Source organism: Terrabacter sp. MAHUQ-38 (genome assembly GCF_014518425.1).
GTDB lineage: Bacteria > Actinomycetota > Actinomycetes > Actinomycetales > Dermatophilaceae > Terrabacter.
Genome location: NZ_JACVCU010000004.1, coordinates 1 through 230686 on the forward strand (window position 1 = coordinate 1; position 230686 = coordinate 230686).

The 230686-nt window shown below is 70.6% G+C and carries 205 protein-coding genes, 1 tRNA gene, 1 rRNA gene, 1 other RNA gene, 2 pseudogenes and 1 riboswitch (1 of these 211 cut by a window edge); of the genes and pseudogenes, 121 read left to right on the forward strand and 89 right to left on the reverse strand.

The genetic code is table 11. From position 1 onward, the window contains the following. Window positions 1-2 precede the first annotated feature (2 nt). From rrf to H9I49_RS15240, 3 genes are all read left to right on the forward strand, one after another. Window positions 3-119 (forward strand): 5S ribosomal RNA (gene rrf, locus H9I49_RS15230). A gap of 115 nt (window positions 120-234) precedes the next feature. Next, on the forward strand, window positions 235-648 hold the full coding sequence (locus H9I49_RS15235) for a cupin (RefSeq protein WP_188031261.1): 414 nt from the start codon (window positions 235-237) through the stop codon (window positions 646-648). Then, the gene (locus H9I49_RS15240) at window positions 645-1811 is read left to right on the forward strand and encodes an adenosine deaminase (protein ID WP_188031262.1); all 1167 of its coding nucleotides are present in this window, start codon (window positions 645-647) and stop codon (window positions 1809-1811) included. Before H9I49_RS15235 ends, H9I49_RS15240 begins: the two co-directional genes overlap by 4 nt. A 29-nt stretch (window positions 1812-1840) precedes the next feature. On the opposite strand, the gene H9I49_RS15245 is transcribed toward H9I49_RS15240, so the two are convergent. The 5 genes from H9I49_RS15245 to deoC are packed head-to-tail and all read right to left on the reverse strand — an operon-like array spanning window position 1841 to window position 6608. Beyond that, the gene (locus tag H9I49_RS15245) at window positions 1841-2533 is read right to left on the reverse strand and encodes an aspartate/glutamate racemase family protein (protein WP_188031263.1); all 693 of its coding nucleotides are present in this window, start codon (window positions 2531-2533) and stop codon (window positions 1841-1843) included. Then, window positions 2530-3177, reverse strand: a complete 648-nt coding sequence (locus tag H9I49_RS15250; RefSeq protein WP_370587592.1) for a uridine kinase — start codon at window positions 3175-3177, stop codon at window positions 2530-2532. Before H9I49_RS15250 ends, H9I49_RS15245 begins: the two co-directional genes overlap by 4 nt. Before the next feature lie 34 nt (window positions 3178-3211). Further along, window positions 3212-4099, reverse strand: coding sequence for an aldehyde dehydrogenase family protein (locus tag H9I49_RS15255; RefSeq protein ID WP_188031264.1), 888 nt, complete (start codon window positions 4097-4099; stop codon window positions 3212-3214). Beyond that, entirely contained in the window at window positions 4096-5568 is a 1473-nt protein-coding gene (locus H9I49_RS15260) for an aldehyde dehydrogenase family protein (protein ID WP_188031265.1), read from the reverse strand. Before H9I49_RS15260 ends, H9I49_RS15255 begins: the two co-directional genes overlap by 4 nt. A 53-nt stretch (window positions 5569-5621) precedes the next feature. Next, window positions 5622-6608: a deoxyribose-phosphate aldolase gene (gene deoC, locus H9I49_RS15265; RefSeq protein ID WP_370587593.1), complete on the reverse strand. Its 987-nt coding sequence runs from the start codon at window positions 6606-6608 to the stop codon at window positions 5622-5624. Between the two features lie 55 nt (window positions 6609-6663). On the opposite strand from deoC, the gene H9I49_RS15270 reads away from it, so the two are divergent. Continuing rightward, entirely contained in the window at window positions 6664-7299 is a 636-nt protein-coding gene (locus H9I49_RS15270; RefSeq protein ID WP_188031267.1) for a PH domain-containing protein, read from the forward strand. A 38-nt stretch (window positions 7300-7337) separates the two neighbouring features. On the opposite strand, the gene H9I49_RS15275 is transcribed toward H9I49_RS15270, so the two are convergent. After that, window positions 7338-9023: a phospho-sugar mutase gene (locus H9I49_RS15275; protein ID WP_188031268.1), complete on the reverse strand. Its 1686-nt coding sequence runs from the start codon at window positions 9021-9023 to the stop codon at window positions 7338-7340. Further along, window positions 9023-9856, reverse strand: coding sequence for a purine-nucleoside phosphorylase (locus H9I49_RS15280; protein WP_188031269.1), 834 nt, complete (start codon window positions 9854-9856; stop codon window positions 9023-9025). The genes H9I49_RS15275 and H9I49_RS15280 overlap by 1 nt, the downstream gene beginning before the upstream one ends. A 140-nt stretch (window positions 9857-9996) precedes the next feature. Between H9I49_RS15280 and H9I49_RS15285 the strand changes: the two genes are divergently transcribed. Further along, complete coding sequence (locus tag H9I49_RS15285) at window positions 9997-11400, forward strand: NAD(P)H-quinone dehydrogenase (protein ID WP_188031741.1); 1404 nt, start codon at window positions 9997-9999, stop codon at window positions 11398-11400. Between the two features lie 57 nt (window positions 11401-11457). Here H9I49_RS15285 and H9I49_RS15290 read toward each other — a convergent pair whose 3' ends face one another. Then, the gene (locus tag H9I49_RS15290; RefSeq protein WP_188031270.1) at window positions 11458-11679 is read right to left on the reverse strand and encodes a hypothetical protein; all 222 of its coding nucleotides are present in this window, start codon (window positions 11677-11679) and stop codon (window positions 11458-11460) included. Window positions 11680-11793: 114 nt separating this feature from the next. Between H9I49_RS15290 and H9I49_RS15295 the strand changes: the two genes are divergently transcribed. Then, entirely contained in the window at window positions 11794-12366 is a 573-nt protein-coding gene (locus tag H9I49_RS15295) for an Rv0909 family putative TA system antitoxin (protein ID WP_188031271.1), read from the forward strand. A 74-nt stretch (window positions 12367-12440) separates the two neighbouring features. On the opposite strand, the gene H9I49_RS15300 is transcribed toward H9I49_RS15295, so the two are convergent. Continuing rightward, on the reverse strand, window positions 12441-14234 hold the full coding sequence (locus H9I49_RS15300) for a biotin carboxylase N-terminal domain-containing protein (protein ID WP_188031272.1): 1794 nt from the start codon (window positions 14232-14234) through the stop codon (window positions 12441-12443). Window positions 14235-14389: 155 nt separating this feature from the next. Here H9I49_RS15300 and H9I49_RS15305 point away from each other — a divergent pair, with 155 nt between their 5' ends. Continuing rightward, window positions 14390-14902, forward strand: coding sequence for a DUF3806 domain-containing protein (locus H9I49_RS15305; RefSeq protein WP_188031273.1), 513 nt, complete (start codon window positions 14390-14392; stop codon window positions 14900-14902). 22 nt (window positions 14903-14924) lie between these two features. Further along, complete coding sequence (gene kynA / locus H9I49_RS15310) at window positions 14925-15785, forward strand: tryptophan 2,3-dioxygenase (RefSeq protein WP_188031274.1); 861 nt, start codon at window positions 14925-14927, stop codon at window positions 15783-15785. 104 nt (window positions 15786-15889) lie between these two features. Here the strand turns inward: kynA and H9I49_RS15315 are convergent, their stop codons facing one another. From H9I49_RS15315 to H9I49_RS15325, 3 genes are read right to left on the reverse strand one after another with little or no spacing between them, the layout of a single operon-like run. Continuing rightward, window positions 15890-16345 carry a SufE family protein gene (locus tag H9I49_RS15315; protein WP_188031275.1) on the reverse strand — a complete coding sequence of 152 codons (456 nt, stop codon included), beginning with the start codon at window positions 16343-16345 and terminating at the stop codon, window positions 15890-15892. 25 nt (window positions 16346-16370) lie between these two features. Continuing rightward, window positions 16371-17249, reverse strand: coding sequence for a sulfurtransferase (locus H9I49_RS15320; RefSeq protein WP_188031276.1), 879 nt, complete (start codon window positions 17247-17249; stop codon window positions 16371-16373). Between the two features lie 42 nt (window positions 17250-17291). After that, window positions 17292-17714, reverse strand: coding sequence for a MerR family DNA-binding transcriptional regulator (locus tag H9I49_RS15325; protein WP_188031277.1), 423 nt, complete (start codon window positions 17712-17714; stop codon window positions 17292-17294). 85 nt (window positions 17715-17799) lie between these two features. Here H9I49_RS15325 and H9I49_RS15330 point away from each other — a divergent pair, with 85 nt between their 5' ends. Genes H9I49_RS15330 through H9I49_RS15340 form a run of 3 tightly spaced genes read left to right on the forward strand, consistent with a single transcriptional unit; the run spans window position 17800 to window position 21795 of the window. Continuing rightward, entirely contained in the window at window positions 17800-18978 is a 1179-nt protein-coding gene (locus tag H9I49_RS15330) for an acyl-CoA dehydrogenase family protein (protein ID WP_188031278.1), read from the forward strand. Further along, window positions 18975-20534, forward strand: a complete 1560-nt coding sequence (locus H9I49_RS15335) for an acyl-CoA carboxylase subunit beta (protein ID WP_188031279.1) — start codon at window positions 18975-18977, stop codon at window positions 20532-20534. The genes H9I49_RS15330 and H9I49_RS15335 overlap by 4 nt, the downstream gene beginning before the upstream one ends. Next, window positions 20488-21795: a hypothetical protein gene (locus H9I49_RS15340; protein WP_370587594.1), complete on the forward strand. Its 1308-nt coding sequence runs from the start codon at window positions 20488-20490 to the stop codon at window positions 21793-21795. The genes H9I49_RS15335 and H9I49_RS15340 overlap by 47 nt, the downstream gene beginning before the upstream one ends. On the opposite strand, the gene H9I49_RS15345 is transcribed toward H9I49_RS15340, so the two are convergent. From H9I49_RS15345 to H9I49_RS15365, 5 genes are all read right to left on the reverse strand, one after another. After that, the gene (locus H9I49_RS15345) at window positions 21786-22457 is read right to left on the reverse strand and encodes a nucleoside triphosphate pyrophosphatase (protein WP_188031281.1); all 672 of its coding nucleotides are present in this window, start codon (window positions 22455-22457) and stop codon (window positions 21786-21788) included. The two genes, H9I49_RS15340 and H9I49_RS15345, sit on opposite strands and share 10 nt — an antisense overlap. Before the next feature lie 20 nt (window positions 22458-22477). Further along, window positions 22478-24175, reverse strand: coding sequence for a DUF885 domain-containing protein (locus H9I49_RS15350; RefSeq protein WP_188031282.1), 1698 nt, complete (start codon window positions 24173-24175; stop codon window positions 22478-22480). Between the two features lie 64 nt (window positions 24176-24239). After that, window positions 24240-25949 (reverse strand): Stk1 family PASTA domain-containing Ser/Thr kinase, encoded by a 1710-nt coding sequence (gene pknB / locus H9I49_RS15355; protein ID WP_188031283.1) that lies wholly within the window; start codon window positions 25947-25949, stop codon window positions 24240-24242. Window positions 25950-26058: 109 nt separating this feature from the next. Further along, window positions 26059-26322: an acyl-CoA carboxylase subunit epsilon gene (locus H9I49_RS24500; RefSeq protein WP_188031284.1), complete on the reverse strand. Its 264-nt coding sequence runs from the start codon at window positions 26320-26322 to the stop codon at window positions 26059-26061. A 14-nt stretch (window positions 26323-26336) separates the two neighbouring features. Next, complete coding sequence (locus H9I49_RS15365; protein ID WP_188031285.1) at window positions 26337-27980, reverse strand: acyl-CoA carboxylase subunit beta; 1644 nt, start codon at window positions 27978-27980, stop codon at window positions 26337-26339. A 24-nt stretch (window positions 27981-28004) separates the two neighbouring features. Here H9I49_RS15365 and H9I49_RS15370 point away from each other — a divergent pair, with 24 nt between their 5' ends. From H9I49_RS15370 to purE, 8 genes are all read left to right on the forward strand, one after another. After that, on the forward strand, window positions 28005-28868 hold the full coding sequence (locus H9I49_RS15370; RefSeq protein ID WP_370587595.1) for a biotin--[acetyl-CoA-carboxylase] ligase: 864 nt from the start codon (window positions 28005-28007) through the stop codon (window positions 28866-28868). 7 nt (window positions 28869-28875) lie between these two features. Then, the gene (locus tag H9I49_RS15375; protein WP_255524020.1) at window positions 28876-29994 is read left to right on the forward strand and encodes an adenylate/guanylate cyclase domain-containing protein; all 1119 of its coding nucleotides are present in this window, start codon (window positions 28876-28878) and stop codon (window positions 29992-29994) included. A 20-nt stretch (window positions 29995-30014) separates the two neighbouring features. Next, window positions 30015-30839: an enoyl-CoA hydratase/isomerase family protein gene (locus H9I49_RS15380; RefSeq protein ID WP_188031286.1), complete on the forward strand. Its 825-nt coding sequence runs from the start codon at window positions 30015-30017 to the stop codon at window positions 30837-30839. 150 nt (window positions 30840-30989) lie between these two features. Further along, window positions 30990-31667 carry a response regulator transcription factor gene (locus H9I49_RS15385; RefSeq protein ID WP_188031287.1) on the forward strand — a complete coding sequence of 226 codons (678 nt, stop codon included), beginning with the start codon at window positions 30990-30992 and terminating at the stop codon, window positions 31665-31667. Window positions 31668-31669: 2 nt separating this feature from the next. Further along, window positions 31670-32698: a HAMP domain-containing sensor histidine kinase gene (locus tag H9I49_RS15390; RefSeq protein ID WP_188031288.1), complete on the forward strand. Its 1029-nt coding sequence runs from the start codon at window positions 31670-31672 to the stop codon at window positions 32696-32698. Window positions 32699-32762: 64 nt separating this feature from the next. Next, window positions 32763-33410 carry a GtrA family protein gene (locus tag H9I49_RS15395; protein ID WP_188031289.1) on the forward strand — a complete coding sequence of 216 codons (648 nt, stop codon included), beginning with the start codon at window positions 32763-32765 and terminating at the stop codon, window positions 33408-33410. A 21-nt stretch (window positions 33411-33431) separates the two neighbouring features. After that, window positions 33432-34634: a 5-(carboxyamino)imidazole ribonucleotide synthase gene (locus tag H9I49_RS15400; protein ID WP_188031290.1), complete on the forward strand. Its 1203-nt coding sequence runs from the start codon at window positions 33432-33434 to the stop codon at window positions 34632-34634. Further along, window positions 34631-35191, forward strand: coding sequence for a 5-(carboxyamino)imidazole ribonucleotide mutase (gene purE / locus H9I49_RS15405; protein ID WP_188031291.1), 561 nt, complete (start codon window positions 34631-34633; stop codon window positions 35189-35191). The genes H9I49_RS15400 and purE overlap by 4 nt, the downstream gene beginning before the upstream one ends. Window positions 35192-35248: 57 nt before the next feature. Here the strand turns inward: purE and H9I49_RS15410 are convergent, their stop codons facing one another. Both H9I49_RS15410 and H9I49_RS15415 read right to left on the reverse strand, forming a co-directional pair. Further along, window positions 35249-35941 carry an alpha/beta fold hydrolase gene (locus H9I49_RS15410; RefSeq protein ID WP_188031292.1) on the reverse strand — a complete coding sequence of 231 codons (693 nt, stop codon included), beginning with the start codon at window positions 35939-35941 and terminating at the stop codon, window positions 35249-35251. A gap of 17 nt (window positions 35942-35958) precedes the next feature. Further along, window positions 35959-36426, reverse strand: a complete 468-nt coding sequence (locus H9I49_RS15415) for a CoA-binding protein (protein WP_188031293.1) — start codon at window positions 36424-36426, stop codon at window positions 35959-35961. 74 nt (window positions 36427-36500) lie between these two features. Here H9I49_RS15415 and H9I49_RS15420 point away from each other — a divergent pair, with 74 nt between their 5' ends. Next, window positions 36501-37520, forward strand: a complete 1020-nt coding sequence (locus H9I49_RS15420; RefSeq protein ID WP_188031294.1) for an LLM class F420-dependent oxidoreductase — start codon at window positions 36501-36503, stop codon at window positions 37518-37520. Window positions 37521-37547: 27 nt separating this feature from the next. Here the strand turns inward: H9I49_RS15420 and H9I49_RS15425 are convergent, their stop codons facing one another. From H9I49_RS15425 to H9I49_RS15435, 3 genes are read right to left on the reverse strand one after another with little or no spacing between them, the layout of a single operon-like run. Next, window positions 37548-38336: an SDR family oxidoreductase gene (locus H9I49_RS15425; RefSeq protein WP_188031295.1), complete on the reverse strand. Its 789-nt coding sequence runs from the start codon at window positions 38334-38336 to the stop codon at window positions 37548-37550. Continuing rightward, the gene (locus tag H9I49_RS15430) at window positions 38333-39118 is read right to left on the reverse strand and encodes an acylneuraminate cytidylyltransferase family protein (RefSeq protein ID WP_188031296.1); all 786 of its coding nucleotides are present in this window, start codon (window positions 39116-39118) and stop codon (window positions 38333-38335) included. The genes H9I49_RS15425 and H9I49_RS15430 overlap by 4 nt, the downstream gene beginning before the upstream one ends. Further along, complete coding sequence (locus H9I49_RS15435) at window positions 39115-40119, reverse strand: Gfo/Idh/MocA family oxidoreductase (RefSeq protein WP_188031297.1); 1005 nt, start codon at window positions 40117-40119, stop codon at window positions 39115-39117. Before H9I49_RS15435 ends, H9I49_RS15430 begins: the two co-directional genes overlap by 4 nt. A 44-nt stretch (window positions 40120-40163) precedes the next feature. On the opposite strand from H9I49_RS15435, the gene H9I49_RS15440 reads away from it, so the two are divergent. The 9 genes from H9I49_RS15440 to H9I49_RS15480 all read left to right on the forward strand — a co-directional run bounded on the left by H9I49_RS15440 (window position 40164) and on the right by H9I49_RS15480 (window position 51370). Next, entirely contained in the window at window positions 40164-41564 is a 1401-nt protein-coding gene (locus H9I49_RS15440) for an oligosaccharide flippase family protein (protein WP_188031298.1), read from the forward strand. 66 nt (window positions 41565-41630) lie between these two features. Next, the gene (locus H9I49_RS15445) at window positions 41631-43070 is read left to right on the forward strand and encodes a hypothetical protein (RefSeq protein ID WP_370587596.1); all 1440 of its coding nucleotides are present in this window, start codon (window positions 41631-41633) and stop codon (window positions 43068-43070) included. A 1-nt stretch (window position 43071) separates the two neighbouring features. Further along, a complete protein-coding gene (locus tag H9I49_RS15450) occupies window positions 43072-43737 on the forward strand; it encodes an acetyltransferase (RefSeq protein WP_188031299.1) in 666 nt (221 codons plus the stop codon). Continuing rightward, window positions 43734-44792 (forward strand): N-acetylneuraminate synthase family protein, encoded by a 1059-nt coding sequence (locus H9I49_RS15455; RefSeq protein ID WP_188031300.1) that lies wholly within the window; start codon window positions 43734-43736, stop codon window positions 44790-44792. The genes H9I49_RS15450 and H9I49_RS15455 overlap by 4 nt, the downstream gene beginning before the upstream one ends. 7 nt (window positions 44793-44799) lie before the next feature. Further along, window positions 44800-46029 carry a UDP-N-acetylglucosamine 2-epimerase gene (neuC, locus tag H9I49_RS15460; protein ID WP_188031301.1) on the forward strand — a complete coding sequence of 410 codons (1230 nt, stop codon included), beginning with the start codon at window positions 44800-44802 and terminating at the stop codon, window positions 46027-46029. Next, complete coding sequence (locus H9I49_RS15465; RefSeq protein ID WP_188031302.1) at window positions 46026-47081, forward strand: nucleotidyltransferase family protein; 1056 nt, start codon at window positions 46026-46028, stop codon at window positions 47079-47081. Before neuC ends, H9I49_RS15465 begins: the two co-directional genes overlap by 4 nt. Next, a complete protein-coding gene (locus H9I49_RS15470) occupies window positions 47078-48232 on the forward strand; it encodes a GDP-mannose 4,6-dehydratase (protein ID WP_370587597.1) in 1155 nt (384 codons plus the stop codon). Before H9I49_RS15465 ends, H9I49_RS15470 begins: the two co-directional genes overlap by 4 nt. Continuing rightward, window positions 48229-49425 (forward strand): DegT/DnrJ/EryC1/StrS family aminotransferase, encoded by a 1197-nt coding sequence (locus tag H9I49_RS15475; protein ID WP_188031303.1) that lies wholly within the window; start codon window positions 48229-48231, stop codon window positions 49423-49425. The genes H9I49_RS15470 and H9I49_RS15475 overlap by 4 nt, the downstream gene beginning before the upstream one ends. 58 nt (window positions 49426-49483) lie before the next feature. Continuing rightward, complete coding sequence (locus H9I49_RS15480; protein ID WP_188031304.1) at window positions 49484-51370, forward strand: Na+/H+ antiporter; 1887 nt, start codon at window positions 49484-49486, stop codon at window positions 51368-51370. 30 nt (window positions 51371-51400) lie between these two features. Here the strand turns inward: H9I49_RS15480 and H9I49_RS15485 are convergent, their stop codons facing one another. The 3 genes from H9I49_RS15485 to H9I49_RS15495 all read right to left on the reverse strand — a co-directional run bounded on the left by H9I49_RS15485 (window position 51401) and on the right by H9I49_RS15495 (window position 55029). After that, window positions 51401-52438 (reverse strand): LD-carboxypeptidase, encoded by a 1038-nt coding sequence (locus H9I49_RS15485; protein WP_188031305.1) that lies wholly within the window; start codon window positions 52436-52438, stop codon window positions 51401-51403. 52 nt (window positions 52439-52490) lie between these two features. Next, window positions 52491-53807: a bifunctional o-acetylhomoserine/o-acetylserine sulfhydrylase gene (locus tag H9I49_RS15490; RefSeq protein WP_188031306.1), complete on the reverse strand. Its 1317-nt coding sequence runs from the start codon at window positions 53805-53807 to the stop codon at window positions 52491-52493. A gap of 98 nt (window positions 53808-53905) precedes the next feature. After that, window positions 53906-54025, reverse strand: a riboswitch (SAM riboswitch). A gap of 89 nt (window positions 54026-54114) precedes the next feature. Beyond that, window positions 54115-55029 carry a hypothetical protein gene (locus H9I49_RS15495; RefSeq protein WP_188031307.1) on the reverse strand — a complete coding sequence of 305 codons (915 nt, stop codon included), beginning with the start codon at window positions 55027-55029 and terminating at the stop codon, window positions 54115-54117. A 154-nt stretch (window positions 55030-55183) separates the two neighbouring features. Here H9I49_RS15495 and H9I49_RS15500 point away from each other — a divergent pair, with 154 nt between their 5' ends. Next, on the forward strand, window positions 55184-56347 hold the full coding sequence (locus tag H9I49_RS15500) for an acyl-CoA dehydrogenase family protein (protein WP_188031308.1): 1164 nt from the start codon (window positions 55184-55186) through the stop codon (window positions 56345-56347). Between the two features lie 59 nt (window positions 56348-56406). On the opposite strand, the gene H9I49_RS15505 is transcribed toward H9I49_RS15500, so the two are convergent. The 9 genes from H9I49_RS15505 to H9I49_RS15545 all read right to left on the reverse strand — a co-directional run bounded on the left by H9I49_RS15505 (window position 56407) and on the right by H9I49_RS15545 (window position 68078). After that, window positions 56407-57615, reverse strand: coding sequence for a peptidase M6 (locus H9I49_RS15505; RefSeq protein WP_188031309.1), 1209 nt, complete (start codon window positions 57613-57615; stop codon window positions 56407-56409). 49 nt (window positions 57616-57664) lie between these two features. After that, entirely contained in the window at window positions 57665-60514 is a 2850-nt protein-coding gene (locus H9I49_RS15510; protein WP_188031310.1) for a beta-L-arabinofuranosidase domain-containing protein, read from the reverse strand. A gap of 301 nt (window positions 60515-60815) precedes the next feature. Further along, window positions 60816-62321: an aldehyde dehydrogenase family protein gene (locus tag H9I49_RS15515; protein WP_370587598.1), complete on the reverse strand. Its 1506-nt coding sequence runs from the start codon at window positions 62319-62321 to the stop codon at window positions 60816-60818. 29 nt (window positions 62322-62350) lie between these two features. Then, window positions 62351-63382: a proline racemase family protein gene (locus H9I49_RS15520; protein ID WP_188031311.1), complete on the reverse strand. Its 1032-nt coding sequence runs from the start codon at window positions 63380-63382 to the stop codon at window positions 62351-62353. Beyond that, window positions 63379-64239 carry a dihydrodipicolinate synthase family protein gene (locus H9I49_RS15525; RefSeq protein WP_223128850.1) on the reverse strand — a complete coding sequence of 287 codons (861 nt, stop codon included), beginning with the start codon at window positions 64237-64239 and terminating at the stop codon, window positions 63379-63381. Before H9I49_RS15525 ends, H9I49_RS15520 begins: the two co-directional genes overlap by 4 nt. 53 nt (window positions 64240-64292) lie before the next feature. Further along, window positions 64293-65774, reverse strand: a complete 1482-nt coding sequence (locus H9I49_RS15530; RefSeq protein WP_188031313.1) for an FAD-dependent oxidoreductase — start codon at window positions 65772-65774, stop codon at window positions 64293-64295. Further along, a complete protein-coding gene (locus tag H9I49_RS15535) occupies window positions 65771-66088 on the reverse strand; it encodes a (2Fe-2S)-binding protein (RefSeq protein ID WP_188031314.1) in 318 nt (105 codons plus the stop codon). The genes H9I49_RS15530 and H9I49_RS15535 overlap by 4 nt, the downstream gene beginning before the upstream one ends. Beyond that, a complete protein-coding gene (locus tag H9I49_RS15540) occupies window positions 66085-67293 on the reverse strand; it encodes an FAD-binding oxidoreductase (protein WP_188031315.1) in 1209 nt (402 codons plus the stop codon). The genes H9I49_RS15535 and H9I49_RS15540 overlap by 4 nt, the downstream gene beginning before the upstream one ends. A gap of 104 nt (window positions 67294-67397) precedes the next feature. Beyond that, a complete protein-coding gene (locus H9I49_RS15545) occupies window positions 67398-68078 on the reverse strand; it encodes a GntR family transcriptional regulator (RefSeq protein ID WP_188031316.1) in 681 nt (226 codons plus the stop codon). A 321-nt stretch (window positions 68079-68399) separates the two neighbouring features. On the opposite strand from H9I49_RS15545, the gene H9I49_RS15550 reads away from it, so the two are divergent. The 16 genes from H9I49_RS15550 to H9I49_RS15625 all read left to right on the forward strand — a co-directional run bounded on the left by H9I49_RS15550 (window position 68400) and on the right by H9I49_RS15625 (window position 87152). After that, on the forward strand, window positions 68400-70436 hold the full coding sequence (locus H9I49_RS15550) for a beta-L-arabinofuranosidase domain-containing protein (protein WP_223128800.1): 2037 nt from the start codon (window positions 68400-68402) through the stop codon (window positions 70434-70436). An 86-nt stretch (window positions 70437-70522) separates the two neighbouring features. Continuing rightward, complete coding sequence (locus H9I49_RS15555; RefSeq protein ID WP_188031317.1) at window positions 70523-72238, forward strand: ABC transporter substrate-binding protein; 1716 nt, start codon at window positions 70523-70525, stop codon at window positions 72236-72238. 2 nt (window positions 72239-72240) lie between these two features. Beyond that, entirely contained in the window at window positions 72241-73215 is a 975-nt protein-coding gene (locus tag H9I49_RS15560) for an ABC transporter permease (RefSeq protein ID WP_188031318.1), read from the forward strand. After that, window positions 73215-74207, forward strand: a complete 993-nt coding sequence (locus tag H9I49_RS15565) for an ABC transporter permease (protein WP_188031319.1) — start codon at window positions 73215-73217, stop codon at window positions 74205-74207. The genes H9I49_RS15560 and H9I49_RS15565 overlap by 1 nt, the downstream gene beginning before the upstream one ends. Beyond that, window positions 74204-75064 carry an ABC transporter ATP-binding protein gene (locus H9I49_RS15570; RefSeq protein WP_188031320.1) on the forward strand — a complete coding sequence of 287 codons (861 nt, stop codon included), beginning with the start codon at window positions 74204-74206 and terminating at the stop codon, window positions 75062-75064. The genes H9I49_RS15565 and H9I49_RS15570 overlap by 4 nt, the downstream gene beginning before the upstream one ends. Continuing rightward, window positions 75061-76023 (forward strand): ATP-binding cassette domain-containing protein, encoded by a 963-nt coding sequence (locus H9I49_RS15575; RefSeq protein WP_370587599.1) that lies wholly within the window; start codon window positions 75061-75063, stop codon window positions 76021-76023. The genes H9I49_RS15570 and H9I49_RS15575 overlap by 4 nt, the downstream gene beginning before the upstream one ends. 5 nt (window positions 76024-76028) lie before the next feature. Further along, window positions 76029-77324, forward strand: a complete 1296-nt coding sequence (locus tag H9I49_RS15580) for an alpha/beta fold hydrolase (RefSeq protein ID WP_370587600.1) — start codon at window positions 76029-76031, stop codon at window positions 77322-77324. Beyond that, window positions 77321-78757 (forward strand): aminopeptidase P family protein, encoded by a 1437-nt coding sequence (locus H9I49_RS15585; protein WP_188031321.1) that lies wholly within the window; start codon window positions 77321-77323, stop codon window positions 78755-78757. The genes H9I49_RS15580 and H9I49_RS15585 overlap by 4 nt, the downstream gene beginning before the upstream one ends. Before the next feature lie 201 nt (window positions 78758-78958). Continuing rightward, a complete protein-coding gene (locus H9I49_RS15590) occupies window positions 78959-79933 on the forward strand; it encodes a glycosyltransferase family 2 protein (protein WP_188031749.1) in 975 nt (324 codons plus the stop codon). 91 nt (window positions 79934-80024) lie between these two features. Then, complete coding sequence (locus H9I49_RS15595) at window positions 80025-81245, forward strand: CDP-glycerol glycerophosphotransferase family protein (RefSeq protein WP_188031322.1); 1221 nt, start codon at window positions 80025-80027, stop codon at window positions 81243-81245. A 157-nt stretch (window positions 81246-81402) separates the two neighbouring features. Beyond that, window positions 81403-82203, forward strand: a complete 801-nt coding sequence (locus tag H9I49_RS15600; protein ID WP_188031323.1) for an ABC transporter permease — start codon at window positions 81403-81405, stop codon at window positions 82201-82203. Next, the gene (locus H9I49_RS15605; RefSeq protein WP_188031324.1) at window positions 82203-82958 is read left to right on the forward strand and encodes an ABC transporter ATP-binding protein; all 756 of its coding nucleotides are present in this window, start codon (window positions 82203-82205) and stop codon (window positions 82956-82958) included. The genes H9I49_RS15600 and H9I49_RS15605 overlap by 1 nt, the downstream gene beginning before the upstream one ends. Next, entirely contained in the window at window positions 82955-84883 is a 1929-nt protein-coding gene (locus H9I49_RS15610; RefSeq protein WP_188031325.1) for a DUF5941 domain-containing protein, read from the forward strand. The genes H9I49_RS15605 and H9I49_RS15610 overlap by 4 nt, the downstream gene beginning before the upstream one ends. Continuing rightward, complete coding sequence (locus H9I49_RS15615) at window positions 84880-85686, forward strand: CDP-alcohol phosphatidyltransferase family protein (protein WP_188031326.1); 807 nt, start codon at window positions 84880-84882, stop codon at window positions 85684-85686. The genes H9I49_RS15610 and H9I49_RS15615 overlap by 4 nt, the downstream gene beginning before the upstream one ends. After that, window positions 85683-86678: a glycosyltransferase gene (locus tag H9I49_RS15620; protein WP_188031327.1), complete on the forward strand. Its 996-nt coding sequence runs from the start codon at window positions 85683-85685 to the stop codon at window positions 86676-86678. The genes H9I49_RS15615 and H9I49_RS15620 overlap by 4 nt, the downstream gene beginning before the upstream one ends. A gap of 72 nt (window positions 86679-86750) precedes the next feature. Further along, window positions 86751-87152 (forward strand): adenylyltransferase/cytidyltransferase family protein, encoded by a 402-nt coding sequence (locus H9I49_RS15625; protein WP_188031328.1) that lies wholly within the window; start codon window positions 86751-86753, stop codon window positions 87150-87152. Window positions 87153-87356: 204 nt separating this feature from the next. Here the strand turns inward: H9I49_RS15625 and H9I49_RS15630 are convergent, their stop codons facing one another. The 3 genes from H9I49_RS15630 to H9I49_RS15640 all read right to left on the reverse strand — a co-directional run bounded on the left by H9I49_RS15630 (window position 87357) and on the right by H9I49_RS15640 (window position 92167). Further along, window positions 87357-90497, reverse strand: coding sequence for a SpoIID/LytB domain-containing protein (locus H9I49_RS15630; protein ID WP_188031329.1), 3141 nt, complete (start codon window positions 90495-90497; stop codon window positions 87357-87359). A 223-nt stretch (window positions 90498-90720) separates the two neighbouring features. After that, entirely contained in the window at window positions 90721-91377 is a 657-nt protein-coding gene (locus H9I49_RS15635) for a CoA transferase subunit B (RefSeq protein WP_188031330.1), read from the reverse strand. A 1-nt stretch (window position 91378) separates the two neighbouring features. Beyond that, a complete protein-coding gene (locus tag H9I49_RS15640) occupies window positions 91379-92167 on the reverse strand; it encodes a CoA transferase subunit A (protein WP_188031331.1) in 789 nt (262 codons plus the stop codon). 298 nt (window positions 92168-92465) lie between these two features. Between H9I49_RS15640 and H9I49_RS15645 the strand changes: the two genes are divergently transcribed. Further along, entirely contained in the window at window positions 92466-92957 is a 492-nt protein-coding gene (locus H9I49_RS15645; protein WP_255524021.1) for a peptidoglycan-binding protein, read from the forward strand. 10 nt (window positions 92958-92967) lie between these two features. Here H9I49_RS15645 and H9I49_RS15650 read toward each other — a convergent pair whose 3' ends face one another. From H9I49_RS15650 to H9I49_RS15665, 4 genes are read right to left on the reverse strand one after another with little or no spacing between them, the layout of a single operon-like run. Continuing rightward, a complete protein-coding gene (locus H9I49_RS15650) occupies window positions 92968-93699 on the reverse strand; it encodes a TIGR03089 family protein (RefSeq protein WP_188031332.1) in 732 nt (243 codons plus the stop codon). Window positions 93700-93715: 16 nt separating this feature from the next. Continuing rightward, window positions 93716-94945 carry an LCP family protein gene (locus H9I49_RS15655; RefSeq protein ID WP_188031333.1) on the reverse strand — a complete coding sequence of 410 codons (1230 nt, stop codon included), beginning with the start codon at window positions 94943-94945 and terminating at the stop codon, window positions 93716-93718. Further along, a complete protein-coding gene (locus H9I49_RS15660) occupies window positions 94935-95357 on the reverse strand; it encodes a DUF2304 domain-containing protein (protein WP_188031334.1) in 423 nt (140 codons plus the stop codon). The genes H9I49_RS15655 and H9I49_RS15660 overlap by 11 nt, the downstream gene beginning before the upstream one ends. Continuing rightward, a complete protein-coding gene (locus H9I49_RS15665; RefSeq protein WP_188031335.1) occupies window positions 95354-96040 on the reverse strand; it encodes a glycosyltransferase family 2 protein in 687 nt (228 codons plus the stop codon). Before H9I49_RS15665 ends, H9I49_RS15660 begins: the two co-directional genes overlap by 4 nt. A 118-nt stretch (window positions 96041-96158) precedes the next feature. On the opposite strand from H9I49_RS15665, the gene H9I49_RS15670 reads away from it, so the two are divergent. Further along, on the forward strand, window positions 96159-98294 hold the full coding sequence (locus H9I49_RS15670; RefSeq protein ID WP_188031336.1) for a glycosyltransferase family 4 protein: 2136 nt from the start codon (window positions 96159-96161) through the stop codon (window positions 98292-98294). A gap of 68 nt (window positions 98295-98362) precedes the next feature. Continuing rightward, the gene (locus tag H9I49_RS15675; protein ID WP_188031337.1) at window positions 98363-99334 is read left to right on the forward strand and encodes a lysylphosphatidylglycerol synthase domain-containing protein; all 972 of its coding nucleotides are present in this window, start codon (window positions 98363-98365) and stop codon (window positions 99332-99334) included. 23 nt (window positions 99335-99357) lie between these two features. Here the strand turns inward: H9I49_RS15675 and H9I49_RS15680 are convergent, their stop codons facing one another. Then, window positions 99358-99792 (reverse strand): nitroreductase family deazaflavin-dependent oxidoreductase, encoded by a 435-nt coding sequence (locus tag H9I49_RS15680; RefSeq protein WP_188031338.1) that lies wholly within the window; start codon window positions 99790-99792, stop codon window positions 99358-99360. A 29-nt stretch (window positions 99793-99821) separates the two neighbouring features. Next, complete coding sequence (locus H9I49_RS15685) at window positions 99822-100565, reverse strand: DUF3105 domain-containing protein (RefSeq protein ID WP_188031339.1); 744 nt, start codon at window positions 100563-100565, stop codon at window positions 99822-99824. Between the two features lie 155 nt (window positions 100566-100720). On the opposite strand from H9I49_RS15685, the gene H9I49_RS15690 reads away from it, so the two are divergent. Together H9I49_RS15690 and H9I49_RS15695 are read left to right on the forward strand one after the other, a co-directional pair. Then, the gene (locus H9I49_RS15690) at window positions 100721-101647 is read left to right on the forward strand and encodes a DNA-3-methyladenine glycosylase (RefSeq protein WP_370587601.1); all 927 of its coding nucleotides are present in this window, start codon (window positions 100721-100723) and stop codon (window positions 101645-101647) included. A gap of 158 nt (window positions 101648-101805) precedes the next feature. Then, window positions 101806-104016, forward strand: a complete 2211-nt coding sequence (locus H9I49_RS15695) for an FG-GAP-like repeat-containing protein (protein ID WP_188031341.1) — start codon at window positions 101806-101808, stop codon at window positions 104014-104016. 156 nt (window positions 104017-104172) lie between these two features. On the opposite strand, the gene H9I49_RS15700 is transcribed toward H9I49_RS15695, so the two are convergent. Continuing rightward, window positions 104173-106236: a PhoX family phosphatase gene (locus tag H9I49_RS15700; RefSeq protein WP_188031342.1), complete on the reverse strand. Its 2064-nt coding sequence runs from the start codon at window positions 106234-106236 to the stop codon at window positions 104173-104175. A gap of 279 nt (window positions 106237-106515) precedes the next feature. On the opposite strand from H9I49_RS15700, the gene H9I49_RS15705 reads away from it, so the two are divergent. From H9I49_RS15705 to H9I49_RS15715, 3 genes are read left to right on the forward strand one after another with little or no spacing between them, the layout of a single operon-like run. Further along, window positions 106516-107715 carry a glycosyltransferase gene (locus H9I49_RS15705; RefSeq protein ID WP_188031343.1) on the forward strand — a complete coding sequence of 400 codons (1200 nt, stop codon included), beginning with the start codon at window positions 106516-106518 and terminating at the stop codon, window positions 107713-107715. Window positions 107716-107724: 9 nt separating this feature from the next. Beyond that, window positions 107725-108666, forward strand: coding sequence for a hypothetical protein (locus H9I49_RS15710; RefSeq protein ID WP_188031344.1), 942 nt, complete (start codon window positions 107725-107727; stop codon window positions 108664-108666). Next, the gene (locus tag H9I49_RS15715; protein ID WP_188031345.1) at window positions 108663-110447 is read left to right on the forward strand and encodes a Dyp-type peroxidase; all 1785 of its coding nucleotides are present in this window, start codon (window positions 108663-108665) and stop codon (window positions 110445-110447) included. The genes H9I49_RS15710 and H9I49_RS15715 overlap by 4 nt, the downstream gene beginning before the upstream one ends. 70 nt (window positions 110448-110517) lie before the next feature. Here H9I49_RS15715 and H9I49_RS15720 read toward each other — a convergent pair whose 3' ends face one another. Both H9I49_RS15720 and H9I49_RS15725 read right to left on the reverse strand, forming a co-directional pair. After that, on the reverse strand, window positions 110518-111468 hold the full coding sequence (locus H9I49_RS15720; protein ID WP_188031346.1) for an acyl-CoA thioesterase: 951 nt from the start codon (window positions 111466-111468) through the stop codon (window positions 110518-110520). Window positions 111469-111577: 109 nt separating this feature from the next. Further along, a complete protein-coding gene (locus H9I49_RS15725) occupies window positions 111578-115915 on the reverse strand; it encodes an FtsK/SpoIIIE domain-containing protein (protein WP_188031347.1) in 4338 nt (1445 codons plus the stop codon). Between the two features lie 294 nt (window positions 115916-116209). On the opposite strand from H9I49_RS15725, the gene H9I49_RS15730 reads away from it, so the two are divergent. From H9I49_RS15730 to H9I49_RS15740, 3 genes are all read left to right on the forward strand, one after another. Beyond that, window positions 116210-117301 (forward strand): CpaF family protein, encoded by a 1092-nt coding sequence (locus H9I49_RS15730; protein ID WP_255524022.1) that lies wholly within the window; start codon window positions 116210-116212, stop codon window positions 117299-117301. A 1-nt stretch (window position 117302) separates the two neighbouring features. After that, complete coding sequence (locus tag H9I49_RS15735) at window positions 117303-117638, forward strand: hypothetical protein (RefSeq protein ID WP_188031348.1); 336 nt, start codon at window positions 117303-117305, stop codon at window positions 117636-117638. A gap of 88 nt (window positions 117639-117726) precedes the next feature. Next, a complete protein-coding gene (locus tag H9I49_RS15740) occupies window positions 117727-119235 on the forward strand; it encodes a hypothetical protein (protein ID WP_188031349.1) in 1509 nt (502 codons plus the stop codon). Between the two features lie 74 nt (window positions 119236-119309). On the opposite strand, the gene H9I49_RS15745 is transcribed toward H9I49_RS15740, so the two are convergent. From H9I49_RS15745 to H9I49_RS15770, 7 genes are all read right to left on the reverse strand, one after another. Then, window positions 119310-120443, reverse strand: coding sequence for a phage major capsid protein (locus tag H9I49_RS15745; RefSeq protein WP_188031350.1), 1134 nt, complete (start codon window positions 120441-120443; stop codon window positions 119310-119312). Between the two features lie 570 nt (window positions 120444-121013). Further along, complete coding sequence (locus H9I49_RS24010) at window positions 121014-121565, reverse strand: PH domain-containing protein (RefSeq protein ID WP_188031351.1); 552 nt, start codon at window positions 121563-121565, stop codon at window positions 121014-121016. Window positions 121566-121656: 91 nt separating this feature from the next. Beyond that, window positions 121657-121851 (reverse strand): hypothetical protein, encoded by a 195-nt coding sequence (locus tag H9I49_RS23470; protein WP_223128802.1) that lies wholly within the window; start codon window positions 121849-121851, stop codon window positions 121657-121659. Window positions 121852-122584: 733 nt separating this feature from the next. Further along, complete coding sequence (locus tag H9I49_RS15755) at window positions 122585-123385, reverse strand: hypothetical protein (RefSeq protein ID WP_188031352.1); 801 nt, start codon at window positions 123383-123385, stop codon at window positions 122585-122587. A gap of 373 nt (window positions 123386-123758) precedes the next feature. Continuing rightward, window positions 123759-123914 (reverse strand): hypothetical protein, encoded by a 156-nt coding sequence (locus H9I49_RS15760; protein WP_188031353.1) that lies wholly within the window; start codon window positions 123912-123914, stop codon window positions 123759-123761. Then, complete coding sequence (locus tag H9I49_RS15765) at window positions 123911-124129, reverse strand: hypothetical protein (RefSeq protein ID WP_188031354.1); 219 nt, start codon at window positions 124127-124129, stop codon at window positions 123911-123913. The genes H9I49_RS15760 and H9I49_RS15765 overlap by 4 nt, the downstream gene beginning before the upstream one ends. Window positions 124130-124376: 247 nt before the next feature. Beyond that, entirely contained in the window at window positions 124377-125801 is a 1425-nt protein-coding gene (locus H9I49_RS15770; RefSeq protein WP_188031355.1) for a recombinase family protein, read from the reverse strand. 26 nt (window positions 125802-125827) lie between these two features. Between H9I49_RS15770 and H9I49_RS15775 the strand changes: the two are divergent. The 9 genes and pseudogenes from H9I49_RS15775 to H9I49_RS15815 all read left to right on the forward strand — a co-directional run. Continuing rightward, window positions 125828-126181 (forward strand): annotated as a pseudogene (locus H9I49_RS15775) (CpaF family protein); the annotation flags it as partial. Further along, the gene (locus H9I49_RS15780; protein ID WP_188031750.1) at window positions 126181-127047 is read left to right on the forward strand and encodes a type II secretion system F family protein; all 867 of its coding nucleotides are present in this window, start codon (window positions 126181-126183) and stop codon (window positions 127045-127047) included. The pseudogene H9I49_RS15775 and the gene H9I49_RS15780, both read left to right, overlap by 1 nt. Further along, complete coding sequence (locus H9I49_RS15785; RefSeq protein ID WP_188031356.1) at window positions 127044-128021, forward strand: type II secretion system F family protein; 978 nt, start codon at window positions 127044-127046, stop codon at window positions 128019-128021. Before H9I49_RS15780 ends, H9I49_RS15785 begins: the two co-directional genes overlap by 4 nt. 59 nt (window positions 128022-128080) lie before the next feature. After that, on the forward strand, window positions 128081-128296 hold the full coding sequence (locus tag H9I49_RS15790; protein WP_188031357.1) for a hypothetical protein: 216 nt from the start codon (window positions 128081-128083) through the stop codon (window positions 128294-128296). Between the two features lie 125 nt (window positions 128297-128421). Then, window positions 128422-128829, forward strand: coding sequence for a TadE/TadG family type IV pilus assembly protein (locus tag H9I49_RS15795; protein WP_188031358.1), 408 nt, complete (start codon window positions 128422-128424; stop codon window positions 128827-128829). Then, entirely contained in the window at window positions 128829-129305 is a 477-nt protein-coding gene (locus H9I49_RS15800) for a pilus assembly protein (RefSeq protein ID WP_255524059.1), read from the forward strand. Before H9I49_RS15795 ends, H9I49_RS15800 begins: the two co-directional genes overlap by 1 nt. Next, complete coding sequence (locus H9I49_RS15805) at window positions 129302-129808, forward strand: pilus assembly protein TadG-related protein (protein WP_188031359.1); 507 nt, start codon at window positions 129302-129304, stop codon at window positions 129806-129808. The genes H9I49_RS15800 and H9I49_RS15805 overlap by 4 nt, the downstream gene beginning before the upstream one ends. Before the next feature lie 213 nt (window positions 129809-130021). After that, window positions 130022-130528, forward strand: coding sequence for a lamin tail domain-containing protein (locus tag H9I49_RS15810; RefSeq protein WP_370587603.1), 507 nt, complete (start codon window positions 130022-130024; stop codon window positions 130526-130528). Between the two features lie 307 nt (window positions 130529-130835). Continuing rightward, window positions 130836-131360, forward strand: coding sequence for a M57 family metalloprotease (locus H9I49_RS15815; protein ID WP_188031360.1), 525 nt, complete (start codon window positions 130836-130838; stop codon window positions 131358-131360). Window positions 131361-131507: 147 nt separating this feature from the next. Here the strand turns inward: H9I49_RS15815 and H9I49_RS15820 are convergent, their stop codons facing one another. Continuing rightward, window positions 131508-132434: a hypothetical protein gene (locus tag H9I49_RS15820; RefSeq protein WP_188031361.1), complete on the reverse strand. Its 927-nt coding sequence runs from the start codon at window positions 132432-132434 to the stop codon at window positions 131508-131510. Between the two features lie 150 nt (window positions 132435-132584). On the opposite strand from H9I49_RS15820, the gene prfB reads away from it, so the two are divergent. From prfB to ligD, 8 genes are all read left to right on the forward strand, one after another. Then, the gene (prfB, locus tag H9I49_RS15825; protein WP_188031362.1) at window positions 132585-133697 is read left to right on the forward strand and encodes a peptide chain release factor 2; all 1113 of its coding nucleotides are present in this window, start codon (window positions 132585-132587) and stop codon (window positions 133695-133697) included. Window positions 133698-133859: 162 nt separating this feature from the next. Continuing rightward, complete coding sequence (locus tag H9I49_RS15830) at window positions 133860-134378, forward strand: hypothetical protein (protein WP_188031363.1); 519 nt, start codon at window positions 133860-133862, stop codon at window positions 134376-134378. Between the two features lie 172 nt (window positions 134379-134550). Beyond that, window positions 134551-135465, forward strand: coding sequence for a cell division ATP-binding protein FtsE (gene ftsE, locus H9I49_RS15835; RefSeq protein WP_188031364.1), 915 nt, complete (start codon window positions 134551-134553; stop codon window positions 135463-135465). A gap of 24 nt (window positions 135466-135489) precedes the next feature. Then, a complete protein-coding gene (gene ftsX / locus H9I49_RS15840) occupies window positions 135490-136395 on the forward strand; it encodes a permease-like cell division protein FtsX (RefSeq protein ID WP_188031365.1) in 906 nt (301 codons plus the stop codon). 192 nt (window positions 136396-136587) lie between these two features. Beyond that, entirely contained in the window at window positions 136588-138090 is a 1503-nt protein-coding gene (locus H9I49_RS15845; protein WP_255524023.1) for a M23 family metallopeptidase, read from the forward strand. A 157-nt stretch (window positions 138091-138247) separates the two neighbouring features. Then, on the forward strand, window positions 138248-138721 hold the full coding sequence (gene smpB, locus H9I49_RS15850) for an SsrA-binding protein SmpB (RefSeq protein ID WP_188031367.1): 474 nt from the start codon (window positions 138248-138250) through the stop codon (window positions 138719-138721). A 108-nt stretch (window positions 138722-138829) separates the two neighbouring features. Continuing rightward, entirely contained in the window at window positions 138830-140818 is a 1989-nt protein-coding gene (locus H9I49_RS15855; protein ID WP_188031368.1) for a DUF2207 domain-containing protein, read from the forward strand. Between the two features lie 98 nt (window positions 140819-140916). After that, entirely contained in the window at window positions 140917-142530 is a 1614-nt protein-coding gene (gene ligD, locus H9I49_RS15860; protein ID WP_188031369.1) for a non-homologous end-joining DNA ligase, read from the forward strand. Window positions 142531-142551: 21 nt separating this feature from the next. Here the strand turns inward: ligD and H9I49_RS15865 are convergent, their stop codons facing one another. After that, a complete protein-coding gene (locus H9I49_RS15865) occupies window positions 142552-143748 on the reverse strand; it encodes an MFS transporter (RefSeq protein ID WP_188031370.1) in 1197 nt (398 codons plus the stop codon). 53 nt (window positions 143749-143801) lie between these two features. Between H9I49_RS15865 and H9I49_RS15870 the strand changes: the two genes are divergently transcribed. Further along, a complete protein-coding gene (locus H9I49_RS15870) occupies window positions 143802-144662 on the forward strand; it encodes a winged helix-turn-helix transcriptional regulator (protein ID WP_188031371.1) in 861 nt (286 codons plus the stop codon). An 18-nt stretch (window positions 144663-144680) separates the two neighbouring features. Here the strand turns inward: H9I49_RS15870 and H9I49_RS15875 are convergent, their stop codons facing one another. Continuing rightward, on the reverse strand, window positions 144681-144950 hold the full coding sequence (locus H9I49_RS15875) for a hypothetical protein (RefSeq protein WP_188031372.1): 270 nt from the start codon (window positions 144948-144950) through the stop codon (window positions 144681-144683). Window positions 144951-145079: 129 nt separating this feature from the next. Next, window positions 145080-148454 carry a pyruvate carboxylase gene (locus H9I49_RS15880; RefSeq protein WP_188031373.1) on the reverse strand — a complete coding sequence of 1125 codons (3375 nt, stop codon included), beginning with the start codon at window positions 148452-148454 and terminating at the stop codon, window positions 145080-145082. 236 nt (window positions 148455-148690) lie between these two features. Here H9I49_RS15880 and ssrA point away from each other — a divergent pair. Beyond that, window positions 148691-149057: a transfer-messenger RNA gene (ssrA, locus tag H9I49_RS15885) on the forward strand. A 129-nt stretch (window positions 149058-149186) separates the two neighbouring features. Further along, window positions 149187-149672 carry a GNAT family N-acetyltransferase gene (locus tag H9I49_RS15890; protein WP_223128803.1) on the forward strand — a complete coding sequence of 162 codons (486 nt, stop codon included), beginning with the start codon at window positions 149187-149189 and terminating at the stop codon, window positions 149670-149672. 30 nt (window positions 149673-149702) lie between these two features. Here the strand turns inward: H9I49_RS15890 and trxA are convergent, their stop codons facing one another. Together trxA and H9I49_RS15900 are read right to left on the reverse strand one after the other, a co-directional pair. Further along, complete coding sequence (gene trxA, locus H9I49_RS15895) at window positions 149703-150101, reverse strand: thioredoxin (RefSeq protein WP_188031374.1); 399 nt, start codon at window positions 150099-150101, stop codon at window positions 149703-149705. A gap of 81 nt (window positions 150102-150182) precedes the next feature. Then, on the reverse strand, window positions 150183-150806 hold the full coding sequence (locus H9I49_RS15900) for an SIMPL domain-containing protein (protein ID WP_188031375.1): 624 nt from the start codon (window positions 150804-150806) through the stop codon (window positions 150183-150185). Window positions 150807-150876: 70 nt separating this feature from the next. Here H9I49_RS15900 and H9I49_RS15905 point away from each other — a divergent pair, with 70 nt between their 5' ends. The 8 genes from H9I49_RS15905 (at window position 150877) to H9I49_RS15940 (ending at window position 160681) form a co-directional block, all read left to right on the forward strand. After that, on the forward strand, window positions 150877-151236 hold the full coding sequence (locus H9I49_RS15905) for a VanZ family protein (RefSeq protein WP_188031376.1): 360 nt from the start codon (window positions 150877-150879) through the stop codon (window positions 151234-151236). A 287-nt stretch (window positions 151237-151523) separates the two neighbouring features. Then, window positions 151524-153824, forward strand: a complete 2301-nt coding sequence (locus H9I49_RS15910; RefSeq protein WP_188031377.1) for a DEAD/DEAH box helicase — start codon at window positions 151524-151526, stop codon at window positions 153822-153824. 29 nt (window positions 153825-153853) lie between these two features. After that, window positions 153854-154414 (forward strand): YqgE/AlgH family protein, encoded by a 561-nt coding sequence (locus H9I49_RS15915; protein ID WP_188031378.1) that lies wholly within the window; start codon window positions 153854-153856, stop codon window positions 154412-154414. 10 nt (window positions 154415-154424) lie between these two features. Continuing rightward, window positions 154425-155261 carry an aspartate/glutamate racemase family protein gene (locus tag H9I49_RS15920; RefSeq protein WP_188031379.1) on the forward strand — a complete coding sequence of 279 codons (837 nt, stop codon included), beginning with the start codon at window positions 154425-154427 and terminating at the stop codon, window positions 155259-155261. 76 nt (window positions 155262-155337) lie between these two features. After that, on the forward strand, window positions 155338-155673 hold the full coding sequence (locus H9I49_RS15925; RefSeq protein WP_188031380.1) for a DUF3039 domain-containing protein: 336 nt from the start codon (window positions 155338-155340) through the stop codon (window positions 155671-155673). A 143-nt stretch (window positions 155674-155816) separates the two neighbouring features. Continuing rightward, entirely contained in the window at window positions 155817-156782 is a 966-nt protein-coding gene (locus H9I49_RS15930; RefSeq protein ID WP_188031381.1) for a zinc metalloprotease, read from the forward strand. A 150-nt stretch (window positions 156783-156932) separates the two neighbouring features. Then, a complete protein-coding gene (locus H9I49_RS15935; RefSeq protein WP_188031382.1) occupies window positions 156933-158693 on the forward strand; it encodes a DEAD/DEAH box helicase in 1761 nt (586 codons plus the stop codon). 137 nt (window positions 158694-158830) lie between these two features. Then, entirely contained in the window at window positions 158831-160681 is a 1851-nt protein-coding gene (locus H9I49_RS15940) for a bifunctional UDP-sugar hydrolase/5'-nucleotidase (RefSeq protein WP_188031383.1), read from the forward strand. 40 nt (window positions 160682-160721) lie between these two features. Here the strand turns inward: H9I49_RS15940 and H9I49_RS15945 are convergent, their stop codons facing one another. The 3 genes from H9I49_RS15945 to H9I49_RS15955 form a co-directional block, all read right to left on the reverse strand. Next, window positions 160722-161642, reverse strand: coding sequence for an aminoglycoside phosphotransferase family protein (locus H9I49_RS15945; protein WP_370587605.1), 921 nt, complete (start codon window positions 161640-161642; stop codon window positions 160722-160724). 368 nt (window positions 161643-162010) lie between these two features. After that, window positions 162011-163321, reverse strand: coding sequence for an alpha-amylase family glycosyl hydrolase (locus tag H9I49_RS15950; RefSeq protein WP_188031384.1), 1311 nt, complete (start codon window positions 163319-163321; stop codon window positions 162011-162013). 74 nt (window positions 163322-163395) lie between these two features. Continuing rightward, entirely contained in the window at window positions 163396-163905 is a 510-nt protein-coding gene (locus H9I49_RS15955; protein WP_188031385.1) for an Lrp/AsnC family transcriptional regulator, read from the reverse strand. A gap of 108 nt (window positions 163906-164013) precedes the next feature. Between H9I49_RS15955 and hppD the strand changes: the two genes are divergently transcribed. From hppD to H9I49_RS15970, 3 genes are all read left to right on the forward strand, one after another. Continuing rightward, window positions 164014-165246 carry a 4-hydroxyphenylpyruvate dioxygenase gene (gene hppD, locus H9I49_RS15960; protein ID WP_188031386.1) on the forward strand — a complete coding sequence of 411 codons (1233 nt, stop codon included), beginning with the start codon at window positions 164014-164016 and terminating at the stop codon, window positions 165244-165246. 57 nt (window positions 165247-165303) lie between these two features. Next, window positions 165304-166122 carry an RDD family protein gene (locus H9I49_RS15965; protein ID WP_188031387.1) on the forward strand — a complete coding sequence of 273 codons (819 nt, stop codon included), beginning with the start codon at window positions 165304-165306 and terminating at the stop codon, window positions 166120-166122. A gap of 200 nt (window positions 166123-166322) precedes the next feature. Further along, window positions 166323-167885 (forward strand): DHA2 family efflux MFS transporter permease subunit, encoded by a 1563-nt coding sequence (locus H9I49_RS15970; RefSeq protein WP_188031388.1) that lies wholly within the window; start codon window positions 166323-166325, stop codon window positions 167883-167885. Between the two features lie 172 nt (window positions 167886-168057). On the opposite strand, the gene H9I49_RS15975 is transcribed toward H9I49_RS15970, so the two are convergent. The 3 genes from H9I49_RS15975 to H9I49_RS15985 form a co-directional block, all read right to left on the reverse strand. Further along, window positions 168058-168879, reverse strand: coding sequence for a DinB family protein (locus H9I49_RS15975; RefSeq protein WP_188031389.1), 822 nt, complete (start codon window positions 168877-168879; stop codon window positions 168058-168060). An 88-nt stretch (window positions 168880-168967) separates the two neighbouring features. Then, window positions 168968-170206 carry a fumarylacetoacetase gene (fahA, locus tag H9I49_RS15980; protein WP_188031390.1) on the reverse strand — a complete coding sequence of 413 codons (1239 nt, stop codon included), beginning with the start codon at window positions 170204-170206 and terminating at the stop codon, window positions 168968-168970. Next, complete coding sequence (locus H9I49_RS15985; protein WP_188031391.1) at window positions 170203-171063, reverse strand: hypothetical protein; 861 nt, start codon at window positions 171061-171063, stop codon at window positions 170203-170205. The genes fahA and H9I49_RS15985 overlap by 4 nt, the downstream gene beginning before the upstream one ends. 82 nt (window positions 171064-171145) lie before the next feature. On the opposite strand from H9I49_RS15985, the gene H9I49_RS15990 reads away from it, so the two are divergent. After that, entirely contained in the window at window positions 171146-172417 is a 1272-nt protein-coding gene (locus tag H9I49_RS15990; RefSeq protein ID WP_188031392.1) for a homogentisate 1,2-dioxygenase, read from the forward strand. Window positions 172418-172421: 4 nt separating this feature from the next. After that, complete coding sequence (locus H9I49_RS15995) at window positions 172422-173093, forward strand: helix-turn-helix domain-containing protein (RefSeq protein WP_188031393.1); 672 nt, start codon at window positions 172422-172424, stop codon at window positions 173091-173093. A 90-nt stretch (window positions 173094-173183) separates the two neighbouring features. On the opposite strand, the gene H9I49_RS16000 is transcribed toward H9I49_RS15995, so the two are convergent. Together H9I49_RS16000 and H9I49_RS16005 are read right to left on the reverse strand one after the other, a co-directional pair. Next, entirely contained in the window at window positions 173184-173798 is a 615-nt protein-coding gene (locus H9I49_RS16000) for an isochorismatase family protein (RefSeq protein ID WP_188031394.1), read from the reverse strand. Between the two features lie 3 nt (window positions 173799-173801). Continuing rightward, window positions 173802-175052 carry a nicotinate phosphoribosyltransferase gene (locus H9I49_RS16005; protein WP_370587637.1) on the reverse strand — a complete coding sequence of 417 codons (1251 nt, stop codon included), beginning with the start codon at window positions 175050-175052 and terminating at the stop codon, window positions 173802-173804. Between the two features lie 133 nt (window positions 175053-175185). On the opposite strand from H9I49_RS16005, the gene clpS reads away from it, so the two are divergent. From clpS to H9I49_RS16035, 6 genes are all read left to right on the forward strand, one after another. After that, window positions 175186-175491 carry an ATP-dependent Clp protease adapter ClpS gene (gene clpS, locus H9I49_RS16010; protein ID WP_188031396.1) on the forward strand — a complete coding sequence of 102 codons (306 nt, stop codon included), beginning with the start codon at window positions 175186-175188 and terminating at the stop codon, window positions 175489-175491. After that, on the forward strand, window positions 175491-176222 hold the full coding sequence (locus tag H9I49_RS16015; RefSeq protein WP_188031397.1) for a DUF2017 domain-containing protein: 732 nt from the start codon (window positions 175491-175493) through the stop codon (window positions 176220-176222). The genes clpS and H9I49_RS16015 overlap by 1 nt, the downstream gene beginning before the upstream one ends. Before the next feature lie 57 nt (window positions 176223-176279). After that, entirely contained in the window at window positions 176280-177047 is a 768-nt protein-coding gene (locus H9I49_RS16020; protein WP_188031398.1) for an MBL fold metallo-hydrolase, read from the forward strand. Window positions 177048-177139: 92 nt separating this feature from the next. After that, entirely contained in the window at window positions 177140-177880 is a 741-nt protein-coding gene (gene rph, locus H9I49_RS16025; RefSeq protein ID WP_188031399.1) for a ribonuclease PH, read from the forward strand. Then, window positions 177877-178497, forward strand: a complete 621-nt coding sequence (gene rdgB, locus H9I49_RS16030) for an RdgB/HAM1 family non-canonical purine NTP pyrophosphatase (RefSeq protein ID WP_188031400.1) — start codon at window positions 177877-177879, stop codon at window positions 178495-178497. Before rph ends, rdgB begins: the two co-directional genes overlap by 4 nt. After that, window positions 178494-180059 (forward strand): molybdopterin-dependent oxidoreductase, encoded by a 1566-nt coding sequence (locus H9I49_RS16035; RefSeq protein ID WP_188031401.1) that lies wholly within the window; start codon window positions 178494-178496, stop codon window positions 180057-180059. The genes rdgB and H9I49_RS16035 overlap by 4 nt, the downstream gene beginning before the upstream one ends. A gap of 41 nt (window positions 180060-180100) precedes the next feature. Here the strand turns inward: H9I49_RS16035 and H9I49_RS16040 are convergent, their stop codons facing one another. Continuing rightward, the gene (locus tag H9I49_RS16040; protein ID WP_188031402.1) at window positions 180101-180487 is read right to left on the reverse strand and encodes a RidA family protein; all 387 of its coding nucleotides are present in this window, start codon (window positions 180485-180487) and stop codon (window positions 180101-180103) included. Between the two features lie 104 nt (window positions 180488-180591). Between H9I49_RS16040 and H9I49_RS16045 the strand changes: the two genes are divergently transcribed. The 4 genes from H9I49_RS16045 to H9I49_RS16060 all read left to right on the forward strand — a co-directional run bounded on the left by H9I49_RS16045 (window position 180592) and on the right by H9I49_RS16060 (window position 182026). Beyond that, window positions 180592-180672: transfer RNA gene (locus tag H9I49_RS16045), tRNA-Leu, on the forward strand. A gap of 228 nt (window positions 180673-180900) precedes the next feature. Next, window positions 180901-181374, forward strand: a complete 474-nt coding sequence (bcp, locus tag H9I49_RS16050) for a thioredoxin-dependent thiol peroxidase (RefSeq protein ID WP_188031403.1) — start codon at window positions 180901-180903, stop codon at window positions 181372-181374. A gap of 27 nt (window positions 181375-181401) precedes the next feature. Beyond that, window positions 181402-181653: a DUF3618 domain-containing protein gene (locus tag H9I49_RS16055; protein ID WP_188031404.1), complete on the forward strand. Its 252-nt coding sequence runs from the start codon at window positions 181402-181404 to the stop codon at window positions 181651-181653. A 40-nt stretch (window positions 181654-181693) separates the two neighbouring features. Then, window positions 181694-182026, forward strand: coding sequence for a co-chaperone GroES (locus H9I49_RS16060; RefSeq protein ID WP_188031405.1), 333 nt, complete (start codon window positions 181694-181696; stop codon window positions 182024-182026). A gap of 13 nt (window positions 182027-182039) precedes the next feature. Here H9I49_RS16060 and H9I49_RS16065 read toward each other — a convergent pair whose 3' ends face one another. Further along, complete coding sequence (locus tag H9I49_RS16065; protein ID WP_188031406.1) at window positions 182040-182861, reverse strand: hypothetical protein; 822 nt, start codon at window positions 182859-182861, stop codon at window positions 182040-182042. A 208-nt stretch (window positions 182862-183069) separates the two neighbouring features. Between H9I49_RS16065 and H9I49_RS16070 the strand changes: the two genes are divergently transcribed. Then, window positions 183070-183810, forward strand: coding sequence for a MerR family transcriptional regulator (locus tag H9I49_RS16070; protein WP_188031407.1), 741 nt, complete (start codon window positions 183070-183072; stop codon window positions 183808-183810). A gap of 280 nt (window positions 183811-184090) precedes the next feature. Here H9I49_RS16070 and H9I49_RS16075 read toward each other — a convergent pair whose 3' ends face one another. Then, window positions 184091-185185 (reverse strand): LacI family DNA-binding transcriptional regulator, encoded by a 1095-nt coding sequence (locus H9I49_RS16075; protein WP_188031408.1) that lies wholly within the window; start codon window positions 185183-185185, stop codon window positions 184091-184093. 187 nt (window positions 185186-185372) lie between these two features. Between H9I49_RS16075 and H9I49_RS16080 the strand changes: the two genes are divergently transcribed. The 5 genes from H9I49_RS16080 (at window position 185373) to H9I49_RS16100 (ending at window position 191888) form a co-directional block, all read left to right on the forward strand. After that, complete coding sequence (locus tag H9I49_RS16080; protein WP_188031409.1) at window positions 185373-187478, forward strand: beta-galactosidase; 2106 nt, start codon at window positions 185373-185375, stop codon at window positions 187476-187478. A 48-nt stretch (window positions 187479-187526) separates the two neighbouring features. Continuing rightward, a complete protein-coding gene (locus H9I49_RS16085) occupies window positions 187527-188888 on the forward strand; it encodes an ABC transporter substrate-binding protein (RefSeq protein WP_188031410.1) in 1362 nt (453 codons plus the stop codon). A 126-nt stretch (window positions 188889-189014) separates the two neighbouring features. Continuing rightward, the gene (locus H9I49_RS16090) at window positions 189015-189905 is read left to right on the forward strand and encodes a carbohydrate ABC transporter permease (protein WP_188031411.1); all 891 of its coding nucleotides are present in this window, start codon (window positions 189015-189017) and stop codon (window positions 189903-189905) included. After that, entirely contained in the window at window positions 189902-190828 is a 927-nt protein-coding gene (locus tag H9I49_RS16095) for a carbohydrate ABC transporter permease (protein ID WP_188031412.1), read from the forward strand. Before H9I49_RS16090 ends, H9I49_RS16095 begins: the two co-directional genes overlap by 4 nt. A 55-nt stretch (window positions 190829-190883) precedes the next feature. Then, complete coding sequence (locus tag H9I49_RS16100) at window positions 190884-191888, forward strand: LacI family DNA-binding transcriptional regulator (protein ID WP_188031413.1); 1005 nt, start codon at window positions 190884-190886, stop codon at window positions 191886-191888. 135 nt (window positions 191889-192023) lie between these two features. On the opposite strand, the gene H9I49_RS16105 is transcribed toward H9I49_RS16100, so the two are convergent. Then, window positions 192024-195239, reverse strand: a complete 3216-nt coding sequence (locus tag H9I49_RS16105) for a S8 family serine peptidase (RefSeq protein WP_188031414.1) — start codon at window positions 195237-195239, stop codon at window positions 192024-192026. A 339-nt stretch (window positions 195240-195578) separates the two neighbouring features. Continuing rightward, on the reverse strand, window positions 195579-196604 hold the full coding sequence (locus H9I49_RS16110) for a tagatose 1,6-diphosphate aldolase (protein WP_188031415.1): 1026 nt from the start codon (window positions 196602-196604) through the stop codon (window positions 195579-195581). Window positions 196605-196753: 149 nt separating this feature from the next. Here H9I49_RS16110 and H9I49_RS16115 point away from each other — a divergent pair, with 149 nt between their 5' ends. Further along, a complete protein-coding gene (locus tag H9I49_RS16115; RefSeq protein WP_188031416.1) occupies window positions 196754-197824 on the forward strand; it encodes a carbohydrate kinase family protein in 1071 nt (356 codons plus the stop codon). 24 nt (window positions 197825-197848) lie between these two features. On the opposite strand, the gene H9I49_RS16120 is transcribed toward H9I49_RS16115, so the two are convergent. Next, window positions 197849-198403, reverse strand: coding sequence for a TetR/AcrR family transcriptional regulator (locus H9I49_RS16120; protein WP_188031417.1), 555 nt, complete (start codon window positions 198401-198403; stop codon window positions 197849-197851). 62 nt (window positions 198404-198465) lie between these two features. Here H9I49_RS16120 and H9I49_RS16125 point away from each other — a divergent pair, with 62 nt between their 5' ends. Beyond that, a complete protein-coding gene (locus H9I49_RS16125; protein ID WP_188031418.1) occupies window positions 198466-199371 on the forward strand; it encodes an alpha/beta fold hydrolase in 906 nt (301 codons plus the stop codon). 236 nt (window positions 199372-199607) lie between these two features. Here H9I49_RS16125 and H9I49_RS16130 read toward each other — a convergent pair whose 3' ends face one another. The 3 genes and pseudogenes from H9I49_RS16130 to H9I49_RS24505 all read right to left on the reverse strand — a co-directional run. Continuing rightward, window positions 199608-200078 carry a hypothetical protein gene (locus tag H9I49_RS16130; protein WP_188031419.1) on the reverse strand — a complete coding sequence of 157 codons (471 nt, stop codon included), beginning with the start codon at window positions 200076-200078 and terminating at the stop codon, window positions 199608-199610. A 262-nt stretch (window positions 200079-200340) separates the two neighbouring features. Further along, the gene (locus tag H9I49_RS23475) at window positions 200341-200526 is read right to left on the reverse strand and encodes a hypothetical protein (RefSeq protein ID WP_223128912.1); all 186 of its coding nucleotides are present in this window, start codon (window positions 200524-200526) and stop codon (window positions 200341-200343) included. Between the two features lie 146 nt (window positions 200527-200672). Beyond that, window positions 200673-200900: pseudogene (locus H9I49_RS24505) on the reverse strand (fibronectin type III-like domain-contianing protein); the annotation flags it as partial. On the opposite strand from H9I49_RS24505, the gene H9I49_RS24510 reads away from it, so the two are divergent. After that, window positions 200886-201212 carry a hypothetical protein gene (locus H9I49_RS24510; RefSeq protein WP_370587638.1) on the forward strand — a complete coding sequence of 109 codons (327 nt, stop codon included), beginning with the start codon at window positions 200886-200888 and terminating at the stop codon, window positions 201210-201212. The pseudogene H9I49_RS24505 and the gene H9I49_RS24510 sit on opposite strands and share 15 nt — an antisense overlap. A gap of 252 nt (window positions 201213-201464) precedes the next feature. Further along, window positions 201465-201764, forward strand: a complete 300-nt coding sequence (locus H9I49_RS16140; protein WP_188031421.1) for a hypothetical protein — start codon at window positions 201465-201467, stop codon at window positions 201762-201764. On the opposite strand, the gene H9I49_RS24515 is transcribed toward H9I49_RS16140, so the two are convergent. Further along, on the reverse strand, window positions 201703-203838 hold the full coding sequence (locus tag H9I49_RS24515; protein WP_188031422.1) for a LuxR C-terminal-related transcriptional regulator: 2136 nt from the start codon (window positions 203836-203838) through the stop codon (window positions 201703-201705). The two genes, H9I49_RS16140 and H9I49_RS24515, sit on opposite strands and share 62 nt — an antisense overlap. A 275-nt stretch (window positions 203839-204113) precedes the next feature. On the opposite strand from H9I49_RS24515, the gene H9I49_RS24520 reads away from it, so the two are divergent. Both H9I49_RS24520 and H9I49_RS16155 read left to right on the forward strand, forming a co-directional pair. Beyond that, window positions 204114-204734 carry an alpha/beta fold hydrolase gene (locus H9I49_RS24520; RefSeq protein WP_188031423.1) on the forward strand — a complete coding sequence of 207 codons (621 nt, stop codon included), beginning with the start codon at window positions 204114-204116 and terminating at the stop codon, window positions 204732-204734. A gap of 161 nt (window positions 204735-204895) precedes the next feature. Continuing rightward, window positions 204896-205072 carry a hypothetical protein gene (locus H9I49_RS16155; RefSeq protein WP_188031424.1) on the forward strand — a complete coding sequence of 59 codons (177 nt, stop codon included), beginning with the start codon at window positions 204896-204898 and terminating at the stop codon, window positions 205070-205072. A gap of 836 nt (window positions 205073-205908) precedes the next feature. Here H9I49_RS16155 and H9I49_RS16160 read toward each other — a convergent pair. Both H9I49_RS16160 and H9I49_RS24525 read right to left on the reverse strand, forming a co-directional pair. Beyond that, the gene (locus H9I49_RS16160) at window positions 205909-206205 is read right to left on the reverse strand and encodes a helix-turn-helix domain-containing protein (RefSeq protein ID WP_188031425.1); all 297 of its coding nucleotides are present in this window, start codon (window positions 206203-206205) and stop codon (window positions 205909-205911) included. A gap of 12 nt (window positions 206206-206217) precedes the next feature. Next, on the reverse strand, window positions 206218-206469 hold the full coding sequence (locus tag H9I49_RS24525; RefSeq protein ID WP_223128804.1) for a helix-turn-helix domain-containing protein: 252 nt from the start codon (window positions 206467-206469) through the stop codon (window positions 206218-206220). A gap of 523 nt (window positions 206470-206992) precedes the next feature. On the opposite strand from H9I49_RS24525, the gene H9I49_RS16165 reads away from it, so the two are divergent. Together H9I49_RS16165 and H9I49_RS16170 are read left to right on the forward strand one after the other, a co-directional pair. Beyond that, window positions 206993-207322 (forward strand): Lsr2 family protein, encoded by a 330-nt coding sequence (locus H9I49_RS16165; protein ID WP_188031426.1) that lies wholly within the window; start codon window positions 206993-206995, stop codon window positions 207320-207322. A 181-nt stretch (window positions 207323-207503) separates the two neighbouring features. After that, window positions 207504-208325, forward strand: coding sequence for a nuclease-related domain-containing protein (locus H9I49_RS16170; protein ID WP_370587606.1), 822 nt, complete (start codon window positions 207504-207506; stop codon window positions 208323-208325). Window positions 208326-209092: 767 nt separating this feature from the next. On the opposite strand, the gene H9I49_RS16175 is transcribed toward H9I49_RS16170, so the two are convergent. The 3 genes from H9I49_RS16175 to H9I49_RS16185 form a co-directional block, all read right to left on the reverse strand. Then, window positions 209093-209266: a hypothetical protein gene (locus H9I49_RS16175; protein WP_188031427.1), complete on the reverse strand. Its 174-nt coding sequence runs from the start codon at window positions 209264-209266 to the stop codon at window positions 209093-209095. Between the two features lie 224 nt (window positions 209267-209490). Further along, the gene (locus H9I49_RS16180; protein WP_188031428.1) at window positions 209491-209844 is read right to left on the reverse strand and encodes a DUF559 domain-containing protein; all 354 of its coding nucleotides are present in this window, start codon (window positions 209842-209844) and stop codon (window positions 209491-209493) included. Then, window positions 209817-210281 carry a hypothetical protein gene (locus H9I49_RS16185; RefSeq protein WP_188031429.1) on the reverse strand — a complete coding sequence of 155 codons (465 nt, stop codon included), beginning with the start codon at window positions 210279-210281 and terminating at the stop codon, window positions 209817-209819. Before H9I49_RS16185 ends, H9I49_RS16180 begins: the two co-directional genes overlap by 28 nt. A 113-nt stretch (window positions 210282-210394) precedes the next feature. Here H9I49_RS16185 and H9I49_RS16190 point away from each other — a divergent pair, with 113 nt between their 5' ends. Both H9I49_RS16190 and H9I49_RS16195 read left to right on the forward strand, forming a co-directional pair. After that, window positions 210395-211279, forward strand: a complete 885-nt coding sequence (locus H9I49_RS16190; protein WP_188031430.1) for a hypothetical protein — start codon at window positions 210395-210397, stop codon at window positions 211277-211279. A gap of 449 nt (window positions 211280-211728) precedes the next feature. Continuing rightward, window positions 211729-212412, forward strand: a complete 684-nt coding sequence (locus H9I49_RS16195) for a hypothetical protein (protein ID WP_223128805.1) — start codon at window positions 211729-211731, stop codon at window positions 212410-212412. 467 nt (window positions 212413-212879) lie between these two features. Here the strand turns inward: H9I49_RS16195 and H9I49_RS16200 are convergent, their stop codons facing one another. Beyond that, window positions 212880-213170, reverse strand: coding sequence for a hypothetical protein (locus tag H9I49_RS16200; RefSeq protein ID WP_188031431.1), 291 nt, complete (start codon window positions 213168-213170; stop codon window positions 212880-212882). 1488 nt (window positions 213171-214658) lie between these two features. On the opposite strand from H9I49_RS16200, the gene H9I49_RS16205 reads away from it, so the two are divergent. The 3 genes from H9I49_RS16205 to H9I49_RS16215 all read left to right on the forward strand — a co-directional run bounded on the left by H9I49_RS16205 (window position 214659) and on the right by H9I49_RS16215 (window position 216603). Beyond that, window positions 214659-215414 (forward strand): hypothetical protein, encoded by a 756-nt coding sequence (locus H9I49_RS16205; protein ID WP_188031432.1) that lies wholly within the window; start codon window positions 214659-214661, stop codon window positions 215412-215414. 262 nt (window positions 215415-215676) lie between these two features. After that, on the forward strand, window positions 215677-216060 hold the full coding sequence (locus tag H9I49_RS16210) for a hypothetical protein (protein WP_188031433.1): 384 nt from the start codon (window positions 215677-215679) through the stop codon (window positions 216058-216060). A gap of 72 nt (window positions 216061-216132) precedes the next feature. Then, complete coding sequence (locus tag H9I49_RS16215) at window positions 216133-216603, forward strand: hypothetical protein (RefSeq protein WP_188031434.1); 471 nt, start codon at window positions 216133-216135, stop codon at window positions 216601-216603. Window positions 216604-216953: 350 nt separating this feature from the next. Here H9I49_RS16215 and H9I49_RS16220 read toward each other — a convergent pair whose 3' ends face one another. Further along, window positions 216954-217643: an alpha/beta fold hydrolase gene (locus H9I49_RS16220; protein WP_188031435.1), complete on the reverse strand. Its 690-nt coding sequence runs from the start codon at window positions 217641-217643 to the stop codon at window positions 216954-216956. A gap of 667 nt (window positions 217644-218310) precedes the next feature. Here H9I49_RS16220 and H9I49_RS16225 point away from each other — a divergent pair. Then, entirely contained in the window at window positions 218311-218901 is a 591-nt protein-coding gene (locus tag H9I49_RS16225) for a hypothetical protein (RefSeq protein WP_188031436.1), read from the forward strand. A gap of 1007 nt (window positions 218902-219908) precedes the next feature. On the opposite strand, the gene H9I49_RS23490 is transcribed toward H9I49_RS16225, so the two are convergent. Continuing rightward, window positions 219909-220151, reverse strand: a complete 243-nt coding sequence (locus H9I49_RS23490) for a hypothetical protein (protein ID WP_223128806.1) — start codon at window positions 220149-220151, stop codon at window positions 219909-219911. 100 nt (window positions 220152-220251) lie between these two features. Between H9I49_RS23490 and H9I49_RS16230 the strand changes: the two genes are divergently transcribed. Then, a complete protein-coding gene (locus H9I49_RS16230; protein WP_188031437.1) occupies window positions 220252-220398 on the forward strand; it encodes a hypothetical protein in 147 nt (48 codons plus the stop codon). Window positions 220399-222242: 1844 nt separating this feature from the next. Here the strand turns inward: H9I49_RS16230 and H9I49_RS16235 are convergent. The 4 genes from H9I49_RS16235 to recC all read right to left on the reverse strand — a co-directional run. After that, window positions 222243-223157 (reverse strand): hypothetical protein, encoded by a 915-nt coding sequence (locus H9I49_RS16235; protein ID WP_188031438.1) that lies wholly within the window; start codon window positions 223155-223157, stop codon window positions 222243-222245. Window positions 223158-223393: 236 nt separating this feature from the next. Continuing rightward, window positions 223394-225193 (reverse strand): exodeoxyribonuclease V subunit alpha, encoded by a 1800-nt coding sequence (recD, locus tag H9I49_RS16240; protein ID WP_188031439.1) that lies wholly within the window; start codon window positions 225191-225193, stop codon window positions 223394-223396. After that, on the reverse strand, window positions 225190-228525 hold the full coding sequence (locus tag H9I49_RS16245; RefSeq protein ID WP_223128807.1) for a UvrD-helicase domain-containing protein: 3336 nt from the start codon (window positions 228523-228525) through the stop codon (window positions 225190-225192). The genes recD and H9I49_RS16245 overlap by 4 nt, the downstream gene beginning before the upstream one ends. Then, on the reverse strand, window positions 228522-230686 hold the 3' portion of the coding sequence (recC, locus tag H9I49_RS16250) for an exodeoxyribonuclease V subunit gamma (RefSeq protein ID WP_188031440.1). 1210 nt of this gene lie beyond the right edge of the window; only the last 2165 of its 3375 coding nucleotides appear in the window; its start codon lies beyond the right edge, outside the window — the gene reads right to left on this strand; it ends in the stop codon at window positions 228522-228524. The genes H9I49_RS16245 and recC overlap by 4 nt, the downstream gene beginning before the upstream one ends.

Consider the following 230686-nt stretch of genomic DNA (forward strand, 5'->3'; position numbering starts at 1 on the left):
GTTTCGGCTGTCATAGCGAAGGGGAAACGCCCGGCTCCATTCCGAACCCGGAAGCTAAGCCCTTCAGCGCCGATGGTACTGCACTGGTGACGGTGTGGGAGAGTAGGACGCAGCCGGACACACTTTGAGAAGACCCCGCCGGGTATCCGGCGGGGTCTTCGCATTTTCCGGGCTTTCCGAGGCCGTCGCCGAGTGTGTTGTTCCGCGCTTGAACGCAGGGTCTAGGGTTGGGACGTGCCCGAACTCATTCCCTCTCCGACGCGCATCCCGGTCCCGGGCGGCAAGGTGATCGACGAGCACGTCGGTGCCGTGAACACTCCCGACGCCGGGCTCACCTCCTCCGTCTCGGTGGCTCGAATGGTGGCTCCCGCCGGCTGGTCGGAGCCGTTCCAGACCCCGGAGTTCGACGAGATCACGCTCGTCCTGGCGGGAACGGTCCTCATCGACCATGACGGCGGAACGCTCGAGGCGGCCGCGGGGCAGTCGGTCATCACGCGCGGCGGCGAGCGCATCCGCTACTCGTGCGGTCCCGAGGGGGCGGAGTACGTTGCCGTCTGCCTCCCCGCGTTCAGCCCGGAAACCGTGCACCGCGACGACGAGTCGGCCGTGACCATCGAGGACCCCGCGGGCGCGGAGGCCGGCTCATGAGCCCGGAGAGCACGGACGAGCTGCGTCGCGCGCCCAAGGTGCTGCTCCACGACCACCTCGACGGCGGCCTGCGCCCGCAGACCATCATCGAGCTCGCGCAGGAGTGTGGCTACGACGGCCTGCCGGCGAGTGAGTCCGAGGCGCTGGGGACGTGGTTCCGCGACAGCGCAGACTCCGGGTCGCTGCCGCGCTACCTCGAGACGTTCGACCACACCCTGGCGGTGATGCAGACGCGCGAGGGGCTCTTCCGGGTCGCCAGCGAGTGTGCGCAGGACCTCGCCGCCGACGGTGTCGTCTACGCCGAGAGCCGCTACGCCCCGGAACAGCACCTGACGAAGGGGCTGACGCTCGAGGGCGTCGTCGAGGCCGTCAACGCTGGGCTGCGCGACGGTGAGGCGAAGGCAGCCGGGTCCGGCCACCCGATCCGCGTCACGGGGCTGCTGACGGCCATGCGCCACGCCGCGAAGTCCACCGAGATCGCCGAGCTCGCGATCCGCTATCGCGACGAGGGCGTCTCGGGGTTCGACATCGCTGGCGCCGAGGCCGGCTACCCGCCGACCCGGCACCTCGACGCGTTCGAATACCTCCAGCGCGAGAACTTCCACTTCACGATCCACGCCGGTGAGGCGTTCGGCCTGCCCTCGATCTGGCAGGCGATCCAGTGGTGCGGGGCGGACCGGCTCGGCCACGGAGTGCGCATCGTCGACGACATCACCATCGACGGGTCGCCCTTCGCCGAGTGGCTCGAGGGCAACAAGTCGGATGCGGACGCGCTCACCGCCCTGGACCTGGGTCGGGTCCGCCTCGGCCGGCTGGCGGCATACGTACGCGACAAGCGCATCCCACTGGAGATGTGCCCGAGCAGCAACCTGCAGACGTCGGCTGCCCTGTCGATCCCGTTGCACCCGATCACGCTGCTGCGCCGGCTGCGGTTCCGCGTGACGCTCAACACCGACAACCGCCTGATGAGCGGCACGTCGATGAGCAGGGAGGCATCCCTGCTGCGCGACGAGGCAGGGTGGACGCTCGAGGACCTTCGGTGGGTGACCATCAACGCCATGAAGTCGGCCTTCATCCCGTTCGACGAGCGACTGGCCCTCATCGACGACGTCATCAAGCCGGGCTACGCGGCCCTGGGCTACCAGGACGCACCGATCGCCTGAGCGCGGGTCGCTCCGGTCAGTCGCGCAGGTCAGGCGCGCAGAGCCGCGTCGACGGCGGCCTCGACGTGCAGCCGCGTCGTGGGGAAGACCGGCACGGCCGCGTCGGTCTGGTCCACGAGCAGCTCGATCTCGGTGCAGCCGAGGATCACTCCCTCGGCTCCAGCCGCGACGAGCCGCCCGATGACCTCGCGGTAGGCCTGCCGTGACTCGTCGGTGACGACACCGAGGCACAGCTCCTCGTAGATGACCCGGTGCACGAGGGCGCGGTCCTCGGCGTCGGGCACGAGGACCGTGAGGCCGTGCCCGGCGAGCCGTTCGCGCAGGAACGACTGCTCCATCGTGTAGGCCGTCGCCAGCAGTCCCACGCGCCCGACCCCAGCCGCTCGCACGGCCTCCGCCGTGACGTCGCCGATGTGCAGCAGGGGGATCGTCACGGCATCCTCGACCGCCGGGGCCACCTTGTGCATCGTGTTGGTGCACAGCACGAGCAGCTCCGCACCGCCGGCCTCGAGCCCCGCTGCGGCGGCTGCGAGCAGCTGGCCCGCCTCGTCCCAGCGGTCCTCGGCCTGGAGTCGTTCGACGTCGGCGAAGTCGACCGAGTGCAGCAGCAGCCGCGCAGAGGCGAGGCCGCCGACCCGCTCGCGCACGAGCTCGTTGGCGAGGCGGTAGTACTCGGCGCTCGACTCCCAGCTCATCCCGCCGAGCAGGCCGATGAGCCTCATCGGCCGGTGGCCGCGGTGATGAGCGCGCCGAGCTCGGTCTCGGCGTCACGCGGGTGGACGCAGCGGGCGCCGTCGGCCTCGGCCTGCGCGACGACCTCCGGCTCGTCGCGCCACAGGGCGACTCCGCGGCGCAGGAGGATGTGTGGCGGTTTGCGCCGCTCGGACAGGTCGCGCACGAAGCGGCGCACCGCCGTCAGGGTGCGGTTCTGCCGGACGCACAGCGCGTCGGCGAGCAGCCCCTCGCGGTGCAGCGCCTCGACGAGGCGGCCGGCGAAGAGCCCCTCGGCGAGGACGAGGTCGGTGGGGCGGGCCGTGACGGCGTGCCGGCCCGTCACGGCGGAAAGTCCGAGGTCGTAGACCGGCACCTCGACGCGCCCCTCGTCGACGAGCTGCCGCAGCGCCGCAACTGCGGTGGCCGCGTCCCACGAGTCCTCGTGGTCCCAGTCCGGGATGCCCAAGGGCGAGCGTGGCAGGCGGCGGTCGCTCGCCTCGCGGTAGAAGTCGTCGAGCCGGACGACCGGCCACCCGTGCGCCGCGCTGAGCCGTGCGGACAGGCGGCTCTTGCCCGACCCGCTCGGGCCGGTCAGCACGATGACCCGACGACGCCCGGCGGCGGCTCGGGAACGGCTGTCGTCCGGCACCACCTCGTGGCCTCCTCGCCTCATGGTCGACGCGATGTCAGAGGCCCTTGGGGTGCCAGACGGTCTTCGTCTCGACGAAGGCCCGGATCCGGCCGAGACCGGGATCGGCGCTCCAGTCGGGCTCCACCGGCTGGCCGTCGGCAAGTGCGGGGCGCAGGACGCGCTTGAGGTTGCCTGCGGCCTCGACCTCGAGGGCGCCCCAGTCGACGCCGTCGGCGCCGGCGGCGCCGGTGAGGTCGATGGCGTTGACGTCGCGGTGCGCGGCGAGCCACGACGCGACCTCGGCGGTGCGGGCCGTGATGATGTTGACGACGCCGCCGGGCACGTCGGACGTCGCGAGCACCTCACCGAACGTCACGGCCGGCAGCGGGCGGTCGGCCGACGTCACGACGACGGCCGTGTTGCCGGACGCGATGACCGGGGCGACGACCGAGACGAGGCCGAGCAGCGAGGAGCCTTGCGGCGCAAGGATGCCCACGACGCCGGTGGGCTCGGGTGCTGACACGTTGAAGAACGGCCCGGCGACCGGGTTGAGGTTGCCGAGGACCTGGGCGATCTTGTCGGTCCACCCGGCGTACCAGACCACCCGGTCGATGGCGGCGTCGACGACGGCGCCTGCGGCGCGGGCCGAGCTGCCCTCGCTCGCTGCGACCTCCTCCACGAACTGCGTCCGGCGCCCCTCGAGCACCTCGGCGACGCGGTAGAGCACCTGCCCGCGGTTGTACGGCGTCGCGCCCGACCATCCGGCCAAGGCCGAGCGAGCCGCGACGACGGCGTCACGCACGTCCTTGCGCGATCCCATCGCCGCGTTCGCGAGGAACTCTCCCGTGGCCGAGACGACCTCGTAGGAGCGGCCCGACTCACTGCGAGGGAACGCCCCGCCGATGTAGAGCTTGTACGTCTTGCGCACGTCGAGGCGGCTCATCGGGTGGCTCCCGTCAGGGTCGCAGGGGCTGTGGTGACGTAGGCCTCGAGGCCGTGGCGGCCACCTTCGCGGCCGTAGCCCGACTCCTTGTAGCCACCGAACGGCGACGTCGGGTCGAAGCGGTTGAACGTGTTGGCCCAGACGACGCCCGCCTTGAGCTGGTCGGCCATCCAGAGGATGCGCGAGCCCTTCTCGGTCCAGACGCCGGCGGACAGGCCGTATGCCGTGTTGTTGGCCTTCGCGACGGCTTCCTGGGGCGTGCGGAAGGTCAGCACCGACAGGACCGGGCCGAAGATCTCCTCGGTCGCCACCCGGTGCGTCTGCGAGACGCCGGTCAGCACCGTCGGCGGGAACCAGTAGCCCTTGGCGGGCAGCGTGCACTCGGGGCTCCATCGGTCGGCGCCCTCGGCGACGCCGGCCTCGACGAGCGAGGTGATGCGCTGCAGCTGTGCCTTGCTGTTGATCGCGCCGAGGTCGCTGTTCTTGTCCATGGGGTCGCCGACGCGCAGCGTGCCGAGGCGACGCTTGAGCTTGGCGACGACCTGGTCGTGGATGCTCTCCTGCACGAGCAGGCGCGAACCGGCGCAGCAGACCTGACCCTGGTTGAAGAAGATCCCGTTGACGATGCCCTCGACGGCCTGGTCGAGGGGGGCGTCGTCGAAGACGATGTTGGCGGCCTTGCCGCCCAGCTCCAGCGTCGCCTTCTTGGAGGTGCCGGCGATCGAGCGGGCGATGGCCTTGCCCACCTCGGTCGAGCCGGTGAAGGCGATCTTGTCGACGTCGGGGTGCTCGACGAGCGCCTGGCCCGTGCGTCCGTCACCGGTGACGATGTTGACGACCCCGGCGGGCAGGTCGGCCTGCTGGCAGACCTCGGCGAAGAGCAGGGCCGAGAGCGGTGTCGTCTCGGCGGGCTTGAGCACGACGGTGTTGCCGGTGGCGAGGGCGGGGGCGATCTTCCACGCGAGCATGAGGAGCGGGAAGTTCCACGGGATGACCTGCCCGACGACGCCGTGCGGGCGCGGCAGCTGCGCCCCGGAAGCCGACAGGCCGGCATACTCCAGCTTGTCGGCCCAGCCCGCGTGGTAGAAGAAGTGCGCCGCGGCGATCGGCACGTCGACGTCGCGGGTCTCCTTGATCGGCTTGCCGTTGTCGAGCGTCTCGAGGACTGCGAACTCGCGGGCACGCTCCTGCAGGATGCGCGCGATGCGGAAGAGGTACTTGCCGCGCTCGGCGCCGCTCATCTTCCCCCAGACGCCCTCGTACGCACGGCGAGCTGCGGCGACGGCCCGGTCGACGTCCTTCGGGCCGGCCTGGGTGACCTCGGCCAGGACGGTCTCGTCGGCGGGGTTGATCGTGGCGAATGTCGCCTTGGGTCGCGTGAACGCGCCGTCGACGAAGAGGCCGTAGGACTTCTCGATCGTGACGATGGCGCGCGACTCCGGCGCTGGGGCGTACTCGAACGTGGGCATCAGGGTGTCTTTCGTGAGCTCAGTCGTGTCAGGCAACGGCAGTCAACGGTCGGTCAGTCGATGGTCACGTAGTCGGCGCCCGAGTAGGCACCGGTCGCGAGCTTCTGGCGCTGGAGGAGGAGGTCGTTGAGCAGGCTCGAGGCGCCGAAGCGGAACCACTCCGGCGTCATCCAGTCGTCTCCAGCGATCTCGCTGACCATGACGAGGTACTTGATGGCGTCCTTCGTGGTCTTGATGCCACCGGCCGGCTTGACGCCGACCTGGACGCCGGTGAGCTCTCGCCAGTCGCGGACGGCCTCGAGCATGATGAGCGTGACGGGCAGCGTGGCGGCCGGCGCGACCTTGCCCGTGGAGGTCTTGATGAAATCGCCGCCCGCGAGCATCGAGAGATACGAGGCACGGCGGACGTTGTCGTAGGTCACGAGCTCGCCGGTCTCCATGATGACCTTGAGGTGCGCGCCGCCGCAGGCCTGCTTCACCTCGCCGATCTGGTTGAACACGGTGAGGTAGTCGCCGGAGAGGAACGCGCCACGGTCGATGACCATGTCGATCTCGTCGGCCCCCGCCTCGACTGCGTCCCGCGTGTCGGCGAGCTTCACGGGCAGGCTCGCTCGCCCCGACGGGAAGGCCGTCGCGACCGCCGCGACGTGGATGCCGCTGTCGCCCAGAGCCGCCTTGGCGGTGGCGACCATGTCGCCGTACACGCAGATGGCGGCCGGGCGCGGGGTCGTCGGGTCGAGCGGGTCGGGCACCAGCGCCTTGGCGCACAGCGACCGCACCTTGCCGACGGTGTCGGCGCCCTCGAGCGTCGTCAGGTCGATCATGCCGATGGCCGTGTCGATGGCCCACGCCTTGCTCGTCGTCTTGATCGAGCGGGTGCCGAGACTCGCGGCGCGCGCCTCGCAGCCGACCTGGTCGACACCGGGGATGCCGTGGAGCCAGGACGTCAGGGCGTGGTTCGTGAGGCGAGACACCCCGAGGACGTCGCGCGCCTGCGCGGTGAGGTCCTGCGCGGTCCGCGTCGTGGTGCTAACTGTCACCACGGGAGTGTATCCACCTGTCGAGACGGCCCGTAACGCGTGAGAGAGTCGGGACGTGACCCCAGACGCCTCCCAGCCCACACCCGGTGCCTCGGATCCCGAGCGCCGCGACGGGCGCACCCTCCGGCCCGGCTCCTCCGTCGCCGTCGGTGTGGTCGGTGCGGTCGCGGGCCTGGGCCTGCTCGTGCCGGCCCTGCTGACGTCGCCGCGAAGCTGGGCGCTCATCTCGAGCGTCGTGCTCGCGCTCGTGCTGCTGTGGCTGTTCGTCGTGCGCCCATGCGTCGTCATCCACTCCGAGGGGATCCGTCTCGTCAACCCGATGCGCGTCGTCGAGCTGACCTGGCCCGTCATCACGGACGTGCGCTCCCGGTGGGCGCTGGAGCTGACAGCGGAGGGCCGGCGCTACACCGCGTGGGGGGTGCCGGCCGACCCGGGCCGTCCGCGCTACGGCCGCGGCATGCTGACCGTCGGCGCCAACAAGGTGCGCGGCAAGGGCACGACGGAGGTGCCGACGAAGTCCAAGGTCGAGGCCCAGGCCGTCGCCGCGGAGGTGGAGGAGCGCCTGGCCGCTGACCGCAGGCGCAAGGACGGCAGGACGCCGCGCATCGCGACCCAGGTCTGGGACCCCGTGTCGCTCGGGCTGCTGCTCTCGGCCGCCGCGTTCGTCGTCCTCGCGGTCTTCGTCGCCTGAGGCCCGCGCAGCGGGTGCGCCTGGTGGGCGGGCGGCGCTCAGAGAGACGTGAGCCCTTCGAAGTCCTCGCGGATGCGGGCCAGACGTGTCTCGGCGACGGCGCGCGACTGCGCGAGCGACTCGGGGCCGTCGACCGGCTCGATGACCTCGAGGTAGACCTTCACCTTGGGCTCGGTGCCACTGGGTCGCACGATGATGCGGGACCGGTCGACCAGGTGGTAGCGCAGCCCTTCCGTCGGGGGCAGCCCGCCGTCGCCGCGGCTCAGGTCGTCGATGCGCTCGACGTCGGTGCCGGCGACCGAGGTCGGCGGCTCGGCGCGCAGCCGGCCCATGAGAGCGTCGGTCTGGCCCAGGTCGGAGACCCGGACGGCGAAGGAGTCGGTCGCGTGCACGCCGTGCTCGACGGCGAGGTCGTCGAGCAGGTCGGTGAGCGCGCGGCCCTCGGCCTTGAGCGTGGCCGCGAGCTCGGCGAGCAGGAGCGCAGCGCTGATGCCGTCCTTGTCGCGCACGATCTGTGGCGCGACGCAGTAGCCGAGCGCCTCCTCGTAGCCGTAGCGGAGCCCGTCGACGCGTGCGATCCACTTGAAGCCGGTCAGCGTCTCCTCGTGCGGCACGCCTGCTGCGCGCGCGATCGACGCGAGCTGGCGTGACGACACGATCGAGCTCGCGAAGACGTCGGTGGCCGCGACCCCGCGGCGCACGATGTGGGCCCCGAGCAGGGCCCCGACCTCGTCGCCACGGAGCATCCGCCAGTCGCCGAGCGCCGGGTCGTTGACCGCGGCCGCGCAGCGGTCGGCATCGGGGTCGTTCGCGATGACGAGGTCGCACCCGACGGCGCGAGCCTGGGCGAGCGCGAGGTCGATCGCGCCCTTCTCCTCCGGGTTGGGGAAGGCGACGGTCGGGAAGTCGGGGTCGGGCACGGCTTGCTCGTCGACGACAGCCGGCGCCTCGAACCCAGCCTGGACGAAGGCGGTGTGGACCGTCCCGTGACCGACGCCGTGCAGGCTCGTGTGGACGCAGTGCAGGTCCCGCGGGGACGAGGGGTCGACGACGGTGACGACCGCGTCGACGTAGTCCTCGAGCAGGTTGTCGCCGAGCGTCTCCCAGCCGTCGTGGGAGCGCGGCACGTCCGCCACCCGTTCGACCGCGGCGATGTGGGCGGCGATCCGGGCGTCGGCCGGAGGCACGATCTGGCTGCCGTCGCCGAGGTAGACCTTGTAGCCGTTGTCCTGCGGCGGGTTGTGGCTGGCGGTGACCATGACGCCGGCGTCGGCACCGAGGTGTCGGATCGCGAACGCGAGCACCGGCGTCGGCAGCGGCTGGGGCAGCAGGAGGGCGCGGCCACCGGCCGCGACGACCACGGCTGCGGTGTCCCTGGCGAACACGTCGGAGTTGTAGCGGGCGTCGAAGCCGATGACGACCGTCGGGTGCTCTCCCGCGTCGCCCTCGTGCTTGAGGTATGCCGTGAGGCCGGCCGCCGCCCGGATGACGACGCTGCGGTTCATCCGGTTGGGCCCGGCACCGAGCGCGCCCCGCAGGCCCGCAGTACCGAACTCGAGCAGGCCCGCCATCCGGTCGGCGAGGTCGGCGGCAGCGGCCTCCTCGCCGGCGGTGGCCCGCGCGAGGACCGCGTCGAGCTCGGCCCGCGTCGTCGGGTCCGGGTCGTCGTCGCGCCAGGCCCGCGCGGCGGCATACGCCCAGTCGGTGGCCTCGGGGGTCGTCATCACAGGCGCCCGACGACGTCGGCGAGCAGGCGCCCGCAGCGCGCGGCAGCGGCCTGCCCGGCCTCGAGGACCTCGTCGTGGCTGAGGGGCTGGTCGGAGATGCCGGCCGCGAGGTTCGTGACCAGCGAGATGCCGAGCACGTCGAGGCCGGACTGCCGGGCCGCGATGGCCTCCAGCGTCGTCGACATGCCGACGAGGTCTCCGCCGAGGACCTTGGCCATGCGCACCTCGGCCGGGGTCTCGTAGTGCGGCCCGCGGAACTGGACGTAGACGCCCTCTTCGAGCTCGGGGTCGACCTCGCGGGCGAGGTCACGCAGGCGCGGCGTGTAGAGGTCCGTGAGGTCGACGAAGTTCGGGCCCTCGATGGGGGAGTGGGCGGTGAGGTTGATGTGGTCGCGGATGAGTACCGGCGTGCCGGGGGACCAGGCCGGGTTGAGCCCGCCGCAGCCGTTGGTCAGCACGATCGCCCGGCAACCGGCGGCCTTCGCCGTGCGGACGCCGTGCACGACGGCGCGCACCCCGCGACCTTCGTAGAAGTGGGTGCGGGTGCCGAAGACGAGGGCGCGGCGGCCGGTGTCGCCGATCGCGACCGACCTCATGCTCCCGGAGTGGCCCGCCACCGAAGCCCCGTGGAACCCGGGGACGGCGGCGTTCTCGACGGTCGCGAGCGTCTCACCGATCAGGTCGGCCGTCTGGCCCCACCCTGACCCCAGCACCAGGGCGACGTCGTGTCGCTCCGCGCCGGTGCGCTCGGCGATGACCGCCGCGGCGTCGGCGGCGACGTCGAACGGGTCGGTGGAGGGGTCGTTGAGGTCGCGGTGGGAACTGGTCACGACGAGGACTCTAGCGAGAGGGGTGAGACCGCGGCCTAGCCTTGCACCCAGCCCCGCGGCCGTGCCTTGCGCCGAGCCTTGCGCTGTGCGGCGCTGAACCTCGGGGAGTGGGCGGCCGCCGGGATGGTTGGATGGTCCCCGTGATCACGCGCGAGACATCCGTTGTCATCATCGGCGGCGGCCCCGGCGGCTACGAGGCGGCGCTCGTCGCCGTGCAGCTCGGTGCACGGGTCACCATCGTCGAGAGGGACGGCGTCGGCGGGGCGGCGGTCCTGACCGACTGCGTGCCGAGCAAGGCCCTCATCGCCACCGCCGACTACATGTCCGACTTCCAGACCGCCTCGCGGCTCGGCGTCCGGCTGCAGGACGACGACGGTGACGAGGTGTCCGACGCCGTCGCCCAGGCGCAGACCGTCAACGACCGCATCCTCGAGCTCGCTGCGGCGCAGAGCGCCGACATCCAGGGCAGCCTCGAGCAGGTCGGTGTCACGGTGCTGCGCGGCACCGCGCGGTTCTCCAGCCGCGAGCTCGTCGTCGCCGAGCTCCCCGACGGTTCGACCCGGGAGCTGCGCGCCGACGTCGTCCTCGTCGCGACGGGCGCCGCCCCTCGCGTGATGGACACCATGCGCCCCGACGGCGAGCGCATCCTCACGTGGCAGCAGATCTACTCGCTCGAGGAGCTGCCCGAGCGCATCGTCGTCATCGGGTCCGGCGTCACCGGTGCCGAGCTCGCGCAGGCCTACCTGGGGCTGGGATCGAACGTCGTCCTCGTCTCCTCTCGCGACCGCGTGCTGCCCGGCGAGGACGCCGACGCCGCAACCGTCATCGAGGAGGTCTTCCGCAAGCGCGGCATGGAGGTCCTGAACAAGTCGCGCGCGGCATCGGTCGAGCGCACCACCGACGGTGTCGTCGTGACGCTTGTCGACGGCCGCACCGTCGAGGGGTCCCATGCGCTGCTCGCCGTCGGCTCCGTGCCCAACACAACCGGGCTCGGCCTCGAGGAGATCGGCGTAGAGCTGAGCCCGTCGGGGCACGTCCAGGTCGACCGCGTCTCGCGCACGAACGTCGGCGGCGTCTACGCCGCGGGTGACTGCACCGGCGTGCTGCCCCTCGCCTCCGTGGCCGCCATGCAGGGCCGGATCGCCATGTGGCACGCGCTCGGCGACGCCGTCTCACCCCTCAACGTCCGCGGGGTCGCGGCCAACATCTTCACCGAGCCCGAGATCGCCACCGTCGGCATCAGCCAGAACGCAGCCGACGAGTCACCCGAGGTCGAGTCGGTCGTGCTGCCGCTCGCGCGCAACCCAAGGGCCAAGATGCAGGGCATCTCGGACGGCTTCGTCAAGCTCTTCTGCCGGAAGGGCTACGGCACCGTGCTGGGCGGGGTCGTCGTCGCGCCGAAGGCCTCCGAGCTGGTCTACCCCGTCGCGCTCGCGGTGCAGAACCGGCTGAGCGTCGACCAGGTGTCGAGCACCATCACGGTCTACCCGTCGCTGTCGGGCTCGATCGCCGAGGCCGCGCGCCAGCTCCACCAGTCGGACTGAGCGTCGCGCACGGGGCCTGCCTCACGGCATACGTCGCCGGGGTTCTGGTGGTGGGCGTCACGCGCCGTCGCCGGTCGACGACGGGCGGTCGCGCCGCTCGAGCTCTGCCTGGGCGAGACGGTCCTCCTCAGCCCACCGCTCACGGCGGCGGCGCGAGACCGACTCGCGCAGCTTCTTCTGGAGCGGGTAGACGACCACGGCCACGACGATGAGGATGACGAGGTTCGTCACGGAGAACACGGGCGGGTTGTTCGTCGCACTGGGCAGGGTCGCAAGCACATGAGCAGTGTGCCAGAGGCGTAGCCTCGGGGCCGTGGCGGCATCGCCGTCGCGTCAGGGAGCCCGGTCGCTGTCGGGCTGCGCCCCCGACCACGTCGACCGTGGAGGCACCCAGTGAGCGACTGGATCCAGAAGGCCAAGGACTTCATCAAGGGCCATCCCGAACAGGCCCAGCAGGGGCTCGACAAGGCCGAGGAGCTCATCAACGAGCGCACCGGCGGGAAGTACGCCGACCAGATCGACCAGGGCACCGACTCGGTGAGGGAGTCGCTCGGTCTGCCGCCTGACGTCGAGGGCACGCAGCCGCCCGGCCCACCCGAGCCGCCGGTGACGCCGGAGCCGGCGCCGTCACCCCAACCTGCACCAACGCCGAGCCCGGAGCCGGGTCCCGAGCCGCGGCCCACGCCCGAGCCGGGGCCAACGCCGGAGCCGGGGCCCACGCCCGAACCCGAGCCGATGCCCACTCCCGGGCCCGAGCCGATGCCCACTCCCGGGCCCACCACGCCGCCGGTCGACCCGAACGACCCCGCGCCCATAGATCCCAGCGTGCCGGGCAGCCCCGGTCCCTCTGAGGTACCGCCCACCACACCGGGTGGAGAGCAGGACCTTCCCGGGGTGCCGAACCCGAACCTGCCGGGCTCGAGCGAGGGCGACATCACCCTCGGCGACCCACCGGCGAAGGGCTGACCCCGCCTCACAGGGAGACGACGAGGGCCGACCCGCTCAACGGGGTCGGCCCTCGGTCGTCAGCAGGTCGTGCGTCAGACCTCGGCCGTGTCCTTGATGTCGGCGAGGACGGCGCCGGAGGTGACGGTCTCGCCGACGGCGGCCTTCAGGCCGGTGACGACGCCGTCCTTGTGGGCGGCGATCGGCTGCTCCATCTTCATCGCCTCGAGGACGATGACGAGGTCACCGGCGGCGACGGTCGCACCCTCCTCGACGGCGATCTTGACGATGGTGCCCTGCATGGGGGCGGTCAGCGAGTCACCGGACGCGGCGCTGCCCGACTTGCCGGTACCAGAACGCTTCGGCGCCTTCTTCCGGCTCGCGGCCGTCCCACCGCCGCCGCCGAACGAGAGGCCGCCGGGCAGGGTGACCTCGAGGCGTTTGCCGCCGACCTCGACGACGACCGTCTGGCGCTCCTGCGCCTCGGCGGCATCGCCGGACTGACCGGGCCCACCGGCATGCGGCTCGATGGTGTTGTCGAACTCGGTCTCGATCCAGCGGGTGTGGATCGTGAAGGGCGAGCCGTCCTCGGGTGCGAAGGCGGCGTCGGCGACGACGGCGCGGTGGAACGGCACGACGGTGGGCATGCCCTCGATGGTCAGCTCCGCCAGCGCGCGGCGGGAGCGTTCGATGGCCTGCTGCCGGGTGGCGCCGGTGACGATGAGCTTGGCGATCATCGAGTCGAAGGCGCCGGCGACGGTGTCGCCCTCGAGCAGGCCGGCGTCCCAGCGCACGCCCGGGCCGTGCGGCACCAGCATCCGGGTCACGGTGCCGGGAGCGGGCAGGAAGCCGCGGCCGGCGTCCTCGCCGTTGATCCGGAACTCGATCGAGTGGGCGTGCGGGGCCGGGTCGTCGTAGTCGAGCGACTCGCCGTTGGCGATGCGGAACTGCTCGCGGACCAGGTCGATGCCGGTGACCTCCTCGGTGACGGGGTGCTCGACCTGCAGGCGGGTGTTGACCTCGAGGAAGCTGATGTCGCCGGCCGGGCCGACGAGGAACTCGCACGTGCCGGCGCCGACGTAGCCGGCCTCCTTGAGGATGGCCTTGGACGCGCGGAGCAGCTCGGCGTGCTGCTCGTCGGTCAGGAACGGGGCGGGGGCCTCCTCGACGAGCTTCTGGTTGCGCCGCTGCAGCGAGCAGTCCCGGGTCGAGACGACGACGACGTTGCCGTGCTGATCGGCCAGGCACTGGGTCTCGACGTGGCGTGGCTTGTCCAGGAACCGTTCGACGAAGCACTCGCCGCGGCCGAACGCGGTGACCGCCTCGCGGACCGCGGAGTCGAACAGGTGCGGGATCTCCTCGATGGTGCGGGCCACCTTCAGGCCGCGGCCGCCGCCACCGTACGCGGCCTTGATCGCGACCGGCAGCCCGTGCTGGCGGGCGAAGGCGACGACCTCGTCGGCCCCGGCGACCGGGTCGTTGGTGCCGGGCACGAGCGGGGCGCCGGCCTTCGTCGCGATGTGCCGCGCCTTGACCTTGTCGCCCAGGGCGTCGATGGCCTCCGGGCCGGGACCGATCCAGATGAGGCCGGCGTCGATGACGGCCTGCGCGAACGACGCGTTCTCGGCGAGGAAGCCGTAGCCGGGGTGGACCGCGTCCGCGCCGGCCTGCTTCGCGACCTCGAGGAGCTTGTCCTGGAGCAGGTAGCTCTCGCCGGGCGTGGCCCCGCCCAGGGCGTACGCCTCGTCGGCGACCTTGACGTGCAGGGCATCCCGGTCCGGGTCCGCATAGACCGCGACCGAGGCGATCCCGCTGTCCGTGCACGCCCGCGCGATGCGGACGGCGATCTCGCCACGGTTTGCGATGAGGACCTTGGTGATGGATGCCATGGCTCGGACTCTATCGGGGTGACGTCACGTCAACTCGGCCTCGTGGGGCGGATTCACGGGCGTCTCGGCGTGAGGTCCGGCACATCGGGGCCGCAGGCCCGAACAGGCTGAGACGACCGGGGCCGAGGTCCACCCCAGACACTAGATTGGCGGGCATGGGACTGTTCTCGAAGAAGAACAAGGACGACGCCGCCCCGCCCTCGGAGCCGGCCTCGGTCGATCCGGTCGACGACGGCGGCGACACCCTCGGCCCTGACCACACCGGTCGTCCGGTCGCCAACCCGCTCGGTGACGCGGAGCGCGACCGCATCGCGACCGCGCTCGCCCACGCCGCCGACGAGGGCGTCGACGTCGACGACCTCGACTCGATCGGCGCGCACTACGACGAGGCGCTGCGCCAGTGGTCGGCCGGGGGCAACGGCGACGGGCCCGATGTCATCGTCGACACGTTTGCCGTCGCGATCGGTGAGCACCTCGCCCGGCACAGTGCGCGTGAGTGGGCTGTGGTGACCGACGTCTTCGGTACCGACCTCGGGCTCGTCGCCGCGCGCGCCGACACGGTGGTCGTGCCGCACAACCTCGTCGGTGCTCGGTGGATGCGGGGAGAGACCGGCTGGATCCCGGGCGTCGTCGAGCACCTCGTGAGGATCCGGCCGCGACCCAGCTGAGGTCGCACCTAGGATCGCTGCCATGGCCACGGACGACCGGCGCGTCAGGCGCGATCTCGAGAAGGGCATCGAGCGTGACTTCACCCGCAAGATGTCGTACGGCGACTACCTTCGCCTCGACACCCTGCTCAGTGCACAGCAGCCCCTGAGCGAGCCACCCCAGCACGACGAGCTGCTCTTCATCATCCAGCACCAGACGTCCGAGCTCTGGCTCAAACTGTTGATCCACGAGCTACGGTCTGCCAGAAAACTGCTCAGGGACGACGAGCTCGCTCCGGCGCTCAAGCGGCTGGCCCGCGTCAAGCACATCCAGCACACGCTCACCGACCAGTGGTCGGTGCTGGCGACGCTCACCCCGAGCGAGTACGCGGAGATACGCCCGTTCCTGGCAGCGAGCTCGGGATTCCAGTCGGCGCAGTACCGCGAGGTCGAGTTCCTCCTCGGCAACAAGAACGCCGACATGGTTGCGGTCTTCTCGCACGACGAGCGCGCACGCGCCGAGCTCGACGAGCTGCTCCGGGAGCCCAGTCTCTACGACGAGTTCCTCGCCTACCTCGCCCGACGTGGGTATGCCGTCCCGGCCCACCTGCTCGACCGTGACTGGAGCCAGCCCTACCGCCACGACGAGGGGCTCGTCGATGTCTTCGCCGGCGTGTACGCGCAGCCGCACGAGCACTGGGGCGTCTACGAGACCTGCGAGGAGCTCGTGGACCTCGAGGACAACTTCCAGCAGTGGCGGTTCCGGCACCTGCAGGTCGTGCAGCGCACGATCGGGCAGAAGACCGGGACCGGGGGCTCGACCGGTGTGGACTTCCTGCGCCGCGCGCTCGACCTGACGTTCTTCCCCGAGCTCTACGAGGTCCGCGCGCGCATCGGGGGCTGAGCGATGGTGCGCAACCGGGCTGAGGGCGCGGATGGCGCAGGCGGTGCCACGACCCGTCAGTCGGTGCTGGGTGGGGCAGTGACGTAGGGGCGGGGGAACCAGGGTCAGGCTGCGGTCTTCGCGCGGACCTGTCGCTTGATGCGGCCGAGCATCGCGACCATGCCCCGCATGCGGAGCGGGGACACGGCTTCGGCGAGGCCGAAGCGCATGGGGGCGTCGTCCGGCACTGCGAGGACCTGGGCTGCGGTGAGGCCGTCGAGGCCCTCGTGGAGGATCCCGGCGAACCCACGCGTCGTCGGAGCCTCGGCCGGGGCGTCGAAGAACACGTTGACGACGCGCTCGTCGAGGGAGTCGCCGTCGCCGACCTCGACGGTCAGGAAGAGCGGGGACTGGCACTCGTCGACGCGTTCGAGCTGTTCGAGGTGGCCGACATACCGTTCGGGCAGGCCGGGCAGCTCGTCGCTGAACTCGAGCAGCAGCTGCAGCTTGAGGTCGTTGCTCGCCGAGCGGAAGTCCTCGGCGATCTCGGCCAGCGAGGCCGGAAGCGCGATGTCGGTCACGAGAGGCTCCTTGGCGCCGTCGGGCTCACTTCTCGATCGGGACGCGGACGGAGTTGCCCCACTCGGTCCACGAGCCGTCGTAGTTGCGCACTGCGTCGAAGCCGAGCAGGTGCGTCAGCACGAACCACGTGTGCGACGACCGCTCGCCGATACGGCAGTAGGCGACCACGTCGTCGGACGGCGTGAGTCCCTGCTCCTCCAGGTAGATCGCCTCGAGCTCCTCACGAGACTTGAACGAGCCGTCCTCGTTGGCAGCCCGCGCCCACGGCACCGACTTCGCGCCGGGGATGTGCCCGCCGCGCATCGCGCCCTCCTGTGGGTAGTCGGGCATGTGCAGCAGCTCACCGGAGTACTCGCCGGGGGAGCGGACGTCGATGAGCGGCTTGCCGAGGTGGGCGAGCACGTCGTCCTTGAAGGCGCGGATGGGGGCATCGTCGCGTTCGGCGACCGGGTAGTCGACGACCGTCGGCGTGGGCACCTCCCGCGTCAGCTCGCGGCCCTCGGCTATCCACTTGGCGCGGCCGCCGTCGAGCAGGCGCACGTCCTCGTGGCCGAAGAGGCTGAAGACCCAGAGGGCGTACGCCGCCCACCAGTTGCTCTTGTCGCCGTAGAGGACGACGGTGGTGTCGCGGCTGATGCCGCGGGCTCCCATCACCTCGGCGAACCGGGCGCCGTCGACGTAGTCGCGCGCCACCGGGTCGTTGAGGTCGAGGTGCCAGTCGATCTTGAGCGCGCCGGGGATGTGGCCGGTCTCATAGAGGAGCACGTCCTCGTCGGACTCGAGCAGCACCATGCCGTCGGGGCCGCCGATCGCGCCGGCCGCGATCTGCTCCGCCAGCCACTCGGTCGTCACGAGACGCTCGGGGTCAGCGTAGGCGGAGATCTTCGTGTCTTCAGCGCTCATGGACCCATCGTGTCACGGGACGGGCCGGCCATCACACGGCCCTCACGGCTCATCGAGGCGGCCCAGGTCGTCGCGGCATCGGTGCTCGAACTCGCCGAGCTCGGCGATCGCGTCCTGGACGTCGCGCAGGCGTTGCTCCAGGTCGGCGCGGCGCTCGTCGATCTGGCCGAGGACGTACTCCAGCTGGGTGCGTCGGCCCCGAGGGGCGTCGAACAGGTCGATGATCGTGCGGATCTCCTCGAGTGGGAACCCGAGCCGCTTGCCGCGAAGGATGAGGCTGAGACGCGTCCGGTCGCGCCGGTGGTACACCCGCTGGGTGCCCCGGCGCTCCGGGGTGATGAGGCCGAGGTCCTCGTAGTGGCGGACGGTGCGGTGGGTGACGCCGAACTCGTCCGCGACCTGGGCGATGGTCCACGTCTCGCCTGCCCGGGACGTCGTGCGTTCGGTCGCAGTGCCACTTGTCATGACGACGATAGTGCTTTACGTTTACGTCAACGTCAAGCATGCGTCACGAGCGCGTGATGGCCGCCACCCGTTCAGGAGAACAGCGATGTTCGAGCTCAGCCAGGACCATGAGGACTTCCGCAGGGTCGTCCGCGACTTCGCCGAGAAGGAGGTCGCGCCCAACATCGCCAAGTGGGACGCCGCCTCGCACTTCCCCACCGACCTCGTGCCCAAGATGGGCGACCTCGGTCTCTTCGGGCTCGTCGTCCCGGAGGAGTACGGCGGCGCCGGGACTGCGGGGGACTTCACAAGCCTCTGCGTCGCGATCGAGGAGCTCGGCCGGGTCGACCAGTCCATCGGCATCACGCTCTCCGCCGGCGTGGGCCTTGGCATCAACCCGATCCTGACCTACGGCGACGAGGAGCAGAAGCAGCGATTCCTGCCCGACCTCGTCTCGGGCCGCGCGCTCGCCGGGTTCGGCCTCACCGAGCCCGAAGCCGGTTCGGACGCCGCCGCCACCCGCACGCGGGCCGTCCGCGACGGCGACGAGTGGGTCATCAACGGCGCCAAGGCCTTCATCACGAACTCCGGCACCGACATCACGTCCGTCGTAACCGTCACCGCCCGCACCGGCACCAACGAGGACGGCTCGCCGCAGCTCTCGGCCATCATGGTCCCGGCCGGAACCCCCGGCTTCGTCGTCGAGCCGGCGTACCACAAGCTCGGTTGGCACGTGTCCGACACCCACGGCCTCACCTTCGAGGACTGCCGGGTCCCGGTCGGCAACCTCCTCGGCAACGAGGGCGAGGGCTTCAAGCAGTTCCTCAAGACCCTCGACGACGGTCGCATCGCCATCTCCGCGCTCGCCGTCGGCTGCGCGCAGGCCTGCCTCGAGCTCGCGACCGACTACGCGAAGACGCGGACGGCGTTCGGCCGGCCCATCGGGGCCAACCAGGGCGTCTCGTTCCAGCTCGCCGACCTGGCCGTCATGGTGGAGGGCGCCCGGCTGCTCACCTACAAGGCGGCTTGGCTCAAGGACGAGCTGCACGCCGGAAAGCGCTCCGTCTCGGAGGTCAAGCAGGCGGCCGCCATCGCCAAGCTGTACTCCACCGAGGCGGCCGTGAAGGCCACCCGCACGGCCACTCAGGTCTTCGGCGGCAACGGCTTCATGGAGGAGTACCCCGTGGCCCGGTTCTACCGTGACGCAAAGATCCTCGAGATCGGGGAGGGCACCTCAGAGGTGCAGCGCATGCTCATCGCCCGCGGGCTGGGGCTCCCCGCATGAGCGGAGCCGCCCCGCACGGTGACCCGCGGGTCGCCGACGTCCGCGCGCGGCTGGCAGCCGCCCACGCCGCGTCCGCGAGCGCCCCCGAGAAGGCCATGGCCAAGCTCGACGCCCAGGGCAAGATCTACGTCCGCGACCGCATCGCCCTGCTCTTCGACGAGGGCTCGTTCGTCGAGGACGGCCGCTACGCCAACGCCCTCCAGCCGGGCCTGCCGGCCGACGGCGTCGTCACCGGGCGCGGCACGGTCGACGGCCGACCGGCGATCGTCATCGCGAACGACCCAACCGTCAAGGCGGGCTCGTGGGGGGCGCGCACCGTCGAGAAGATCGTCCGCGCCACCGAGATGGCCCTGCGCGAGGAGCTGCCGGTCTTCTGGTTCGTCGACTCGGCGGGTGCCCGGATCACCGACCAGGTCGAGATGTTCCCAGGTCGCCGCGGCGCCGGTCGCATCTTCCACAACCAGGTCGCGCTGTCCGGCAAGGTGCCGCAGATCTGCTGCCTCTTCGGTCCGAGCGCGGCGGGTGGCGCCTACATCCCGAGCTTCTGCGACCTCATCATCATGGTCGAGGGCAACGCGTCGATGTACCTGGGCAGCCCCCGCATGGCCGAGATGGTCGTCGGTGAGAAGGTCTCCCTCGAGGAGATGGGTGGCGCCCGCATGCACTGCACGGTCTCCGGGGTCGGCGACCTGCTCGCCCACGACGACCCTGAGGCCATCGAGCTCGCCAAGCTCTACTTCTCCTACGTGCCCGGGAGCTGGCGCGACCACCCGCCGACGTATGCCGCCGAGGAGCCGGCCTCTCCGCTGACGCGCCAGACAGTTCCGGAGCGCGAGTCCGTGCCCTTCGACATCCATGACGTCATCGACGGACTCGTCGACGACGACTCCTTCTTCGAGCTCAAGCCACTCTGGGCGGGCGAGCTGGTTATCGGCTTCGGCCGCCTCGAGGGGCAGACCGTCGGCCTCGTCGCCAACAACTCGATGGTCAAGGGTGGCGTGCTGTTCACCGACAGCGCCGACAAGGCCGCCCGCTTCATCTGGCTCTGCGACGCGTTCAACATCCCGCTGGTCTACCTCGCCGACGTCCCCGGCTTCATGATCGGCTCCGAGGTCGAGCGCGGCGGCATCATCCGCCACGGCGCGAAGATGGTCAGCGCCGTGTCGTCCGCGACGGTGCCGCAGTTCTGCGTGGTCGTCCGCAAGGCCTACGGAGCCGGCCTCTATGCCATGGGCGGCCCCGGCTTCGGGCCCGACGCGACGATCGCTCTCCCGACGGCACGCATCGCCGTCATGGGCCCGGAGGCAGCCGTCAACGCCGTGTACGCCAACAAGATCGCCGAGATCGAGGACTCGGACGAGCAGGCACGGTTCGTCGCGGACCGCCGCCGCGAGTACGAGGAGGACGTCGACATCGAGCGGCTGGCCGCCGATCTGGTGCTCGACTCCATCATCGAGGCGGATGAACTGCGCTCGGACCTCGTGCACCGTCTGGCTTATGCTTCCCGGCGTGACCGTCACTTCAGCGAGCGCCGACGCTCCGTCCCGCCGGTCTGAGCCGCGCCTCGGTCACCAGGTCGAGAACCCGGACCGAGAGGTCGAGTCCCGGACGCCGTTCTGGCGGCGTTTCCCGGTGTGGTTGCCCTTCGCGGTCTTCGGCATCTCACGGCTCTTCGTGTGGGTCGCCGCGACGTACCTGTCGCGCTACCAGATCCCGTTGCCCATCGGCACGACGAACATCCGCATCTTCTACCCCTCGCCCGCCGACCCCGGCTACCTCGCGGTCATGACGGGCTGGGACGGCCAGTGGTACCGCGTCATCGCCGAGCAGGGCTACCCCGCAGTGCTGCCGCGCGTCGGCTGGGGCGGAATCGACATGAACCCGTGGGCCTTCTTCCCGGTGTTCCCGATGAGCGTCGGACTCATCATGAAGCTCACCGGGCTGCCGTTCGCCCTCGTCGCGCCCGCGCTGTCGACGGTCATCGGCTTCGTCGCGATGCACCTGCTCTTCAAGCTCGTCGACCAGGCTGTCGGGCGCTGGGAGGCCATCGTCGCCGTCGTCGCGACGTGCTTCTTCATCGCGTCACCCGCCTTCTCCGCGTCGTACACCGAGTCGACCGCGCTCCTCGGCGTGGTCACCGTGCTGTGGCTGCTGCGCCGCCGGCAGTACTGGTGGGTCGCCGTGGCGCTGCTCGTGCTCTCGCTCAGCCGCAACGTCGTCATCGCCATGGTCCCGGTCATCGTCGCCCACGCGGTCGTGCGCTGGCGGCAGGGTGACGAGGGGGCACACCCGAGACGCTTCCGCCTCGCGATGGCGGCCCTCGCGGCATACGCGGGCGTCCTGACCTGGCTCTGGCCGACCATCGTCACGATCGCGACGGACACTCCCAACGCGTACAACGACACGATGCGCGCCTGGAACATCGAGACGAAGATCAAGCTCTACCTGTGGTGGAACCTGCTCTACGACTACTGGGGCGTCATCGGCCAGGTGGCCGGCGTGGCCGGCGTGGCCGGGTTCGCCTGGTTGATGCTCTCGAGGACCTCGTGGCGCTGGGGCCCGGAGATCTGGGGCTGGGCCGGCGCATACCCGGCCTACATCCTCCTCGTCACGAGCACGACGCCGAGCCGCGTGCGCTACGCGCTGCTCGCGTTCCCGATGACGCTCGTCATCGCCTGGTTCCTCAAGCTGCGCTGGTGGGGCCGCTACCGCTACTGGCTGCTCGGACTCATCGTGGTGGCCGGTGCGGCCCAGATGTGGTGGTGGACCGAGCACTACCTCGTCATCGAGAACCTCACCGACGACCTCTACCCCTGAGCCGCGCCGACCCCGCCGACGACGTCGAACCACTCGACGCCCGCGTCGGCGAGCAGCTCGCGCAGCAGGGGCAGGGAGAGCCCGACGACGTTGTGGTGGTCGCCCTCGATGGCGGTGACGAACGCGCCGCCCAGACCGTCGATGGTGAACGCACCCGCGACCGCGAGCGGCTCGCCCGTGGCGACGTAGGCGTCGATCTCCTCGTCCGAGAGCTTCGCGAAGTGGACGGTCGTCGACGCGGTCGCCCCGAGGGTCGCGCCCCCCGCCCCGCGGTCGTCGACGAGCCAGTGACCCGTGTGGAGCACCCCGGACCGGCCGCGCATCCGCCGCCAGCGCGACACGGCCTCGTCGGCGTCGGCGGGCTTGCCGTGGACCTCACCGTCGAGCTCGAGCACCGAGTCGCAGCCGATGACGACGGCGGCTTCGTCGACCCGGGCTGCGACGTCCTCTGCCTTGGCGCGGGCAAGCAGCAGGGCGATGTCGCCGGGTTCGAGCGGGCCGTAGCGCTCCGTCGCCTCGGCCACGGCGAGGTCCTCGTCGACGCTGCTCACGACGACGAGGGGCTCGATGCCGGCGGCGCGCAACGTCGTGCGCCGAGCGGGCGACGCGGAGGCGAGGACGAGCTGGATGGCGGGCACGTAGGGAAGAGGGCTCGGCGGCATGCGGTCATCGTAGGCGGGTCTCAGATCTCCTCGAGGACGGCCGCTCGCAGGGTGTCGAGACCCACGCCGCCGATGTCGAGGGCACGGCGGTGGAACGCCTTGAGGTCGAACGAGTCGCCCTCGCGCTGCTTGAGCTCGTCACGCAGCTGCAGCCAGAGGCGCTCCCCGATCTTGTAGCTCGGGGCCTGACCGGGCCAGCCGAGGTAGCGGTTGAGCTCGAAGCGAAGGATCTTCTCGTCCATGAAGCCGTAGCGGGTCAGGTAGGTCCACGCCTTGTCGTAGTCCCATGCGCCACCGCCGACCTCGTCCGGCGCCTCGAACCCGCAGTGCACGCCGATGTCGATGACGACGCGCGCGGCCCGAAGGGACTGTCCCGCAAGCCAACCCATGCGGTTGCCGGGATCGTCCATGTAACCGAGCTCGGCCATGAGGCGCTCGGCATAGAGCGCCCAGCCCTCGCCGTGGCCCGACGTCCACGACTCGAGGCGCCGCCACTTGTTGAGCAGCTCGGACCGGTAGACGGTCTGCGCGACCTGCAGGTGGTGCCCCGGGACGCCCTCGTGGTAGACGGTCGTCAGCTCGTTCCACGTCCTGAACTCGGTGTTGCCCTTGGGCACGGACCACCACATGCGGCCCGGACGGCTGAAGTCGTCGGAGGGCCCGGTGTAGTAGATGCCGCCGGTCTGGGTCGGCGCGATCATGCACTCGATCTTCTGGACGGGGCCGGGGATGTCGAAGTGGACGTCCTTCAGGTCGGCGATCACCTCGTCGGCCCGCTCCTGCATCCACGCCCGGAGGGCATCCGTGCCGTGCAGGTGGTACCTCTCGTCGGCATCGAGCAGCTCGACGCCGCGCTCGACGTCGGCGCCCGGCTCGAGGCCCTCGGCGATCTCCTTCATCTGGGCGTGGAGGTGGGCGACCTCCTGCTGCCCCCAGCGGTAGGTCTCCTCGAGGTCGACCGCGGCGCCGAGGAAGTAGCGCGACTCGAGCTGGTAACGCTCGATGCCGCAGGCGTCGGCCTCGGGCGCGTGCGGCAGCAGCTCACGCTCGAGCCAGCTCGCGATGTCGCCGTATGCACTCGCGGCCGCCGCGGCGGCAGTGGCGAGCTGCTCCTTGACCTCGCCCACGAGCGGCTCGTCGCCGACGGTCGCACCGGAGACGACCTTGGCGAAGTAGCCGTCGTCGGCCACGAGATCGCGCGACTGCTCGGCGCACGCGGTGACCTGGCGTCGCGGCGAGACCTGGCCGCGCTCCCGGGCGAGCAGCAGCGACTCCTTGTAGCCCTCGAGAGCCTCCGGGATCTTGCCCATGCGCACCGCGAAGGTGCGCCAGTCGGCCTCCGTCGCGTGTGGCATGAGATCGAAGACGTCGCGCACGGCCTGGAGCGGCGACGCGAGGACGTTGAGCGACATCTCGTCGAGCCCGGCGGCATACCGGTCCTCGGAGAGCTGGAGGCGCTCGGTCATCGCGACGACCGTCACCCGGTCGACGTCGTCGGCGGGGGTGGCGGACGCGAGCTCGGAGAGGGTCGCCCGTCGCAGCTCGGAGGCGGCGGCGTTGCCCGCCGGGGACAGGTCATCGAGGTCTTCCTCGCGTCCGGGCACGCCGAGGTAGGTGGCGCTGATCGGGCTGAGGGCGACGGCTGCGTCGAAGTACGACTCCGCGATGCGGTCGACGTCGGTCTGGGGTCGCGCGGTCTGCGCGCTGCTGTCAGTCACCCGGCGAACGTAATCGAGCGCGGACCCGCAGGCCAGCCGATTGCGGGCCGTGGCGTGGCCGGCCTCAGTCGTTCTTGCCGGTGTCGCCCTTGCTGTCGTCGTCGGCGGAGCCGCCGGACACGACGAGCACGACGACCCCGTCGGACGTCGGCGCACCGACGGCGGGCCACGTGCCCACGACCTGGCCCTCGGCGGCATCGGAGGCGATCGTCACCCGCGTCACGCGCAGACCCTTCTCGGGCTCGAGGAGCGAGGCCGCCTGCTTCGCGTCCGAGCCCACGAGGCCCTGCGGCACGACGAACGAGGTGTTGGCCTCGTCGGGCGCGTGGGCACGGCTGACGACGAGAGCGACGGTCTGGCCCGGTGTCATCGGCTCACCCTCGGCGGGGAAGGTCCCCAGGACCTCGCCCTCCGGACTGGTCGAGCGCACGAGCACCCACCGGACGTTGACGCCGTTGCTGATGAGCTCCTTGACGGCGGCCTCACGCGGCTGACCGACGATGCCGCTGGGCACCGTGGAGCCGTCCGCATCGGCAGTGGTCGTCGGGGGCGTCGACGGCGCCGGGGTCGGCGAGCTCGCCGACCTGTTGGTGCCGGACGCGCCCGGCGTGGCGCGGTCGGGGCCCGAGAGCAGCACGAAGACGAGGGCCGCGACGAGGGCCAGCACGACGACGACGAGCACCCACACGATGGCGCTCGGCCCGGTCCTGCGACCTCGGCGCTCGTTCGTGGACCGGCGCAAGCCGGGGGCGGGGGTCCGGTCAGCCGCTGGGGTCGCGGCGGAGCGCACGGCCTCGGCACCGGACGGCGCGGCCTGGAAGGCGGCCGTGGCGCGAGCCGCAGGGCTGGGGGCGTCGACCGCCGAGAGGGCCGCCGTGCTCGCGCCCACGCCGAGGACCGAGGTCGCCGCGCCGAGGGGCAGGGCCCGCGTCGCCGCGTCGGCTCCCGGCTCGCGACGGCGCAGGGCCTGCGCCATGGCCGCGGCGTCCGGATAGCGGTCGCCCGGCGCCTTCGCCGTGGCTCGGGCGACGACCTCGTCGAGGTCGTCGGGCAGGCCGGGCACGCACGAGCTCGGCGACGGGACCGGCTCGTCGAGGTGACGCATCGCGATCGCGACGGGCGTGTCGCCGTCGAAGGGCACGGCTCCGGTGAGCATGTGGAAGAGCAGGATCCCGAGCGAGTAGAGGTCGGACGCCGGGCTCGTCGTCGCGCCGCGGGCCTGCTCGGGCGAGATGTAGGCGGCGGTCCCCATCACCGTGCCCGTGTCGGTGAGCGAGGCCTGGCCGAGCGCCTGGGCGATGCCGAAGTCGGTGACCTTGACGGTGCCGTCGGGACGGACCATGACGTTGCCGGGCTTGATGTCGCGGTGCACGACGCCGGCCCGGTGCGCCACCCCGAGCGCTGAGCAGACCTGCTCGGCGATGCGGACCGCGTCGACCGGGGTGATCCGGCCACGCTCCCGGAGCAGCCGCGCCAGGTCGGTGCCGTCGACGTGCTCCATGACGATGAAGTGGGAGGAACCGTCGACGTCGTAGTCGTACACCTGCGCGATGTTGGGGTGCGCCAGGGCAGCGGCCGTGAGGGCCTCGCGACGGAACCGCTCGACGAAGTCGGGGGAGTCGGCGAACTCCGGGGCCAGCACCTTGACCGCGACCGTGCGTCCGAGACGCTCGTCGGTCGCGAGGTGGACCTCTCCCATGCCGCCGATGGCGATGCGCTCACGCAGCGTGTAGCGCTGGGCGAGGCGGACCACGGCGGACGAGTCGACGGACATGAGCGAAAAGCCTAGGGGAGGGAGCGGTGTGTCGGCCAACCGAGCCAGGGTGTGGACCCGTCGACCGGGGCCGCCGCGTGCGGGAGAGCCTGCGGTGGGCCGGCGCTGGTCACCGCGGCAGGCCGCTGGCGCGCCAGCCGCCACTCGCGCGGGAGGGCCCGACGAGCCGCCACGACGGGTCGGACCACGCCGAGCGCGGGTGGTCGTCCGCACCTGCCGGCTCACCGCCGCCGACGGCGCTGAGCACGGCGACGAGGGCCGCGACCTCCTCCGGCGTGGGGTTGCCGGACACCCGGATCGTCGGCGGCACGGTGGCCTCGGTGCCTGCTGCGCCGCCGGACGCGGGGGCCGTTCCGGCGCTCACACTGCTCACAGCGCTGACAGTGCTCACAGTGGGATGTTCCCGTGCTTCTTGGGTGGGAGCGTCTCGCGCTTGTTGCGCAGGGCGCGCAGGGCGCGGGTGACGTTCATCCGGGTGTTGGAGGGGCTGATGACGGTGTCGATGTAGCCGCGTTCGGCCGCGACGTAGGGGTTGGCGAGGGTCTCCTCGTAGTGCGTGACGAGCTCGGCGCGGCGGGCCTCGACGTCGCCGCCCTGCTCGGCGGTGGCGGCGAGCTCCTTGCGGTAGAGGATGTTGACGGCGCCCTGGGCGCCCATGACGGCGATCTGCCCGGTGGGCCAGGCGAGGTTGATGTCGGCGCCGAGGTGCTTGGAGCCCATGACGTCGTAGGCGCCGCCGTAGGCCTTGCGGGTGATGACGGTGATCTTGGGGACGGTGGCCTCGGCGTAGGCGTAGATGAGCTTGGCGCCGCGGCGGATGATGCCGTCCCATTCCTGGCTGGTGCCGGGCAGGAAGCCGGGAACGTCGACCAGGGTGAGGACGGGCACGTTGAAGCAGTCGCAGGTGCGCACGAACCGGGCGGCCTTCTCGGAGGCGTCGATGTCGAGGCAGCCGGCGAACTGCAGCGGCTGGTTCGCGACGATGCCCACGGACATGCCGTCGATGCGGGCGAAGCCGGTGAGGATGTTGGGCGCGAACAGCGGCTGCACCTCGAGGAAGTCGGGGCCGTCGTCGCCCGGGTCGACGAGGTGCTCGATGACCTGCTTCATGTCGTAGGGCACGTTGGGCGAGTCCGGGATGCAGGTGTCGAGCCAGAGGTCGTCGTCGGTGACACTCAGGTCGGCCTCGCCGTCGCCGTAGGCGGGCGGGTTCTCCAGGTTGTTGCTCGGCAGGTAGGACAGCAGCGCCTTGACGTAGTCGATGGCGTCCTGCTCGTCGGTGCCCATGTAGTGCGCGACGCCGGACTTGCTGTTGTGGGTCAGGGCTCCGCCGAGGTCCTCGAAGCCGACGTCCTCGCCGGTCACGGTCTTGATGACGTCGGGGCCGGTGATGAACATGTGGGACGTGTGGTCGACCATGACCGTGAAGTCGGTGATCGCGGGGGAGTAGACCGCGCCGCCGGCGCACGGGCCCATGACGAGGCTGATCTGCGGGATGACTCCGGAGGCGCGCACGTTGCGGAAGAAGATCTCGCCGTACAGCCCGAGGGAGACCACGCCCTCCTGGATCCGGGCGCCGCCGGAGTCGTTCAGGCCGATGACGGGGCAGCCGATCTTCATGGCGAAGTCCATGACCTTGACGATCTTCTCGCCGAAGACCTCGCCGAGGGAGCCGCCGAAGACGGTGAAGTCCTGCGCGAAGACGGCGACCTGCCGGCCGTCCACGAGGCCGTAGCCGGTGACGACGCCGTCGCCGTAGGGGCGGTTCTTCTCCTGGCCGAAGTTGTTGCTGCGGTGCCGGGCGTACTTGTCCAGCTCGATGAAGGTGCCCTCGTCGAGCAGCATCGCGATGCGTTCGCGGGCGGTCTTCTTGCCGCGCGCGTGCTGCTTGTCGACCGCGCGCTCCGACCCGGCGTGCGCGACCTCGGCCACCCGCCGCTTAAGGTCGGCCAGCTTGCCCGCCGTCGTGCTGAGGTCGGGTCCGTCCGAGGTGCTGGTGGGCTGCTCTGCCACGGCGTGATCGCTTGCCATGTCCGGCACTCTAGCCTTGGAAACGTGCGCGATCCGTTTGACTCCGGCTCTGTCAGTGCGGCCTTGGTCACGTCCGACCGGCCGTGGCGTGGGGTCGAGTTCCACCCTGCCCTCGGCTCCACGAACACCCGGCTGCGCGAGCTGCTGGCCACTGAGCCGGGGGCGTATGCCGCCGGGCCGGGGGAGCCGCCCAGCGGCCTGTGGTGGGTGGTGACCACCGACCACCAGACCGGTGGGCGAGGACGGCTCGGCCGCGCGTGGACCGTGCCCGACCGGGCCTCGCTCGCGGTCAGCGTCGCCGTCCCGGTGAGCGACCGGACGCAGGCCGGCTGGATGCCGCTCCTGGCCGGACTGGCGCTGTCGCGAGCCGTGCGGGAGGTGTCGGCCGCCGCAGGGCACGAGCTGACCCCGCGTCTCAAGTGGCCCAACGACGTGCTCCTCGCCGACGACGGCGACCGCAAGGTGAGCGGGATCCTCTGCGAGCTCGTGACGGTCGGTGGCGCACACGCGGTCGTCGTCGGCACGGGGGTCAACGTCGACCAGACCCGCGACGAGCTGCCGGTCGACACGGCCACCTCGCTGGTGCTGTCCGGGGCGACCGTCCGTCGCGAGGACCTCCTCGTGTCCTACCTCGACCACCTCGTCGCCGTGCTTCCGGGCGCCGGACCCCGGGGTGGCGCGGAGGCGGCCCGGACGGCATACCGGGAGGCCTGCTCGACCATCGGCGCGCGGGTACGGGTGGACCTGCCGGGGGGCGGGGCGGCCGAGGGGACGGCCACCGCGGTCGACGACGACGGCGCACTCGTCGTGAGCACGGAGCAGGCCTTGCGCAGCTTCGCGGCGGGCGACGTCGTGCACGTCCGACGCGCGGGCGCGGGGCTGGCATGATCGGGCCATGACCGAGCCGGGCCAGCCAGTCGGGCGGGCGAGCGAGGACTACACCGAGCAGCTGCTCGGACGTCCGCTCGAGCTGCGCCGACGCGACGTGAGCCGCGGCGCCGAGGTGTCGCTGCTCTCGGCGCGCAGGTTCTGGCACGCGCTCGGCTTCCCCGTCGTCGACACCGACGACGAGCTGTTCACCGAGGCCGACCGCAAGGCGCTGGCGGCGGTCGCCGGCATCGTCCGCGACGGCCTGCTCGACGAGCCGACGGCTCTCGCGATGACGCGCGCCTTCGCCCGCTCTGCCGACCGACTCGCCGGCTGGCAGTCCCAGCTCATCGCGGAGGCCGTCGAGGCCCACATGTCCGCCGCGCTCGCCGACGAGAGCGACGACGCCGACGGCGAGACGCGGTCGGTGCCGAGCCTCGAGACCGCGACCGAGACCGCCAAGCGCCTCGCGGTGCTGACCGACCGGCTCGAGCCGCTCCTCGTCTACGCGTGGCGGCGGCACCTGTCGGCCACGGTGTCGCGCATGCTCGCCGACGCCGACCCCGAGGCGTACGGCATGACGAAGATGCGCTCCGTCGGCTTCGCCGACCTCGTCAACTTCACGGCGCTCGTGCGGCGCATGTCCGAGCGGGACCTGGCCCGTCTCGTGTCACGCTTCGAGGCGCTCTCGGCCGACGTCATCACGGCCCACGGCGGCCGACTCATCAAGACGGTCGGCGACGAGGTGCTCTTCACGACCGTCGGAGCCGCTCCTGCCGCCGCCATCGCGCTCGACCTCGTCGAGACGATGACCCAGGACGACGTGCTGCCCGACGTGCGCTGCGGCATGGCTCGCGGGCCGATCATCTCCCGCCTCGGTGACGTCTTCGGCACGACGGTCAACCGCGCCTCCCGCCTCACGGCCGTCGCCCAGGCGGGGAGCGTCCTCGTCGACGCGTCGATGGCGCGCGAGCTCGCCAACCTCTCCGGCTTCGAGCTGACGGGGCAGCGCCGGCGCATCCTGCGCGGCGTCGGCCCGGTGACCCCCTCGCTGCTGCGCCGCGCGACCTCCGCGGGCCGCCGCTCGGTGTCGGAGACCCGGGCGCCGGACCCCGAGACCCCCGAACCCTCGCGCACCGACGCGTGAGCCCACAAGGAGACCCACCTATGCCGTCAACGCCGACCGCGCCCGACGCCCACCGCCCGCTCGTCCGTGTCGAGCGGTTCGAGGACCCGGGGCTGGAGCACGTGGCCGAGGTCGTCCTCGACCGGCCGGAGGCGATGAACGCGGTCTCGACGGCGATGGCCCGCGCCATCGCGACGGCGACCTCGCAGGTGGCCGCCGACGACACGGTGCGCTGCGTCGTGCTGACCTCGAGCCACGAGAAGGCCTTCTGCGTCGGCGCCGACCTCAAGGAGCGCAGCTCCTTCACCGACGCGGACCTCATGGAGCAGCGTCCGGTGGCGCGGGCGGCATACGGCGGCGTCCTCGACCTGCCCGTGCCGGCGATCGCGGCGGTCGACGGTTTCGCCCTGGGCGGCGGGTTCGAGCTCGCCCTGTCGTGCGACGTCGTCGTCGCGGGCGAGGACGCGCTGGTCGGGCTGCCCGAGGTGAGCGTCGGGGTCATCCCCGGCGGCGGCGGCACCCAGCTGCTCGTGCGCCGGGTCGGCTGGTCGCGGGCGGCCCGGGCGATCTTCACGGCGGCCCGCCTCCCGGCCCGCGAGGCGCTCGAGCTCGGTGCGGTCGACGAGGTCGTGGCCACCGGGACCGCCCGCGACCGTGCGCTCGAGCTGGCGCGCACCATCGCGGCCAACTCCCCCGTGGGGCTGCGCAACGCGAAGCGCGCCATGCGCCTCGGCTCGGACGTCGACCTCGCCGCCGGCCTCGAGATCGAGGACGCGTGCTGGCGGGCGACGGCGTTCTCCGGCGACCGGCGCGAGGGGGTCGCCGCCTTCGCCGAGAAGCGTCGGCCCACCTGGCCCGGACGTTGACGACTCCGATTGCGCTGTGGGCGTTACGCATCGGCGGCCCTGACGGGTCGTTGGCCGTGTCCCCGGGGCGTCGGGGTGCAAATCGGGCTGTTGTCGATAGGCTCACGACGGTCGGTGCACCCCCGGGCCGGCCAATCTGAGGACGGTGACATGACGCGAGTGCTCCTGGCGGAGGACGACCCAGCCATCTCCGAGCCGTTGGCGCGCGCGCTGCGGCGCGAGGGCTACGACGTCGACGTGCGCGAGGACGGTGCGGCTGCCCTGGACGGCGCCAAGGAGAACCCCGACCTCGTGCTGCTCGATCTCGGACTGCCGAAGATCGACGGCCTCGAGGTGTGCCGCCGCATCCGGGCCGAGGGCCGCACCATCCCTGTCCTCATCCTCACGGCCCGCGCCGACGAGGTCGACACGGTCGTGGGACTCGACGCCGGCGCCGACGACTACGTCACCAAGCCGTTCCGGCTCGCCGAGCTGCTCGCGCGGGTCCGGGCACTGCTGCGACGCACCCCGACCGAGGTCGTCGCGTCCGGGGAGCTCGTACGGATCGACTCCGACGGCCGCCGCGCCTGGTTCAAGGGCGAGGAGCTGCAGCTGACGGCCAAGGAGTTCGACCTGCTGCGCGTCCTCGTTCGCGAGCAGGGCAAGGTCGTCTCCCGCGAACAGCTCATGCGCGAGATCTGGGACACCGCGTGGTTCGGCTCCACGAAGACCCTCGACATGCACATCTCGGTGCTGCGGCGAAAGCTCGGTGACGATGCGACGTCACCGCAGTACATCGCCACGGTCCGCGGCGTCGGCTTCCGGTTCGAGCGACCCCAGGCCGACTGACCGTGAGGCGCACGCTCGACCGGATGGCGCTCGTCGTGGCGGCGGTGTGCGCCGGGCTCTCCGTGCTGCTGTCGACCGGGGTCGTCGCCTGGGTCGTCACCCAGCGGCCCGAGGTCGTGCGTGACTGGCTCGGGTCCGAGCCGACGCTCGGGGTGGCCCGCTTCGGCACGGCAATGCTCGTCGTGGGGGCGCTCAGCGGACTCGCCGCGTACGCCGTCACGCTGGGCACGCGCCAGCACGTCGAGCGCTCGTCCAAGGAGCTCGTCGACCTCGCGACCCGCTTCGCCGCCGGTGAGGCGCGACTGACGCCGGTCCACTCGTCCATCGACGAGATCGACCACGTGTCCGGTGTCATGACGAGGCGGGCCCACGACATGACGAAGTCGCTGGCCGCCGAGCGCGACTTCGCGGCAGACGCCTCCCACCAGCTGCGCACGCCCCTGACCGCGCTGCTCATGCGCCTCGAGGAGATCTCCGAGACCGACGACGCCGAGGTCGTCAAGGAGGAGGCCAACATCGCCATCGCCCAGGTCGAGCGCCTCACGCGCGTCGTCGACGACCTGCTCGGCCGCACCCGCGGGGCCGGTGGGCCCTCGCCCGCGGTGTCGCTCGACTCCGTCATCGCGGCCCTCCAGCGCGAGTGGCAGCCGGCGTTCGAGCAGGCGCGCCGCTCGGTGCGCGTGCGAGGTGAGCGCGGCCTGTTCGTCAGGTCGACGCCCGTGGCGCTGTCGCAGGTGCTCTCGACGCTCCTCGAGAACTCCCTCGTCCACGGCCGCGGCACGGTCGACGTCCACGCGCGGCGGTCCGGGCCCTCCGTGATCGTCGAGGTGAGCGACCAGGGCGACGGTGTGCCGGCCGCGATGGCACCACACATCTTCGAACGCTCGGTCAGCAGCGGCGCCGGGGGCAGCACGGGCCTGGGCCTCGCGCTCGCGCGCGACCTCGCCGAGTCCAACGGCGGACGCCTCGACCTCGTGCAGGCCCAGCCGGCGCGGTTCGCGCTCTTCCTCTCCGAGGCAGAAACCGGCTGAGCCCGCTCCACCGGGCTCGGCGAACCCTCCCGGAACTCCCGGTTCTGCGGGGTAGGGTGCCCGCGTGAGGCGGCTGCATGAGTTCCTGTTCGTGCGCCACCGCCACAACTGGGTGCTGCTGCTCCGGTTCGCGGCGGTGGGCGCGTCGGGCGTGCTCGTCAACCTGCTCACCCTCGTCGTCGTCAAGAAGCTCGGGCCGGCCTTCGAGCAGGCCATCGTCGGCCTTCCGGCGACCGAGTACAACGTGCGCTGGTACCACGTGTACTCGACGATCGCCTTCGTCGTCGCGAACCTCTGGAACTTCCAGCTCAACCGCACGTGGACCTTCCGCACGGCGAGGCACGCGCGGTGGTGGCACGAGTACTGGCCGTTCCTCGCCGTCGGGCTGCTCGGCCAGGTCGTCGGTCTCGTGCTGCTGACCCTGCTCATGCACCGCGACTCGCCGATGCACCTGCCGACGACCCTGCTCGACGACTCGACGGGGTTCCGGACGCGGCTCTACTGGGCGCAGCTCATCGTCATCGGCGTCGTGACGCCGATCTCCTTCGTGCTCAACAAGCTGTGGACCTTCGCGGCCGTGCGCACGCACCACCCCGACCTGGCCGACCCGATCCACGCCGAGGTGGTGCTGCACGACGAGGGCGACGAGCCGGGCGAGGTCACCGGCCGGCCGGCGCAGGCCGTCCCGGGCCCCCACGACCCGCTGCACTGAGTCCGACTACGCTTGGCCGACGTGAGCCAGCCGAAGCGCGCCCCCGGAGGTTTCCCCGTCGTCGGTGTCGTCGGCGGCGGACAGCTCGCCCGGATGATGCAGGGCCCGGCCGTCGAGCTCGGCATCCAGCTCAGCGTGCTCGCCGAGACCGACACCGCAGCGGCGGCCCTCGTCGTGCCGAGCTCACCCGTCGGTGAGCACACCGACCTCGACGCCGTGCGAGCCTTCGCGCGGCAGTGCGACGTCGTCACGTTCGACCACGAGCACGTGCCTGCGCACGTCCTGGCGGCTCTCGAGGACGACGGCGTGACCATCCACCCGACCCGGGCCGCGCTCCACTTCGCCCAGGACAAGCTCGCGATGCGCGAGCGGCTCACCGGGCTCGGCATCGCGTGTCCGCGCTGGGCCCGCGCCACGACGGCCGAGGAGGTCACGGCATTCGGCGACGAGGTGGGCTGGCCGGTCGTCGCCAAGACCCCCCGCGGCGGCTACGACGGCAAGGGCGTGGCGGTTGCCGGTTCGGCCGACGAGCTCGCCGACTGGCTCGCTCGCGTCGGCGAGCCCGGCCCGCTCGAGGGCGGGCTGCTCCTCGAGGAGAAGGTCGACTTCGTCCGGGAGCTGGCCGTGCTCATCGCGCGCAGCCCCTCCGGCCAGGCGGCGGCGTGGCCCGTCGTCGAGACCGTGCAGACCGACGGCATCTGCACCGAGGTGCTCGCTCCGGCGCCCGGGCTCGACCCGGGCCTCGCGTCGGTCGCGACCGAGGCGGGGCTGCGGATCGCCGGCGAGCTCGGTGTGACGGGCGTCCTCGCGGTCGAGATGTTCGAGGTGCGTGGCGACTCGGGCGAGCCGACCTACGTCGTCAACGAGCTGGCGATGCGCCCGCACAACAGCGGCCACTGGTCGATGGACGGCGCCGTCACGGGACAGTTCGAGCAGCACCTGCGGGCCGTCCTCGACCTGCCCCTCGGCGACCCGAGGCCGCTGGCTCCGTGGACGGTCATGGCCAACGTCCTCGGCGGCGACCGGCCGGAGCACGAGGAGCTCTACTCGGCCTACCGCCACATCATGGCGCGGGACCCCGGGGCCAAGGTCCACGTCTACGGCAAGGGTGTGCGCCCGGGTCGCAAGATCGGCCACGTCAACGTGAGCGCCACCGACCTCGGCGCCGCCCGCGACCGCGCGGGCCATGCCGCCGACTACCTCCGAGGAGTGATCACGGAATGAGCGCGACCGCAGCCACGCCACCGAGCAACGCAGGCGCCCCGCCTGTCGTCGGCATCGTCATGGGCAGCGACAGCGACTGGCCCGTGATGCGCGAGGCCGCGCTCGCCCTCGAGGAGTTCGGCATCCCCTACGAGGCCGATGTCGTCTCGGCGCACCGGATGCCCGACGAGATGATCGCCTACGGCCAGGGCGCCGCCGAGCGGGGCCTACGCGCGATCGTCGCCGGCGCCGGTGGGGCCGCGCACCTGCCGGGCATGCTCGCCTCCGTGACGCCCCTCCCGGTCATCGGCGTGCCGGTGCCGCTCAAGTACCTCGACGGGATGGACTCGCTGCTGTCCATCGTGCAGATGCCGGCCGGCGTGCCCGTCGCCACCGTCTCGATCGGTGGCGCCCGCAACGCCGGACTGCTGGCGGCCCGCATCGTCGGCACCGGTGGCGACGAGCTCGGCGCCGACGTGCGCGAGCAGATGCTCGTCTTCCAGGCCGACCTGCGCGACCAGGCCCATGCCAAGGGCACGTTGCTGCGCGAGCACGTGGCCCGCGGGCTCTCCGACTGAGCCCACCCCGTCGGCGCGTGGCCCGTCCCGGTCCTCGCTGACGGCATACGCCGTCGGTCAGGCGGGCGAGTCGAGGAAGTCGCGAACGGTGCGGGTGAACGCCTCGGGCTCGGTGGCGTGCACCAGGTGCCCGGCGTCGATGCGGACCAGTCGCCCGTCGGCGACCGTGGTGGCCATCTCGGCGACGTGCGCGGGCGGCATCGGGCTGCTCGGACCGCCCCACACGACCAGGGCCGGCGCCGTGACCGCGGCCACGACCTCCGGCCACCGCCGATCGGGGGCGTCGATCTGCGCGCGGACCTGCAGCACCGCCTCCCAGTCGAAGGCGAGCTCACCCGACGGCCGTACCGGGGGCCGGGGCTCGCGGGGATGCGGCACCGGCACGTCCTCGAGCACCAGTCGGCGCACGAGGTCCGGACGGCCGCTCGCGACGAGGCAGGCGACGAGCCCGCCGAGCGAGTGGGCGACGACGTCCACCGCGCGGTGCCCGCCGTCGGACCGGGACTCGTCGTGGAGCCGCTCCACGGTGACCGTCAGGTCCTGCGCGAGGTCAGGCAGCGCGTACGCACCCGGCCACGGGCTCGCACCGTGGCCGCGGAGGTCGACGGCGACGACGAGCCGGTCAGCCGCGAGTGCTTCCGCCACCTCGGCCCAGTCGGCCGACGTTTCTCCCGTCGCATGCACGAGCACGACGGCCCGCCGGGCGCCGCGAGCGCCCCACCGTCGCTCGTGCAGGGTGACGCCGGCCACGGTCACTGGTCGCGAGGTCAGTCGGTCACGGCGTCGGCGCCGTCGCCCGGCTTGACCCGGGAGTACTCGATCTTCGGGCAGGTGTCCATGACGACCGCGAGCCCGGCCTGCTCGGCACGCCGCGCGGCGTCCTCGTCGATGACGCCCAGCTGCAGCCACAGGGCCTCGATGCCCAGCCGCTCGCGCTCGGCGAGCGCCTCGTCGACGACCTGGCCGACCCGGCTGCTGTTGACGAAGCAGTCGACGACCTTGACGACCGTGCCGTCCGGGATGTCGGCGAGCGTCTTGTGGCCCTGGGCACCGTGCACCTCGGCGCCGCTCGGGTGCACCGGCACGAGGCGCATGCCCAGCTCGCGCTGCAGCCACAGGGCCACCCGGTATGCCGTGCGGTCGGGGTTGTCGCCGAGACCCACGACCGCCCAGGTCGCCGGCGTGTTGAGCAGGTCGCGGATGACGGCTGGGTCGTTCTGGTGCAGCGGTCTCATACGGCCATCCTCACACGCTCCCGGGCGCCGATCGCGTCCAGACCCGCTCCAACCGGCCGTGGTTGGATGGCTGGATGCGATTCGGAATGTTCGTTCCCCAGGGCTGGCGCATGGATCTCGTCGGCATCGAGCCGGCCCAGCAGTGGGAAGCCATGGTCAACCTCGCCAGGCACGCCGACGACGGCGACGTCTTCGAGTCCATCTGGGTCTACGACCACTTCCACACGACGCCACAGCCGTCGAGCGAGGCGACCCACGAGGCATGGACGCTCATGGCCGGCTTCGCGGCCGCGACGAGCCGGGTCCGTCTCGGCCAGATGTGCACGTGCATGGCGTACCGCAACCCCGCCTACCTCGCGAAGGTCGCGGCGACCGTCGACGTCATCTCCGGCGGGCGCACCGAGATGGGGATCGGTGCCGGCTGGTACGAGCACGAGTGGCGCGCGTACGGCTACGGCTTCCCCAGGGCGGGCGACCGCCTCGGCGCGCTCCGCGAGGGCGTCCAGATCTTCCGCGACATGTGGACCAAGGGCGAGGCGACGCTCCACGGCAAGTACCACCAGGTCGACGGCGCCATCTGCGCGCCACGGCCCCTTCAGGGCACGAGCCGCCCGGGCAGCGAGGCCAACGGCATCCCGATGTGGATCGCCGGCGGCGGCGAGAAGGTGACCCTGAAGATCGCGGCCGAGTACGCCGACTACACGAACTTCGACGGCACTCCCGAGGTCTTCGACCACAAGAGCGAGGTCCTCAAAGGCCACTGCGACGACCTCGGCCGCGACTTCGGCTCGATCGTCCGGTCGGCCGACTACAACGTCGTCATCGGTGAGACCGAGGCCGACGTCGAGGACCGCCTGCGCTTCCACGGCGAGCTGCTGCGCCGGGGTGGCGTGTCCGACGCCAAGGTCGAGGCACACGTCGAGAACCTCCGCCGCCAGCCGGCCGTCGGCACGCCCGAGCAGATCGTCGAGATGCTGGGGAACATGCAGTCGCGGGGCATGACGTACGCCATCATGTACTTCGGCGAGGCGGCCTACGACCGCTCCGGCATCGAGCTCTTCGAGGACAAGGTCGCACCCGAGCTCGCGTCGTGACGCCGCCTCCCGGCACGGTGTGCGCCGCTACCAGGCGGTCCAGCCGCCGTCGACGGCCACGACCTGTCCGGTGACGTAGGCCGACGCGTCCGAGGCGAGCCAGGTGACGACGCCGCGGAAGTCGTCCTCGGTGCCCATCCGGCCCAGGGGAGTGAGGCGCTCGTAGCGCTCGACGAACGCGTCGTCCTGCCCACGGGCGATCCCTCCGGGCGCGAACGCGTTGACCCGCACGTCGGGCGCGAGCACGGTCGAGAGGTAGCGGGTCAGCTGTGCGAGGCCGCCCTTGCTCGCCGCGTACGCCGCCGGGTTGCCCATCCTCGTGCCCTCGTAGAGACCCATGTTGGGGCCGACGAGTCCGTAGATGCTCGACACGTTGACGACGCTGCCGTGACCGCCGGTCCGGAGCAGTGGGGCGAGACGCCGGGTCAGGGAGAAAGGGGCCGTCAGGTTGAGGGCGAGCGCCATCGCGAACGCCTCGTCGGTCTGCTCCTCGAAGGGCACGGCATACCCGGGGACTCCGGACGTCCCGGTGAACGCGGCGTTGTTGACGAGGATGTCGCATGCACCGAGCTCGTTGAGGGCATCGACGACGGACGACAGCCCTCGCGGGTCAAGGAGGTTCGCGCCGAGCGCACGGTGGCCGGACCCGGGGAGGTCGTTGGCCGTCGCGGCGCACGAGGACTCGTCGAGGTCCACGACGACGACCCGCGCGCCCGCCCCGGCCAGCGCCTCGGCGAGCACGCTGCCGAGAGGCCCGGCGCCGCCGGTCACGACGGCCGTCCGCCCGGCGAGCGAGGTCGTGGGGTCGGTCGTCATCGCAGGTCCTCCGTCGGGGTGGCGCCGGCGTCGGTGGCGTCGAGCCACGGAAGGCTGATGAGGCCGGCGCCGATGAGCGCCTCGATGAGCCGGAACTCGTACTCGTCGTCGATCGAGAACGCCTGCGCCTCGGGGATCTCCAGTCCTTCATGGGTGCCCTCGTCGAACCACGACGCCTCGAGGCGACGGACGAAGTCGGCGCGCCAGAGGTAGAAGTTGCCGTTGATGCGCAGGAACCGGTCGGCGTCCTGACGGCGCGTGACGCCCGTGCCGGACGGGAAGAACCGGGTCAGGGCTCCGTCGCGCGCGTCGTCGGGACGTACCCCGACCCAGACCGGGTTGAAGGTCGGCTCGGAGACGCTGATGACCCCGTCGAGCGCTGGGGCGGTCGCCAGCCGGCGCGCGGCCTCGGCGAGCTGGGCCGGCACCCGGGCGGGGCTCGTGGGGTCGAGCAGCAGCACCGCGTCGTACGCCACACCCTCCTCGTGCTCGACCCACTCCAGGGCGTGCCGGACGACGGGGGCCATCGGGGTGTCGTCGGCGGCGAGCGCGGCAGGGCGCAGGAACGGCGCCTCACCCCCATGGGAGCGGGCGACGTCGGCGATCTCCTCCGAGTCGGTGGTCACGACGCAGCGGGTCACCTCCGGCGTCAGGGCGGCCGCCCTGACGCTGTGCGCGATGAGGGGCAGCCCCCGGAGGGGGCGGATGTTCTTGCCGGGCAGCCCCTTCGAGCCCCCACGGGCAGGGATGACCGCGAGGATTCGCGGCGCGGAGTCGGTCACTCGGTCTCCTGGTGCGTGGTGGTGGCGGCGCGAGCGGCGTCGCAGAGCCGGAGGGCGGCGATCCCGTCGGTGAGCGTGGCCGGCGCTCCGCGGGCGATCCGCTGGTCGACAGGAGCCGTCGGGGAGAGGTCGAGCGCGGCGCGAGCCTGGGCTCCCATGACGATGTCGCGGTCGAGGTCATGGTCGAAGACCTGTTCGGTGACCTCGCCCGATGCCGTCGTGTGGCGCACGGTCGCCCGGACCACGTCCCACTCGAGGGTGCCGCCGGCCGAGCGCATCACGAGGCCTCTGCTGGTCGGTCGGGTGATGTAGTCCAGACGGGTCGTCACCGTGACGTCGCGCTCGGCCGACCAGAGGAGGGTCGCGGCCTGGTCGGCCTCGATCTCGAGCGGCCCGGAGGTCTCGACTCGGGCCCCGATGAGCGCGGGCGTGCCGAAGAGCACTGTGGCGTAGTCGATCTCGTGCACGAGGTCACGCAGCACGCCGCCCTCGTCGGGCCGGGCCGAGTAGGACTCGCGGTAGTCGCGGTCGGGCCGCCAGTCGGGGAGCCACGACTGCGACCACACGTGCGCCGAAGCGGCGCCGTCGACGTGCCCGACGAGCCGGCGCAGGTGGCGGAAGGCCTCATGGGCGCGCAGGGGAGCGGCCACCCAGACGGCGGCCGCGCGGGGGTGGCCGCCGAGGACGTCGGCCTCGGCGGCGGTCGGGGCCACGGGCTTCTCGACGAGGACGGCGGTGGCCCCGGCGTCGAGCGCCTCGATCGCGTCGGCGACGTGACGGGACGTGTCGGTGGCCACGACGACGAGGGCGGCGCCGGGCAGGGCGCGGGGGCCGGTGGCGTCGTCGAGCAGTCGCGCCCCGGTGGACTCGTCGAGGTCGCCGACGCCCGCGCCCCGCTCGCGCACCGGCCACAGGGACACGTCGGCGCCGACCTGCCGGAAGACCCGCGCGTGGCGCTGCCCGATCGAGCCGGAGCCGCGCACGACGACGCCGGCGCTCACGTCGCGCTCACCCGGTCCTCCTTCGCCCTAGTAGGTTCACCATCGTGGCAGATCACCCGGATGCTCCCGTGCCCGAGGCGTCGACGTCCGCGTCGCTCGGCGCGCACTCGGTGATCTACCTCGTCGGCACGGCGCTGCAGGGCCTCGGTGTCCTCCTCGTGCTCCCCTTCGCCACGCGGCTGCTCGGGCAGACCGAGTACGGCAAGGTCGCGACGGCCCTCGTGGTCATCCAGATGATCGGCACCGTCGCGGCCGCTGGGCTGCCGCAGGTGATCCTGCGCGAGTACCACCGGGGCGACGACGGGCCGCGAGCCGGCCGCGCCCTGGCCGGCACCATGGTCGGGCTCGCCGTGGGCATCGGCGTCGTCGGGGTCGCTCTCGGGGTGGTCCTGTCCGCGGCCGGTCCGGTCGACCTCGGCCAGTGGTGCCTCGTCGTCGCAGCGAGCGCCGCGCTGACCACCGTGGTGGCCGGGCAGTCGCTCGCGCGGGCCCGGCTGCGGCCCCTGCACTTCCTCCTCCTCGCCGTCGCCTCGACCGTGGTGGCTCACCTCTCGGGACTGCTTGCGGCACAAGGGGACCGGTCGTCTCGAACGTACCTCATGGCATACACCATCGCGCTCGTCGTCGCTGCGGTGCTCGCGATGCTCGTCGGCCGCCCACTGCCGCCGACCTCGGCGCGCGAGCGCGTGCGGGCGGGGGTCCGGCTGGCGGCCCCGCTTCTACCGCAGGCCGTGGCGATGCTGGGCCTGGTGATGGGCGACGTGCTGCTCGCGAGCCGCCTGCTCGGCGATGCCGCGGCCGGCAACTACCAGGTGGCCCTGCAGCTGGGGAACATCCCGTTCGTCCTCGCAGTGGCGCTCTTCAACGGCTGGAGCCCCCTCGTGCTCTCGCACCCGGAGGGGCGCCGCTGGGGCTGGACGCGCCGCACCGGCACCGCCCTGCTCGTCGTGGTCGTCGTCGGCTCGGGACTCGTGGGCGCGACGGGCTACTGGCTCGCGCACGTCGTCGCCGGCGCGGACTTCGCGGTCGGCGACATCGGCGCGACCGTCGCGGTGCTCAGCCTGGTGGCCGCGCTCTACATGCTCTACCAGGGCTCGTCGCTAGCCGTCCTCGACAGCGAGCGCACCGGGCTGCTGGCGCTCGCGGCCGTCGCCGGCGTCGTCGTGCTCGTGCTCGCTGCCGTCCCCCTGGCGGCGGACTACGGGATCGCGGGCATCGCCCTCGCCAAGCTCGCCGGCTACGCGGTGCTCATGGTCGCGACGGTCGTCCCTGCGCGGCGCTCGCTGCGCTGGCCGGTCGAGGCCTGGCTCGCCCTCGGCGTAGCGGTGCTCGCGGCCTTCCTCTCGGCCGCCGGGGGGCCGATCGCCGGCATCGGCGTCGGCCTCGTGCTGCTCGTCGGCGGGGCCGTCATCGCACCGCGAATCGTGCGGACGCTGCGCCGATAGGATGAGGCGCTCGCCCGGCCGACCGATCGCCGGCCCGCACCGACACGCAGGAGAGACGCTTTCGTGGTGACACCGCTCGTCCACATGGGGTTGGGCTACGACGACCTCCTCGTGCCGGCCCTCGTGCACGCCGGCTTCGACACGAAGGACCTCATCCTCGTCGTCCGGACGGACGCCAACCTCGCGTGGGTGCGCAAGCACGCCCCGCTCGCCACGACCGTCCGGCTGCCGTATGCCGCCGCCCGCAAGGCCAACGTCGTCAGTGGCCTGGCGCCGCACGCCGCTCTCAAGCGCGCCTGTGCCGGGGTGGGACTCGACCCGCTCGACCTGCTCGTCAGCGAGCGTGCCCTGCGCCGCAACCGCGTCGACACCGCGATGAACTTCCTCAACCTCGCCGCCGAGGAGCTCGAGTCGGTCATCGCCGGTCGCGGCCCCGTGCTCGCGCTCGTCGAGTTCACCGTGACGTCCGAGCTGCTCACGGCGGGCCTCGTGACCCACCACGGCGGGCTCGCGACGTGGCCCCGGGGCATCCGGCTGCCCTCCGACCGCTTCGGTCTCATCGGTGCGCCCAAGGGGATCACCCTGTGGGAGCGGCAGGTCGAGGACCCGTCGGCGATCACGGCCGGCCAGGCGTTCATCGACGGGTGGCGCGCCGAGCACGGGCGCCCCATGGGCTTCGCCCGCAACCTCAAGGTAGAGACGGGTCAGGAGATCTGGCGGCTCGCGAGCGACCGCATCAAGGAGTTCGCCGTCGACCGCGGGGCGAACCTCCAGCTCCCGCGTCCGTCCGACTACGCGCGTCTGCCGTGGCTCAACCCCATCAAGGCGCGGCTCAACCTGCGCGAGTACCAGGACCGCCGCTGGGACGCCGTGCCCGAGCGTTTCGTCTTCCTGCCGCTGCAGGTGCAGCCCGAGTCGAGCGCCGACGTCATGGGCCAGGAGTGGCGCGACCAGGCCTACACGGCACGCGTCCTCGCCGAGGCCCTCGCGCCGCTCGACATCGGCGTCGCCGTCAAGGAGCACGCGCACTTCATGTGGCGGCGCGACCCCGACTACTGGCCGCAGTTCGACGCCCACCCGAACATCGCGACCATCGACCCGTTCGCCGACTCGCGCGAGCTCATGAAGCAGGCCGTGTTCACCGTGACGGCGACGGGCACCGTCGGCCTCGAGGCCGGGCTGCTCGGCCTGCCCGTCGTGACCGGCGCTGAGATGCCGTGGAGCGGTCTCGGCAACGTGGCGCGCCTGGACTCGCCCGACGACCTCGCGCAGTTCGTCGCCGACCGGGCGTGGGAGTCCCTGCGCGCCGACCAGGCCTCGATCGACGAGTGGTTCGTCCACGACTACGTGCGCAACTCGTGGGAGGGCCTCGTGCTCGACCCGCCGCGCGTCCCGGCCGTGCTCGAGCCCGACAACATCCGCAAGGTCGGCGGCGCGCTCGGCGAGGCCGCCGCGTCGCTCGGCCACGGCGTCGCGGCCGCGCCCACCGCGTCCGGGACGGCCTGACGTGGGCACCGTCGAAGCGGGCTGGGTCGTCCTCGGCGCCGGCGGCCACGCGCGCTCGGTCGTCGACGTCCTCGAACGTGCCGGCCACGCGGTCGTCGCCGTGAGCGGTGCGGATCCCACCGCCGACCACGGCGGCGAGCCCTGGCACGTCGACGTACTCCCCGACGACCGCGAGGCGTTCGAGCTCATTGCGGCGCGCGGGTTGCACGCCGTCGTCGCGATCGGGGCCAACCCGGCCCGCAACGGCCTCGTCCACGCGCTCGTCGCCCGCGGCCTCTCCGTACCGCCCGTCGTCGCGTCGACCGCGACGGTCTCGCCGCGGAGCGTCCTCGGCGCCGGCACCGTCGTGCTCGAGCACGCGCACGTCGGCCCGTGGACCGTGGTCGGCGAGGCGGTCATCGTCAACACCGGTGCGGTCGTGGAGCACGACTGCCGGGTGGGTGCCGGGGCACACGTCGCTCCCGGGGCCGTGCTGCTCGGCGGCGCAGCCGTCGGGGACGGCGCACTCGTCGGCAGCGGTGCGCGCATCCTGCCCCGCGTCACCGTCGGCTCGCGCGCGACCATCGGCGCCGGCGCCGTCGTCACCGGACCCGTGCCCGACGGGCAGACCGTGGTCGGCGTCCCCGCCGTCACCCGAGGCACACGACGACCTGGAGGAACACTGTGATCGACCCCCTGAACGCGGTCCACCCCGTCTCGATCGGCGCCGCGACGGTGCCGACCCCGGGCGACGTCTACGTCATCGCCGAGGCCGGCGTGAACCACAACGGCGACCTCGACCTCGCCCACCGGCTCGTCGACATCGCGGCGGCCTCGGGAGCGGATGCCGTCAAGTTCCAGACCTTCTCACCCGAAAAGCTCGTCTCGTCCACCGCCGCGACGACGCCCTACCAGCGCGACCGGGGCGGCAGCTCCGACCAGCGCAGCCTGCTCGAGGCGCTGACCCTGCCCAAGGACGCGTGGGTCGAGCTGCGCGACCACGCGACCGAGGCCGGCACGACGTTCCTGTCGACGCCCTTCGACCTCGACAGCGCCGAGATGCTCGTCGACCTCGGCCTCCCGGCTCTCAAGGTCAGCTCCGGCGAGCTGACCAACCTGCCCTACCTGCGCGAGATGGCGCGGCTCGGCGTCGTGCTCCTGGTGTCCACCGGCATGGGCACCGAGGACGAGGTCGAAGCCGCCGTCGAGGCGTGTGCCGAGGCACCCGGGCTCGTGCTCTTCCACTGCGTCTCGGCCTACCCGGCTCCCGTGGAGGAGTGCAACCTCCGGGTCATCCCGCGTCTCACCGAGCTGCACGGCATACCCGTCGGCTGGTCGGACCACACGTCCGGGCTCACGACGGCCCTCGGCGCGGTCGCCCTCGGCGCCCCCATCCTCGAGAAGCACTTCACGAGCGACCGCACGCTGCCCGGCCCCGACCACCAGGCGAGCCTCGAGCCGGGCGCGCTGACCGAGTACGTCACGGCCACGAAGCAGCTGGCCGTCGCGCTCGGTGACGGCGTGAAGGTGCGGATGCCGTCGGAGGAGGAGAACGCCGTGCTCGTACGCCGGTCGTGGCACGCGGCGCGCGCCCTGACCGCGGGCACCCAGGTGGCCGGCGACGACCTGCAGCTGTTGCGGCCCGAGGGCGGCGTCAGCCCGGCCGTCGACATCCGCGGCCGTGTCCTCGCGCGGGACGTCGCCGCCGGCGCCCCCGTGACCGACGACGACCTGGCTCGCTGACCGCCCCATGACGCCCCTCACCGTCGCCGTCTTCGTCGGCACGCGCGCCGACCTCGGGCCGCTGTCGCCCGTCCTCGAGGGGTTGTGGGCCGCCGACGACATCAGCCTGCGCGTCCTCACCGGTGTCGCGTATGCCGCCGACGAGCTCGTCTCTGCGCTGCCGACGAGCGTGCCGGCCGACGCGTGGCGGTCGGTGGTCGTGTCGCTGGCCGACCCGATGGAGGAGGTGACGGTCGCCGCCCAGCTGCGGCAGGGCGCCACGCTGACCCGAGCCGCGGGGGAGACGTTGCGGCTGCACGACGTCGACGTGCTCGTCGTGCTCGGCGACCGGTGGGAGCTGCTCTACGTCGTGCCGCCGGCGGTGCTCCTCGGTGTGCCGGTCGTGCACCTGCACGGGGGAGAGGTCACCGAAGGAGCGCTGGACGAGCGGGTGCGGCACGCCGTCACGAAGCTCTCCGACCAGCACTGCGTCGCCTCCGAGGACGCCGCGGCCCGGCTGCGCCAGCTCGGCGAGCCGGCCGACCGGGTCCACGTGACGGGAGCGCCCGGCCTCGACCGGCTGGCCAGCGCGCGCCCCATGAGCGACGCCGACCTGGCCGCGCTGCTCGAGGTGGAGGCCGTCGAGCATCCGGTGGCCCTCTTCACCTACCACCCGCCCACGGCACAGTCCGGCGCTCCCGTCGGCAGGTGGGCCCGCGAGGCCGCCGAGGCGGCCCTCGCAGTGTGCGGGACCGTCGTCGCGACGCATCCCGGCATGGACGAGGGACGTGACGAGATCCTCGAGGCGTTGACCGCGCTCGCGTCCGTCGAGCCACGGCTGCGCGTCGTCGCCGCGCTCGGGCGCGACTACCCGGCGGTGCTCGCGGCCAGCGACGTCGTCGTGGGCAACTCGAGCTCGGGCGTCATCGAGGCCGCGACGCTCCACGTCCCGGCCGTCGACATCGGTGAGCGGCAGCGCGGCCGCCTGCGGGGCGACAACGTCGTGCACGCCGCCGAGGGGCGCGACGCCGTCGAGGCGGCCCTGCGCACCGCACTCAGCCCGCGCTGGCGGGAGCGCACGACCGGCGTCACCAACCCCTACGGTGCGGGTGCGGCGAGCGCACGCATCCTCGATATCGTTCGGGGATCGGCGGCGGCGCCGCGCGTCAAGCAGTTCGTCGACCAGTTCCTCGAAGAGGACGTCGACCGCGCGGCCGGCCCGGCGCCGCCGCGAGCGGTGAGAGAGGAGGAGGAGTGACGGCGCGAGACCTGCGCGCGGCCTGCGCGCCGACGACTGCGACGATCCGCGACGCCCTCGAGGTCGTCGACCGCAGCGGCAACCTCGTGTGCCTCCTAGTCGACGGCGGCTTCCGCCTGACCGGGCTGCTCACCGACGGCGACCTGCGCCGCGCCTTCCTCAAGGGCACGAGCCTCGACGACCTGGCGCTCGACCATGCGACTCGCTCGCCCCACTTCGTCGCCGCCGGCTCCCCGCGCGCCCTCGTCCTCGACCTCATGCAGGCGCTGCGCATCTCGGCCGTGCCCGAGCTCGCCGACGACGGCACGCTCCTCGGGCTGCACACGCTCTCCGACGTCGTCGGCTCGGCCCGGTTGCCCAACGTCGCCGTCGTCATGGCGGGCGGCAAGGGCACGCGCCTCGGCGACCTGACGAAGGACACCCCGAAGCCGCTCATGACGGTCGCGGGCCGCTCGATCCTCGAGTGGATCGTCCTGGGCCTCGTCGGCGACGGCCTGCGCGAGATCTACGTCAGCGTCAACTACCTCGCCGACCAGATCGAGGAGCACCTCGGCGACGGGTCGCGCCTGGGCTGCGTCGTGCGCTACCTCCGCGAGGACCCCGACCTGCCACTCGGCACCGCCGGCTCGCTCACGCTGCTGCGCGCCCAGCGACCCGACCTCGAGCACCCCCTCCTCGTCATGAACGGCGACCTCATGGTCGAGTTCGACGCGGGCGACCTGCTCGACGCGCACCGCCGCACGGGCGCTGCCGTCACCGTCGCGACGCGCACGTACCAGCACGAGGTGCCCTTCGGCGTCCTCGACACCGAGGACGGACGCGTGACCGGCGTCAGGGAGAAGCCGACGCTGAGCTTCGACATCAACGCCGCCGTGTACGCCGTCGAGCCGCGCGCGCTCGCATGGCTGCCCACCGGGCGGGCGAGCACCATGCCCGAGCTCGTCGAGACGTGCCTCGAGCGCGGCGAGCCGGTGACGGCTTGGCCGATCCACTCCGACTGGATCGACGTCGGCACCCCGACCGACCTGGCCCGCGCGAAGGGCGAGGCGTGAGCGACGACCCCATCCTCGAGACCGGCGACGTCGTCGACGGCACTCGAGCCCACCCGAACGACGAAAAGGCAGCTGTGACAACACCTTCCGGCACGAACACCACTGGCGACGTCCCCGAGGTCGAGCTGACCGCGCGACCCGTCGACGGGTCCGTGAAGGGCAGGACGGTGCTCGTCACCGGGTCCGACGGGTTCATCGGGTCCCACGTCGTCGAACGGCTGCTCGCCGACGGCGCCCACGTCAAGGCGTTCTGCCTCTACAACTCCAACGGCTCGTGCGGCTGGCTCGACGAGTCCGACGCCTTCCGCGCCGCGGTGCGCGACGGGCAGGCCGAGGTCGTCCTCGGCGACATCCGCGACCCCGAGCACGTCATGGCCTCGACCGAGGGCGTCGACGTCGTGCTGCACCTGGCCGCGCTCATCGCGATCCCCTTCTCGTACGTGGCTCCGCGCTCCTACGTCGAGACCAACGTCATCGGCACGCTCAACGTCCTCGAGGCCGTGCGCCGGCACGGCACGCCGCGCATGGTCAACACGTCGACGTCCGAGGTCTACGGCACACCGGAGGAGGTGCCGATCACCGAGGCCCACCCGCTGCGCGGCCAGTCGCCCTACTCGGCCACGAAGATCTCCGCCGACAAGATGTGCGAGTCGTACGCCTTGTCGTTCGAGGTGCCCGTGACGACCCTGCGCCCGTTCAACACGTTCGGCCCGCGCCAGTCGACGCGGGCCGTCATCCCGACCGTCCTGTCGCAGCTGCTCGCCGGCACGAGCCAGCTCAAGCTCGGCGACGTGACACCGAAGCGTGACTTCACCTTCGTCACCGACACCGCCGACGGCTTCGTCCGGGCCGCGCTCGCCGACGTGGCACCCGGCACGACGATCCAGCTCGGCACCGGGCGCACCGTCTCGGTCCGCGAAGTCGTCGAGCTGTGCCGCAAGGTCACCCACAGCGACGCCGAGATCGTCACCGAGAGCGACCGCATCCGACCCGAGGGCTCAGAGGTGCAGATCCTGCTCTCCGACCCGTCGCGCGCCAACGAGGTGCTCGGCTGGGCCCCCACCGTCTCGCTCGAGGAGGGCCTCTCGGCCACGGCCGAGTGGCTGCGCCCGCGGGTCGACCCCGAGACCGCCGGGCGGTACCACCGGTGAGCAGTCCCACGGGCGCACCCGCAGGGGAGGCGCACGCTCCTGGCGCGCGGGGACCCGAGGGCACGATCCCGCTCGCGGTCCCCAACATCGGCGAGCTCGAGCGGCGCTACGTCCTCGAGGCCGTCGAGTCCGGGTTCGTCTCGTCGGTCGGCCCGTTCGTCTCGGAGTTCGAGCGACGCTTCGCCGAGCGAGTCGGGTCGAAGCACGCCATCGCATGCGCCACCGGCACGGCCGCGATCCATGTCGGTCTGGTCCTGCTCGGCGTCGGGCGTGACGACGACGTCGTCTGCTCGGACTTCACCTTCGTCGGCTCGGTCAACCCCATCGCCTACTGCGGCGCCCGGCCCGTCCTCGTCGACTCCGAGACCACCACCTGGAACCTCGACCCCGCGCTGCTCGCCGCCGAGCTCGACCGCCGGGCGGCGGCGGGGGAGCGCCAGCCCGCCGCCGTCGAGATCGTCCACGTGCTCGGGCAGCCCGCCGACATGGAACCGCTCATGGACGCCTGCGACGGGCACGGCATACCCGTGCTGGAGGACGCGGCCGAGTCACTGGGCGCCACGTGGACGGGCGGGCGGTACGCCGGGCGCCACACCGGCACGGTCGGCCGCATCGGCTGCTTCTCCTTCAACGGCAACAAGATCGCGACGACCGGCGGCGGCGGCATGATCGTCACCGACGACGACGACCTCGCCGCGCGGGCCCGACACCTCACGACACAGGCCAAGGTGCCCGACGTCGGCTACCTCCACGACGAGGTCGGCTACAACTACCGACTCACCAACATCGCGGCCGGCCTGGGCCTGGCACAGCTCGAGCGGCTCGACGAGTTCGTCGCCGCCAAGCACCGCATCGCGGCCCGCTACGACGAGTCGTTCCGCGACCTGCCGCTCGTGCTTCCCCCGCGGGTGGCGGGCCTCGGCGCGACGTACTGGCTGTACTCGGTGCTCGTGCCCGAGGCCGACGGTCGCGGCCGCGACGACTTCCTCGACCACCTCCACCGCCACGGCGTCGGGGCCCGCGCTCTGTGGCGGCCGCTGCACGCCCAGCCGCCCTTCATGGGCGCGCCGGTGCTCGGCGGCGCGGTCGGCGAGGGGCTCTTCGCGCGTGGACTGTCGCTGCCGTGCGCGACGGAGCTGACCGGGCCCGACCAGGACCGCGTCATCGCGGCGGTGCGCTCCTTCTTCGGCTGAGGCGACCGGTGGGTGGCCCGCCGCCGTCGCTGGGCGGGTTTCTTGGCAGGATGTCGCCGTGGAGATCGCCATCGGGCTGCTCGCCATCGCGGCCACCGTCCTCGGCGGGGCGTGGATCGCCGACCGGTTCAAGCTGCCCGCACCGCTGGTGCTCATCCTCGTCGGCATCGTCGGGTCGTACCTCCCGTTCGTGCCGGAGGTGGCACTGAGCCCCGACGTCGTCCTGCTCGGCATCCTCCCACCGCTGCTGTACGCCGCCGCGATCCAGACCTCGCTCGTCGACTTCCGCAACAACAGGATGGTGATCCTCAGCCTGTCGGTCGGGCTCGTCCTCTTCACCGCGCTCGGCGTCGCGCTCTTCCTGCAGTGGGCGCTCGGCCTGCCGTTCGGGGTGGCCTTCGCGATCGGCGCGGTCGTCGCGCCGCCCGACGCCGTCGCTGCGACGGCGGTCGGCCGTCGGATCGGTCTGCCGCGGCGGCTCGTGACGATCCTCGAGGGTGAGTCGCTCGTCAATGACGCGACCGCGCTCGTCTCGCTGCGCACCGCGCTCGCGGCGGTGGGGCTCGCGTCGGGAGCGGCCGCCCACGACGTGACGTTCGGCGGAGTCGTGCTCGACTTCCTCTGGGCGTCGGTAGGCGGCGCGGCGATCGGCTTCGTCGTCTCGGTGCTGATCATCGTCCTGAGGCGACGGTTCTCGACGGAGCCGGCGTTCGACACGGTGCTGTCGTTCATGGTGCCGTTCGCGGCCTATGTGCCGGCCGAGGAGGTGCACGCCTCCGGCGTCATCGCCGTCGTCACAGCAGGCCTCATCCTCGGGCACAAGTCGCCGCGCACGCAGTCGGGGGCCTCCAGGCTCAGTGAGCGGATCAACTGGGTGTCGATCCAGTTCCTCCTCGAGAACGCTGTCTTCCTCCTCATCGGCCTGCAGGTCTTCTACGTTCTCGACGGTGTGCGCAGCTCGGAGCTGACTGCGGGCCGGATCACGTTCGCGGCGGTCGGCACGCTTGTCGCGGTGCTCGTGCTGCGACCGCTGTGGGTCTTCCCGTTCCGTTTCGTGCGCACGCAGCTGCTGCGTACCGAGGCCCATGCCCCGTGGTCGCACACCGTGGTGCTCGCGTGGGCCGGCATGCGCGGCGTCGTGACCCTTGCGGCAGCCCTGCTCCTCCCGGACGGGACGCGGCACCGCGACGTGCTCGTCCTCATCGCGGTCGTGGTCACCGTCGGCACGCTGCTCATCCAGGGCATGACGCTGCCGGCGATCGCGCGTCGGCTCAACGTCCGGGGGCCGGACCCGCGCGAGGACGCACTCCAGGCCGCGACCGTGTTCCAGGCCGCGACCCGCTCGGGGCTGGACCTGCTCGACGGGATGGACGACGTCGACGCCGAAACCCGCGCCCTCCTGCGGGAGCGCTCCGCGGACCGGCTCAACCAGATGTGGGAACGTCTCGGTCCGCGCGGTGCCGACACCGACGAGACGCCCAGTGCGCGCTACCGGCGGGCCCGGATGCGGATGCTCCAGGCGGAGCGCGAGGAGGTCCTGCGGCTGCGTGACGAGGGCCGGGCCGACGACGTAGTGCTCCGGGTCGTGCTCAGCGCGCTCGACCTCGAGGAGACCATGCTCGACCGGATCGACGACCAGGACAGCCGCCTGGCAGAGAGTGAGATGCTGCCCGTGGACACGATCGAGGCACCCTGCGAGCACCTCCAGGACACCGACGTCTGCGTCGAGCCGCTCACACCCGAAGGGTGCCAGGAGTGCCTGCGCGACGGCACGACCTGGGTCCACCTGCGCCTCTGCCTGGCCTGCGGGCACGTGGGTTGCTGCGACTCCTCGGAGCACAAGCACGCGAGCGCCCACTTCCGCGGCAGCGCTCACCCCGTCATGCGCTCGATCGAGCCCGGGGAGGCGTGGCGCTGGTGCTTCGTCGACGAGGTGGTCGGCTGAGTGGCTGGACAGGCGGCCGGCTCTTGGGCGTCAGACGAGCCGCTGGGTGATCGAGTGCGTGTCGCCGTCGTGGACGACGGTCGTCGACGCGCCCTGCACGAGCGCTAGGAACGGCGCGACGTGCCCGCACTCCACGTCGGCGACGATCGGCACCCCGAGGCCTCCCAGTGCGTCGCGCACTGCGTCGTGCTGCGTGAACCCGTTGGGCTCCGGCGCCCTGGTGCGTGAGACGACGATGCCGGTGGCGGCGTCGAACCAGCCCCGCAGGCGCATCGCGTGGAGAGCGCGGCAGACGTCGTAGGACCCCCACTCGGCGATGTCGAGCAGCACGACCAGCCCCTCGGGCGCGTGCTGCGCCGCGAACGCCCCGATGTCGGCGAACCGTCCACCGGCGATGAAGCTCAGCGTCTCGACGCAGCCGCCGACGAGGCGTCCGGAGAAGCTGACCGGCTCCTCCTCGTGGTCGGGGTCGATGCGGGTCCACGTCCCTCGGCCCTCGAGGGTCAGCTCGGCGACAGTCGGGTTGCCGGCGTAGTCGTCCCACCCGCCGGCGCGGTAGCGACCGGGGGAGCGCTGCACCAGCTCGTCGCCCGGGGAGGCGGCCGCGACGTCGACCCAGTGGAGTATGCCGTCCGGCGGGACGTACGGCGTGTCCATGAGGTTCTGCCCGTGGATCGTGGCGATCCCGGTGGTGAGCGTCAGCGGCGTCAGCCACGTCGACGTGTCGGAGAACCCGACGCACCACGTGGGCTCGGCCGCGGCCACCGCGTCGAGGTCGAGCAGGTCGAGCAGGTCGATGCCGGTCTCTCCGCCCCACGGCGGCACGACCGCGCGGACGGCCGGGTCGAGGAGCATGGCTGTCAGCTCGGCCGCTCGACTCTCGCGTGGCCCGCTCGTGTGGTCGGGCGTGTGGTTGAAGTCGCCCACGACGACCTCGAACCCCTTGTCGCGCAGGCACTCCACGGCATACTCGAACCGCGGCCACAGGGCGTCGGACACGCCCGAGCTCGGCGACGTGACGCCGATGCGGTCACCGGGGCGTAGGGGAGCGGGGTAGCGGATCGGCATGGCTGCAATGGTGCCAGCCCTGCCGATCCGCTTCAGCCTGTCTCGCTGCCCGTCAGGCCTTCGCGGCGGTGAAGCCCTGCTCCAGGTCGGCGACGATGTCGTCGATGTGCTCGATGCCGACCGACAGGCGCACGAGGCCCGGCGTGACGCCGGCGGCGAGACGGTCTTCGTCGGGGCCCTGCGAGTGGGTCGTCGACGCGGGGTGGATGACGAGCGAACGCACGTCGCCGATGTTGGCGACGTGACTGTGCAGGCTCAGCCCCTCGACGAACCTCTTGCCGGCCTCGAGGCCGCCCACGATCTCGAAGGAGAGCACCGCACCTGCCCCGCGTGGCGTGTACTTCTCCGCGAGGTCGTGGGACGGGCTGCCCGGCAAGGACGCCCACACGACGCGCTCGACCTGCTCGTGCCCCTGGAGGTAGGCCGCGACCCGGTGGGCGTTCTCGACATGACGCTCGATGCGCAACGAGAGGGTCTCGAGACCCTGCGCGATGAGGAACGCGTTGAACGGTGAGGCTGCCGGGCCGAGGTCGCGCAGCAGCTGGACGCGGGCCTTGAGGATGAAGGCGAGGTTTGCGCCGAGCGCGCTGCCGACGCCGAGGTCCCGCGCGAAGACGAGCCCGTGGTAGCTGTCCTCGGGCGTGTTGTAGTTCGGGAACCTCTCGGGTTCCTTGCCGTAGTCGAAGTTGCCGGAGTCGACGATGACGCCGGCGATCGACGTGCCGTGTCCGCCCAGGTACTTCGTCGCGGAGTGCACGACGACGTCGGCGCCCCACTCGATCGGGCGAATGAGGAACGGCGTCGCGACGGTGTTGTCGACGACGAGCGGCACGCCGTGCTCGTGGGCGAGTGCGGCGACGGCCTCGATGTCGAGGATCTCCGACTTCGGGTTGGCGATCGTCTCGCCGAACAGCAGCTTGGTGTTCGGCCTGATCGCGGCGCGCCACGAGTCGATCGAGGTCGGGTCCTCGACGAAGCCGACCTCGAGGCCGAACTTCGGCAGGGTGTGCTTGAACAGGTTGAAGGTGCCGCCGTAGAGGCTCGGCGAGACGACGACGTGGTCGCCGGCCTCGGCGATGTTGAGGACCGCCAGCGTCTCCGCGGCCTGCCCGGACGCGACGAGGAGCGCGCCGACCCCACCCTCGAGGGCCGCGATGCGCTGCTCGACGGCATCCGTCGTCGGGTTCATGAGGCGGGTGTAGATGTTGCCGAACTCCTTGAGCCCGAACAGGTTTGCGGCGTGGTCCGTGTCGTTGAAGACGTAGCTCGTCGTCTGGTAGATCGGCAGTGCTCGCGCGCCTGTGGCACTGTCTGCGCTCTGTCCGGCGTGGATCTGCTTGGTCTCGAAGGACCAGTGGGGCTGGGTCATCGACGTCCTGCTCTTCCTGGGTCGTGTCGATGACCGGGTCCCGACAGACGTCGTCGAGGTGGGTCCGGCGCACCGACAGGTCGGTGCGGGAGAAGGAGTCTCCGCGCTTGCCCGCGCGCCGGGCGGCGACGACGGGCCAGGTCCTCACCCGGGGCACCCCACCGCGGTTGGAGGGTTGCCGGCCAGCGAGCCGGGGCTTCGCGCTGGCACTCATGACCTGTGGGGAGTGTACGTACGCGAGTCCGCTCCGTGGGAGCGGATGTCCTCATCGTGGACGGCACCCGGCACGGTGCCGTCGCGGCGGCCGCTAACGGCTCAGTTCGGACCGCCTCGGCACGTGGATGTCGACCGGCTCGTCGACGGAGTCCACGGTGATCTCGACGTCGAGGAACCTGTACAACGTGACGAGGTCCTCCTCGGGTATCTCCTTCGAGCCGCCGAAGACCGTCGTGTCGTCCCACCCCGTGCTGTCTGCGCCGTCGATCACGGCCTTGACGAGGGCACCCCGGCTGTCGAGGGTCACTGTCGTGTAGAGACTTCCGCCGATGCTCGACGCGAGCTCCTCGCCGTCGGCGACGAGGGTGCCGAGGCTCGCCGCAACCAGGCCCTCGCTGACGTCGACGTTGCCGGAGACCTCGCCGAAGCCCACGTCGCTCTGGGCGACGAACGAGCGCAACGGCTCCGGAAGTGCGCTGACGTCGGCCGCGCCGCGACCGACTCCCGCCATTGCGAGCTCCTCGTCAATGGCGCGGTGCCATTGTCCCGAACCCCGGGGAATGCGGGCATACGCCCCGGACGGAGCCACCACGAGCTCGGACTCCCAGGGGTCCCCGCCACCGCGATGCTTTGCCCGCACCGCCAGCGTGTGCGCGTCCGCGTCGACGGCGAAGCGGCGGGTGTAGGTGACCGCGCTGTCAGCGAGCTCGAGGGTGCCGACGACGGTGTAGGTGGCCCGGTGTGCGGCGTTGAGCCGCGACTGCGAGAGGGCCCATCGGGCCACGGGGTCCGGGCCCGAAGCCGTGCGCGTCTTCTCGGGACCCGATGTGACGTCGGCGGGGGTGGGGGTCGGCGTCGGGGCTCCGTCGACCGGTGTCATGCCCGGGGCCACCGTCGTGGGGCTCGTCGACGACGTCGGCGTCGTCGTGCACGCGCTGAGTGTCGCGGCGGCCACGACCGCAGTCAGCGCGAGCGTCGTGGCGCGGCTTCCCCCGTGTGATGTCACGGAGCGCGAGCATAGGGCGCAGAGGCGTCGCCGGAGGTGGAATGGCGGACATCGACGGGCGCGGGGAGACGGACGCCTGCGCCGCGACGAGCTGCCCGTGGCGTCGATCACTAGGACGTCCTACTAATCCGAACCCGCGAGTAGGATCGCGCTCGTGAGCACGAATTCCGACTTCGACCTGTTCCGGACCAGCGAGGACCACGAGGCCCTGAGGGAGGCCATCCGTGCCATCGCCGAGGACAAGATCGCGCCGTATGCCGCCGCCGTCGACGAGGAGGCGCGCTACCCCCAGGAGGCGCACGACGCCCTCGTCGCGTCCGACTTCTTCGCACCGCACGTCCCCGAGGAGTATGACGGGGTGGGGGCCGACGCCCTCGCGACATGCATCATCATCGAGGAGGTGGCCCGCGTCGACGCGTCCGCGTCGCTCATCCCGGCCGTCAACAAGCTGGGCTCGCTCCCGCTCATCCTCGACGGCAGCGATGCTCTCAAGCAGCGCTACCTGCCGCCCCTCGCCAAGGGCGAGACGACCTTCTCCTACGGCCTGTCCGAGCGCGAGGCCGGTTCCGACACCGCGTCGATGAAGTGCCGCGCCCGTCAGGTCGGGGACGGCTGGGTGCTGTCCGGGCAGAAGTCGTGGATCACGAATGCCGGTGTGTCCGAGTACTACACGGTCCTCGCGGTCACCGATCCCGACGGCCCCCGCGGTGGCAATGTCACGGCATTCGTCGTCGAGAGGTCCGACGAGGGGTTCACGTTCGGCGAGAAGGAGCGCAAGCTCGGCATCAAGGGCAGCCCCACCCGCGAGCTGCACTTCGACGACGTCCGCATCCCCGGCGACCGCGTCGTCGGGCAGGTCGGCGACGGGCTCAAGCTCGCGCTGCGCACCCTCGACCACACACGCGTCACCATCGGCGCCCAGGCCGTCGGGATCGCCCAGGGCGCGCTCGACCAGGCCATCGCGTACGTCAAGGAGCGCAAGCAGTTCGGCACGCGCATCGCTGACTTCCAGGGCATCCAGTTCATGCTCGCCGACATGGCGATGGAGCTGGAGGCCGCTCGGCAGATGGTCTACGTCGCGGCGGCCAAGTCCGAGCGCGGCGACAAGGACCTGGCGTTCTTCGGCGCGGCCGCGAAGTGCTACGCCTCCGACGCGGCCATGAAGATCACGACCGATGCCGTCCAGCTGCTCGGTGGCGCGGGCTACACCCGCGACTTCCCGCTCGAGCGGATGATGCGTGACGCGAAGATCACCCAGATCTACGAGGGCACCAACCAGGTCCAGCGCATCGTCATGGCCCGCTCGCTGCTCAGGTAGTCGGGGCTCGAGGAGTCGGGTGGTGGACGCGCCGACGCACCGGCACGTCCACCACGCGGTCAGGACGCGGTCGCCGAGAGGTGCCCCGGGGTGACCCGGACCGTGTCTCCCGTGCCCGTGCCCGACGTCACCGTGACGGAGGTGCCCGAGTCGGCGTCGGTCCACGTCAGGCCCGCCCGCAGCGGTGCATCGTCGAGCCCCAGGGCGGTTCCGGGTGTCGTGTCGACCACGCGCACCGGCGCACGACCCGTGGCGACAGCGGTGTCGACGACGTAGACGAGCACTCCGTCGGCGGCGATCTCGCGGTCGTAACGCAGTGGCCTGCGCGACTCCAGGACGAGCGCGCGACTGCCGCCGATCGGCAGCACGGCCATCGCCGTGTCCCGACCCACCTCGACGGCCGTGAGGCGCACGGTCGTCCCGTGGTCCGGCCGCAGGCAGGCCACCTCGCCGTCCCGGAGCCATCCGAGCATCCACCGGTGCCAAGCCAGGTACTCCGGGGCCTGGCCCGAGATGAGGCCCATGAGGTCCCAGCCGCCGACGGCCGCGTGGTAGTTCGGCGGGTCGCTCCCGGGAGCCGGGTCGAAGGTGTAGAGGTCGGGCAGCCCGAGGGTGTGCCCGCTCTCATGGGCGAGCACGAGGCCGCCCCACCTCCACTGGTCGTAGCCGAACGTGATGGCGTGCGTCAGGTGGTTGCCGTCCGCGGTCACGTCGAGGAAGTTCGTCGTCGGCGAGTACGTGATGTTCTTCGCCGCCTCCGTCGCGACGACCCACACGACGTCGACGTCCGCGAAGTCGTAGCCCGGGTCGGCCGCGCGGATCGCGTCCTCGATGTAGCGCACGTGGTCCTCGTAGCTGAGGCCGCGTTCGAACGGGTAGTCCGTCGACGGCCGCGGCATCCGCACCCAGCGGTCGCTCGAGCGCGCCCTGACCTCGAGTGCGCCACGCGAGAGCGTGTTGAGGTAGTCGATGCCGGGCGCCAGGTTGCTCTCGGCCTTGAGCAGCGACCCTCGCGGGGCGGGGGCGTCGGGGAAGTCGACGAAGAGCATCGCTGCACGCAGGCGCCCCCGTGCCGGCAGGGCCTGCTCCGCCACCGGGAAGCCCTCGGCGAGATCGGTCTGCGTCGTGGCGACACGGCACGTCTGGGTCGGCGCGGGGCTGCCGGCCCGTGCCGCCGTTTCGGACGCGGTGGCCGGACCCGTCGGTGCCGCGACGGTGAGCGACACCCCGACCGCGGTGGCGGCCAGCGCCGAGACGAGCGCTCTCACGACGGCTCCTTCGAGTGGGACGACGCGGACCGCCGCGCCCGGGCCGGGCTCACGCGCGGCTCATCGGTGCGGAGGCCGCGGTGCGGCGTACGGTCGTGGCCTCGTCGGCCGATAGCAGTCCGGCCTCGGTCCACGTCGTCGTGGTGTTCGCCACGGCACGCCCGAACGCGACCTCGTTCTTGAAGGGCGCGAGTGACCAGAGGGCATCGAGGAAGCTGCGGCCGCCGTCGTCGCTGCGGTTCTCGACGCCGGAGTCCTGCCCCGCGAACACGATCGTGGGCTCGGTCCGCCGCACGTACGCGTGGTAGGGCTCCGGGTTGCCCAGGTAGAACGGCTCGAACCGGATCCCGTTGGTCTCGAAGGTCATCGGGCTCGCGCCCGCCTTCACCACGGCCCCCAGGTCACCCGACAGCGGGAGGTTGCCGTAGAGGCCGACCGGCAGCCAGGTCGTCACCTCGGACTTGCCGACGAGCGCCAGCGGGCCGTAGAGCAGAGCCTGCACGCTCGGGTCGTCGAGGGCCTGCTCGACCCGGACGGCATACGGGAAGGTGACGGTGACCCGGTCGCCCGAGCGCCACGAGCGCAGCAGCCGCGCATAGCCGTCCGAGCCCGCTTCCACCGACTGGCGCTGACCGTTGACGGCGACCGCGAAGCCGTCACCGGCCCAGGACGGGATGCGCAGCCGCAGGTCGAGGCGACCGCTGCCGGTCACGGTCAGCGTGCTCGACTGGGAGCGCGGGAAGTCGCCGGTCTGGGTGATGGTCATCCGGCGCTCGGACCAGTTCAGCGTCGACGGGATGTAGAGGTTGACCCAGAGCACGTCGTCCTCCCGCGACCGGAAGTAGATCGTGTCCTGGTACTTCGTGTGGTTCTCGAGTCCGGTTCCGCCGCAACAGGTTCCGGTGTTGCCGTAGTCTCGCGTCGCTCCCGGGCCGACGGGCACCATGTAGTTCACGAGGGGGTCGGTCGTGCTGTCGGCGTCCTCGCGCGAGGCGAGGATCTGGTTGACGAGCGCCTTCTCGTAGTAGTCCATGAACCGCGCGTCTGGTGCGTGGAAGAAGAGGTTCCGCGCCACCTTGAGCATGTTGTAGGCGGCGCAGGACTCGGCGTTCGTCGTCGTGACGATGGTGCCGGCGATGACGTCACGCTTGCGGAAGACCTCACCCTGGCCGGTGCCACCGTGCGCATACGTCCGGTGAGGGGCCACCATGTCGAAGAAGTGGCGCGTCGCCTCTCGGTAGGACGAGTCGCCGCCCTGCTCGAAGACGCGCAGGTAGCCGATGAACTGGGGGATGTGCTGGTTGGCGTGCTTGCCCTCGAGGGTGTCCCGGTCGGCCGCGCAGTCGGCCAGCAGCGTCGTGTTGTCGAAGCACCGCGCCGTCTGCATGAACCGGTCGTCGCCGGTCAGCGAGTAGAGGTCGGCCATCACCTCGTTCATGCCGCCGTACTCGCCCGCGATGTAGAGGGCCCACATCCTGTCGAGCTGCTCGCGGGGGAGCGCGCTGAGCCGGCTGTGCACCCACTCGCCCATGCGCCGAACCACTTCGAGGGCCAGGGCGTTCCCGGTCAGGGTGTGGGCATCCAGCAGGCCGCGCATGATCTTGTGGCACGTGTAGTACGGCGCCCAGATGGCGGGGTAGGTGACGTACTGCTCGAGCTTGATGAACTGCGTCTCCGGGTATGCCGCGAGGTAGCCGGGGTGGCTCGGCCCGGCGGGCCCGCCCTCACCGGTCACCACGGAGGCGTCCCACGCCCGCCCGGAGGAGTCGGCGACCGTGACCCCCGAGGTCTCGTCGAAGCGGTACCACGCGAGATCTCCGCCGCTGCCGCCGCCGGGTGTGCTGACGAGCTCGGCGACCTCGACCGCCGACAGGGCGCGGCTGTGGATGGTGACGTCGTCGACGGTGCCGGCGAGCATCGCGTCGCCGTACTGCGACCGGCCGATCCAGTTGTTCTTGGGCGCTCCGAGGTCGACGGGTGACAGCGTCATCGCCGAGTTGGTCCCGGCCACGGCCCCGTCGACGTAGAGCGTGCCGACCTGCCGGCTGAGCGTCACGGCGAGGTGGGTCCACCGGCCGGTCTCGAGCGGGCTCGTGCCGTTGATCCGCTGCTCGCCGCTTCCTCCCGTGCGCGTGATGGCGAACCGGGGCCCGGAACCGGCGTCGACGGTGAGGAACATGTTGGACGCCGTGCCCGTGCCGAAGTCGAAGGCTCGGGACCAGGTGCGCCGCTCGCGCAGGTTGAGCCACATCGAGATGGTGAAGTCGTGCAGGCCGTCGATGGTCGCGTCGGGCAGGCCGACGTACTGGCCGTCGCCCGAGAGGACGAGGCCGTTACCGAACCTGCCGGTGGCCCACGTCGCCGGTGGGGGCGGCGTGCCGGGCTGGCCGACCTTGGCGTCGAAGGCGCGCTGGCACTCCTCCAGGCCCGCGACGACCTCGTCGAGCGTGCTCTTGAACACGGCTTCGCCGGTGCCGGCCCATGCCTGCGCGAGCATGGACATGAGGTGCCCGCTGTAGTGACCGCGGAGGTTGCCCGTGGCGTCGTCCCAACCACCCGGGGGCTGCGCCCCGCGCGTGTCCATGCCGGCGGCCGCCCGGAAGTTGCTGAGGATCCGGTCGGCCGGGTAGGCGCGGGCATAGGCCAGCATCCGGTCGCGCTTCTCGGTGAAGATGCTGGGCCGCAGCTGCACGGAGTCGAGGTCGAAGGGCAGGGCGGTCCACGACCGGGGGACCGGAAGCCCGTTGACCCGGCGCGACGCGCCCGCCGCCAGGCCGGCCGTTCCGCTCGTCGGGGTCGCAGCGGCGTTGGCCGCGCCCGCGCTCGCCACGGCCACGGCGCCCGCTGACGCGGCCCCGTAGCGCAGGACCTGGCGTCGAGAGAAGGTGTTGCTCGTCATGCGTCGTCTCCTTCGTCGTCGGAGGATCGACCGGCGCGCGGGCGCACGTCGTCCTGCCCGCGCGATGGGTGTGCGCGGGCAGGACGGGACGGGCGAAGCGCGGGTGCCCGGTGGTTCCAGCCTCAGGCTCGGTCAGCGTCCGGGTGTGGGCGTCCGACGGACGTCCCTGTCGCCACCGGGCGGGGCGACGCACTCACCGATGTGATGATTAACATATGATATGTCACACACTGCTGTCAACGGCTCGGTCGCCCCACGGTGGCGCCGCGCGGCGCCGGCCTCGCACCGCCCGGGCCGAGGGTCACCAGCGGGCGGACTCGCCTGCGGGAGAAGACGATCGCGGCACGTTCCAAGGGTTGTCGTCACGCAGAGGGACAGGAACAAGCTCCTGGGGAGCCCCCTGGAAGGCGACGCCACGCAGGAACCGACCAACGGCCGCCGTTCCGACGGACGTCGCGTCCGTCGTCGTGGCCGGCCAGGGGCCGGCGTGGTGCATGGCCGGAGTGACCGCGACACCCGTCGGCCACCCCCGGAAGAGCACGCGCCCCGAGGTGCGCGCCATGACGCGTGCGAGCCGGTCGAGGTGTGGTCCGATCTCGCCGGCGCCGCGGTGAACGGTGCTCGTGAGGTTGCCGGGGAACAGCTCCGCCACCACGTCGGCGAGGTCGGTCCGGGCGGGGACCTCGACGACGATCGAGAGGGGGCCGAAGGCCTCGTCGAGCAGCGCGTCGGAGTGGTTGCGCAGGGTCGCGAGCGACACGGCCACGAAGGTCGGCGTCACCCAGGCCTGGCCGTCGTCGTCGCGCCGGACCGACCCGCCGTGCACCACGCGTACGCCGTCGGTGGCGAGCACCGCGGCGCGACGCGCAACGTAGCCGTCGGCGATGGCAGCGTTGAGCAGGCGGTGCTCCGGCACCTCGGACGCGGCCTGGGCGATGACGGGGTCGACCACGGATCCCTCTGGTACGAGAAGGAACCCGGGCTTCGTGCACAGCTGACCGGCGGATCCGGAGACGCTCGTGACATAGCCGCGCAACAGGCCGTCACCACCCTCGGACAGGGCGTCCGCCGTGACCACGACGGGGTTGACGCTGCCGAGCTCGCCGAAGAACGGGATGGGACGCGGGCGTGACGCGGCCACCCCGGTAAGGATGCGCCCGGCGCGCACCGAGCCCGTGAAGGACGCAGCGTGGATCCCTGGGTGGCGCAGCACCTCGACGCCGGTCTGCTGGCCCTCGACGAGCTGCAGCACCGCGTCGGGCAGGCCTGCTTCGACGAGCGCCCTCGCGACGAGGTCGGCGACCCGACGAGAGAGGCGCGGGTGGCCGGGGTGCGCCTTGACGACGACAGGGCAGCCGGCCGCCAGCGCGGATGCGGTGTCGCCGCCGGCGACCGAGAAGGCGAAGGGGAAGTTGCTGGCCGCGAACACGAGGACCGGGCCCACCGGCAGCATGACCCGGCGCAGGTCGTCGCGCGGCACCCCGAGCGCGAAGTCGGGGTCCGCCTCGTCGACCCGGGCGTCGAGGTGGGTGCCCTGCTCCACGACGCGCGCGAAGAGCCCGAGCTGGACCCGGGTGCGCCGCAGCTCGCCCGCCAGCCGGGCAGGGAGCAGGCCGGTCTCGTCCCGGGCGACCGCGATGAGCTCGTCGGCATGCTCGGCGAGGGCGCCCGCGGCGGCGTCCAGCGCGGCGGCGCGCACCGCTGGGGCGAGGTCGGGCAGGACGTCGAAGGCGCGCTGCGCCCTCGCGACGACGTCGTCGACCGGCACAGGTACCGGCGGGTGCAGGTGAGTGGGGGTCGCGGTCACGGGTGCTCCTCGGGTGTTGTCGTCACGGTTCAGAACGCGAACCCGGCGGGGAAGGGGTCGGTGGGGTCGAGCAGGTAGGTGGCCGACCCGGTCACCCACGCCCGGCCGGTGATGGTGGGGACGACAGCAGGGATTCCGTCCACCTCGGTCTCGGCGACGATGCGGCCGACGAAGCGGCTGCCGATGAACGACTCGTTGACGAAGTCTGTGTCGAGCGCGAGCTCGCCGCGCGCCCACAGCTCGGCCATCCGGGCGGACGTGCCCGTGCCACAGGGAGACCGGTCGAACCAGCCGGGGTGGATGGCCATGGCGTGCCGCGACAGCGTGGCGTCGGAGCCCGGCGCGATGAACTCGACGTGGTGGCAGTGGTCGACGCCGTCGATGGTCGGGTGGTGAGGCGGCGACGTGGCGTTGATCGCGTCCATGATGGCGAGGCCGGCTGCGAGCACGTCGTCCTGGCGAGCGCGGTCGAAGGGCAGACCGACGGCCTCCAGGTCGACCATGGCGTAGAAGTTGCCCCCGAAGGCGAGGCTGTAGGGCACGTCGCCCAGCCCGGGCACGGCCACCGTGTCGTCGAGGCGCACCACGAAGCTGGGCACGTTCTCGATGGTCACGGAGTCGGCGTGACCGTCGCTGACGGCCACCCGGGCGATGACGAGGCCGGCGGGTGTGTCGAGCCGGATCGTCGTCACCGGCTCGACGACCTCGACGAGCCCGGTCTCCACGAGCACCGTCGCGACGCCGATGGTTCCGTGGCCGCACATCGGCAGGCAGCCCGACACCTCGATGTAGACCACGCCCCAGTCGCAGTCCTGCCGCGTCGGGGGCTGCAGGATGGCGCCGCTCATGGCGGCGTGGCCGCGCGGCTCGAGCACCAGCAGCTGCCTGATCTCGTCGAGGTGCTCGATGAAGTGCAGCCGCTTGTCGTTCATCGTCACGCCCGGGATCACGCCGACGCCGTCTGTGACGACGCGCGTCGGCATACCCTCCGTGTGTGAGTCGACGGCTGTGAACGACCGCGTGCCCGGCCGGAGCCTGACGCGCGGGGCCCCGGCCGTCATCGCGTCGCGAGGTAGGACAGGGCCTTCTCGGTGTCCTTGCGCACCTGGGCCTCGTGCTCCGGGCTGAGCGGGCCGCGCGGTGGGCGGGTGCGTCCCCCCGTGCTGTGGCCGGCGATGTCGATGGACAGCTTGATCGCCTGGACGAACTCCGTGCGGGAGTCCCACCGGAAGACGGCCACCAGGTGCGAGTAGAGCTCGCGGGCTTCCGCGATCCGGCCCTCCTGCACGAGCGTGAAGATCTCGACGGCCTCGCGCGGGAAGGCGTTCGGGTAGCCGGCGAACCAGCCGACCGCGCCGGCGACGAGGGACTCGAAGAGCAGGTCGTCCGCACCGGCGATGACGTCGATGTCGGCGACCTCCTTGATCGCGAGCACCCGCCGGATGTCACCGGAGAACTCCTTGACCGCGACGACGTTCTCGAGCTGCGCGATCTCGGCGACGAGGTCGGGCGTCAGGTCGACCTTCGTGTCGAACGGGTTGTTGTAGGCCATGATCGGCAACCCGACCTCGTTGACCCGCGCGTAGTGCTCCACGACCTCGGCCCGGCTGGCGCGGTAGATCGTGGGCGGCAGCAGGAGGACACCGTCGGCGCCGTCCTCGGCCGCGAGCCGGGTCCAGTGCTGCGCCTGGTGCCAGCCGACGCCGTGCACGCCGGCGACGACGATGCCGCGTCCGGCCACGGCCTCGACGGCGACCTGGACGACGCGGCGGCGCTCCTCGTCGGTGAGTGACGAGTACTCGCCGAGCGAGCCGTTGGGGCCGACGCCGCGGCACCCGTTCTCGATGAGGAAGTTGCAGTGCTCGGCGTACCGGTCGTAGTCGACGGCCAGGCCGGCGGGTGCCGACTCGTCCTCCATGAAGGGGAGCGTCGTCGCGACGACGACGCCGCCGAGGTCGAAGGGGGTGCTGCTCACGGGGTGTCCTTCCGTTCGGGGGTGGAGTGCTCGTCGCCGGGACGGGTGCCGTGCGACGTGGTGCGTTTGGTGGTCGGCGACCCCGCCCGGGCGAGGTCGCCGAGCCGGACGGGGGTGACGACGGGGCGCGCCTCGAGGGCGTCGGGCGCGCCGAGCAGTGACGAGACCGCGGGGGAGCACATGCGCCCCTGACAGATCCCGAGGCCCGCACGCGAGGTGAGCTTGACCGAGACGGGGTCGGTGGATGCCGTGAGCGCCACGGTCTCGCGCAGCCGTCCGGCAGTGACCTCCTCGCACCGGCACACGATGGTGTCGTCGCTCAGCCACCCGACCCACCCGGGCCGTATGCCGTGTGCCCGGGCGAGGCGGGCGGCGATCTCCCGCGTCGCCTGCCGCCGGTGAACCGCGCGTCGCGCATCGGCGGTGTCCGGGTCTCCGCCCGCGGCGTCGTGGCCGGCGAGCCAGCCCTCGGCGAGCGCGGCGTCCACGCCGCCGATGCCGGTCGTCTCGCCTGCGGCCCACACGTGTGCGTTGCTGGTGCGCTGCCGGTCGTCGACTGCCACGAACCGGGCCGGCGTGATCCGGGTGCCGAGGGCGATCGCGACCTCGAGGCGAGGCGTGAAGCCGTGGCTGACGCAGACGGCGTCGGCCTCGACCGTGCGTTCGGTCCCGCGGACCGGTGTCCATCCGCCGTCGAGCCTCGCGACCGTCACGGCCTCGACCCGCGTCGTCCCGTGGGCCGCGACGACCGCCGAGCCGACCCGGTAAGGGATCCGGTGCCGCAGCTGCGTGGAGGCGTAGCCGGCCAGCTCGATGAGCTTGCCGGCGCTGCGCGTGACCCGCCAGGGGCTCGGGAGCCAGCCGCGCGCGAGGGCTCGTGCGCCGCTCGCCTCGAGCACCTCGACGACGGAGGTCCCTCGGGTGGCCAGCGTCGCGGCGACCGGCAGGAGAAACGGCCCCGAGCCGGCGACCACGACGCGGCCGCCGACCGCGACGCGGTCGCCCTTGGCGAGGGCTTGGGCCGCGCCTGCCGTCGTGACGCCCGGTAGGTCCCAGCCCGGGAACGGGAGCGTGCGGTCGTGCGCCCCGGTGGCGACGACGACGGCGTCCGGGGCGAGCGTGAGTGCGTCGCGATCGAGGTCGTCGGGCGGCCCGACGAGGACGTGGAGCCGCGGTCCGTCGTCGTGCTGCTCGGCAGCCCATACCTGGGCCCCCGTCACGAGGTCGATACTCGGATGGGAGCGGACTGCGTCGTCGGGGGCTCGGTACGTGCGCCAGCCGTGCTGGACGGACAGGTCATCGGGTCCGAGGTGGTCGAGGGGCTCGGCGGGATGCCGCCAGTACTGGCCGCCCGTCTGGTCGGCGGCGTCGAGGAGCGTGACGCGGGCTCCGGCCTCGGCGGCTGCCCGGGCGGCTGCCAGCCCGGCCGGACCGGCGCCGACGACAGCGACGTGGCGGCGGCCAGCGGCCGTGCTCACGACGTCGCCCCGGGCAGGCGGATCTGCTGGCGGACGACGACATCGCCGTCGTGCGCCCGGCGAAGGCACGCGCGGACGTCGGCGAGCCCGTTGACCTCGACGACGCAGTCGAAGCACACACCGATACCGCAGAACAGGCCGCGCGGGGCCTCACCGAAGGACGTCGTGCGCCACGAGGTCTCGCCAGCGGCCAGCAGGACTGCCGCGATCGTCTGGCCGGCGCGTCCGGTCACGGGCACGCCGTCGACCGAGATCGTGACCGGGTCGGGACGATCGCCCCCGAAGTGCCCGGCAGGGTTCCTGACGACGCTCATGAAGCCACCTGCGCGTCGTCGGGCGCGGCCTCGGTGGGGCCGGCGTCGGTGGCCAGTCCCGGGCGTCCGGGACGGAACGGGCGAGGGTCGAGCAGGGGCGTCCCGCCCGTCAGGAGCTCGGCGAGCAGCTCGCCGGTTGCGGGGGCCAGGCCGATGCCGGCGCCCTCGTGCCCCGTGGCGAACCAGAGACCCGGCAGGCGCGCGTCGGACCCGATGACCGGAAGGTGGTCGGGGACGTACGGCCGGAACCCCAGGTAGGAGCGCATGACGCTCGCCTCCGCAAGAAACGGGAAGAGCCGTAGGGCACGCTCGGCGATCGCCCGCAGGACCTCGACGCGGAGCCGCCGGTCGAAGCCGACCTGCTCGCGGCTGGACCCGATGAGGACCGTGCCCGCGGCCGTCGACTCGACGACGGCCGAGGCCTGCAGAGCGGCGTCGACCGACTGGGTGGCGTCGAAGTAGTCACCGTCGTAGACCTTGTGGTGCACGCGGTGCGGCATGCGGGTCGTCACGAGCACCATGCCTCGTCGAGGCCGCACGGGAACGGGCGCTCCGAACCGCTCGGCCACGACCCCGGACCACGGTCCGGCCGCGACGACGACCGCATCCGCGTGCAGGACGCCGTCGCTCGTGCGCAGGCCGCCGAGGCGGTTGCCGGCGCCGAGTGGCCCGATCACCTCGCAGCCGGCCCGGACGGTGACGCCGCGGAGCCGCGCGGAGGCGAGCAGGGCCTCGGTCGCGACGACGGGTTGCACCTGCGCGTCCTCCGGGTAGTGGACGGCCGCTGCCAGCTCGGGGGAGAGGTGCGGCTCGAGCTCCAGTGTCTCGGCGAGGGAGACCGGTCGGGCGTCGACCCCGCTGTCGCGCTGTGACGCGGCGAAAGCGCGGAGGGGCTCTGCGCCTGCCTCGGTCGTCGCGACGACGAGCCCGCCCTTGCGGTCGTACTCGAGGGACGGGAACCGCGGCCCGAGCTCGTCGGCGAGCTGGGCGACGACGTCGGGCCAGAGTGTGGACGCGTAGCGTGCCAGGTCGAGCTCGGGGCCGGGACCCTTGTCGGAGACGAGGATGTTGCCCTCGCCGTGCGCGCTCGTCGCCGTGCCCGGTGAGCCGCGGTCGACGAGGGTGACCTGCGCGCCGCGCGCGGCAAGGGCGCGGGCGCAGGCGGCGCCGACGATGCCCGCGCCGATGACGAGGACGTCGCTCATCTCGCTCCTTTCAGGGTCGGTCCGGATCCGGAGGCGACGGGCGCCCCGATGGCGCGTGACACATCACCGCGGACGATGCAGGGCCCCGTCGTGGCCGGGCGGGCTCAGGCCTCGGCGTGCCCCGCCCACAGGCCGAGGGAGTGGCCGATGTGCCGCTCCATGAGTGCCCGCGCCGCGGCACCGTCACCCGAGGAGAGAAGGTCGAGCAGCTCGTGGTGCTCGTGAGCCGACTCGACGAGCCGGCTCGTGCCGGCGATGGCGGAGAGTCCCAGCAGGCGCGCCCGGCTGCGCAGGTCACTGACGATGTCGACCGCGATCGGGTTGCCGAGCATCGCGGTGAGCCGCACGTGGAAGGCGGTGTCGGCCTCCAGGTAGGCGACGAGGTCGCCCGTGCGGGCGCCCTCGACGATGCGGTCGGCGCCGCCGCGCAGCTCAGGCAGGGCGGTCGTCGGAAAGCTGGCGGCGAGGCGCTCCATGCAGGTGGGCTCGATCATGAGCCGGACCGAGGCGACATGGCGCAGCGACTCCTCGCTGACGACCGTGATGCGGAAGCCCTTGTTGCGCACGGGTTCGACGTAGCCGGACTTCTCGAGCTCGAGGATGGCCTCACGCACCGGCGTCGCCGAGACGTTGAAGCGCGTCGCGAGGGTGGGGACCGACACGAGCTGGTTCGGGGCCAGCTCGCCTGTGACGATGGCGGCGACGAGGGCGCGACGGACGCGCTCGCGCAGGCTCTCGGTCGGCTCGATGCGTTGGAGCGATCCGGGCGAGGTCGTCGTGCTCATGCAGGGTCCTTCCGCAGGCGCGGGTGTCGCGGTCGCTCGGAGCGGCCCGACGATCGGACCCTCAGTAATATCTTACGTAGTACCGTGCTGCCGCTGTCAAGCCGAGCCGTAGCCCCTCCACGGCCCGGGCGCGGCTCCAAGGGGCAGCGCCTTTCCTTCACCTGTTTGGTGAGTCGGGTCAGCGTGTTTCATTCCTGTGAACGCTAACAAGGGGCCTTCCCATCCGGGACGAACCTGTGGTTGACTCTCCGCCAGTCGCCGACGCTATGTGATCTGTGAAATATCACGTATCAGTCCTCGAAGCCTCAAGGAGAGCCAGCCGTGCCCGGCACGACCGCCCAGACGCCCCGAGAGCCAACCCCTAGCCCGCCCCTGCCCCACCTCTCGAGCCGGGCACCGGCCGCGGCATTCACGGGACCCCTCGGGCGACCGCTCGGCTCCGGCGCCGTGCGGCTCACGTCCGGCCTGCTCGCCGACTGGCAGCAGCGCAACCGGGAGGTGACGGTTCCGCACACGACCCGCGAGGTCGAACGTGCGGGAAACCTCGAGAACCTTCGCCGGCTCGCCGACGACACCGGCTCGGCGTACGCCGGGCGCTACCCGTTCCTCGACACCGACGTCTACAAGACCCTCGAGGGACTCGCCTACGTCATCGCCCAGACCGAGACCGACGCCGGAGACGACCTCCCGCAGGAGGCCGTCGAGGCCAGGCGGTTCTACGAGACGGCCGTCGACCTGGTGTCCCGCAGCCAGCGCGACGACGGTTACGTCGGCAGCGCCTTCCTCGGCACCGGCGCCCTGCGCGATCCGTGGTCGGACCTCGCCTGGGGGCACGAGATGTACAACCTCGGGCATCTGACCCAGGCCGCCGTGGCCGCCGCCCGCCAGCTCGGCGACACGCGGCTGCTCGACGTGGCTCGACGCTTCGCGGACCTCGTGGTGCGCCGCTACGGCGAGGACCGCGAGCCCGCGTACTGCGGCCATCCTGAGGTCGAGATGGCGCTCGTCGAGCTGTACCGCGAGACGGGTGACACGGCATACCTGCGCCAGGCCCGTCTCTTCGTCGACCGTCGCGGCAGCGGCGCCCTGGCGCACACGGTCTTCCCGCCCGACTACTTCCAGGACCATGTGCCGCTGCGGCAGCTGCCGTCCGTCACGGGCCATGCCGTGCGCATGGTCTACCTGGCGGCCGGCGCCACGGACGTCGCCGTCGAGACCGGCGACACCGACCTGCTCCTTCACCTGAGCGCCCTCTGGGACGACATGGTCGCCGCGAAGTCCTACCTCACCGGCGGGCTCGGCGCCCGGCACTCCGACGAGGCCTTCGGGGACCGCTACGAGCTGCCCTCGGAACGCGCCTACGCGGAGACGTGCGCGGCCATCGGTGCCATGCAGTGGGGTTGGCGGCTCTTCGTCGCGACCGGCCGCGCCGACGTCCTCGACACCGTCGAGCGCATCCTCTACAACGCGTACGCGGTCGGCCTGTCGCTCGCCGGCGACGCGTTCTTCTACGACAACCCGCTCCAGCGACGGCCCGACCACGAGCAGCGCTCGGGTGCCGAGTCCGGGGGAGAGCCCCTGCGGCGGGCGTGGTTCGGGTGCGCGTGCTGCCCGCCGAACGTCGTGCGCTGGATGGCCCAGCTCCAGGACCACGTCGCCGTCGCCGACGAGACGTCGCTGACGCTCGGCCTCCTCACCGCGGGCGTCATCGAGAGCCCGGCCCTCGACGTCGAGGTGCGTACCGCGTACCCGTTCGACGGGGACGTCGAGATCACCGTGCTCCGGACCACGGACGGACCCGCCACCCTCACGGTGCGGGTGCCGGGATGGGCGAGCGGGGCCCGGATCGAGGTCGCCGGGGCCGCCCCCACGCCGGCCCCTCCCGGCTGGGCACGCGTCGAACGCCGCTGGAGTGAGGGCGAACGCGTCCGGCTCACCCTGCCGATGCGGGTGCGCGTCGTCGGCTCCCATCCGTACGTCGACGCCACCCGGGGGGCGGCCGCCGTTCTGCGCGGACCAGTCGTGCACTGCGTCGAGCAGCATGACGCGCCCGCACCGGTCGACGACCTCGTCCTCGTCGGCGCCCGCGAGGTGACCCCTCCGGGCACCGACGACCCCGTGCTGCGTCACGCCGTCGATGGCCTCGTCACCGTGCGGGTCCCCGTCGCCGACGACCCCTACCCCGACCTCGCCCCCTATCCCGACCCCTATCCCGACCTCGACCCCGACCGCGAGGTCGAGCCGGGCGCACCGGCCACCGCCACGGCGCCCGACGTCGTCGCCATCCCTCTCGTCCCGTACTTCCTGTGGGGCAACCGCGGGCCCGCCGCCATGCGGGTCTGGTTGCGGCGCAGCTGATCCCGCCCTCGCCCTCCTCGCCGAACCGTGCGTCGAGGGGTCGCCCCCGACCCCGACCGAACCCCACCACCTTCCGGAAGGCCACCATGAAACGCCACCTCACGACCACCCTGGCCCTCGCCACGACAGCGGCCCTCGCGCTCGGCGCCTGCAACGGCGGCGGCGCCACGAGCGGACGGACCGGCGCGGCCGCCGTAGACTTCGCCGCGACCCCTGCCAAGGGCGGCACGGTCGAGGTCCTCCAGAACGCAGACTTCTCCTACCTCGACCCGGCCCGCGGCTGGGACGGCGGCGTCAACAACTTCTACCGCCTCGTGTACCGCACGCTCACGACGCCGGCACCGGGCAACGCGAAGGACCCCAACGCGATCGTGCCCGACCTCGCGACCGGCCTCGGCACGCCGTCCGACGGCGGCAAGACGTGGACGTACACCCTCAAGGACGGCCTGGCGTTCGAGGACGGCACGCCGATCACCTCGGCGGAGGTGAAGTTCGGCATCTCCCGGGCGTGGGACCCGGAGATCGGCATCGGGTCGCCGTACGCGAAGAACGTCATCGCCGCACCACACGGGTATGCCGGGCCGTACCGTTCTGGGGACCTCCCCACGATCGAGACGCCCGACGCGACGACGATCGTCTTCCACCTCAAGAAGCCGTTCCCGGAGTTCGATGCCGTCGTCGGCCAGGTCAACATGACGCCCTTCCCGAAGGGCAGCGGCGCCGGCGACTCCTTCATCAAGAAGATCATCGCGTCGGGGCCGTACAAGCTCGCCGCCTACACGCCGGGCAGCCTCATCCAGCTCGAGCGCAACCCCAAGTGGGACCCGGCAACCGACCAGGTGCGCACCGCGAAGCCCGACGCGTGGCGCTTCACCATGGGGCTCGACCCGGCGACCATCGACGAGCGGCTCCTCGCCGGGCAGGGCACCGACGCCAACGCGATCGCCGGCACGATCCAGGCCTCGACGCTGCCGCGACTGCAGGCCCCGCAGTACAAGGACCGGGTGCTGCGCATGTCCGGCATCTGCACGACGTACATGTCGCTCAACACGACCAAGAAGCCCCTCGACGACGTCCGGGTGCGCCAGGCGATCAACTACGCCGTCGACAAGGCCGCGGTGCAGAACGCGACCGGCGGCACCCAGCTCGCCACGATTGCGACGACGGTCGTGCCGACGACCGTCGCCGGCCACAAGGACTACGACCTCTACCCGAGCCCGGGCCACAAGGGCGACGCCGAGGCGGCCAAGAAGCTGCTCGCCGAGGCCGGGCAGTCCCAGGGCTTCTCGATGGTCCTCGACATCCGGTCCCAGCCGAAGATGCAGAAGCAGGCGGAGGCGATCCAGCAGTCGCTCAAGCCGATCGGCATCGACGTGAAGCTCAACGTCATCGACACCTCCAAGTACTACGAGACGATCGGGACGCGTTCCCAGCAGCACGATGCGGCGATCACCGGCTGGTGCCCCGACTGGGCGTCGTCGGCCGCGACGTTCATCCCGCCGCTCTTCTACGGTCCGACCATCACCGACAAGGGCAACCCGAACCTGGCGCAGCTCGACGACCCGGCCATCAACAAGCGCATCGACGAGGTCGGCGCCATGACCGACCTCGCGGCCGCGAACCGGCAGTGGGGCGAGCTCGACGAGCAGGTCATGAAGCTCGCCCCGATCGTCCCGCTCAACGTCGAGCAGGCCGTGTACCTGCCGGGCCGCAACGTCGCCGGCCTCTTCGCCTCCCCGGGTGCCGCGACCGGTGGCATCGACTTCGTCCTCGTCGGGCTGCGCGACCCCGACGAGAGCTGACCATGACGATCGCCCCGACCGAGCTCGAGCGCGAGCGGCCCCCGGCGGGGGCGGGTGGCGCGGCCGACCTGGCCGCGCCACCCCTGCAGCCGTCGGGCGGGCGCGTCCTGCGCGCCCTGCGCCACGACGTCGGCGCCGTCCTCTCGGCCTCCTACATCGGTCTGGTCGTGCTCATGGCCGTCCTCGCCCCGCTCATCGTGACGGTGAGCGGCTGGTCGCCCTACGAGTTCGACCAGTCGGCCATCGACCCGAACCTCGGCGGCGTGCCGGTCGGCGCGTGGGGCGGGATGGGCGGGACGCACTGGTTCGGTGTCGAACCCGGCAGCGGCCGCGACATCTTCGCGCGGATCGTCTACGGCGCCCGGGTGTCCATGACGATCGCGCTCGCAGCCACCGCGCTGACAACCGTCCTCGGCGTCACGTTCGGGTTGCTGGCCGGCTACTTCGGCGGCCGGGTCGACCAGGTGATCTCGCGCGTCATGGACTTCCTCATGGCCTTCCCGGCGCTCATCTTCATGATCGCCGTGCTGTCGGCCCTGCCGGCGGGCAACCGAAGCGCGTTGCTCGTCGTCGTCATCTCGGTCTTCGGCTGGCCGTACCTGGCCCGGATCGTCCGGGGGCAGACGATGTCGATCGCGCGGCGCGAGTTCGTCGAGGCGGCGCAGGCGTCCGGGGCGTCGGGAGCCGCCGTCGTCTTCCGCGAGATCCTGCCCAACCTGCGCTCCACGATCATCGTCATGGTGACGCTCGCGGTGCCGGGTTACATCGGCACCGAGGCCGGCCTGTCCTTCCTCGGCGTCGGCGTCGTGCCGCCGGAGCCGTCTTGGGGCCAGATGATCGCCAGCTCGGTGACGTGGTACTCGGTCGTGCCGACGTACTTCGCCATCCCGGGCCTGTTCCTGTTCCTGCTCGTGCTGTCGTTCACCGTCCTCGGCGACCGGCTCCGAGCCGTCATCGACATCGGGGAGGCCCGCTGATGCCCCGCTACCTCGTCGGGAGGCTCGCCGCGATGGTCGGCGTCCTGCTGCTCGTGTGCCTGTTCACGTATGCCGTGTTCTTCCTCCTGTCGCCCGACCCCGCCGTGCAGGTGTGCGGCAAGAACTGCACCCCGGAGCGGATCGACCAGATCCGGGCGAACCTCGGGCTGGACCGGCCGTTCTGGACGCAGTTCCTGACCTTCCTCGGCGGTCTCGTCGCCGGCCGGACCTACGGCGAGGGCGCCGGGGCCGTGGAGTGCGCGGCGCCCTGCCTCGGCTACTCGTTCCAGTCGAGCCAGTCCGTCACCGACATGATCGGACAGCGCCTGCCGGTCTCGGCGACGATCGCGGTCGGCGCGGCCGTGCTGTGGCTCCTCGTCGGGGTCGTCAGCGGCCTGGTCGGGGCCGTGAAGCAGGGCACCTGGGTCGACCGCGTCCTCACCGGCCTGACGCTCGGTGGGTTGTCGATCCCGAACTACGTGCTCGCCCTCGTGCTGCAGTACGTGCTGGTGGTGCAGCTGCAGTGGCTGCCGTTCCCGCAGGCCGTGCCCTTCGGGGAGGACCCCGGGCGCTGGTTCCTCAACTTCGTGATGCCGTGGATCGTCCTCGCCGTCGGGTACGCCGCGGCCTACACCCGGCTGACCCGTGCCAACGTCATCGACACACTCCAGGAGAACTTCCTGCGCACGGCCCGTGCCAAGGGGCTGGCGCCGCGGCTCGTGTGGCGTCGCCACGCCCTACGGCCCGCGCTGACGCCCGTCGTCACCGTCTTCGGGATGGACTTCGCCGGCCTGCTCGGCGGGGCCCTCATCACCGAGACGGTCTTCGGTCTCAACGGCGTCGGCAAGATGGCCGCGGACTCGATCGCGAAGAACGACCAGCCCGTCATCATGGGCGTCACGCTGCTCGCGGCCTTCTTCGTCGTCGTGGGCAACGTCGTCGTCGACGTCGTCTACACGGTCATCGACCCGAGGGTGCGGGTGGCGGCATGAGCGCCACCCAGCGTACGGACGCGTCGGCTTTCCTCGACGTGCGCGACCTCACCGTGTCGTTCCCGACCTCGACCGGACACACCGACGTCGTCTCGCACCTCGACCTGACCCTCGACGCCGGCGGGGCGCTCGGGGTCGTCGGCGAGTCGGGCTCGGGCAAGAGCCTCACGAGCCTCGCGATCATGGGACTGCTGCCGCCGTCGGCGAAACGGGCGGGACGCGTTCTCCTCGGCGGCGACGACCTCACCGCGATGTCCGAGCCGCAGCTGCGCCGGATCCGCGGCGATCGCGTCGCCATGGTGTTCCAGGACCCGCTGTCGTCGCTCAACCCGTACTACACGGTCGGGGCGCAGATCGAGGAGGCGTACTGCTCGCACCGCCGGGGCGTGACGCGGCGACAGGCGCGCACGGTCGCGGTCGCGGCGATGGAGCGCGTCCACATCAAGGATGCCGCGCGGCGCGTCGACGACTACCCGCACCAGTTCTCGGGCGGCATGCGCCAGCGCGTCATGATCGCGATGGCCCTGTCGACCGAGCCCGAGCTGCTCATCGCCGACGAGCCGACCACAGCGCTCGACGTGACGGTCCAGGCTCAGATCCTCGACCTGCTCCAGGAGATCCGGCGGGACACCGGGCTCGCGCTCGTGCTCATTACGCACGACCTCGCCGTCGTCAGCGAGCTCGCCGAGCAGGTCGTCGTCATGCGACGCGGGGAGTGCGTCGAGCGGGGACCGGTCGAGGCGATCTTCAGTGACCCGCAGCATGCCTACACCCGGGACCTGCTCGACGCCGTGCCCCGGATCGACGACGAGATCGCGGCCCTGCGCCCGGTCGGCGCGACAGGAGGACGAGCGTGACACAGACGCCGACCAGCAGTGCGACCCGGACCGCCCCGGGCGCCGGGACCGAGCGGGCCGGTCAGCGCTCCGAACGCCGCCCGGCTCCGGCGCCGCTGTTGCGCGCCGACCACCTCGTCAAGGAGTTCCCGGTGGCCGGCTCGGGTGGCTTGGTCAGCCGGGGCCGCAGCTTCCGGGCCGTCGACGACGTGAGCCTCACGGTCGCGCCGGGGGAGACGCTGGCCCTCGTCGGAGAGTCCGGGTCCGGAAAGTCGACGACGGCCCGGCTCGTCGCCCGGCTCCTCGACCCGACCTCGGGCAGCGTGACCTTCGACGGGGAGGACGTCACGGCATTGAGCGGCCGCGCCCTCCACGCGTTCCGCAGCGAGGTCCAGGTGGTCTTCCAGGACCCGTACTCCTCGCTCAACCCGCGCCACACCGTCGAACGCATCGTCACCGCGCCGCTCGTCTACCAGGGTCGCAGACCGTCCGGTGGGTCGCGGGCCTTCACCCAGGCGTTGATGGAGCGGGTCGGCTTAGACCCGATGCAGTGGCAGCGCCACCCGGCACAGTTCTCCGGCGGTCAGGCGCAGCGCATCGGCATCGCCCGGGCGCTCGCCGTCGGCCCCCGTCTCGTCGTCTGCGACGAGGCGGTGTCGGCCCTCGACGTGTCGGTGCAGGCCCAGATCATCAACCTCCTGCGCGACCTCCAGCGGGAGGAGGGCTTCAGCTACCTCTTCATCGCGCACGACCTCGCCGTCGTGCGGCAGATCGCGAACCGGGTGGCCGTCATGTGCGGCGGCCGGGTCGTCGAGGAGGGGGACCGGGACACCGTGTTCGAGTCGCCTCGGCACGAGTACACGCGGACGCTGCTCGCCGCGGTTCCGCGGATCCGGCCCGAGTGGGAGGCTGCCCGACGAGCGCGAGCCACCGAGCGCGCCGCGAGCACGCACCCGCCCCACCCCGCCGAAGGAGCGTGACCTCCGTGTCACAGCCGACCGAGTACCACCTGCCCGGACTGCACGCCCGCGAGCAGCGGGTCGCCGTTCCCCTCGACTGGGGCGACCCCGACGGCGGCGCGTCGATCGAGGTCTTCGTCCGCGAGCTCGTCGACCCGGAGAAGCGCGGCGACGACCTGCCGCTGCTCGTGTACCTCCAGGGCGGACCGGGCGGCGAGTGCCCGCGTCCCGTAGACCGAAGCGGCTGGCTCGACGAGGCGCTGGAGACGTACCGCGTCGTCCTCGCCGACCAGCGCGGCACCGGCCGCAGCACCCCGCTCGAGGGGGCCGACCTCGCGGCCTTCCCCGACGTCGCGGCAGCCGGCGACCACCTGGCCCGGTTCCGCGCCGACTCGATCGTGCGCGACCTCGAGCACGTGCGCAGGACCGTGTACGGCGGGCAGAGGTGGACCACGTTCGCGCAGAGCTACGGCGGCTGGATCACCTTCGCCTACCTCAGCCACGCGCCCGAGGGGCTGTCGGCGTGCTACGTCGCGGGCGGCGTACCCGGCACCCCGGCGAGCGCCGCCGAGGTCTACCGGCGCACCTTCACGCGGGTCGAGGCCAAGACGGCCGAGTACTACCGACGCTTTCCCCAGGACGTCGACGCCGTCGCCGCCGTCGCCGACCGTCTCGACGAGGGTGACGTCCGGCTGCCCGACGGCGACACGCTCACCGTGCACCGATTCCAGTCCCTGGGCATCGACCTCGGCATGAAACCCGGTTTCGAGCGGCTGCACTGGCTCGTCGAGAAGGCGTTCACCCGGCCGGGACGGCTCGGGACCGGCTTCCTCGCCGAGTGCCTGAACCGCACGTCGTCCGCGGCGAACCCGCTGTTCTGGACGCTCCAGGAGTCCATCTACGGCGACGGCGACAACGGGCCCACCGGCTGGGCCGCGCAGCAGGAGCGGGACCGCAGGCCGCAGTTCGATCCCGAACGGCGACCGCTGCTCTTCACGGGCGAGATGGCCTTCCCGTGGATGTTCGAGCAGGTGCGGCTGCTGCGGCCCTTCGCCGCCGCCGTCCATGAGCTCGCCTCGAGGCCGCGGTGGTCACGGCTCTACGACCTCGAGCGGCTCGCCGCCAACGAGGTCCCGGTGGCGGCCGCCGTCTACTACGACGACATGTTCGTCGACGCCCGGCTCCAGCTCGACACGCTCTCGCGCGTCGGCTCGTCGCAGGCCTGGGTGACCAACGAGCTCGAGCACGACGGCATCGGCAGCGGCCGGGTGCTGACGCACCTGCGCGAGCTGGTGCGCGACCGAGGAGGAGAACGACGATGACCACGACGACGCGTCCCCCGTATGCCGGGACCCGGCCACCGCGACTGCACGAGGCCCCGGGCTTCGCCGACTCGATCGGGCTCGGGTGGGCCACTCAACGCGTGGAGCCCGCCCTTCCCGAGGGCGCCGGGGCCGCGGCCGCGGAGCACCGCCGGCGTCTCGGCGAGCGAGTCGCCGGGCACGACGTCGTCGTCTCGGCGGGGGTCGCCCCCGTGCGCAACGGTGACGCCGCGTACGCCTTCCGCCCGGACAGCGACTTCGTCTGGCTCACGGGCTGCCAGGTGGAGGGTGCGACCCTCGTCCTCCGGGCCTCACCGAAAGGCCACGACGCCACGCTCTACGTCCCGCCGCCGGCGCCTCCGGGTGACCCGGGCTTCTACGGCAACGCCCTGCACGGTGAGCTGTGGGTCGGGCCCTCGCCGGGCCTCGAGGCGTGGAGCGAGGTGCTGGGACTGGACGTCGTCCCCGTGGCCGACCTGGCCGCTGCGCTCGACCGGTGCCGGGGTGCCTGGGCGACGCCGAGCGTCGACCGCGACGTCGTCACCACCCACGGGCTCAGCCTCGACGGCCGGCTCCCCGCCGCCTTGTCGGACCTGCGGATGGTCAAGGACGCCTGGGAGGTCCAGCAGCTGCGTCGAGCCGTCGACGACACGGTCACCGGCTTCGCGGCCGTCATGGCCGAGGTGCCCGCCGCCGTGGAGGGGCTCGGGGAGCGCTGGCTCCAGGGCACGTTCGACCGGCACGCGCGCACCCACGGCAACGGGCCCGGCTACTCGAGCATCGTCGGCTCCGGCCCCCACGCGCCGACGCTGCACTGGGTGCGCTGCGACGGGCCCGTCCTTCCCGACGCGCCCCTGCTGCTCGACCTCGGCGTCGAGGCGCGAAGCCTCTACACGGCCGACGTCACCCGCACCGTCCCGCCCTCGGGCCGCTTCTCGCCCGTGCAACGCGAGGTCCACGACCTCGTGGAGCGTGCCCACCGGGCCGGCATGGCCCAGGTGCGACCGGGCGTCCAGTACACCGACTTCCACTTCGCCGCCATGGAGGTCATCGCGCGCGGCCTGCAGGACTGGGGTCTGCTCGACGTCTCCGTCGACGAGGCGTTGTCGCCCACAGGGCAGCAGCACCGTCGCTACATCGTGTGCGGCATCGGGCACCACCTCGGTCTCGACGTCCACGACTGCGCCTCGTCGGCGTACGAGCAGTACATGGGGGCGCCGCTCCGGCCGGGCATGGTCATGACGGTCGAGCCCGGCCTGTACTTCCACGCGAACGACGTCACCCTGCCGCCGGAGCTGCGGGGCATCGGCATCCGTTTGGAGGACGACCTGCTCGTGACGGGCGACGGGCACGCGGTCCTCTCCGACGGCCTGCCGATCGACGCGGCCGGCATCGAGAAGTGGGCGGTCGAGCACTCGCGAGCAGGGGCGTGACGCGGCACGGTCGGCCGGCGACCCTGCACCGGCGCACTCCGGTGCCCACGGCGGTGACGGGCCCACCCGGCCGCTGCCGGAGGCTCCGGCCCCCCGGGTGCCGCGTCATGACGGGGGTGCACTCAAGTAGGCTGGGCGCCGCTCGGATGGGGAGTCGGGCTCCCTCTCGTGACACCCGACGACAAGGACGCCAGTGTGGACATGACCCCTGACCCCAGGCCGGCGGTCAGCGTGATCATGCCGTTGCTCAATGAGGAACGGCACCTGCGTGACGCCGTCGCGATGATCCTCAAGCAGGACTACGCCGGTCCGCTCGAGGTCGTGCTCGCGCTCGGTCCGTCCGCCGACCGCACCGACGAGGTCGCGGCCGACGTCGCCGCCTCCGACCCGCGGGTCCGCCTCGTCTCGAACCCGTCGGGTCGCACGCCCGACGGCCTCAACGCGGCCATCGGCGCCTCGACGGGCGAGGTCATCGTGCGCGTCGACGGCCACGCCGAGATCCCGAACGACTACATCACCGTCGCCGTCACCGAGCTGCTCCGGGTCGGTGCCGACAACGTCGGCGGCATCATGGACGCGCGCGGCACGAGCCCGTTCGAGCGCGCCGTGGCCTGCGCCATGCGCAGCCCCATCGGCGTCGGGAGCTCGCGCTTCCACACCGGCGGCGAGGCCGGCGACGCCGACACCGTCTACCTCGGCGTGTTCCGTCGCAGCGCTCTCGAGCGGGTCGGCGGCTACGACGCCCACTTCGCGCGGGCCCAGGACTGGGAGATGAACCACCGCATCCGCGAGACCGGCGGCAAGGTCTGGTTCACGCCCGACCTCAAGGTCACGTACCGACCCCGGGCCTCGGTGTCGGCCCTCGCCCGCCAGTACTTCCACTACGGCCGGTGGCGCCGGGTCGTCTCGCGCCACCACGAGGGCACGATCAACCTGCGCTACCTCGCACCGCCGACCATGGTCGGGGTGACGACGGCGGCGACCCTGCTCGGCATCGCCTGGCCCCCGGCGTGGGTCGTCCCCGCCGCATACGCCCTCGGGGTGACCGCCGGTGGGCTCGCCATCAGCCGGGGCGAGGCCGCATCCACGAGGGCGGCGACCCCTCTCGTCCTCGCGACGATGCACTGGTCGTGGGGCATAGGGTTCCTGACGAGCCCGGGCAGCCTCAAGCGCTGAGCGCGGGTAGGAGCGGGACAGTCCCTCGGGCTGCCCGCACGAAGAACCGCGACGACGCGACGTCGGCGCGCACGGAAAGGTACGGCGAACGGTGCTCGACAACGCGAAGGTGCTGGGCAAGCTGGCCCGGCAGTGGGTCCGGCGACAGGTGGCCAAGCGCAGGCTGACCGAGCGCCTCGCGCGCACCGGCCTCCAGCCGGGCACCGACGGGCCCTTCCGGTGCGCCGTCTACTTCTCCGACGAGCCGGTGAACCTCTACCAGATCCGGCAGTGGTACGCCCCGCTGCAGGAGCTCGCGAAGACGCAGCCCGTCGTCGTCGTCTCCCGGATGCCGGAGACGACGAGCATCCTGCTCGACGAGTGCCCGCTGCCGGTCTTCCACGGTCCGCGGGTCACCGACATCGAGGGGTTCATGGCGGACCACCAGATCGGCCTCGTGCTCTACGTCAACCAGAACGTCCGCAACTTCCAGATGCTGCGCTTCGCCGAGCCGGCCCACGTGTTCGTCAGCCACGGCGAGAGCGACAAGTCGTACATGGCCTCCAACCAGCTCAAGGCCTACGACCGCGTCTTCATCGCCGGTCCGGCGGCCGCCGAGCGGCTCGAAGGAGCACTCGTCGACTTCGACGTCGCGACCCGCGCCGTCCAGATCGGGCGCCCGCAGGCGGACGTCACCTACGACGCGCCCTCGCTGCCCGACGACGGACGTACGACGGTCCTCTACGCCCCCACGTGGGAGGGTGACCGTCGCAGCATGGCCTACGGCTCGATCGCGACCCACGGCGCAGCCCTGCTGACCGGCCTGCTCGCCGACCGCCGCTTCCGCGTGGTCTACCGACCGCACCCGCGCTCGGGGGCGTTCGACCCGGCGTACGGCACGGCGTCGGCTCACCTGGCCCGCCTCGTCGCCGAGGCCAACCAGGTGGACCCGACGGCCGCGCACCTCGTCGACACCGAGACGGCGTTCGGCTGGCACCTCGCCCGCCTCGACGCGTGCGTCACCGACATCTCGGCGGTCGCGCTCGACTGGCTCGCGACGGGCAAACCGCTCGTGCTGACCCAGCCCGCGAGCCCGTACGCCGACGTCGAGCCGACGCGCCTCAACACGAGCGTGCCGATGGTCGCAGCCGCGCAGGCGCGCGACGTCGTCGGCGTCCTCGACGACGCCATGTCGGCACCCGAGGACGCCCGCGCCGAGGTGGTGCGGCACTACTTCGGGGACACGACGCCGGGGGCCGCGACGGCCCGTTTCGTGAAGGCCTCGACCGACCTCATCGAGGCACGTGTGGACCGCGCGGTGAAGCAGAGCTGACCTCGTCCGCGCCCCGTCGGGCCGCGTGCAGTGCACACGGCCCTGGACGCGGCACTCGGCATGCACCCCTAGACTTCGGCGAGACCGGGCGGGGGACCGCCCAGCCCGGCCCTGGATGCAGAGGCCCCGAGCACGAAGGAGAAGGTGGTCTGCGCGCATGATCGGCGTGTCCCAGTTCAACGGCCTGCTGGCCAAACGTCAGGTGCTGCGCACCCTGGTGGAGCGTGACCTCAGGGTCCGCTACGCAGGCAGCGTGCTCGGCTACGTCTGGACGGTGCTCGACCCGCTGCTCATGGCGCTCGTCTACTTCATCGTCTTCACGCTGATCTTCCAGGCGCGCCAGACGGGCAACCAGCCCTACTTCCTGCACCTCGTGACAGGTCTGTTCCTCTGGCAGTGGTTCGCCTCGAACATGTCGGAGACCTCGCGGGCGCTGTTGTCGGAGTCGCGGCTCGTGCGCTCGGCCAACCTGCCGCGCGAGCTGTGGGTCGTGCGGGTCGTGCTCGCCAAGGGCATCGAGTTCATCCTGACCCTGCCGGTGATCATCGCGTTCACGGCGTACTACCTCATCACCGGTGAGACGAAGCTGCACTGGACGCTCGTGATGATCCCCGTCGCGCTCGTGCTGACCTTCCTGCTCTCGGTGGGCATCGGCATGATTCTCGCGCCGATCACGGTGCTCGTCACCGACATGGCCCGCGTCGTGCGCATCGCGCTGCGTCTCGGCTTCTACGCCACGCCCGTGCTGTACAGCGCCGACATGGCGCCGGGCACGCTCCAGACGGTCCTGGCCCTCAACCCGATGAGCGGCATCCTCGAGCTGTTCCGTTCGGGCTTCTTCCGGGGCGAGATGAACCTGCTGTCCGTGGCGTCGGCGTGCGTCCTCACCGTGATCCTGCTCCTCATCGGGGCGTTCGTCTTCAAGCGGCTCGAGCCGGCCGTGCTCAAGGAGATCTGATGGCCAAGCCGGTGATCGAGGTCCGGGACCTGGGGATCGAGTTCTACCGCACCAGGCGTCGGCGGATGTCGTTGCGCGAGATGGTCTTCAAGGGCCAGAGCGGGGCGACGACCGAGACCTTCTGGGCGCTGCGTGACATCTCGTTCGACGTGCAGCGCGGCGAGGCCGTGGGTCTCGTCGGCGGCAACGGCAGCGGCAAGAGCACACTCCTCAAGATGATCGCGGGCGTCATGCTGCCCGACTCGGGCTACGCCAGGGTGCGTGGCGGCGTCGCTCCGCTCATCGAGCTGACCGGGGGGTTCCTCGGTGAGCTCACCGCCCGCGAGAACGTCTACCTCGCGGCGGGCCTGCACGGCCTGACGAAGCGGCAGATCGACGAGCGGTACGACGAGATCGTCGACTTCGCGGGGCCGCAGGTCCAGGCCGGCATGGACATGCCCTTCCGGCACTTCAGCTCCGGTATGCAGGTCCGCATCGCGTTCGCGCTCATCACGACGCTCGACCAGCCGGTCGTCCTCGTCGACGAGGTGCTGGCGGTCGGCGACCGCACCTTCCGCGAGAAGTGCTACACCCGCATGGACTCGATGCTCTCGGGCGGCAAGACGCTCTTCCTCGTGTCGCACAGCGAGCCGGACCTGCGGCGCTTCTCCGAGCGTGGTCTCTACCTGCGCTCGGGTGAGCTCAAGGGCGACGGGCCCATCGGCGAGGTGATCGCCCAGTACAACGCCGACGCCGACGCGGACGCCGCTTCGTGAGGCTCGACGAGCGCCCGCTGGTCGGCGACGCTCGTGCCCGCGCCCTGCAGGGCCGGTCCGCCGGCGGTGACCTCGTCGTCCTCGGCGGCCACCCGGCCAGCGACCTCCTCGAGTCCCTGGAGCCGTTCGGCCTCACCCGGGTGAGTGGCGCGGGCGAGACGCCCGACGTCCCGAACGCGCTGCTTGCCGCGGCCGACGCGGCGGGCGCGCCCGCCGCCGCCGGACCGCTCGTCCTCGTGAGCCACGACGTGCGGGTCAGCCCGGTCGCGCTCCTCGACGTCCTCGACGCCCCGCGCGACGTGACTGGGGCCGCCGTCGTCGACGGCCCGGTCCGCGACCTGCGCGGCGACCGTGCAGACCACGTCGAGGGCGGGCTAGCGCCGGTCCGCCTGGACGGGGCTCCCCGACGGGTCGCGTCCGTCGGCACCGTGCGCCACGTCGTCAGCAACCCGACGGCGTATGCCGTGGGCGTGCTCCGCGTCGCCCGTCGCGACCGCGCCCACGTCGCCGAGCTGCTCCGTGCTGCCGCAACGAGCGAGTCCGCGCGCGAGCCCGGCATGCAGGCCTTCGAGCTCGCGCTCCTCGCCGTCGTGCGCGACGCGGCGGTCCGCGTGCTCGCGGTGCCGCTGCCGCACGCCACCGTCGAGCGCGGCCACGAGCAGCGGCCGGGCTCGCCAGGCTCGTCGTGGCAGCAACGACTGCGGGCGGCTTCGCGCGGCAACGACGGGGTCTTCTCGACGCACGCGATCCGTCCGCTGTCGCGCCGCCTCACGGCATACGGCCTGGGGCGGGGCTGGAGCCCCAACGTCGTGACGCTCGTGAGCCTCCTGCTCGGGCTCGCCGCGTGCGGGCTCGCCGCCGTCGACGTGCGGTGGGCCTGGCTGCTCGCGGCGGTGCTGCTCCAGGCCTCGCTCGTCGTCGACTGCGTCGACGGCGAGATCGCCAGGTTCACCCGCCGCTACAGCGCCGTCGGAGGCTGGCTCGACGCGGTGAGCGACCGCGTCAAGGAGTTCACGATGGTGGCGGCCGTCGCATGGGTCTCGGCGCGGCGCGGGGACGACCTGTGGTGGCTCGCGATCGTCGTGCTGACGCTGCTGGCCGTGCGGCACGCCGAAGACTTCGCCTACGCGATGCGCCAGCACGCCGGCGCCACGCGGCCACCCACCTCCCTGGCGCTGGACGTGCCGGGTGACGGCGGCCCCCAGGGCGCGCGCACGTCCGTGCCCACCGCACCGAGCCGACGGGCCCGTCTGGTGCGGGACGTCAAGCAGGTGCTGCACCTGCCGATCGCCGAGCGCTATCTCGTCATGTCCGTGGGGCTGCTGGCCTTCAGCCCCTCCTTCCTGCTCTACGCGCTGGGGACCGCCTCAGCCATCGCCCTGGCCTGGACGCAGGTCGGACGGCTCGCCAAGGCCCTCGCCTCGCGCGACGGCTTCCGCGCCGACCGGCCCGATCCCACGCTGGAGAACCTGGTCGACCTCGCCGTCGTGCCCCGGCCGACCGGCCGCAGCCGGCTGGCCTGGCAGGTGCCCGGCCTCCTCATCACGGTCGAGGCGGCGGCTCTGCTCCTCGCGGCCGGCGGTGACCCCGCGGCGGGGGCGGCCGCGTACGCCTGGCTCACCGCCGTGTGCTGGCACGTCTACGACAACGTCTACCGGCTGCGCGAGACCGGCCGCGGGGCGCCGCTCCGCCTCGTCCGGGCGACGCTCGGCATCGAGGGCCGAGTCGTCCTCCTCGCCGTCATCGGCGGCTTCACCGACAGGCCGGCCGTGCCGCTCCTCGTCGGTGCGGTCCTGCTCCTCCTCGCGTATGCCGCCGAGTCGGCCCGCGCCTGGCGCGCCGCCCTGTGGCCCCCGCCGGCCGTGCGACGCGCGGGCACCGGTGCGGTGCCCGACATCGCGACGCGGCAGGATGGGCCCTCGTGACGCACGATCCGACGAACGACCGTCCCAGCCTCGCCGAGCTGCGCGCCGTGGCGCAGCCGCCCGAGCACATCGCGCGCTACAACGCGGAGCACTGGGCCGGGGCGCTCTACATCCGGCACCTGTCGGTGTACGCGACCCGCGCCCTCCTGCCGACGCACATCACACCCAACGGCGTCACGTGGCTGATGATCCTCACCGGCCTCCTCGGGGCGCTAGCCATCCCGTTCGGCGGACTCGTCGGACCGGTCGTCGCCGTCGTCGCCATGCAGCTGCAGATCCTGCTCGACTGCTCCGACGGCGAGGTCGCCCGCTGGCGGCAGCGCTTCTCGCCGGCCGGCATCTACCTCGACCGCATCGGCCACTACGTCACCGAGGGGGCCATCCCGGTGGCGCTGGGCCTGCGCGCCGACGGCTGGAGCCTGTCGGCCCCCGGTGACGTCGGCGGCTGGACCGTCCTCGGCCTGCTCGTCGCCGTCGGCGTCCTGCTCAACAAGGCGTTCACCGACCTCGTCCACGTGGCCCGCGCCAAGACCGGCCGGCCGCCGCTGGAGGACGTCGAGGGCACGGCCCGACCCAAGGCGTCGGGCATCGCGGCGCTGCGCCGGGCCTTCGACTACCTGCCGATCTTCCGCGCGTTCGTCGCCGTCGAGGCCTCGCTGCTCGCGCTCGTCGCGGCGGTCGTCGACACGGTGCACGGCGACCTGCTCGGCACCCAGGTGCTGGTCGTCGGCATGGTGCCGCTCATCGTCGTCACCGCCGGGGGGCACCTGCTGGGCGTGCTGGCCAGCTCGAGGCTCGAGTGACGGCCCGGCGCGTCGCGTCCGCACCACCAGCCGGGCCGCTCCCGGTGCTCCAGTGGGCCCAGGAGCACGGTGAGGTCGGCGGCGTGCGCACGAGTCACCACCAGCTCACGTCCGTCCTGCGCGCCGAGGGTCTCACCGTCGACTACGTCGACACCGGGTCGGCGAGGCGCGCGGCGGCGATGCTTCCCCGGTTGGCCCACCGCGCCGTGCACCTGCTCCACCTGACGCGCCTGTGGCGCGCGATGCTGCTCGCCCCGGCCTTCGCGCTCCTGCGCGGCCGCACGGTGCTCGTCCTGCACTCCGGTTCGACCGGTGGACAGGTCGCGCGGATGCCGTGGTGGCGGCGCCGGGCGCTCGTGCTGGCCCTGTATGCGTACGACGAGATCTGGGCTGTCAACGACGAGATCGGCACGATCCTGCCCGAGGCGCTGCGCTCCCGGGTCACGGTCGTCACGCCGTTCGACTCGTCGGCCGCCCCGGTGCCGAGCTCCGTGGAGCGCGAGCCGCACGCCCTCGCCCTGTCGACGAACGCCGGCCTGCCGCACTACAACGCCGACCTCGGCGTGGAGGTGACCCGGCTCGTGCGCGAGCGGTGGCCCGACGCGACCCTGACCGTCCTCGCCTACGGCAACGACACCCCGGCCGTCGAGGCCCTACGCCGACTCGCCGAGGTCGAGCCGTGGCTCACGGTCGCCTTCGACTCGAGCCCGGACGAGGTCTCGACCGCCCTGTCGCGGGTCGGCACGTTCCTGCGCCCGACGAGCTGGGACGGCGACTCGGTCATCGTCCGCGAGGCCCAGGCGGCGGGCGCGACCGTCGTCGCGAGCGACACGGCCCCCCGGCCGGCGGGCGTCGTCGTCGCGCCGCTCGACGCAGCGGCCATCGCAGCGGCCGTCATCGACGGAGGCGCGGTGAGCGACGGCAGCGGCCTGGCGCAGACCACGCTGGCCCAGGCCGTGCGGGCCGCCGAGGCCTCGGTGGCTCGTGGCTGAGCATCCCGACCGGTACCCTCGCTGAACGACGGGGTGGGTCTCCCACCCCGTCCAGCCTGCCCTAGGAGAACAGTGAGCAACCGGACCGTCATCACCTTCGGGACCTTCGACGTGTTCCACGTCGGCCACGTCCGTGTGCTCCAGCGCGCTGCCGCGCTCGGCGACCGTCTGGTCGTGGGCGTCTCGGCCGATGCCCTGAACGTCGCGAAGAAGGGTCGGCCGCCGGTCTTCAACCAGGATGAGCGCCTCGAGATCATCTCGGCTCTCAAGGTCGTCGACGAGGTCTTCGTCGAGGAGTCCCTCGAGCTCAAACGCGACTACATCATCGAGCACGGCGCCGACGTCCTCGTCATGGGCGACGACTGGGCCGGCAAGTTCGACTGGGTCGGCGACGTCTGCGAGGTCGTCTACCTGCCGCGCACCCCGTCGGTGTCGACAACCGGCCTCATCGAGCACATCGCCAGCCTCGGCTGACCGCGCGCTCGCCGTCGCAGCGCGGCAGAGCCTCGACCCGAGTGGCTGCGCTGGGTCCCTGTGCAGTGAGTCGCCGGGTGACTGACTCCAGCCCGCGAGGTTGCCGGCGGCCGCTGAGTCACCTCGCGACGCAGTGCACAGTTTCTCGGCGAACGTGGCCCGGAGCCCGGGACCGATGCCCACGGTCCGGGCCTCGGCGTCGGCCTACTGCCCCCAGGCGGTCGTCGACGCATAGGTTCCCGCCCGCAGCGGGGCGGTGAGCCGTGCGGCGCCCTGGACGCGGTACACGAGCAGCGCACCGTCGCTCGCGCGGCGGGTGACGAGGTCGTCGCGCCCGTCACCGGTGACGTCGCCGATGCCGCGAACGGCGCTCATCGCGCTCCAGCCCGAGGAGCCGATGACGACCGCCGGCCGGAAGCCGCCCGTGCCGTTGCCGGGGTAGAGGACGAGCGCGCCGTCCGTCCCGCGCACGGCGACGAGGTCGCGGATGCCGTCACCGTTGAACTCGCCCGACGTCACCTGGCGCATGCCGCCCCAGCCGCTCCCGATCTGCAGGCTGGACACGATGCGCCCGGTGCCGTCACCGCGGCGCAGCAGCAGACGGCCGTCGGTCATCCGGGTCGCGATGTCGGTCTTGCCGTCGCGGTCCCAGTCGCCGACGGGCACCACGAGGTTGATCGAGCCCCAACCGGTCGCGAGCCGGTAGCGGCCGGCGTTGAGGCCGCTCGCACCGAGGCCGGGGTAGTACCAGGCCGTGCCGCTCGCGTCGATGGAGACGACGTCGCCGAGGCTGTCCTGGCTCCACGGACCGACACCGGCGGCGGCGCGCATGCCGGAGAAGCCGCTGGCGAGGATCTGCTTCGTCGTGAAGCCCATGGAGCCGGTGTACGACACCGTCTTGAGGGCGGAGCCGGCCGGGACGATGACGTCGGGCAACCTCTCACCCGTCACGTCACGCGGCGAGTACGCCGCCGAGCGGGCCGGTGCCGACGTGATGGTCCACCACGTGCTGCGAAGGCCGAGCTTCGCGCGGAACGCGTCGCCGCTGACCGTCGTCGTCCCGGCCGCCCCGGTCAGGATGACGGAGACGACCCGGCCGCCCCACGTGCCCGTACCGCCGCCCCCGGTGCGCGAGCCGATGCCGATCGAGCGCAGCGTGCCGATCGACGGGTACGCCTTCTCGACCGCCGATGCGTCGAGGGTCCGGGTCCACGAGTGCGGGTTCGACGCCGACGCCACGGCCCCGTCGTACGGGTCGTCCTGCACGGGCAGGTACGCGGTCGAGCCCTTGACGGTGCGCCCGCCGTTCGACGAGGAGTACTGCGTGAAGGCGGGCTTGCCGCCGTAGGTCAGGATCGTGCCCGCCGTCGCCGCCGTGGCGTTCGTGGCGCGGGTGTCCTCGTAGCGCCGGATCAGCGTGCCGGTTGCGCTGTAGTCGGCCACGCCCTTGTAGGCCTGGCACGCGACGTCGCACACGTCGTAGACGCGCGTCCCGGCGGATGCCCGGGAGTTCGCCGCGTAGGTGCGGACCGCGACGGCCTGCGACGACAGGGCGGCGGCCGGCCAGCTCGCCGGCATCTCCACCGGCGCCACGGCGCGGGTGTAGCGCTCGAAGCCGAGGACGTTGACGGCATACGCCCGGCCGGAGACGTTGACGACGCGGACGGAGCCGGAGTACTCACGCTGGGCGCCGCTCGGGAGCAGGACCCGCACGGCCGACCCCGACGGGCGGCTCACGGTCAGCGGCAGGGTCGAGGCGCGCCAGTTGGTCGCGGCGAACCAGCCGGCCCCTGAGTTCGCCTGCAGGGTGACCGTGCTGCCCTCGGGCACGATCCGCCAGCGGTAGGTGCTCGACAGGTTCGACGTGCGCTTCCCGTCGCTGACGACGAGCCCGCTCAGCTTCGAGAACTGGGTGCCCGTCGTGCCGACCGCCGAGAGCCAGACGCGGAGCGAGGGGTCGCCCTGGCTCGACCGCGACGTGCCGGGGTAGTAGAAGCCGAGGATCTGCTGCCAGGTGAGCGACTTCGTGGCGGCGCCGTAGGCACCCCACTGCGACATGCCGATGCCGTGGCCGAACCCGCGGCCCGCCATGTCGAACGTCGACGACGCGGGGCGGGTGTACGTCTCCGAGACCGGGTCGGCGGGCAGCGGGTCCCACTGCCCGTCGCGCCAGATGGTGCCGGCGTCGGCGCGGATCGTCGGAAGCTGCGAGTTGTATGCCGTGTCGCCGGGGCAGCCGGTCAGGCTGAGGTCGCGGTGCCCGATCGTGCGGGGCAGGGTCACGGTCTCGCCCGGGTCGAACTTCGAGTTGCCCGCGGACGTCAGGGTCACCGTCGACGTGGGGTCGATGAGCGAACGGTCGGCCTCCCACGCGACGAGCTTCGTCACGGTGCTCTGCGTCGCGGACGAGAACGGGACCGAGGTGAAGTCGCCGATGACCGAGATGCCGGTGGTCTCGGCGTTGAACCCGCCGGCCTGCGCGCCCTGCACGAAGCCGGCCGTGCTGCCCTTGCGGCCCTCGTAGGCACGTCCGAAGCGGTCCACGAGGATCTGGTAGCCGAGGTCGCACCAGCCCTGGCTCTGCGTGTGGTACGCGTAGATCGACCGGATGATCGAGGCGGCCTGGTCGGCGCTGTAGGTGTTCGAGTTGACGGTGTGGTGGATGACCACGGCCTTGAAGCCCGGGAGCTGTTCGGCGTCGCACGTGCGCAGGCTCTCGTCGGCGCCCCACTCCGCGCGGCTGATGATCGTCGGTCGGGTGACGGCGGCGACGGCCGAGCCGGCCGGGGTGCCGAGGTTGGCGTCCGCGGGTGACTCGCCACCGTCGACGAGGCTGGCACGCATGCCCGACGGCACCGAGCCGTCGGGAGTCGTGACGCGGATGTCGACGGCGTCGGACCCGGCCGCGGCGACGGCATCGGTGCCCGGGCGGGCGTGACGCGCGTCGGCGGATCCCCGGTCGGGGCCGTCGCCGTTCAGCTCGAGGTCGGTCCACTCCGACCAGCCGGCGTCACCGTGGGTGCGTACCTCGATGTGCGTGCCCGCGGGCGGCGTCCGGTCGAAGGTCACGCCCGCGAGGTCGAAGTCCACGTCACGGACCTCGGTCGACGCGACGACAGGGTCACCCGCTCCGTGCCGGTCCACGCCTGAGGCGGTCGCGTCAGGGGTGGACGGCGCTGTCGTACGGGTCTTGCTGCCCGCGCCGACGCCCGCGACCGCCGGGATGGAGACCTCGCGAACCGAGGGGGAGACGGGGCGCGGGGCCGCCCCTGAGGTCACGGTGGGTGTCACGACGAACGTGGCGGTCAGCGCGACGACGGCGATGGACGTGGGGATGAGGCGCACGGCGTCTCCTGGGTCGGGTGGTTACTTCAGCCCCAAATGTCCCATTACTCACACCCTCCGCAAGGTCAGTTCGCGGAATTCGTGCCACTACGGGACGAATTCACAGGAAATGTGCCAGTCGGAGTCCGCGGAATGACAGAGGTCGGTAAATTCCTGCCCGGAATGCCGCGACGGCGCGACCACGCCTCTCGGCAGGGCCGCGCCGTCGCGGATGTGGTGGGGATCAGCCGTGGGTCGGAGCAGGCTGCAGGTCCACCGTCAGCGGGGGCTCGGTCTTCTCGCGCACCTCGTCCTCGGTGACGCCGGGCGCCAGCTCGCGCAGCACGAGGCCCGAGTCGGAAACGTCGAGCACGCAGAGGTCGGTGATGATCCGCTGGACGACGCCGCGCCCGGTGTAGGGCAGAGAGCACTCGTCGACGATCTTGTAGGAGCCGTCCCGGGCGTTGTGCTCCATGAGCACGATGACCTTCTTGGCGCCGTGGACGAGGTCCATCGCACCGCCCATGCCCTTGACCATCTTGCCGGGGATCATCCAGTTGGCGATGTCCCCGCCGGCCGACACCTGCATGGCGCCGAGGATGGCCGCGTCGACCTTGCCGCCGCGGATCATCCCGAAGCTCGTGGCCGAGTCGAAGAACGCCGCGCCCTTGCGCAGGGTGACGGTCTCCTTGCCGGCGTTGATGAGATCGGGGTCCTCCTCGCCGTCGATCGGGTACGCGCCGACCCCGAGGATGCCGTTCTCCGACTGGAGCACGATCTCGACGTCGTCCGGGATGTAGTTGGGCACGAGGGTCGGCAGCCCGATCCCCAGGTTGACGTAGGCGCCGTCGGACAGCTCGACGGCGGCCCGGGCGGCCATCTGCTCGCGGGTCAGTGCCATCTCAGGCCTCCTGCTTGTCGGGACGCGGCCGGACCGTGCGACGCTCGATGCGCTTCTCGACGGCCTGCTCGGGAGTCAGGGGCAGCACGCGCTGGACGAAGATGCCGGGCAGGTGGACCTCGTCGGGGTCCAGGTCGCCCGGCTCGACGAGCTCCTCGACCTCGGCGACGGTCACGCGGCCGGCCATCGCGCACAGCGGGTTGAAGTTGCGGGCCGATCGGTGGAACACCAGGTTGCCGTGGCGGTCGCCCTTGGCCGCGCGCACGAGGCCGAAGTCGGTCGTGATGGCCTGCTCGAGCACGAAGGTCTTCGTCTCGCCCATCCACTCGAACTCCTGCGTCTGCTTCGGCGGCGACGCGACCGCGACGGCGCCCTCGGAGTCGTAGCGCCACGGAAGGCCACCCTCGGCGACCTGGGTGCCCACGCCGGTCATCGTGAAGAAGGCGGCGACGCCGGAGCCGCCGGCGCGCAGCCGTTCGGCGAGCGTGCCCTGCGGCGTCAGCTCGACCTCGAGCTCGCCGGAGAGGTACTGCCGCTCGAACTCCTTGTTCTCGCCGACGTAGGAGCTGACCATGCGGCGGATCCGCTTGTCGCGCAGCAGGATACCGAGCCCCCAGTCGTCGACGCCGCAGTTGTTCGAGACGGCCTCGAGATCGGTCAGGCCGGCGTCGTGGATCGCTGCGATGAGGACCGAGGGGATGCCGCAGAGGCCGAAACCGCCGACCGAGAGCGACATTCCGTCGCTGATCCCGGCGATGGCCTCCTGGGGTGTGGAGACGACTTTGTCCATGGTGCGGACTCTATCCGCGCCGGACGGCCGTGATGCCGTGGGGTGGGCCCACTCGGTCCGCGGATCGTGTGGTCGCCGACCACGTATGCCGTCCCGAGCGTCGACGAGCCACCTGACGACAGACTGGGGTCGCAGTCGCAGGGGAGTTGCCTTTTCCGGGCCCAGCGAAATCACATTGCTGTCATTTCAGAGGGTCAGAGAAGTACACCTCTGTAATTCACCGGGCGAACTTGTGATGCATGTGGCTGAAGTGCATAAATGGTGCAGAAGTAAAGCCCCGCGGGGGAAGGACCTCGACATGACCACCTATGCCAGCACCTCATCGCGCCCAAGCCCCGCGATCGCGAGTGTCGACGTCCGCACGAGCTACACGGCATACAAGAGCCTGACGATCGCCATGGGATCGCGCGGAGCAGCGGTGCGGGTGCTCCAGCGCGCCCTCGGCGGCGTCGCCGTCGACGGTGTGTTCGGCTCGGTGACGCGTGACAAGGTCGTCGCTCTCCAACGCTCGCTCGCGCTGGCGCAGACCGGGGTCGTGACGGAGGAGCTGTGGGACGTGCTCGAGGCGCGTGACTTCCCGTTCGTCGGGGACCGCTCGACGGTCCTGCGGGTGGGGGACACCGGCCCGCAGGTCCTCGCCGTGCAGCGTCTGCTCGGCGTGGGCCAGACGGGCGTCTTCGACCTCGCGACGCGTGAGGCCGTCAAGGCGGCCCAGGCGCGTGCCGGCCTTGCGAGCACCGGTGTCGTGGCCTGCCGCACGTGGTCGCTGTTCGACCGGCTTTCGGCGTAACCCTTGCGGCTCAGCCGTCTTCGCGCGCGTCAGCGGTGACGCCCTCCGACGCGAACCGGTCCGTCAGGTCGTCCCGCGACCCGCGGACGAGCACGACCGAGCCGTCGGCCGCCCAGGCCGCGAGACTCTGCCGCAGCACTCGCTCCAGCGGCCCGCCGAGCACGACACGCGGAGCCTCGCCCCACTGGGCCTGCGGTACGACGACATCGCCGTAGGCCGTGTCGCCGGCGTCACCGGCGAGCGCGACGTCCGCGGTCTCGGGATCGGACATCGGCGAGAAGAGGTCGCCGTGGGTCGAGAGCTCGCGGGCCTCGTCGACGGCGCCCGGTGCGGCACCTGCCTCCGGGTGGCTGCGGGCCAGGGCCGGCAGCGCGACGAGCACCGTGTCACCGCCGTGCCCGGCCGCCGCGGCGGGCGACTCGGTGACGAGGACGTCTGCGCCGGAAGCCTCCTCGCCGACGACGACGGTCGCGCCGACCGACCAGGCGGCGAGCGCCCAGTAGAGCGAGCGCCAGTGCGCCGGCAGGTCGAGCCCGACGGTCGTGCCGGGACCGGCCGCTGCGTCGTCCTGCAGGAGGTTGGCGGCCTTGGAGACCCAGTTGGCGAGCACCCGGGCGCTCAGCTCGATGCGCTCGCCCAGCGTCGGACCGGGCTCGTCGTCGTACCACGTGAGGCGTGGCCGGCCCGGGTCGGCGGCCACCATCCGCGCGAGCACGTCGGCGGGTAGCAGGGGACTGGTCATCGGGCGCGGACCGCCATCAGCTGTTCGACGCCTCCTCGACCGTGGTGCCGGGCGGCGGCTCCGTGAGCGGCTCGTCCTCCTTGAGCGCCCGGAACAGCGACTTGGCGCGCTCGGTGTCCCACTTGACGGCGAGGGCGCCGGCGTCGGTGCGGTAGGCGAGGTCGGAGGTCGGTACGGACAGCGACAGGCCCTCGTCGTTGCTCACCGAGCGCATGGCCTGGAGCACGCGGACGGCGTCCAGGATGCCGGTCTCCCGTCCGACGGCGAGCCCGGCCGCGGAGGCGTCCGCGAAGCTCTTGTAGCGCCACGGGATGAGCACGGTCGAGGGCGTCGCAGCCTTCTTCATGAGCGCGCCGAGGAACTGGCGCTGGCGCGCGGCGCGGCCGATGTCGCCGAGTGGGTCCTCGTAGCGCGAGCGCACGTAGCCGAGGGCGTTGCCACCGTCGAGGGTCTGGCAGCCCTTCTTGAGGTCGATGCCGGCCTTCTTGTCCTTCATGTCGCGCGGCACGCAGAGGTCGACGCCGCCGACGCTGTCGACGACGGCCGCGAAGCCGCCGAGACCGATCTCGATGTAGCCGTCGACATGGATGCCGGTCACCTGCTCGACGGTGTTGGTGAGCAGCTTCGGCCCACCGATCGAGTAGGCGGCGTTGATCTTGTTGGACCCGTGGCCGGGGATCGGGACGTACGAGTCGCGGGGGAGCGAGACCATGACCGGCTTGCCGCCGCTCTCGGAGACGTGCACGAGCATGATCGTGTCGGTGCGGTTGCCGGCGGCGTTGCCGGTCGCGTACTTCTTGCGCTGCTCCTTGGTCAGGCCCTCGCGGCTGTCGGACCCGACGAGCAGGTAGTTGTATCCGGAGGTGTCGGTGGGCCGCTCACCCTCGGGGATGTTGTCGACCTTGTTCACGGCGCCCCAGGCCTGCATCGGGACCCAGACCATGAAGCCGACCCACGCGACGAGCAGGATCGCGATGACCAGCAGGGTGACGCGCCCCTTGCGCCGGCGCCGCTCCCGCGGCGGGGCGACAGGGCGGCCTCCCGAGCCGCCGGAGCGACCGCGCGTGTCGACGACGTCGTCGTCGTACGCGTCGTGGGCCTCGGCGCGCTCGTCCCGTGCATCTCCGCGTCGCGGACGTGGCGCAGCGATCGCGCCGCCCGCGGGACGCTTGACGCGGCGTCGCGTGTCGACGACGTAGGCGTCGTCGGGGCCGCGACGGCGGGGAGGGCTCGGGTCAGTCGGCATCGGCAGCCTTCACGCTCGGGGACGGGGGCAGATTGCCCGACAGTGTGTCAGGCGGGGCTGTAGACGCGCCGTGCCCGGTGGCGGGCGTCGCCTCGTCGAGCGCGATCCGTCTCGCGAGCCGGGTGTAGCGCGTCTCCATCTCCCGGAAGCGCTTGTAGGTGGTCACGACGAAGCCGAAGAAGGCGACGACGAGGCCGTAGAGGATGAGGTCGGCGCCACGGCCGATGCCGACCCGTTTCGCGAGGCCGGTCCACACGTCGGGAAAGAAGATCGACCAGATGGCGAAGCCGGCCAGCGCCAGCAGCCCGAGCCGTCGGAGCGCCTGGGTGCGCTGGCCCGAGCCGACGAGCAGACGCCAGGCGACGGCGAGCGTGCCGACGACGAGAAGGAGCTGGATTCCGAGCTGTCTCATCGCCAGATCAGCTCCGCGAGGATGTTGACGGCGTTCCACAGCGACTGGCCCTTGGCCTTGCTGTAGTCGGTGTAGAGGATGTGCACGGGCTCCTCCGCGTAGGTGACCTGCTTGTCCTCGAAGCGCATCGCGCCGATCTGCGACACGATCTCGGATGCGTGGGCCATCCGGTTCTGGGTGATGTCGAGGCGCTCGACGACGTCGCGGTGCAGCACCCGGAGCCCGTTGTGGGCGTCCGTGAGCCGGGTGCCGGTCGTGAGGTTCGTGTAGGCGACGGCGGCCCGCAGGACGAGCTTCTTCATCGTCCCGGCCTCGGTGCGCTCGTCGAGGAAGCGCGAGCCGAAGACGACGCGCACGTCACCGCGCCGGATGCGCTCGAGCATGACCTCGACGTCGTGGATCTGGTGTTGCCCGTCGGCGTCGTAGGTGACGACGTAGCGCATCGCCGGGTCGCCCAGCGCGTAGTCGAAGCCGGTCTGCAACGCGGCTCCCTGACCGAGGTTCACGGGGTGGCGGACGACGGCGGCGCCTGCCCGCTCGGCTCTCTCGGCGGAGCCGTCGCGCGACCCGTCGTCCACGCACACGATCTTGGGGAAGATGGTGCGGGCCTCGCCCACGACGTCGGCGATGACGGCGGACTCGTTGTAGAGCGGCACCACCAGCCACACGTCCTCGTTCTGCATGCGACCAGCCTAGAGCGGTCGTGGGGCGGCTCCCGCCAGGCACCAACACGCACCGACACGCGAGGCGCCGCCGGGAGCGAGCACCACGGCACGGCGCTGGGCCTAGAGTCGGAGGACCATGACGGACGCGTTGTCGAAGGGCTCCCGGTCCGGGGCCCACCACCCGCACGAGGACCGGCGCGGACCCACCGCCGGACCGGCCCACGAGGAGACGGCCGAGCCGTTCACCCCGTCGGGATCGGCTGCGCTCCGCATCGCGATCGTCGGCCCGACCCACCCGCACAAGGGCGGCGTCGCCGCACACACCACCATGCTGGCGCACCACCTCGCCGACGCCGGCCACGACGTGACGCTCGTGTCGTGGGCCCACCTCTACCCCTCGAAGCTGCACCGCCCCGACGCCACGGTCCCCGACGGCGTTCCCGAGGTGCCGCCGTTCCCGCGGACGATCCGCGCCCTCAGCTGGGCCCGCCCTGACACATGGGTGCGCGCCGGCCGCAGACTGCGCGACGTCGACGCCATCCTCGTTGTGCACGTCATGCCCCCCGTCGTTCCGGCGCACCTGGCCCTCCTACGCGCAGCCGGTGCCGTTCCGGGTGGGGAAGGACCTCGTCCCCAGTCGATCGTCGTGTGCCACAACGTGCTGCCCCACGAGTCGCACCCGGGCGACGCCGGCCTCATGTCGCTGCTCTTCTCGCGGGTCGACTCGGTCCTCGTCCACGGCGCCGACCAGGCCCGCGTCGCGCACGACCTGGGTGCGCGCCGCGTCTCGGTCGCCGACCTGCCACCGCACCTGCCCGGTGGCGACCCGATCTCGCGCGACCCGCGGCCGGGACCGACCCGCCTGCTCGCTCTCGGGCTCATCCGCGAGTACAAGGGCATCGACGTCCTCCTGCGCGCCATGCGCTCGGTGCCGGAGGTGACGCTGACCATCGCCGGCGAGATCTGGGGCGCCAACCGCACCGTCATCGGCCGGCTCGCCGCCGACCCGGCGCTCGCGGGCCGCGTCGAGATCCGCGACGGGTACGTGCCTGCCGACGCCCTCGCCACGCTGCTCGCCGACCACGACGTCCTCGCCCTGCCCTACCGGTCGGCCACGGCGTCGCAGAACGTCATCCTCGGCCACGCGCACGGGCTGCCCGTCCTCGCCTCCGACATCGCGCCGTTCTCGCAGCAGGTCGCCGACGGCGTCAACGGCCTGCTCGTGCCACCCGAGGACGAGCGGGCGCTCGCGGGCGCCCTTCGACGCCTCGGCGACCCAGAGGTGCGTCGCCGGCTCGCCGAGGGGGTCCAGACGCCCGACCTGTCGGGCCCGTGGGCGCACTACCTCGGGACGATCGAGGCGCTGTCGGTCGACGAGACGTTGCTCCGCGACCCCGAGGAGCCGTATGCCGTGGCGTCCGGTCAGGGCGTGGATGCCGGTCCTGCGACGGGCTCCGGACCACGTGGTGACGACGGCTTCGACGACGACGACGCCGTCGGTCCGGACGAAGGCGACGACCCGAGTGCGCTCGGCTGGGTCCGCCGACGTGTCACGTCCGGTGCGCTACGCCTGGCGGGGACGGTCCGGCGTCGTGCAGCGCGGGCCGTGACCTCGGGGCGGCCCCTCGTGGCCCTGCGTCCCGACGACCTCCCCGCCTGGGTGCTGGCGACCGACGTGCTGGGCGAGCCCGACGAGGCCGACGACGCCCGCCGCCTCGCTCGCATACTCGGGCTGCCGCGCTCCCTGGACGGTGTGTCCGCGTGGGCCGCGCTCGGCACGCTCGCCGCGATCCTGCGCGTGCGCGACGACGGCCGCAGGAGTGCCGTCATCGTCGACGAGGGTGGCACCCGGTCGCTGCTGTCGCGGTGGGCCCGGGCCGTCGGCTTCGCGCCCGTCGAGATCGACTTCACCGGCGCGCACCCGAGCGTCGCGGCTCTCGACGTCGACACCGGGTCCCTCGACGTCATCGTGCGCATCCACCCGAACGGCTGTGACGCCGACGACGTCGACCACGTCCTCGAGCAGGCGTCGTGGGCGCTGCGATCGGGCGGTCTGCTCGTCGTGACCATCCCGATCGGGCCGCGCGCCGCCGAGGGCGCCGTCGGACCGGCCGACGTGCGCGGCATCCTGGCCCGCGCCCACGACCTCGGCTTCGTCCTCATCGGCGACCTCGACGGGGACGTCAACGCGCGGATGCGCGAGGCAGCCTCGCGTGCGCGGGCCGACGACGCGGCGTACGGCCTCGTGCGGTTGACGCTGCGCCGGCGATGAGCCGACAGTGAGCCGGCGCTGAGCCCTGCGGGGACCGGTGCCCGTGACGCTGCGATGATGGTGCCGACATGACCCGACAGAGAATCCTCACCGTGCTGCGCGTCGGTATCGCGCTCATCACCCTCGCCGCCGTCGTCTACGCCGTCGCGCGCAACTGGGCCGACGTCTCGGTGCACCTCGGCAAGATCTCGTGGTCGACGTTCCTCTGGTCGACGCTCGCCGCGGCGGCGGGCACCTGGCTGACGATGATCGGCTGGAAGGCGCTGCTGCGCGACCTCGGCTCCGACCTCCACCTCGCGCCGGCGTCAGGTGTCTACTTCGTCGGCCAGCTCGGCAAGTACCTCCCGGGTTCGCTGTGGTCGGTGCTCGTCCAGGCCGACATCGCGAGCCACCTCAAGGTCCCGCGCCGGCGCACCGCCGTGACCGGGCTGCTCGCGCTCGGGCTCGCCCTGGCCACCGGCTTCCTCGTCGGCCTGCCCGCGGCGTCCTACCTCATCAGCCGCAGCTCCGCGGGGTTCGACTGGTGGCTGCTGCTCGGCATCCCGCTGCTCGTCGTGCTCTGCGTGCCGCGGCTGCTCAACGCGATCATCGCGCGGATGCTCCGGGTGATCCGGCGCGAGCCCCTCGAGCACGAGCTGTCCGGCGGCGCCGTGCTCCGCTCGGTGCTCATCTTCCTGCTCGTGTGGGTCTTCTTCGGCGTCCACACGCTGCTGCTCGCTCGGGCCGTCGCGGGCGACGGCTCGCCCAACCCCGACCTGACGACCGCGGCGATGACGGGCTACGCGCTGTCGGTCTCGCTCGGCATGCTGACCGTCATCCTCCCGGCCGGCCTAGGTGCCCGGGAGGGGCTGCTGACGCTCATCCTGTCCACGGCGATCCCGACACCGGCGGCTGCGGCCGTCGCCATCGTGTCGCGCTTCATCGTGACCATCGTCGACGTCGTCGCCGCGCTCGGCGGCTGGCTCTACGCCCGCTCGCACCACCTCATCACGGAGCGCGACGCCGCCGACGAGTCCGGGGCGCGCGACGTCAGCGTGTGACGCGGCCTGAGATCCTGTGCGGCTCAGACGGGTTCGAGGACGAAGACGGGGATGAGGCGGTCGGTCTTCGTCTGGTACTGGGCGTAGGGCGGGTAGGCGGCGACGCACCGCTCCCACCACTGGTCCCGCTCCTCGCCCGAGAGCTCGCGCGCGCGGACCGGGACCGTCTCGGTGCCGGCCTGCAGCTCGATGTCGGGGTGGGCGAGCATGTTGCGGTACCACTGCGGGTGCTCCGGCGCACCACCCTTGCTCGCCACTGCTGCGAAGGTGCCCTCGTGCTCGACGCGCATGAGCGGCACCTTGCGCACGGCACCCGTGCGGGCGCCGCGCATCGTCAGCAGGACGACGGGCAGGTTCATGATGTGCACGGAGTCCGTCGTGCCGGTGCGCTCGATCTCCTCGACCTGCTTGCGCACCCAGTCGCTCGGGCTCGGGACGTACTCGCCGGTGATCGCCATGGCGTCGACACTAACCCGCGGGCACCGGCTCAGGCGGCGCCGGGCTCCGGGGCCGAGCTCCACGGGTACTTCTTGACGAAGTCCTCGACGACGGTGGTGTTGAGGCCGCCGCACAGCTGGCGGTGGCCCATCTGGTTCGAGATCTTGCCGGTCGCCTGGTCGACGTCCGCAGCCCAGTGCGACAGGGCGTACTTCTTGCCGGCGGGAAAGGCGCCGTACGCCGGGTCCCACGGGGTGACGAGGAACTTGTTGGCCGACTCCTTCATCGCGTTGATCTTGGTGGCGAGGGCCTGGAACGTCGCGGCCTGATCCTTCTCGAGCGAGCGGTCGTACCAGAGGATCGTGTAGCCGTGCTCGAGGTTGTGCACGAGCGTCTCGATCTGGGGGGCGTCCGCGACGGTGTAGACGCGGCGCTTGTCGACGGCCGGCACGGCGAAGTGCTTGCCGCTCGACGGCGGGACGGTGGAGTACTCGATCTTCGTGACGCCTGCCTGGTTGGTGCCGGGGCCGACGTGTTGGCTCGAGCCGCTGGCCGGGTCGTTGGTGACCGGGTCGCACGAGGCGGCCGCGACGTCCCCGCTGATGCTCTGCAGGGCCTCGTTCTTCTTGTTCTGCTCGCCGACCACCGCCCAGGCGACCGCGGCGCCGATGATGGCGATGACGGCTACGCACGCCCCGATGACGACGAGGAGCCGACGGCGCTCGGCCCTCTTCTGCGCGGCCTGCATCTTGGCCACGCGCTCGCGGCGGTCTCGGCTCGTCTCGCGGGCCATCGTTCCTCGTTCCTGTGGACTGTCGGGCGGTCGGGCTGCCGGCGTGAGCCGGGTGGGGTGTGAGTCGCGGTCGTCGGCACCGGGGTGCGGCGCGGCCACGGGCCCGCTCGGCCTGCTCCGGTTCAACGACCGTGCCGAGTGTAGGCGAGGATGTTGTGGTGGCCGAACCCCTCTTGCGTGTCTGGCACAGCGAGCGCGAGATCGCGCTGCGTGCCCAGCTGGGCGCGTTCCGTCGTGGTGCCGGCGACCCGACGTCGCGCTTCGGCCGCGACGGCACGGTGACCCGCGCGGCGCAGACTCCCGCAGGTGCCGGGACGCTCCACCTCGTCTGCCGACCGGGTGGGTCCGAGGTGGTGGCGCAGGCGTGGGGCCCGGGCGCGGAGTGGCTGCTCGACTCCGTGCCCGCGCTCCTCGGCGAGGAGGACGACCCGGCCGGCTTCGTGCCGCACCACGACCTCGTCGCCGAGGCGTGGCGGCGGTTCCCGCACTGGCGCGTGCCGCGGTCGGGTCTCGTCCTCGACGCCCTCGCGCCGGCCGTCATCGAGCAGAAGGTGACGGGCCAGGAGGCGTTCGGCGGCTACCGTGCGCTCGTGCGTCGGTTCGGCGAGCCGGCGCCGGGTCCTTTCGCGGGTCTCATGGCCCCGCCGACGGCGGCAGGCTGGGCCGCGATCCCGTCGTGGGCGTGGCTCCAGGCGTCCGTCGACGGGGCGCGGTCGCGCACCGTCGTCCGCGCAGCCGGGTATGCCGGCCGGCTCGAGCAGGGCGCATCGGTGTCGGTCGACGAGGCCAACCGGCGCCTGCGGGCCCTGCCCGGCGTCGGGGTCTGGACGGCCGCCGAGGTGGCCCAGCGGGCACTCGGCGACGCCGACGCCGTGTCGTTCGGCGACTACCACGTGGCGAAGGACATCGGATGGGCGCTCACCGGCACGCCCGTGGACGACGAAGGCCTGGCCGAGCTCCTCGAGCCCTACCGGGGTCACCGCTACCGGGTGCAGCAGCTGCTCGGGATGGCCGGCCACCACCGGCCGCGCCGCGGCCCGCGGATGGCACCACGCACCCACCTGCCGACCCGCACCCGCTGAGGAGACGGCATACCCCTGGGTGCGGGACGAGTCCATCTCCGCGACGTCCACGAAGGTGCAGAGCTGTGGCGAAACGTCCCGGATGTCGCCGCCGTCGCCTAGGCTCCGCCTCGGCCCGCAGGGAGCAGGCCACCCATTCGTTTGAGAAAGGCGACCACGTGGTTCGTCAGCAACTGGGGGCACGTGCCCTCACCGTCGGGGTCGCGGCAGCAGCGCTGCTCGCTCCCATCGCCCTCGCCCTTCCGGCGGACGCGGGTCAGACCGCGGGGTCGCACGACCCCGACCAGCTTCGCGGCCGCACCGGCCGCCTGCTCGTGGACGGCCACGGCGCAGCCGCCGGCGCCACGTTGGGCGCGAAGCGTGCCCTCGACCAGTCCGCGCTGAACCACCCGGCTCGGCGGTCCGCGGCCGCCGGCCGTGACGCGGCAGGCGGTCTCTCGGGCCTGTCGCTGACGGGCGACGCCGCCCCGAAGACGTCCCAGCTGTCCGCCCAGGCCGCTGCCAGCACCTGTGCGGAGGGGGTCATCGAGGTCAACCCGATGACTGACCGCACGGTCGTGCGCGCGACGTCGCCGCAGAGTGGGACCTTGACGCTGCAGCGCCTGCGCGAGTCCGGCTCCTGGCGCAGCATCGGCACCGCGACCGGCACGGCGATCACCGTCAACGACACGACCGTCAACGAGCGCGTGACGTACCAGTACCGCCTCATCACCAAGGTCGGCACCGACGTCGTCTTCGACTGCACGACCGAGCACGCGTACGGCATGTGGACCGAGGACGGCTGGGGCGACCCCGATGCCGTCGTCGCCGGCACCACCGGCATCTTCCAGCAGAACCTGTGGGCCGCGGGCAGCCGCGCCGTCGCGTCGCGCTGGATCAGTCCCGCCTACTCGACCGACGGCCGGCTGTATGCCGCGACGAAGGTCATCGACAGCGCCGCCGGTCGCGGTGTGATGGAGGTTCGTCGCGCGTCGAACTCGGCCCTCGTCTTCAGCGTCGACCTCGGCACCGCCTTCTTCCCCGGTGACCCGGCCTTCTCACCCGACGGCCAGACGCTCGCCTACACCCGCTACGACGCGGCGACGGGCGACGCGATCGGACTCGGTTTCGTCGACGTCTTCGGCTCGCACACCAAGACGACGCTCAACACGACGACGCGCATCGGCGAGCCGTCGTGGCGGCCCGACGGCGCGACGCTCGTCGTGTCGACGTTCGGGGTCGCGACTCCGGGCCTCGCCCTCGTCACGAGGGCGACCGGGGCGGTCAGCCCGATCAGCGGCACGGCCGGCGGCTACACGCCCGAGGTCGCGGCCGACGGCTCGATCTACTTCGGCTGGAGCGGCACCGCGGCACCGCTGAACGCGCTCAAGAAGCGCGTCGCCAACGGCACGGTCACGGCCGTGCGCACCTCCGACACGGATGCGTTCGTCTCGCCGCGGCTGACACCGGACGGCACCCTCTACGTCGAGCGTGACACCCCTGACGCCGGTGACACGGGCTCGTACACGATGGCGGTCTACTACGTCGACCCGACGGACCCGTCGGCCGACGAGGAGACGTGGGTCGGCGACGAGGTCCAGGAGACCCTCATCAACGGCTGGGATGTGCGCCAGCCCCAGAGCAAGGGCACCTCGGACTTCGTGGGCGACGCGAACCACGACCTGGTGGCGCGTGACTCGAACGGCTACCTCTTCGCCTACCGCGGCACCGGGTTCGACCTGTCCGGGCGCACGCAGATCGGCTCCGGCTGGAAGGGCTTCAACGCCATTCTCGCCGCAGGCGACCTGACCAGCGACGACCAGGCCGACCTCATCGGGCGCGACGCCAACGGCCAGCTGTGGCTCTACCGCGGCAAGCCCGCGGGCGGCTTCGCAGCGCGCACGTCCGTCGGGACCGGCTGGAACGCCTACTCGCTCGTCGCCCCGGGAGACTTCAACGGCGACAGCCGGGCCGACATCGTCGCCCGCGACGGCTACGGCAACCTGTGGCTCTATCCTGGCACCGGCCGGGGCACCCTCGCGGCGCGCGTCAAGCTCGGTACCGGCTGGTCCGGTCTGACGATCGTCGGGCCCGGCGACATCGACTTCGACAACCGCGCCGACCTCATGACGCGCGACTCGTCCGGCCGGGTGTGGATCTACCCGGGCAACGGCACGGGCGGCTTCCTCGCGCGGCGCCAGATCGGCTCGGGCTTCGGTTCCTTCAACGCGATCACGGCCACCGAGATCACCTCGTACCGTCCCCTCATCTGGGTGCGCACGGGCCAGGGCGAGCTCGTCAGCTTCGAGCTGACCGGTGACGGCGCCTTCTCGCCCGACGACGTCTACAGCGAGGGCTACGGCTGGGGCGGCTTGACGCTGACGTCCTGACCATTTGCGTACGCCACCGGCGCGGTCCGCGGGGAGACCCGCGGCCCGCGCCGGACGGCATACGTCCTCGGACCGACGAAGGCCCGGCACCCCTGACGGTGCCGGGCCTTCGCACGTCGTGACGCCGGCGACCTCAGGCCGCCGACGGCACCCGCGTCACTTCTTGTACGAGACGACGACGCTCGGGCGGGGGAAGCCGTCGGTGTGCGGCCACGTGCTCGACGGCGTCTCGAACGTGACGCCGTCGGTCTCTCCGGGGTGCTGCACGGCGATGAAGACCGAGAGCTGGTCGTCGCTGACGAGCGGGCCGCACGTCTCGGCGCCGAACGGCACGGTGAGGAACTGCTCGACGCGGCCGCGGTCCGGGCCCGCGACCGGCACGCGGAAGAGGCCGTCGTTGGAGCCGAGGACGTTGCCGTCCGTCGAGATCCAGAGGTTGCCGACGGCGTCGAACGCGACGTTGTCGGGGCAGCTGATCGGGCTCACCTTCGACTTGTCGTAGCCGGCGAAGTACGTCTCCGGGGCCGCGGGGTCACCGCAGACGAGGAAGAGGTCCCACGTGAACTTCGTCGACGTGTGGTCGTCTCCGACCTCGGTGAGCTCCAGGACGTAACCGTTGCGGTTGCCCGACTTGCTCGCCAGCGGGGCATCGAGGCCGGCGCGGACCATGCTCGAGGCCAGCGGGTTCGTCTCGTCGGTGGGGTACTTGACCCCGCGGTCGGAGTTGTTGGTCAGGGCCGCGTAGATCTTGCCGTTGACCGGGTTGGGCTCGACGTCCTCGGGTCGGTCCATCTTCGTCGGACCGACGGTGTCGGCGGCGAGGCGCGTGTTGACGAGAACCTCGGCGACGTTCATGCCCGGGACGTAGGAGGTCGTGTCGGACGTGAGGGCGACCCAGGCACCCGCGCCGTCGAACTCGCCGTCGCCGGTGCCGTCGCCGACGAACTTGGCGACGTAGAGCGTGCCCTTCGTCAGGAGCGTCTTGTTGTGCGCCCGGGCGGAGCGCGAGTCGCCCGTGCGGAAGCGGTCGGCGGAGACGAACTTGTAGAGGTAGTCGCCGCGCTCGTCGTCACCCATGTACGCGACGGCGTGGCCGGAGTCCGAGATCGTGACGTTGGCGCCCTCGTGCTTCAACCGGCCGAGCATCGTGTGCTTGACGGGCGTCGAGTCGGGCTCGTACGGGTCGACCTCGACGACCCAGCCGAAGCGGTATGCCTCGTGCGGGTGCTTGGCGAGGTCGAAGCGCTCGTCGACGGTGGACCAGCCGCGGTTGGTGACGGCCGAGGTGGCGAGACCGTAGCGCTTGAAGGACGTGGCGTTCGCCGGGTCGACGTCGCCGGACGCGTCGAAGTAGCCGTTGAAGTTCTCCTCACCCGAGAGCACGGTGCCCCAGGGCGTCGTGCCGCCGGCACAGTTGCCGCACGTGCCGTGGGCGCGCGTGCCGGTCGGGTCGGCGGCCGTGCGGAGCAGCTCGTGGCCTGCGGCCGGGCCGTGGAAGGCGAACTCCGTGTGGACCGTGATGCGGCGGTTGTGCACGGCGTGGCGATGGTCGGAGCGGATCCACGAGCCCTTGGCCCGGCCCCGCTCGATCGTGACGACGGCCATGCCGTGAGCAGCCATCGCGATCTTCTTGACCGTGGCGTCGTCGTACTCGCCGGTGGGGAACATGAGGTTCTCGTCGGTGTACTCGTGGTTCGTCACGAGCAGCGCGGTGCGGGTGGTGAGCGGCAGGACGCCGACGTAGTCGTTGTTGTAGCCGAACTGCTGGGCCTGCGCCTCGGGTGTCTGGGCGTGGACGTCGAAGCGGGGAGCCCCCGCCTCGACGGGGTCGCCCCAGCGGATGACGACGTTGTGCGTGAACCCGGGCGCGTTGGTCACCGCGTCGGCGCGGTTCGGCGCGACGGGGGTGAAGGTGGCGAGGCCGACGTCAGCCGTGCCCCGGGCCGCTGCGGCGGTCGTCGCCGACGGGACCGACGCTGCGGCGGCCGAGGTGACCGGTGCCGCAGCGAACGCACCGACCAGCGCGCCCGCGCCGAGAGCCCCGCCCTTGAGCACTGAGCGGCGGGCAAGAGCGCCCTCGACGAGCTCGCGCATCGCGGGGTTCGACGAGGTGTTGGGCACGGGGGCGTCGCACGCGTCGTTGCAGCGGTAGTGACACGTCATGCGGCTGCGCGAGCCGTGGCGCGGCGTCGCGATCAGCGGGAGAGGCCTGGGGGTCAACGCGGTACTCCTTCAGGGAGGTGAGTGGGCCGCGCGCACAGACGGCGCGACGTGGGACCGAGGGTGACGCTATGAGCGGTGAGGGAGCGCCAGGGTGCTTCTGCGGTGGCCATCCGGTGAACTCCGTGTGTCCGCTCGCGCCGGCCCGTGTGCCTCGGTCGTATGCCCTGTGCGGGGGTGCCGGGGTGCCACGGTCGATGTGGCGAGCAGCCGTGCGCGACAACCCCCGTTGGGCGAAACCGCGTCGCCGATGGCGCCCGTGGTGGGAGCCTGAGCGGCATGCGCGTGCTCTTCTCGACGACAGCCGGCACGGGGCACTTCGGACCCATGATCCCGGTCGCGCGTGCGTGCGCAGCGGCGGGACACGAGGTCCGAGTCGCCGCCCCGGACTCCTTCGCGAGCCACGTCGAGCGGGCGGACCTGGAGCACGAACCGTTCGACGACGTGCCGCCCGACGTCATGGGTGCCGTCTTCGCCCGGCTGCCGTCCTTGTCGCCGGAGGAAGCCAACCGTGTCGTCGTCCGTGACGTCTTCGGTCGGCTCGACGCCCAGGCCGCCTGGCCCCGCGTGCACGACATCGTCGACACGTGGCGCCCGGACGTCGTGCTGCGGGAACCGTGCGAGCTCGGCTCCCTCGCCGCGGCGCTGCGCGCCGGCGTGCCCCACGCCGAGGTCGCGATCGGGCTGGGCCGGCTGCGCGAGTGGGTGGGCGAGGTCCTCGTCGAGCCCCTGCTCGAGCTCGACGAGCTCGCCGGACTGGCATCGGGTTCGTGCCTCACCGGCCTGGCATCGGCGCCGGTCCTCACGTCAGTGCCCGCGGGGCTGGACGGCGTCGCCGACCCGGGCGACGATGCGGGCGACGATGCGGGCCAGGCGAGTCCGCCGGTCGTGCGCTTCCGCGACGCGGCCTCGCGTGACCGGCAGGGCACGCTGCCGGCCTCCTGGGGAGAGCCTGCCGATCCGCTCGTCTACGTGACGTTCGGCTCGGTCACGGCGGGCTTCGACGACCTCAGTGCGGTGTTCCGCAGGTCGCTCGACGCGCTCGCGGACCTGCCCCTTCGCGTCCTGCTCACGACCGGTCACGCCGGCGACCCGGAGGCCCTGCGCCCCTGGCCCGTGAACGCGCACGTCGAGCAGTGGTGGCCGCAGGACGACATCATGCCGCTCGCCGCCGCGATGGTCGGGCACGGCGGGTTCGGCACGACCATGGCGGCCGTCGCCGCCGGAGTGCCGCAGGTCGTCATCCCGCTCTTCGCCGGTGACCAGTTCGTGAACGCCGCTCGGGTCGAGGAGGTCGGTGCCGGCATACGGCTGGAAGGTCGGATGGAGGCGACGGCGCAGCTCGGAGCAGCCGTCGAGCGGGCCCTGTCCGACGACGGGATTCGGGCGGCTGCGCAGCGACTGGCCGACGAGATCGCCTCTCTGCCAGACGTTTCGGAGATCGTCGTTTCCATCGAGCGCCTCGCGGTGAACCACTAGCCTCGCGGCATGGCGCTCCTGAGGTTCGACAGCCCGGGTCGGGTCCGTGACGTGCCGGAGGGCTCGGCGTTCTACGACGACTGGCACCGCACCGTCGAGCGGCTCATCGCGACGAGCACCGCCGTGAGCGGCAGCGGGCGCTACGTCGACCCGAGCCGCCGCGACGTCGAGGCCTCGGGACGGCGGCTCTACACGTGGACCGGCTTCCCGCGTCCGCTCCTCGTCGAGCACCGTGACGACCGCCGGGCGGCGTGGGTCGCCGGGGAGGACCGCAACGTGCAGATCGAGTACCTCGAGTGGCACGTCGAGCGGGCGGGAGGCACGATCACGCGCGTCACCTTCTCGACGGAGACGCCGGAGTACTGGAAGCTGCTCGCCGCGACCGACCGGGCCACGGTGCTCGAGCTCTACCGCGAGCTCGTGAGCCCCGAGGTGGCGTCCCGGGACCTCTTTCCGGACGGGCGGACCTACGACCCGCTCAACCGGTGGAACACGACCGACGGGATCGTCCACTACGTCATGCGGATCAACTCGATGCGCGACCTGCTCGGCGTCTCGCAGGAGTCCGAGCCCACGCGACGCGCAGTCGATGGCTACGACGCGCTGCCGTACAAGCGCACGACCGGCGCGGACGCGCGCCTCAACCTCGACATCTGGGCGCTCAGCCGAAAGGGGTATGCCGTGTCGACCGACGAGGTGCCCGGGCTCTACATCGCGGGATGGGACGACACGGGCTGGACCAGGCCCGACGGCACCCCCGTCGACAGCTACTGGCGTGTCGTGCGCGGCCGCGCGGGTGCGGCGTTGCGGGTTGTCTACGAGGTGCCCGAGTCGGAGAGGTTCGCCGTCGGCGACATCCGGATCGGCGGGCGGCCCGTCGAGTTCGGTGGGCAGCTGGCCGAGCATGTCACGGTGAGCGCGCACGGGCTCGTCGGACGGAGCCGGCGATGACGTCGTCGATCACGCCCAGGACGGCCGCCGTGCTGGCCGGGCTCGCGGGCGCCGGCGCCGACCTCCTCGGAGGCGTCGAACTGCCGACCGCGCCCCCGGGGCCACCAGCCGGTGCGCCGTCCGAGGCCGAGCGAGGTGCCGACCCGGAACGGCGGCTCGAGGCGCCCACGAGCGCCCTGGGTGAGCCCGTCTACGGGCGGCTCGCCGGCAACGAGATCCAGGGCAACGTCGTGCCCGGCTTCAACAAGGACCACCAGCAGTTCGTCTTCCTGCGGCTCGGTGACCTCGAGCCGGCCCGGGAGTGGCTGCGGTGGCTGGCGCCTCGGCTCTCGACGATGAACGAGGTGCTCGACTTCCGGCGTGCGTTCCGGGCGGCGCGGCTGCGTCTCGGGGTGCGTGACCCGGGCGTGATGGAGTCTGGTGCTCGTGAGCTGGGACTGACGGCCACGTGGACCTCGGTCGCGTTCTCCTGTAACGCGATCGAATCCCTCGTGGGTGACGACCAGGCGGCGCGCTTCGGCGACGAGAGCTTCCGGCAGGGGCTCGCCGCCCGGTCCACCTACCTCGGTGACCCGAGCGACCCGGCCAACCCCGGGCACCGCGACCACTGGCTCGTCGGCGGTCCCGACACCGAGGCCGACGTGGTCGTCACCGTGGCCGCGGACGACCCGGACGACCTCGACGCCGCCGTCACAGCCATTGTCACGACCGCAGGCCAGCACGGGCTGTCACTGCTGCTGAGCCAGGGCGGCGACAACCTGCCGGGAGGGTTGTCGGGCCACGAGCACTTCGGCTTCAAGGACGGCATCTCGCAGCCTGGCATCCGCGGGGCGCGGTCGACGGTGGCCGGCGACGAGATCACGCCGCGCTACCTTGCGGCCGACGACCCGCACGCCGAGCTGTTCGGGAAGCCGGGCCAGCCGCTCGTGTGGCCGGGGCAGTTCCTGCTGGGTGAGCCCCGCCAGCACCCGCAGGACCCTCGTGTGGCCGCTCCTGCCTCGTCCGCCTTCCCCGAGTGGGCACGGCTCGGCTCCTACGTCGTCGTGCGGCGGCTCGCGCAGGACGTCGTCGGCTTCTGGGAGTGGGTGGGTGCGTCCGCCGCGCAGGTCGGCGCCGACCCGGTGGCGTTCGCATCGGCGTTCGTCGGTCGCTGGCCGAGCGGCGCGCCCGTGATGCGCACCCCGGAGGCGGACGACCCGGTGCTCGCCGGCGACGACTTCGCGAGCAACCACTTCCTCTACCAGGACGACACGCGTCCCTCGTCGCTGACGCCGATCCCGGGGTATGCCGGTGACACCCACGCAGCGGCGGCCGCCGACGTGCTCGCCCGGGTGTGCCCGCACGCCGCGCACATCCGCAAGGTCAACCCGCGCGACAGCGCGACCGACTTCGGTGCGCCCGCCGACACGCTCACCCGCCTCATGCTCCGCCGCGGCATCCCGTACGGTCGGCCGCTCGCCAGCGTCGCCGACCCGTCGCCCGAGCTGGTGGAGGCGGAGCGCGGACTGATGTTCGTGGCGGTCATGTCCTCGATCGAGGACCAGTTCGAGTTCGTGTCGCGGCGCTGGGCCAACTCGCCCGACCAGCCGAACGTCGGCGGCCTCGACCCGCTCATCGGCCAGTCGGACCGGCACGGCGACCGCACGCGTACGGTCGAGTGGCCACGGGAGGGCGGGGACGTGCCGCTCCCGGTCGAGCGCGACGTCGTCACCCCGACGGGGGGCGGCTACTTCTTCGCCCCGCCGATCTCAGCCGTTGACGGCATCCTCGCGGGGGAGTAGAAGGTGTCCGCTCGAGACCAGAACTCGTTGGGCAGTTCACACCGCGGGGTGCCTCGCGTCACGGGTCGCGTCAGGGGATGTGGCGCTCGGCGTCGACGCGGTTGCGCATCTCGACCAGGGCCTGGGCGTGGTCGCGAAGGGCGATGTCCTCGTCGCTGACGGGGACCCACGGGCGTGCCGGGATCGCGTGGCCGTCGGTGTCGAGCGGGACGAAGACGATGAGCGAGTGCGTCGTCAGTTCGAGGTCGCCGGTGGCCGGGTCGCCGGAACGCACGTGCACGCTGATGTGCATGCTCGAGGTTCCCGTGAGGAGCAGGCGCGCCTCGACCTCGACGAGGTGGCCGATACGGAGCGGGCGGTAGAAGCGGACCCCACCGGCATACACGGCCACGTTGGAGGCAGAGCCGGTCCACTGGGTGGCGAGCACGTGCGCGGCCTCGTCGATCCAGCGCATCACGATGCCGCCGTGCACCTTGCCGCCCCAGTTGACGTCGGTCGGGGCCGCCAGGAAGCGCAGGACGGCGCGGGGAGCGGTGCCCGCGTCGCTGTACGTCTGTGCAGCCATGGCTGCGGCGATCTCGTTGCGCAGGGCGATCCGCGTGACGGCGCTCTCCTGCCACTCGCGGTCGGCCTCGGTCTCGGGGACCAGCTGCGTGACGGGCGTCGGCCTGCCGTTCTCGTCCACGGCGACGAAAACCATGATGCAGTCGGTGGTCGGCGTGAGGTCGCTGTCCTTGGGCTTGCCCGCGGAGACCCTCACCAGGATGTGCATGCTCGTCGTGCCGGTGTGGATGACGCGTGCGGTGGCCTCGACGAGGTCGCCCACCTCGACGGGCCGGGCGAAACGCACGTTGCCGACGTATGCCGTGACGCTGTACGTCCCGCTCCACCCCGCGGCTGCGGCGTAGCCTGCCTTGTCGATCCACTCGAGCACCCGGCCGCCGCCGACGGTCCCGGAGTAGCCGGCATCCGTGGGCGCGGCGAGGAAGCGGAGGGTGATCTCTCGGGCTCCACGCGGCATGGTCGACCTCCCGGGCGCAGGGGTTGGTTCGACGAGAGTGGCAGAAGCGCCGGCTTGCGCGCCGTGCAAGTCCGCCCCGTGGCAAGCGCCGCTGCGCCCCCGTGGCCGGTCACGTCGTACGTGCGGCGCCCGGGACCCTTGCTGCCTCCGCACCGTCCCCGACCGACGTGGTGACGTCGACCCGTCCCGTCTGGAAGGGCTGGGCAACGCCGTCGAGCACGAGAAATCCGCGTCCGGGGCGTCGTTCAGTGGGCAGCTCGAGCCGCACGCCAAGCACGTCGCCGTGGGTCGGGGAGGCGGGGCCGAGCAGGAGTCCGCAGCCGTCGCGTGCGACCTCGGGGACGAGTCCGCGGAACGCTGCGTTGGCCCGGGCCAGGTCAGCGGCCACCGCCACCAGCCCGGCAGTGCCGTCGACGAGGCGTGCCGCCTGGACGAGGGCCTCCTCGACACGGCTTCCGTCCACGAGCTCGACGTCGTCGACGAGAAAGCACAGGTCGGGATCACCACGACGCGCCGAGACCAGCTCCGTCTGGTCGTGGGGCGTGAGTCCGATGCAACCCCGTGTCTCGGACCACACGGACAGCGGGGAACGGCGCGGGCTGACGCTGACCACGTGGCGGCCGTGGGCGAGCAGCCGGTCGCCGATGGCCGCGAGCGCGGTGGATCGTCCGGATCGGCTCGTGCCCGCGACAAGGAAGCGGCGGTGGCGCGAGTCGATCGCCAGCGGCGCCGCCTCGTCGCCGCCGACACCGAGGACGAGGGCAGCGTCTGGATGGTCCCGCACGTCCGGCAGGTCCGGCACGTCCACCAGTTCGATGTGCGAGGGGAGCGGCGCGATGCGCCACGGCCGAGAGGCGCCGGACGCCGACCAGCTGCTCGAGCTCACGGGATGGTTGCGGTGAGCGTCACGGACAGCGTTGATCGCCTCGCCGGTCTCCTCCGGGGACGGGCCGAGTCCGGGCACCGCGAGCTGGACCTCGTGCCCGCTGGGCAGCTCGACGGCACGCCCCGGCGGGCGTGTGACGGCTGCCAGCGAGGGGTCGGCGCCGGCCAGGGTGAGGTCGAGCGGGTCGGGCATGTGAAGGACGAGCCGTTGTCCGAGCAAGCCGGGCAGACGACCGGACAGCAGCGCGCGGCCGCCGCCGACGACCACATGGACTCCGGCGGCAGGGCCGTCCCGCAGCAGCCGGTAGAGGTCTTCGACCGGAGCCCCGTGGTCGACGGAGCCGAGGCGGTCCTCGACGGCTTCCCAGCCGTCGACGATCACGATGGTGTGCCGGGGCCCGGGCTCGTCTCCGTCGACCTGGCGGAGCAGCCGCGTCACGAGTCGGCGCGTGAGGGCCGGATCGATGGCTGTGGTGACCGAGCCGACATGGGGCAGGCCTGCCAGTCGTGCGCACGGCCCGGCCGTCCCCTGGAGCACATGCACGTGGACGTCCATCGGCTCGGCCGAGACGGCGAGTCCCAGAGCGATGGCGACGAGGGCGCTCGACCTTCCTGAGCGTGGCCCGCCGGCGATGCCGAGGTGCCCCCCTGTTCCGACCTGCCAGCTCAGGACGTCGCGTCGTTGCTCGCGGGGCACGTCCACCAGGCCGAGAAGGACCCGAGGCGCGCCTGTCGCGAGCGGATCATCCTGTGGCGAGAGAAGATCCGACATCGTGACGACCTGCGGAAGCGGCGAAAGCCACGGCGCTGCCGCGGGCTCGATGCCCAGCCGGCCCGCGGCGCCGTTCGCGGCGTCCACGAGTGCGGTCAGCTCTGAGGGCAGGTCCACGTCGTCAGCGGAACCGTGGTCCGCGGACGCCGGGCCGTGGAGGAGGTCGTGGACGAGCACCCGGACGGGCGCAGCGTCCTCCGGTCCGTGGGGTGGGGGATGCCCGAGGTAGGCCGTCTGGACCGTCGTGAGGACGCCGTCACCGCTCCGCAGGCAGGCTCGGCCCGGTGTCCTGACGTCGAGACCGGCCGCGTCGGGGGCATCGATGACGTCGTCGCTGTCGGTGCGGTCGCGGACGCGCAGCGCGATCCGCAGCGAGATGTTGGCCCGCATGTCGGCCGAGACGATGCCGGCGGGGCGCTGGGTCGCGAGGACCAGGTGGAGTCCCAGCGACCGACCGAGGGCGGCGACGCGCACGAGACCGGCGATGAAGTCCGGGAACTCGTCGCTGAGGGCCTTGAACTCGTCGACGACGATGACGAGCCGCGCGAGCCGGGGCAGTTCACGGCGTACGGCCGCCTGGCGTCGGTAGTCGTCGAGGTCCTTGGCTCCTGCTCGGGCGAGAAGGCGCTCGCGGCGCTTCATCTCTGCATCGAGCGACGTCAACGCCCGGGTCGTCAGGTGGGCATCGAGGTCGGTGACCAGACCGACGGTGTGGGGCAGTCGGGCGCACTCGCTGAAGGCGGACCCGCCCTTGTAGTCCACGAGGACGAAGGCCAGCTCGTCCGGCCGGTTCGTCACCGCCAGGCCTGCCACGAGGGTCTGGAGCAGCTCCGACTTGCCTGATCCGGTCGTGCCGCCGACGAGCACGTGGGGCCCGTCGGCGGCCAGGTCCACTTCGAGCCGGCCATCGCGAGTGCGGCCCAGCAGGGCCCTCGGTGGGCGCACACTCCCCGTCCACGCGTCCACGAATCCGTCGACCGTCAGGGGATCGAGCCCCGCCGCGCGGTGCAGCTCGGCGAAGGACACCTCTCGAGGCAGGGCCCCAGACCCAACGTGGGGTGTGGCGTCCACGAGCGGAGCCATCGCCCGGCTCACCGACTCGAGCCACCCCGTTGACGGGAGGTCGGGCACGACGCCGGGCAGCGCTCGCCCGTCCTCGCGAATGGCCGCGACCAGCCGCGTCTCGTCGATCTCGACGGTGGCACGCGACTCCACCGGCAGGGACTCCGCGTTCGTGTCCAGGCAGATGAAGACGAGGCCGGCCGCGGGCCCGTCGCGCAGCAGGTCTGACACACCAGCGACGGCACGGAGAGCGCTAGCGCCGTCAAGCAGCACGACGACGTCCGCGGGCGGCGGGTCGGCGCCCGCCCACGTGGCTCCGTGCGTCGCGCGCCGGCTCGCGGCCAGCGTCTGCAGTGCGGCGACGCGCAGGGCGACGTCAGCTGGGCCGCACGCGATGCGGGGCGCTGCGTCGTCGCAGTCCGACACGTGCGGAAGGTGCGCGGCCCACTCCCAGTCATGACTCAGGGACTCAGTGCTGACGAGCAGATGGAGACTGAGCTGCCGGGGGGTGTGCCACGTGGCGATCTGCAGGATCAGAGATCCCGCGAGGGCGACCGCGTGCGCTCTGGGCCCCGCGACACCGACCACGCCCGCACGCCCGAGGTCGACGAGCGCGGGCAGGTCATCGACCTCGGGCACAGGATCGGGCATCGGGCCCGTGCAGTCGATGCCGGCGGGCTGTGGGGCAGTGCCGACACGGAGCACGAGATGGTCCGAGTCGACCGTCCGCCGCTCCCACAGCCGAGTGCCACGCAGGCGGACCACGGCCTCGAGCTGGCTCAGATCGGGGTGGCGGGCCAGTCGCCGTCGGGCGTCCTCGCGCGCCGCGTCCGTGACCTGTGCGCGCGCCCGCTCGAGCTGGGCCGCGTGCTCCTTGACCTGGCGGCGGTACGTCGTGCGTCCGGCGCGGCGATCGCTCCACCACTGCCCCATGAGCAGGACCGGCGACATCAGCGCGAAGAGGAGCAGCGCGGGCGACGACAACGCGAGCGCGAGCACTGCCGAGAGCACGAGGGGCGCCGTCGAGGTGAGCAGCGGCACCCGGCCGTGCTCGGGCCGCCGCGGCCGCTCGGGGAACGCGATGATGGGGTGCGACTCCCGGTCCCGGAAGCGCGGCCTCCGGTGGACGTGGACCTCTCCGGCTACGACCTCGTGCCGCCCGCCGCGAACCTCCGCCCGCCCCAGCACCAAGGTCGTGGAGCCCACGCGTAGGCGCTGGCCCTGACGCAGCGGGGAGCCGTCGCCAGGAAGCGGGACGCCGTCGAGGAGGGAAGCGTTCGTCGGTTCGAGGTCGCGTACGTGGACGCCGTCCGGGCGGACCTCGAGAACGGCGTGGGCGCGCGAGATCCCTGGGTCCTCGAGGCGGACCGAGGCGGACGTGGCCCGTCCGACGACGTGCTCGCCGCGGCCGAGGGCCATGACGTGGCCCGCGCCGACGCCCCCCACGACGCGAAGCTCGACGGCGCCCGACCCCGCTCGAGGGCTCGTGCTCTCGTCGTCCCGGACCACCCTGAGCAGGGCGCCGCGCAGTAGTGGAGGCACCCCGATCACGGCATCGTCACTGACCATGCGCCCGTCCGCGGCGAACCGTGCCCCGGTAGCCGACACGACCTGGCCGAGCTGGGAACGCACCCGCCCGAACGGTGTCCCCGCGGGTGCCTCGATCGTCACGTGGCGTCGCGGAGCGCTCGCTCGCGACGGGTCGACGACGGTGATGGTGAGTCGCACGCCCACTCCTCTCTCGGCTCCTCATGAGACAGCGCGCGACGGGGATCGGTCGGTGCGTGTGCACAACTGTGGATGACGGGTCGACCACCTCGTCCCGGTGGGCTATGTTGCCGGGCCGCGGTCGGGATCCCGGCTGTGTCCGTCGGCCCGGGTGTGCGTGGACGCCGTCCGCGCTCACTGCGCCTGTGGACAACACGCTCGCCGCGCGGTCGACGCGACCTACCTTGAACAGGCCAAACCGGGACACACCGGGCAGGATGTCCTGCGAACGAACCACAGGGGGTCAGGGGAAGCATGTCGACACAGGAAGCCGTGCGGCACGTCGAGGGTGAGGTGCGTGAGCTGATTCGCCGCTCCGGGCTCGACCCGGCGAGCGACACCAAGGCCGTGCGTCGGCTCGTCCAGGACGCGGTGCAGGACTACGACGAGCGGTCCCTCCACGGTGGGATGCCCTCGCTCGGCGACCACCGGCTTGCCGTCCAGTCGATCCTCGCGGTCGTCGCCGGCTACGGGCCTCTCCAGCAGTACTTCGACGACCCGGCGGTCGAGGAGATCTGGATCAACGAGCCCAGCAAGGTCTTCGTGGCGCGTGGGGGTGTGGCCGAGCTGACGCCGACGATCCTCACCGCCGACGACGTCCGCGACCTCGTCGAGCGCATGCTCAAGAGCAGCGGGCGCCGCGTCGACCTCAGTAGCCCGTTCGTCGACGCCACGCTCCCGGACGGCTCCCGACTTCACGTCGTCATCCCCGACATCAGCCGCACGCACTGGCAGGTCAACGTCCGCAAGTTCGTCGTCAAGGCCGACCACCTCGACGACCTCGTCCGGCTCGGCACCCTGCCCCGCCAGGCGGCGACCTTCCTCGAGGCGGCGGTCGCCAGTGGGCTCAACGTCCTCGTGGCCGGCGGCACCCAGGCCGGCAAGACGACGCTGCTCAACTGCCTTGCGGCGGCGATCACACCGCGGGAGCGCATCGTCACGTGCGAGGAGGTCTTCGAGCTGAAGATCCCGCAGCGCGATGTGGCCGCGATGCAGTGCCGGCAACCCAGCCTCGAGGGCACCGGCGAGGTGCCGCTCCGACGCCTCGTCAAGGAGGCGCTGCGGATGCGCCCGTCGCGCATCATCGTCGGCGAGGTTCGCCAGGAGGAGAGCCTCGATCTGCTCATCGCCCTGAACAGCGGGGTACCAAAAATTGCTAGGTCACACCACGGTGTCACGCACCGGGTGCGGAGACGCCCAGCCACGTGCCGAACATCTGCATGGCCAGCCCCAGCAGGAGCAAACCCGCGCTCACCTTGGCCTTCACGTCAACCGTGGCGACGTCCACGAGGAAGTCCTCCACCTTGCGCAGCTCGGCGGCGGCGATGGCCTCCACCTGTGAGGTGAGGTGACGGGCCATCTGCTCGGCCCGCTGTTCGGCCTTGCGTGTGTCATCAGCGGTGGCAGTCCGCACAGCGTCCAGCGCGCGCTCGATAGCTTCAAGTCGTTCGGCGTCGGTCTCCGGGGCCGTAGGAATGCCTCCGGTCGCGGCTGGCGCGACGGCGTGGATCTCGCCGTCGATGACCGGCGCGTGGATTGCCAAGTCCCCGTCCGTGCGGTAGCTCCTAAGTCGAGCGACACCCTGTCGAATCTCGAGGATGGCAAGCAGGACACCCACCAACTCGGCAGCACCGCCAGCCAGCTGCCACAACGTCCCGGGATTCACGGGGGACAGCCTGACTGAGGGCGCAGGGGATGGCGTGCCGACGCGCCGCATGGGCCCGCCAATGGGATTACCGATTCTGAGGTCACTGCGTGGCTAGCATGCGACAGTGAGCGATTCAGGGGACCGGCGCTTCAAGTCGGTGCGCGCCAGCACGCGGGCTTTGCTAGCTTCGGGTGAGCAGCTGAACATCGAGTTCAAGTCCGAAGTCCCGAAGAACATTGCCAACCACGCGGCAGCGGGCGCGAATCTGGTCGCGCTAGACCCCAACGTGGATGTCTACACGGTTCTTGTCGGTGTGACCGAGGAGCTTACGTCGAACGGCACCACGAGGGGCCTCATCACGGGCTGCGTGGCCAAGGACGGCACGCCGGAGGACCTTGACGCCCTCCGCCTGCGCATCGAACAGATGATTCGAGACAGCGTGGTTCCTCCACCACAGGTGCGGATTTTCGAGGAGAACACGTCAACCACCAAGCCCATCTTGGTGATCGAAGTGACTCCCACGAACCCTCCCCACCGAGTGGCCGAGAAGTACCAAGTGCGAGGCTCGGCCGGGCTCACCGCTCTAACCCAGCACGATGCGCTGAGCATCTTCAGGAGCGAGCGAACGAAGGCTTGGATCGACGAACTGGAGTCAAGCGCGCCTCTGCTGAACGTGTTGCAGGCGCTCCACGAGGAGTTGCGTGACCTAAGTTTCAGAGTGAGCGATGTCGCCTTGGGTGAGGAGGGCCTTGACCAAGATGACCTCCAGTCCGGTATCACGACGCTGGAGGAGGCGCTGAGCTCCGTGGAGCATGGCGTCCATGATGCCATCCGAGACGTCAAGGAAGAGCTGTCGTTCCTGCAAAGCGACGTCACCGACATGGCAAACGAGCCGGCCCCCGAAACGGCGGAAAGTGTTTGGTGGGCTGTTCGCCAACAGAGGGAGATGACGTGGCTGCGTCTCAACACGCGCGCAGCCTTCGACGGCCTCTCCCCGTCTCAGGCCGACGCCATCGAGCGCGTGGTACGAGAGCACCTTGCTACAGAGCCGGACCTGACGGACTTCGCCGGTAACCTCGCTGAACTGCAGGCCTATCGGGGCCTTGTCTCGGCGGAGCTGCCGGATGACCTTGTACCCGCCTGCAGGCTGGTTGAGGCGGCGATCGCTCGCGCAGAATCCGTTCCACGTCAGTTTTCGGCAGACTGGATTGAGGAAGGGCTTGCCGATCGAGCTGCCTGGAAACTGAAGCTCGAGAAGATTCAAGCCGCGACCGCGAACTCGCTACGCCCGCCGCGCCTCCGCAAGGGCTCTTACGCCCGCGAGGTTGGGGTCATGCAGCTCGATCCCGATGGCGTCAAGGCCATAGCGAGTCATGAGTTTGCAACAACCACGCATGATTCAGCCGCGACCCTTTGGCGGAGCGATGAGGGTGCCCTCAAATTTGCGGCACCGGCGACTGGCTCCAGTGTGCCCGTTGTCTATCAGGGGACATGGGGCTCCGACACCGCGCGTCTGGGACGCCCCAAGACAAGCGCGATGGCACGAGCCCTACGGAAGATCTTTGCCCAGCACGGACATTCCTCTGTGCTCTTCGAAGGGCCAGGGAGGGTCGTGCCAACCGTGGACGGCTGACGCCTCCGGCCTTCCGGCGGCAGACCCGGGGCGCGCTGAAAGGATGTGTAAAGGACGCGCCCCGGGTGGCTTGGTCAGGTCAGGGTGACCTTGACGATGTAGCCGGGACGGACGATGGCCGGGAGCACCCGCTCCTCACACCGCAGGGTCTGCTGGTTGGACCCGAAGTCCCCGCCGTCGTACCCCAGCTCGGCCTTCACGTCCTGCCGGACGTAGAACACGCCGAACCCCGGCGTCAGAAGGTAGGCCGTCCCTGCTGGGACCGCCGACGTTGAGACAATGGGCACCCCGTGGATGTGGGAGGGGCCGTTGCCGAGCGGGTCGATGAAGTAGTCCCCGCCTGTAGACGCCTTCTGGGTCCTGATCGTGGCGAGGTTGGTGGGGTTGAGCAGCACCGCGGTGGGGCTCAACCCGTTCAACGCTTCGGTGGCCCCAATCGCCGTGGCCAGCACGTCAATTGCCGTGGCCAGCGTGCCGGTGGCCACCTGAATGCCGCTGGCCCCACCAATGGCAGTGACGATTTCGGCGTTCTCCTTGCGGAGCACACCCATCGCCACCTCCTGCTGCACCTCACGGAACAGGAACGCCGCGTCGTCCAAGAACTCGTCCGTGAGCTTGGTCTGGTTGGCGATCTTGATCAGGGCGGCGTCCACCGGGGTGACGGCCACACCGGAGTCCGGCTTGACCCCGGCCTCGGCCACCGTTCCGGCAGAAGCAGCGCCGATGCGGTAGTACCGCTGGGTGGGTCCGTCTGAGTCCTGCTGGGGCATCAGGTCCCGCAGGAACACGGCGGCGGTGCCGGGTGGGGCCGCCGAGACGCCCGTGCCGGCGGTGGGGAGCGTGGTGTTGGACACCAGCGTGGCCTTGAACCGGGTCTGGCCGACCTTGGCGGCGTACTGCGTCTTGGTGCGGACGGCCCGGAGCATCCCCTCCTCGTCAGCCTCATCGAACAGGCTGGCCTTGGCCTTTCCGCCCGTGGGAGTGTCCAGCTCGGGGTGGGTGATGTTGCTGATCTGGGCGAGGACGTTCTTGGCACTGCCGGGGGCCTCGGCCCGGGCGATCTTGGCGTCGATGTCGTCCACCTGCGCCAGTAGCCCTGCCACCTCCCGGTTCTCGGCGTCGGTCAGCTCGCGATCGTCGTCCTGTGCCTTGGTTGCGATGACGCGGGCCTTGGCTAGGAGCTCCACCCGCTGAGTCCTGAGGGACATGGTGATACCTCGATTCGTTGCCGCGCCAAGGGGGAAGCCGAGACGCGGCGAGCACGATGAGTAGAGGATCGCCGGGAAGTCTCTACGCGGGCCCACGCATGGTGGACGGGCGGAGACGTGCCCAACGTTGTCGAAGCGAGTCCGGCTCCCAGCCGTACAGCTCGGCTCCTCGGTCTTGCCCGTACGGGTCCTCGATCTTGGCCTTGCCGTCGCTCGAACAGTGCCAGCGTATGCCGGTCCACCGACAATGACCAGCACGTGAGCCCGGTTGCAGCACAACGGTGCCCCGGAGGCACCCCGTGGGGGTCCCTCGGGAGCGGCACTTGAGCGTGCAACCCCGGGTGTGCAAGCGGAGGGGGGACCCTCGCCGCCCGGAACCACGCGCCGCTGTGCGGGTCTGGGCCGGTCCCGGACGTGTCCGAGCCCCTAGGACGGCTGCCAGCCCCGCAGAACGGACGCCAGCCACAGCAGCGATCACCTTTGAGGGGGATGGGGACTCCAGGGGAGGGACCGGGACTGTCGGGGCTGTTTACCCACGGGTCAGCCCTTCCGAGGCTTGAACCCCCATACCTACAGGCGCCCGAGCAACTCCGCCTTCTTTGCTGAGAACTCTTCGTCGGTCAGGATGCCTGCCTCGTGCAACGCGCCCAACTGCTTGATGGCCTCGATGATTGCGGACTTGTCGTCGGCTGGCGGCTCATTCGTCGGCGCTACCGGCTGGCTGACGTTCCGTCCAGGGATGGCCGCCGGGGCGTGGCCGCCAGATGAACTGGCCATTTGTTGCTTCACCGCGCTAACGAACTGCTGCATAGCGGCCGCGTCGGATATCCACTTCATGTTGACTTTGTTGCCGGATGCGAAGAACGAGATCGAGTGCCCCATCATGCTCTTGGACTGCTCGAAAGACGACACGCTCTTGTATTCGAAGGACTCCAGGTCGTACCCGCCGAGCTTCTTGGCGTAGAAGACGATCCTGCGCTGAGTTGCGATCAGAATCCCCGTGCGAACGCTGTCGGACCCGAGGACTTTTGTCTCGTAGGTGCCTTGAATCGCAGCAGCCACTTGTTCGTCCGGGTCAAGGTGGGCCTTAGCCTGCTCCAGCAACTTGTCGATCTTCGCCATAACCATTCCCCTATGCTCGCCGCGCCGCTACGGCCGACACTATAGGTCTCGGCCGAGACGCGGGCGCTCCCAGAGGGAGGTGTTTGGCAAATCAATCCGCGCTGGCGTGCGGGCAGTCGGAAGCATGCTCGGTGTAGGCCCCCCAACTGCTGCCGCCCATCACGGTGGCCCCGCAGGGACACTGCCGCATGGTCGCGAGCATCGCGTGCTCCTGGGCCATCGCCTCAACGCTGATTGGGTCAGCTGGCACGGTCGGGATGTTGTTACGTTCACGGCCAATCGTCATGGTGTTGCTCCTGTTCGTTGCCGATTTTCATTGAGACACGCGTGCGTCTGGGAGGAGGTCCTTTCGAACCTCGTGCTTTGTCCCGACCGTGACCCAAGCTGACGCCTCGGGGTCCCAGCGCACTTCCGAGGTGGGGTAGGGAAAGTGGCCATCGGGGTCGTCCTCGTGGCGCTTGGCGAGGAACCATTCCCGCAGGTCCCGGCCCCTCATCAGGTCAGCTCCAAGCTTCAAGGCTGCCTGCTCGCTTTGGTTCATGCTTCACTCCGGTTCCGTTGCTGCAGCTGGATGGTCGTGGGCTGTCGCCCCGGGTGGCAAGGGGCCGGTCACGTCCGCCCCTGACTGGTGCGGAGGCGTCCGTGCCACCGGCAGGTGCGGGCGTCCTGACGGCACGGGGCGCCGGATGCCGTGGTTGCCCCACACAGGGGCCGGTCATGCCATGGGCACTTACCTGCCGGGAAGGCGCACCGGGCACCGGAACGGCCGATCGTCCCGCAGCATGTGCCGTCCAGACGGCGCTGGACATACTTCGGGAGTGGGCCTAGCTCCTCATGGGGCGGCGTTTCGGCGACTGGGAGCGACACTCCCCCTCGCTCGTCCAAGCGGTCGCAGTCCAGCAGCCACAACAGGCCGTCCCACGGCTCGTGCTCGTCGGAGGATTCAAGACGGACCAGCAGCCATGAGTCCTCCGTAGCCTCCACCACGTAGCGTCCGCGGGGCTTCTCGTCGTAGATCATCAGATGCGCCTCGCCCTCTCCCACGCATCACGGGGGCGGGATGGCACAGCGGCCAGCTCGTCCTGCCAACGCTCTTGGTGCAGCCACGTGGCAGGGTGAGGCCGGTAGTCCCCATCCGGGCGCAATTGCATCCTGAGTGCCGGGAGCTGGAGCACAAGCGCATTGAGGATCACCTCCGGGTCACCACCAGCAGCCTTGACGGCCTTCGCCCACTTCCCTCTGGCTGCTCCCTTGCCCGTCTTGCGCGGGTACATCTTCCAGAACATGTCGAACGGATCAGCCTCGAAGGCCGGCCTGTTGCTCGCCGTCGTGGCTTCTTCTCCGGCCCCGGGCGTCAGCCCGGAGGTGTTTGTAGGACTGTCAAACGCAGGACCGTCAGACGGTAAAACAGTGCCATTCCCGTGCTCAGCCGTGTCAGACGATTCCCCTGAAATTGACAGACGAGGCGGCTCAAAATGACAGACGATTCCGTCCAATCGGGTGCCACGTTCGGGCTCGCGGGTGACACTCGATTCCGGGACGCAGCAGGCGTATCGAGCCTTACGCCCCTTGCCGCCTTGATACCCCCGCGTGGGCTTGGTCGTTTGTACCAACCACGTCCCCGTTAATGCCTCCACGTGCCGCCAGATCGTCCGCTCGGACACACCCCTGAGTCCAGCAAGGGTGGTCGCCTTGATCGTCACCTCCCGACCGCTGGTGCCCTTGCCGCCGTGGACAAGTAGCACCGCCGTCAGCTTCACCTGCGTTGGGAGCTTGCTACCCACGATGGCCTCTTGCCACTGGAACAGGTTGGCTGACACCCAACAATCGCTCATTGCCGTCCTCCGTCACTCAGCAAGGAGAGCTGGAGCTGCACTGGGATGCCAGAGGGGCGCTGAGGCCTACGCCGTGGCCCGGCTCGGCGGACGTTCTCCGCGTGGCTGACCGGCTCCATGTGCAGGGGGTTGGCGCACAAGGTAGTGGTGCAGGACAGGTGATCGAGCTCCAGCCCGGAGGGGATCGGCTGGCCCGTCCATGCGACGTAGGCCAGCCGATGGGTCTTCCACCGCCGACCTTGGTGCGAAACCTGGCCGTACCTGCCGTCGTTAGCCCCTTGCCAGACCCAGCACCCTCGCTCGTCCACGATCACTCGAGAGGCGATCCGCTCCATCACGGATTCCCGCTGCTCCGGGGTCATCCCTGGCCGTCCTTCAGCAGCAGGACAGCGAGCCTGTCTCGCTGTTCCGTGGAGATGATCGGCCACTCGTCCACGGTCTTCTTGATGTGCTCGGCCAGACGCTCGTTTCGGCGGGTCTCCACAGTGACGCGGGCCTCGGACTGCTCGGTCATGGCTGACCACCCCCAAGCAGCGCGGCGATCCGCTGGACCTGCTCTGGCCTCAGCCGATCAATCTCGGTCATCCTCTGGGCTACGTAGTTGGCGATCGCCTCGGCTACGAGGTTTTGCCGCAACTCAGGGATCTTGGGGGAATCCCACCCTTCCCGGTGCACCGTTCGCGCGAGCATCGTGGTCGCGGCGTGCAGTGCCTTGCTCTTTCTTGCCATCTCTGGCGCTGCTTCCTGCGCTGCTTGCCCGAGCTCGCCGCTCGTGCAGGAGGTTGGTCAACACTTCTCAGGCCCGCCGAACCCCCACCCTCCAAGGAAGTCCGGACTTGGGGTTCCAGCCCCAAAGCCTTTCGATAGGCACAACGGTACGTCTCCCTACCGACGCTCCCCATCAATGGAGGTGGCAGGGCGTGTCGTCGATTCCCTTGCTACCAAAGGTGATTGTAAATTCCGTTTACATCCGACCTCAGGCTCCCGAAGGCCCTCTCCTCGGCTTGATGCTCACAAGCTCGGGGTCGTAAATGTTGCCGCGTCGTGCGGACGGAAGCACCGTCACGGTCATGAGCTCACGCACAACGGCCCGCCTCCGGTCCAGCGCCAACGTTGCCCAAACCGGTTGCGGATCACGTCCCACGAACTGCGCCAGTGCGGATCCGCGAGTCGAATCGGCTAGGGCCGCCTCCACTTGGTCCAGCAGCCGCTGAGTCTCCTCGCTGATCTGGGCCAGCTGGGAGCCGGTGATCCTGCCCTTGATGAACAGATCGGCAGCTTCGCTCTGGCGCTCCCTCAGGCTCATGGCCTCCACCCGCAGAGCCTCCGTGTCCTCCGGTGCTGGGCCGTCCGCAAACACCGTCAGGAAGTCCTCGCGGCTCAGCAGGCCCAGCAGCACACCCTCCACGTGCTCGTCCACGGCGTTCGCGCTGCGGGCCACATGGCCACCCCCGCCAGCCGGGCAACGGTAGACCGTTCGGGTGGTGCCCTTGCTGCGGTTGCGAGCTGCGGTTGCCGACTTCAGTGGTTGCCCGCACCCTGCCTTGCCGCATACGGCGATTCCCGCGAGCAACCACTTGGCCCGGTTGGTCACTGATCGTCGGCGGGCAGGGTCGCTCAGCAGCTTCACCACCGCTCGGTGGGTGTCCTCGCTGATGATCGCAGGCCAGGTGAGCCGCCCCAACACCTCACCGTTGAGCACCGACAGGCCCGCGTTGCGCGGTCGGGTCAGCACCTGACGCAGGCTCGTGTAGTTCCACGGCCTGCCTGTGGAGGTGCTGACGTTGCGGGCGTTGAGGTCCGCGACGATGGAGCCAAGAGAAGCCCCGGCCAGCAGCGCCTTGCACGCACCCTGAATCTCGCGGGCCTCGGCGCGGTTCAGGGTGGCCGACCCGTCAGGCCGGATGTTCCAGCCGAACGGGGGAGCGCCGCCCAGCCAGCGCCCATCCCGCGCCGCTTGGAGCTGCGCCCGCTTCACTCGCTCGGCCTTGTGCTCGCTCTCCTGTCGGGCCACCGCCCCACGGATGCGAGCGGTCAGCCGGCCGCTGGACGTGGTGAGGTCCAGCTCGCCAGCCTGCGCAAACCGGGTCACGATCGCTCGGGGCTCGCAGGCCTCGATGTAGTCCTCCAGCTCGCGGGGAGACCGGTGCAGCCTGTCCTCGTGCCAAGCCAGCACGGCGTCCACCCTGCCGTGTCGAATGGCTTCCAGCACGGCTGCGTACCCCTGACGCTTCTTGCCGCTGTAGGCGCTCGTGTCGTTGTCGGATTCAACCTGGACCACCTCCCAGCCGAGCCGAGCGGCGAGCCTCTCGCAGTCCTCGCGCTGACGTGCCACTCCGAGGCCTGCCCCGGTGCGGTCTTGGCTGATCCGGCAGTAGATCACTGCTCGCTTCTTGGTCATGTACTCATTGTGACCTAACAAAATGCGGTGTGCCGGGGATGTGCACCGTGCACGCCAACAGCGCCCGCGAGGCCGTGACGAAGATGTGCACCCTGCCGTTGCTCGCCGGAGAGAACGTGTCGAGCCGCTTCGTCGTGCCGACGGTGGCAGCGGCGGTCGACGTCGTCGTGCACGTCGCCCTCGAGCGGGATGGAGTTCGCCGCGTGCGTGAGATCGTCGCGGTGCCCGGTCGAGCCGAGGGAGACGTGATCGAGGTCGCTGACCTCTTCGTCACGAGGGATGGTGCGCTGCGCCGTGCGGACGGCTTCCCCCCGCACCGCGAGGCCTTCGAGCGGGCCGGCTACGACGTGGCCGCCCTTCTGGCGCAGATGGACTCATGATGTCCCCGCTCGCGATCGGCCTCCTCCTCGGCGTCGGGGTCTTCTTCGTCTACTGGTCGTTCTGGCCGCAGGAGCAGACGCCGGAAACGACCGGCCGCGGCGGGTTCATGGTGGGGCTGCGCGACCACCTCACACAGGCGGGCTACACCTCCGTGACGCCGGCAAACGTCGTCGTCGGCTCCGCCGTGCTCTTCGCCGTCGCATTCGTGCTCGTCCTCGCTGTGGTGCGCGTCGTACCCATCGCCCTGTGCTTCGCGGGGATGGCCGGAGCCGTGCCCCTCGCACTCGTCCGCGCACGGGCACGCAAGCGGCGCAGCAAGCTTCGCGACCTGTGGCCTGACGTCGTCGACAACATCACGTCCGGGGTCCGCGCTGGGCTGGCGCTGCCCGAGGCGCTCTCGCAGCTCGCTGCGCGTGGCCCTGCCGAGCTGCGGCCGGCCTTCGCGGCGTTCGCCGAGGACTACCGCACGACCGGCCGCTTCCACGACTGTCTCGACCGGCTCAAGGACCGGCTCAGCGATCCAGTCGGCGACCGGATCGTCGAGTCGCTCCGCATCGCGCGGGAGGTCGGTGGAAGCGATCTCGGCAAGCTGCTGCGGACCCTGTCGTCGTTCCTGCGGGAGGACGCCCGCACCCGGGCCGAGCTCGAGACCCGCCAGAGCTGGACGGTCAATGCCGCCCGGCTGGCGGCGGGTGCGCCCTGGGTCATCCTGGGCCTGCTCGCCCTCAACGGGGGCTCCCTCGCGGCGTACTCCTCCCCGACGGGCTGGGTGGTCCTCGCCGTGGGTGCGGGACTCTGCATCGTGGCCTACCGGGCGATGATCTGGATCGGACGTCTGCCCGAGGAAGAGCGGGTGCTGCGATGAACGCGGCCGCCCACTGGGACTCGGAGCTGCTTGGCGACGGCTGGTCCTGGGTCGGCGCAACGGCAGGTGTGCTCATGGCGGCCGGGCTCGCGCTCGTGGTGGCCGGACTTCCATCGAGCCGCCGTCCCACCCTGGACGACCGGCTCGAGCCCTACCTGCGTGACACCCCGCGACCGTCGAGCCTGCTGTCACGGCCGGCGCCGGCGCGCGGACCCTTCGGCTTCGGTGAGCTCTTCGCGCCATACGTGGGCCGTCTCGGCGCCCGGGTCGGAGCGGTCCTCGGTGGCGCGCCCTCGGTGGCGCGCCGTCAGCTCCGGGCAGGACTCCCGGCGGACGTGGACCGCTTCCGGGCCGAGCAGGTCCTGTTCGGGGCGCTCGGCGGCCTCGGCGGACTCGTCTTCACCGCGGTGGTTGCCGTGGCCCAGCAGCGCTTCCCCGTGCCGGTCCTGGTCGCGATGGTTCTCGTGGGCGTCCTCGGTGGCGTCGCAGCCCGTGACTACGCCCTCAGCCGGGCCGCGGCACGGCGGGAGGCACGCATGCTCACGGAGTTCCCCACGGTCGCCGAGCTGCTCGCGCTCGCCGTGAGCGCCGGGGAGGGCGCGGTCGGGGCGCTCGAACGCGTCTGTCGCCTCTCGCACGGGGAGCTCTCCGACGAGCTGAGGCGATGTCTGGCCGACGCCCGCGCCGGCGCCAACCTGCCGACGGCCCTCCAGGGTCTCGCCGACCGAACCGGTCTGATGAGCCTGACGCGCTTCGTCGACGGGATCGTCGTTGCTGTGGAGCGCGGCACGCCGCTCGCCGAGGTGCTTCGAGCCCAGGCCCAGGACGTGCGTGAGGACGGACGCCGCGCCCTGATGGAGGAGGGGGGCCGCAAGGAGATCTACATGATGGTCCCGATCGTCTTCCTCACCCTCCCGGTCACGGTCCTGTTCGCGCTCTACCCGGGCCTCAGCTTCCTCCGCTTCAGGCTGTGAGACACGGGGCCGGTCCACACACACGACACCCGCACGTCCACCACAGGGAGACAGAAGAAATGAACCGCATCATCACCGCTCACGTCCGGACGCGCGCCGCTGTCGCGAACGCCATCGCCCGCCGGGTCGCCGGCCCGCGAGACCGTGGCGACGTCCCGGGCTGGGTCCTCGTCACGATCATGACCGCCGGACTCGTCACAGCGCTCTGGGCGATCGCGGGCCCGCAGCTGGGCGACCTCTTCAGCGACGCCATCTCGGACGTCAAGGGACCGTGAGGCCGCGAGGCCACGGCAGGGCACGGGCCCGCTCGGGGTGGCAGTTCCAGCCGCTCCAGGGTCTCGAGCGCTGGGCCGCCCGCTCATCGCGTCTTGGTGACAGGGCGCTGGCCGGTCGCACCGCCATGGCAATCCACAGGTGCGAACGCGGCTCTGCCGTAGCGGAGTTCGTCATGGTTGCGGCCTTGCTGCTGTTCGTCGCCATGGGTGTGTTCCAGCTAGGACTGGCCCTCTACGTGCGCAACACGTTGATCTCGGCGGCATCGGAGGGGGCACGATTCGGGGCACGGGCAGACGCCCAGCCGGCCGACGGGACGGCGCGCGCGGAGTCCCTCATCACCAACGCGCTTGGCAGCTCCTTCGCCCAGGACGTCAGCGCCTCGCGCTCCGTCACGGCCTCCGGGGTCCGCGTGGTCGAGGTGAGGGTGTCGGCCCCACTGCCCGTGATCGGTCCGCTCGGACCGTCCGGCTCGCTCACGGTGTCCGGTCGGGCCTTCAGCGAGGAGCAGGTGGTCGCGGGGGACCAGCCGTGATGGGAGCGGAGCTGCTGGTCAGGCGTGTCTCGCGCGGGCGACGCACCAAGGTCGCCGCCGCAGACGAGGGCCGCGCCATCCTCGAGTTCATCTTCCTCGGGGTCCTGCTCCTGCTTCCGCTCACCTACCTCGTCCTGACCGCTGCTCGTATCCAGGCCGCCTCCTTCTCCGCATCTCTCGCCGGCCGCGAGGCCGGCCGTGCCTTCGTCACGGCGCCGGACGATGGCGAGGCCTTCGGCCGGGCCCGGGCGGCTGCCTTCCTCGCGTTCGACGACTTCTCCTTCGACACGGGAGCATCGGTCGATGTCAGCTGCGACGGCACACCCTGTCTGAGGCCCGAGGGGTCCGTGACCTCCACGGCCACCATCGTGGTCCAGCTGCCCCTGGTGCCCGACTTCATCGCCGACCACGTCCAAGCCTCGGTGACGATCTCGTCGACGCACGTCGCCACCGTCGACCGCTTCGTGGCCCGATGAGCAGGTATGCCGTGTGGCTCGTCGGCAGGGGCCGCCACCTCACCACTCGTCCCGGTCTCGATCGGCGGAGCGACGCGGGGCAGATCGGCATCCTCGTCCTCGGCCTGTTCGTGCTCGTCTCACTTCTCGTCCTGGGCGCCATCGACGTCACGGCAGCCCAGCTCGCGCGGATGCGTCTGCTCGACGCGGCCGACTCCGCCGCCCTCGACGCCGCGGACGCGCTCGACGAGCGTGCCGCGTACGAGCACGGTGTCGTCGACCGGCTCTCGCTCACCGACGCGTCGGTGGCCGAGGCGGCCGCATCCCACCTCGCCCGGACCCCGCTGCCACCCGGCATCACGTCCTGGTCGGTCGTGCCGGACACCGGCGTCGCCGACGGGTCGACGGCGGTGGTCACGGTCCAGGCCACCGCGACCCTGCCCATGAGCGGCTGGGTGCTCGACTCCCTCGGCGGCAGCGTCACGATCACCGTCACGTCGCGAGCGCGCGCACCGCTCGGCTGAGGCCGGAGGCCCCGAGGTCACGCAAATCTGGCAAAAGGGTCACGCCCGTGTCGATTCCGCAATACCGTCCGTCCACGACGCCCGCGCCGCCTCAGCACGTCCAATGCCGGTGGCGCGCCCGCGTTTCAGACAGGGAGCGGTGGCGCCGTCCTGGCGGGCGGCGCCACACGCGTTGCCGCGCGGCCAACCGCCGCGACGATCGACAGGAACACAGTGCGCACCTTCACCATCACGCCGGCGACCGAGGCAGCGGCCACGTTGGCCTCCAAGGCCGCCACCAAGGCGCTGGTCGCCGCGACCGCAGCCGGCCTCGCCGTGGCGGCCCCGATCGCGACCGCGAGCTCGGCCCAGGCTCTGCCCGCGATCATGATCTACAAGGTCCAGTACGACTCACCCGGCTCCGACACCGGCAGCAACACAAGCCTCAATGCCGAGTTCGTCGTCATCAAGAACACCACACGCAGCAATCGGGTCCTCACGGGATGGACCTTGCGTGACAAGACGGGGTACACCTACAAGTTTCCCGCGTTCACGCTGAAGGCCGGAGCAGTGGTCACCATCCACACCGGACGCGGGACGGCGAGCTCGACGCACCGCTACTACAACAGGGCCTGGTACGTCTGGAACAACACCGGCGACACGGCCTACCTGCGCAACGCCTACGGCACGACCGTCGACACGTGCTCGTGGTCGCGCTCCGGCACCGCCACCTACTGCTGAGCACGCCGCCGCTCCGCGGCACACCGACCGTCGATGGCCCGCCCCAGTCACCCGGGGGGCGGGCCATCGGCCGTCTCCGGCAGTCGCATGGGCCTGTGAGCAAAACCAAGAAACACCCAACAAAGGTCAAGAAATCGTCAAAAAAGCCTCAACAATGGATAAGTCCGGTTAATTTGGACAAACAGCGCCAATACCCCTCGAGACCACTTCCCGTACCGGTGGTCTCGGCGTCTGTCCCAACAGGAACCCGCATGGAGCCACATCAGAGCTGAGCCCCCAGCAGAACCCCCACAGCAGGAGAAGGCACATGAAGCGGATCATCTTCGTCGTACTCGCAGCAGTCGGCCTCGCCCTCGCGGTGGCCGCCCCGACCCAGGCTGCCAAGCCAGCCCCGACCGCAGCGGTCGCGGCGTACTGGGGCCACTGGGTGTCCCCGGCCCTCGTCTACGACGGCACCGGCGGCAACAACTCCTACAAGGTGTCCGAGGCGGTGTCCGAGTGGCGCAAGTCCGGGTGGAACGTCTCCATGACCAGCGACTCGGCCAGGGCCAACATCAAGGTGTCCGCCGCGATGTCGACGATCGACGGTGCAGTCGGTGACGCGAGCGTCGTGTCGAGCGGCGGCGTCATCACCGCGTGCACCGTCCGCCTCGACCCGCTGTTCATGTCGCTCAACGCCGGCGAGCACCTCGCCATCCACGAGCTCGGCCACTGCGGCGGCCTGCCGCACTCGACGTCGACCAAGAGCGTCATGTACCCCTCGACCAACTCCAACACCGCCCTGACGCGTCCCACCGCCGCGGACATCCGCTGGATGGCCGGCAACTACTGACCTGACGCGCGATCTGCTCGGGGGAGCTTGCACCGCAACCACATCGGGGCCACGGCTGATGCCGTGGCCCCGATGTCGTGGCTCGATGTCGCGCCTGAATGTCGTGGCTGGATGTCCTGCCTGCGTGTGTCGCTCAGCGGCCGGTCCTCACGGCGTGAGGGCCGTGAGGTACGCGTGCTGGAAGCGGAACTGCCGCATCGTGCCGTCCTGGTACTGGTCGGATCCCGACTCGAAGTTGACGTAGACCCAGTCGCTGACCGGTCCCGCCGAGCCGCGGGGCACGTTGACGATTCCCTCGCTCATCGGCGGGATCTCGATCTGGCGTCCGTAGCTGCCCGTGCTGATCTTCTTGAACTTCAGCCTGCTGTAGCAGTGCCGGCCGTAGCTCGTGCTGAAGATGTAGTGGCCGTCGGCGACGACCGCGCCCTGCACCCGGGTCGGAGTGCTGATCGCGACCGGCGTGCCCGTGGGTGCCTGCGTCGACGACAGCTTGTAGCGCCACATCGTCGACGAGCCGGTCAGGGCGTCGCTGAACGTGCCGACGTAGAGGTAGCCACCGGCCGCCGTGTTGTACGAGCTCGCCTTGACGGCGAACGAGCCGTTCGTCTTCAGCGCGGTGTTGTGCGGCGCCAGTTCGAGTGCACGCAGCGAGAACCGGAACAGGTTCCTGTCGCCGGAGCTCGTCGACAGCAGGAGGCTGCCGCCCGCCACGGAGACGCCACCCATGTGGCCCTTGATCTCCGCGCCGCTCGAGTACTGCACGAAGACGCGCTTGACGAGCGCGCCCGTCGACCGGTTCTTCACGGCGAGCATGTTGCGACCCGGCAGCCAGGTGTCGTCGTTGAGCGACGTGATGAGCCAGTCCTTGGCCGGCCAGTAGGCCAGGCCCTGTGAGACGTAGTCGGTGTTCGTGTACGGGATCGTGGTCCCGGCGTCGAAGTTGTTGGTGAACCACGTCAGGCCCAACCGCGGCGGACACGTCACCGCCTCTGACGTGGTGGCTGTGACGACACCCATCGGCACGACGAGCCCGACGACCGCGAGCAGCCGCACGAGCGCAGCACGAATGCGCATAGCCCTGTCCTTCCCTGGAATCCCTCGAGTCCGGACGGGACGTCCGGTGCCCGCATCCTCACCCGGCAACCCGCCGTTGTCGATGGGGAGCTCTGCCCGGCAGACCCACGCGTACGCCGGCGCCGTCGTGCTGCCGTAGGCTGATCCATCGTGGCTGTTGACTTCACGCAAGAGATCAAGGACCTGCGCGCGACGATGGACTCCGTGCGCGGGGTCACCGACCTCGACGTGCTCGCCAAGACCATCGACGACCTCGAGCAGCAGGCCTCCGCCCCCGACCTCTGGGACGACCCCGACAAGGCGCAGCAGGTGACGAGCGCGCTGAGCCGCGCCAACTCCGAGCGCGACCGTGTCGTCGAGATGGACCAGCGAGTCGAGGACCTCGAGACCCTCGTCGAGATGGGCCAGGAGGAGAACGACGCCGCCACCCTCGAGGAGGCCGAGCGCGACCTCGCCAAGCTGAAGAAGGACATCGGCGAGCTCGAGGTGCGCACGCTGCTGTCGGGGGAGTACGACGAGCGCGAGGCCGTCGTCACGATCCGCTCCGGCGCCGGTGGCGTCGACGCCGCCGACTTCGCCGAGATGCTCATGCGCATGTACCTGCGCTGGGCCGAGCGTCACGGCTACCCGACCAAGGTCATGGACACCTCGTACGCCGAGGAGGCCGGCCTCAAGTCCGCCACCTTCGAGGTCAACGTTCCGTACGCGTTCGGCCACCTCTCCGTCGAGGGCGGCACGCACCGTCTCGTGCGGATCAGCCCGTTCGACAACCAGGGTCGCCGTCAGACGAGCTTCGCGGCTGTCGAGGTCATCCCGCTCATCGAGAGCGACGACTCCATCGAGATCCCCGAGAACGAGCTGAAGATCGACGTCTTCCGCTCGAGTGGCCCGGGCGGCCAGAGCGTCAACACGACCGACTCGGCCGTGCGGATGACGCACCTGCCGACCGGCATCGTCGTCTCGATGCAGAACGAGAAGTCGCAGATCCAGAACCGCGCCGCCGCCCTGCGCGTCCTCCAGTCCCGCCTGCTCCTGCAGCGCAAGGCGGAGGAGGCCGCGGTCAAGAAGGAGATGGCCGGCGACGTGAAGGCGAGCTGGGGCGACCAGATGCGCTCGTACGTGCTGAACCCGTACCAGATGGTCAAGGACCTGCGCACCGAGTTCGAGACCGGCAACCCGACCGCTGTCTTCGACGGCGACATCGACGGCTTCATCGAGGCCGGCATCCGCTGGCAGATCGCGCAGAAGCGCGCCGAGGTCTGACATCCGGACGTTCTCCGGTTTTCGACGGGCGAAGCGGGCCCGGCGCTCGTAGGGTCGCGGGGTCGGCTCCACCCGACGGTGGTCCGCGGCTTGACCGACCTCCCGGTGAGCTCCGCCCACGGTGGGTCGGCGCAACTCACGCTCCGCCCGAGAGGTTCCTCCATGCCTGCCCTCCACCGCATCCTCACGACGCTGGCCGCCGCTGTCGCCACCGCGCTCATGACCTTCGCCCCGACCGTCTCCGCCGCGGCGTCCACCCTGTCCACCACGTCCTCCACGTCCTCCACGGTCGCCGTCGCTGCCGTCAGCTCGACGTCCGTGCCGTGCAGCAGCGTGCGCCAGATCGGTGACCGGAAGGTCGTCTCCGACCTCGGCATGTCGGCCTTCACCGTGCGTCAGTTCATCGGTTGGTGCACTGACGCGAGCGGCTCAGCGTGGATGAACTTCGCCTCCGTCTACGTCTGGGACCAGTACCACGACCGCGGCTTCGCCTACCGGTCGTACGCCGGCATCGCGGTCCGCGGCGAGCCGGAGACCCGCGGCTTCACCGCGAGCGCCATCCGCCAGCAGCTGAGCTACTCGACCCCGGTCCGCACGACTGCCAGGTGCACGCAGGGGTGGGGCAAGCTGTACCGCTCGGGCGCGGAGTCGGCGCAGGGCCTCACGAGCCTCGTCTGCTGACCCAGGCGGGGATGGGTGGACCGCCACGCCGGACCTGCCGTTTTCCGGTGGTTTGACCCCTGCCCGACGTAGCCTCGTAGGCGGTCCCTGAGCGCGCCGACGTATGCCGGCACGCGCGGGCCCAGCCCAGCCGCAGTCCCGCTGATGCCCAGAACGAGTCGAGGCCCGACGCATGATCCTCTTCGAGAACGTCACGAAGACCTACCCGCGGACGACCCGTCCGGCGCTCGACGACGTCAGCCTCGAGATCCCGCGCGGCGAGTTCGCCTTCGTCGTCGGCACCTCCGGCTCCGGCAAGTCGACGATGATGCAGCTCGTCATGAAGGAGCAGGACGTCACCCGGGGTCGCATCCTCGTCGCGGGCCGGGAGCTCGACCGGCTCCCCGAGCGCAAGGTGCCGGCACTGCGCCGCGAGATCGGCTGCGTCTTCCAGGACTTCCGGCTGCTGCCCAACAAGACCGTGTTCCAGAACGTCGCCTACGCGCTGCAGGTCCTCGGCAGCAGCCGCGCCCGCATCCGCCAGACGGTTCCCGAGACGCTCGAGCTGGTGGGCCTCGCCGGCATGGAGAAGCGGATGCCGCACCAGCTGTCCGGTGGTGAGCAGCAGCGCGTTGCGATCGCGCGCGCCTTCGTGAACCGCCCCCCGATCCTGCTGGCCGACGAGCCGACGGGAAACCTCGACCCCGACACGAGCCTCGGCATCGTGCAGCTGCTCGACCGGATCAACCGCACCGGCACGACCGTCGTCATGGCGACCCACGACACCGTCACCGTCAACGCCATGCGCAAGCGCGTCATCCGCCTCGACCGCGGCGTCCTCGTCAGCGACATGGAGGCCGGCGACTACACGACGGGCAGCATCCCGCGGATCCGTCTCGACGAGGAGACGGGCTCCCCGCGCCGCGCCGACGAGCCCGAGGTGGCCGACGGCTACGACGACGCCGACCCGACGGCATACGACGAGGCCGACGAGGATGACGAGGACGACCCCGACGCCCTGCCGCCCATCGGTCGGGACGCCGACGCGCCGCGCCCGAAGGGCGGAATCTTCCGCCGGCGCAAGGCCGTCCAGACGACTGACCGCTGAGCGCGAGACGGAGCGAGACACGACATGCGATTCCAGTTCCTCCTCGGTGAGATCGGCAACGGCCTGCGACGAAACCTGTCGATGGCGGTGTCGGTCGTCATCGTCACGATGATCTCGATGTACCTCCTCGGCCTCGGCCTCATGGGCCAGCGGCAGGTCGACACGATGAAGGACTACTGGTACGACCGCGTCCAGGTCACGGTCATGCTCTGCGCCGAGAAGACGCGGTTCACCAACTGTGCCGGCGAACCGACGACCGATGCCCAGCGGACGGCGATCAAGGCGGAGCTCGAGGCGCTCAAGCCGACGGTCAAGGAGGTCTACTACGAGTCGCGCGACGAGGCGTACGAGCGGTTCAAGCAGACCTACAAGAACTCCCCGCTGGCGCGCGCGGGGGAGTCGTACTTCGCCGACTCCTACCGCGTGAACCTCAATGACCCCAACAAGTTCGACGTCGTGGCGAGCTCGATCAAGGGCATGCCGGGTGTCGCCGACGTCCAGGACCAGAAGAAGCTCCTCGAGAAGTTCTTCACCTTCATGAACACCGTCTCGTGGGCCGCCATCGCGCTGTCCTCGCTCATGGTCCTCGCTGCGGTGATGCTCATCTCGACGACGATCCGCCAGACCGCCTTCAGTCGCCGGCGCGAGACGGGAATCATGCGTCTCGTCGGCGCCTCGAACTTCACGATCCGGTTCCCGTTCGTCATGGAGACGGTCCTCGCGAGCGTCCTCGGCGCGGTGCTCGCGATGGGCATGCTGTGGGCCACCGTCCGCTACGGCGTTGTCGGGTTCCTCAGCCAGACCCTCACCGACACGGCTTTCATCGGCGTCCCGGACGTCTACCACGTCGCGCCGTTCATCGTCGTCGGGGTCGTCGTGCTGTCGAGCCTCACGTCGTGGGTCACGCTGCGCCGCTACCTGCGCGTCTGAGCGCCAGATTTCTGCAAGATTTCCCCAATCGGGAGAATCCGCGGCGGTCGTCGAGCATTCTGGTCCGGTCGCGCTCGGCGCCCCTCGCACGGGCTCGCCGGGCATCCATTACTCGAGGGAGCAGAACGTGATGATCGTGCTAAATCTCCCGCACAAGAGTGACCTGTGGTACCAATGGAACATATGTGGCTCATGAGGCGTTCTGAGAGGGGCCGGCCCGCGACCAAGCTGACGGCCGCTGGGCTCGTCATCGCCTGCTCGGTCTCCGTGGGCTCGGCGCTCGTGGCGCGGGCCGACTCGGTCTCCGACCAGAAGAAGAAGAACGACAAGAAGATCGCGCAGCTCGGGCAGCAGCTCGAGGGGACCAAGGCCTCGCTCGCCCGTGCCTACGTCAATCTCGAGCGCACCAACGCCGCGATGCCGCTCGCACAGCAGCGCGTCGTCGCAGCGCAGGGGGCACAGGCCCGTGCCGAGGCCGCGCAGGCCGCCGCCGAGGCCACCGAGGCCCGCGCCATCGCGGCCGAGGGCAAGGCCCGCGCCCACAACGAGGCCGTCGCGCAGAAGCTCGCGGTCGCCCTCGCCAACGAGCAGCGTGCCAAGGAGCAGCTTGCCAAGAGCGGGGCCGAGCTCGTCACGAGCCAGGATGCCCTCGACTCGTACGCCGCCGAGGTCTTCCAGGGCTCGGGTCAGGAGTCCCAGCTCGGCATGGTGTTCGGCTCGACCTCACCCGAGGACTTCGCCAACCGTCTCCTCATGGCCGACACCGCGAGCGCCGTCGCCAGCGACACCATCGACAAGCTTGCGGCCATGACGGCCGACAACACCTCGACCCGTTCCTACCTCACGTCGGTGCGCGGCGAGATCGCCGAGCTGAAGCGCCAAGCCGAGGCCGCGCTCAAGGCGGCCGAGGCCGCGGCTGCCGCAGCGACGCAGGCCAAGAACCAGGCCATCGTCGCCAAGAACAACGCGGTCATCGCCGCGCAGAACGCCGTCGCGGCGAAGGCGCAGCTCGACCAGCTGAAGTCCAAGCAGTCCGCCTACGCCGCTGACCTCGCCGTGCAGCGCAAGAGCGAGGCCGCGGCCCTGGGCTCGGCCCGTGCCGAGTCCTCCCGCCTCCAGGCGATCCTCGTCGAACGCGCCCGCCAGGCCCGCATCGCCGAGCAGAAGCGCCTCGCCAAGCTCCGCGCCGAGCGCGCGGCGAAGATCCGCGCCGAACGGGCCAAGGCGGCCGCCGCCAAGAAGCGCGGGCAGGTCTACGTCCCGAAGACGCCTCCACCGGTGCAGAGCGACTCGACACCGTCGAACTACCTCAGCTACCCCGCCATCGGCCCGACGACGTCGGGCTTCGGCATGCGCTGGCACCCGGTGCTGCAGAAGTGGATGCTCCACGACGGCCTCGACTGGGGCATCGCCTGCGGCACGCCGGTGTATGCCGCCGCGCCGGGTGAGGTCATCCGCGCCGGCTGGCGCGCGAGCGGTTGGGGCAACCAGATCCTCATCGACCACGGCATCCATCGCGGCATCGACCTGGTGACCAGCTACAACCACCTGTCGAGCATCGTGAAGTGGGGCGGCTCGGTCAGGCGTGGCCAGCTCATCGGGTACTCCGGCACCACCGGTTACTCGACGGGCTGCCACCTGCACTTCGGCACCTACGAGGACGGCACGCCGGTCAACCCGCGCAACTGGCTCTGACCCGCGGACGCCGACGAGCGCGCGGCCGTGCACGCCGTCGCGCAAAACCGACTCTGAGTCGAGCCGTTCTTCGGGGTAGCGTTGGTGCGCTGACCGCACGGCGCGGTCGCGCAGGCGCGAGAGGTCGCGCGTACACCCGAGTCGGAAGGACGGTCAGGTGCCCAAGGAGAAGGGGCGGTCGCTCATCGCGAGCAACCGCAAGGCCCGGCACGACTACCTCATCGAGGACACGTTCGAGGCGGGCATCGTCCTCTCCGGCACCGAGGTCAAGGCGCTGCGGATGGGACGCGCCTCACTCGTCGACGGCTTCGCCATGTTCACCGGCGACGAGCTCTACCTCGAGAACGTCCACATCCCTGAGTACCTCAACGGCACGTGGAACAACCACGCGCCGCGGCGCAAGCGCAAGCTGCTGCTCCACCGTGCCGAGCTCGAGAAGATCGCGCACAAGACCCGCGAGAGCGGGCGCACCATCGTGCCGCTGTCGCTCTACTTCAAGGACGGACGCGCGAAGGTCGAGATCGCCGTCGCGACCGGCAAGAAGGAGTACGACAAGCGCCACGCGCTGCGCGAGCGCCAGGACAGGCGCGAGGCCGACCGTGCGATGAGCGCTGCCAACCGTCGGCGCTGAAGGAGGCCGACGCCGCTGCGACACGCAGGGATCGCAGCCCGGAACCGGGCGTCCACCCGCCGCGTCCGGTGTCAGGATGCAAGGGACCAACGACGTGGAGGGACCCCGATGGGCGGATCGATCGGATCGAGCGTGATGCGCGGCCGGCGCCTGGGGGCGCTGGGACTCCTGCTCGGGGCACTGCTGCTCCTCGCCGGGGTCGTCGCCCCGGCGGGCGCACACGCGGCCGGCGACGAGGGCATGGACTCGTTCGTCGCCGTCTACGACCTCCAGCGCGACGGCAGCATGAGGGTCACCGAGACGATCACCTGGCGATTCCCGGCCGGTGAGCAGCGGCGCGGGATCTTCCGCAACATCGTCGTGCGGATGGGTTACGACGACGAGGCGGGCCGCTACCGCTACTACGACCTGACCGACGTCGCCGTGACGAGCCCGAGCGGCGCCCCGGACGCGTTCAGGGTCAGCGACAACGGTGCCGCCAAGGAGATCCGCATCGGCGACCCGGACCAGTACACGAGCGGCACGCAGGTCTACCGCGTCAGCTACACCCTCCACGACGTGCTCAACCCGATCACCGCCGACGGCACGCCGGCGACCGGTGCGCCCCCGACCGGCACAGCGCCGGCCGACACCGTCGAGCTCAACTACAACGTCTTCGGCGCCAACGAGTTCACCGAGCGCGACCGCGTCTCCGTGACGGTCAACGCGCCCGCCGCCGCGACCAAGGTCCTGTGCTTCGAGGGCGAGCAGAGGTCCGACACTCCGTGCCAGGGCTCGCCGGGCGACCCGTCGCGCTTCTCGGCGACGAGCCTGCGCCCCGGCGAGGCGATGACCGTCATCGCGTCCTACCCCGCCTCGGCCTTCGGTGACGTCCGGCCCGACGTCCGCCAGGGCGATGCGGACTCCTCTATCGGCTCCGACGCCGCGCCCGCTGCGAATGCCGCCGCCTGGGTGGGTGGCATCGGAGCCCCGGTCCTCGCGCTCGCCGTCATGGGCACGCTCGTGTGGACGCGCGGGCGCGACGAGCGCTACGCCGACCTCACGCCCGGCCTCACGCCGTCGTTCGGCACGGGCGCCCCCGGTGACGGCACCCCGGGGGCGGTCACGACCCGCTCGGGCAGCACGACGGTCGCCGTGCAGTTCGCGCCGCCACAGGGCGTTCAGCCGGGCATGGTCGGCACGATCATCGACGAGACGGCCAACCCCATCGACGTGTCGGCGACGGTGATCGACCTCGCGGTGCGCGGCTTCCTGCGCATCGAGGAGAGCGACTCCGGCGGCATGTTCAGCCGCACCGACTGGACCCTGACCCGGCTCCCGCCACCGGCGACCGAGCACCTGCTGCCCTACGAGGCTCTGCTGCTCGACGGGATCTTCTCCGGCCGGGGTGACGTCGTGCGTCTCTCGGAGCTGAAGAACACCTTCGCGAGCACGCTCAAGCGCGTCCAGTCGTCCATGTACGCCGAGGTCGTACAGCGCGGCTGGTTCCGCTCCTCGCCGCAGACCCAGCGCGGGGTGTGGCAGGGCCTGGGCCTCGTCATCGCCGTCCTCGGCGGCCTCGTGCTCTTCTACGGCCGCCCGGCCGTGAGTGCGATTCTCCGTGGAGGCTTCGGCGGGGGCGTGGCGCTCGGCGTGGGGCTCGTCGTGGCGGGTCTCATCGTGTGGTTCCTGGGCGGCCGGATGGCGGCCAAGACGGCCGACGGTTCTGCGGTGCTCGCCCAGTCCCTCGGGTTCAAGGAGTACCTCACGACCGCCGAGGCGGGGCAGATCGAGTTCGAGGAAGCGAGCAACATCTTCAGCCGCTACCTCCCGTATGCCGTCGTCTTCGGGGTCGCCGACCGGTGGGCCACGACGTTCGCCGAGGTCGCGAAGGCGGCCGAGGCTGCGAACCACCCACTGGCGATGCCGACCTGGTACGTCTGGAGCGGCAGCGCCTTCCCCGACTTCACGAGCATCGCCGACGGCGTCGACTCTTTCTCGACGACCTCGACCGGCACCTTCACGTCGACGCCGGGCTCGTCCGGCTCGTCGGGGTTCTCCGGCGGTGGCGGCTTCTCCGGCGGCGGTGGCGGCGGGTCGTCGTCCGGCTCCTGGTGACGCCGGGGATCGTGCGCAACGGGTCGCGCGACGCGCCGCAGGGGCTGCCGCTGTAGCGGCGCCCGAGCCCGGACCCGCGGACCGGGTATGCGCTGGACATGGCGAAGGCCAAGACGTCCGACCCGCTCGAGCCGTACCGGCAGAAGCGTGACTTCTCCCGCACGGCCGAGCCGGTCGGCGGAGTGCCGGCCGCGGAGGCGGACGGTCGGCGCCGGTTCGTGGTGCAGCGTCATCGGGCTCGACGGTTGCACTACGACTTCCGACTGGAGATCGACGGCGTCCTCGTCAGCTGGGCGGTGCCCAAGGGCCCGACCCTCGACCCGGACGTGCGCCGGCTGGCCGTGCACGTGGAGGACCACCCGATCGAGTACGAGTGGTTCGAGGGGATCATCCCCGGAGGGGAGTACGGCGGCGGGGACGTCATCGTGTGGGACCGCGGCACGTGGGAGCCGCACGGCACCGACGACCCCGGTCGGGCGGTCCGCGACGGCGAGCTCCACGTGGACCTGACGGGCGAACGCCTGCTGGGCCGCTTCGCGCTGGTGCGTAGTGGCCAGCCGGCGTCGGGCTCGGCCAAGGAACAGTGGCTCCTCGTGCACAAGCACGACAGGTATGCGAAGAAGGGTTGGGATCCCGAGTCCCTCGACACCTCGGTCCTGAGCGGTAGGACCAACGACGAGGTCAAGGCGGCGCCGGATGCCGTGTGGCACTCCGACGAGCCGCCGTCCGAGGCCGCGCACGCGGTGGAGGGGTCGACGGGGCGGCCGCTGTCCGACGAGGAGCTCGACGAGCTCGCCGGACTGGGCGCAGAGGGCCGCTGGAGCGTCTTCGACCGGACGCTGCGCGTCACCAACCTCGACAAGGTGCTCTTTCCGGGGCGGAACGGCGAGGCCCCGGTGACGAAGCGTGAGCTCCTCGCGTACACGGCGCGGATCGCGCCGGTGCTCTTGCCGTACCTGCGCGGCAGAGCGCTCAACCTCCATCGGTACCCGGACGGAGCGGATGCGAAAGGCTTCTGGCACAAGGAGGTTCCCGAACGTGCCCCGGCATGGCTGCCTCGCTGGGACAACCCGGACGCCGATCCGGGGGAGACTCGGACGTATCTCGTCGTGGACGAGCCCGCTGCGCTGGTCTGGGCGGCCGGGTTCGGCGCGCTCGAGTGGCACCCCTGGACGTCGCCGACGCGTGCCCCCCAGCGCCCCGACTACGCGCTCTTCGACATCGACCCGGGCCAGCGGACGTCGTGGCCCGAGATCCTGGAGCTCGCGCGCCTGCACCGCACTGCCTTCGAGCACCTCGGGGTCAGTGCCTACCCCAAGCTGACAGGACGACGTGGGCTGCAGGTGTGGGTGCCGATTCGCTCGGGTCCTGGCTTCGACGAGACGCGCGAATGGGTGGAGCGGGTGTCGAGGACCGTCGGAGCGGTCCTTCCGGACCTCGTGAGCTGGAAGTGGCAGAAGAGCCAGCGCGGCGGTCGCGCTCGTCTCGACTACACGCAGAACGCCGTGAACAAGACGCTCGTGGCTCCGTACAGTCCCCGCCCGGCTCCCGGGGCGCCGGTCTCGGCGCCGATCACGTGGGAGGAGCTCGACGACCCGGACCTGCGCCCGGACCGCTACACGATCCGGACGGTGCTCCAGCGGCTGGAGGAGCGAGGGGACGTGTTCCGCGGCGTGCTTGCCCACGACCAGGTCCTGCCGCGCGTCACGTGAGCCACCCGTCGGTCGTGTCGCCTACCGTTGCAGAGTGGTGCCGACGCGGTCGTGCGCGGGCGAGGTGACCCGCGCGGACGCCAGCGCGAGCAGGGCTCCCACGCCGGCCACGACGCCACACAGGGGCCAGAGCAGACCCGGCTGGGCGGCATACACGATCCCGCCGAGCGGCGCCGACAGCATCGTGCCGCTCGTGGCGGCACCGGTGTAGAGGCCCTGGTACTGCCCGACGAGGTGTGCCGGGGCGGCGTCGAGGACGTATGCCGTCGCCGTCGTCTTGTAGAGGATCTCGCCGGCGGTGAGGACGACCATGGCCACGACCGCGGAGACCGCGACGCCCAGCCACGTCAGGCCGAAGACGACGAACCCGACTGCCACGAGGGCATATCCGGTCGCGATGATCGGGATGGCTGGTCGGTGGCGCAACCACAGGGCAACCGGGATCTCGAGCGTGAGGATCAGGCCGGACCCGATCGCGACCAACGCCGTGTAGAGGGCGAGGGGCTGACCGTGGTCGCGCAGGTGGAGCGGCAGGGTCGAGTAGAGCTGCCGGTAGACGACGTCGACGAGGACGACGCCGGGCAGGAGCAGCCACAGCGACCGGTCCGCCCGGACCGCACGCCAGAGGCCTGCGGGGGCGTCGGGCTCACGGGCGACCGGCGCCTCGTCGGGCAGGAAGCGTGACGTGACGTGGCGCAGCGCGAGCGTCAGGACGCCGTCGACGACGAAGAGCGTGTCGTAGCCGTGCGTCGCGAGCAGGGCCCCGATCGGCGGGCCGATGACGAAGCCGGCGTTCGAGGCGGCACGGCTCACCGCGACAGACGACCGGCGCGAGCCCGACGGCACGGCGAGCGCCGCGAGGGCGCCCTGGCTCAGTGAGGCGACGGCGCCGAGGTAGCCGGTGAAGGGCATGGTCACAGCCAGCAACCAGACCGGCTGCCAGGGGATCAGCATCGTGAGGACGCCGACGACGCTCGCGGTGAGGAGCAGCACGCGCCGGTGGCCGTGCCGGTCGCCGAAGCGCCCGCCGGTGACGTTGCCGAGCAGAGCGCCGACTCCGTTCGACCCGGCGATGACGCCCGCCGGCACGACGTCGAGCCCGCGCGGACCCGTGAGGTAGAGGACGAGGAAGAGCATGAGGAACGAGCTCGCCGAGCTGACGAACCGACCCGCGGCCAGCACCCAGACGACTCGGGGCAGGTCTCTCAGATCTCGCACTCCGCCATCACACCACAGTCAGTCTCTTTTTGAAACTCAGTTACGATGAACGAATGACGAGGCGGCCGGCCCGTGCCGACGACCCCTGCGGCATCGCGCAGGCCGTCGGGGTCCTGGGCGACCCGTGGAGCCTGCTCGTGCTGCGGGGCGTCGCGGGGGGGCGCACCCGGTTCGACCAGCTCGTCGCCGAGACCGGCATCTCGCGCAAGGTCCTGACCCAACGGCTCGAGGCGCTCGTGGCCGACCGACTGCTCGAGCGCCGTGCCTACTCCGACCGGCCGCGGCGGCACGAGTACGTCCTCACCGACCTCGGCCGCGGAGCGCTGCCGGTGCTCAGTGCCCTCCAGGAGTTCGGCGACACCTGGTTGCTCGGCGATGGGCTGCCGAGAGCCGGTGCCGACGCAGACTCCAACGAGGTGGCCCGCGTGAGAGCCCTTGTCGGAGAGACGATTCCGCAGCTGCACGGCCTCGACCCCGTCACCGACCGCCCGCTCACGGTCGTGTACTGCTACCCCGGCAACGCGTTCCCGGGCGCGGATGAGGTCCCGGGCGGTGTGGGCTGCACCCTCGAGTCGTGCACCTACCGCGACCGGCTCGGCGAGTTCGCGGACCTCGGCGCGGGCGTCGTCGGGGTCTCGACGCAGCGTCCCAGTGAGCAGAGCGCCTTCGCCGAGGCGAACGGCATCCGCTTCCCGCTCGCCTCCGACGCCGACCTCGAGCTGACGACCGCGCTCCGCCTGCCGACGTTCCGGGTGGGGGGCACGACGCGGCTCAAGCGACAGACGCTCGTCGTCGACCGCGACCGGGTCGTGCGCGCCACGCTCTTCCCGATCCCCGACGTCACGGGCTCGGTCGACGACGCCCTCCGGGTCGTCCGCGGGATCGTCTCACGCCCGGGCAGGTCCCCCGGCTGAGCGAGCGAGACGGCCCGGTCAACGCTCCGGCACGCGCGGGGCCGGCACGGGCGCAGGGGCCGGTGTGAGCACGACGAACGACGCCGAGTCCACGGCGGTCCGCTGGACGGCCGGCCCACGCCCTGGGCCGGGCTCCGGCGCTAGGAACGTCGTGAGGAGCGTCATGACGACGACGATCGTCACGGCCGCCACCGTGGTGATGAGGATCCACCCGACCGTCGTGTGGCCATGATGTGGCGTGCCACCGGGTGACACCGGCGGCCCGATCGGTCCTGCGTGTTGGGCCATGAGGCACCTGCTCTGACTGCCCCGACGACAGAAAGCCTAGCGACGCGGTGGTGCCACCACAGGAGAACCCGGCGTATGCCGCCGCGCGGGCGCGCGGCCTACGTGGGCAGTGTCGTGCCGGATCGCTGTTCAGCCGATGACGACGAGCAGGTCGCCGCCCTCGACCTGCTGGTGCGTGCCGATGGCGACGCGCGAGACCGTGCCTCCCGTGGCGCTCGTGATGTTGGCCTCCATCTTCATCGCCTCGATCGTCGCGACGACCCCGCCGGCCTCGACCGTGTCGCCCTCGGCGACGGCGAGGGTCACCACGCCCGCGAACGGGGCCGCGACGTGGCCGGCCGCGCCCGGGTCGGCCTTTTCAGCGGATTTCACGTCTGCCTCGACCGAGCGGTCACGGACCTGGATCGGGCGGAACTGGCCGTTGAGGGTGCACATGACGGTCCGCATGCCCTTGGAGTCGGCCTCGCCGACCGACTGGACGCCGATGAGCAGCCGCTTGCCCTGCTCGATCTCGACCTCGTACTCCTCGCCCTGCTCGAGGCCGTGGAGGAACTCGACCGTGCCGAGCACCGACAGGTCGCCGTAGGACTCGCGTGAGCTCTCGAACTCCTTCGTCGGGCCCGGGAAGAGCAGCTGGTTGAGAGTCCGGCGGGGCTCCTCGACGAGGGCCTGCTCCTGCCCGGGCGTCAGCTCCGTGAGGCGCGGCCTGGACTGGCGACCGGCGAGCGCCTTGGTGCGGAACGGCTCGGGCCAGCCACCGGGCGGGTCGCCCAGCTCACCGTTGAGGAACCCGATGACCGAGTCGGGGATGTCGTACCTCTGCGGGTCGTGCTCGAAGTCCTCCGGGTCGGCGCCGGCCCCCACGAGCGCAAGGGCGAGGTCGCCGACGACCTTCGAGCTCGGCGTCACCTTGACGACGTTGCCGAGGATGCGGTTGGCCGCGGCGTACATGTCCTCGATGGCCTCGAAGCGGTCACCGAGGCCGAGGGCGATTGCCTGCTGGCGCAGGTTGCTCAGCTGGCCACCGGGGATCTCGTGGAAGTAGACGCGGCCGGTGGGGGAGTCGAGGCCCGACTCGAAAGGCTTGTAGAGGTGGCGCACGGCCTCCCAGTACGGCTCGAGCGCGAAGACGTTGCCGATGTCGAGCCCGGTCGGGCGCTCGGTGTCGTCCGTCGCGGCGACGAGGGCCGAGAGGGAGGGCTGGCTCGTCGTGCCGGCCATCGTCGCCGTCGCGGCGTCGACGGCGTCGACCCCCGCGCCGATGGCGGCGAGCAGCGTGCCGATCTGACCGCCCGCGGTGTCGTGGGTGTGCAGGTGCACCGGCAGGTCGAACCGCTCGCGCAGCGCGGTGACGAGACGGGCTGCGGCCGGCGCGCGGAGCAGCCCGGCCATGTCCTTGATCGCGAGGACGTGCGCGCCGGTGCCGACGATCTGCTCGGCGAGGCGCAGATAGTAGTCGAGCGTGTACAGCTTCTCGCCGGGCGACATGAGGTTGCCGGTGTAGCAGAGCGCGACCTCGGCGACGGCCGTGTTGGTCTCGAGCACGGCCTCCACCGCCGGGCGCATCTGGGACACGTCGTTCAGCGAGTCGAAGATGCGGAAGATGTCGAGACCGGTCTGGGCGGCCTCGCGCACGAAGGCGTCGGTGACGGCGGTCGGGTAGGGCGTGTAGCCGACGGTGTTGCGGCCGCGGAGCAGCATCTGGAGCGGGATGTTCGGCATCGCCTCGCGCAGGGCCGCAAGGCGCTCCCACGGGTCCTCGGCGAGGAAGCGGAGAGCGACGTCGTAGGTCGCCCCGCCCCAGGCCTCCATGGAGAGCAGCTGGGGTGTCAGGTGCGACACGTGCCTGGCGACGTGGAGCAGGTCTCGGGTGCGCATCCGCGTCGCAAGGAGCGACTGGTGCGCGTCGCGGAACGTCGTGTCGGTGACCGCGACCTCGCTCTGCGCCCGCAGCGAGCGGGCGAAGCCCGCGGGGCCCTGCGCGAGGAGACGGTCGCGCGCACCTTCGGGCACGGCGGCGTTCGGCAGGGCGGGCAGCTTGGAGCGCGGCCGTACGCGCGTCGTGACCGGTCCGTTCGGCTGGTTGACGGTGATGTCGGCGAGGTACGTCAGCAGCTTCGTCGCGCGGTCGGCGCTGACCCGGGCCGAGAGCAGCTCGGGTCGCTCGTCGATGAACGACGTCGTGGCGAGGCCCTGCTGGAAGACGGGGTCGGCGAGCACCGCCTCGAGGAAGGGGATGTTCGTCGAGACGCCGCGGATGCGGAACTCCGCCAGGGCGCGCTGGGCTCGACGCACCGCGATCGGGAACGTCATGCCCCGGCAGGTGAGCTTGACGAGCATCGAGTCGAAGTGGGCGCTGATCTCGGCGCCGACGAAGACCGTGCCGCCATCGAGCCGCACGCCGCTGCCGCCCGCCGACCGGTAGACGGTGATCGTGCCGGCGTCCGGGCGGAACCCGTTGGCGGGGTCCTCGGTCGTGATCCGGCACTGCATGGCGAAGCCCTTGGTGCGGATGTCCTCCTGCCGCAGGCCCATCGACGCGAACGTGTCACCCGACGCGATCTGCATCTGGGTGACCACGAGGTCGATGTCGGTGACCTCCTCGGTCACCGTGTGCTCGACCTGGATGCGGGGGTTCATCTCGATGAAGACGTAGCGGCCGTCCTCGCCGAGGAGGAACTCGACGGTGCCGGCGTTGACGTAGCCGATCGAGCGCGCGAACGCGACGGCGTCGGCGCACATGCGCTCTCGGATCTCGGTGTCGAGGTTGGGCGCCGGCGCGATCTCGACGACCTTCTGGTGGCGCCGCTGGAGCGAGCAGTCACGCTCGAAGAGGTGGACCACCTCGCCGGTGCGGTCGGCGAGCACCTGGACCTCGATGTGCCGTGGGTTGACCACAGCCTCCTCGAGGTAGAGCGTCGGGTCGCCGAATGCCGACTCGGCCTCGCGCTGGGCGGCCTCGAGGGCCTCGCGGAGGGCCTCCTTGGTCTCGACGCGGCGCATGCCGCGGCCGCCACCGCCGCTGACCGCCTTGACGAAGACGGGGAAGCCGATCGCGTCGGCCGCGGCCTCGAGTGCGTCGAGGTCGGTGCCGGGCTCGGAGCCCTGCAGCGTCGGCAGGCCCGCGTCGCGGGCGGCCGCGATGGCGCGCGCCTTGTTGCCGGTGAGGTGGAGCACGGAGGCGGGCGGGCCGATGAACGTGATGCCGGCGGCGTCGCACGCCTCGGCGAGGAGCGGGTTCTCCGAGAGGAAGCCGTAGCCGGGGTAGATCGCGTCGGCGCCGGCAGCGACGGCCTGCGCGACGATCGCCTCGTGGTCGAGGTAGGCGCGGACCGGGTGACCCGGCTCGCCGATCTGATAGGCCTCGTCGGCCTTGAGGCGGTGCTCGCTCTTGCGGTCCTCGTAGGGGAACACGGCGACCGTGCGGGCGCCGAGCTCGGTCGCGGCCCGGAAGGCTCGGACGGCGATCTCGCCTCGGTTGGCGACGAGAACCTTGCGGAACATCGGACCTCCAGGGTGCGGGGGCGACTGCGTGCGCGGTCGTGCTCGGCGTCGGCGTCGGCGTCGACCACCGGGGGCAGCCTAGTGGCGGGCTCGCACACGCCGGGCTCGGTGTCCCGATCCCGGACGCACTCGACGGGAATGGCTTGGACCGCTGGAGCGTTGCTCCTGCATACTGATGGCTCCACCTCGGTGGACCGCAGGATGACAACTCAACAGCGTGACGTGGACACCCCCATGGGGGTGATCGGTTTCGACGGTGGTCGACACACCAGGGGAAGCGGGTCGAGGATGCAGGGTTATCTCGTTAACGCTCCTTGCAAAACAATAGGTGCCAACTCCAAGCGCACCGACTTCGCCCTCGCCGCCTGAGCGAGCCTCGAAGTCCGTCAGCCTGAGCTAGTTCCCGACTCAGTGCCTGGCGTCAGCTAGGGGACTTGCTGCGCAGTCATGTTGAGGGGCTGCGCGGGACTCTTACTCAACTGGGCCTGTCAGGGGACGTGTGCGTGCGAGCCCTGGGGCCGAGAAAAGCCGTAGCGCACTGCACCCGGAGAAGCCCTGGTTTCTCGTCATCGGACGCGGGTTCAATTCCCGCCACCTCCACCACTTCGTGGTGGCCACGTCACGCTGTCGTCGTCAGCAGGAGGGCGTCCCGTTCGCGGGGCGCCCTCCTCGCGTATGCCGTACGACGGATGTTCGTGTCGCTGACCGGGCGCGTCGCGCTAGGTTCGGCGCGTGACAGCGACGGTTCGAGTGGTCGAGGCCGGCGCCGACTTCGGGGCGTGGCCCGCCGTGCTGCGGCTCATCCGTGATGCCTTCGCCTCGATGGACGGGGTCATCGACCCGCCGTCGTCGGCGCACCGCCTCACGCCGGAGTCCCTGGCCGACAGGGCCAGGGTCGAGATGTGCCTGCTCGCCCTCGACGGCGAGCGGCTCGTCGGCTGCTGCTTCGTGCGCCGCGAGAGCGAGGCGCTCTACCTCGGCAAGCTCGCCGTCGACGAGACGGTCCGCGGTCGTGGCGTCGGGCGAGCCCTGCTCGCGTCCGTCGAGGAGCGGGCCCGCGCGCTCGGCGTGAGCCGGCTGCGCCTGGAGACCCGGGTCGAGCTCGTCGGCAACCACGCGACGTTCGGGGCCTGGGGGTTCGTGCGGACGGCCGTCAACAGCCACGAGGGCTACGCGCGCCCGACCTCGGTGGAGATGACGAAGCACCTGCCCGTGTGAGACGGGCAGGTGCTTCGTGGTCCGGACGGGTCAGGCCTGCTCGGAGGGAGTGGAGCCGGCACCAGCTGCCTCGGCGGCCATCTGCTCCTTGATCGGAGCCATGTCGAGCGCCTTGACCTGCTCGATGACGTCCTGCAGCGCCGACTGCGGCAGGGCGCCCGGCTGGGCGAAGACGAGCACGCCCTCCTTGAACGCCATGAGCGTCGGGATCGAGGTGATGTTGGCAGCCGACGCGAGCGCCTGCTCGGCCTCGGTGTCGACCTTGCCGAACACGATGCCGTCGTTCTCGCCCTTGCTCGACGCGGCGTCGTAGACCGGGGCGAACTGGCGGCACGGGCCGCACCAGGAGGCCCAGAAGTCGACCAGGACGATGTCGTTGTCGAGAACGGTCTTCTCGAAGGACTGCGCGGTCAGGTCAGTGGTAGCCATGTCTCTCCCAACGGATCGGGCGCTGCAGCTATTCCGGTCACGGGGTGCGTGCCGCCTCCCGGCCGGCACGACGCGCGCCCCTCAGATCAGCTCCCAGGTCACCGTGACGCTCGCGCCGAGGTCCAGGTCGCCACCCTCGACCGGCATGCCGCCGGCGGAGTCCGCGGCCATCGCCATCATCTTCATCCGGCGTCCCTCGAGCGGCACCGCACCGGCCTCGGCCACCCCGAGGACCGAACCCAGCTCCGCGCCGGAGAGCGCGGCATACTGCTGCGCCTTGTCCCGGGCGTCGGCGAACGCCGCGTCGCGCGCCCGGCGCAGCCCGCCCGAGCGGTCGGAGACGTCGAGACGCACGGAGTCGACGAGCAGCGCGTTGCCGACGGCCCCGGCGGCGGCCGCGAGGATCTCGCCGACCGACTGCAGTCGGCGCACCGTCACGGCGAGCCGCTGCTGCGCGGTGAAGCCGACGGCAACCCCGGTGTTGTCCCAACGCTGGCTGACGCCGGCGTCGAGGGTGCGGATGTCGGCGTCGGCGACGCCGTGGTCGCGCGCGACGGCCCCCACCTTCGTGATGACCTCCGTGGCCCCGGCAAGGGCGGCGGCCACGTCGTCGGCGTCGTGACCCACCCGCAGATCGAGGCGCACGACGTCTGGCGAGACCGGGGCCCGACCGCTGCCGTTGACGGTCACCGTGCGCTTTGCCATGGGTTTCCTCTCGTCGTGGCCCCGGACGCACCGTCGGGGCCTCGTCGCAACCTACCTAGACTGCCGTGTCATGACGAGCCTTCGAGAGCGCGCCGGCGGCCGCGCAGCCGGGTTCGCCGTGCTGGCGGTCGTGGTGCAGCTGCTCGTCCTCTACTGGCCTGCCGTCACCGTCGACGTGCCCGTGAGCTGGACCGACAAGGTCGTCCACCTGGTCGTGTTCGCCGTGCCCACGTATGCCGTGGCGCGTGCGCTCGGGTCCGTGCGGGCTGCGGTCCTCGTCTTCACGCTGCACGCTCCTATGAGCGAGCTCGCGCAGCACTTCCTGCTGCCGGGACGCTCCGGAGACGCGTGGGACGTCCTGTTCGACCTCACGGGCGTGGTGCTCGGGGCAGCGGCCTTCATGGTCGGAGCACGCCTTCGCCGCTGGTAGGCTAGGGGCCATCCGACTCCGAGGTCTCCTCGGATCACGACGGGGGAGATGGCGCCGGTGATGCCCGGTGGGCAGGCTCCTCCGACGAGGTGACACCCCACCGGAAGCCCGTGCCAGAAGGCGTGGCCCGGCACCGACGCGGAGCGGATCCGATCACCGGACGGCACAGATGCCGGGCACCGGTACACATGGGGCGCCACCGTTGCGCCTGAGGCTCGTCTGCATGGTCGTGTTTGTGACTCACGGCTCGAGGCGAAGTCTGCTCGAGTCAAGAGAGTTGAATACGTATGCCCAAGCACACCTCCTCCGGCGCGCCCAAGAAGGCCCGCTGGACCACCGAGAAGAAGTCGGCGGCCGCCAAGAAGCCGCACCGCGGCCAGAAGCCCGGCGCCGCCGGCAAGAGCTCGCGCCCCGCCTCGTCGAGCACGGCCCACGTCGGTGGCCGAGAGTGGCGCGCCCCGCGCGACGAGCACCGCTCGTTCGACCGCCGTGATGACCGCCGTGACGACCGCCGTGACGACCGTGGTGACCGTGGCTTCCAGCGCCGTGACGACCGCCCGTCGTTCGACCGTCGCGATGACCGCGGTGGCGACCGGAGTGGCTTCCAGCGGCGTGACGACCGTGGTGACCGTGGCTACCAGCGCCGTGACGACCGCCCGTCGTTCGACCGTCGCGATGACCGCGGTAGCTACCAGCGTCGCGATGACCGCCCCTCGTTCGAGCGCCGTGACGACCGTGGTGACCGTGGTGACCGTGGCTTCCAGCGCCGTGACGACCGCCCGTCGTTCGACCGTCGCGAGGACCGCGGTGGCGACCGGGGTGGCTTCCAGCGTCGCGAGGACCGTGGTGACCGTGGCTTCCAGCGCCGTGAGGACCGCCCGTCGTTCGACCGTCGCGAGGACCGCGGTGACCGTGGCTTCCAGCGCCGTGACGACCGCCCGTCGTTCGACCGTCGCGAGGACCGCGGTGGCGACCGCGGTGGCTTCCAGCGCCGTGACGACCGCGGTGATCGTGGCTTCCAGCGCCGTGACGAGCGTCGCTCGTTCGACCGTCCCCGCTTCGACCGGGACGCCGACCGCGCTCCCGTGAGCTTCGAGGACGCCGAGGCCGAGCGCATGGACGCCGACAACTGGACCAAGGCCACCCGCGCCGACGTGTCCGACGGCCCCGTCGAGGTCGCGGCCGACAACGGCTTCGCGGCCCTCGGCCTGCCTGAGCGCATCGTCGAGCGCCTTGCCCGTGAGGGCATCACCTCGCCGTTCCCGATCCAGACCGCGACGATCCCCGACGCCCTCGCGGGCAAGGACGTCCTCGGCCGCGGCCAGACCGGCTCCGGCAAGACGCTGGCGTTCGGCCTTCCGGTCATCACGCGTCTGCTCGAGGCCCAGGCCCCGCGCAACCCGCGGCGTCCGCACGCGTTGATCCTCACGCCGACGCGCGAGCTCGCGATGCAGATCTCCGACGCGCTCGAGCCGCTCGTGCACGTCGTCGGGCTGCGGCACAAGCTCGTCGCCGGAGGCCTCAGCTACACGACGCAGATCAACGCGCTGAACAAGGGCGTCGACATCCTCATCGCGACGCCGGGCCGCCTCAACGACCTGCTCGAGCGCGGCGCCGTCGAGATGGACGACATCGCGATCACGGTCCTCGACGAGGCCGACCACATGGCCGAGATGGGCTTCATGGCCGAGATCACGACGACCCTCGACCGGATCCCCGCCGACGGCCAGCGCCTGCTGTTCTCGGCGACGCTCGACCGCGGCATCGACGCCCTCGTCGAGAAGTACCTCACCGATCCCGTGACCCACTCCACGAACGACGCCACCGCGTCGGTCGAGGGGATGGACCACCACGTGCTCCTCATCGACCCGCAGCACAAGAAGGTCATCACCGCGGAGGTCGCCAACCGCGACGGTCGCACCGTCGTCTTCTGCCGCACCAAGCTCGGCGCCGACCGCATCGCCCTGCAGCTGCGAGAGCAGGGCGTCATGGCGGCCGCGCTCCACGGCGGCCTCAACCAGGGTGCGCGCAACCGCGTCCTCGGCGCGTTCCGTGACGGCACGCTGCCGGTCCTCGTCGCCACCGACGTCGCCGCACGCGGCATCCACGTCGACGACGTGTCGGTCGTGCTGCAGGTCGACCCGCCGGCCGACCACAAGGACTACCTGCACCGCTCGGGCCGCACGGCCCGCGCGGGTGACAAGGGCACCGTGGTGACCCTCGCTCTGCCGCACCAGCGCCGCACCATGGAGCGCCAGCTCAAGGACGCCGGCCTCGACATCGCGCCCGTCAAGGCCTCGCCGGGAGACGCGATCATCGCGGCCACCGGCGCCGTGGCCCCGACCGGCGTGCCGATCGCGGAGGACGACTTCCAGCGCCTCATCGCCGGCCCGAAGCAGCACCGTCGCGGCCCGGCCGGCGCGCGTGGCCCGCGCCAGGGTTCGCGCGGCGGGTTCCGCCCCCACCACGGTGGCGGTGGCGACGACCGTCGCGACGACCGTCGTGGACGCCGCAACGACCGAGGCGACGGCCTCGTGTCCCGTTGGGGCGACGACGAGCGCGGGGCGCGCCGGGGCGCTCGCTTCTGAGACGATGCCGGTGTGGAAGGCTGGGCCCCGTGAGCTCGACGTTCCACACCGGCCGCCTCCTCGTGGCGACTCCGTCTGTCGGGGGCGACGTGTTCCACCGGTCCGTCATCCTCCTGCTCCATCACGATGACGGCGGTGCCCAGGGTGTCGTGCTCAACAAGCCCCTGTCGGCCGAGGTGGACTCGGTCCTGCCGGGCTGGCAGCGCGTCGTGACCGCACCGCACGTCCTCTTCCAGGGCGGGCCGGTGTCGACGTCGTCGGCGCTCGGCATCGTCACGGTGCCGGGCGACGAACCCGAGCCGCTCGGGGTCAAGCGCCTCTTCGGCTCGATCGGCCTCGTGGACCTCGACGTGCCGACGCCCGTCGTGGCTGCCGAGCTCGCCGGCCTGCGGATCTTCGCCGGCTACTCCGGCTGGGAGTCCGGCCAGCTGGAGAACGAGATCCGGCGCGGCGACTGGTACGTCGTGGATGCCGAGGTGCGCGACGCGTTCACCCCCGAGCCCGAGCGTCTCTGGCACCAGGTGCTGCGCCGCCAGCGGGACAGCCTCGCCTACGTCGCGAACTTCCCCGACGACCCGTCGATGAACTGACGTGGACGTCGTGGACGTCCCGAGCGGCGAGGGCAGCACCGGCGAGCCGAGGCCCGAGGGCCCGCGGTCGACCAGGCGAGTTGCCTTCGTCGACAGCGGTCTCGGTCTCCTCGGCTATGCCGACGCGCTGCACACGCTGCGCCCGGACCTCGGGCTCGTCCTGGCGCTCGACCCCGACAACATGCCCTACGGGCCACGCACGCCCGACGAGGTGCAACGCCTCATCCTCGCCTCGGCCCGAGCCACTCTGCCCTACCGTCCCGACGCGATCGTCGTCGCCTGCAACACCGCCTCGGTGCACGGCCTCGACGCGTTGCGGGCCGAGCTCGAGCCCGGCGTGCCCGTCGTCGGCACCGTGCCCGCCATCCGGCCCGCGGCCGCAGGCGGTGGCCCTGTCGCCGTCTGGGCGACGGCGGCCACGACGTCCAGCGACTACCTGCGTGGGCTGGTCGACGCCTTCGCCGTCGACGTCGAGACGTATGCGGTCGCAGCCCTCGGACTCGCCGAGGCCATCGAGTCCGGCGAGGACCAGGCCATCGACGACTGCATCGCGTATGCCGCGTCGCAGACCCCTCCCGGCGTGCGTGCCCTCGTGCTCGGCTGCACCCACTACGGGCTCGTCGTCGACCGGGTCGTCGCTGCCCTGGGTGCGGGTGTCACCGTGTTCGACTCACCGGTCGCGGTGGCCCGACAGACGCTGCGACGCATCGGTCTCGAGCCCGACCCGTCGGCGCCCGAGGCGGGCGTCGACGCGGTCCTGATGAGTGGCAGGCCCGGTTCGTTGCCCGCCTCGTGGGCAGCCTTCCCGGCAGGCCAGCGCCTCCTGGCCACCTCAGTCCACCCATGACGCGAGCCTTTCGGGGCACGCGGGGGGCGCGGGCCCGCCAGGGCCGTGAGCTCCCGTGGGTGAATACACTCTCGTCATGAGCACGATGCCTCCTGACCCTTTCGAGCCCGAGCCGCAGCCGCTGCGTCGAACGAGCACGGCCACGATCGAGCGTGAAGAGGTCCGCGAGGAGCTCCAGGAGCCAGGAGACCACGAGCGCTTCTCGCACTACGTGCGCAAGGAGAAGATCCTCGAGAGCGCGCTGTCGGGTGAGCCGGTCGTCGCGCTCTGCGGCAAGATCTGGGTGCCCAACCGCGACCCGCAGAAGTTCCCCGTGTGCCCCGTGTGCAAGGAGATCTACGACGGTCTGCGCGAGCCGCAGGACGGCGGCGGCGACAACAGCGGTGGCGGGGGTGGTGGCGCCGGGTCCTGACGGACGCTCGCGGCACCGAGCGCGTGACTTCCCTTTCCTGACGGGTTCTTTACCCGGCTGGGCGCCGCCCATGGTCTTCGCGTACCTACAGTCGCTGGGGTCGACGCCCGATCGGGGGTCGCGTGGATCGAGAAAGGTCACCCATGAAGCTTCGCTCCCTGCTGCTCGCGGCGCCGCTCGCGCTCGCCGCGGCCTCGCTCACGGCGCCGGCGCACGCCTCGCCCGTGCTCGACGGCAACGGCTCCGTCCCCTGCGTCGACCCGCACGAGGTGGGCGCCGTCGGTGCCCGTGGTGCGCACGGCACGGCCAAGGACCCGCACGAGCTGACCGACGCGCAGGTCCGCGCGCAGGAGGCCGCCCTCACGAGGGCGCTCGCGGCCAAGGGCCTGACGCGCGACTCGTCCGGCAAGGTCGTGAGGGACGGGGCAAAGGGCAAGCCGGGCACGGAGGCGTTCGCCCCGACGACGGTCAGGGTCTACTGGCACACGATCACGAACGGCACGCAGGGCGCGGTCAGCAGCAGCACGATCAACAGCCAGGTCAACGTCCTCAACAACGCCTACGCCGGCACCGGCCTCAGCTTCTCGCTCGCCGGTACCGACTCGACGAGCAACGCCTCCTGGTACACGGTCACCCCGGGCTCGTCGGCGGAGCGCACCATGAAGTCCACCTTGCGCAAGGGCACGATGGCCGACCTCAACCTCTACTCGGCCAACATCGGCCAGGGCCTGCTCGGCTGGGCGACCTTCCCGAAGAGCAGCTACGACGTCATGGACGGCGTCGTCGTCCTCACCGGCTCGCTGCCCGGCGGCAGCGCGGCGAACTACAACCAGGGCGACACCGCGACGCACGAGGTGGGCCACTGGGTCGGTCTCTACCACACCTTCCAGGGCGGCTGTAAGGGCAACGGCGACTACGTCAGCGACACCCCGGCCGAGGCCAGCCCGGCCTACCAGTGCCCGACGGGCCGCGACACGTGCACCAGCCCCGGCCTCGACCCCATCAAGAACTTCATGGACTACACCTACGACTCGTGCATGAACACCTTCACCGGGGGCCAGGTCACGCGCATGCAGGCCCAGTGGACGGCCTACCGCGCCGGCAGCTGACGCGGCATTGAGCCCGCACGCGCCTGACCGAGCCGCGAATCCCGCTCTGCGGCATACGAACTGAAGAGCCATACCAAACGAACGGGGGCCCCGCCAACTTGGCGGGGCCCCGGCATGTCGCCAGGGGTGACCGGCTACCGTGGGCGGCCTATGAGTTCAGGGGCCGCATTCCACCTCCCACCCGCCTTTCCGGAGCGGGCGGCCTGGGGTACCGCCAGCAAGCTGCGCGCGTGGCAGCAGGAGGCCCTCGACCTCTACCTGGCCAGGTCGCCGCGCGACTTCCTCGCCGTCGCGACGCCGGGCGCCGGCAAGACGACGTATGCGCTGCGTGTGGCCACCGAGCTGCTGGGCGCCGGTGTCGTGGAGCGCATCACGGTGGTCGCCCCGACCGAGCACCTCAAGACCCAGTGGGCCGACGCGGCCGCGCGGGTCGGCATCAGCCTGGACCCGAAGTTCAGCAACAGCGTCGGCCGGCACAGCGCGGACTACCACGGGGTGGCCGTGACGTACGCGCAGGTCGCGTCGCGTCCCACCCTCCACCGCGAGCTGACCACCTCACGCCCGACGCTGGTCATCCTCGACGAGATCCACCACGGCGGCGACAGCAAGAGCTGGGGTGACGGCATTCGCGAGGCGTTCGAGCCCGCCACCCGCCGCCTCAGTCTCACCGGTACGCCGTTCCGCTCGGACACCTCGCCGATCCCGTTCGTCACGTACGAGCTCGACAGGGAGGGCACGCTGGTCAGCTCGTCCGACTACACCTACGGCTATGCCGAGGCCCTGCGCGACAGCGTCGTGCGGCCCGTCCTCTTCATGGCCTACGGCGGCAGCATGCGGTGGCGCACCAAGGCCGGCGACGAGCTCGAGGCGCGCCTCGGCGAACCGATGACGAAGGACTTCGTGGCGCACGCGTGGCGCACCGCGCTCGACCCCAAGGGCGAGTGGATCCCGGCCGTGCTCGCCGCCGCCGACCGGCGCCTCACCGAGGTCCGCCGCCACGTCGAGGACGCGGGCGGGCTCGTCATCGCCTCCAACCAGACCCAGGCGAGGGCGTATGCCGCCATCCTGCGTCAGCTGACCGGCGAGGCTCCCACCGTGGTGCTCTCCGACGACCTCGGCGCGAGCAAGCGCATCGAGGACTTCGGCGCCAGCGACGAGCGGTGGATGGTCGCCGTGCGCATGGTGTCCGAGGGGGTCGACGTGCCACGCCTCTGCGTCGGTGTCTACGCGACGTCCACCTCCACGCCACTGTTCTTCGCCCAGGCCGTCGGGCGGTTCGTGCGCGCCCGCAAGCGCGGCGAGACGGCCTCGGTATTCCTCCCGTCGGTGCCCGTCGTGCTCGACCATGCGTCGCGGCTCGAGGAGCAGCGCGACCACGCGCTCGACCGCAAGCCCAACCCTGACGACATCGGTCAGGTGTGGGCGGAGGAGCAGGCCCTCATCGACGAGGCCAACCGCGACGCCAAGGCTGGGGCGGGGCTCGACGAGGGGGCGTTCGAGGCGCTCGAGTCCGACGCGCACTTCGACCACGTCCTCTTCGACAAGCAGCAGTGGGGCATGCACGCCCAGATCGGTTCGGAGGACGAGGAGGAGTACCTCGGCCTGCCCGGTCTGCTCGAGCCCGACCAGGTGTCGGCGCTCCTGCGCGAGCGGCAGAGCCGCCAGGTCAGGAAGGCGCCCCAGGGCGCCGAGGCGCCGGTGCCGGTCGCGGCCCACCGCGCCCTCGCCGCGCAGCGCAAGGAGCTCAACAAGCTCGTCGCGACCTACGCGCGGCAGAAGGGCCTGCCGCACGCCAACGTCCACATGGACCTGCGCCGCGCCTGCGGCGGGCCCGACCTCGCAGCCGCGTCGTCCGACCAGGTCTCCGACCGCATCGACAAGATCCGGCTCTGGCTCGTCGGTCGTCGCTGACGGTTCACGATCCCGCCCCTCTCTGGCCCCATTCGGGCGGAGATGTCGGGTTAAGGTCATGCCTTGCGCCTCGGGGGCGAGCCGCGCACCTGTGAACGGGACTGCTCCGATCGAGCACCTGACAGACGAAGGACGACATGAGCACTGACTCCACCCCAGACCTCCTCGGCTCCGCCGCGACCCGGCGCCAGCTGCTGGCCCTCGCCGCCGTCGGCGGTGCCGGCCTCGCCTCCGTCGCCTCCGCTGCGTCGGCCGACGCCGCCCCGGCCGCCACCGGTCCCGGCAGCAACGGTGAGGTGGTTCGCCTGACCGTGCTCGGCACGACCGACCTGCACGGCAACGTCTTCAACTGGGACTACTTCAAGAACGCCGAGTTCACCGACTCCGGCAACAACGACATCGGCGTGGCCAAGGCGAGCTCGATCATCAAGGCCCGCCGCGCGGAGGTGGGCGCGGCGACGACGATCACCCTCGACGCAGGCGACACGATCCAGGGCACGCCGCTCGCGTACTACTACGCCAGGATCGACCCGATCACGGGCGGCTCGACCCACCCGATGGCGGCAGCCATGAACGAGGTCGGCTACGACGCGGCCGCCCTCGGCAACCACGAGTTCAACTACGGCCTCGACACCTTGCGCGCGTTCGAGAAGCAGTGCACCTTCCCCCTCCTGTCGGCCAACTCCGTCGACTGGAACACCGGGGCTCCGGTCTTCAAGCCATGGGTCATCCGGACCGTGAAGCTGCCGGACACGAAGGCGATCAAGGTCGGCATCCTCGGCCTCGTCACGCCGGGCGTCGCGATCTGGGACAAGGCCAACGTCGAGGGCCAGGTGAGGTTCCCGGGCATCGTCGAGCAGGCGAAGGTCATGGTGCCGCGCCTCAAGGCAGCGGGGGCCGACGTCGTCATCGTCTCGTGCCACTCGGGCACCAACGGCCAGTCGTCGTGGGGCGACGCACTGCCCTACGTCGAGAACGCGAGCGCCATCCTCGCCGAGGAGGTCCCCGGCATCGACGCGATCCTGGTCGGCCACGCCCACGTGGAGGCCGCCGAGCGCCGGGTCACCAACAAGGTCACCGGCCAGCAGGTGCTCCTGTCCGAGCCGCTGTTCTGGGGCAAGCGCGTCACGGAGATGTCGCTCGACGTGCAGAAGGTCCGTGGCGAGTGGAAGGTCGTGGCGTCCTCGGCCCTGCTCTACAACTCGAACGTCGCGCCAGAGGACCCGGCGGTCGTCGCGGCGGTGAAGGCCGCGCACGAGAAGGTGCTCGGCTACGTCAACGGCGTCGTCGGGACGTGCACCCAGGCGATGTCGGCGGCGACGTCACGCTACGAGGACACCCCGGCGATGGACTTCGTCAACCACGTCCAGGCGGGTGCCGTCAAGGCCGCCCTCGCCGGCACGCCCGAGGCAACCCTGCCGGTCCTGTCGATCGCCGCGCCGTTCAACGCGCTTGCCGCGATCCCGAAGGGCGACGTGACGATCCGCGACGTCGCGGGGCTCTACATCTACGACAACACGCTGCTCGGCATCCTCCTGACGGGTGCGCAGGTCAAGGACTACCTCGAGAAGAGCGCGAGCTACTTCAGGCAGGTGAGCGGTACGGGGCCGTTCGCAGCCGCCGACGTCACCAACGCCAACGGGACGCCCGACTACAACTACGACATCATGGGCGGACTCGACGCCGACCTGACCTACGACATCGACATCGCCAAGCCGGTGGGCTCACGCGTCGTGGGGCTGTCGTACGCCGGGTCGCCGGTCGCGCCGGACGCCCGGTTCGTCATCGCCATCAACAACTACCGCCAGTCGGGTGGGGGCGGCTTCCCACACGTGACCTCGGCGCCGGTCGTCTACAACCGGCAGATCGAGATCCGCCAGATGCTCATCGACTGGGCGACGGCCAACACGGTCATCGACCCGGCGACCTTCTCGAGCCTCGACTGGAAGCTCGTCAGCAACGGCAGCCCGGTCACCGTCACGGGCTGACGGGCCGGCACCGCTTCCGCAGGATCGGCCGCCGACGCCGTCAGGCTGCGGCGTCGGCGAGGACGTTATGCAGGCGGCGGAGGCACTCGTCGACGAACGCCGGGTAGGTGTCCCAGTAGTAGGGGACGCCGCTGACCCCGACGGCGAGCGCCCAGGCCCGGGCGCGTCGCCAGGTGAGGTCCTCGAGGCCCAGCCGTTCGCGGTAGGCGTCGCGGGCGGGCGCAGGCAGGTCCCACTGGGGCGCGTGCTCGGCGTCCGGGTGCCCGATCGAGAGGCCGCCGAAGTCGATGACCGCGGCGAGTCGCCCGTCGCGGACCAGCAGGTTCGTCGGCTTGAGGTCGCTGTGCAGCCACACGTGCTCCGAGGCGGGTGCGGGCAGCCCGACCGCGTCCCGCCACAGCGCCTCGAGCCGGTCCACGTCGAGCGCCAGACCCTCGTGCTCGACGAGGAGGCGGCAGCCGGCCAGCGACCCGCGCACGAAGCCGTCGATGTCGGCCGGCGCGCCGCCGCGGTACGAGCTGAGGTCGCCGGCGCGTCGCGCGCCCATGAGGTCGACCGACTGGAGGGCCGCGACGAAGCCCGCGAGGTCGCGGCCCAGCGCGGCCCAGTCCTCGACCGTGTCCTCCCGGATCTCGTCACCCTCGATCCACCGGTAGACCGACCACGCGAGCGGGTAGCCAGGGCCTGGCCGCCCCTCGTGCACCGGCTCGGGCACGGCGACCGGTAGGTCGGGTGCGAGCCGGGGCAACCAGCGCTGCTCCTTCGCCACCGCCCCCGCGGTCCCCGGAGTGCGCGGGAGACGGAGGAGCAGGTCGTCGCCGAGCCGGTACAGGCTGTTGTCCGTGCCCGCCCCGGCCGGCGCCAGCGGGAGCTCCGCCCACTCGGGACGCTGCTCGCGCAGGAGGCCTCGGATGACGTGCTCGCCCAGGGCCACCTCGTGGTCGTGCAGGCTGGAAGTCACGTCACGAACCCTTCAGCAGACCCGCGCCCGACGCCAGTGGATATCGAGCAGCCCGGACCTCTTCACCCCGCGCCCCCGCTGGCACCGCGCAGGAGCGTCCAGCCGGTTGGGAGGACGACGGGACGCTCCTGGGCGAGCCGACCGACGGGTGGGGCGTCGGCGCAGGGGCGTACCCGCCGGGACAGGGGAGCACCGACGGGTACGCCCCTCCATCTTCCCGGATCGGGGCCGTCGCGTCCCCCCTTTCGGCGTGAACGCGTCATGATTCGGCACCTCGATCGTCTATCACGTGACGGCACGAGACCTCAGTGCCGTCTGGGGCCTCGGGTTGCTCGTGGAGGGGTGCCCGAGGCCCCGCCGTCGTGGCCTCAGTCCCCGACGAGCACCTGGTGCCCCCAGGCCGGGAGCGCGTACTCCTGGCCCTGGGCGAGCTCGACCGGCTCGCCGGTGAAGGCGTCTCGCCACGACCCCTGCTGGGGTCCGTCGCCGAGGGTCACGGTGCGGTTCTCGGGCGAGAGGTTGAACGCCGCGAAGACGCGGTCGTCGCGGACCGCGCGCACGAAGGCGAGGACCGCCTCCTCTGCCGAGTTCGGCACCCGCACCATCCGACCGCCGGCGGCGCCGTTCCACAGGGCGGGGTGCTGCTTCTTCAGGGCCAGCAGGCGGCGGTACAGCTCACCCTGCTCGTCCTCGCGCCACTCGATCTCGTCCTTGTCGAAGAAGACGAGGCGGCGGTCCTGGCCCGCCTCCTGCCCGTTGTAGATGAGGGGCATGCCCTCACTGACGACGGACAGCACGATGGCCGGCACGAGGGCGTGACCGAACTGCTCGTACTCGGTGCCCTCCCACGCGTTCTTGTCGTGGTTGCTGACGAACAGCATGCGGTACGCGTCGCGCTGGTAGAAGCGGTCGTTCCAGGCGTAGTAGACCTTGAGCGCCTCGACGTCGGCCCTGCCCTGCGCGATCTTGTGCAGCGCCTCGTTCCAGCTCCACCCGTACGTCGTGTCGAAGGCCCGCACGTGCAGGTCGCGCGACTCCCACTCGGCGAGCATGAAGACCGGCTTGATCTCGTCGAGCTCCCGGCGGACGTTGTCCCAGAAGTCGACGGGCACGAATCCGGCTACGTCACAACGAAACCCGTCCACATCCGCCTCTCGGACCCAGTACTTCATGGCGTCGGTCATGTACTCCCGAAGTCCCGGCTTCGAGTAGTCGAGGTCGATGATGTCGTCCCAGTCCCACCACGGGGTCGGGCGGAAGTCGCCCTTCCAGTCGCGGGCGTACCACTCCGGATGCTCCTCGACGAGGCGGTTGTCCCACGCCGTGTGGTTCGCGACCCAGTCGAGGATCACGTGCAGGCCGAGGTCGTGCGCCGTCGCCACGAAGTGGCGAAGGTCCTCGAGCGTCCCGAACTCGGGGTTGACCGCGTAGTAGTCCTTGACGGCATACGGGCTTCCGAGGCGGCCCTTGCGGTTGCGCTCGCCGATCGGGTGCACGGGCATCAGCCACACGATGTCGATGCCGAGGTCACGCAGTCGGGGCAGGTGCGCCTCGGCAGCCCGGAAGGTGCCCTCGGCCGTGAAGTGGCGCTGGTTGACCTGGTAGATCGCCGCGCTGCGGCTCCACTCCGGGTGGGTCACCTCGATCTCGGGCCTCGGCAGGTAGGGGCTGGTGGTCACGGGCGTCTCCTGGTCAGGGTCGAGGGCAGGGATGGCGGGATGGGGTCGGCGCAGCCGGGTCGAGCGTGTCAACGTCAGGAGGAGGCGTCGAGCAGGTGCTCGACGAGCGGGATGGTGCGGTGGTCGAGCCGCGTGGCGAGGGAGATGACGGTGGAGGCCCGCGTCACGTGGGCGTCGTCGACGACCTGGTCGATGACGCGCTGGAGGTCGGCGTTGTCGCGCCCGACGATCCGGATGAGCACGTCACCCGAACCGGTGATCGTGTGCGCCTCGAGCACCTCCGGGATCGCCGCCAGGTGGTCCACGACGGGGGAGTGTCCCCCGCGGCCCTGCCGGATCTCGAGCGTGCAGAACGCCGTCACCGGGTAGCCGAGCGCGGCCGGGTCGACGTCCGGAGCCATCGACCGGAGCACGCCCGTGCGCTGGAGCCGGTCGAGCCTGGCCTGCACGGTGCCGCGTGCCACCCCCAGGCGACGAGACGCACCTAGCACGCCGACGCCGGGCTCGGACAGCAGCAGGAGCAGGATGCGGCAGTCGAGAGCATCGACGGGCGCGCGGGTGGCCGGAGCGACTGACGAGGTCATGGGCAAAGTGTCCAGTACGAAACGGCATACGGCCAGCACTTTGTGCATGCTGCTCAACCAAGGGAGGCCCTGTTGCACACCCCGGTCGCGTGCTTCACCCTCACTTCCATGACTGACACGATGCCGTCTCAGACCCCCGACCTCACCGACCAGGAGCGCGAGGCCAACCTGGACCTGGAGCAGCTCAAGCAGCTCGTGGGTCTCGTCGAGTACGACGAGGAGACCGATGTCTTCCCCGTCACCGGATGGGACGCGATCGTCTTCGTAGCCGGCAACGCCACGCAGACCGCGCACTACTACCAGAGCGCGTGGGGGATGGAGCTCGTCGCCTACTCGGGCCCGGAGAACGGCAACCGCGACCACAAGTCGTTCGTGCTCAGGAGCGGCTCGATCCGCTTCGTGGTCAAGGGCGCTGTCGACCCTGACAGCCCGCTCGCCGACCACCACCGCCGCCACGGCGACGGGGTCGTCGACATCGCCCTGGAGGTGCCCGACGTCGACCGGTGCATCGCGCAGGCGCGGTCCGCGGGCGCGACCGTGCTGGAGGAGCCGGCCGACCACACCGACGAGCACGGCACCGTGCGCACCGCCGCGATCGCGACGTACGGCGAGACCCGCCACACGCTCGTCCAGCGCACCGTCGGCGGCCAGCCGTACGCCGGTCCGTACCTCCCCGGCTACGTGGCCACCGCGTCCACGTGGGTCAGGCGCGACGGCCAGCCGAAGCGGCTCTTCCAGGCGCTCGACCACATCGTCGGCAACGTCGAGCTCGGACACATGGACGAGTGGGTCGCCTTCTACAACCGCGTCATGGGCTTCGTGAACATGGCCGAGTTCATCGGCGACGACATCGCCACCGACTACTCCGCCCTCATGAGCAAGGTCGTCGCCAACGGCAACCACCGCGTGAAGTTCCCACTCAACGAGCCGGCGATCGCGAAGCGGAAGAGCCAGATCGACGAGTACCTCGAGTTCTACCGCGGCGCCGGCGCCCAGCACCTGGCCGTCGCGACCAACGACATCCTCGCGTCGGTGGATGCCTTGCGCGCCAACGGAGTCGAGTTCCTCGAGACCCCCGACAGCTACTACGAGGATCCCGAGCTGCGCGAGCGCATCGGCAACGTCCGAGTGCCGATCGACGAGCTGCAGAAGCGCAAGATCCTCGTCGACCGCGACGAGGACGGCTACCTGCTGCAGATCTTCACCAAGCCGCTCGGCGACCGCCCGACCGTCTTCTTCGAGCTCATCGAACGGCACGGTTCCCTCGGCTTCGGCAAGGGCAACTTCAAGGCGCTCTTCGAGGCCATCGAGCGCGAGCAGGACAAGCGGGGCAACCTCTGACCGCGTGAGCCGCCACGCCTCGGCGGAAGAGGCGCCGCCGCATGGCAGAGTTGGGGCATGAGCCAGCAGCCCTCCGGGTGGTACGACGACCCGAGCAACCCCGACATGCTCCGCTACTGGGACGGCGTGACGTGGACCAACCACACCGCGCCGCGGAAGTCGCCGACTGCCTCGCAGAGCACGATCGGACTGCCGCAGCAGAGCCAGCCGGGTTCGGTGCCGCCCGACCGCACGGGGGCCGGCGCCCCGACGCCGACGACCCCGATGCCGCAGGGCAGCGGGTGGCAGAGCCAGTCGCAGGCTCCGCAGCAGTACTACCAGCAGGCACCACCCAGCGCCCAGTGGATGCACAACATCCGCGTGACGGCCGACGGGGTGCCGCTCGCCAGCTGGGGCAAGCGGTTCGGGGCCTGGCTCCTGGACGGCATCATCCTCGCTGTCGTCGGCGGTATCCTCGGCTGGATGGCCACCCCGCGCCTCGGCGAGCTCTTCGACGAGATGATGACCGCCGGCCAGGCTGCCGACCAAGCCCGCCTCGTGGAGCTCCAGAACGAGATGACCGGTCCGGCCGTCCAGTTCTCCATCGTCCTGTGGCTCGTCACGTCCGCCTACTGCCTCATCTTCTGGACCACGACCGGTCAGACGCCGGGCAAGATGGCACTCGGGATCAGCGTGCGCCGCGCCGACCAGCCGGGCCCGCTGCCGCTCGGCACGGCCGTGCTGCGCCGGCTCGTACCGCTCGCGAGCCAGGTCGTGCCGTTCCTGTCGCTGCTCGACGGCCTGTGGCCGCTGTGGGACGACAAGCGTCAGGCCCTGCACGACAAGGTGGCGAGGACGCAGGTCGTCGAGGGCAAGCAGCCACGCCGACAGGGCTGAGCCACAACGCCCCTCGGGGATGCCGGGTCGGTCGTCGCGGACGACCGGCCCGGCTTCGTCGTCCCTCGGTGGCGGTCAGCCACGGGCAGAAGTCGGTTGCGCCACTGTCAGGGGTCGGCGCCAGAATGGAGGCTGCCCGGGCAGTCCCGCGGCCGCGGCTACGACGCCGTCCCCACCTCTGAAGAAACTCGGAGTCCACCTTGTCTGCTACAGCAGCACCACCTGTCGGTTCGGGGCATCCCGACAAGCTCGACGGCGCCGTCCTCAAGGTCGCCGGAGTCATCGTCCTCGGCGCCATCATGTCGATCCTCGACATCACGGTCGTCAACATCGCGCTGACGAAGTTCCAGACCGTGTTCGCGAGCAACCCGTCCGAGCCGCTCGCCTACTCGACGGTCGCCTGGACGGTCACCGCGTACACCCTCGCGCTCGCCACCGTCATCCCATTGACGGGCTGGGCGGCCGACCGTTTCGGCACCAAGCGGCTCTACATCCTCGCCGTCATTCTCTTCACAGCCGGTTCGGCGCTGTGCGCCACGGCCGGTTCCATCGAGGTGCTCATCGCCTACCGCGTGCTCCAGGGCCTCGGCGGCGGCATGCTCATGCCGCTCGGCATGACGATCATGACCCGTGCCGCAGGGCCCGAGCGCATGGGCCGCCTCATGGCGGTGCTCGGTATCCCCATGCTCCTCGGGCCGATCTTCGGCCCGATCCTGGGTGGCTGGCTGATCGACAACTACACGTGGCACTGGATCTTCCTCATCAACGTGCCGATCGGAGCCGTCGCCGTCGGCTACGCCTTCTGGGCACTGCCGAGCGACCGCCCGGAGCCGTCCGAGTCCTTCGACGTCGTCGGCATGCTGCTCATGTCGCCGGGCCTGGCGCTGTTCCTCTACGGCGTCAGCTCCATCCCGGGCGAGCGCACGGTCGGCTCCACCAAGGTGCTCGTGCCTGGGTTCGTCGGGCTCGCGATGATCGCCGTCTTCGTCGTCTACAGCTTCAAGCCGAAGCACCCCCTGCTCGACCTGCGGCTCTTCTCGAACCGTCGCCTGACGGTCGCGATCATCACGATGTTCCTCTTCGCCGCGGCGTTCTTCGGCGGGCTGCTGCTCGTGCCGCAGTACCTCCAGCAGGTGCGGGCCGAGACCCCGCTCCACGCGGCATACCTCATGGTCCCGCAGGGCGTCGGCGCGATGCTGACGATGCCGATCGCGGGCGCGCTCGCCGACCGGATACCCGTCGGGCGCATCGTGCCCTTCGGCCTCGCGGCCATCGTCGTCGGCATGTTCATGCTGACCAACGTCGGGCCCGACACGTCCTACTGGGGCTACCTCATCCCGGTGCTGTTCCTCATGGGCCTCGGCATGGGCGGCACGATGATGCCGATCATGACCTCGGCCCTCAAGACGTTGACCCACCACCAGGTCGCACGGGGCTCGACCTTGCTCAACATCACGCAGCAGATCGCCAGCAGCATCGGTGTCGCCGTCATCTCCGTGGTCTTCACGAACTACCTCAACGGCACACAGCGCGCGGGGGCGGTGCTCGCGGCCCAGTTCGACCCGACCATCAAGGAGAAGCTGGGCGAGCAAGGGCTGACGGCAGCCGTCGCCGAGCTCGCCGACGTCTACGGCAAGACGTTCCTCGTCGCGGCGATCCTGTGCGCCGCGACCCTCGCCGCGGCGTGGTTCCTGCCGCGACGCCACGAGGAGTCGCGACTGCTCGAGGACGACCAGGCCGCAGCACCCGTCGTGACGCACTGACGACGGCGCCGCCACGAGCGGCCCGGGCGCGATCGCCGGACCACCTGCCGACGCGGGTCAGTGGCCACCCACGCCAGTGGCCACCCACGCCAGTGGCCACCCACGCCAGTGCCCACCCACGCCAGTGCCCACCCGGTCCACGCCGGGTGGGCACTGGTGTGTCAGGGCCGCGCTAGCGGTTCGTGGCGGTCGGCGCGACGTCGGTGGGCGGGGTCGGCGTCGGGCGTGGCTCGAGCGCGTCCAGGTCACGCTCGGCGAAGAGGCGGTGGTGCCACTCCTCGTTGAGCACGACGAGGAGGCACTCCCGCACCGGGAACGACTCCCCGGGCGGCGGCCAGCCCGGTGCGTCCACGGGCGCGGTGAGCCGGTCCAGCTCGTCGGACGTGAGCTCGTCCACCACCTGCCTGACGGTCGCCATCCGGTCGTGCCGCAGCTCGAGCGCCTCGGCGAGAGTCGGTCGCACCGTGCGGTCCCGTGGGACTTCCGGAGTGTCCTGCATGCCGTCCCACGGCAGGTCCAGGGGATGCCAGGGCGCGGGGTCGCCGAGGACACCGCGCCTGACCCAGGCGTCCGTGGCGAAGGCGAGGTGGCGCAGCGTCTCGATGAACGACCACTCGCCGCCGACCGACTCGTGGAGCAGCTCCGGGTCGAGCCGGCGGGCGTGCTCGACGGTGCCGGCCCAGAGCCGCTCGACGAGGTCCCAGGCCGCTCGGAAGCCGTCGGGATCGGTGGGGCGCATCCTCGGCCGGTCCGGATCGCGCCGGTCGAGCTCGGCCTCGACGAGGGGCGCCACGTCGACCCCGTTGATCCGCACGTTGAGCAGCTCGCCGGAGATCTCGACATCCTCGAGCTCGACGCCGCGCATCGTGACGTGGCGCATCGACGCGTCCCGGAACCGGGTGTGGGCGAGGTCGGCCGAGGAGAACTCCGACCCCGTGAGGTCGACGCGGTGGAAGCGCGAGTTGCGCAGGTCCTGGCCCGAGAAGTCGCTCATGCCGCCGAGGCTAGTCGCGGTCCCGGACGTTCGACGCCCGGAAGGGCCGCGAGGTCGACGGCGTTCAGCGGGCCGGTCAGCGTGCCGGTCAGCGTGCCGGGCGAATGGTGCCGGTGCACTCACCGAGCCCGACTCGCGCCCCGTCGGGCCCGGGCGCCCAGGCCGTCATCGTGACCGTGTCGCCGTCCTCGAGGAACCCGCGCGTCGTGCCGTCGTCGAGCGTGAGCGGCTCGGCGCCGTTCCACGTCAGCTCGAGCAGGGACCCCCGCGTCTCCCGGCTGGGACCGCTGATGGTGCCGGAGCCGAAGAGGTCGCCGTCGCGGATCGAGGCGCCGTTGACGGTCAGGTGGGCCAGCATCTGCGCGGGGGACCAGTACATGCCCGCGTGTTCCGGGCGCGAGACCAGTGAGCCGTTGAGGCGGACCTCGACGTGCACGTCGAGGCCGAACGCGTCGCCGGTGAGGTAGGGCAGGACCCGTGGGTCCGACTGTCCGGGAAGGGGGACGCGGGCAGTCTGGAGGGCGTCGAGGGGCGTGACCCAGGCCGAGATCGAGGTGGAGAAGGACTTGCCGAGGAAGGGGCCGAGCGGCACGTACTCCCAGGCCTGGAGGTCTCGGGCGCTCCAGTCGTTGAGCAGGACGACGCCGAAGAGGTGGTCGGCGGCCTCGTCGACCGACACCCGTGAGCCGATCGCGGTCGACCCGCCCACGACGTAGCCGAGCTCGGCCTCGATGTCGAGGCGGATGCTCGGGCCGAAGACCGGCGCCGGGTCCTTGGGGCCCTTGCGCTGGCCTGTCGGACGCACGACGTCGGTGCCCGACACGACGACGGTTCCGGACCGGCCGTGGTAGCCGATGGGCAGGTGCTTCCAGTTCGGGGGGAGGGCGGCGTTGTCGGGGCGGAAGATCTGCCCGACGTTGCTCGCGTGGTCCTCGCTGGCGTAGAAGTCGACGTAGTCGCCGATCTCGACCGGAAGGTGCAGCACGACGTCGTCGAGGTCGTGCAGGTGCGGCTCGATCCCGGAGCGGAGGGACTCGTCCGACAGGGCCGTGGTGACCCAGGCCCGGGCGTTCGTCCATCCCGGGCGGCCAAGGGCCAGAAGGGAGTTCAGGGTGGGCGAGCGGAACGCTTCCGTGACGGCGGGGGAGTCGCCGGTGCCCCCGCACGCCTCGGCGGCGGCGCCGAGGTCGAGCACCCGGTCACCGATGCGGACACCGAGTCGATGTCGGCCGGGCCCGTCGGCCGTGCTGAAGACGCCGTAGGGGAGGTTGGCGATGCCGAACGGGTGGTCGGCGGGGAGGTCGAGCCACGTGCTCCGGGTCGTCACTGCTGGCGCTCCTTCGTCGGGATGAGGCCGAGGGCCTCGAGCTCGGTCAGGGGGTCGAGGACGCCGCAGCAGCCGTAGGCGGTGAAGCTCTCGCGGACGCGTTCGGCGTCGAGGGTGCCGAGGCCCGACACCGCCGTGACGAGCACCTCGGCGTCCTCGCGGGCCAGCTCGCCTGCGAGGTCGTTCGCCTCGGCGCCGTGAACGGCTTCGTGGGTGGCGAGGAGGACGTTGAGCAGACCGTGCATCGGCTCGCCGTCGTAGCTTCCGCGCACCGCGTGGTGCAGTCCGCCGGTCAGCTTGAAGGGCAGCGCCCGCAGGACGACGGCGTCGAGGAACCCCGCAAGCACGCGCTCGTCGGGCCAGTGCCACGTCGGCGTCGCGCCGGTGCGGAACTTGGCCGTGACGTCATGGTCGTCGTCGACGGCCGCCGCGAGGTCGTCGAGGGCGCGCTCCTGGTCCTCACGGAGCCCGACCTCCACCACGACGGGAACCTCGGCCGCGAGGAGCTGCCGCCACTCGTCGGACCAGCCGAGCTCGCCGGCCGTCACGAGCACGCGGGTGTCGTCCCGGAGCGTCTCGAGGGCCTCGAGCAGCGGCTGCACCGGGCTGCCGGGACGCACCACGAGGCCGACCTCGAGCGGGGCGCCTTCGGTGCGCTCGTCCGCCGCGGCGAGCTCGGCAAGCTCAGCCGCGCTGGTCGCCGGCACGAGGAGGGGGCCGATGTGGGCGGCATACGGCCCGGTGCGGCGGTCGAGGTGGTCGCGCACGGCGGCCTCGAGGGGCGCCTGGCCGGGTGGGAAGACCGCGGCGTCGTCGACGAGGCGGTCGAAGAGCGGCGCGAACGGCGTCCTTGACATGACCGGGAGCGTACTCCACTGTTGCAATAGTGATACATCAGCGTCCGTTTATCGGACGCATCCGAAGGAGAGGCACTCGCCCATGGCGCACTACCAGGCCGTCGGGAGCATCCCGCCCAAGCGGCACACCCAGCACCGCCGACCCGGCAAGGGCCCGACGCCCGGCGAGCTCTACTACGAGGAGCTCATGGGTGAGGAGGGCTTCTCCTCCGACAGCTCACTGCTCTACCACCGCAACATCCCGTCGACCACGATCGGCGCCGCGGTGTGGGACCTGCCCGACCTGTCGACGACGCCCAACCACCCGCTGACCCCGCGCCACCTGAAGCTCCACGACCTGTTCGACCCCAAGGCGATCCGCGGCACCGACGTCGTCACCGGACGTCGTCTCGTGCTGGGCAACGGCGACGTGCGCATCTCGTATGCCGTTGCCGCACAGGTGAGCCCGTGGTACCGCAACGGCATCGGCGACGAGTGCGTGTACGTCGAGCGCGGTCGCGCCCGCGTCGAGACCGTCTTCGGCTCCTTCGAGGTGGCCGAGGGCGACTACGTCATCATCCCGCGCGCCACGACGCACCGCTGGATCCCCAAGCGCTCGACGAAGGACCCGCTTCGCGTCTACTGCATCGAGGCGAACAGCCACATCGCGCCGCCGAAGCGCTACCTCTCCAAGTACGGCCAGCTCCTCGAGCACGCGCCCTACTGTGAGCGCGACCTGCGCCAGCCCGCCGGACCCCTGCTCGCCGAGAACATCGGCGCGACGGCCGACGAGGAGACCGACGTCTACATCAAGCACCGCGGCAACGGCCCGGGTGGAATCGTGGGCACGATCCACACCCTCCCGTTCCACCCCCTCGACGTCGTCGGCTGGGACGGCTGCCTCTACCCGTACGTCTTCAACGTGCGGGACTTCGAGCCGATCACCGGTCGCATCCACCAGCCGCCGCCGGTTCACCAGGTCTTCGAGGGCTGGAACTTCGTCATCTGCAACTTCGTGCCGCGCAAGGTCGACTACCACCCGCTCGCCATCCCCGTGCCGTACTACCACTCGAACGTCGACAGCGACGAGATCATGTTCTACGTCGACGGCGACTACGAGGCCCGCAAGGGCTCCGGCATCGGGAAGGGGTCTGTCTCGGTGCACCCCGGCGGCCACGCCCACGGCCCGCAGCCGGGCGCGAGCGAGGGGTCGATCGGCGTCGAGCGCTTCGACGAGCTCGCCGTCATGGTCGACACGTTCCGCCCGCTCGAGCTCGGCGAGGGCGGTCGTGCCGTCGACGACGGGCTCTACGCGTCGTCGTGGTCCAAGGGGCTGGACCGGCCCGCTCCCGGTGGCGTCCACTCCGAGGGCTGACCCGGTGGCCGGCTCCGACGGCGCGCCGAGGGCCGAGACCTCGCAGACGCTCGACCGCGGCATCCGCGTGCTCGAGGTTCTCGCCGGCGGGGAGTCGGCGGGCCTCACGGTGACCGAGCTCGCCGCCGCCCTCGGCGTCGGGCGGCCCGTCGTGTACCGCCTCGTCACGACGCTCGAGGAGCACCGCCTCGTGTCACGGTCCGCTGACGGGCGCGTGCGCCTCGCGCTCGGCGTCAGCCGTCTCGCCTCGGCCGTGACGCCGATCGTGCGGAGCGAGGCTCGGCCGGTGCTGCGCGAGCTGGCCGACGCCGTGGGCGCCACCGCCCACCTGACGATCGCCGAGGGCGACGAGGCGCTCGCCCTCGTGGTCGTCGAGCCGTCGTGGACCGACTTCCACGTGGCCTACCGCTCGGGCGCCCGCCACCGGCTCGACCAGGGTGCGGCGGGCCGGGCCATCCTCGCGGGTCGCGCGGGCGAGCCCGGCCCCGTCGCGACGGACGGCGAGCTCCAGGCCGGCGCGCACGGGCTCGCCGTGCCGCTCGCCGTCGGAGCGGGGGCCACACCAGGTGGCGTGGAGGCGTCGGTCGGGGTGGTGTCCCTCGGGCCGCTCGACGCGCGCACTGTCGGTCCGCGACTCGAGCGCGCGGCCCGCGCCCTCCGAGCCGTCCTCCGCTGACCTCGGCCGCCGACGCCACCGAGCCGGTCGAGGTGCCGGCGCGCGGCCCGGCGCGACGGCATACCTCGGCCGCGGGCGGCCGGATCGTGGTCAGCCGGTCACGGTGGGTGCGCCACGGAGGCGGACGCCGACGTCCGCCAGCTGCGACAGGGCGGCATCGGTCGTCGTCCGGGCGACACCGGCCGTGAGGTCGAGCAGCACAGTCGTCTCGAACCCCTCGCGGTGTGCGTCGATCGCGGTCGCCCGCACGCAGTGGTCGGTCGCGATGCCGACGACGTCGACGTGCCGGACGCCCCGCTCCTTGAGCCAGGCCGCCAGCCCGGACCTCTCGTCGTCGTCGGACCTGCCCTCGAAGCCGCTGTAGGCCGCCGCGTGCTCGCCCTTGCGGAAGACCGCCTCGACGTGGCCGAGCGCCCCAGCCAGACGAGGGTGGAACTCGGCTCCCTCGCTGCCGGCCACGCAGTGGACGGGCCACGTGTCGACATAGTCCGGGTTCGTCGCGAAGTGGTCGCCCGGGTCGACGTGCCAGTCGGCCGTGGCGACGACGTGGTCGTAGTCCGCCGCGTGCCGGCTCACGTGCTCGCTGACCTCGCGCGCCACCTCGGCGCCACCGGCGACGGCGAGCGACCCGCCCTCGCAGAAGTCGTTCTGGACGTCGACGATGATCAACGCCCGGTGGGTGTCGGATGCCGTGGGCTCGGCCATGGCTCAGTCCTCCTCGTAGATCGTGGGGATGACGGGCTCGCCCCGCGACAGCTGTGTCGCGACGCGGGGAAGCTCGGCTCGGGAGGCGCTGTGCCGGGCACGTGCCTCGTGGATGTCCTGGTGGTCGACGACCGCACCGGCGCGCACCAGCTCGACCATGAGCGGGCGGTCGTCGCCGTCGTCACGCGGTCTCTCGCCGATGCCGATCACCTCGGCCTGCGCGACGCCGGACTCGTCCCGGCGGCGCATCGCCCACTTGCGGCCGCCGACCGACAGCTTGTCCTTGCTCTTCTTCGCGACGCCCTGCATCTGGCCGGAGGCGTCCTCGCGCTGCACGAGCTTGTAGACCATCGACGCCGTCGGTGCGCCGGAGCCGGTGACGAGCGCCGTTCCCACGCCGTAGCCGCTCACGGGCCCGGCCGCGAGGGCAGCGATGGCGTACTCGTCGAGGTCGGAGGTCACGAGGATGCGGGTCTCGGTGTTGCCCGCGGCGTCGAGCTGGGCGCGCACCTCGCGGGCCTGGATGAGCAGGTCGCCAGAGTCGAGCCGGACGGCGCCGAGCCCCGGCCCGGCGATGTCCATCGCGAGGTCGACGGCCGTCTTCACGTCGTAGGTGTCGACGAGGAGCGTCGTGCCCTTGCCGAGCGACTCGACCTGGGCCGTGAACGCCTGCTTCTCGGAGTCGTAGAGGAGGGTGAACGCGTGGGCTGCGGTGCCCGCGGTCGGAACGCCGTGGCGCAGCCCCGCCTCGAGGTTGCTCGTCGCGACGAATCCCGCCACGTATGCCGCGCGGGCCGCCGCGACCGCCGCGCCCTCATGCGTGCGTCGGGATCCCATCTCGATGCAGGGCCGGTCACCGGCGGCACTGGTCATGCGCGAGGCAGCCGAGGCGATCGCCGTGTCGTGGTTGAGGATCGACAGGACGAGGGTCTCGAGGAGGACCCCCTCGGCGAAGGTGGACTCGACCACGAGCACGGGCGACTGCGGGAAGTAGCACTCGCCCTCCGCGTAGCCGCTGATGTCGCCGGAGAAGCGGTAGGACTCGAGCCAGTCGAGCGTCGGCCTGTCGACGACGCCGGCGTCGGCGAGGAAGCGCAGCTCGTCGTCGCCGAAGCGGAAGTTCTCGAGCGCCTCCAGGACGCGGCCCGTGCCGGCGATGACGCCGTAGCGGCGGCCGTCGGGCAGTCGCCGGGCGAACGCCTCGAAGACACACCGGCGGTGCGCCTCACCGGAGGCGAGGGCGGCCTGGAGCATCGTCAGCTCGTAGTGGTCGGTCAGCAGCGCCGTGCTCGCGGCGCGAGGGCTCGTCGGGCTCACGCCACTCAGCCTAGGTGGACGGGCGCTCCCGGGCCGCCTGCCCGGTGCCGGCTGGACCTAGGGTGGCTCTGTGACCGCACCGACTCTCTCCCTCGCTCCCGTCGAGCAGGAGGTGACCTCCACCGAGGAGGTCGCAGCCCCGGACGTGCCCTGGGTGACCATCGTGTGGAACGACCCCGTCAACCTCATGACGTACGTGACATGGGTCTTCGAGACGTACTTCGGGTACCAGCGGCCCAAGGCGGAGAAGCTGATGATGGACGTCCACGTGAAGGGCAAGGCAGTGGTCTCCAACGGCCCTCGCGAGTCGATGGAGCGGGACGCCGAGGCGCTGCAGGGCTACGGCCTCTGGGCGACGTTCGAGAAGGACGAGTGATGGCGCGGGCCTTCCTGCGAGAGGACGGTGGCTACGTCGCGCTGCTCGACCCGACCGAGCGCACGGTGCTCAGAGGTCTCATGGAGCAGACCCGGGCCCTGTTGTCGCCTGAGGTCGAGTCGACCGGCGACGCGTTCGACGACCTCGTCGCCTCGATGGGGGTCTCGCTCGGTGCGGCCGACCAGGTCTCGGGCGAGCCTGCCGCACGGCCGGGTTCGGACGGTCTGACCGATCGTGACCCCGCCCTCGACCGCCTGCTCCCCACGGCACACCGCGGTGACGACGAGATCGCGTCGGAGTTCCGGCGGCTCACCGAGGAGGGACTGCGCCAGCGCAAGAGCGGCAACCTCGACGTCGCGGTCGGCGCGCTCTCGGCCGCGACCGGGAGCCGGATCGCGCTGGACGAGCGCCAGGCGCCGGCGTTCCTGATGGCCCTCACCGACGTCCGCCTGCTGCTCGGCGAGCGGATGGGCATGCGCACCGAGGAGGACGCGGAGGCGCTGCATGCGGCGATGGACGACATCGACGACGACGACCCGCTCGGCTACGCCATGGCGTGGTACGACTTCCTCACCTGGCTGCAGGAGACCCTGACCCACGCGCTCATGGGCACGGACCTCGGGGAGGCCGAGACGGCATACGCCGACGACGACGCGGACGACGACGACCTCGACGGTCTCGATGACCTCGACGACGTGGATGGCGACGGGCCCGGTCGCGGGGCGGTGTGACACACCCGACGTGCCAGTCCCCGGCCGGCGTCGGCCCCCTCACCTAGGCTCGACATCGTGGACGTCACGATCGTCGGGTGCTCGGGATCCTTCGCCGGGCCATGCTCGCCCGCCTCGTCCTACCTCGTGCGCACCGAGCACGAGGGCCGCACGTGGAGCATCGTCCTCGACCTCGGCAACGGCGCGCTCGGCTCCCTCCAGCGGCACATCAAGCCGTATGCCGTCGACGCCGTGCTGCTCAGCCACCTGCACGTCGACCACTGCATCGACATGTGCGGGCTCTACGTGATGATGCGCTACGTGCCCGGTGGTCCGGGTCGCGAGCAGATGCCGGTGTGGGGCCCGGTCGGCACAGGCACCCACCTCGCGCGCGCCTACGGGGGCGGAGACACCGAGGACGTCCTCGGTGTCTTCGACTTCCACGACATCAAGCACCGCGAGTCGATCACCGTCGGGCCGTTCACGGTCACACCCGTCCGGGTCAACCACCCGATCGAGGCCTACGGCTTCCGCGTCGAGGCCGACGGTCGCACGCTCGTCTACACCGGAGACACCGACACCTGCGACGAGCTCACCGAGCTCATGACGGGGGCCGAGCTCGTGCTGGCCGACTCGGCGTTCGTCGACGGCCGCGACACCGTCCCCGACATCCACCTGTCCGGCCGCCGGGCGGCCGAGGCGGCGGTCCGTGCCGGCGGAGTGCGGCGTCTCATGCTCACGCACATCCCGGCCTGGAACGACCCTGAGGTGTGCCGCGAGCAGGCGGCGGCCGTGTGGCCGGGCGAGGTCGAGCTCGCCGAGCCGGGCGCGACCTACACCGTCTGAGACCGGTCTTACGGTCTGCGAACGTCGCGGCCCGAGTCGGCCCCGCCCCCGCGGTTGAGGCCTAGCGTTGACCCATGGCTAGCCTCGTGGGCATGACTGACCGACATGACGGCCGTGCCCCCGACCAGACCCGCGAGGTGCGGATCACGCGCAACTGGCTCGACCACGCGGAGGGGAGCGTCCTCGTCGAGTTCGGGCGCACCCGAGTGCTCTGCGCGGCATCGTTCACCGAGGGTGTGCCGAGATGGCTCAAGGGGAAGGGCACCGGCTGGGTCACGGCGGAGTACGCGATGCTGCCGCGCGCGACCAACACCCGCTCCGACCGCGAGAGCGTCAAGGGACGCATCGGCGGGCGCACGCACGAGATCAGCCGTCTCATCGGCCGCAGCCTTCGCGCCGTCATCGACACCAAGGCGCTCGGCGAGAACACCATCGTCCTCGACTGCGACGTCCTGCAGGCCGACGGCGGCACCCGCACCGCTGCGATCACCGGCGCCTTCGTCGCCCTCGCCGACGCCATTGAGGACGCCCGAGCCAAGGGGCTCATCAGCAGGACCGCCCAACCGCTCACCGGTTCCGTCGCGGCGGTCTCGGTCGGTGTCGTTGGTGGCCAGGCCGTCCTCGACCTCGACTACCCAGAGGACGCGACGGCCGACACGGACATGAACGTCGTCATGACCGGCGACGGGCGCTTCATCGAGGTGCAGGGCACCGCCGAGGGCGAGCCCTTCGACCGTGACCTGCTCGGCCAGCTCCTCGACCTCGCGACGAAGGGCTGCGCCGACCTCACCGACCGACAGCAGGCCGCGCTGCGCGAGGGGGCGACCCTGTGACGAAGGTCGTCCTCGCCACTCGCAACGCCCACAAGGTCGAGGAGCTGCGCGAGATCCTCGCCGACGTCAGCGCCGATCTCGGACTCGACATCGTCGGGCTCGACGGGTTCGCCGACGCGCCCGACGTCGTCGAGGACGGGGTGACGTACGAGCAGAACGCGATCCTCAAGGCGGCCTCGGCCGCCCAGGTGACCGGCCTGCCGGCGCTCGCGGACGACTCGGGGCTCGCGGTCGACGTGCTCGGCGGGTCGCCGGGCATCTTCAGCGCCCGGTGGTCCGGCGGCCGCGGTGACCGCGCCAACCTCGAGCTGCTCCTCGCGCAGCTCGGCGACGTCCGCGACGAGCACCGTGCGGCCGCGTTCGTCTGCGCGGCGGCCCTCGTGCTGCCGGACGGGCGGTCGGCCGCCGAGCTCGGCCGGTTCCCGGGCACCGTCGCACGCGAGCCGCGCGGCACCAACGGGTTCGGCTACGACCCGATCTTCGTACCGTGCGACCAGCCGGACGGCGGCGAACGCACGTTGGCGGAGTACGACGCCGACGAGAAGAACCACGTCTCGCACCGGGCGCTCGCCTTCCGTGCACTCGTGCCACATCTGAAGGAGCACCTGAGGCCATGACCACAACCAGCCCGGCCACGGTTCCATCGACCACCCCGCCCGCGGCGCCCCGTCCGGCCTGGTGGGGAGCGCTCGACGGGGTCGTGGCCGGGCTGCTCACCGTCGGTCTCGCGACGCTGGCTGCCTCGTTGCTGACCGCCCTCGGCGAGTCGACGGGCCAGCCGGCGCCGATCGCGGCGGTCAGCGGCGCGTTCATCGACCGGACGCCGCCGTGGCTCAAGGACTTCGCGATCGCGACGTTCGGCACCAACGACAAGCGCGCCCTGCTCGCCGGCACAGTCGTCGTGCTGTCGCTCGCCTGTGCGTCGCTCGGCGTGCTGGCCGCCCGGCGCCTCGTCCCGGCCCTCGTGGCGTTCGCGGTCCTGGGCGCTGTCGGCGCGGCCGCCGTGCTGTCGCGGCCGGCTGCCGGTCCGCTCGACGTCGTGCCGACGGTGCTCGGCACCGCCGCCGGTGTGTGGTTCCTCAGCCGCGCCGCGGCACCCGCAGCGCGCGTTCCCGGCGCGGCGAACCCCGGCCGCCGCTGGCTCATCGGGGGAGCGGTCGGTGCCGTGGCGGCATACGTCGGCGGCTACCTCTCGGGTGACTCCGCGGCGGCCACGGTGTCGCGCGACGCGCTCAGGTCGACGCCGCTCAAGGGCACGAGGCTCGCCATCCCCGACGGCGCAGACCTCAAGATCCCCGGCTTGACGCCCTACATCGTCCCCAACGCCGAGTTCTACCGCATCGACACCGCCATCGTCGTGCCCCGCGTCGACGCCAACGAGTGGAGGCTCACGGTCACGGGCATGGTCGACCGCGAGGTCGAGATCGACTGGAAGACGTTGCAGAGCAAGCAGATGCAAGAGGCGCTCGTCACGCTGACGTGCGTGTCCAACGAGGTCGGCGGCGACCTGATCGGCAATGCCGTGTGGACCGGTTGGCCCGTGCGCGAGCTGCTCAGGATGGCCGGGCCCAAGCCCGGCGCGGACATGGTGCTGCAGACGAGCATCGACGGGTTCACGGCGTCGACGCCGCTCGCCGCGCTCACCGACGACCGCAACGCTCTCCTCGCCATCCGGATGAACGGCGAGCCACTGCCCTTCGAGCACGGCTTCCCGGTGCGGGTCGTCGTGCCGGGGCTCTACGGCTTCGTGTCCGCCACGAAGTGGGTGACCGAGCTCAAGGTCACGACGTACGCCGACGACGTCGCCTACTGGACGCCGCGCGGCTGGTCGCCGACCGGGCCGATCAAGACGGCGTCACGCATCGACGTGCCCAAGGCCGGCGCGGTCGTCAAGGCCGGCAAGGTCGCCGTCGCGGGTGTCGCCTGGCACCAGCACACGGGGATCTCGAAGGTCGAGGTGCAGGTCGACCAGCAGCCGTGGGCCGAGGCGCGGCTCGCCGTCGACGCGAGCATCGACACGTGGCGCCAGTGGGTCTACGAGTGGGACGCGGCCCCGGGCAGCCACGACCTCCGCGTGCGCGCCTACGACGCGTCGGGCGAGGTGCAGTCACCGCTGGAGGCGCCACCCGCACCCGATGGGGCGACCGGCATCCACGTCGTCAACGTCCGGGTCGAGTGACGCTCGACGCCGTGAGCGACTACTCCGCGGCTATCCCGCGGCTACTCCGCGCCGATGATCGCCTCGGCCTCGATCTCGACGAGCAGGTCCGGGTCGATGAGGGCGGCCACCTGCACCATCGTCGACGCGGGCCGCACCTCGGCGAAGACCTCGCCGTGCGCGCGCCCGACCTCCTCCCAGACCCCGATGTCGGTGACGTAGATGCGGGTCCGCACGACATCTGCCGAGGTGGCCCCGCACTCGGCGAGGGCCGCGACGATGATCTCGAGCGCGACCTTCGCCTGGGCGTACGCGTCACCCGGGGCGACGACCGTCCCGTCGCGCATCGCGGTGGTCCCGGCCACGTGAACGACGTCGCCCACCCGGACGGCGCGCGAGTAGCCGACGACACCCTCCCACGGACTCCCGGTGCCGACAGTGCGTCTCATGGGCGCAGGCTAGCCCCCGTCGGGTGCCCTTCGTCCCAGCCGTGCTCGCGCGGCTGCGTGCCGGTGCAATCGCCCGCCTGACTACAGTGGGGCCCGCACCCCGAGCGGACGTGGTGGAACTGGTAGACACGCAGGATTTAGGTTCCTGTGCCTCAGGTGTGCGGGTTCGAGTCCCGCCGTCCGCACCCAGGTCTGCCGGCCGGCACGTCCAGCGCGGCGGCCGGCCGGGCCGCCGCCCACGCAGTGGCCGTGACGTCCCGACGATGTGCGCAACACGTGCCCGTGAGGCGCCCGAGGCGGGTACGAGACGTACCGATACGATGCCCGAAGGCATTCGTCCAGCGCGAGATACGTGCGCGTCCGGCCTCCACGGCCGCAGCTGAGCCACGCGCGCCGACCCGAAGGAGCACCCCGTGACGTCCAAGCTCGAGCCCGGAGACCAGGCCCCCAGCTTCAGCCTCACCGACGACACGGGCGCGACCGTCAGCCTCGGCGACTTCGCCGGCCGCAAGGTCATCGTCTACTTCTACCCGGCGGCGATGACCCCGGGCTGCACGAAGCAGGCCTGCGACTTCAGCGAGTCCCTCGACTCCCTGAAGAAGGACGGCTACGAGGTGGTCGGCATCTCCAAGGACGCCCCGGCCAAGCTGGCGAAGTTCCGCGAGCGCGACAACCTCACCCTCCCGCTGCTGAGCGACGAGGACCTCGCGGTCCACACGGCATACGGCGCGTGGGGTGAGAAGAAGCTCTACGGCAAGACGGTCGAGGGTGTCATCCGCTCGACCTTCGTCGTCGACGAGGAGGGCAAGGTCAGCCACGCGTTCTACAACGTCAAGGCGACCGGCCACGTGGCCAAGCTCCGCCGTGACCTCGCCATCGCCGACTAGAGTCTGACCGTCCCCGAAAGGAAGCCAATGAGCGACACCGCACGGATCGAGCAGGACATCCAGGCCGCCCGCGCGCGCCTCGAGGGCACGGTCAACGAGCTGGCCTACCGCGCCCAGCCGCAGGTCATCGCGCAGCGTCAGCTCCAGGGTCTGCGGCTTCGCCTCGACGCTGCGACCCACACCGATGACGGTGAGCTGCGCATCGAGCGCATCGGGGCCGTCGTCGCCGCAGCCGTCGTCGTCGTGGTCGCCATCGGGCTCCTGCGCCGCCGGCGCTGAGCCCGGCGCGCCGAGACACCACCCACACCACTCCCGCGCCATGGCCAAGAAGACCTCCGCCGACAAGCTCCCCGTCCGGATGCTGCACGACCGCGTCCTCGTCTCCCTCGAGTCCGAGGGGGAGCGGCGTTCCGGCGGCGGCATCCTCATCCCCGCGACGGCATCCGTCGGCAAGCGGCTCGCCTGGGCCGAGGTCGTCGCGACCGGCGCCAACGTACGCCAGGTGCAGCTGGGCGACCGCGTGCTCTTCGACCCCGAGGACCGCGGCGAGGTCGAGCTGCACGGCAAGGACTATGTCCTGCTGCGCGAGCGTGACATCCACGCCGTGGCGGCACAGCGCGTCGAGGACGGGCAGACCGGCCTCTACCTCTGACGCGTCGGCTCGTTCAGTCGGGTCGCAGCCCGAGGTGGCGCAACAGCCCTGGCCCGGGCCAGACCGGTTTCGACGGCAGCGGCCACTTCTTCGGGTCCTTCTTGTTGAGCATCGCGTACTTGTCGAAGCAGACCTGCTGCGCGACGGGGCCGTAGAGGTCGGCGGCCTCGCTCATCCAGGCCTTCTGGTGAGCGGCGCGGTAGTCGGCGGGCATCGAGTCCCACAGCGCCTTGTTGAAGCGCCGGACGGCCGCGTTGCGCTTGCCCGGGCGGATCGCCTCGTCGTCGATGGCAGCGCCGCCGCCGGCTGGCCCGGTCGCCGAGATCGACGCCCCCATCTCGAGGCCCGGGATCGGTACGCCGGCGAAGTCGGACGACCATCCGCGGTACGGCTTGTTCCACGCGCGCGTCAGCCTCTCGATGGACACCTCGCCCACCACGCCCTTGTCCGGCCAGTCGGTCGAGCGGACCCTGCCGCCGCCGACCGACAACGCGATGTGGCCGAACTTGCCGCCGCCCCAGTACACCGGTGCTCCAGCGGGCGCGTCCATGTCCGGGTGCCGGTTCTTGGCTCGATCCCACGCCTCGAGCGCGTGGTCGAGCCCGAAGTGGCGTGGTGCCGCGAGGCAGTTCCACACGAAGCGTGTGCACATGTCGACCTTGAACGTGGTGAACCGTCGGGCGAGGGGGACGCTCTGGGCCGGCCCCCGCACGTCGATGCCGCGATCGCCCTGGCGCGGGTCGTCGCCGGGGACGTCGGGCTCGACGATGACCTCGACCTCGACGTCCTTTCCGCCTTCCTTCTCGGTGGACTTGCCGGTCTCGTGAGTACTCATCGCAGCTCCCTGGTAACGGGGACGCGGCCACCCGCGCCCCGGCCGTTCTTCCATCGTCCAAGGGAGGGCGGCACCTGTCAGCCCGATACACGGATTGGGTGTGGAGGGCTCTCGGTCAGCTGCGAGGAGCCCCGATGGTGACGTCCGTCCACTGTGACGTAGCCACGGTCTTGACCCTCGGGTAGCCCGAGGCGTCAGGGTGGGTGCCATGAACGACGACGAGCTGGTCCCGATCGGCCGCTTCGCCCGACTGACTGGGTTGTCCATCCACGCTCTGCGGCACTATGACGAGGTCGACCTCCTCCGGCCTGCCGAGGTCGACCCGGACAACGGCTATCGCCGCTATGCCGGTGGCCAGACCCAGACCGCCCGACTCATCGCAGACCTGCGCTGGCTGGATCTCCCGATCGAGGAGATTCGCGTCGTGCTCGCCGATCCCGACGGCGCAGACGCGTCAGCCGTGCTCCGACGGCATCGCGACCGGTTGCAGCGGTCCTACGTCCAGCTCGGCCGCCAGCTCGGCAACACCACCCGCTATCTGACCGAGGGGATTCCCATGCCCACCACCGCCACCACCATCGTTCCAAGTCTGCTCAAGATCGCGGTCGAGGACATCGACCAGGCCCGCCGCTTCTACCGGGAGGCCTTCGGCTTCGAGGAGCAGGTCGCCCGGCACACTGATGATCAGGACTTTCGCGGGTTCACCTTCGGCACCTACGGCCAGCCGGGCTTCTTCCTGATCTTCCTGACCCAGGTCGACTGGAACGAGCTGGATCGCCCCGGCCCGTCGACGTTCGGTCTCCTCGTGCCCGATCTGGACGAGGCCCACGCCCGTGCACTGGCTGCGGGAGCGATCGAGGCGTACTCCCCACGCGATGCCCAGGGCATGCCACGGCACTCGGCGGTGAAAGACCCCAGCGGCAACTGGGTCACGCTCTTCCAGGGTTGACCCGGTCGCCCACATCGGACGCTGCCGGTGCGCCGCCCTGAGCTGTGGGTGGGGCCCGTTACGAGCGGACGTAGCCGGCGGCAGGCAACCCTGGCGTGTCACGTCGATGGCGAAGGCGCTGCCGGAGAGCCCGACCTCGCCGGGCAGTAGTCCGTAGGTCGCCGTCGTCACGAACAGGCGGAGCCCGTCCGGACCTCCCAGGCATGGCGTCGCTGGGCCGTGAGGGGGTGTCCTGTGTGTCGCGCTCCGAAAGAAGCTGTGCTGCAAGCAGGTTCGCGCCTCAGACAGGCGCGGGACCGGTGGACGCGCGAACGACGAGCTCGGACGCGAGCACGGGGAAGCTCGGTGCGGTCTCCCCGTTGACCCGAGCGAGCAGCTCCGCAACGGCGGCGCGTCCCTGGGCCAGGAAGTCCACCCGCAGGGTCGTCAGCGGCGGTGCGAAGAACTCGGCCTCGGGTATGTCGTCGACGCCGGTGACGCTGACATCGCGCGGCACCTGGAGTCCCAGCTGCGACAGGGCCAGCATGGCGCCCAGGGCCATCTGGTCGTTGGCTGCGACGACGGCGGTCGCTCGGACCTCGCCCGACAGGCTCTTGACAGCGTCGTATCCCGACCGGGCCGACCAGTCCCCGTGAACGATGCCCACGGAGTTCAGGCCACGCACCTCGATCGCCTCCTCGTAGGCGCGCACTCGGTTGCGCGCCGCAGACCAGGTCGTCGGTCCGGCGATGTGCAGGAAGCTCCTGTGGCCGAGACCTGCCAGGTGGTCGACGAGCGCCGGGAATCCAACGCTGCTCAGCTCGGACCGGTGCTCGCCGACCACGTCGTCGGCCTCGACGGCGATGAAGGCGGGGACGCGGAAGCGTGTCTTCTCGAAGGCCCTCGTCATCTCGTCGGTGCTGGCCAGCGCGAGTACGCCGGCAAGGTCGTGCTGCTGAACCAGCGAGACTGCGTTCGCGATCGCGGACCGGTTGCTCATGTCCAGGGTGATGATGTCGAGGAGGTATCCCGCTTCGCGCGCCGCGGCACTTGCCCCCTGGGCGATCTTGCTCGGTCCGACCTGGTCGATCTCGTGGGTCAGTGCCCCGATCCGGTGTGACCGCCCCGTCGTCAGGGAGCGTGCCGTGAGGTTGGGTCGGTAGTCCACCGCGTCCAGCGCCTGGGCGACCCTCTCCCGGGTCTCGGGGCGGATGCCGGCGTATCCCTTGAGGAAGCGGCTGACGGTCTGGTGCGACACACCGGCGACGCGGGCGACGTCGTAGATGGTGGCGGGTTTCGCCTCCACGCCAGGTTCGGGTGACCTGGCCGGCGCCTTCGTGGCCGCTCCGGTCGGCGTCTGCGCCGGCCCGGCATTCGCACCGAGGGTCCCGCTCAACTCTGCCTCCTGGATCTGACGCCGACTCGTGCGGAGCCTTTCACGCGGTGTCGTCCCCGGACCCGCGTGACCTGCCCAACGCTACATGTTGTCGGTAACATTCTCGGACAGGGGCTATGTTGCCGGTAACATTTGGGCTAGCGTGCTCCTCACTCGCCCTCGGATGACAACGGAGTACCAAGGCCCAATGGACGCGCCAGAGCAGTCGTACCAGCCCAGCGGACTCCTCTTCGGAGCCGCTTACTACGCCGAGTACCACGGCGATGACCGAGTCTCGAAGGACCTCGATCTGATGGTGGGCGCCGGCTTCTCGGTCATCCGGGTGGGGGAGTCGGTGTGGTCCACCTGGGAGCCTCGCGACGGTGAGTTCGAGCTCGATTGGCTTGCGCCGGTGCTCGACGGAGCCCACGACCGCGGCATCAAGGTCATCCTCGGCACGCCCACGTATGCCGTCCCGCCGTGGCTGCAGACCGCCCACCCGGAGATCGCGGCTGAGCGCCGGTCAGGTGAGCGCGTCCCGTGGGGCGCGCGGCAGGAGATCGACTACTCCCACCCGGCATTCCTGTTCCACGCCGAGCGCGTCGTCCGGGCGGTCCTGGGCCGCTACGCCACGCACCCCGCAGTCATCGGGTTCCAGGTGGACAACGAGCCCGGACTCGAGCTGCTCCACAACCACGGTGCGTTCACGCGGTTCGTCCGCCGGCTCAAGCAACAGTACGGCGACGTCGAGACCCTCAACCGTGAGTGGGGACTGACCTACTGGTCCCACCGGATCAACGACTGGTCCGAGCTCTGGCGGCCGGACGGGAACTCCTTTCCGCAGTACGACCTGGCCTGGCGCCGGTACCAAGCCGACGTCACCCGCGAGTTCATCTCCTGGCAGGCAGGCATCGTCGCCGAGTTCCGGCGACCGGACCAGTTCGTCACCACGTGCCTCCAGTACCCGCGTCGTGGTCTCCAGGACGACCAGCTCTTCGCCGGGCTCGACGTCGTCGCCGGCAACCCGTACTACGGCATGCAGGACCACCTCGACGCCGGCAAGGAGCGACAGCAGCCGAACTACTGGACGACGACCGGCGTCGCGGGACTGCTGCGTCAGGCCGACCGCATGTACTCGTCCAAGCAGGCGCGCTACCTCGTCACGGAGACCAACGCCCAGTCGATCGGCCCGGCCGACAACAACTTCCCGCCCTACCCCGGGCAGCTCAAGCAGGCGGCATACGCCTTCATCTCCCGGGGGGCCGCCATGATCGAGTACTGGCACTGGCACACCATCCCCTACGGCACGGAGACGTACTGGGGCGGTGTGCTCCCGCACAGCCTGGTCCCCGGTCGGGTCTACGACGAGGTGTCCGAGATCGGTGCCGAGCTCAAGGCCCTCGCCACCACCCTCGACGGGTTCGAGCCTGACGCGGACGTGGCGATTCTGTGGTCCAACGAGAGCCGCTTCGCGTTTCAGTACATGCCTCCGTTCAGCGTCGACGGGCAGCCGGACGAGGAGTCGTACGAACGCATCGTCGACGCCTTCCACCGAGGTGTCGTCGACGCCGGTCGACAGGCGCGGGTCCTGCACGTCGAGCAGGCCACGGCGATGGGGGCGGCCGAGCTCGCTCGGCGGTTCCCCGTCCTCGTCGCCGCCGGGGTCTACATCGCCTCGGACGAGGACCTGGACGTGCTCCGCGAGTATGCGGAAATGGGCGGCCACCTCGTCGTGGGAGTGCGGACCGCCTACGCGGACAAGGAGGCCCGCGCTCGCGTCGCGGTCGCACCCGACCGGCTGCGCGAGGCGGCAGGAGTCCGGTACGAGGAGTACTCGAACCTCGAGCGGGACGTCACGGTCGTGACCAGAGGAGAGCTCGAGCTCACCATCGACTCGACCGCCCAGCTCTGGATCGACGGTCTCATCGTCGAGGACTGCGAGGTGCTGGCCGGCTACGAGCACCCGCGATTCGGCGACTTCCCGGCCGTGAGCACGCGTGCCTGCGGCCGTGGTCGGGTGACCGTGGTCGGCTGCGTTCCCTCGTCGGGCCTCGCAGCCGCAGTCATCCGCTGGGCCACGCCCAGTCCCGTCAGCGCGAGCCTGACGCACGACGAGGCGTCGCTGCCACTCACCGTGGCGTCCGGGTCGCTCCCGGGCGGACGACGCTGCTGGTTCGTCTCCAACTGGGGCTGGGACGCCCGGGAGATCCGCCTGGCGCGACCTGTCACCAACGCAGTCACCGGCGAGTCCTACGACGCCGGCGTCACACTCCCCTTCGGCAAGTGGGCCACGCTGGCGCTGCTCGACGGGTGAACCAAGACCGCAACCGCAGGTCTCCGCGCAACAGAGAAAGAGCAACCAATGAACAAGGCACCAAAGGCGGCGCTGACGTTGGCGGCCGCGGCAGTCAGCACCTCACTCGTGCTGTCCGGCTGCAGCTCGGCGGCCGGTACGACAGGTGGCGGCGGCGCCGCCGCCGCACCCCTCGGGCAGGACGCCATCACCAAGGCGCTCAACACCCCGACGACCCTCACCTTCTGGACGTGGGTCCCGGACATCGACAAGCAGGTCAAGCTCTTCCAGGCCAAGTACCCCAAGATCAAGGTCAAGGTCGAGAACGTCGGGCAGGGTCTCGAGCACTACCAGAAGGTGCGCACCGCCGTGAAGTCCGGCCAGGGGGCGCCTGACGTCGTGCAGATCGAGTACCAGTTCATCTCCTCGTTCACCCTGACGAAGTCCCTCCTCGACCTGGCCCCATACGGGGCCGACGACCTCGAGGGCGACTATGTGCCGTGGGTGTGGAACCAGGTCAAGCAGAACGGCGGCATCTACGCCATCCCGCAGGACACCGGCCCCCTCGGCAACCTCTACCGCACGGACATCATGAAGAAGGCCGGCATCGCGACGCCCCCGGCCACCTACGACGAGTACGCCGCGGCCGCCCAGAAGGTCAAGGACGCCACCGGTTCGTACATCTCCAACCTCCCGTCCAACGACCCGGCCCAGGTCACCGGCCTCCTCTGGCAGGCGGGGATCAAGCCGTTCAGCTACGACGGCAACAGGACGGTCGGCATCAACGCGAACAGCCCCGAGGTCAAGAAGGTGCTCGCCTACTGGCAGGGCCTGATCCAGAAGGGCCTCGTGTCCACCGACGGGGACTTCACCGACCAGTGGTACCAGGGGTTCGCGAGCGGCAAGTACGCCGGCTGGCTGACAGCCGCGTGGGGCCCCATCTTCCTCCAGGGCACCGCCAAGGGCACCGCCGGCAAGTGGAGCGCGGCACCGCTTCCCCAGTGGGCCCGCGGGCAGAACGCCTCGGGCAACTGGGGTGGCTCCTCCGATGCCGTCCTGGCCAGCAGCAAGAACCCGATCGCTGCGTACGAGCTCGCCAAGTGGATCAACAACGACAAGAGCTCGACGACGAAGTTCGCGAACGAGCAGTTCCTGTTCCCGGCCGCCAAGAACGTTCTCGAGGACCCGGCATTCACGGGCGGCAAGTCCAGCTTCTTCGGTGGGCAGCAGGTCAACAAGCAGTTCGCCGAGATCTCGGGCACCGTCGACACCAAGTTCGAGTGGCTGCCCTTCATGGACTACGCGTACTCGGCGTTCAACGACACCGTCGGCAAGGCCATCGGTGACAAGGGTGACCTCTCCGCGGCCTCGGACGCGTGGCAGACCAAGCTGGTCAGCTACGCCAAGGCACAGGGCTTCACCGTCAAGTAGTGCTCCGCGGGGGAGGCCCACGCCGCCTCCCCCGCGGACCCACCGTCATCCGAACGAGGAGCCGAAGTGGGCACCGTCCCCTCAACCGTCGCACGCCGTGGAAGGCGATCGACGGGCCTGTCAACGATGAAGAAGCGACAGAACGCCGCTGCGTACCTGTTCATCCTCCCCTTCTTCGTCGTGTTCATCTCCATGCTGCTGGTGCCACTTTGGTACTCGGCGTATCTCAGCCTCTTCCAGAGCCAGCTCATCGGCGGTGAGACGTTCGCGGGCCTCGCCAACTACGTCAGGGCCTTCACCGACTTGGCCTTCGTCGCGGGCCTCGGCCGGATGCTCGTCTTCTTCGTGATCCAGGTGCCGATCATGCTCGGCTTTGCGCTGTTCCTCGCGCTCGCGTTGGACAGCGGGCGGGCACGCGGTGCCAAGAGTCTGCGGCTCTTGTACTTCGTGCCCTACGCCGTTCCCGGTGTCGTGGCCACCCTGATGTGGGGCTACCTCTACGGGCCGGACTTCGGTCCCGTCGCACAGCTGTTCCGCGCCGTCGGCCTGCAGGCGCCGGACTTTCTCGGCGAGGGCAGCATCCTCGGCTCGATGATGAACATCGTGACCTGGGAGTACGTCGGCTACAACATGGTCATCCTGTACGCCGCGCTCCGCGCCATCCCGCCAGAGCTGTACGAGGCGGCAGAGATCGACGGCGCCGGCCCGACCCGAATCGCCTGGAGCATCAAGCTCCCCGCCATCCGGCCCGCCCTCCTGTTGACGGTGATCTTCTCCGTCATCGGAACCTTCCAGCTCTTCAACGAGCCCAGCCTGCTCGACGCCATCGCGCCGAGCGCGATCGACGACTCGTACACGCCCAACTACTACGCCTACAACCTGGCGTTCGTGAACCAGGACGTGAACTACGCCGCCGCCATCGCGTTTGCCCTCGGCCTCGTCATCGCCGTGGTGTCCTACATCGTTCAGCTCACCACGCAGCGGCGCGAGCGCACGAACCGAGAGGGGTCCCGATGACCAGCACCCAGATAGACGTCGCAGCGACGGCAGAGGCCGTCGTCTCTGCACCCCCGGCGTCACCGCAGTCGCCTCGAGGGCGACGTCGGGGGCCTCTCCTCACGGTCATGCTGTGGATCTGCTCCCTGTACTTCGTCCTCCCGCTCTTCTGGCTGTTCATCGCCAGCACGAAGGACAACGAGGACCTCTTCTCGACGTTCGGCCTGTGGTTCGGCAACCGGTTCGCGCTCTGGGAGAACCTCCGGTCCGTCTTCACGGTGCAGGACGGCATCTACGCCCAGTGGGCGCTGAACACCGTCATCTACGCCGTCGTGAGCGCGACCGGGGCCACCCTCTTGGCTGCCATGGCCGGCTACGCGTTCGCGAAGTACGAGTTCCCCGGCTCACGGGCGCTCTTCAGCATCACGCTCGGCGCGATCATGATCCCACTCACGGCGCTCGCCCTCCCGACGTACCTGCTGTTCAGCAAGGTAGGTCTGACGAACACGCCGTGGGCGATCGTCATCCCATCGCTGGTCAGTCCCTTCGGGGTCTTCCTCATGCGGGTGTATGCCGCCGATGCCATCCCGGACTCACTCATCGAGGCCGCCCGCGTCGATGGTGCCGGGGAGTTCCGGATCTTCGGGCAGGTGGCCCTGCGCCTCCTCGGACCGGGGCTCGTGACCGTCTTCCTGTTCTCCTTGGTCGCGACGTGGAACAACTACTTCCTCCCGCTGATCATGCTCAACAGCTCGTCCCTCTACCCGCTCACCGTGGGCCTCGCACAGCAGCAGGCAGCGAGCGCGGCCGGGGGAGGGTCGCAGGCGCTCTTCTCGACGGTGATCACCGGTTCCTTCGTCAGCGTCATCCCGCTTGTCGTCGCCTTCCTGTTCCTGCAGCGTTACTGGCAGAGCGGACTGGCGACGGGAGGGGTCAAGGCCTGACGGCTCGAGTGCTGGCAGGGAGCTGATCACCTTGCGACGCGCACGGGTCCCGGTCATGCACGATGTCGCACGGCTTGCCGGGGTCTCGCACCAGACCGTGTCGCGGGTGATCAACGGCTCGCCCAGCGTCCGCCCGGAGACTCGTCAGCGCGTGCTGCGGGCCATCGAGCGACTCGGCTATCGACCGAACACCGCGGCCCGCAGCCTGGTCCGGGGCCGGTCTGCGACGGTCGGGATCCTCGTGGCGGCCCCACCCCTCTTCGGTCCCGCGAGCGTGCAGCGTGCGGTCAACATGGCGGCTCGTGAGGCGGGGTTCTTCGCCTCGTCGGTGTCGCTCGCCGAGGCCACTCGGGGGGCGTTCGACGCCGCCGTCGACCACCTCGCACGGCTGGCCGTGGAGGGGATCGTCGTCATCGCCGGTCACGACGAGGCTCTGGAAGGCGCGCGCTCCGGGAGCGCCGGACCGCCCATGGTCTTCGTCGACGGTGACCCGAACCGGAGTCGGCGCACCATCGGCATCGACGACGTGGCCGGCGCGCGCCTGGCCACGCGCCACCTTCTCGACCTCGGTCACATCGAGATCGCCCACGTGACAGGACCGCTCGACGGGGCGGTGGCCCGCGCCCGGACAGCTGGTTGGCGCGCGGAGATGGTCGCCGCCAGGCTCCGGCCGATGGAGCCCCGGTCGGGCGACTGGTCCGCCGAGTCCGGCTACCACGCAGGTCTGGCGCTGGCGGAGAACCCACTAGTGACAGCCATCTTCGCGGCGAACGACCAGATGGCGGTTGGGGTGCTGCGTGCCCTCCACGAGGCCGGACGGTCCGTGCCAACCGACATCAGCGTCGTCGGCTTCGACGACGGGCCTGAGGCGGCCTACCTCATCCCGCCGCTGACGACCGTCTGCCAGGACTTCGACGCGACCGGCCGCGCGGCAATCACGACGCTGACCGCCGCGATCCTCGGCGAGCCCCACCACCGTCGCTCCGTGATCGACCTCGATCTCATCGTCCGGGCCAGCAGCGCGCCCCCGCCCGTGCGGAACGCGTGCGCCGCCATCTGAGTGCGCACCGATCGATGGCCGCTCGCCATCGGGCCGTGGTCGTCCTCGGGTTGACGGCCCTGACTGGAGGAAGGGCCCCACCGTTGTTCTCCGGTGGGGCCCTTCGTTGGAGGTCCAGAGGTGCGAACTCTCGGCCTACGGTGTGACGGTCTCCACGACGACGTTGCCGCTGCCGACCAGCACGTTGGTGTCGGTCCGGACCTGGACGGTGCCGAGCAGGACCCGGCCTGCGGGCGGGGCCGCGTTGGCGGTCACCGTGCCGGGGGCTGTCCATGTCGAGCCGGCCGGTCGCAGCGCGTTTGCGTCGGTGATGCTGACGGAGCCGAAGGCCGGGTTGGTGAACGCGTCGACGTAGTCGTACGTGGTCGACCCAGCAGGAACGGAGAACCCGTCGACCAGGGTGACCCAGTTGCCGGCTGCTGGGTTCGCGATCGTCACGGACTCCTCGCTGTCTCCGTCGGCGGACTGTCCCGCCAGCACGCAGCTTCCGCTGGTGCAGTCGAAGACGTAGAGGTCGAGGTCCGCGGCGGGGTCACTGGTGTGACCGATGGTCGCCTGAAGTGACGTCGAGCCGGCCGTGACGGCGACTACCCGTTGCTGTTGCGCGAGGTTGGCGATGGTCGGGGTGGTGATTCGGGCGCTGGCCAGCGTCGATCCGACCGCCCGGCCGGTGAAGTCACCGAAGACGTTGGTCATGGTGTAGCTGCGCGCCACCGGGACCCCGACTGTCGCTGACGCGATGGTGTCGGGGTTCGGCGAGACCGTCGCTCCGAGGATGGACGCCGTGAGGGTGTACGGGGCGTTCTCGACGTCCGAGGTGCGCCTGGCCTCCACGGTGACCTCCCAGACACCGGCCTGCGGGTTGGTCGTCGTGCGGCTGGTCGGCGATCCGGCGCAGCTGCCCGACGTGGGGTTGTAACAGCTGAGCGACGAGTTGTCGTCGATGCCGACGCCGTAGGGGTGGAACCGTAGGAACCGGATCTGTCCCGTGCCGGGAGTGCTGCCGCCGCCCACGAGGTCGACCTTGAACGCCGGTGTGTCGGCAGGGACGTTGTAGAAGTAGCTGGTGACCTGGTTGCGCCCTATCGTTCCCGAGTGCGCCACGGAGTAGTTGTTCCCGGCGGTGAAGGCCTCGGCCGCGACGACGGTGTTGAGGGTTTGCTTCTCGATGCCGGCAGTGGACGGGTCGTCGAGGTTGAGGATCGCCGAGTGGGTCCCGGCAGTGGCCGGGTGCACGGTGACCGTCAGGGTGGTCGGGGAGTTCAACGGAAGCACCAGGGATGCTGCCGACGAGAAGGTGCCGTCGTTCCCCTTCCAGGTGAGGTTGTACGTGCGGGCCCCGCCGACGCCCGAGGTTCGCGTGAAGGTGTAGGTGCGGGTGAAGCTGTCGCCGGCAGCCACGCCCTCACGGTCGTAGATGCCTTCGCCCTTGCCGGGCGTGGCGAGGAAGCCCGACAGGACCGTGTGAACCTCGACGGAGGAGCGGATGTCCACCGGCTTGAGGTTCGTCCTGAGCAGGTCCCAGGCCGCGCCCACGTTGATCAAGCCGTTGCCCTGCTCGTACGCGCCGTAGCGGCTGGTGTCGAGCTGGCGGGCGGACGACGTGAGCGACTCGCGTAGCTGAGCGGGCAGGCTCTGCACGCCGGCCTGCTTGGCGGCGCTCACGAGCAGCGCCCCGGCTCCGGCGGCCTGCGGGGACGCCATCGACGTGCCCTGCAGCATCGAGTAGCCGGCCGGGAGGGCATACGTGCCCGGCACGGGTGCCGACTCTTCCCACATCGGGGTCGTGGAGATGGCGGCTCCGGGCGCCACGACCTCTGGCTTGAAGCCGCCGTCCTCGCGCGGGCCGCGTGATGAGAAGCCGTGCAGGTTGTCGACGTAGCTGGAGTCCGACCCGTAGTTCTTCTGCCACGTCTCCTTGTTGATGTAGGAGCCGACCGCGAGGACCCGCGAGGCAGCCGCCGGGTCTCCGATGGTGTTCAGGCCCGAACCGCTGTTGCCGGCGGAGATGAAGATCTGGACGTTGTACTGGTCGATGAGCCGGTTGTAGATGACGGCGCGGCTGTTGTTGCCGTCGTTGAGGGCGGGCAGGCCGCCGATGGACATGTTGATGACGTCGACATTGCCCTGCTTGGCGATGAACGTCATCCCCTCGATCAGGGCGTGTGCGGTGCAGCCGGTGATGAACATGCAGACTCGCACGGACTTGAGCTTGGCGCCGGGAGCGGCCCCGGACATCGCGCCACCGAACATCTGGTTCGCAGCCGTGATGCCGGCAACGTGGCTGCCGTGCTCGCCGGAGGCGATGCCGATGTTGACCACCTTGTTCCTGCCGTCGGTCTGCACGACAAAGGGCATCGACTCGTGGATGCCCGTGGCCGGGTTGTCGGTGCCGAAGTGGCCCACGTCGAACTTCTTGGCGTAGTCGGTCAGGATCTGGTCGTTGCGCAGATCCTTGTCCTGGTTGGTGTCGACCCGGACGGTCCCGGCGGCCGGGTCCCACAGGACGGCGAACGTGTCGGTGGTGTCGCCGTCGCGGTTGACATCGCTGCCCACCTCCCCGCCGAGGCGCGGGTCCCCCTCGGTGAACAGGGCGACTCGGTAGCTTCCCGCCGGCGCGACGTACGTCGCGTCACTGAACACGAAGCTCGGTCCGGAGACCTGAGTGGACATGTTCAGCCACGTGGGGTCATCGTCGGTGAAGGGATCGGTGGCGGTGACCCAGTCCGTGATCTTGCGCTCCCCGGTCGTCGTCGTAGCGAGGGCCGGGTGGTCGAGGTCGATGCCGGAGTCGAGGATGCCAATGGTGGTGCCCCTGCCGTCCCACGTCGGGTGGGCTGCCGTGAACGCGGCCGCGCCCGTGTCGCGGATCGGCATGTACGCGTTGTCTCGAGGAGTGCTCGCACCCGGGGGTGTCTGGGGTGTGGCCGGCTGCGCCCCCTGGGGTGTCGGGTCGTCGAGCGGGATGACCTCGTCAAGGTCCGCGGCGACGATGCCGCTCAGGTTGGCCGCGGTCTGGGCCTTGTTGATGGGCACGACGGCGCGGATGTAGCTCACGTCGCTGTCGGCCTTGCGGATGACCGCGCCGAGGCCCTTCAGGGCGCTGGTCACCGCGGCGTTCTGCCCGGGAACTGCAGCGATGAGCAGCGTCACGGTCGACGAGCCGTTGGCCCGGGCCGTTGCGAGCAGCTCGCGATCATGCTTGCCCAGCTGGGACTGCTTGGCAGCGCTTCCCCCTGGGCCGGCGGCAGCAAGGGCCTGCGGTGCCGTCAGGCCCCCGGCCACGAGGGCCCCGAGGGCGGCGAGGACCAGTGCGGCCCGGCGCGTGCTGAAATCTTGGATCTTGCGCATCGATCCCACCTCTTCGCCCCGAGGTATCGCGACAGTTGGCAGTGCTCCCGAGGCTAGCGATGCGCAGCGCTTGCCGTGACGGATCCGTGAAAATCTGCTGAGCGGTCGCGCCACCGTGGCGCGACCTGGCCGGGATGAGGCTTCCGCAGCGGTGAGAACCCTTCAGTGCATCCTCAGCGCGGGCAAGAGCGCGGTCAGTCGATGGGGACGCGGGCCTCGATGAGGTGCCGGGTCGAGTGTGTGATGAACGGGTGTCCACTGCGCAATCTGTCGCGCGGCCGTCCAGCCACCCGAAGTCCCAACCATCGAGGCGAATCAGCTGTGCGACGCCACCGGGCGTCACCTGGCCTCGAGGTACTCCTCGTGCCACCCCGCGACGAGGGCATCGGCGACCTCATCGACGGGAGGGCTCTGTCGCCACGGCCGGCCTTCGGCCCGCACGATGGCGAGGCACTCGTCGAGCCGCGTCTGGCAACGTCCCGCTGCTGAGCGGCGCTCGTGCTCGGGCCCGCCCACGGCCCCTGTCCAGATCGCGCGGCCGGCCATGAACCCGGACGCCCCGGCCCGGCAGACGATCCCCAGCTGCCGGCGGAACACGTCGTAGGTCCCCGACCCGGACAGCAGGACCCACGGTGTGCCGGCGCAGGCCGCGTCGATGGCCCGGGCCGCGTCAACCGCTTCCTCCTCGCCGCCGCTGCCGTCTGGGGTGTCCACGAGGTCGCCGGGGAACTCGGTCTTGAGGACGTCGATCCCGAGGTCCACGAACTCCCGTGCCGCCCCCACCAGGGTCTCGACACGCTCCTTCCGGGCAGCCTCGCCCGTCGGGTCCTGGCCCTCTGCGGGGTACCACAACGGCTCGAGGATGAGCGGGATCTGGTGCTGCTCGCAGTCGTTCACCAGACCCTCGACGGTGCGGCGGATGTCGTCGACGTCTGCTGCGTCGGGTCGCCACCAGACGACCATCTTGACGCCGTCGGCACCCAGGGTCTTGATCTTCTCGACGGTCCAGTGCTCGCGCACGGCCGTCTTCGTGCCGAAGCCGCCGTCGGCCTGGTAGCTGAGGGATTCGATACCCGTGATGATCCCGACGTCGCCCGGGATGACGCCGGTGACGATGCCCTGCCCCATCGACCACAGCGGGTCGACGAGCAGCGCGCTGGCGTGCCGAGCCACCGCTGCGATGAGCTCCAGCTTGCTGCGGGTGACCTCGGCGGACGTGACCCGACGCCAGTCGGGGTCGAGCAGCCCGAGGTAGTTCTCGGGATGGTCGATCGCGAGGGTGGCGATGAACCCGTCCGTGGTCGAGATCCGCGTCAACGACCGGATCTTGCCGAGGCTGTTCCGACCGCTCATCCAGTCACTCATGAGCCCTCCAGGGTCTCGGCGCGCAGACCCCGTGCGACGCCGGGGCGCATGTGTGGCCTTCGACGGCTGGCGTCGTCGTGCCGTACCACCTCCGTGGTGGCGGGAGGTGAGTATCGTACGCAGATCGGTCGACCCGCGCTGGAGGCGCCATGAGCCGCATCGTCGTTGCCGGCCACCTGTGCGTGGACCTGACGCCTCGACTCGCGGGCCCCGAGCACATCGACCCCGGTCACCTGTTCGAGGTAGGCCCCCTGTCGGTCCGGCTCGGAGGCTGCGTCGGCAACACCGGTGGTGACCTCGCTGGCCTCGGCCTACCCGTGGACGTCGTGGCCGCCGTCGGAGACGACGACCTCGGCGAGCTGCTCCGTCGTACGGTCAGCAGACGGACCGGCATGACACCGGTCTTGCGCTCCGTGCCGGGCAGCCGCACGTCGTACAGCCTCGTCTTCGAGACCCCGTCGACGGATCGCACCTTCTGGCACCACGTCGGGAGCAACGCCCTGTTCGACGGGACGGAGCTGCGCGACACAAACGATCCCGACCTCGTCCACGTGGGTTACCCGAGCCTGCTACCCGCACTCGTCGCGGAGGGCGGAGCCCGGCTGCGCGAGATGCTGCGACAGCTGCGAGCCCGGGGCGCGACGACGTCCTTGGACCTCGCCGTCATCGACCGTGGCTCACCGACGGGGTCGCTCGACTGGCAGGAGGTCCTGCGCGGGTCGATGGACCAGGTCGACGTCGTCACGCCCAGCGTCGACGACCTGGTGTCGGCGTTGCCCGAGCAGGCGGGGCCCGGTGTCCCCGACGACGCGGGAGTCGAGCGGCTCGCCGAGATGTTGCTCGACTGGGGTGCCGCCGTTGCCGCGGTGACCGCGGGCCCTCGGGGTGTGTTCCTGCGCGGCGCCGGTCGCGCCCGCCTGCGGGCCGCCGGCCGTGGCTTCTCGAACGCGTACTCGTGGGCGGACGCGCGTCAGTGGGTGCGCCCCTACGTCTTGGAGCGCGTGGCGACCACCACCGGCGCTGGTGACGCGGCCACTGCCGGGATGCTCTACGGCATCCTCGCCGGCATGTCGCCCGGACGCACGGGGTCGCTCGCGATGGCCTGCTCGGCCGCTGTGGTGTCCGGCCGCCGTCCCACTCCTGCTGTGATCGCGAGCATCGACCGCGACCTCGCCGGTCTCCCGGCCCGGCTCACTGGGCACGAGAAGGACCCGCGATAGGGGCGGATCGCGCCGAGCGTCAGGTCAAGACTGTGCGAGGGCGCGCACCGCGCGTTCGATGGCGGGGCGCAGGTCGAGAGCGGGGTCGACGGTGAGCCGGTGAAGGAGCAGCCCGTCCGCGAGTGCCATGAGGGCTCGGGTCGCCGGCACGGGGTCGGCGATGCCCACGGCGACCACGATCCGCTCAGTCCACCGCTCGAACTCGCGGCGCTGGCGCCGCAGCGGTTCGCCGAGCTCAGGGTCGCCGGCGAGCTCGAGGAAGAGGGCATAGCGGGCGCGGGTGCGCGCGGCGAACCGCCCGGTCTGCAGTGCTGCCATGGCGCACAAGCCCTCGACCAGCCCGTCGAGTCCCGTGATCGCAGGCATCGCGGCTGGGTCGAAGTCGGCGCGCTCGCGCTCCGCGATCCAGTCCACGACACCGGCGAGCAACGCCCGGCGGGTGCGGAACCAGTTCGAGGTCGACCCAGGCGGGAGGCCTGCTCGTCCGTCGACCCGCGCATGGCTCAGCGCGCGCACGCCCTCCGCGCCGAGCAGCTCAACGGCCGCCTCGAGTGCGCGTTCCCGGGTGGCCGCTGGCATGGACGCCCCCTTCCACCAAGTCTACTATGAACATAGTAGTTCACCGCACGAAGGAGGTGGCCATGGCCACGCCCGAGCCCCGCAGCGGCCGTTCCGTCGACGCGTCGGCCTGGTCGCCGGCGCTCCCAGAGGCGCCAGGCTTCGACCATCTCGTCGTCGAGACGCCCGGCCTGCGTACTCACGTCGCCGCCATCGGCGAGGGCGAACCGGTCGTGCTGCTGCACGGGTTCCCCCAGCACTGGTGGCAATGGCATGCCGTAGCTCCGGTCATCGCCGCAGCCGGCTACCGGGTCATCTGCCCCGACCTGCGCGGCGCGGGCTGGACCGTGGCCGAGGATCCGCGCGTCGAACGCGAGACGCGGCTCCGAGATCTGCTCGCCCTCTTCGACGTCCTCCACATCGAGCGCGCCCACCTCGTCTCCCACGACATGGGCGCCATCACGGCGTTCCACCTGACCTACGAGCACCCCGAGCGGATCCGTGCGGCGGTGCAACTCGCCGTGCCGCCGGCCTTCATGACGTTCAGTCCGAAGATCCGCTCGGGGTTCTACCACCTCCCTCACCTGATCTGGCACCGTCCGGGCGCCTCGCTGCGCGGAGACTTCTCTGAGCCGTACGTCGCCCGCCCGATGCCCGAGGCAACGGCCGCAGCCCACCTCGCTCCGATGCAACGCCCCGAGGTCGATGCCGCGGTGCGTCCGCTCCTCCGCGGCATGGTGATGCCCGAAGCCATGCGCCTGGCACGGGGCGTGTACCGACGCAGGCGGCTCACGGCACCGACCCTCTTCGTCTTCGGTCGCCAGGACCACCCGTGGGTCGAGAATCTGGGGCGCATCTGCCGCGATCCGGAGAGGTACGCCGATCGCGTCGAGTTCGCCTACGTCGACGACGCAGCGCATTTCATCACCGACGACGCCCCGGCCGCCGTCGCCGACCTCGCGCTCGACTGGTTCGAGCGAGCCGCCTGACGGGCCGGGTGATCGTCTCGTTCTCGATGCCGGCTCGCTCCCTCGGCCTCCGACGAGCTCTAGGACGGGTCTGGTTGACGGGAGGTGAGCCGCGCAGGATGACGTCACCGAAGTCGCGGCGGCTTGCTCGACCGTGTCGAGGTCGGGAGAGTCCGGCAGCTGGTTTGGCTTCCGCCGCACTCATGATCGGAAGCCAGAACCGACCGGCTTCGGATCCAGCCCACACTCGTTGAACGTCATGCGTCGGCTGTGTCGATCGTGGCGATGTAGACGAACCAGCTGCCGTCATGCTGAGCCGCGAGCCGACACGCTGCCGGCCAGCCCCTGAGCTCGAACACCGCTGATCCGGCTGGAATGAAGGCGGCTGAATGCTCGGTCGGCTCTGGTCGCTCGGACTGTGTGCGCTCATTCAGACTCGAGAACGAGCAGGAGACCCGAAACAGCTCTGAGCCGAGCTGCGTCGGTGCCGATGCCTTTGGTCGGTCCGGTCGGGAGCTGTACGTGACCCCGTTGTGGACCACGAAGTCCGTGTAGTCGATCACCGCCCGCCGGGCGGGCTTGATCACGCCGGGCGGACACCCCGGCACCACCGTGGTCGTCGACCCCGGTGCTGTGGCTGGTTTCGACATCGGCTGGGCGCACCCCGAGGGCGCGGCCGCGACGACGAGAACTGCTGCGCTGGTTGGGAGCTGACCTGCGTAGGTCACGACAGCAACGTACGACGTGCGATGGCGAGCACGATCAGCTCGGCGGGGCTTGTCACCACATCGTGACGACGTCCGCACAGCGCGTTCGCGCGACCTTGCACAGCTTGAGCCGCGATGAGGGCAACGATGCGAGACGGCGCATCGCGCGCTCCGTTCGCCCACCCGAGCCAGCCCTGGGCGGTCGCGGCGGTGCCGGCGAGAACCAGCAGGGCCGAGACCGCGACACGCCGGCGCCGGGAAGGGGGCTGATTGCTCGCGCAGCTCAGCCGATGCGGCGCTCGGCGTTGATCCGGTCGAGCAGGGCGGCGACCTCGGCGGGCGTCACGCCCGTGCCCGGGAAGCCGATGATCCGTCCGATGGGTGCCGACCCGAGGAGCTTGAGCATCTCGGGGTCCTCGAGGATCGAGGCGGCCTTCGACGGCGCGGCGGAGCCCGCGCCGCCGAGCACACCGTTGAGGCGCCCTGCACGACCGCGGCCGCCTCCGGGTCCGCGAGCACCTCCTGCACCGACGAGCCGAGGGACAGCGGCACCGACACGGCGTCGCCGACGACCTCGGTCTCGGCCACGAGGCGGACGTCACGGCTCGATGCGGCGACGGACACGGCATACGTCCCGCCTTCGACGGTCCACGTGCCGCTGCGTACGTCCCTGATCGCGAGGTCCTCGCGCCGGACGGTGAGCTGGACCTCACGGCTCTCGCCAGCGGCGAGCTCGACCGATCGGAATGCCTGAGCTCTCGCGGCGGCCGCGCCACGTGGGAGTCCGGCAGCATTGCGATCACCGACCGCCACGGCGATGTCGACGTCCTGCTCTACAACCACGCCCTCGCGGGCCCGGACCAGCCGCCCGCCGAACCCGCCACGCTCACCGTCAGTCTCAGCGGGGTCGCGCCCGGAGCTCAGGCCCGCATCCAGCGGATCGACGAGGATCACGCCAACCCCTACCGCGAGTGGATCGAGCTCGGCTCCCCGGAGTACCCGAGCCGACCCCAGCTCAGGTCCCTCAGCGACGCGAGCGAGGTCCACGCCCGCGCGCTCGAGCTGACGAAGCGCGGAGGCCGCGGCTACGTCAGCTTCCCCCTCACCCTTCCGGCCGAGGGCGTCGCGGCGGTCCGCATCGACCGGAGACGCTGATCGGTCCTGTTGCTCGGCAGCGTCGCCCGAGGTCACCGGCATTTGAGCAGGCGGGCCGCGTTCGTGGTGCCCGTCCCGTTCCTTGCCGTGGATCGTCTCGGGAAATACGTACCCGCGTAGGTATCTCTCCCGATCCGGCGCGGTCAGTGAAGGGCGATGGTGGAGGCCATGACGCAGAAACCGACCAGGCGCAGTGCCTGTGCTCGGCGCGTCGCTCGGGACCACCGAACAGACGCCCACTGAGGAGCTGTCATGTCCATCGCACCTACGGCATACCGGGTCGAGAGCCACGCCCAATCGCTCGGAGTCAGCGTCGTCCCGGTGACGCAGCTGTCGCGCGGCGACCTCGTGTTCGACACGGATGGCATGACGCATTCACTGGTCTCGGTGGAACTGGGCATGGACTCGACGGTGTGGATCCAACGCAGCGACCTGCCCTACGTCGAGCATCTCACCGGCGCGATCCTCGTCGCTCGCAACCCGTCGCAGCTCACCCCTCGTCCGGGGACGACTGCTCAGCGACCCAGGCAGCAACCTGAGCACGGCTGGTGAAACCGAGCTTGGTCAGGATGTGCTCGACGTGAGCCTCTGCCGTCCGGCGTGAGATCACCAACCTGTCAGCGATCTCCTTGTTGGTGAGTCCGTCACGTATCAGCTCCGCGATCTGCCACTCCCGACGCGTCAGAACGTCATGGGCGGTGGCCACGGCGGGCGTCACGGCGCGTCGCCCTCGCGTCTGCTCGAGGCCGAACGCGATGGCCCTGGGCTGGTCGAGCGACCGCCCCTGGGACCAGGCACGCTCGAATGCCTCCTCTCCGAGCACGTCGCGCGCTGTGGCCTTGGCGGAGGCATGCCGCACGTCCAGTCCGGGGAGCGCCTGGATCGACGTCTCGATCCTGTCCCACTCGTTCTGGGCCGCACCCATGAGAACTGCTGCTCGCTCGGGATCCTTGGACGCGTCGACCCAGGCAAGTGCCTGCAGCGTGGCGCCGATGCCCAAGCGCTCATGCATCAGCTGCTCCAGTCGCAGACTCTCCTTCAAGAGCCTCTCCGCAGAATGCCGTTCACCGCGTTCCCAGTGGGCCAGCCCTGCTGCCCACATCGACCATGACCGGAGCCACATCTCACCCACCGGATCGGTGATCGCCAGGCATGCGCTGTGTGAGGCCAAGGCCTGCTCCACATCGTCGCGCACGATGCTCAAGATGGCCCGCAACATCCAGCAGTGCGCCACCTCTGCCGCGTTGCCGGAGGCTGAGAGGCCACGGATTGCGTCATCGAACAAGTGCTCCGCAGCGTCCACCTCTCCGGCGTACATCGCCACCAACCCCGCCGCCTGTGTGAGGAGGACCTGGGTCTCATGGCCCAGCCCGCTCGCGAGCGTCCGGCCTTCCTCGAGAAGAGGTGTTGCCGACTCGATGTCTCCTTGTAACGCGGCCCACCAGCAGGCGCTTCGCAGGGCGAGGGCACGCGACCGGGGATCTCCGTCGCCAGACGCGAGCAACTTGTCGCACCAGCGCCGAGCCTGCCGGATCAGCCCGTGGACGACGACGTACTCGAGCAGGTTGGCGCAACATGCGAGCCCGGCGTCCACCGCCGCGGGCTCCGCCGTGCACGAGTCCATGGCTTCGGCGATGTTGCCCAGTTCGCGCCCGACCCGATCGATCCAGACGAGCTGGCGGTCACTGAGCCACTCGTCATGCGCTTCGCCGACCATGGCCACGAAGAAGTCCCGGTGCCGGCGGCGCTGCTCGTCGACGCCGCCCATTCGAGCCAGCTCGGCCAGGCCCCGATGCCGAATCGGCGGGAGCATCCGGAACCGGGTGGTGGTCGGGCCCCGAGTCGTCGCCAGCACGGACTTGTCGACGAGCGACGCCAAGGTCTCAGCGACTGGCTCCTCGTCGTCCGGATCGGAGCAGGTCGCAGCGGCCGCGTCGAGGTCGAAGCCGTCGACGAACACCGACGCCTTGGCCCAGAGCTTTCGCTCGGCGGGGGTGCACAGGTCGAAGGTCCACTCGATGCAGGCGGCCATGGTGCTGTGCCGGTGCGGAGCTGTGCGCCTGCCCCTGCTGAGCAGCTCCCACTTGTCCGTCAGGGCCTGGTCGAGCTCCGCGGCCGACAGGGTGGGAAGTCGCGCCGCCGCGAGCTCGATGGCCAGGGGTATCCCCTCGAGCTTGTGACAGATCGCCCTGACCGCGGCGCGGTTGTCCTCACTCAGCGCGAAGCCAGGGACGCTCGCACGCGCCCGGTCGAGGAGGAGCTGAACAGCTTCGAACTCCTGCAGCCCTCCCTCACCCGGCTCCTCCTGCGCCGGACAGGTCAACGGAGAAACCGCGTGCACGACCTCGCCGTCGATGCGCAGCGGTTCACGGCTCGTGGCGAGGATCCGGGCCCCGGGGCAGCTGCGCAGAACCGTGTCGGCCAGCACGGCGACCACATCGACGACGTGCTCGCAGTTGTCCAGCACGAGCAGCGGCGCGCGCTTCCTCAGGTACTCGACGATCGCGATCGTGCCGGACTGGGTGGAGCGCCCATAGAGCCCCAGAGCGCCGGCGATCTGGTCAGGCACATCGTCGGCGTCGCCTACTGCGCCGAGCGGTACGAAACACACGCCGTCCTGGAACACCCGTCGAACGTCCGCGGCCACGCGCAGGGCGAGACGTGTCTTGCCGACCCCGCCGAACCCTGTCAGCGTCACGAGGCGGGACTGCGCCAACAGCGCACGGATCGCGCTGCGCTCGAACCGCCGGCCCACGAACGTCGTCACCTCGGCCGGAAGGTGCCCAGGCACCTGAGTGCTGGCGAGAGCCTCTGTCATGTGGTCTGGTCCTCCACGAGTCCCGACCCGGCCACGTTACCGCCTGACCGGCAGCCGTGGCGCTCGAAGAACCGTCACAGGACGTGACGCTGCTCGGGGAGTCCATGGGGGCCGTGCTCGCCCTCACCACAGCGGCCGAACTGCCCGACCGGGTCCGCCGCGTCGTGGCCGTCAACCCCTACGACTATGCCGGCGTCATCGCCAGGTCCAGCCTCCTGGCTCGGGTGATCGTCACCGGCGTCATCACGCCCGGCGTGGGTCCGGTACTCGCCGGACTGGAACCCAAACCCGTCATGCGCGCCATCCCTGCGCGGCGGCCTGGGCGACCCGACCGAACTGCGCGAGGACTACCTGGACGAGCTCCTCCGCGTCGGCCGCGCCCGGGCTACTCGACCGTCGCCCGCGCCGTGTACCGCGCCCTGCCCGGCCTCGCCGCGGCCCGCGCCCGGTATCCCGAGGTCACCGCGCCGGTCCACCTGGTCTACGGGAAGCAGGACTGGTCCCGACCCTCAGACCGGCAGGCGAACAGGCGACAGCTCCCTGACGCAGAGTTCACCGAGGTCCCCGGACGCCGGCCACTTCATCGCCCTCGAACGGCCGGACGTGCCGGCCGGCATCCTGAACTCCGTCGGCTGACCTGTGCGCAGACCGGCTCGCATGTGCACAGCCGTCGGGCGACTTTGCCTGCTGGGGTCACTCGGTGACGAAACCGGAGGTGTGAGACCAGGTGCAGGGCAGCGCGGGCCGCTCTAGCGGACGCCAGCACGAGCACCTTCAGATGAGCAGGAACCAGGGCGACGGGTCACGCCGGCAAAGGACATGACCCGCGCTCTGCGGTTCGTGCCTGATGCGTCGGCCTATGGGGATGATCGGCGCCGTCGCGGCCCGGAGCGTCTCAGCGGTCCGAGGATCGCTGCAGCGCTGCCAGCAGGTCTTCCTGCACTCGCGGGCTGGCCGCATGGAACTCGCGAACGAGGCGACGCTCCTGACGGCGCTGCTCGATCTGAACCCGGATCTGCTGAACCTTGCCCCGCACCACTGACTTCTCCTAATGAGTCTCGATGTCGAAATGTTCGACATCGAAAGTCTACGCTCGGAGAGGCTTCGCCACCAAACTGTGACTTGACGAGTTCTGCGCCGACCAGATCCGGTACCTGGCCAAGGAGGCATCCGAGCCCATGGGGGAGGACGCCTTGGGCGGGATCACGTCTCTGCTTCCGCAAGACCGACGCGACGAATCTCGACGACGCCAGGCTGCCGGCTCGGCAGATCGCCGACCAGCTCGGTCACGTCCAGCCATCGCTTACGGAACGGGGGGCCAAGAAACGGGGCGACTGCCGCGGCAAGGGAGCAGGCCCTCAGCACCGACGCGGCCGAGCCAACAGAGGGGGATAGCAGTAGAGCCCGGCCCAAGGGGCCGGGCTCTTGACCTGCATAGATGGTGCGCCGCCAGGGACTCGAACCCCGAACCCAGTGAGTCTCGGCGCCTTCGGCGCGTCGCTGCCCACCAATGCCCGCAAAGGCCCCTTGACCTGCAGGTATGCGGTCAAGTGGGCGCTCTTCGTGTCGCGTCCTTTCCGGCTGGTTCCCGTCCAAAAGTGGACGGTTACGCGGCCTCCTGGTTCCTGGCGGTGCGGGTCACGAGCGCCCCCTCGCTCCCGGACGGCTGGGCGGTTCGAGATCGTCGGACATGAAGGCGAAGGGAAGTGACGACTCGTGGGCCGCGCCAGTGGGCAGAGCTGGCGCGGCTCTGCGGCGGCGATGGCGGTTCGTCGGGGACGGGCCGGGAGTCCACACGTCATTGGCGCCGCCTCCACCGAATCACCGGATAGGGAGCCTCGGTTCTTTTGGTGCGTTGGCTCTTCGTCGTTCCGGAGGTCAGCGCGCCGAAGTGTCGCGCTTCCCGGGCCGGTCGGACTCGGGCATGGGGTTCTCCCGGATGTACCTGGCGGTCCGCTCGTACTGTTGCGCGATCCACTCGTCGAGCACGGTCACCTCGATACGCCATTGACCACGACCGCCGATCTTGATCGCCGGCAGGTCGCCGGAGCGCACCAGGGCATACGCCTGGGCCTCCGTAGAAGCGAGCAACGCCGCCACGTCGTTGAGCGTGTAAAAGCGCGGCGTGAGCTGCGAGGCGTGCTCCTCGACCGAGTCGGAGCGTTTGCGAGGCATGGGTCGATGATCTCAGGAGCCCGCGTGGCTGACCGGTTGCGCTCCTCGACCGCGGCGTCGAACACCGGCTTGGTCGAGCGCACGCCGCACCGCCGCCTGCGACCGGCCGGTCAGCTCGGCCAACTCGTGGATCGACCGGCCGGCCGCGTACTGCTCCGCACAGAACGCAAGCAGCCGCGCCCGCTGCTCTCGTGTCTGGCGGATCCCGGCGGTGCCTACGAACTCCGGAAGAACGTGGAACACAGGGCGACCCGGGTATGGCATGTGTCGACCGTACAGACCCGGGTCTGGAGTCTGTCACCGATGAGCGAGCTGCGGCGGGCCGACGGGTCGCTAGGTCGGTTCCGAATCGGGAAACTCAATTTGGTGAAACCCGTGGCGTTGGCCGCCAGGAATGAGTGTCATCGGCGTCCATACAGCGGCCTTAAAGGCATCGAATCAGCCTTGACAGGCAGAGCTCTGGAGCTCGCCTCGTTCGAGGACTCAATGACACGCCTGGCCGGCCCCGGTGGAGCCGTTGGCACGGCGAGTTGCGGCATGCATCCTCGGGTTCCCCGGTAGCAGGACGAGCCCAATACGCCTTCGCTACGAACTTCGCCCTCAGGCGGTCAGTCAAGGAGATGGGCGGCGGCCTGGGGCGCTGCGAAGATGACCGAGCCGTCCTGGCTTGGCGGGAAAAGGCCCTGTTCGGACCGTGCCGGTGTCTGTGCAGCGAAGTAGCGGGCTTCAGTTTGGGTGTGATTCGATACTGCCGCAGGGATTTATCGAGCAATAGGAGAGCCCGGGCATGGCACAGCGGATCCAAACGATTCTGGACGACGACATCGACGGTGGCCCCGCCGACTCCACGATCCAGTTCAGTTATCAGGGTACCGAGTACGAGATCGACCTCTCCAAGAAGAACGAGGCGAAGTTGATCAAGGCGCTCGAGCCCTTCACGAGCAAGGCTCGCAAGACCGGTGCTCGCCGTCGTTCCTCGGCCAAGGTGTCCGTCGGAAAGACCGATAAGAATCAGCTCCAGGTAATTCGCGAGTGGGCCCGGGCCAATGGCCACAAGGTCTCGGACCGCGGCCGGATTAGCCAGGAAGTGCAGGACGCGTACAACGCCTCTCGTTGAGATGCGAAGCGAGAGGCCGCCCGTCCCCGTGGGGTGGGCGGCCTCTGTGGCGGACGGGGGCGGCGAGTCCGATCGCTCATCCCCGGGCGACGCACTGCAAGTCCGTCGCCCGCGCACACGGGGCGGTATGCCACTTCCCGAACCGCCTTCACGCAGGATCGTCCGCCCGTACGGTGTGCGGGTGGACGGAGCACCGGTTGAGAAGCTGATGCGCTTGCGCTACGCCGGCACCTGCCGGGTCTGTGGGCTCGCACTGCCTGCCAAAACCGAGGCGATCTACGACCGGGGCACGAAGACCGTCCGATGCGTGACCCACGACGTGCAACCTTGTGACGAGCCGTCTGTCGCGGAAGTCATTGAGGGCGGCATAGCGGGAGCGTCAGCCCGTCGAGAGTTCGAGCGCCGCACGGCGAAGCGCGAGGAGCGCATCCGCACCAAGCACCCGAAGCTCGGCGGCTTGATCCTCGCGGTCACCGACGAGCAACAGTCCACCAACGCGTGGGACATCGGTGCGCGTGGCGAGGAGATGCTCGGCAGCGGGCTCAACCAGCTCGCCTCCGAGACGCTCCGGCTGTTGCATGACCGGCGGATCCCCGCAAGCAGGGCAAACATCGACCACCTGGCCGTGACTCCCACCGGCGTCTACGTCATCGACGCCAAGAAGTACAAAGGCCGTCCCCACCTCAAGATCGAAGGCGGACTCTTTCGGCCACGCGTCGAACGCTTGCTCGTCGGAACCCGGGACTGCACCAAGCTCGTGGACCGCGTACTCAAGCAGGTCGACCTCGTGCGCGGCCTGCTCCATGACGACGCCCCCGTCCACGGTGTGCTCTGTTTCGTGGACGCCGACTGGCCCCTGATCGGCGGGGCATTCACCACTCGCGGGGTGCAGGCCCTGTGGCCTAGGAAACTCTATCCGAAGCTCCAGGCAGACGGTCCATTCGACGTCGAAGTCCTCACCGATATCCACCGGAAACTCGCCCACGCGCTACCGGCGGCCTGACAGCAAGACAGCCAATAGGCGGCGATATGACGCGCCCCTGCCCCTCTAGGCATCTGTCGTCACGCGTGCTTCGGATCAGGGCGGGTCCGGCTCTGGGTGGTCGGACGTGAACGTCTCAGCGGCGTTCTCGTTGACGAGGCTTTGGTCTAGGAGCCAACCGACGGCGCGGCGCTGTGCCGCACGTCACGCAGGGCGTGCCAAGAGGAGATCAGTTCGGGGAGTCCCTCATAGAGCTCGTTCTTGAACCGACGAAAGGCTCCTCGCCCGCGAAGCGCGGAGGCCAGATGTCCTCGGGCCGCCGCGTCGCTGATGCACTCGGCGAAGTCGGCCAAGTCCTGGTACCAGACGTACGACGGGATTGGGTCGATGGGTATGAGGTCCAGCTCGTCGATCTCGACGGGGGTTCTCGCCGTCGATGCCTGTGTCGCTGGTCCAGAACACCACCTCGCCCGTTCGCGGAGCAGCCATCGGTGGTCGTAGTCCGTCTGATCCGCGAGCGCAGTTGCGATCTCGTCGAGGTCGATGCCCCCAGGTCAAGCATCCCCTCACGTCATAGACCGACCCGGAGGTCCTGAAAGGCCGTGGGCATCGCATTCCAGCTGCCGGCCGGTTCGCGGCGGAATCTGGCGCGGGTCTTTGGGACCGTGCGACCGATCGGAGGGCAGCTGCACGAGCGAAGGTCACTGCGTCAAGTGCGACGGGTCAGCCGCAATGGGCATAAATCTCAGGGTCGCCTCCACAGTGGAGGCGACCCTGAGCCGCTGCACTCAGCCTGACACTGCGGTTGAAGCGACGCCCACGAGGAACGTGCTAAGGACAAACGCAGTGGCGGGGAAAACGCCACTCCTAAACTTGTTAATGACCATACGCATCATCTCCTTTGCGGTGTGTGCCCCTCCGAGAGGCGAGAGCGCAGGAACGAGGTAGAGGATCGTTGCCATGAAAAGAAGTGTCAGGACCCGGCACGCCGGGCTCAACGCAGCGGATATCCACTATGCCCTAAGAGTCTGAGCGTGTCACGCTCTCACGAAGGCCTGCGCCTTCAGCAGGACCGCAAGCGGTGTCTCGCGGACGGTCCGGTCGTCGTGCCACTCGTCCCTCGACATATGTCTACTATCTGTCTGAGACTGTCGATGTTGTTCGTGATCTGGCTGGACAGCATGTCTTATCGACCTTGCTTTCCCAGACGGTAGAGAAATGCCTTGACGAATCGGGCGAGTTCCTCGGCGTTGTCGACGTCGGCGACGTCGAGCCGGTCCACCTCAACGACCCCGCAGTGCTTGAGTATGCGGTCTCGGGAGGCGTCCTCGGATGCCTTGCCTCGGTGGTGCTGCCCGTCGACCTCGATGACCCCCGCGACACCTTTGTAGATGACCACGAAGTCAGGCTCGAACCGGTTGCCGACAACCTTGGCAGAGGGCAACGGCAGGATAGTCAGGTTGTCCGTCTCGGGTCGCTCGCGCTGTTCGGCCAGCAGGGCTTTGTAGACCGTCACCTCGGCCGCGCTGCGAAAGTGCATGCCGTCGACGAGGAACTCGGCCTTGTGCGGGCCGAGGGTGCCTTGATTGCGGGGCCCGGCGTCGAGGCTGCGCCGGGCGCTTCGCGCCAATCCGCGGGCGGCAACGGAGCTGCGTAGCGGACCTCCGTGACGTAGGAGTTCTCGGCCCTGAGCGCATGGCTTAGTGCCGCGTGGACCGCCTCTCGCATATCGAGGGTGAGACGGTCGGAGACATAGGCAGGTGCCTGTATCGAGGCTTCGTACAGGTCATCGCCATCGCCCAACGTGCTGCCAATGGGAAACACGGTGTCGATGTAGGTCATGTGCGCGAGCCGGCAGTCGAGTAGCAGCGCGGCTGGCTCAACATGCCCTCTGTCGATGAGGGTTTGCACGGTTCCACCGAGCAGGCGGTCGTAGTGCGCTGCCGTCTCGCCCGTCTCGTCGTCGTCATCGAACATGCCCCGAGGCTAAGGCCCCGAGCAGGCCGGTCAGCTGAGGCGACGCCGTGCTCCTCCGGCGCGCCTGCGCAAAGAGCGCAGGGTCGAGTGTGCCGCGTGCGTATCCTGCGCTGGTGGTGACCGAGGTCGATTTGAGCGACTCTTACGAGCGGTTGCGTTGGGTGCGCTCGCTTGCGGCGAGAGTCCGGACTCTCAGTGAGCAGGTCAGCGCCGACGTCCGGCGCGCCGGCCTGCAATGCGACGAGGTCGTCGCCAATGATCGACGTCACGTGCGGTTCCGGCTCCCACCCGTGGAGGTTCCCTCAGAACTGGGCTTCCTCGTGGCCGACCTCTGCGTTAACGCCCGGTCATGCCTCGACATGGCGACGGAAGAGGTTGTGGCCTCCCGGGCGCCGAAATGGCGTCGTCCTCAGTTTCCCATCGGCGGGCTCGACAATGCCGAGAGGGACGGGTATTACAAGGCGGCTCGGAAGCACCTACCCGCCCCCTACTTTCAGGTCATCGCCGAGGCGCAGCCCTACACCCACGAGCCGCTGATGTTTCACCAGAACCTCACGGCGGTGCTCATCCACAAGTTGAGCAATGCCAACAAGCACCGCAACATCACGCCTGTGGTGCACGCCAAGATGGGCAACGGCTTGAACTCGCCCGATCCCCGGCTTGCGGGGCTCATCGAGTACGGGGGTGGTCCCTGGCCGACGTCACCGCGCGACGACATGACGGTGATGACATTGAGCGTGCCGGCCGGCGAGGCCGACCTCGACAAGCTCGTTGCCCTCGAGCCCACCACGTCGCACGCGCTCACCATCATTCTTGATACGCGAGAGGGCATGTATCCGTGGCGGGAGGTGCCGTGGATGCCCATTCGGCTCGACCCGCTGGTGAGCAAGGTGCCGCTGTATGTGCAAATGGTGCTCGACAACTTCCGGACGGCCGACCGATGGGCGACTCGTGGCGAGACCTACCCCTTGCGACTCGCGACCTACGGCGACGTGTAAGCCGTCGAGCCCGGCTGCTCAGTGGAGGAGCATGCGGCAGCGGCCCGGCCGAGTGCGCGAGCCGCAGTCTCCGTATGCGCTCGATCCATCGCCCACGACGGTGTCGGCGGGTGTTGCATGGATGCAGCGCTATCGCCAAGGATGAGAAGCTCACCGCCCGTGGTCAGCGCGTCACCGAACGATGCCATCAGCGCTCACTGCGGCAGGGGCCTCGCCGTATCGTTCAGCTCTGCGAACCGGCGTGCGCGGCCCAACAGCTAGTCAAGAGGTGGCGATATCTTCTGGCGGGCAGCCGCGGCGCTATGACGCAGGCCCGCGGCTGACTGCGTTCCCGCGTCTCAGCGCGAGCCGGGAGCGCCATGATGGCCTGAGCTGATGCGAGTTCGGCTTCGTGCGACGTCAAGGTCCACACAGATCAAGGGGACCTACCGGCGTGTCAACATGGGGGTGTGGATCTGATTGCGGGTGCGGTATCCCTCGGGCAAGGCATGAAAGCTCTTTCCCTCGAGCGACCCGTCTTTCACAGCGAAGCGGACTTCCAGTTCTCATTCGCGCAAGCGGTCAAGGCCTTGGAACCTGATGTGCAGTGCCGCCTGGAGAGGCCAATTCTCAACAGCTCTACTGGTAGGACTGAGTACCTCGATCTCCTGTGCAGTGGGGCGGAGGGCGAAACCGCAATCGAGTTCAAGTACTTCACACGTCGCTGGCATGGCGTGGTCGGAAACGAGACGTTCCAGCTACGTGAGCACGCAGCCATTGACCTTCTGCGCCTTCACTTTGTACATGACGTCGCTCGACTCGAGGGATTCGGGTTCCCGCGCTCCGGGCTCGCGGTCCTACTGACCAACGAGCCGGGTCTTTGGGCGCAATCGGCCAGGAATACCCGCGACCGCGATTTCCATCTCTACGAGGGTCGCGAGTTGAGTGGAACCCTCCTCTGGGCTGAGGGCGCCTATACGCCCAACACGCGAGAGCTCCGAGGCGCTTATGCACTCAAATGGCAGGACTACGCAACCTTGGACGAACAGCGTGGCGGTCGTCTTCGCTATCTCGCCCTAGAGGTATTGCCGGCTTCATCACCTGAGCCGCCGGACCGAGTCGAGCCGGCACCGGGCGCGGCGCGCCAGGGATAAGTGGATGGTCGAGTAACCACGGCAGTGGGCGCCCACGCCCGGCTTGCGGCGGTGAGAACCGCAATCAACCGATGACGCCTGCGCACCAAGTGCCCCTTTGCCGGCTGGCCACAAGTGAAGGATCTGGTCCATGAGCAACGCTGGCCTGCTTCCTGTTTCGAGTGAGGTCGCGCTGAACACGTGAGTTACCCCCGACGGTCGTCGGCTCAGCGAAGGTCGCGACGGCGATGGCAAGGCTGGTCTCGGCAGCTGCGCCAGTCTCGATCGCGGGTTCGCCCTGTTGGGCGGCATCGAGCAGGCAATCGCCATGATGCGCGGCGCCCAGTCGACCGGGGCGCAGGAAACGGCAAGTCGACGGACGGCGACGCCCGTCTGGGAGGGGACTGAGCTTCGCGGCTCGCGGTTTGACGCCTGTCCTAACCGGACCTCCGACCGCGACCGTCCGGGCAGCTACCGATCACGCCGACTCAGTCTTGAGGCGGATCCAATGGAGGCTTTCCTCGGAAGATGCCGAACGCGGACAAAATGGCCAGGACTATTCCGACCGGTATGACGTAATAGTCGACCACGTCAGACGGGTTGTCCTCGAAGAGATAGATAACCATGAACGCGCCTCCAAGCACGAAAGCCGCCACTTCGAAGATGTGCGTTTCCGATTCTGGCCTATGAAAAACTTTGTCACGCAGGATCATCATGGTGACGGACCACGCGACACCCATGAGGCACGTGTTCAGGATCCAAGGGACAGCGGGGTTCACAGCCACCACCTCCGGCCGAGCATCCCAATGCTCAGACAGCAGGAGGGCATCGAGAGCTGAGTTCGAGGCCCTGATGTACTGCTCCGAGTGCCGTGCGGTTCAGCCGCAGATCTAGCCGCGAGTTCGTCCACGATCTACTTCAGCACGCCCTAAGCGTTGGCGTACCTAAAACACTCCAGTTCTGGCCCGTGGGTTGTTTCGGTCTCGCCCGCAGACCAGCGTGACCGCTCATCGGCTACGTGGGTGAAGCCGTGCGCGCCGACAAGCGGCGGAGTGACGCACGCCGATCGGTTGCCCGGGGACTCGAGTGCGACTGTTGCCAGACTTCCTGTCAGCCGACTAGCGGCGGAGTGACGCACCACGACTGGGCATCCATGGAGGCTGGCCACCGACTGAGCATTGTCGGTAGCCTTCTGATGTCAGACGGAGACAGACACGCTCCGAAAGGGGCCGAGCGGCTTGAGCCGCGAACCCATCGTGCCGGGCTGGATATGAGCCAGCTGAGCATGCGCCCTTAGGAACGGTCGCTGTGCTCGACTGCTCGAAGAAATCCTATCCAAGCCAGTGGGCCGCGGAGCGCGCGCTACAGGCAATACAGGAGTCCTGCCGGTCAGACAATCGGAAGCCTCCGACTGGGTCCTACTGGTGTAGCCCATGTAAGGCGTGGCACCTGACCTCAAAGTCGAGGAGTCGCACTCCCAGCTGGCTCAGACAGCGCAGGTCGCCTGGGCTCGTGGGAAAGACAATGGAAGCGGAATGAAGAGGCGCGCCTCAGTCCCTCGAAGTCGCTCCGTCAACTGCAACCGAAACCGCCTCGAAGCACTGTCACCGGTCAATGGCATCTTCTGCGTATGGGCTGGATCGACGTTATTGAAGCCGTGCCGAAGGTGCTCCCGCGCCCCTGGAAGAGCGCAGTGGGGCTGGTCCTCGGAGTGGCCTTCATGCTGTTTCCGAGCGCGGCGAGAGACCTAGTGTCCTGGTATGTTCAAGAAAGGACGCAGCAGATTCTGGAACTGCTGCTACCCCTCCTCCAGCAGTCCTCGCATGCCTAGTGAGCGGTTACCCAGGCCCCTGCTGATGATGAGTGCGGGAGGCACTGGTTTGAGTCATCGCTATCCCCCTCAGCGGCGTTGGGCAGCCGGCTCGCGGCGCTAGGACGCATGTCCAGGTCGTTCCGATGCCACCGAGATTCTCGCCCCTTTGGGGGCCGGAGTTGGCTCGAAGGGCCATTGCGCTGCGATCGGACGCTGCCTCGGTGGGCCGGTACTCAGCCCTGGGGTCCCCCGCTTCGAATGCAGTGTCCGCGGCAAGACTGCTCCTATCGCGAAGGCATCTCAGGAGCGGCTACTGGACCGCGGGGCGTCCGGCCATCGATCGACCATCGCCTGCGAAACGAACTGCAGCGCGAAGTGCTCCGAAGCGCATTCTGCTCATAGCAGGTCGTCGCGTGCGCCATGATGCACTCAAGCCAGTTAGGAGGCTCCCCCCATGGTCAAGGGATTTCGGGCACTGGTAGTCGCCGGGATGTTTGGCGCCCTTCAATTGATGACTCCTCAAACTGCCCTCGCTGCGGCTTGCTCCGCCGCGAACCCTGCGAAGCTTACGTTTGAGTCGGCATCCGGCGGCGTCTCCGAGTCCCGCATAAAACTCACACACGGCGAACAGTCACCGCAGAAGCAGACCTATCAGTTCAAGGTGGCCGGTTGCGATGCTGGTGGTCTAGAGGTCATCGACGCGGAGGTGCGGGGCCTGAGGGATGCGTCGGCAGTCGGTGTCGTGTTGGTGGCCAAGTCAGCGGATGTCGTCAGCCTGGAACTTGACTTCAAGAACACGTCGCTGGAACCGGGCGCATACCAGTTGACAGCGGTCTCCAAGTCGGCGGCTGCACCGCTGGTGTACCCAATCAACATCGATGTTCGCGATCCCTCCCTCCTATGGCCAATCCTGAGTTTCTTGATCGCAGGCATCGGCGGGGCGACGATCCTCGCCCTGCGTGCGGTAAAGGCCTCAACGTCCGGTGCCAAGCTCTTGAAGTACTTCGGTCCCGGCAAGAACCAGTTGGTTCTGGCTACGGGTGTCATCGCCATGCTGGCGCTGATGGGATCTATGTGGTGGCTCAACGAAGAATGGTTCGGTAGCCGAGGTCAAGTTTGGGGACTCATTGGGGCCTTGTTCGGTGCCATGGTCACAGCGACGACAACGGCCACGGCCGCCAGCGGCGCGGGCGCCAAGGTCGACGAATAGGGGTCGCGCGCCAGACGCGGGAGGGGACCGTCGACCGGCTGGGCTGGCGCGGAGGCCGCTCGTAGCCATTCGGTCGGCCGATGAGGGCCGGTAAGACATCGACAGTCGGCCGGTGCAATCCTCTGGGTAGCCCCCAGGAGGCCACCCTGGGTGGGCGCCGCGCTGGCGCTTCGGACTGGAATGTCGGTTGGAAATTTGTTGGCCAGCGGAGACCGGCACGTCGCTGCGCCTGCCAGACACTCGAGTAGGGACACTGGCCGGCGTGATGTTCTCTGATTCGTTCTTCGAGGTGGCTGCCCAACTCATCCCAGTCCTCTTCTTGGCGATGGTCGTCGAGGAGCGGTTCCAGCCGGATGCCGAAGAGACGGCCCGAGACCGGGTTACGCGCTCCTGGCTCCTCGCCCTACTCGTGGTTGGAGAAGTGCTGGCCTTGTCAGTCGTCGCCGGCGGCCTGGCGCCGTCCAAGGGGGTCGGTTCAATCGTGGCAAGCGCGATGCTCTTTGCTGCCTTCCTACTGGCTCTGCCGGTCCTGAGCCGCGAACTGCAGGATGAACGGACCCATGTGGAACGGCTCGGTCACGCTTTGGCTGGCTTGCTCGTGCTTGGCGCGATCGTCGGGACGCTTATCGCCGTGCAATTGAGTTGAATGCATCGCGGCGAAATCATGCGGGCTGGTTGGGCGAGGCTCTCAGCTATGCGCCATGGGAGGCTGGGTGTCGTGGAGAATGAGTTCGCCGACCAGCTCAGAGGGCTCGAGGACGGTCCTGCGCACGCCTTTGGCGATTGGCCCGCCACACACTTTCCGGTTGGGCCGTCTGGTGTCTACACCGTCTGGAACGGCGACTTGTTCCTCTACGTCGGCATGGCTTGGGCCCACCGCGATGAAGAGAACCCTCGTGCGACGGGCGTCTTTGGTCGGTTGAAGTCTCACGCCAGTGGCCGCCGGTCAGGGGATCAGTTCGCCGTCTATGTTTGCGACAGGTTCGTGATCCCAACCTTGACCTCTGCGGACATGAGCGCCCTCGCACGCGGTGAGCGAATCCTTGACTCTCGCACCCGTCAGTACGTCGCGGACCATCTGAGTTACCGCGTCGTGGTCACCGACAGCGGTCCGTTCGCGCGAAAACTGGAGGCACTTGTCCGCCAGGAGGGACTACCTCGAGCGGGCCGACCGCTGATCAATCCGTGAGTTCGTGGTTCTGAATACCGATGCGCTCATGTGCGGCGGATTGACGCAGGTCAAGGGAGCGCAATCCCATGGTCAAGCTTTGGGCGCGCGGTCTGTGTTTGGTGAAGCGAGAACGGCGGGGGGCCTTGCGAGTCGGGCTGCCTTCAGGCGCGGGAACCGCGTCTACGAACACCGGTCAGAGTGCGCACGCGGCGATGAGGTCCAGTCGATGAAAATGCTCAGCCGGGCCGGACACCGCCGGAGGCCTAGGCCGGCTTGCCCTTCTGACGCGGATCGCATGGGGTCGCACGGGGTCTCAGTCGGGCTGCCAGATCGTCGCTCGATGCCGAGACGTGATGACTGTCTGTTCGTCAGAGGCCATCCATGAGGACGTCGGCTAGTGCAGCGGGTCGGGCGAGGAACGGAGAATGTCCCCCCGGCAGGTCGATCGGTTCGACACCCAGACGGTCACGGGCGACCCGTCTGGACCACCTGGGGTTGACGACCCGATCCTCGGCACAGACGATCGACATAGTCTCGACCTGCGGCCACGCGTCGAAGTCGGCGACCTCACGCCACATAGAGCGTTGGAACCTCAATCTCGCGATGGAAGCGTCGGCAACTTGGGGTGGACAGTCGTGATAGAGCACGCGCCGAGCACCCGCGTCCGTGAAGCGGAACCGGCCCTCCGAGTCGAACTCGAGATCTGAATCATGCAGAGGCAGGTCGCGATCGGCGTCCTGGGTGGCCAGCGACTCCAGACTCGTTCCAGGTGCGCCCACCACTCCGGCAAGCATGATCATCCTGCGTGTCGGCACCCGGTGAGCCACCAACGGCGCGAGGAGCGCGCCCAGCGAATGACCCACGACCACCACGTCACCGACGGCATCCGGCAAGGCTGCGATGGCGGCGTCGGTGGACTCGCTCAAGCCGGCGTTGAGGCTTTGGCACGGAAGGTCAGGCGCGGTCGTCGGGTGCCCTTGGGCGTCCAAGATGGAAGCCACCGCGTCCCAACACCAACCGCCGTGGCAAGCGCCATGGAGCAGCAGAAAGTGCACCATGACCGCGACGATACATCCGGGCTCGACGCTCACGTACGCGTGAGGACGTGTCGCGGTCGTGATCGCAGGCCGACGTTCACCACTCTGAGGTGGATCTGGGACTAGCGCGGGGCCCGTATCCACGCCGCACGGATGATCTCTTCGAGGTTCAAGTTCACGGTGTGATTCTGCGCCAACGGGGCTGGGACGTCACACAGTCGTGACCGGCGGATAGACGCGGTGGACGGGCGGCACGCCACCGATGGTCGCAGGGCGCGCGGCGCCCGCGCGGAGCGCGCCACGACCGCGCGCTCCCGGGTCTGAAGCTGCTCGGCAGAGCACCGCGCCGTGCTTCCCATTTCGCGGACTGGCGGATGTCGGGCAGCTAGGTTTGTTCGCCATGAACAGGGGAGTGGATATGCGTCATCTCGGGGCCGTGCTCGGTGTCATTGCCGTGCTGGCGGTTTCCGCCTGTGGAGGGGGAAGCGGAGGAGCAGCGCCGTCGGCGCTTGTGACCTCCGCGACTCCGGCACCGGCCACGTCATCGGACCTTGGGAACTTCCCCAGCCCAGACCCATCCGACCTCGCGATCAGGCAGCAGCCGACGGACCCACCTCCAGTCTCGATTGCGTACACAAGTCTGATCTGCGGCAACTTGGACACAGGCATCGACTACAAAGTCCACCAAGTGCCACTTCGCGCTGACGGCACCCCCGACTACTCCGCGCTGTGGCCGCTGAAACTCAACTGCGACAACGGGATGGGGGACATGGAGGTCAGTGAGGCCGTGCCGGTCATAACGCCTGTTCAGAGGGACGCGGCCGCCGCAGGTATGCGCGCCAGCGCCGGTGACCCTTCCGAGGCGCTCTACTCGGTGTACAAGGGCTGCGGCGCCAATGACCCCAACGACTACTACGTCACGGCTTCGGACTACAGCGAGGGGCAGGTCCTCGAGCTTAAGTCGTGGCTGACGCTATGCCCCAAGCATCCACAGGCCGCGAAGTGGCGTGCCGGCATCGCGGCCTCCGCGCAGGTGCTCGAGGAGCAGTCCAACGGGACCCGGTTCGGCGCAGGAACGTTCCTGGTCGGCAAGGAGATCAAGCCCGGCACCTACTTCGTAACCAACGTCGACGGCTGCTACTGGGAGCAGCAGAACCGCAACGGCGAAACCATCGACAACGATTTCATCAATCAAGCGCGACGGGTCCAGGTCCGCATCCGCTCGACCGACTATGCGTTCAGCAGCGAGCGCTGCGGCGAATGGAGCCGCGTGAAGTAGCACCGGCCCGGGGCGGGCGGGCGTCGCACTTCAGTCGCTTTGGTGTCTCACCATGGCACACAACCACATGCGATCCGAGGCGCGTCCCGCCGCTCGCGGCCCCAGTCCGCACGGAAGCCTTCGTGCTCCAGGACCGCGTTGGCCACCGATTGACAACAAAGGGGAGCCGGTAAGACGCGCCTCGTCGGGCAAGGCTCGAACGAGTGGATCGCGGAATGGGCGGTCGGAGCTTCCATCTCAGATGTCTTCAGCGGAGGGGAAGTCGGTGACCTCTCGAGTGGGCCGTCTGCCCTTCAGGCGGGCCTCATGTATTCGAGTGGGTGGTGCATCGTCACGCCGAGGGACCGCCGATTGGGGCCGTCGGGATCAAGCTCAAGACTTGACGTGACAACGATGCCGTCGACCCCGGTCTGTGTGAGTCGTGAGGGACCGGTGGTCAGTGCGACCGCGTCCCTAACGACGTCTTCTAGTGCCTCCATCTTTCGTCATCGTCGTAGACGAAGTCAGGGCCTACGTGCTGTCCGGCGAATGACAGGAAGTAGACCTCGCCGCCCGCCGTGACCTCGATGCTCGCGACGCGCTCAGGCCACGCTTTGGTATGCAGTTGGAACTCAAGGGGTTGCCCGGGCGCCCCGGCTGTCACGATCGTCCACGAGCTGTGCGGATCCCGTGCCATCAGTCCGGGGATGAGGGCCGTGAGCTCCGGGGTGTCCACGTGTGCAAATCAACCACCAGCGTTCATGCCCGCTGGTGAACGAAACCCCCGTTCCAGTTGCGGCAAATGAGGGCATGTGTTCGGCGGATGTCGCTATGGCCAAGGGCGATGTGACCATCTCGTTCTCAAGCGATGAGGTATTGATTATGTTCGATCTGTTTCACCGCTGGGAGGACCAGGACCGACTCAGCGCTCCAGGACACAAACTGAGCAGGCGGCGCTGTGGAACTTTTCGGCGCTGCTGGCACCCTGACCCCCGCAGCACCGCGCCATTCCCAGAGCGAGCCGGAGCTCACTTTGTCCGCTTGCTTCGGCTCGTTGGGGGAGCCTGGGACTGCAGCCGCCTACGCGCCAACTCCTCGGTTGCTGCGGCCAGTCCGTCGCGCACACCCGCCCGGAACAACTCCTTGCGGCAGCGGGCTACCGTCGCGATCACGACTCCGGCCGGCACGCGCTCGGACCACTCCGCCACGAGGATCTCGGTCCTGGCCCGCAACTCCTGGTACTGCTGTCCCATCCGGACGGTCTCGGACACGGCCACCTCTTCCCCGCACTATCACCAGCACCGCCCCTACCGTTCCGCTCAAGCAGTATCGCTTGAGCGGTGGCACCGTGGTGGTCCCGGATTGGGCCGCGTGACCGAGACGAGGGCCACCACGCCCGACCTGCTGCGCTACCTCGCCGACTCGGTCGACTGGCTCGTCCACCGGCAGGAAGCCGTCCCGCATGCGAAGAGCTCGAGGCGATCGCCCGCCTCGTCGGGACCACCGTCGACACCCTAGACCCCGGCGCGTACGCCGGCTCCCTGCGACGTGTGCGGCCTCGACAGGTACGCCAAGCCCGGCGCCACCATCGTCAAGTGCCGACGCTGCAACCTCGACCATGACATCGCATCCCGCCAGACGCAGCTGATCGAAGAGGCGAAAGGCCGGCTCGCAACAGCCACCGACTGCGCGTGCCCGTGACCGGCATCGGCAGACCCGATACCCCTTACGGATCCGCAAATGGGCAGCCGGTGGCGAGCTCCGGGCAGCCGGCCGCGACGGCTGATCAGGCGACGTCCTCGACGTCCTCGACGTCCTCGAACCCGCCACGAGGAAGTCGCTGAAGCGCAGCGGACCCCAGGACCCGATCTGTCACGCTGAACCGCAGTGGGGCCAACTGTCCCCAGAACCAGACCGCGGCTACCAGACCACCGGTCTTGGTCGCGTCGGGCAGCCGTTTCGAGATCCCCGTTCGAGGCGGGCCGTACCCATGCCCCCACCGCGAGCAACCGCGTCCGAGGACGACAGCCCGCGGGCAATGCGGGGCGAGTATGCCAAGGCGCGAGTTGCGGGCACTTGCTCGGGTGAGTGCAACCCCAGCCTCGTCGCTGGGCAGCGCCGAGCACAAACAGCGCAGACACCGCGGGCGCGGTCCGTCATAGCGCGGCCGGCGAAGACCTCGAGTGCGACGCAGGCGTCACCCGGCAACGGCTCGAGGTCCGGCCGCCGGCACACCTCTAGCAGTCTCAGCCCGTCGTGGTTCGTGGACGACTGCCAACGTCCGACTCGAAGAGCACGCGCTTAACGGCCAGGAGCAGCACGCAGCAACACCGGGCCTGCCACGTTCTGCTACGGGCGGTGGTGCTGCCGGCGCACCCTCCGCGTCGGCAGCACCATTTCCCGCACCCGAACGGGACCCCGAACCGACCCCCCGATTCCCCCCGGCTAAGGCAGCACCCACGATGGCACGCGCCCACGGCGTTGGCTACCGAATCGCGAACATTTCTCGATCGACGGTCGCAAGCGAGGGCTTGGGCGCCAGTTCCGCCAGCGCCCGAGACCCTGATGTCGGCACCGCAGGGGACGAACCGATATCGCCCTGATGCTCGCACCCGCCCCGCTCGCGTGGCCGCTTAGGCGTGTCGGTTGTCGCGCATCCCGGTGGTGTGCGATTCTTCGCACGCGTGTCCGCCGGGTCCCCCTGTTCTGGCGGGCACGCACGCGCGACGGCCTCCCCCGACCAGAGCGCGAGGCGCCAGTCCGCCCCACCCCCAACCGGGCGGGCCGGCGCCACCTAGACGATTACGCCTCGCAGCAACACCTGGCCCGCGACGTTCTAGTCAGGAAGCGGCAAGCGCGGGCCCGCCCTCTGCCACCTCGGCGTGACTTGTCGGAGCTAGACTCGCTGGTGGTGCGCGCCATTGAGCTGACACCCTGATGAGGGCGGCTGCCACCGAAAGTCTGTGCAAATGCGCGAACGGCTCGCGCAGATTGGCGACACTGTCGAACATCCGGTCCACGCCCCCGCGTCGGACGGGCCGTCTTTGCTCCAGTATTCGGCCATCGCGTTGCTGACGGTTGGCACTGTGCCTGGCGGCGCGAAAAGGCCCACCCAAGTAGCGCGTGCTAGACCCTGCAAATTCACACAGGTCGCAGGGACCACCTATCGCCGAGAGGCGGCGGAGTGACGCAGGTGGTCAAGGCGCCCATCGCGGGATGACCACACGTCAAGTGCTGCGCGCCGCAAGGCTCGCCCCTGATCAGCCGTGCGATCAAGTAAGTGATCGCGATCGTGCAGGACGCGCTCCACACGGATGCTTCCCGAAATGCGACAGCCCACGAGCGAGGGCGTGTCAGCCTGCCTAGCCGTCGCCCTCAAGGAACGGAATCACCGCTGACACGCGCGCCGCCGCCTCCGTCGTCGGCCGATCATCACCGGGTACACGGTCGACGTCAACCGTCTCTTGACCCTGAGCAACCCGACTTTCCAACAGTTGAGTCGCCCACGGCGGTCTTGTTGGCTGGACGAGGTCGTTCAACGTCCTACCGCCCGCGTCGATGGCAAGGCCGTGCTCCGCAGTGTGCAGGAGGTGTTCGAGCTGAAAGTGAAAGTCATAGATGAGGGCTAGGGACGCCGGCTTGGCAAGCATTGAGGCTTGGTCAAGACACAAGCTAATCCCCGCTGGGGTCCTGTCCGGTCCTACGCAGTAGGGGCTGCTGGCCCAAACGCCGAGCTGCGTCCGTTCGACTGACGGGCACGCTCCGAAGGCCGCACAGGCGTAGTCGGCGAAGATCGCGGGTGGGGCCACAGCGACGAACGGCGGGGCGAGATCGTTGTAGAGCAACATGCCGGGAACCCGACCGTGACCAGTCGCCCAACTAATCAGCTTGTGGTTCTGCTGGGGAGACCAGCTGGAGTAGGTCCCTGACGATTTCAACGCTTTCGCTTGAAGCAGCAGGTCGAGCCAAAGATCGGGGCTCACTTCGATCGCGACCTCTAGATCGGCTCCGCTGGGAACGATCACTTGCTGCCCGTTCTTGGACAGCCCGCCCTCCAAAGTCCGGGTGTGCTGAACCGCTAGGACCCCGACCTTCTGCCCGTAGTAGCCGAGATGGCGAAGCAGGTTGCTGGTCGTCGTCTCCTCATGCTCCGTTGCCGGTGTCACCAGTAAGCTGGAATGCCGCTCCAGCACGTACTGCCGGGTCAGCATCGTTTCCAGCAACGCCTGGTAAGAGACGTTCCACAGCAATTCCTCCGTGCTCCCCGCGATCCCCACGGCACGACGCTAGACGAGCGCCCTCGTCGGCGCCCAGACGCTAGGGCAACTACCCGTGAGATTTGAGATGGGATCGATCAACGACTGGCGCCTCGTGTCCGGCATGACCGTGCATTCAGCGTGACGCCGGATCGCGGCGGGAGACACATGCCCTGGCGGGGACGCGCCTGCAGTTGACGCGGCCCGAGTGGCGATCAGGCGCTTGAGCGTCGTTATGCGGGAGGGGCAGTGCGCTACTAGGACGGTTCATTGGCGTTGGGCAGAGTCACGTTGGGGGACTGCTCCAGGAGCCGCTCAGTCAATGCCGATGAACGTTCGATGGGCGTGTTGACGGCACTCCGGATCGCGTCCCGGCTCCCAATGATCGTGAGCCGTTGGCGGGCGCGGCTGGTCGCGGTGTACAGCAGCTCGCGGGTCAGGAGTCGGGACCCGAGAGCCGGCACGAGAACGGTTACGTCGTCGGCCTCGCTGCCCTGTGCCTTGTGGACCGTCATCGCGTGCATGGTTTCGACGTCGGCCAGTCGCCAGGGGGAGAAGGTGCGGACGCCCTGGCCCGTCTGGATCGCGGCGAGCGGGCCCTGGGGACCACGGACGAGGACTCCGGTGTCGCCGTTGGCCAAGCCCAGGCCGTGGTCGTTGCGAGTGATGATGATCGGGCGGCCCAGGTAGTAGGGCTGGTAGGCGACCTCGGGCGCGTCCTCGGCGAGGGACTGCTCCACGAGCCGGTTCCAGCGCCGAAGGCCGTGCGGTCCCGACCGGCGGCCGCAGAGCAACCGCGCCCGGCCGAGGCGGGCGAGGGCGCCGTCCATATCTCCGTCAAGAGCGAGCGCACGAAGGTGGCGGGCTTGGTCAGTGACTGTTGCCATGTGCCCGAGGGCGGGCTGGTCGGTCTCGGTGAAGCCGATCTCAGGATGACCGGCTTCGAGAACGGTGAGCACGTCATCCGGGTCGCCGGACCGGATAGCGCGGGCAAGTTCCTGGATGGCGGGAACGGAGCGGCGGTTCTCTGTGAGCTCGACCACGTCACCGCGCGGCCCGAGACCGCGGACGAGGTCGGCAAGGACCGTGCCGGCTTCGACCGAGGCGAGCTGGTCGGGGTCACCGACGAGGAGCAGACGCGTCGTGGGTGAGAGCGCGTCGAGAAGTCGAGCCATGAGGCCGAGACCGACCATCGACGCCTCGTCGACGATGACGACGTCGTGGGGCAGCGGGTTCCTCGCGTCGTGGCGAAAACGTGTGCCAGATCGTGGGATCGACCCGAGGAGCCGGTGGATTGTCGTCGCCGGGTCGAAGCTCGCATCGGCGAGCTCGGCCTCCAGCGTCTCGTTCATACGGGCGGCGGCCTTGCCTGTTGGCGCAGCGAGAGCGACGCGAGGTGCTCGCCCGTCCTCGAAACGCAGGGCGCGCAGGACTGTGGCGACCGTCCACGTCTTGCCTGTGCCGGGGCCGCCGGTGAGGACGGTGGTCGGGCGCGCGGCCACAGCGCGTACGGCGGTGACCTGGGCGTCGTTGAGCCGGCCGGCCGAGATCGCGTCCTCGAGCACGGTGGCCTCGATGCTCTTGAGGCGGTCGGGTGAGCGTGAGTCGAGCCAGCCTGCGATGAGCCGTTCGTCGGCGCGGTAGCGGTCGAGCTGCACGAGGCCGAACTCGATGTGAAGCACTCCGCGGGCGGCGAGGCGGCTGGCGGCGACGGCTTGGAGCCATGCCTGCGGTTCCGGCAGGTCGATGACGTGTGCCAGGGTTGTCGGCTCGGCGGCAGGGTCTGCGTCCTGCTGGTCGCTGTCGTCGGGGTCGTGTTCGGTCGGGTGTGGTGTGAGCCGGGCGACGCTGTCGAGGTGTAGCGCGCCGCTACCCTCGCGGGCTGCGCGGACGGCGAGTGCGAGGGCGAGGACCGCTGCGTCGTCTTCCTCGCCGACGAGCCGGGCGATCCGTGTCGCGACGAGGCAGTCACCGTCGTCGAGGACGCCTGCAGCGGTGAGCTGCGCGAGCGGCCCGGTCGTCGAGTCGGTGCCTCTCGTGTTGGCGGGGGCGGTCATCGGTCGTCTCCGGAGGCGTTCGCGGTTGCGTGGGACCCGTCGAGCAGCGCCGACAGCTCTTCGATGAGCGCGGCGGGTGGGCGCCACGCGAAGACCCCGTGCGGGCACCCGTCTACTCGTGGGGTGTCCGGCCCGGCCATTCCGCGCAGGTATAGGTAGAGCACGCCGCCGAGGTGGGTTTCAGGGTCGTAGCCGGGCAGCCGCCAGCGTAGGTAACGGTGGAGGACGACCGCGTAGAGGAGCGCCTGGAGCGGGTAGCTGGTGTGCGTCATCGCGGCTGCGAGCCGGTCCGGTGCATAGTCGTCAACGGTGGGTTCGGACTCGGGGGCGCCCAGCCAGTTCGTCTTGTGGTCGACGACGAAGTAGCGTCCGCCGCGCCGGAAGAGTAGGTCGACGGATCCGGTGAGGTAGCCGCGGAGCACCTGGTTGCCGAAGTCGGGCGTCTCGAGCTTTGCCGCGTAGGGCAGGAGCGGGTCCTCGGCTGGGAGGTGGCGACGCATAAGGGCGCCGAGCTCGCGCAGTAGGGAGCCCGTCCCGGGCAGGTCCCCACCCCCTAGCGGCAGCTCGAAGTCCATCTCGGCGAGCCGGTCGCTGGGGGCGAGGTCACGCAGTGTGACGTCGTCGGCGATTGTCCCGAGCGGGGTCGCGCAGACGAGCTGGAGAGCTGCGGCAAGCTCGTCGGCGTCGAGGTCGACCGGCCATCGGAGGCGTTCGTCGCTGATGCGTTCGAGAAGCTCGGCGCGTAGGTCTTCGGCCTGCAGGTCGGCCGTTTCGAGAATGGCGTGGATGAGCGAGCCGAAGGTCGCACCGACTGGCAGGCCGGCCATCGGTGAGCGGATTCCGGTACCTGCGAGGTCGGCGACGACGACTTCCTGCTCGTCGCTGTTGCCGACCGTGTCGGTTTCCGGTTCGGTGTCGCCGGAAGAGTTGACGTCGCCAATGGGGTTCGCCTCGCCAGCGGCTGCGAGTGCGCTGTAGGAGGTGCGTCGCCAGTTCCGGTCGATGGTTCGGGTGAAGTCTCGTCCGGTGAGGGCGTCGGCCTGCTCCTCGGGTGGGTGCGCCCGCAACAGGGGGACCTCGTCCGGGACAGCTGCGAGGCTGAAGGCGCCGGCGTCAGCCCACGCTGTGAGCATCGCCTCTGCCGTCAGGCCGCGCGGCTCCCTGTCCGCGCGATCGAGGGCGGCGACGGGCCGCTGCGCTGGCGGCGTGGCGAGGTAGGAGGCCAGCGCGTCCAGGTTCGGTGCACGGCCGAACAGGAGCCGGTGCAGCCCACTGTCGGGGGTGTTCGCCGTGGCCGCCCACCAGAGGATGAGCTGGGACTGGGCGCGCGTCATCGCGACGTAGGCTAGGCGCAGGTCCTCGTCCTGGACGTCAATGCGTGCCGCCGCCCGGGCACCGCGGTCCTCGGAGAACGCGATGACCCGCTCGCCACCTTGGTGGACGACGACCGGGTCCTCGACCCTGATGAAGTTGCTGAAGAGGAAGGGCGTGTAGACGATCGGGTACTGCAGGCCTTTGCTCGCGTGAATAGTCGACAGGGTGACCGCGTGGGCGTCGGAGTCCAGACGAATGACACGGGTGCCCGACCCGCCCTCCGACTCCTCGGTCGTTTGGCGCAGCAGCCAGGTCACGAGCGCGGTCAGGCTCGGGCGGCCGGCGCTCACCTGCTCTTGCAGAACCTGCGCGCAGTGTTCGATGTCGGTGAGGTCGCGCTCACCGCCGACGCGCCCGAGGATCCGTGCACTGAGCCCGTCGCCGCGCAGGACGTCGAGGACTCCCGGCAGCCCGCCGCGGTGGAATGCCGTGAGGAGCGCGCGGACCCCTTCGACGGCTTGGTCGGTCGCGGCGTCCCCGAGCCCGTCGAGGTGCGGGACCGACCAGCCGATGAGGGGCGTCAGGCATGCGGCTCGGACGCGTTCGGGCCGGTGCGGCTGCTCGAGGGCGGTCAGCAGGACGAGCCACCACGTCGCGGCCTCACTGCGCAGGACGGACTCGTTCGTCACGAGGACCGACGGCACCCCGCGCTCTCGCAGGGCGGCGCGAACGGCTTGTAGGTCCATGTTCGTCTTGGCGAGCACAGCGACGTCGCGGGCAGCGAGTGGACGCCCGTCGAACTCGGCACCTGAATCGAGCAGGGCGACGATGTCCGCTGCCGCATCGGCCGCGATGAGGGGCCGAGCTGCTGGCATCACGATCCGGTCCTCGCCGCGAACGAATCGCAAACGGACCGGGCTGTTGTCCGGGGCGCCGGCCAGGCGCCGCCCGGTCAGGGCCGCCCGGATCGGGTGGACCTCAATTCCCGGCGACAGCTCGGCGCCGCAGGTGAGCACCTGCAGGGCGTCGACGAGGGAGGCGTCGGAGCGCCGGTTGGTCGGTAGGCTGCATGCGGTCGTCGCGGTCTGCGCGGCCGTGAGGTAGGTGTGGATGTCGCCGCCGCGGAAGCCGTAGATGGCCTGCTTCGGGTCGCCGATGAGAACGAGGGTCTTGCCGGGCGTTGCGAACGCCCGGGAGAAGACGTCCCACTGGACTGGGTCGGTGTCCTGGAACTCGTCGACGAGGACGACGGACCACCGCTGCCGCATGCGAACGCGTGCGGGGCCATCCTCGTCCTCCAGCGCGTCGGCGAGCTCGGCGAGGAGGTCGTCGTAGCCGAGGAAGGCGGCTCGACGCTTGCGCCGGGCGAACTCGACGCGCACGTCACGCATGAAGTCCTGGCGCGCCTCGACGAGTGGCGACGCGTCCTGCGGCCGGAGCGGCGCGCGGGCCTGGTCCAGCGCCATCCGGGCATCCGAGCTGCTTGCCGCGTAGTCGGGCGCGTTGCCTCCGCGGGCGGCGCGGGCAAGGAAGAGGTCGTCGACGACGTCACGGCGCAGCTCGGTCAGGTCCTCAACGAGCGTCGCGTGCGGGTCGGAGTCGCCGGCGACGCCGAGGCCGCGAAGGACGAGGTGGCAGAACTGGTGGATGGTGGCGATCGTTGCTGTGTCGAAGTCGGCCAGTGCCGCCCGCAGGCGTCTTATGCGCGTTTCGACGTCGACATCGGGCCCGCGACGTAGATGTTGAACGAGCTCGTCGTCATCCGGGCGTGCCCGCGCTTGGAGCCGTTCGACGGTCCCTTCGAGGTGCTGCCGCACGCGTTCGCGCAGCTCTTGGCTCGCGAGCCGGGAGAAGGTGACGACGAGCAACTGCTCCAGCGGGAGGGCCTTGTCGGCGACGTATCGGGTCACGAGCGCAGCGAGCGTCCATGTCTTGCCCGTTCCAGCGCTCGCCTCGACGAGCGTCGTCCCGGTGGGTAGCGGTCCGCAGATGTCGAATGGCGGCAGTGCGCTGCTCATGAGCGGCCCCCTGCTTGGAGGAGCGGACCCCAGACGCGCGGCGCCCAGTAGCTGAGCGTGCTCAGGTGGTTCAGATGCTCGAGCGGGGCCTGCGGCCCGAGGAGGAGGGCCCACCAGCGGTCGTCGCGTTCGGGGAAGCGGCCGGCCCACTCGGAGTCGGCGGCCCGAAACGCCGACTGCTGAATAGCCGCATGGTCTCCGCGCACTGCCTGCACCGCGAAGGCTCGGGCGGTCTTCGGCGGTAGCCCAAGGGGGTAGCGCATACCTCGCGTGCGAACGTTCACGAGCCCGTCGAGCAGGGTGATGGCGTGGTCGGCGGGTGGAGCGGTCAGCTGCGCCCTTCCCTTCTTGCCGATGAGCTCGGCAGTCCACGCGCCTTCCGGCTCGGCGACGGCGAGCGCGATCAGGCGCACCCAGGCGACAATTTCGTGCTTGGCGGAGATGGTCGAGTAGGTCGTCAGGGTGAGCCGGTGGTCCTCGACGCCGCTCACGACACCGGTGACGCGCACGCCGGACGGCAGGTCGATCCGAACCTCGACGGAGCGCCGAGCCCCGGTGTCGACGCCGCGTGCGATGGCAGCGACCGTTCCGGCGATCTCCTGCCGGAGCCGGCGGCCGAGCGCGACCGGTGGCAGGGACCCGGCCTGCTGTTCGCGCTCCAGGACGGTCGTGATGTCGCCGCCGGCGAGGACCGCCCGCAGGACTCGGTCACCGATCTGCCACGTCTCCAACCCTTCGAGGCCGATCGGGATGTGGTCTGTCGGTTCGTCGTCCTCGCGCGGGGCGGCGATGCCGAGCCGTTGGCGGCAGAACTCTCTGGCGGGGTTTTCGTAGAACCGGGTCAGCTCTTCGAGGGTGAGCGCGCTGACTGGCTGGACGGGGAGGGGCTCAGAGACCATGAGCGGCCGGGTCGTGTCCCCGCTGCGCCGGTGCGCGCTCAACGCGACTGCCCCTTCGAGGGCGGCCCGGTCGAAGGAGCCGCCAGGGATCGGGGGCTGGGGTCCGAAGTTGCGTGCGTCGAAGGCCTGGAGGGGATGAGCGCGGACGACCCAGTTGGCGTCCGCCGACGTCGCGGGTGCCTGGCCGGTCCGACGGGCTGCGGAGATGAGCTCCTGGAGCGGGACGGCCGGGGGCCGCCGTGTCCCCGTGTGCTCGTCGTGCCCGGAGTAGAGGGCGACGAAGTGGTCGGAGGCTGACATGAGCGCGTCGAGGAGCAGCTGCCGGTCCTCGCTGCGGGGGTCGCGCTGACCGACGAGGGGCCGACGGGCCAGAACGTCATCGCCGTCGACGACAGGCGAGCGGGGGAACGCGCCGTCGTCGAGGCCGAGGATGGCGACGACCCGGTGCGGGATGGTTCGCATTGGAACCATCGTGCAGACCGTCATCGCGCCGGTGCGGAAGTTCGCCCGGGTCGGCCGGGCTCCCCAACGCTGCCCGAGCAGGACCACGATGTCGTTGAGGCGTAGCGGCAGGCCCTCGCCTCCGGCGGCTATCGTCGCGAGCTCGGACAGGAACTGCGCGTGCTGCCAGCGGTCCTCGCGTGCGACCTCACCGAGGGAGGTGACCGTCTCGCGGAGCCAGTCGGTCCACTCGCCGGCGGTGAGCCGGCCGGGCGTGCCCCCGTGTAGGGAGGGCTGGCGGACGTGTTCGGCGGCGGCACGTACCCGGTCGAGGAGCTCGAGGAAGCGCCCGACGCGGGCGATGTCGTTGCTGCCGATGTCGTCGATGGGGGCGTTCGCGGCGGCGTCCGCGTCGGAGTCGGCGGCTACGGCGACGCCGAGCGCGAGCCGGTCCAACGCGTTCGCCCACGTGTTGTCCGCGAGGTCGCGCAGGCCGTACTCGCCCCGGTGGGCGGCATCAAGGCCCCAGCGGGCGCCGGACTCGGCGACCCAGTGGCCGAGCGTTGCCAGGTCGTCCTCGTCGAACCGGAAGCGGCGGGCTACCGCCTCGTGCGCTGCCAGACCGAGCACCTCTGATGCGGTGACCCGTCCGGCGACGAGGCCGACAACGATCTGGGCGAGCTCGACGAGCGGGTTCGTCGCGGCGAGTTGCCGGTCGGCGAGCTGCACGCGCAGGTTGTGGCCGGGGTGGCGCGCGGTGCCCGCAGGGGTCGCGACGGTGCTTCCGAACGCTGCGCGCACGAGCGGCGCGAACTGCTCTA

Bases quoted from the DNA above. Each gene is read 5' to 3' on its own strand.
- H9I49_RS15240 (WP_188031262.1), top strand. From the start codon at position 645: ATGAGCCCGGAGAGCACGGACGAGCTGCGTCGCGCGCCCAAGGTGCTG.
- H9I49_RS15245 (WP_188031263.1), bottom strand. From the start codon at position 2,533: ATGAGGCTCATCGGCCTGCTCGGCGGGATGAGCTGGGAGTCGAGCGCC.
- H9I49_RS15255 (WP_188031264.1), bottom strand. From the start codon at position 4,099: ATGAGCCGCCTCGACGTGCGCAAGACGTACAAGCTCTACATCGGCGGG.
- H9I49_RS15260 (WP_188031265.1), bottom strand. From the start codon at position 5,568: ATGCCCACGTTCGAGTACGCCCCAGCGCCGGAGTCGCGCGCCATCGTC.
- H9I49_RS15275 (WP_188031268.1), bottom strand. From the start codon at position 9,023: ATGACGACCCCCGAGGCCACCGACTGGGCGTATGCCGCCGCGCGGGCC.
- H9I49_RS15300 (WP_188031272.1), bottom strand. From the start codon at position 14,234: ATGGCATCCATCACCAAGGTCCTCATCGCAAACCGTGGCGAGATCGCC.
- H9I49_RS15305 (WP_188031273.1), top strand. From the start codon at position 14,390: ATGGGACTGTTCTCGAAGAAGAACAAGGACGACGCCGCCCCGCCCTCG.
- kynA (WP_188031274.1), top strand. From the start codon at position 14,925: ATGGCCACGGACGACCGGCGCGTCAGGCGCGATCTCGAGAAGGGCATC.
- H9I49_RS15320 (WP_188031276.1), bottom strand. From the start codon at position 17,249: ATGAGCGCTGAAGACACGAAGATCTCCGCCTACGCTGACCCCGAGCGT.
- H9I49_RS15325 (WP_188031277.1), bottom strand. From the start codon at position 17,714: ATGACAAGTGGCACTGCGACCGAACGCACGACGTCCCGGGCAGGCGAG.
- H9I49_RS15330 (WP_188031278.1), top strand. From the start codon at position 17,800: ATGTTCGAGCTCAGCCAGGACCATGAGGACTTCCGCAGGGTCGTCCGC.
- H9I49_RS15335 (WP_188031279.1), top strand. From the start codon at position 18,975: ATGAGCGGAGCCGCCCCGCACGGTGACCCGCGGGTCGCCGACGTCCGC.
- H9I49_RS15345 (WP_188031281.1), bottom strand. From the start codon at position 22,457: ATGCCGCCGAGCCCTCTTCCCTACGTGCCCGCCATCCAGCTCGTCCTC.
- pknB (WP_188031283.1), bottom strand. From the start codon at position 25,949: ATGTCCGTCGACTCGTCCGCCGTGGTCCGCCTCGCCCAGCGCTACACG.
- H9I49_RS15365 (WP_188031285.1), bottom strand. From the start codon at position 27,980: ATGGCAAGCGATCACGCCGTGGCAGAGCAGCCCACCAGCACCTCGGAC.
- H9I49_RS15375 (WP_255524020.1), top strand. From the start codon at position 28,876: ATGACCGAGCCGGGCCAGCCAGTCGGGCGGGCGAGCGAGGACTACACC.
- H9I49_RS15380 (WP_188031286.1), top strand. From the start codon at position 30,015: ATGCCGTCAACGCCGACCGCGCCCGACGCCCACCGCCCGCTCGTCCGT.
- H9I49_RS15385 (WP_188031287.1), top strand. From the start codon at position 30,990: ATGACGCGAGTGCTCCTGGCGGAGGACGACCCAGCCATCTCCGAGCCG.
- purE (WP_188031291.1), top strand. From the start codon at position 34,631: ATGAGCGCGACCGCAGCCACGCCACCGAGCAACGCAGGCGCCCCGCCT.
- H9I49_RS15415 (WP_188031293.1), bottom strand. From the start codon at position 36,426: ATGAGACCGCTGCACCAGAACGACCCAGCCGTCATCCGCGACCTGCTC.
- H9I49_RS15420 (WP_188031294.1), top strand. From the start codon at position 36,501: ATGCGATTCGGAATGTTCGTTCCCCAGGGCTGGCGCATGGATCTCGTC.
- H9I49_RS15425 (WP_188031295.1), bottom strand. From the start codon at position 38,336: ATGACGACCGACCCCACGACCTCGCTCGCCGGGCGGACGGCCGTCGTG.
- neuC (WP_188031301.1), top strand. From the start codon at position 44,800: ATGACGCCCCTCACCGTCGCCGTCTTCGTCGGCACGCGCGCCGACCTC.
- H9I49_RS15485 (WP_188031305.1), bottom strand. From the start codon at position 52,438: ATGCCGATCCGCTACCCCGCTCCCCTACGCCCCGGTGACCGCATCGGC.
- H9I49_RS15490 (WP_188031306.1), bottom strand. From the start codon at position 53,807: ATGACCCAGCCCCACTGGTCCTTCGAGACCAAGCAGATCCACGCCGGA.
- H9I49_RS15510 (WP_188031310.1), bottom strand. From the start codon at position 60,514: ATGACGAGCAACACCTTCTCTCGACGCCAGGTCCTGCGCTACGGGGCC.
- H9I49_RS15520 (WP_188031311.1), bottom strand. From the start codon at position 63,382: ATGACGGCCGGGGCCCCGCGCGTCAGGCTCCGGCCGGGCACGCGGTCG.
- H9I49_RS15525 (WP_223128850.1), bottom strand. From the start codon at position 64,239: ATGGAGGACGAGTCGGCACCCGCCGGCCTGGCCGTCGACTACGACCGG.
- H9I49_RS15535 (WP_188031314.1), bottom strand. From the start codon at position 66,088: ATGAGCGTCGTCAGGAACCCTGCCGGGCACTTCGGGGGCGATCGTCCC.
- H9I49_RS15540 (WP_188031315.1), bottom strand. From the start codon at position 67,293: ATGAGCGACGTCCTCGTCATCGGCGCGGGCATCGTCGGCGCCGCCTGC.
- H9I49_RS15545 (WP_188031316.1), bottom strand. From the start codon at position 68,078: ATGAGCACGACGACCTCGCCCGGATCGCTCCAACGCATCGAGCCGACC.
- H9I49_RS15555 (WP_188031317.1), top strand. From the start codon at position 70,523: ATGAAACGCCACCTCACGACCACCCTGGCCCTCGCCACGACAGCGGCC.
- H9I49_RS15560 (WP_188031318.1), top strand. From the start codon at position 72,241: ATGACGATCGCCCCGACCGAGCTCGAGCGCGAGCGGCCCCCGGCGGGG.
- H9I49_RS15565 (WP_188031319.1), top strand. From the start codon at position 73,215: ATGCCCCGCTACCTCGTCGGGAGGCTCGCCGCGATGGTCGGCGTCCTG.
- H9I49_RS15570 (WP_188031320.1), top strand. From the start codon at position 74,204: ATGAGCGCCACCCAGCGTACGGACGCGTCGGCTTTCCTCGACGTGCGC.
- H9I49_RS15585 (WP_188031321.1), top strand. From the start codon at position 77,321: ATGACCACGACGACGCGTCCCCCGTATGCCGGGACCCGGCCACCGCGA.
- H9I49_RS15590 (WP_188031749.1), top strand. From the start codon at position 78,959: ATGACCCCTGACCCCAGGCCGGCGGTCAGCGTGATCATGCCGTTGCTC.
- H9I49_RS15600 (WP_188031323.1), top strand. From the start codon at position 81,403: ATGATCGGCGTGTCCCAGTTCAACGGCCTGCTGGCCAAACGTCAGGTG.
- H9I49_RS15605 (WP_188031324.1), top strand. From the start codon at position 82,203: ATGGCCAAGCCGGTGATCGAGGTCCGGGACCTGGGGATCGAGTTCTAC.
- H9I49_RS15635 (WP_188031330.1), bottom strand. From the start codon at position 91,377: ATGGCACTGACCCGCGAGCAGATGGCCGCCCGGGCCGCCGTCGAGCTG.
- H9I49_RS15640 (WP_188031331.1), bottom strand. From the start codon at position 92,167: ATGGACAAAGTCGTCTCCACACCCCAGGAGGCCATCGCCGGGATCAGC.
- H9I49_RS15645 (WP_255524021.1), top strand. From the start codon at position 92,466: ATGACCACCTATGCCAGCACCTCATCGCGCCCAAGCCCCGCGATCGCG.
- H9I49_RS15650 (WP_188031332.1), bottom strand. From the start codon at position 93,699: ATGACCAGTCCCCTGCTACCCGCCGACGTGCTCGCGCGGATGGTGGCC.
- H9I49_RS15655 (WP_188031333.1), bottom strand. From the start codon at position 94,945: ATGCCGACTGACCCGAGCCCTCCCCGCCGTCGCGGCCCCGACGACGCC.
- H9I49_RS15660 (WP_188031334.1), bottom strand. From the start codon at position 95,357: ATGAGACAGCTCGGAATCCAGCTCCTTCTCGTCGTCGGCACGCTCGCC.
- H9I49_RS15665 (WP_188031335.1), bottom strand. From the start codon at position 96,040: ATGCAGAACGAGGACGTGTGGCTGGTGGTGCCGCTCTACAACGAGTCC.
- H9I49_RS15670 (WP_188031336.1), top strand. From the start codon at position 96,159: ATGACGGACGCGTTGTCGAAGGGCTCCCGGTCCGGGGCCCACCACCCG.
- H9I49_RS15675 (WP_188031337.1), top strand. From the start codon at position 98,363: ATGACCCGACAGAGAATCCTCACCGTGCTGCGCGTCGGTATCGCGCTC.
- H9I49_RS15680 (WP_188031338.1), bottom strand. From the start codon at position 99,792: ATGGCGATCACCGGCGAGTACGTCCCGAGCCCGAGCGACTGGGTGCGC.
- H9I49_RS15685 (WP_188031339.1), bottom strand. From the start codon at position 100,565: ATGGCCCGCGAGACGAGCCGAGACCGCCGCGAGCGCGTGGCCAAGATG.
- H9I49_RS15705 (WP_188031343.1), top strand. From the start codon at position 106,516: ATGCGCGTGCTCTTCTCGACGACAGCCGGCACGGGGCACTTCGGACCC.
- H9I49_RS15710 (WP_188031344.1), top strand. From the start codon at position 107,725: ATGGCGCTCCTGAGGTTCGACAGCCCGGGTCGGGTCCGTGACGTGCCG.
- H9I49_RS15715 (WP_188031345.1), top strand. From the start codon at position 108,663: ATGACGTCGTCGATCACGCCCAGGACGGCCGCCGTGCTGGCCGGGCTC.
- H9I49_RS15720 (WP_188031346.1), bottom strand. From the start codon at position 111,468: ATGCCGCGTGGAGCCCGAGAGATCACCCTCCGCTTCCTCGCCGCGCCC.
- H9I49_RS15730 (WP_255524022.1), top strand. From the start codon at position 116,210: ATGTCGACACAGGAAGCCGTGCGGCACGTCGAGGGTGAGGTGCGTGAG.
- H9I49_RS15745 (WP_188031350.1), bottom strand. From the start codon at position 120,443: ATGTCCCTCAGGACTCAGCGGGTGGAGCTCCTAGCCAAGGCCCGCGTC.
- H9I49_RS24010 (WP_188031351.1), bottom strand. From the start codon at position 121,565: ATGGCGAAGATCGACAAGTTGCTGGAGCAGGCTAAGGCCCACCTTGAC.
- H9I49_RS23470 (WP_223128802.1), bottom strand. From the start codon at position 121,851: ATGACGATTGGCCGTGAACGTAACAACATCCCGACCGTGCCAGCTGAC.
- H9I49_RS15760 (WP_188031353.1), bottom strand. From the start codon at position 123,914: ATGACCGAGCAGTCCGAGGCCCGCGTCACTGTGGAGACCCGCCGAAAC.
- H9I49_RS15765 (WP_188031354.1), bottom strand. From the start codon at position 124,129: ATGGCAAGAAAGAGCAAGGCACTGCACGCCGCGACCACGATGCTCGCG.
- H9I49_RS15770 (WP_188031355.1), bottom strand. From the start codon at position 125,801: ATGACCAAGAAGCGAGCAGTGATCTACTGCCGGATCAGCCAAGACCGC.
- H9I49_RS15780 (WP_188031750.1), top strand. From the start codon at position 126,181: ATGTCCCCGCTCGCGATCGGCCTCCTCCTCGGCGTCGGGGTCTTCTTC.
- H9I49_RS15785 (WP_188031356.1), top strand. From the start codon at position 127,044: ATGAACGCGGCCGCCCACTGGGACTCGGAGCTGCTTGGCGACGGCTGG.
- H9I49_RS15790 (WP_188031357.1), top strand. From the start codon at position 128,081: ATGAACCGCATCATCACCGCTCACGTCCGGACGCGCGCCGCTGTCGCG.
- H9I49_RS15795 (WP_188031358.1), top strand. From the start codon at position 128,422: ATGGCAATCCACAGGTGCGAACGCGGCTCTGCCGTAGCGGAGTTCGTC.
- H9I49_RS15800 (WP_255524059.1), top strand. From the start codon at position 128,829: ATGGGAGCGGAGCTGCTGGTCAGGCGTGTCTCGCGCGGGCGACGCACC.
- H9I49_RS15805 (WP_188031359.1), top strand. From the start codon at position 129,302: ATGAGCAGGTATGCCGTGTGGCTCGTCGGCAGGGGCCGCCACCTCACC.
- H9I49_RS15815 (WP_188031360.1), top strand. From the start codon at position 130,836: ATGAAGCGGATCATCTTCGTCGTACTCGCAGCAGTCGGCCTCGCCCTC.
- H9I49_RS15820 (WP_188031361.1), bottom strand. From the start codon at position 132,434: ATGCGCATTCGTGCTGCGCTCGTGCGGCTGCTCGCGGTCGTCGGGCTC.
- H9I49_RS15830 (WP_188031363.1), top strand. From the start codon at position 133,860: ATGCCTGCCCTCCACCGCATCCTCACGACGCTGGCCGCCGCTGTCGCC.
- ftsE (WP_188031364.1), top strand. From the start codon at position 134,551: ATGATCCTCTTCGAGAACGTCACGAAGACCTACCCGCGGACGACCCGT.
- ftsX (WP_188031365.1), top strand. From the start codon at position 135,490: ATGCGATTCCAGTTCCTCCTCGGTGAGATCGGCAACGGCCTGCGACGA.
- H9I49_RS15845 (WP_255524023.1), top strand. From the start codon at position 136,588: ATGAGGCGTTCTGAGAGGGGCCGGCCCGCGACCAAGCTGACGGCCGCT.
- H9I49_RS15855 (WP_188031368.1), top strand. From the start codon at position 138,830: ATGGGCGGATCGATCGGATCGAGCGTGATGCGCGGCCGGCGCCTGGGG.
- ligD (WP_188031369.1), top strand. From the start codon at position 140,917: ATGGCGAAGGCCAAGACGTCCGACCCGCTCGAGCCGTACCGGCAGAAG.
- H9I49_RS15870 (WP_188031371.1), top strand. From the start codon at position 143,802: ATGACGAGGCGGCCGGCCCGTGCCGACGACCCCTGCGGCATCGCGCAG.
- H9I49_RS15875 (WP_188031372.1), bottom strand. From the start codon at position 144,950: ATGGCCCAACACGCAGGACCGATCGGGCCGCCGGTGTCACCCGGTGGC.
- H9I49_RS15880 (WP_188031373.1), bottom strand. From the start codon at position 148,454: ATGTTCCGCAAGGTTCTCGTCGCCAACCGAGGCGAGATCGCCGTCCGA.
- trxA (WP_188031374.1), bottom strand. From the start codon at position 150,101: ATGGCTACCACTGACCTGACCGCGCAGTCCTTCGAGAAGACCGTTCTC.
- H9I49_RS15900 (WP_188031375.1), bottom strand. From the start codon at position 150,806: ATGGCAAAGCGCACGGTGACCGTCAACGGCAGCGGTCGGGCCCCGGTC.
- H9I49_RS15905 (WP_188031376.1), top strand. From the start codon at position 150,877: ATGACGAGCCTTCGAGAGCGCGCCGGCGGCCGCGCAGCCGGGTTCGCC.
- H9I49_RS15910 (WP_188031377.1), top strand. From the start codon at position 151,524: ATGCCCAAGCACACCTCCTCCGGCGCGCCCAAGAAGGCCCGCTGGACC.
- H9I49_RS15925 (WP_188031380.1), top strand. From the start codon at position 155,338: ATGAGCACGATGCCTCCTGACCCTTTCGAGCCCGAGCCGCAGCCGCTG.
- H9I49_RS15930 (WP_188031381.1), top strand. From the start codon at position 155,817: ATGAAGCTTCGCTCCCTGCTGCTCGCGGCGCCGCTCGCGCTCGCCGCG.
- H9I49_RS15935 (WP_188031382.1), top strand. From the start codon at position 156,933: ATGAGTTCAGGGGCCGCATTCCACCTCCCACCCGCCTTTCCGGAGCGG.
- H9I49_RS15940 (WP_188031383.1), top strand. From the start codon at position 158,831: ATGAGCACTGACTCCACCCCAGACCTCCTCGGCTCCGCCGCGACCCGG.
- H9I49_RS15955 (WP_188031385.1), bottom strand. From the start codon at position 163,905: ATGACCTCGTCAGTCGCTCCGGCCACCCGCGCGCCCGTCGATGCTCTC.
- hppD (WP_188031386.1), top strand. From the start codon at position 164,014: ATGACTGACACGATGCCGTCTCAGACCCCCGACCTCACCGACCAGGAG.
- H9I49_RS15965 (WP_188031387.1), top strand. From the start codon at position 165,304: ATGAGCCAGCAGCCCTCCGGGTGGTACGACGACCCGAGCAACCCCGAC.
- H9I49_RS15975 (WP_188031389.1), bottom strand. From the start codon at position 168,879: ATGAGCGACTTCTCGGGCCAGGACCTGCGCAACTCGCGCTTCCACCGC.
- H9I49_RS15985 (WP_188031391.1), bottom strand. From the start codon at position 171,063: ATGTCAAGGACGCCGTTCGCGCCGCTCTTCGACCGCCTCGTCGACGAC.
- H9I49_RS15990 (WP_188031392.1), top strand. From the start codon at position 171,146: ATGGCGCACTACCAGGCCGTCGGGAGCATCCCGCCCAAGCGGCACACC.
- H9I49_RS16000 (WP_188031394.1), bottom strand. From the start codon at position 173,798: ATGGCCGAGCCCACGGCATCCGACACCCACCGGGCGTTGATCATCGTC.
- H9I49_RS16005 (WP_370587637.1), bottom strand. From the start codon at position 175,052: ATGCTCCAGGCCGCCCTCGCCTCCGGTGAGGCGCACCGCCGGTGTGTC.
- H9I49_RS16015 (WP_188031397.1), top strand. From the start codon at position 175,491: ATGGCGCGGGCCTTCCTGCGAGAGGACGGTGGCTACGTCGCGCTGCTC.
- rph (WP_188031399.1), top strand. From the start codon at position 177,140: ATGACTGACCGACATGACGGCCGTGCCCCCGACCAGACCCGCGAGGTG.
- H9I49_RS16035 (WP_188031401.1), top strand. From the start codon at position 178,494: ATGACCACAACCAGCCCGGCCACGGTTCCATCGACCACCCCGCCCGCG.
- H9I49_RS16040 (WP_188031402.1), bottom strand. From the start codon at position 180,487: ATGAGACGCACTGTCGGCACCGGGAGTCCGTGGGAGGGTGTCGTCGGC.
- H9I49_RS16055 (WP_188031404.1), top strand. From the start codon at position 181,402: ATGAGCGACACCGCACGGATCGAGCAGGACATCCAGGCCGCCCGCGCG.
- H9I49_RS16060 (WP_188031405.1), top strand. From the start codon at position 181,694: ATGGCCAAGAAGACCTCCGCCGACAAGCTCCCCGTCCGGATGCTGCAC.
- H9I49_RS16065 (WP_188031406.1), bottom strand. From the start codon at position 182,861: ATGAGTACTCACGAGACCGGCAAGTCCACCGAGAAGGAAGGCGGAAAG.
- H9I49_RS16070 (WP_188031407.1), top strand. From the start codon at position 183,070: ATGAACGACGACGAGCTGGTCCCGATCGGCCGCTTCGCCCGACTGACT.
- H9I49_RS16080 (WP_188031409.1), top strand. From the start codon at position 185,373: ATGGACGCGCCAGAGCAGTCGTACCAGCCCAGCGGACTCCTCTTCGGA.
- H9I49_RS16085 (WP_188031410.1), top strand. From the start codon at position 187,527: ATGAACAAGGCACCAAAGGCGGCGCTGACGTTGGCGGCCGCGGCAGTC.
- H9I49_RS16090 (WP_188031411.1), top strand. From the start codon at position 189,015: ATGAAGAAGCGACAGAACGCCGCTGCGTACCTGTTCATCCTCCCCTTC.
- H9I49_RS16095 (WP_188031412.1), top strand. From the start codon at position 189,902: ATGACCAGCACCCAGATAGACGTCGCAGCGACGGCAGAGGCCGTCGTC.
- H9I49_RS16100 (WP_188031413.1), top strand. From the start codon at position 190,884: ATGCACGATGTCGCACGGCTTGCCGGGGTCTCGCACCAGACCGTGTCG.
- H9I49_RS16105 (WP_188031414.1), bottom strand. From the start codon at position 195,239: ATGCGCAAGATCCAAGATTTCAGCACGCGCCGGGCCGCACTGGTCCTC.
- H9I49_RS16110 (WP_188031415.1), bottom strand. From the start codon at position 196,604: ATGAGTGACTGGATGAGCGGTCGGAACAGCCTCGGCAAGATCCGGTCG.
- H9I49_RS16115 (WP_188031416.1), top strand. From the start codon at position 196,754: ATGAGCCGCATCGTCGTTGCCGGCCACCTGTGCGTGGACCTGACGCCT.
- H9I49_RS16120 (WP_188031417.1), bottom strand. From the start codon at position 198,403: ATGCCAGCGGCCACCCGGGAACGCGCACTCGAGGCGGCCGTTGAGCTG.
- H9I49_RS16125 (WP_188031418.1), top strand. From the start codon at position 198,466: ATGGCCACGCCCGAGCCCCGCAGCGGCCGTTCCGTCGACGCGTCGGCC.
- H9I49_RS16140 (WP_188031421.1), top strand. From the start codon at position 201,465: ATGTCCATCGCACCTACGGCATACCGGGTCGAGAGCCACGCCCAATCG.
- H9I49_RS16155 (WP_188031424.1), top strand. From the start codon at position 204,896: ATGATCGGCGCCGTCGCGGCCCGGAGCGTCTCAGCGGTCCGAGGATCG.
- H9I49_RS16160 (WP_188031425.1), bottom strand. From the start codon at position 206,205: ATGCCTCGCAAACGCTCCGACTCGGTCGAGGAGCACGCCTCGCAGCTC.
- H9I49_RS24525 (WP_223128804.1), bottom strand. From the start codon at position 206,469: ATGCCATACCCGGGTCGCCCTGTGTTCCACGTTCTTCCGGAGTTCGTA.
- H9I49_RS16165 (WP_188031426.1), top strand. From the start codon at position 206,993: ATGGCACAGCGGATCCAAACGATTCTGGACGACGACATCGACGGTGGC.
- H9I49_RS16175 (WP_188031427.1), bottom strand. From the start codon at position 209,266: ATGGCAACGATCCTCTACCTCGTTCCTGCGCTCTCGCCTCTCGGAGGG.
- H9I49_RS16180 (WP_188031428.1), bottom strand. From the start codon at position 209,844: ATGCACTTTCGCAGCGCGGCCGAGGTGACGGTCTACAAAGCCCTGCTG.
- H9I49_RS16185 (WP_188031429.1), bottom strand. From the start codon at position 210,281: ATGTTCGATGACGACGACGAGACGGGCGAGACGGCAGCGCACTACGAC.
- H9I49_RS16205 (WP_188031432.1), top strand. From the start codon at position 214,659: ATGGTCAAGGGATTTCGGGCACTGGTAGTCGCCGGGATGTTTGGCGCC.
- H9I49_RS16220 (WP_188031435.1), bottom strand. From the start codon at position 217,643: ATGGTGCACTTTCTGCTGCTCCATGGCGCTTGCCACGGCGGTTGGTGT.
- recD (WP_188031439.1), bottom strand. From the start codon at position 225,193: ATGACCGCCCCCGCCAACACGAGAGGCACCGACTCGACGACCGGGCCG.
- H9I49_RS16245 (WP_223128807.1), bottom strand. From the start codon at position 228,525: ATGAGCAGCGCACTGCCGCCATTCGACATCTGCGGACCGCTACCCACC.